General features: G+C 62.1%; 150 protein-coding genes, 2 rRNA genes, 1 pseudogene and 1 riboswitch (1 of these 154 running past the window's edge). Of the genes and pseudogenes, 99 read left to right on the top strand and 54 right to left on the bottom strand.

All coding sequences use genetic code 11. The annotated features are described in order from the left end of the window. The 5 genes from AC1TPF_RS16170 to AC1TPF_RS16150 all read left to right on the top strand — a co-directional run. Positions 1–115: ribosomal RNA gene (locus tag AC1TPF_RS16170) — 23S ribosomal RNA — on the top strand; the annotation flags it as partial. A gap of 114 nt (positions 116–229) precedes the next feature. Beyond that, positions 230–346 (top strand): 5S ribosomal RNA (gene rrf, locus AC1TPF_RS16165). 136 nt (positions 347–482) lie between these two features. Beyond that, positions 483–1,670 carry an ATP-grasp domain-containing protein gene (locus AC1TPF_RS16160; RefSeq protein WP_482144699.1) on the top strand — a complete coding sequence of 396 codons (1,188 nt, stop codon included), beginning with the start codon at positions 483–485 and terminating at the stop codon, positions 1,668–1,670. Positions 1,671–1,743: 73 nt separating this feature from the next. Then, on the top strand, positions 1,744–2,214 hold the full coding sequence (locus AC1TPF_RS16155; RefSeq protein WP_482144698.1) for a MarR family winged helix-turn-helix transcriptional regulator: 471 nt from the start codon (positions 1,744–1,746) through the stop codon (positions 2,212–2,214). Continuing rightward, complete coding sequence (locus AC1TPF_RS16150) at positions 2,207–3,985, top strand: AMP-dependent synthetase/ligase (RefSeq protein WP_482144733.1); 1,779 nt, start codon at positions 2,207–2,209, stop codon at positions 3,983–3,985. The genes AC1TPF_RS16155 and AC1TPF_RS16150 overlap by 8 nt, the downstream gene beginning before the upstream one ends. Before the next feature lie 8 nt (positions 3,986–3,993). Here AC1TPF_RS16150 and AC1TPF_RS16145 read toward each other — a convergent pair whose 3' ends face one another. Next, positions 3,994–4,659 carry a TetR/AcrR family transcriptional regulator gene (locus AC1TPF_RS16145; RefSeq protein ID WP_482144697.1) on the bottom strand — a complete coding sequence of 222 codons (666 nt, stop codon included), beginning with the start codon at positions 4,657–4,659 and terminating at the stop codon, positions 3,994–3,996. 109 nt (positions 4,660–4,768) lie between these two features. Between AC1TPF_RS16145 and AC1TPF_RS16140 the strand changes: the two genes are divergently transcribed. The 9 genes from AC1TPF_RS16140 to AC1TPF_RS16100 all read left to right on the top strand — a co-directional run bounded on the left by AC1TPF_RS16140 (position 4,769) and on the right by AC1TPF_RS16100 (position 11,186). Beyond that, positions 4,769–4,903, top strand: coding sequence for a hypothetical protein (locus AC1TPF_RS16140; protein ID WP_482144696.1), 135 nt, complete (start codon positions 4,769–4,771; stop codon positions 4,901–4,903). 39 nt (positions 4,904–4,942) lie between these two features. Then, positions 4,943–5,455, top strand: coding sequence for a hypothetical protein (locus tag AC1TPF_RS16135; protein ID WP_482144695.1), 513 nt, complete (start codon positions 4,943–4,945; stop codon positions 5,453–5,455). Further along, positions 5,452–6,261: an SDR family oxidoreductase gene (locus AC1TPF_RS16130; RefSeq protein WP_482144694.1), complete on the top strand. Its 810-nt coding sequence runs from the start codon at positions 5,452–5,454 to the stop codon at positions 6,259–6,261. Before AC1TPF_RS16135 ends, AC1TPF_RS16130 begins: the two co-directional genes overlap by 4 nt. Continuing rightward, a complete protein-coding gene (locus tag AC1TPF_RS16125; protein ID WP_482144693.1) occupies positions 6,258–7,694 on the top strand; it encodes a cytochrome P450 in 1,437 nt (478 codons plus the stop codon). The genes AC1TPF_RS16130 and AC1TPF_RS16125 overlap by 4 nt, the downstream gene beginning before the upstream one ends. 52 nt (positions 7,695–7,746) lie before the next feature. Continuing rightward, complete coding sequence (locus AC1TPF_RS16120) at positions 7,747–9,081, top strand: TY-Chap domain-containing protein (RefSeq protein ID WP_482144692.1); 1,335 nt, start codon at positions 7,747–7,749, stop codon at positions 9,079–9,081. Positions 9,082–9,435: 354 nt separating this feature from the next. Beyond that, positions 9,436–9,936: a hypothetical protein gene (locus tag AC1TPF_RS16115; protein WP_482144691.1), complete on the top strand. Its 501-nt coding sequence runs from the start codon at positions 9,436–9,438 to the stop codon at positions 9,934–9,936. Positions 9,937–10,337: 401 nt separating this feature from the next. Continuing rightward, a complete protein-coding gene (locus AC1TPF_RS16110) occupies positions 10,338–10,517 on the top strand; it encodes a hypothetical protein (protein WP_482144690.1) in 180 nt (59 codons plus the stop codon). 162 nt (positions 10,518–10,679) lie between these two features. Beyond that, complete coding sequence (locus tag AC1TPF_RS16105) at positions 10,680–10,856, top strand: IS3 family transposase (protein ID WP_482144732.1); 177 nt, start codon at positions 10,680–10,682, stop codon at positions 10,854–10,856. 21 nt (positions 10,857–10,877) lie between these two features. Next, positions 10,878–11,186, top strand: a complete 309-nt coding sequence (locus tag AC1TPF_RS16100) for a DDE-type integrase/transposase/recombinase (RefSeq protein WP_482144689.1) — start codon at positions 10,878–10,880, stop codon at positions 11,184–11,186. A 1-nt stretch (position 11,187) separates the two neighbouring features. Here AC1TPF_RS16100 and AC1TPF_RS16095 read toward each other — a convergent pair. Continuing rightward, positions 11,188–12,332, bottom strand: a protein-coding gene (locus AC1TPF_RS16095) for an IS3 family transposase (RefSeq protein WP_482144688.1) whose coding sequence is annotated in 2 segments (ribosomal slippage) — positions 11,188–12,065 and positions 12,065–12,332 — 1,146 coding nt in all. Because the reading frame shifts where the segments join, the coding sequence is not laid out codon by codon here. A gap of 82 nt (positions 12,333–12,414) precedes the next feature. On the opposite strand from AC1TPF_RS16095, the pseudogene AC1TPF_RS16090 reads away from it, so the two are divergent. Beyond that, a pseudogene (locus AC1TPF_RS16090) lies at positions 12,415–12,644 on the top strand (integrase core domain-containing protein); the annotation flags it as partial. A gap of 191 nt (positions 12,645–12,835) precedes the next feature. Here the strand turns inward: AC1TPF_RS16090 and AC1TPF_RS16085 are convergent. Then, a complete protein-coding gene (locus AC1TPF_RS16085) occupies positions 12,836–13,984 on the bottom strand; it encodes a cutinase family protein (protein WP_482144687.1) in 1,149 nt (382 codons plus the stop codon). 703 nt (positions 13,985–14,687) lie between these two features. Between AC1TPF_RS16085 and AC1TPF_RS16080 the strand changes: the two genes are divergently transcribed. The 7 genes from AC1TPF_RS16080 to AC1TPF_RS16050 all read left to right on the top strand — a co-directional run bounded on the left by AC1TPF_RS16080 (position 14,688) and on the right by AC1TPF_RS16050 (position 23,887). Continuing rightward, positions 14,688–15,671 (top strand): hypothetical protein, encoded by a 984-nt coding sequence (locus AC1TPF_RS16080; protein ID WP_482144686.1) that lies wholly within the window; start codon positions 14,688–14,690, stop codon positions 15,669–15,671. 20 nt (positions 15,672–15,691) lie between these two features. Beyond that, positions 15,692–18,580 carry an outer membrane protein assembly factor BamB family protein gene (locus AC1TPF_RS16075; RefSeq protein ID WP_482144685.1) on the top strand — a complete coding sequence of 963 codons (2,889 nt, stop codon included), beginning with the start codon at positions 15,692–15,694 and terminating at the stop codon, positions 18,578–18,580. A gap of 215 nt (positions 18,581–18,795) precedes the next feature. Then, a complete protein-coding gene (locus AC1TPF_RS16070) occupies positions 18,796–19,116 on the top strand; it encodes a WXG100 family type VII secretion target (RefSeq protein ID WP_482144684.1) in 321 nt (106 codons plus the stop codon). Positions 19,117–19,122: 6 nt separating this feature from the next. Beyond that, on the top strand, positions 19,123–20,547 hold the full coding sequence (locus AC1TPF_RS16065) for a hypothetical protein (protein ID WP_482144683.1): 1,425 nt from the start codon (positions 19,123–19,125) through the stop codon (positions 20,545–20,547). A gap of 500 nt (positions 20,548–21,047) precedes the next feature. Further along, positions 21,048–21,296, top strand: coding sequence for a hypothetical protein (locus AC1TPF_RS16060; RefSeq protein WP_482144682.1), 249 nt, complete (start codon positions 21,048–21,050; stop codon positions 21,294–21,296). A 503-nt stretch (positions 21,297–21,799) separates the two neighbouring features. Beyond that, entirely contained in the window at positions 21,800–22,252 is a 453-nt protein-coding gene (locus AC1TPF_RS16055) for a hypothetical protein (RefSeq protein WP_482144681.1), read from the top strand. A gap of 1,143 nt (positions 22,253–23,395) precedes the next feature. Further along, complete coding sequence (locus AC1TPF_RS16050; protein ID WP_482144731.1) at positions 23,396–23,887, top strand: HD domain-containing protein; 492 nt, start codon at positions 23,396–23,398, stop codon at positions 23,885–23,887. A gap of 759 nt (positions 23,888–24,646) precedes the next feature. Here AC1TPF_RS16050 and AC1TPF_RS16045 read toward each other — a convergent pair. Beyond that, positions 24,647–25,138: a 5' nucleotidase, NT5C type gene (locus tag AC1TPF_RS16045; RefSeq protein ID WP_482144680.1), complete on the bottom strand. Its 492-nt coding sequence runs from the start codon at positions 25,136–25,138 to the stop codon at positions 24,647–24,649. A gap of 673 nt (positions 25,139–25,811) precedes the next feature. On the opposite strand from AC1TPF_RS16045, the gene AC1TPF_RS16040 reads away from it, so the two are divergent. Then, positions 25,812–29,381: a GTPase gene (locus tag AC1TPF_RS16040; protein WP_482144679.1), complete on the top strand. Its 3,570-nt coding sequence runs from the start codon at positions 25,812–25,814 to the stop codon at positions 29,379–29,381. Continuing rightward, the gene (locus tag AC1TPF_RS16035) at positions 29,378–30,994 is read left to right on the top strand and encodes a GTPase (RefSeq protein WP_482144678.1); all 1,617 of its coding nucleotides are present in this window, start codon (positions 29,378–29,380) and stop codon (positions 30,992–30,994) included. Before AC1TPF_RS16040 ends, AC1TPF_RS16035 begins: the two co-directional genes overlap by 4 nt. A 387-nt stretch (positions 30,995–31,381) precedes the next feature. Here AC1TPF_RS16035 and AC1TPF_RS16030 read toward each other — a convergent pair whose 3' ends face one another. The 5 genes from AC1TPF_RS16030 to AC1TPF_RS16010 all read right to left on the bottom strand — a co-directional run bounded on the left by AC1TPF_RS16030 (position 31,382) and on the right by AC1TPF_RS16010 (position 42,940). After that, on the bottom strand, positions 31,382–31,522 hold the full coding sequence (locus AC1TPF_RS16030; RefSeq protein ID WP_482144730.1) for an integrase core domain-containing protein: 141 nt from the start codon (positions 31,520–31,522) through the stop codon (positions 31,382–31,384). Between the two features lie 199 nt (positions 31,523–31,721). Continuing rightward, positions 31,722–33,560, bottom strand: coding sequence for a DrmB family protein (gene drmB, locus AC1TPF_RS16025; RefSeq protein ID WP_482144677.1), 1,839 nt, complete (start codon positions 33,558–33,560; stop codon positions 31,722–31,724). Then, positions 33,541–36,546 (bottom strand): helicase-related protein, encoded by a 3,006-nt coding sequence (locus AC1TPF_RS16020; protein WP_482144676.1) that lies wholly within the window; start codon positions 36,544–36,546, stop codon positions 33,541–33,543. Before AC1TPF_RS16020 ends, drmB begins: the two co-directional genes overlap by 20 nt. Positions 36,547–36,704: 158 nt before the next feature. After that, positions 36,705–38,228, bottom strand: a complete 1,524-nt coding sequence (locus AC1TPF_RS16015) for a nuclease-related domain-containing DEAD/DEAH box helicase (RefSeq protein ID WP_482144675.1) — start codon at positions 38,226–38,228, stop codon at positions 36,705–36,707. Continuing rightward, positions 38,225–42,940 (bottom strand): sacsin N-terminal ATP-binding-like domain-containing protein, encoded by a 4,716-nt coding sequence (locus AC1TPF_RS16010; RefSeq protein WP_482144674.1) that lies wholly within the window; start codon positions 42,938–42,940, stop codon positions 38,225–38,227. The genes AC1TPF_RS16015 and AC1TPF_RS16010 overlap by 4 nt, the downstream gene beginning before the upstream one ends. Before the next feature lie 183 nt (positions 42,941–43,123). On the opposite strand from AC1TPF_RS16010, the gene AC1TPF_RS16005 reads away from it, so the two are divergent. Beyond that, on the top strand, positions 43,124–43,609 hold the full coding sequence (locus AC1TPF_RS16005; protein ID WP_482144729.1) for a very short patch repair endonuclease: 486 nt from the start codon (positions 43,124–43,126) through the stop codon (positions 43,607–43,609). A gap of 43 nt (positions 43,610–43,652) precedes the next feature. On the opposite strand, the gene AC1TPF_RS16000 is transcribed toward AC1TPF_RS16005, so the two are convergent. Then, positions 43,653–44,777, bottom strand: coding sequence for a DNA cytosine methyltransferase (locus tag AC1TPF_RS16000; protein ID WP_482144728.1), 1,125 nt, complete (start codon positions 44,775–44,777; stop codon positions 43,653–43,655). Between the two features lie 824 nt (positions 44,778–45,601). Here AC1TPF_RS16000 and AC1TPF_RS15995 point away from each other — a divergent pair. The 4 genes from AC1TPF_RS15995 to AC1TPF_RS15980 are packed head-to-tail and all read left to right on the top strand — an operon-like array spanning position 45,602 to position 51,021. Next, positions 45,602–47,548: a Z1 domain-containing protein gene (locus tag AC1TPF_RS15995; protein WP_482144673.1), complete on the top strand. Its 1,947-nt coding sequence runs from the start codon at positions 45,602–45,604 to the stop codon at positions 47,546–47,548. A gap of 1 nt (position 47,549) precedes the next feature. Further along, a complete protein-coding gene (locus AC1TPF_RS15990; RefSeq protein ID WP_482144672.1) occupies positions 47,550–49,370 on the top strand; it encodes a hypothetical protein in 1,821 nt (606 codons plus the stop codon). Continuing rightward, entirely contained in the window at positions 49,370–50,263 is an 894-nt protein-coding gene (locus AC1TPF_RS15985) for a hypothetical protein (protein ID WP_482144671.1), read from the top strand. The genes AC1TPF_RS15990 and AC1TPF_RS15985 overlap by 1 nt, the downstream gene beginning before the upstream one ends. Beyond that, complete coding sequence (locus AC1TPF_RS15980) at positions 50,260–51,021, top strand: DUF6339 family protein (RefSeq protein WP_482144670.1); 762 nt, start codon at positions 50,260–50,262, stop codon at positions 51,019–51,021. The genes AC1TPF_RS15985 and AC1TPF_RS15980 overlap by 4 nt, the downstream gene beginning before the upstream one ends. Before the next feature lie 624 nt (positions 51,022–51,645). Here AC1TPF_RS15980 and AC1TPF_RS15975 read toward each other — a convergent pair. Together AC1TPF_RS15975 and AC1TPF_RS15970 are read right to left on the bottom strand one after the other, a co-directional pair. Then, positions 51,646–52,395 (bottom strand): hypothetical protein, encoded by a 750-nt coding sequence (locus AC1TPF_RS15975; RefSeq protein WP_482144669.1) that lies wholly within the window; start codon positions 52,393–52,395, stop codon positions 51,646–51,648. A 39-nt stretch (positions 52,396–52,434) separates the two neighbouring features. Next, entirely contained in the window at positions 52,435–52,809 is a 375-nt protein-coding gene (locus tag AC1TPF_RS15970; RefSeq protein WP_482144668.1) for a hypothetical protein, read from the bottom strand. A 176-nt stretch (positions 52,810–52,985) separates the two neighbouring features. Between AC1TPF_RS15970 and AC1TPF_RS15965 the strand changes: the two genes are divergently transcribed. After that, a complete protein-coding gene (locus tag AC1TPF_RS15965) occupies positions 52,986–53,348 on the top strand; it encodes a hypothetical protein (protein WP_482144667.1) in 363 nt (120 codons plus the stop codon). Here the strand turns inward: AC1TPF_RS15965 and AC1TPF_RS15960 are convergent. Next, a complete protein-coding gene (locus tag AC1TPF_RS15960; RefSeq protein ID WP_482144666.1) occupies positions 53,330–59,350 on the bottom strand; it encodes a DUF4011 domain-containing protein in 6,021 nt (2,006 codons plus the stop codon). The two genes, AC1TPF_RS15965 and AC1TPF_RS15960, sit on opposite strands and share 19 nt — an antisense overlap. 376 nt (positions 59,351–59,726) lie before the next feature. Here AC1TPF_RS15960 and AC1TPF_RS15955 point away from each other — a divergent pair, with 376 nt between their 5' ends. From AC1TPF_RS15955 to AC1TPF_RS15945, 3 genes are all read left to right on the top strand, one after another. Further along, positions 59,727–59,987 (top strand): LuxR C-terminal-related transcriptional regulator, encoded by a 261-nt coding sequence (locus tag AC1TPF_RS15955; RefSeq protein ID WP_482138720.1) that lies wholly within the window; start codon positions 59,727–59,729, stop codon positions 59,985–59,987. 5 nt (positions 59,988–59,992) lie between these two features. Next, a complete protein-coding gene (locus AC1TPF_RS15950; RefSeq protein ID WP_482144665.1) occupies positions 59,993–60,868 on the top strand; it encodes a hypothetical protein in 876 nt (291 codons plus the stop codon). 173 nt (positions 60,869–61,041) lie between these two features. Continuing rightward, positions 61,042–62,340: a lipase family protein gene (locus tag AC1TPF_RS15945; protein ID WP_482144664.1), complete on the top strand. Its 1,299-nt coding sequence runs from the start codon at positions 61,042–61,044 to the stop codon at positions 62,338–62,340. A gap of 280 nt (positions 62,341–62,620) precedes the next feature. On the opposite strand, the gene AC1TPF_RS15940 is transcribed toward AC1TPF_RS15945, so the two are convergent. Continuing rightward, positions 62,621–63,742: a GmrSD restriction endonuclease domain-containing protein gene (locus AC1TPF_RS15940; protein ID WP_482144727.1), complete on the bottom strand. Its 1,122-nt coding sequence runs from the start codon at positions 63,740–63,742 to the stop codon at positions 62,621–62,623. Between the two features lie 531 nt (positions 63,743–64,273). Here AC1TPF_RS15940 and AC1TPF_RS15935 point away from each other — a divergent pair. The 10 genes from AC1TPF_RS15935 to AC1TPF_RS15890 all read left to right on the top strand — a co-directional run bounded on the left by AC1TPF_RS15935 (position 64,274) and on the right by AC1TPF_RS15890 (position 83,056). Beyond that, positions 64,274–64,852: a TerD family protein gene (locus AC1TPF_RS15935; RefSeq protein ID WP_482137381.1), complete on the top strand. Its 579-nt coding sequence runs from the start codon at positions 64,274–64,276 to the stop codon at positions 64,850–64,852. A 346-nt stretch (positions 64,853–65,198) separates the two neighbouring features. Beyond that, entirely contained in the window at positions 65,199–65,519 is a 321-nt protein-coding gene (locus AC1TPF_RS15930; protein ID WP_482144663.1) for a hypothetical protein, read from the top strand. Beyond that, positions 65,516–68,302, top strand: a complete 2,787-nt coding sequence (locus tag AC1TPF_RS15925; protein WP_482144662.1) for a vWA domain-containing protein — start codon at positions 65,516–65,518, stop codon at positions 68,300–68,302. The genes AC1TPF_RS15930 and AC1TPF_RS15925 overlap by 4 nt, the downstream gene beginning before the upstream one ends. A 32-nt stretch (positions 68,303–68,334) precedes the next feature. Further along, positions 68,335–71,910, top strand: coding sequence for a tubulin-like doman-containing protein (locus AC1TPF_RS15920; RefSeq protein ID WP_482137384.1), 3,576 nt, complete (start codon positions 68,335–68,337; stop codon positions 71,908–71,910). A 1-nt stretch (position 71,911) separates the two neighbouring features. After that, entirely contained in the window at positions 71,912–74,596 is a 2,685-nt protein-coding gene (locus AC1TPF_RS15915; protein ID WP_482144661.1) for a hypothetical protein, read from the top strand. Between the two features lies 1 nt (position 74,597). Then, entirely contained in the window at positions 74,598–77,048 is a 2,451-nt protein-coding gene (locus AC1TPF_RS15910; RefSeq protein ID WP_482144660.1) for a SaeA-related protein, read from the top strand. Then, positions 77,045–79,795 (top strand): GAP1-N2 domain-containing protein, encoded by a 2,751-nt coding sequence (locus tag AC1TPF_RS15905; protein ID WP_482144659.1) that lies wholly within the window; start codon positions 77,045–77,047, stop codon positions 79,793–79,795. The genes AC1TPF_RS15910 and AC1TPF_RS15905 overlap by 4 nt, the downstream gene beginning before the upstream one ends. Next, positions 79,795–80,793, top strand: a complete 999-nt coding sequence (locus AC1TPF_RS15900) for a hypothetical protein (RefSeq protein ID WP_482144658.1) — start codon at positions 79,795–79,797, stop codon at positions 80,791–80,793. Before AC1TPF_RS15905 ends, AC1TPF_RS15900 begins: the two co-directional genes overlap by 1 nt. Continuing rightward, positions 80,790–81,947, top strand: coding sequence for a hypothetical protein (locus AC1TPF_RS15895; RefSeq protein ID WP_482144657.1), 1,158 nt, complete (start codon positions 80,790–80,792; stop codon positions 81,945–81,947). Before AC1TPF_RS15900 ends, AC1TPF_RS15895 begins: the two co-directional genes overlap by 4 nt. A 50-nt stretch (positions 81,948–81,997) precedes the next feature. Next, positions 81,998–83,056, top strand: coding sequence for a hypothetical protein (locus AC1TPF_RS15890; protein ID WP_482144656.1), 1,059 nt, complete (start codon positions 81,998–82,000; stop codon positions 83,054–83,056). A 53-nt stretch (positions 83,057–83,109) separates the two neighbouring features. Here the strand turns inward: AC1TPF_RS15890 and AC1TPF_RS15885 are convergent, their stop codons facing one another. Beyond that, positions 83,110–83,703, bottom strand: a complete 594-nt coding sequence (locus tag AC1TPF_RS15885; protein ID WP_482144655.1) for a PASTA domain-containing protein — start codon at positions 83,701–83,703, stop codon at positions 83,110–83,112. A gap of 411 nt (positions 83,704–84,114) precedes the next feature. Here AC1TPF_RS15885 and AC1TPF_RS15880 point away from each other — a divergent pair, with 411 nt between their 5' ends. Continuing rightward, entirely contained in the window at positions 84,115–84,717 is a 603-nt protein-coding gene (locus tag AC1TPF_RS15880) for a GIY-YIG nuclease family protein (RefSeq protein ID WP_482144654.1), read from the top strand. A 10-nt stretch (positions 84,718–84,727) separates the two neighbouring features. On the opposite strand, the gene AC1TPF_RS15875 is transcribed toward AC1TPF_RS15880, so the two are convergent. Both AC1TPF_RS15875 and AC1TPF_RS15870 read right to left on the bottom strand, forming a co-directional pair. Next, entirely contained in the window at positions 84,728–84,946 is a 219-nt protein-coding gene (locus AC1TPF_RS15875; RefSeq protein WP_482137395.1) for a hypothetical protein, read from the bottom strand. Positions 84,947–84,992: 46 nt separating this feature from the next. Further along, complete coding sequence (locus tag AC1TPF_RS15870; protein ID WP_482144653.1) at positions 84,993–85,940, bottom strand: DUF808 domain-containing protein; 948 nt, start codon at positions 85,938–85,940, stop codon at positions 84,993–84,995. A 399-nt stretch (positions 85,941–86,339) separates the two neighbouring features. Here AC1TPF_RS15870 and AC1TPF_RS15865 point away from each other — a divergent pair, with 399 nt between their 5' ends. The 4 genes from AC1TPF_RS15865 to AC1TPF_RS15850 all read left to right on the top strand — a co-directional run bounded on the left by AC1TPF_RS15865 (position 86,340) and on the right by AC1TPF_RS15850 (position 89,620). Next, positions 86,340–86,993 (top strand): response regulator, encoded by a 654-nt coding sequence (locus AC1TPF_RS15865; RefSeq protein ID WP_482137397.1) that lies wholly within the window; start codon positions 86,340–86,342, stop codon positions 86,991–86,993. Further along, positions 86,960–88,174, top strand: a complete 1,215-nt coding sequence (locus AC1TPF_RS15860) for a sensor histidine kinase (protein ID WP_482137398.1) — start codon at positions 86,960–86,962, stop codon at positions 88,172–88,174. Before AC1TPF_RS15865 ends, AC1TPF_RS15860 begins: the two co-directional genes overlap by 34 nt. Then, positions 88,171–89,208: a hypothetical protein gene (locus AC1TPF_RS15855; protein WP_482144652.1), complete on the top strand. Its 1,038-nt coding sequence runs from the start codon at positions 88,171–88,173 to the stop codon at positions 89,206–89,208. Before AC1TPF_RS15860 ends, AC1TPF_RS15855 begins: the two co-directional genes overlap by 4 nt. A gap of 163 nt (positions 89,209–89,371) precedes the next feature. Then, positions 89,372–89,620, top strand: coding sequence for a LuxR C-terminal-related transcriptional regulator (locus AC1TPF_RS15850; RefSeq protein WP_482137400.1), 249 nt, complete (start codon positions 89,372–89,374; stop codon positions 89,618–89,620). A 6-nt stretch (positions 89,621–89,626) separates the two neighbouring features. On the opposite strand, the gene AC1TPF_RS15845 is transcribed toward AC1TPF_RS15850, so the two are convergent. Together AC1TPF_RS15845 and AC1TPF_RS15840 are read right to left on the bottom strand one after the other, a co-directional pair. Then, positions 89,627–91,630 (bottom strand): OPT family oligopeptide transporter, encoded by a 2,004-nt coding sequence (locus AC1TPF_RS15845; RefSeq protein WP_482144651.1) that lies wholly within the window; start codon positions 91,628–91,630, stop codon positions 89,627–89,629. Between the two features lie 319 nt (positions 91,631–91,949). Continuing rightward, positions 91,950–92,126 carry an HNH endonuclease gene (locus AC1TPF_RS15840; protein ID WP_482137402.1) on the bottom strand — a complete coding sequence of 59 codons (177 nt, stop codon included), beginning with the start codon at positions 92,124–92,126 and terminating at the stop codon, positions 91,950–91,952. Between the two features lie 56 nt (positions 92,127–92,182). Between AC1TPF_RS15840 and AC1TPF_RS15835 the strand changes: the two genes are divergently transcribed. Both AC1TPF_RS15835 and AC1TPF_RS15830 read left to right on the top strand, forming a co-directional pair. Beyond that, positions 92,183–92,941, top strand: coding sequence for a heme peroxidase (locus AC1TPF_RS15835; protein WP_482144650.1), 759 nt, complete (start codon positions 92,183–92,185; stop codon positions 92,939–92,941). 373 nt (positions 92,942–93,314) lie between these two features. Continuing rightward, the gene (locus AC1TPF_RS15830) at positions 93,315–93,578 is read left to right on the top strand and encodes a LuxR C-terminal-related transcriptional regulator (RefSeq protein ID WP_482144649.1); all 264 of its coding nucleotides are present in this window, start codon (positions 93,315–93,317) and stop codon (positions 93,576–93,578) included. Positions 93,579–93,654: 76 nt separating this feature from the next. On the opposite strand, the gene AC1TPF_RS15825 is transcribed toward AC1TPF_RS15830, so the two are convergent. The 5 genes from AC1TPF_RS15825 to nhaA form a co-directional block, all read right to left on the bottom strand. Next, on the bottom strand, positions 93,655–94,338 hold the full coding sequence (locus AC1TPF_RS15825; RefSeq protein WP_482137405.1) for a hypothetical protein: 684 nt from the start codon (positions 94,336–94,338) through the stop codon (positions 93,655–93,657). 298 nt (positions 94,339–94,636) lie between these two features. After that, complete coding sequence (locus AC1TPF_RS15820; RefSeq protein ID WP_482137406.1) at positions 94,637–95,008, bottom strand: hypothetical protein; 372 nt, start codon at positions 95,006–95,008, stop codon at positions 94,637–94,639. Between the two features lie 511 nt (positions 95,009–95,519). Beyond that, entirely contained in the window at positions 95,520–97,901 is a 2,382-nt protein-coding gene (locus AC1TPF_RS15815) for a TPR repeat domain-containing protein (protein ID WP_482144648.1), read from the bottom strand. Continuing rightward, positions 97,898–98,215, bottom strand: a complete 318-nt coding sequence (locus AC1TPF_RS15810) for an invasin (protein WP_482144647.1) — start codon at positions 98,213–98,215, stop codon at positions 97,898–97,900. Before AC1TPF_RS15810 ends, AC1TPF_RS15815 begins: the two co-directional genes overlap by 4 nt. A 205-nt stretch (positions 98,216–98,420) precedes the next feature. Continuing rightward, complete coding sequence (gene nhaA / locus AC1TPF_RS15805) at positions 98,421–99,746, bottom strand: Na+/H+ antiporter NhaA (protein ID WP_482137409.1); 1,326 nt, start codon at positions 99,744–99,746, stop codon at positions 98,421–98,423. A 190-nt stretch (positions 99,747–99,936) separates the two neighbouring features. On the opposite strand from nhaA, the gene AC1TPF_RS15800 reads away from it, so the two are divergent. Next, entirely contained in the window at positions 99,937–101,259 is a 1,323-nt protein-coding gene (locus AC1TPF_RS15800) for a uracil-xanthine permease family protein (RefSeq protein ID WP_482144646.1), read from the top strand. A 346-nt stretch (positions 101,260–101,605) separates the two neighbouring features. Here the strand turns inward: AC1TPF_RS15800 and AC1TPF_RS15795 are convergent, their stop codons facing one another. Then, positions 101,606–102,844, bottom strand: a complete 1,239-nt coding sequence (locus tag AC1TPF_RS15795; RefSeq protein WP_482144645.1) for a TY-Chap domain-containing protein — start codon at positions 102,842–102,844, stop codon at positions 101,606–101,608. 221 nt (positions 102,845–103,065) lie between these two features. Here AC1TPF_RS15795 and AC1TPF_RS15790 point away from each other — a divergent pair, with 221 nt between their 5' ends. Then, positions 103,066–103,920, top strand: a complete 855-nt coding sequence (locus AC1TPF_RS15790) for a ParA family protein (protein ID WP_482137429.1) — start codon at positions 103,066–103,068, stop codon at positions 103,918–103,920. Beyond that, positions 103,917–104,615 (top strand): GNAT family N-acetyltransferase, encoded by a 699-nt coding sequence (locus AC1TPF_RS15785; protein WP_482144644.1) that lies wholly within the window; start codon positions 103,917–103,919, stop codon positions 104,613–104,615. The genes AC1TPF_RS15790 and AC1TPF_RS15785 overlap by 4 nt, the downstream gene beginning before the upstream one ends. 21 nt (positions 104,616–104,636) lie before the next feature. Here AC1TPF_RS15785 and AC1TPF_RS15780 read toward each other — a convergent pair whose 3' ends face one another. Continuing rightward, positions 104,637–105,959 (bottom strand): ClC family H(+)/Cl(-) exchange transporter, encoded by a 1,323-nt coding sequence (locus tag AC1TPF_RS15780; protein WP_482144643.1) that lies wholly within the window; start codon positions 105,957–105,959, stop codon positions 104,637–104,639. A 162-nt stretch (positions 105,960–106,121) separates the two neighbouring features. Between AC1TPF_RS15780 and AC1TPF_RS15775 the strand changes: the two genes are divergently transcribed. From AC1TPF_RS15775 to AC1TPF_RS15765, 3 genes are all read left to right on the top strand, one after another. Beyond that, complete coding sequence (locus tag AC1TPF_RS15775; protein WP_482144642.1) at positions 106,122–107,246, top strand: FO synthase; 1,125 nt, start codon at positions 106,122–106,124, stop codon at positions 107,244–107,246. After that, positions 107,243–108,742 carry a flavin-containing monooxygenase gene (locus AC1TPF_RS15770; protein WP_482137436.1) on the top strand — a complete coding sequence of 500 codons (1,500 nt, stop codon included), beginning with the start codon at positions 107,243–107,245 and terminating at the stop codon, positions 108,740–108,742. The genes AC1TPF_RS15775 and AC1TPF_RS15770 overlap by 4 nt, the downstream gene beginning before the upstream one ends. Positions 108,743–108,833: 91 nt before the next feature. Continuing rightward, positions 108,834–109,430, top strand: coding sequence for a carboxymuconolactone decarboxylase family protein (locus AC1TPF_RS15765; protein ID WP_482137438.1), 597 nt, complete (start codon positions 108,834–108,836; stop codon positions 109,428–109,430). On the opposite strand, the gene sigJ is transcribed toward AC1TPF_RS15765, so the two are convergent. Genes sigJ through AC1TPF_RS15745 form a run of 4 tightly spaced genes read right to left on the bottom strand, consistent with a single transcriptional unit; the run spans position 109,355 to position 112,771 of the window. Continuing rightward, complete coding sequence (gene sigJ, locus AC1TPF_RS15760) at positions 109,355–110,326, bottom strand: RNA polymerase sigma factor SigJ (protein ID WP_482144641.1); 972 nt, start codon at positions 110,324–110,326, stop codon at positions 109,355–109,357. The genes AC1TPF_RS15765 and sigJ overlap by 76 nt on opposite strands. Next, positions 110,326–111,417 carry a maleylacetate reductase gene (locus tag AC1TPF_RS15755; RefSeq protein ID WP_482144726.1) on the bottom strand — a complete coding sequence of 364 codons (1,092 nt, stop codon included), beginning with the start codon at positions 111,415–111,417 and terminating at the stop codon, positions 110,326–110,328. The genes sigJ and AC1TPF_RS15755 overlap by 1 nt, the downstream gene beginning before the upstream one ends. 24 nt (positions 111,418–111,441) lie before the next feature. Beyond that, positions 111,442–112,215: a pirin family protein gene (locus AC1TPF_RS15750; protein WP_482144640.1), complete on the bottom strand. Its 774-nt coding sequence runs from the start codon at positions 112,213–112,215 to the stop codon at positions 111,442–111,444. Between the two features lie 43 nt (positions 112,216–112,258). Continuing rightward, positions 112,259–112,771, bottom strand: coding sequence for a VOC family protein (locus AC1TPF_RS15745; protein WP_482144639.1), 513 nt, complete (start codon positions 112,769–112,771; stop codon positions 112,259–112,261). Positions 112,772–112,906: 135 nt separating this feature from the next. Here AC1TPF_RS15745 and AC1TPF_RS15740 point away from each other — a divergent pair, with 135 nt between their 5' ends. From AC1TPF_RS15740 to AC1TPF_RS15705, 8 genes are all read left to right on the top strand, one after another. Next, positions 112,907–113,371: a MarR family winged helix-turn-helix transcriptional regulator gene (locus AC1TPF_RS15740; protein ID WP_482137443.1), complete on the top strand. Its 465-nt coding sequence runs from the start codon at positions 112,907–112,909 to the stop codon at positions 113,369–113,371. A gap of 506 nt (positions 113,372–113,877) precedes the next feature. Further along, positions 113,878–113,972: riboswitch (SAM riboswitch) on the top strand. Between the two features lie 32 nt (positions 113,973–114,004). Continuing rightward, complete coding sequence (locus tag AC1TPF_RS15735; protein WP_482144638.1) at positions 114,005–115,072, top strand: LLM class flavin-dependent oxidoreductase; 1,068 nt, start codon at positions 114,005–114,007, stop codon at positions 115,070–115,072. 84 nt (positions 115,073–115,156) lie between these two features. Next, complete coding sequence (locus tag AC1TPF_RS15730; RefSeq protein ID WP_482144637.1) at positions 115,157–116,266, top strand: LLM class flavin-dependent oxidoreductase; 1,110 nt, start codon at positions 115,157–115,159, stop codon at positions 116,264–116,266. Continuing rightward, entirely contained in the window at positions 116,263–116,412 is a 150-nt protein-coding gene (locus AC1TPF_RS15725; protein WP_482137448.1) for a hypothetical protein, read from the top strand. Before AC1TPF_RS15730 ends, AC1TPF_RS15725 begins: the two co-directional genes overlap by 4 nt. Continuing rightward, positions 116,409–118,034, top strand: a complete 1,626-nt coding sequence (locus AC1TPF_RS15720; protein WP_482144636.1) for an ABC transporter substrate-binding protein — start codon at positions 116,409–116,411, stop codon at positions 118,032–118,034. Before AC1TPF_RS15725 ends, AC1TPF_RS15720 begins: the two co-directional genes overlap by 4 nt. A 2-nt stretch (positions 118,035–118,036) precedes the next feature. Continuing rightward, positions 118,037–119,038: an ABC transporter permease gene (locus AC1TPF_RS15715; RefSeq protein WP_482144635.1), complete on the top strand. Its 1,002-nt coding sequence runs from the start codon at positions 118,037–118,039 to the stop codon at positions 119,036–119,038. Then, positions 119,031–119,933, top strand: a complete 903-nt coding sequence (locus AC1TPF_RS15710) for an ABC transporter permease (protein ID WP_482144634.1) — start codon at positions 119,031–119,033, stop codon at positions 119,931–119,933. Before AC1TPF_RS15715 ends, AC1TPF_RS15710 begins: the two co-directional genes overlap by 8 nt. Next, positions 119,930–121,600 (top strand): dipeptide ABC transporter ATP-binding protein, encoded by a 1,671-nt coding sequence (locus tag AC1TPF_RS15705; RefSeq protein WP_482144633.1) that lies wholly within the window; start codon positions 119,930–119,932, stop codon positions 121,598–121,600. The genes AC1TPF_RS15710 and AC1TPF_RS15705 overlap by 4 nt, the downstream gene beginning before the upstream one ends. A 20-nt stretch (positions 121,601–121,620) precedes the next feature. Here the strand turns inward: AC1TPF_RS15705 and AC1TPF_RS15700 are convergent, their stop codons facing one another. The 6 genes from AC1TPF_RS15700 to AC1TPF_RS15675 form a co-directional block, all read right to left on the bottom strand. Next, positions 121,621–122,199: a TerD family protein gene (locus AC1TPF_RS15700; RefSeq protein ID WP_482144632.1), complete on the bottom strand. Its 579-nt coding sequence runs from the start codon at positions 122,197–122,199 to the stop codon at positions 121,621–121,623. Positions 122,200–122,263: 64 nt separating this feature from the next. Then, entirely contained in the window at positions 122,264–123,049 is a 786-nt protein-coding gene (locus tag AC1TPF_RS15695) for a putative hydro-lyase (RefSeq protein WP_482144725.1), read from the bottom strand. A 46-nt stretch (positions 123,050–123,095) separates the two neighbouring features. Next, complete coding sequence (locus AC1TPF_RS15690; protein ID WP_482144631.1) at positions 123,096–123,971, bottom strand: 5-oxoprolinase subunit C family protein; 876 nt, start codon at positions 123,969–123,971, stop codon at positions 123,096–123,098. Beyond that, positions 123,968–124,597, bottom strand: a complete 630-nt coding sequence (locus tag AC1TPF_RS15685; RefSeq protein ID WP_482144630.1) for a 5-oxoprolinase subunit B family protein — start codon at positions 124,595–124,597, stop codon at positions 123,968–123,970. Before AC1TPF_RS15685 ends, AC1TPF_RS15690 begins: the two co-directional genes overlap by 4 nt. After that, on the bottom strand, positions 124,594–125,349 hold the full coding sequence (locus tag AC1TPF_RS15680; protein ID WP_482137460.1) for a LamB/YcsF family protein: 756 nt from the start codon (positions 125,347–125,349) through the stop codon (positions 124,594–124,596). The genes AC1TPF_RS15685 and AC1TPF_RS15680 overlap by 4 nt, the downstream gene beginning before the upstream one ends. Then, the gene (locus AC1TPF_RS15675) at positions 125,349–126,578 is read right to left on the bottom strand and encodes an NRAMP family divalent metal transporter (RefSeq protein ID WP_482144629.1); all 1,230 of its coding nucleotides are present in this window, start codon (positions 126,576–126,578) and stop codon (positions 125,349–125,351) included. The genes AC1TPF_RS15680 and AC1TPF_RS15675 overlap by 1 nt, the downstream gene beginning before the upstream one ends. 137 nt (positions 126,579–126,715) lie before the next feature. Between AC1TPF_RS15675 and AC1TPF_RS15670 the strand changes: the two genes are divergently transcribed. Next, positions 126,716–127,408 carry a GntR family transcriptional regulator gene (locus tag AC1TPF_RS15670; protein ID WP_482144628.1) on the top strand — a complete coding sequence of 231 codons (693 nt, stop codon included), beginning with the start codon at positions 126,716–126,718 and terminating at the stop codon, positions 127,406–127,408. A gap of 9 nt (positions 127,409–127,417) precedes the next feature. Here AC1TPF_RS15670 and AC1TPF_RS15665 read toward each other — a convergent pair whose 3' ends face one another. Then, positions 127,418–128,617, bottom strand: coding sequence for a sensor histidine kinase (locus AC1TPF_RS15665; RefSeq protein ID WP_482144627.1), 1,200 nt, complete (start codon positions 128,615–128,617; stop codon positions 127,418–127,420). A gap of 201 nt (positions 128,618–128,818) precedes the next feature. Between AC1TPF_RS15665 and AC1TPF_RS15660 the strand changes: the two genes are divergently transcribed. From AC1TPF_RS15660 to AC1TPF_RS15650, 3 genes are all read left to right on the top strand, one after another. Beyond that, a complete protein-coding gene (locus tag AC1TPF_RS15660) occupies positions 128,819–129,484 on the top strand; it encodes a response regulator transcription factor (RefSeq protein WP_482144626.1) in 666 nt (221 codons plus the stop codon). An 89-nt stretch (positions 129,485–129,573) separates the two neighbouring features. Continuing rightward, the gene (locus AC1TPF_RS15655; RefSeq protein ID WP_482144625.1) at positions 129,574–130,554 is read left to right on the top strand and encodes an ABC transporter ATP-binding protein; all 981 of its coding nucleotides are present in this window, start codon (positions 129,574–129,576) and stop codon (positions 130,552–130,554) included. Positions 130,555–130,585: 31 nt separating this feature from the next. Next, entirely contained in the window at positions 130,586–131,389 is an 804-nt protein-coding gene (locus tag AC1TPF_RS15650) for an ABC transporter permease (protein WP_482144624.1), read from the top strand. A 15-nt stretch (positions 131,390–131,404) separates the two neighbouring features. Here AC1TPF_RS15650 and AC1TPF_RS15645 read toward each other — a convergent pair whose 3' ends face one another. Beyond that, complete coding sequence (locus tag AC1TPF_RS15645) at positions 131,405–131,932, bottom strand: DUF1697 domain-containing protein (protein ID WP_482144623.1); 528 nt, start codon at positions 131,930–131,932, stop codon at positions 131,405–131,407. Positions 131,933–131,987: 55 nt separating this feature from the next. Here AC1TPF_RS15645 and AC1TPF_RS15640 point away from each other — a divergent pair, with 55 nt between their 5' ends. After that, complete coding sequence (locus AC1TPF_RS15640; protein ID WP_482144622.1) at positions 131,988–132,407, top strand: CoA-binding protein; 420 nt, start codon at positions 131,988–131,990, stop codon at positions 132,405–132,407. A 35-nt stretch (positions 132,408–132,442) separates the two neighbouring features. Next, on the top strand, positions 132,443–133,192 hold the full coding sequence (locus tag AC1TPF_RS15635) for an alpha/beta fold hydrolase (RefSeq protein WP_482144621.1): 750 nt from the start codon (positions 132,443–132,445) through the stop codon (positions 133,190–133,192). A gap of 67 nt (positions 133,193–133,259) precedes the next feature. Here AC1TPF_RS15635 and AC1TPF_RS15630 read toward each other — a convergent pair whose 3' ends face one another. The 3 genes from AC1TPF_RS15630 to AC1TPF_RS15620 all read right to left on the bottom strand — a co-directional run bounded on the left by AC1TPF_RS15630 (position 133,260) and on the right by AC1TPF_RS15620 (position 135,973). Further along, entirely contained in the window at positions 133,260–134,282 is a 1,023-nt protein-coding gene (locus AC1TPF_RS15630; protein ID WP_482144620.1) for a hypothetical protein, read from the bottom strand. A gap of 66 nt (positions 134,283–134,348) precedes the next feature. Then, positions 134,349–135,563, bottom strand: coding sequence for a cation:proton antiporter (locus AC1TPF_RS15625; RefSeq protein ID WP_482144619.1), 1,215 nt, complete (start codon positions 135,561–135,563; stop codon positions 134,349–134,351). Beyond that, entirely contained in the window at positions 135,560–135,973 is a 414-nt protein-coding gene (locus tag AC1TPF_RS15620) for an acyl-CoA thioesterase (RefSeq protein WP_482144724.1), read from the bottom strand. The genes AC1TPF_RS15625 and AC1TPF_RS15620 overlap by 4 nt, the downstream gene beginning before the upstream one ends. A gap of 152 nt (positions 135,974–136,125) precedes the next feature. Here AC1TPF_RS15620 and AC1TPF_RS15615 point away from each other — a divergent pair, with 152 nt between their 5' ends. After that, the gene (locus AC1TPF_RS15615; RefSeq protein WP_482144618.1) at positions 136,126–137,232 is read left to right on the top strand and encodes an alcohol dehydrogenase catalytic domain-containing protein; all 1,107 of its coding nucleotides are present in this window, start codon (positions 136,126–136,128) and stop codon (positions 137,230–137,232) included. A 9-nt stretch (positions 137,233–137,241) separates the two neighbouring features. Here the strand turns inward: AC1TPF_RS15615 and AC1TPF_RS15610 are convergent, their stop codons facing one another. Continuing rightward, on the bottom strand, positions 137,242–137,871 hold the full coding sequence (locus tag AC1TPF_RS15610) for an NUDIX hydrolase (RefSeq protein ID WP_482144617.1): 630 nt from the start codon (positions 137,869–137,871) through the stop codon (positions 137,242–137,244). A gap of 69 nt (positions 137,872–137,940) precedes the next feature. Here AC1TPF_RS15610 and AC1TPF_RS15605 point away from each other — a divergent pair, with 69 nt between their 5' ends. From AC1TPF_RS15605 to AC1TPF_RS15595, 3 genes are all read left to right on the top strand, one after another. Continuing rightward, a complete protein-coding gene (locus tag AC1TPF_RS15605; protein WP_482144616.1) occupies positions 137,941–138,885 on the top strand; it encodes an ADP-ribosylglycohydrolase family protein in 945 nt (314 codons plus the stop codon). After that, entirely contained in the window at positions 138,882–139,391 is a 510-nt protein-coding gene (locus AC1TPF_RS15600) for an O-acetyl-ADP-ribose deacetylase (RefSeq protein WP_482137484.1), read from the top strand. Before AC1TPF_RS15605 ends, AC1TPF_RS15600 begins: the two co-directional genes overlap by 4 nt. Positions 139,392–139,512: 121 nt before the next feature. Then, positions 139,513–140,418 carry an oxygenase MpaB family protein gene (locus AC1TPF_RS15595; RefSeq protein WP_482144615.1) on the top strand — a complete coding sequence of 302 codons (906 nt, stop codon included), beginning with the start codon at positions 139,513–139,515 and terminating at the stop codon, positions 140,416–140,418. 89 nt (positions 140,419–140,507) lie between these two features. On the opposite strand, the gene AC1TPF_RS15590 is transcribed toward AC1TPF_RS15595, so the two are convergent. The 4 genes from AC1TPF_RS15590 to AC1TPF_RS15575 all read right to left on the bottom strand — a co-directional run bounded on the left by AC1TPF_RS15590 (position 140,508) and on the right by AC1TPF_RS15575 (position 144,731). Further along, on the bottom strand, positions 140,508–141,122 hold the full coding sequence (locus AC1TPF_RS15590; RefSeq protein WP_482137488.1) for a TetR/AcrR family transcriptional regulator: 615 nt from the start codon (positions 141,120–141,122) through the stop codon (positions 140,508–140,510). Positions 141,123–141,257: 135 nt separating this feature from the next. After that, positions 141,258–142,472, bottom strand: coding sequence for a CynX/NimT family MFS transporter (locus AC1TPF_RS15585; protein WP_482144614.1), 1,215 nt, complete (start codon positions 142,470–142,472; stop codon positions 141,258–141,260). Further along, positions 142,469–143,146, bottom strand: coding sequence for a FadR/GntR family transcriptional regulator (locus AC1TPF_RS15580; RefSeq protein ID WP_482144613.1), 678 nt, complete (start codon positions 143,144–143,146; stop codon positions 142,469–142,471). Before AC1TPF_RS15580 ends, AC1TPF_RS15585 begins: the two co-directional genes overlap by 4 nt. Positions 143,147–143,258: 112 nt before the next feature. Next, entirely contained in the window at positions 143,259–144,731 is a 1,473-nt protein-coding gene (locus AC1TPF_RS15575) for a PucR family transcriptional regulator (protein WP_482144612.1), read from the bottom strand. Positions 144,732–144,781: 50 nt separating this feature from the next. Here AC1TPF_RS15575 and AC1TPF_RS15570 point away from each other — a divergent pair, with 50 nt between their 5' ends. The 10 genes from AC1TPF_RS15570 (at position 144,782) to AC1TPF_RS15525 (ending at position 154,864) form a co-directional block, all read left to right on the top strand. Further along, entirely contained in the window at positions 144,782–145,759 is a 978-nt protein-coding gene (locus AC1TPF_RS15570) for an isopenicillin N synthase family dioxygenase (RefSeq protein WP_482144611.1), read from the top strand. A 186-nt stretch (positions 145,760–145,945) separates the two neighbouring features. Next, entirely contained in the window at positions 145,946–146,941 is a 996-nt protein-coding gene (locus tag AC1TPF_RS15565; RefSeq protein WP_482137497.1) for an isopenicillin N synthase family dioxygenase, read from the top strand. Further along, a complete protein-coding gene (locus AC1TPF_RS15560) occupies positions 146,941–147,225 on the top strand; it encodes a 2Fe-2S iron-sulfur cluster-binding protein (protein WP_482144610.1) in 285 nt (94 codons plus the stop codon). The genes AC1TPF_RS15565 and AC1TPF_RS15560 overlap by 1 nt, the downstream gene beginning before the upstream one ends. A gap of 16 nt (positions 147,226–147,241) precedes the next feature. After that, on the top strand, positions 147,242–147,682 hold the full coding sequence (locus tag AC1TPF_RS15555) for a VOC family protein (protein ID WP_482144609.1): 441 nt from the start codon (positions 147,242–147,244) through the stop codon (positions 147,680–147,682). A gap of 13 nt (positions 147,683–147,695) precedes the next feature. Further along, complete coding sequence (locus tag AC1TPF_RS15550; protein WP_482144608.1) at positions 147,696–149,057, top strand: uracil-xanthine permease family protein; 1,362 nt, start codon at positions 147,696–147,698, stop codon at positions 149,055–149,057. Next, entirely contained in the window at positions 149,057–150,478 is a 1,422-nt protein-coding gene (gene hydA, locus AC1TPF_RS15545; protein ID WP_482137502.1) for a dihydropyrimidinase, read from the top strand. The genes AC1TPF_RS15550 and hydA overlap by 1 nt, the downstream gene beginning before the upstream one ends. Positions 150,479–150,538: 60 nt before the next feature. Continuing rightward, the gene (locus AC1TPF_RS15540; RefSeq protein ID WP_482137504.1) at positions 150,539–151,558 is read left to right on the top strand and encodes a TIGR03842 family LLM class F420-dependent oxidoreductase; all 1,020 of its coding nucleotides are present in this window, start codon (positions 150,539–150,541) and stop codon (positions 151,556–151,558) included. A gap of 27 nt (positions 151,559–151,585) precedes the next feature. Continuing rightward, complete coding sequence (locus AC1TPF_RS15535) at positions 151,586–152,899, top strand: M20 family metallo-hydrolase (protein WP_482144607.1); 1,314 nt, start codon at positions 151,586–151,588, stop codon at positions 152,897–152,899. Next, on the top strand, positions 152,899–154,296 hold the full coding sequence (locus AC1TPF_RS15530; RefSeq protein ID WP_482144606.1) for an aminotransferase class III-fold pyridoxal phosphate-dependent enzyme: 1,398 nt from the start codon (positions 152,899–152,901) through the stop codon (positions 154,294–154,296). The genes AC1TPF_RS15535 and AC1TPF_RS15530 overlap by 1 nt, the downstream gene beginning before the upstream one ends. Before the next feature lie 94 nt (positions 154,297–154,390). Further along, the gene (locus tag AC1TPF_RS15525) at positions 154,391–154,864 is read left to right on the top strand and encodes an NUDIX hydrolase (RefSeq protein ID WP_482144605.1); all 474 of its coding nucleotides are present in this window, start codon (positions 154,391–154,393) and stop codon (positions 154,862–154,864) included. A 19-nt stretch (positions 154,865–154,883) separates the two neighbouring features. On the opposite strand, the gene AC1TPF_RS15520 is transcribed toward AC1TPF_RS15525, so the two are convergent. Next, entirely contained in the window at positions 154,884–155,486 is a 603-nt protein-coding gene (locus AC1TPF_RS15520; protein ID WP_482137511.1) for a malonic semialdehyde reductase, read from the bottom strand. Positions 155,487–155,563: 77 nt separating this feature from the next. Between AC1TPF_RS15520 and AC1TPF_RS15515 the strand changes: the two genes are divergently transcribed. Further along, entirely contained in the window at positions 155,564–155,902 is a 339-nt protein-coding gene (locus AC1TPF_RS15515; protein ID WP_482137513.1) for a winged helix-turn-helix transcriptional regulator, read from the top strand. An 8-nt stretch (positions 155,903–155,910) separates the two neighbouring features. Here the strand turns inward: AC1TPF_RS15515 and AC1TPF_RS15510 are convergent, their stop codons facing one another. Further along, a complete protein-coding gene (locus AC1TPF_RS15510) occupies positions 155,911–156,432 on the bottom strand; it encodes a MarR family winged helix-turn-helix transcriptional regulator (RefSeq protein WP_482137515.1) in 522 nt (173 codons plus the stop codon). Between the two features lie 44 nt (positions 156,433–156,476). On the opposite strand from AC1TPF_RS15510, the gene AC1TPF_RS15505 reads away from it, so the two are divergent. Then, positions 156,477–157,610, top strand: coding sequence for an FUSC family protein (locus AC1TPF_RS15505; RefSeq protein ID WP_482144604.1), 1,134 nt, complete (start codon positions 156,477–156,479; stop codon positions 157,608–157,610). Here the strand turns inward: AC1TPF_RS15505 and AC1TPF_RS15500 are convergent. Continuing rightward, on the bottom strand, positions 157,597–158,184 hold the full coding sequence (locus AC1TPF_RS15500; protein ID WP_482144603.1) for a TetR/AcrR family transcriptional regulator: 588 nt from the start codon (positions 158,182–158,184) through the stop codon (positions 157,597–157,599). The two genes, AC1TPF_RS15505 and AC1TPF_RS15500, sit on opposite strands and share 14 nt — an antisense overlap. A 112-nt stretch (positions 158,185–158,296) precedes the next feature. On the opposite strand from AC1TPF_RS15500, the gene AC1TPF_RS15495 reads away from it, so the two are divergent. Then, complete coding sequence (locus AC1TPF_RS15495) at positions 158,297–159,436, top strand: acyl-CoA dehydrogenase family protein (RefSeq protein WP_482144602.1); 1,140 nt, start codon at positions 158,297–158,299, stop codon at positions 159,434–159,436. A gap of 76 nt (positions 159,437–159,512) precedes the next feature. Here AC1TPF_RS15495 and AC1TPF_RS15490 read toward each other — a convergent pair whose 3' ends face one another. Beyond that, positions 159,513–160,454 (bottom strand): ROK family protein, encoded by a 942-nt coding sequence (locus AC1TPF_RS15490; protein WP_482144601.1) that lies wholly within the window; start codon positions 160,452–160,454, stop codon positions 159,513–159,515. Positions 160,455–160,634: 180 nt separating this feature from the next. Here AC1TPF_RS15490 and AC1TPF_RS15485 point away from each other — a divergent pair, with 180 nt between their 5' ends. Beyond that, entirely contained in the window at positions 160,635–161,585 is a 951-nt protein-coding gene (locus tag AC1TPF_RS15485; protein WP_482144600.1) for a hypothetical protein, read from the top strand. A gap of 93 nt (positions 161,586–161,678) precedes the next feature. Here AC1TPF_RS15485 and AC1TPF_RS15480 read toward each other — a convergent pair whose 3' ends face one another. After that, the gene (locus AC1TPF_RS15480; RefSeq protein ID WP_482144599.1) at positions 161,679–162,887 is read right to left on the bottom strand and encodes a thiolase family protein; all 1,209 of its coding nucleotides are present in this window, start codon (positions 162,885–162,887) and stop codon (positions 161,679–161,681) included. Positions 162,888–163,041: 154 nt separating this feature from the next. On the opposite strand from AC1TPF_RS15480, the gene AC1TPF_RS15475 reads away from it, so the two are divergent. The 11 genes from AC1TPF_RS15475 to AC1TPF_RS15425 all read left to right on the top strand — a co-directional run bounded on the left by AC1TPF_RS15475 (position 163,042) and on the right by AC1TPF_RS15425 (position 174,355). Then, entirely contained in the window at positions 163,042–164,172 is a 1,131-nt protein-coding gene (locus tag AC1TPF_RS15475; protein ID WP_482144598.1) for an MBL fold metallo-hydrolase, read from the top strand. Then, a complete protein-coding gene (locus AC1TPF_RS15470) occupies positions 164,169–166,676 on the top strand; it encodes an HAD-IC family P-type ATPase (RefSeq protein ID WP_482144597.1) in 2,508 nt (835 codons plus the stop codon). Before AC1TPF_RS15475 ends, AC1TPF_RS15470 begins: the two co-directional genes overlap by 4 nt. An 8-nt stretch (positions 166,677–166,684) precedes the next feature. Further along, positions 166,685–166,879: an antitoxin gene (locus AC1TPF_RS15465; protein ID WP_482137530.1), complete on the top strand. Its 195-nt coding sequence runs from the start codon at positions 166,685–166,687 to the stop codon at positions 166,877–166,879. A 142-nt stretch (positions 166,880–167,021) separates the two neighbouring features. Continuing rightward, entirely contained in the window at positions 167,022–168,167 is a 1,146-nt protein-coding gene (locus AC1TPF_RS15460) for a lipase family protein (RefSeq protein WP_482144596.1), read from the top strand. A gap of 37 nt (positions 168,168–168,204) precedes the next feature. Beyond that, positions 168,205–168,642 (top strand): type II toxin-antitoxin system Rv0910 family toxin, encoded by a 438-nt coding sequence (locus AC1TPF_RS15455; RefSeq protein WP_482137533.1) that lies wholly within the window; start codon positions 168,205–168,207, stop codon positions 168,640–168,642. Between the two features lie 105 nt (positions 168,643–168,747). Continuing rightward, positions 168,748–170,418: a substrate-binding domain-containing protein gene (locus AC1TPF_RS15450; protein WP_482137535.1), complete on the top strand. Its 1,671-nt coding sequence runs from the start codon at positions 168,748–168,750 to the stop codon at positions 170,416–170,418. A 95-nt stretch (positions 170,419–170,513) separates the two neighbouring features. Next, entirely contained in the window at positions 170,514–171,005 is a 492-nt protein-coding gene (locus AC1TPF_RS15445) for an FMN-binding protein (protein WP_482137537.1), read from the top strand. An 86-nt stretch (positions 171,006–171,091) separates the two neighbouring features. Further along, on the top strand, positions 171,092–171,616 hold the full coding sequence (locus AC1TPF_RS15440) for an FMN-binding protein (RefSeq protein WP_482137539.1): 525 nt from the start codon (positions 171,092–171,094) through the stop codon (positions 171,614–171,616). An 11-nt stretch (positions 171,617–171,627) separates the two neighbouring features. Next, positions 171,628–172,488: an FAD:protein FMN transferase gene (locus AC1TPF_RS15435; RefSeq protein ID WP_482137541.1), complete on the top strand. Its 861-nt coding sequence runs from the start codon at positions 171,628–171,630 to the stop codon at positions 172,486–172,488. Continuing rightward, on the top strand, positions 172,485–174,005 hold the full coding sequence (locus AC1TPF_RS15430; RefSeq protein ID WP_482137543.1) for an oxidoreductase: 1,521 nt from the start codon (positions 172,485–172,487) through the stop codon (positions 174,003–174,005). The genes AC1TPF_RS15435 and AC1TPF_RS15430 overlap by 4 nt, the downstream gene beginning before the upstream one ends. A gap of 131 nt (positions 174,006–174,136) precedes the next feature. Further along, positions 174,137–174,355, top strand: a complete 219-nt coding sequence (locus tag AC1TPF_RS15425) for a hypothetical protein (RefSeq protein ID WP_482137545.1) — start codon at positions 174,137–174,139, stop codon at positions 174,353–174,355. A gap of 151 nt (positions 174,356–174,506) precedes the next feature. On the opposite strand, the gene AC1TPF_RS15420 is transcribed toward AC1TPF_RS15425, so the two are convergent. The 3 genes from AC1TPF_RS15420 to pruA all read right to left on the bottom strand — a co-directional run. Continuing rightward, positions 174,507–176,063 carry an HNH endonuclease signature motif containing protein gene (locus tag AC1TPF_RS15420; protein ID WP_482144595.1) on the bottom strand — a complete coding sequence of 519 codons (1,557 nt, stop codon included), beginning with the start codon at positions 176,061–176,063 and terminating at the stop codon, positions 174,507–174,509. 192 nt (positions 176,064–176,255) lie between these two features. Then, positions 176,256–177,215 (bottom strand): proline dehydrogenase family protein, encoded by a 960-nt coding sequence (locus AC1TPF_RS15415; RefSeq protein ID WP_482137549.1) that lies wholly within the window; start codon positions 177,213–177,215, stop codon positions 176,256–176,258. Then, a protein-coding gene (gene pruA / locus AC1TPF_RS15410; RefSeq protein ID WP_482137551.1) for an L-glutamate gamma-semialdehyde dehydrogenase crosses the window boundary here: on the bottom strand, positions 177,212–178,129 show its 3' portion. The gene runs 759 nt beyond the window's last position; the window shows 918 of its 1,677 coding nt (coding positions 760–1,677); its start codon lies beyond the right edge, outside the window; the stop codon is at positions 177,212–177,214. Before pruA ends, AC1TPF_RS15415 begins: the two co-directional genes overlap by 4 nt.

Here is a 178,129-nt window from a genome sequence, read left to right as displayed (position 1 = left end):
TCACCACCTTTGCGTGGTTAAGGCCCCCTACAGACCATGGGGTAGATAGGCCAGAACTGGAAGCCCGGTAACGGGTGTAGGTGACTGGTACTAATCGGCCGAGGACTTACAACCAAAACATGACTAAGAAGTCACGCATCCACTGTGCAATATCTGAAACAACACACAAACAAACAAATGATCAGCACTAATCGTTTGATGATTAGTTTGTGTGATGGTTTCACATTGTTACGGCGGCTATAGCGGTAGGGAAACGCCCGGTCCCATTCCGAACCCGGAAGCTAAGCCTACCAGCGCCGATGGTACTGCACCTTAATAAGTGTGGGAGAGTAGGACACCGCCGAACACAATTTGCGAATACCCTGTATTCAGAACCTTTATTGGTTCCGAATGCAGGGTATTTTGCTATCTCCAAGACGGAGTCGGTCAAGGTTGTCGATCTCGGACACCTTCACGGCCTTCGGTGCGTAGTATCCGAGGACATGAGCACCCCTGAGCCTCGGCTGCTGGTGACCACGTCGCGCATGCCGTTCGCAGTCGACGAAATCCATAAGCTAGGGATGGCCGGCCGTGACGTCACAGCAGCCGACACCTTCAGGGCCTCACCTGGAAGTCATTCGCGTGGCGCCGCACGGCACGTGCAGGTGCCTGCGCCGGCGCAGGAAACCGCCGCGTTCATCGACGCGGTCGACGCTCTCATCGACAAGCATCAGATCAACTGGCTGCTGCCGATGTTCGAGGAGGTGTTCTACCTCGCCGCGTACCGTGACCGTTTCGAAGGGCGCGCCGAACTGTTTTTCCCATCTTTCGAGACGCTTGCGAAGGTCCACGACAAGGTGAGTTTCAGTGCGATGTGCGAGGGGTTGGACCTTCCGGTGGCCACTTCGATTGTTGCAACGTCGAACGATGAGCTCCGCGAGGCCGTGACGCACTGGGAGCACTGGTTCGCTCGCGCGGCCTTTGGGCGCGGTGGGCTGGACGTCATCACCAACTCCGGCCCGTTGGCAGGGGAAGGATCGCTCGACGACATCATTCCCACACCTGAAGACCCATGGTTGGTGCAGGAGTATCTGCGTGGTGTCGACCGTTGCAGCTGGAGCGTGGTTCAGCACGGTGAGGTCGTACTGCATTCGTGCTACGAGCATGCGCTCACCATCGACGACCGCGGCGGCATCGTGTACGAATCGGTGGATTCACCGGAGTCCTTGGACGCCGCGCAAACCGTTGCGCGAGAACTGGATTGGCATGGCCAGATCAGTTTCGACTACCTGATGACCGATGATGGTGTGCACCATATGGTCGAGTGCAATCCGCGTCCGACGGCCGGCTGCACAGTCGCAACGGCTGAGGAGTTCGATGCTGCGTTATTTGGGCCTCGGCCCGACCGGCCGGTTGTGGTTCCGCCTGGGCGTAAGAAGGCGATCAAATCTGCGGTGTTGCGCGACGCGCTGAAACATCCGACCCGTGCGCGTTCCGATCTCGCTGCCGCCAGGGGCGCGGGTGGAGTTTACGAGCAGCCGCATGATCACCTCCCGCTCCTGTATTCAGCGCTGTCGTTGCAGCATGTCCTGAAATACCGCAAGGCATTGGGACTCAGCCGGAACAAGAAGGAAGAACTGATGGCAGCTCAGTTCTTTGATGTCTTGTGGAACGGTTCTGCGATTCGTTGAGTCGGTGTCAGGCGCTGATGGGTGTATGGCGGGCGGCGGCGGACCCATACGCCCGCAGCGTTATAGTTGCGTAATGCAACACGATAGAAGTGGGGCAGTGTCGAAGGTGCACGAGGAGTTGGTGCACCTGGTCCGTGAGGTGATGACGGGCGAACGTCCTGCCGAGGGATCGGCCACGTTTGCGCAGCACTCGGTTCTGTCGTACGTCTCGCGTCACCCCGGTTGCCGTGCCACTGACATCTCGGACGCGTTCGAGGTTCACCGCTCGACGGTGTCGCGCCAACTCAGGCAATGCGTCGACTCCGGGTGGATCCTCGTGGAACCTGGTCCACTACGCCAGGGACACCCGCTCACGCTCACTGAGCTGGGCGGCGATGTTCTCGCGATCGCGGATCGTCAGCGATTTGCGCAGGTTCAAGCCCGCGTTGAGGACTGGTCGACGGGCGACGTCGCTGAGTTCGCAACCATGCTCCACCACTTCCGTTCCAAAACCACGCCCGTCCGCACGGGTACTGAGACCCCCGGAGATGACCACTGTGCGTGAGTACAAGGCCAAGGCAAACTTCACCATCGCCGACAACGACGCCCTCGTGCGGTCGGTTTACCGCCACGCCGAGCAGACACCGGATCTGGTCCTATTCTCCCGCCCGGACGGTGACACCTGGCGCGATGTCACCGCCACCGATTTCGCCGAGCTGGTGACAGGCGTCGCGAAGGGACTCATCCAGCGCGGCGTGCAGCCGGGGGACCGGGTGGCGTTGCTGTCTGCCACCCGCTTCGAGTGGAGCCTCTTCGACTTCGCCATCTGGGCCGCCGGGGCGGTGTCGGTCCCGATCTATGACTCCTCCTCGCTGGATCAGATTCGGTGGATCGTCGAGGATTCCGGTGCGGTGCTGGCGATCGGGGAATCTGCAGTACACACAGCGGCGTTCGCGAACGTCGGCGTCGACGCACTGGCCATCGATGACGGTGCCGTTGACGCACTGGTCACCTCCGGCCGCGAGCAGAGTGACAGCAGCGTCCAGGACCGGATCGCGCAGATCCGGGCCGATGACCTGGCGTCGCTGGTGTACACCTCCGGTACCACCGGCCGCCCGAAAGGCTGCCGGCTCACACACCGAAACTTCCTGTCCGAGGTCCGCGGCATCCTCACCGCCAGCATCGGCACGGTCGCCAAGCCCGGCAATCGGATGCTGACGTTCCTGCCGCTCGCACATGTACTGGCCCGTGCGGTGTCATTGGCGATGTTCGAGGCCGGCGGGACGCAGGCGCACTGGTCGGACTTCAGCACCATCGTCGGACAGTTCTCGCGGTTCAAGCCGCACACCATTCTCGGTGTGCCGCGGGTGTTCGAGAAGGTCCGAGACTCTGCCGCCCAGTCCGCGGCCAAGGGCGGTGCGCCCAAGAAAGCGATCTTCGATTTCGCCGAGAAGACTGCCGTTCGCTACAGCGAGGCGCTCGATACCGGCAAGCCGTCCCTGCTGCTCCGGGTGAAGCACCAGGTGTCAGATCGACTGGTGTACTCCAAACTCAAGGCGGCGCTCGGCGGCGATTGCTGGTTTGCAATCTCGGGCGGCGGCGCACTGATGCCGCGTCTGGGCCACTTCTTCCGGGGCGTTGGCGTGCCGATTTACGAAGGCTACGGACTGACCGAGTCGACGGCAGCGCACTGCGTGAATGTGCCAGGCGCACAACGCATCGGCAGTGTCGGACAACCGATGGGTGGTAACAGTGTCCGCATCGCCGAGGATAGCGAGATCGAGCTGACCGGCGGCGTGATCTTCGACGGCTACTGGCACAACGAACAAGCCACCGCCGACGCATTCGACGACGGCTGGTTCCGCACCGGTGACCTCGGCGCTCTCGACGACGATGGCTATCTGACCATCACCGGCCGCAAGAAAGACCTGCTCGTGACCGCGGGCGGCAAGAACGTCTCACCGGGTCCGCTCGAGGATCGGATGCGCTCTCATCCATTGATCTCGCAGGCCGTGGTGGTTGGTGACGGTCGACCGTTCATCGGCGCGTTGCTGACGGTGGACCCGGAGGTGCTGGGGCACTGGGGTGCCGAGAACGGCAAGGCTGACGGCGCTACGGCGGAAGATCTCCGGGAGGACCCGGAACTGCTTGCGGCGCTGCAGCTTGCGGTCGATGACGCGAACTCAACGGTCTCTCATTCGGAGGCCGTCAAGAAGTTCACGATCCTCGTGCGGGACCTGACCGAAGAGGATGGCGAACTCACCGCCACGTTGAAGATCAAACGGAACGTGGTCTCCGACCGGTACGCCGAGGACATCGACGCGCTGTATCGCTGAGTGGTGGGTCAGTGCGAGTTCTTGTTGATCCTCGATCGCGCGAGGTCTGCGGCGCCTTGGCCCAGCAGTAGCCAGAGACCCGTGATGTCGTCGATCAGCTGCTCGCGGCTCACCTCTAAGTCGCCGTTCACCCACGACAGGATGGTTTGAGCGGTACCGCCGATCACAAACGCCGGACAGGTCGCAGCCAAGGAGTCGCGCTCGAGTTCCACGTCGTGGACGTGTCGGGCGTGCTCGGTCAGCACCATGGTCAAGCCGGCGATGGCAGCGCTGCGTTTGCCCTCTTTGTCCACCGTCGTCGGGACGCCGCCGAGGAGAACCAGCGCCTTTCGCCGGTCCGCGCCCAGTACATCGACGACAACTTCCACGGCGGCTCGGGCCTGTACCTCGAGCGATGATCCCACTGTCGAGAGATAGCTGTTGATGGCGGCGGTGCCGACTTCGGACGCAACCTCATCGATGGTTGCATCGGCCACCTGATCGAGGTCGGCGAAGCTCTCGTAGAAGTACCGCTTGTTCAATTGCGCTTCGGCGCAGAGGCTGGCGACCGTCGTCGACCGCCAGCGGTTTTCCGCCATGGCGCTCAGGGCCACATCCAGGAGACGGGATCGTCGCTTCGCCACGCGCGCGGACGTGGTCGCACCCGCGTAACTGCGCTCGCCGACATTCGTCACGGGGTTCAGTCTTCCATCTCCACGATTCCGTACCCCTCACGGTCTCAGACTGGTACCGTTTTGTACCAGAAGGTCGAGTTGCGCGATTGCACGTCAACTGGAGGATCGTATGACCACCGAAGTGCAGAAAATCGATGAAGCACCCACCGGGCAGGAGGACCTGTCGTCGGTTCGGTCCATGGTCATGGAAATGCGCGAATTGGCGCGCGCGCAACCGACGATCGCGCGGGGTGTTGCCTGGTAGTACATCAAAGAACTCGGCGACCGGAATGATCGAAAAGCGTTGGGGGAGTTGTTTGCCGAAGGACACCCGCCGCAGGGGCCGGACGGAAAGATGGAAGGCCTCATCGTCGGCAAGCTGTTCGGAATCCCGGAAGCGCATCTGGCCAACCCGTTGATGCGCATCGATCCGACGTGGCGGGGCAAGACGTTCGACCAGAATGCCGGCACCGGATTCAACCGGCTGGCGTTGATCGCCCGGTTGGCGATGCCGGTGGTGGCCTTCGGGTACGGAGGTATGCGGCGGGTCGGAAATGAAATGGAGGGCTTCGACTTTCGGCATTCGATCGAGCGAGCAGCCATCGAACCGAAGGTGATGGTCCGCGCGCTCGACTACGGAGTGCCCGAATACAAGAATCCCGGTGTCCGAATCTTCCCCATCAAACGGACCCGCGACGAAATTGTGGAAGTGGTCCCTGGCGTCTATCTGGGACGAGCGCTGCTGACCATGCCGGATGGGGAAATCCGTCTCATCGCGCACTTCGCGTTGCGGGAACCGATCGGCAGTCCGCTGTGATCTCACTGGCCGGCGCCCGGGTGTGCGTCACCGGCGGTGCCCGCGGAATCGGCCGCGCGACCACTGCAGCTCTGGCGGCCCAGGGCGCCATTGTGACGATCGGCGACCTCGACCTCGATGCCGCGCAGGCCACCGCCGATGAATTGGGCGTCCGCGCACACCATCTCGACGTCACTGACGTAACGAGTTTCCGGGAGTACCTGGATGCCGCTGCCGACGGCGGTGAGATCGACATGCTGGTCAACAACGCCGGCATCCAGCTGATGGGGCGCTTCGCCGACCACGATCTGGATGCGCTGCACCGAGAACTGGCGATCAATCTCGGTGCGGTGGTCACCGGCACCCACCTGGTGCTGCCCCGCATGATCGCACACGGTCGGGGACACGTCGTCAACGTCTCATCGATGGCCGGCAAGGTCTCGACGCCCGGCATGGCAACCTACTGTGCGTCGAAGTTCGGCGTCGTTGCGCTCTCACGCGCCCTCCGCGCCGAGTTGGTGGGCACCGGGGTCACCGTCACCACGGTGATGCCGGCAGCAACCCACACTGATCTCACTTCCGGGGTGACCCTGCGACTTCAGCCGACGCTCGAACCAGAAGACGTCGCCGACGCGATCGTGTCCAGTGCCACGCACGCCCGCGCCGAGGTGACCGTCCCCCGCTGGCTGGCGCCCATGGGCGTTGTGGAGCAAGGGATTCCGGAAAGAATACTGTTGAGCGCCAAACGTCTGGTCGGTGGCCGTGAACCCGGAGCTTTCGATTCGGTGAAGCGCCAGGCCTACCTGGAAAGGACACAGACGCCATGACGACGTCGCTGGTGCCGTCGAGAGCGACGATGACCGACACGTTCCAGCAGGTCGCGGCGCGGGTGGCGTCGCTGTATCCGTCTGCGGTGCAACCACTTGAGGTTCCTTCGGCGGGTTCCGGACTACGGCCGGTGATGGGCAACTACGGAGTTCCGGTGCTGGGACACGTGTTCGAAAGCGTCGCAGAGCCTTTGGGATTCGCGCGCCAACGCTATCGCGAATTCCGTCCGGTGTCCTGGACCGGTGCACTCGGTTTCAAGATGGTCACCGTGACGGGTCCAGATGCCCTGCAGGAAGTGTGGCTGGACAAGAAGAAGGTCTTCTCGAGCGAAATCGGCTGGCAACCCATCATTGGGCCGTTCTTTCACCGGGGACTGATGCTTCTCGACTTCGACGAGCACCTCTATCACCGTCGAATCATGCAGCAGGCCTTCACCTGGCCGCGACTCGACGGATATCTCGCGCTGACCCGCCCGCTGGTCTCAGAAACGTTGTCCACATGGACTGTTGGAGACAGGGTTCCGTTGTATGACAGGACGAAAGAGCTGCTGCTGGAGTTGGCGAGTGAGGTGTTCATCGGCGAATCACCCGATGGCGCAACGGCCCGCAAGCTCTCGCGTGCCTTCGATCATGCCGTTGTGGGAGGGCAGGCCCTGATCCGACGTGATGGTGTGCCTGGACGGTGGGCCCGCGGACTGCGCGGCCGACGGTATCTGGAGAACTATTTTCGCACCGCGATACCAGGGCGACGCGACAGTGCCGGCGACGATCTGTTCACCGTGCTGTGCCAGTCGCAGACCGACGAGGGAAGTACCTTCACCGACGAAGACATCACCAACCACATGATCTTCCTGCTGATGGCGGCCCACGACACCAGCACCATCGCGCTGTCGATGATGATGTATCACCTCGGCAAGGACCAGCTTCTGCAGAGGCGACTACGCGAAGAAGTGCAGTCGCTCCCGGATGAGGCGTCGATGGACGACCTCAACTCTGCGCCACTGCTCGACGCGGCCTTCAAAGAGTCGCTGCGAATGTATGCGCCGGCGGGAACTCTGTTCCGGCAGGCCACCGCAGACACCAGCATTCTGGACTACTTCATTCCGGCCGGCACCGAGATCGCATTGAGCGTGCACACCTCGATGCGTCTGGATACCTGGTGGGATCGGCCAGATGAGTTCGACCCCAGTCGCTTTGACGATCCAGCCGTCCTCGAGCAGATGCATCGCTACGCGTGGTCGCCCTTCGGCGCCGGGGCACACAAGTGCATCGGAATGTATTTCGCCGGTTCGACCGTCAAAGCCATCCTGCACCGTATGCTCCTGGACTTCGAATGGTCGGTGCCCGCGTCCTACACCCCGCTGATGACCTGGGGGACCGGCCCGACACCGGCCGATGGATTGCCGGTGCGGCTTCGACGGCGCCGCGGCTAGCACCCGGCGTTGTCGTAGGTGCGTTCTACCGTGTGCCTCGAGGTCATCACCGATGACCAACGGCGCTGGGGAGGGCACCATGGCACGATCAGGTTTCGGTAGGTATGACGACTTCGATGACGACGATGGCTGCGGCGACAACCTCGGTACCGAGAGCAGCGTAGAAGCCGATTGGAGCGCACTAGGCAGGCGGCTGGGTGCACAACTCCGGCCGCTTCGACGCGAGGAGGTCGTCGAGGTGGGGCGTACTGACCAACCTCCTGGCTACCAGCCGTTGTTGAAGTTCACAGTGACCGGGTCGGGTCGTGTGAGGTGCGCGATCGACGGGATGCCTCGTGCGAACTTCGCTGATGCTGACAGCTTTTCGGCGTTGCTGGCTCTGTGTGACGCCGTGGTCAGACTTGGCTGGCGACAGTTGCGCAGTGGCGCATACATCAACGAGGCCAGCAAACGCGATCTCGACAAGCTCTTGGAGGCTGTCGTACGGTTGCTGCGTGATGAGTTCGAGGTAGAGCATCCTCTCTTCGTCATCGTCGGCAACCCGACTGGATCCCGGCCTCAACCGCCTCAGCCCACTGAGCAATCGGCGCGGACGATCGGCGATGCCAGTGAAGCTTCACCAGCCCTCGGGACTATTCCACGTGACACGGCACATCTGCGCGAGATGGCTCACAAGATTCTGACGGCCCGCTTCGGTGACCGGGTTCAGCTCGAACAGAACGTCATTGGATTCAGCACCGATGTTGGCCTACATACGAATATGCTGGTCTCGCCGCAGGCACTGCGGCTTGAGTTCTGCACGGTGTTGTCCCATCAGATCCCGGAGATGGAACTACTCGGTGCGGTGATTGCCGAACACTCGTCGCGATGGCCTGATGTCTCGATTGTGGTCACCAAAGGGCACGTGTTCGCGGTGCGCGCCATGGATGCGGCAGTCTTTCACTCGGTCAATCTGATTGCGGCAGTGGCTGCCTGGCAAGAGTTCTGCCGCGACGGCGCAATCGACATCATCGAGCAACTCCAACCCGAGCCGTGGGACGACTTTGAATGCTCCCTGTTCGACGGGGTTCCGGAGCGGTTGATCGACATGGTCGACCGGTACTCCCGCGGCGATCGGTCGGGCCTGACACCCGACGAGATCGCGCGCGGGTGCCGAGGCAACACGCCGATGCTGCGCCGGTACGCGCGTATTTGTTCCGACCAGATAGAACGACAGCACCTGGTGGAACTGGCTTCTCGCTCACAAGGGGGAGGACCAGAAGCTGTTGCGGGATTTCGCCGCGAGCGCGAGGTCATCGAACAATTCCTGCCGGTCTTGATTGATTCGATAACCCTTGCTGCGCAATACAACGGCGAGCGGGAGAGCGGGCGCTGGCGTCGGGATTAATGGCTGCTCGCAGCGGTATCCGACGCATGTTCGGGTGTCAGTTGCGAAGATGCGGAACACTATGCGCACGCTTGCCAGCGTCTGGGCAATCATTCAATCGCGGCTTCCTTTGGCCCGTCGGGCCCGCTGAATGGGCCGTTAGTGCGCGCCTCGACTACGATCGGTTTTCGGGACTAGGAAGCTTCGTTTGCCGGGGGGCATGATGCGTGTTGATCCAGAATCGGTCATGTCGTTTCGGCAGGAGGCTACGGACACCTACCAGTATTCGGCGCTGAATGCTCTCCACCGTGCGGGATGGGCTCAGAACTTCAACGTCGTGGGAACCTCGGACACGTTTGGTTTCAGGTATCCACAGTGAATGGCCAAGTCATGGCCGTGCTGGGTGCCGCTTGGCGATGGTATTGGAGCAAGTTCGGGCTGTTGTTGACATGCGTCATCCTCGTACTTGTCGCGGCGCTGTGGTGGTTGGTCCGTCCGGGCGGTGATCAGGCCGCCGACATGTCCAAACGGCTAGCAATCGAGATTCCTTCGAGCGCATCAGATGTCAGCGTGGATGATCGAGATTTCTCATTGCAGGGCGCCTGCTCGGGTTTGGAGTTCTTAGTCCCCACCGCCGAGTGGCGCGCCTACGTCGGACAGTACTTCGAGCTGGCATCACTGGAACCGACATACAACGTCGGTACGTCGTGCGGGAACACTCAAATCGTCTGCGAGAAGACGTACAACACGCAACCCGGGAGTGAGTCAGGCTACCGGGGCGCCGATCGTATCGACGGCAGGTATCGAGGTGTCGTGACCTTCCCCGATTGCATCAATGGAAAGACGAAGATCGCGTGGACGGTTGCTGACAGTTAGCGTGGTCGGTCCCGGCAACGGTCGGCGGAAACTCATAGGTCAGCAGAGGTTAAGGTGTGAATGCAGCGATGATGCGAAGTTGCACGGGCCATCAGCGGTCTCGTGCTCGGGTTTCGTGTTTTCGGTCTCCTGTGCCCGATCATCTTTATGATTCCGGTCTGTGGGTCGCGGCTCCGCTCGGTGCCGATCTCGCCGGTCACTCCGTGCTCACTAAGGTCGCCATTCAGCTTGACTCTTACCCCGAATTGTCAGGCGACTAGTACTTGGACATGATTGCGCACGACCTGTTCGTCTGAATCACCGGGTGTGTCCGGAGGCTTCGTTCTTTGGGAAGGATGGAGTCATGTCGTCAGGATTGCAAAAGAGGTATCCACAGGCTCGGCATTGGATCGGATCAGACTTTGCGCAACTGGATCCGCGAGGCGCAGAACGAGTCTGGCCAGCGCTCGGGAGTGACGAGCGAGATAGCGGCGGAGATGCGTAAGTTGCCCGCGGAGAATCGAGAACTCGCGCGCGCCGACGAGATTCTGAAATCGGCGTCGGTTTTCTTCGTGGCGGAGCTCGACCGCAACGACAGGTGATCATCGACTACATCGAGAGGAACACGCAGGAGTACTCCCGTCGTGCCGATCTGCACGGGTGCTCACCGAGCATGGTTGCCCGATTGCGCCGTCTACCTACTGCGACGTTCGAGCCCGCGCAGCATCGAAACGGGCAGCGCGCGATGAGTACCTCAAGTCGAGATCAGTCGTGTTCACGGAGAGAACTACTCGGTGTACGGGGCGCGGAAAGTGTGGCTACAACTGAGACGTGAGAGTACTGAGGTGGCCCGCTGCGCAGTCGAACGACTGATGAGCATCCCGGGTCTTGAGGGTGCGCGGCGCGGCAAGAAGAAACGCACGACGATCACCGACCCGTAGGGGCAGCATGCGGATGATCTGGTGCAACGCAAGTTCAATCCAGTGGTCCCAAATCTGTTGTGGGTAGACGACTTTACATACGTTTTGACGTCTGGATGGGCGTATGTGGCGTTCGTGATCGATGCGTATTCTCGTCGGATCATCGGTCGGGGGACCTCGACAAGGGTGACCACACCACTGGTTCTCGACGCGATCGAGCATGCGATCTGGACGCAGCGCTGTGAGGGGATCACCAACTTGGCATTGATGCCTCGATCGGTACGATTGGCGAGAGCTACTGGCAGGTCCCCGATAGTCGGGCCACGTGGTTGTAGAGCCACGGGTGATTGATTCAGTCGATCTCGCACTCCACGGGATGATGCTGGTGGGTGCATTGGGCAGCATACTCGGTCGGCGTCATGTAGCCCAGCGATGAATGCCGGTGTCGATGGTTGTGATCGTCTTTGAAGTCCCCGATCACCACGCGGGCCTCGAGCAGGTTGGTCCAGTGGTTGCGGTTGAGGCATTCCTTCCTGAGTCGGTTGTTGAATGATTCGATGTGCCCGTTGTTCCAGGGTGTCCCGGGCGGGATGTAGGAGATGCCTACCTTCTTGTCGCAGAACTGTTGCAGTGCATGGGAAATGAACTCCGTGCCGTTGTCCATGCGCAGCACATGTGGCGGCCCGCCCCACAGTGCGAACGCTTTGCCCAGCTCGGCGACCAGCCGATCGCTGGTGATCGAGCGCTCGACAATGTTGAGCACCGATAGTCGGGTGTGTTCGTCGATCATCGAGGCGATCTTGATGGCCTTGCCGTCGATGGTGGAGTCGAACTGAAAGTCCATTGCCCACACCACCTTCGGCGCATCAGCATCAACGAACGGGACCGACGACTGGCCGGCCCGTTTACGTGGATGGTGGATCCGGACCTGCAGGCCTTCTTCCTTCCAGAGGCGGTGGACCTTCTTCTTGTTCACATCCCGATGCTCGTCGTACCGCAATGCCGCCCAGGCCCGCCGGAACCCGTGAACTGGATGTTTGGTGGCGTAGTCCCGCAACCATGACCGCAGTTCGGCATCGGGGTCGGCGGGGGTTTGGGCTATCGGGGTTCGACCGTAGGTCGAACGGGCAAGCCCAACCGCTTTGCACGCCAATCGTTTCGACATGCCCATCGTGGTGACGAGCATGTCGACGGCGCGGCGTTTGGCGGCCGGGCTCAGAATTTTCCCTTGGCCACCTCTCGCAGGGCGTCCTTCTCGAGCTCGGCGTCGGCGAGGAGGCGTTTGAGTCTGCTGTTTTGCTCGCGGAGCTCTTTGAGCTCCTTGGCAGCGTCGGTGTCCATACCGCCGTACTGGCGGCGCCAGTTGAACAACGTTGCCACCGACACCTCGAGCTCGGCAGCGATCTCCTCAGAGGTCTTTCCGGCCGCCTCGAGCTCGTCGCCTTGGCGCAACTTGCGCACGATCTGCTCCGCGGAGTGCCGTTTCCGTCCAGCCATGATGTCTATCGTCCTTCCAACCCCAGGTCGGGGCAACAGAGACTCTAAAACTTCGTGGACTCATCTATTGGGAACACGCCACTACGATAATGCCCTGGCCGAGACGATCAACGGCCTCTACAAGACTGAATTGATCAAGCCGCGGGGGCCGTGGCGAACCGTCGAGCATGTGGAAATCGCAACGTTGGAGTGGGCGGACTGGTTCAACCACCGCACGTTGTACGAGTACTGGGGGATATCCCTTCGGCCGAACTCGAAGCGCTCCACTACTGTGAACACAGAACTCAGCCGATCGCGGAGTTCTCAAACTAGAAAGTCTCCGGACTTGCCGGGGGTAATTCACCTCGAGGACATCTGCCAGTTAAGGGACGCAGCGCGAGCTGAAGTGGAGTGCCGAATAGCTAGTGAAACAACTGAATAACGGAGTGTATAGCGAAGAAGTGCGCGTCTCTTGATCTTCAGGCGGGCGGGTGGAGAAACGCACCCACCCGCCTGAATACTGATTACCTTATGCGGTACAACGTCCCCTGGCCTCTAGCATTAAAGAGCAGGTTCGGCCCTTGTCGGGTGAAGGAAGCTTGAGTGCCGCCGCAGGTTCCACCTGTGTCGCGAATTTTCCTGTCTTTGACATCAAGAGCATTCCCATTGATGGTTGACCTCTCGATAAGGAACGTGCAGTATCCCGGCGTTCCGTCCGCCCCCTGCGTACGCACGAATGACAGTGTTCCGCCGATTCCGCTTCCTGACACGTGTAGATCAGCGATCGCCCCATAAAGATTGACCCCGCCGCCACCCATTTGCTCCGTCACATCACCGATCCAAGTGCCGACAAACGGGCTAGCCACACTACTCGCGACGGGTGGCAGAATTTTGTCTGCGAGCTGCAACTTCCACCATTCCGGATTGTAGCTAGTATGGCTCCCAATTGTCAGCCCTTGCAGGATGAAAGCGCCGGGGTTGTAGCTGCAAACGGGGTCCTGAATCTGGCAGTACGAAATGACCTTTGATCCCACGCTTTGGGCGAGCTTTGTGGACCTTGCAAACGAAACTGCCGGCACAGCCTGCGCAATACCCTGCCCCGCGATCGCTCCGGCGACAGGGATGGCTCCAGTGCCAGCTGCTACGACGGAATCGTAGGTCAGGCGGTCAGGATCAGCTAAGAGTAATCCTCCAGCGAGCCTCTGGATATTCGGCATCTGCTGAAGGGCCCGATGCACGACCCCCGCACCCTGTGAGTACCCGGCAAGAATTAGCTGGGAGCTGGCACACTCGCGACTTACGTCCGCGATGAGAGTCTTTAGTTTGTCGACACCTTGTATCGCACTGACCGCATAGTCGGTCCAAGCAGCGCCATCTGTAGCGCTAGGTACAGCCATGGCTCGGTAATCGAGTGCTCGATGATTGACAGCTTTTCCACGTGTACTGGCAATCGCTTTGAAATCAAGGTACGAGGTATTTATGTAATTCCCCATACCATTGTTCTGGTTCTTCTTGACACCATCCCGCTCGCCCGAACCTGCAGCGCCAATCCAGACATAGTCTCCGCACGCCGGCGCTGCCTGAGCCAGCGGCTGAGAAGCCAGGCCCCCGAGACCAACAATCAGAACGGCTGCCGAAATCACAGCGGCCGAACGTTTCCACCATTTGCTCATACACAGCTCCTCAGCTTGAAGTCGGACAAAGCGTATGCAGCGTGGATTAGGTTGGCCAAACCCTGGAGCAAGGTTCATATGTTCGTGTGAACGGTTAGCAGGATTCACGAGATGGCGCTGCTGTTCAAATAGGTGGCATCGGATCTGGCTCCGAAAGACTTCAACACTTTGCTCGTCCGTTCTTCAAGAAGCAGCCCGCAGGCCCGTTGCCGCCACCTCGCTAGCCGGTAACGGTTCGGTGAGTTGAACGAATCAAACATGGAGAGGGACAACAACTATGGAGAAAGGAAACTCTGACCAACCAGGATTACTCGAGCATGACGACCCGCAACTTCGCCACGGCATCGCAACCATCGCGATGACGAGGCGCAGTGAACTTGCCTGATTGTGCTCGGTGAAAGTCCATACCAGCGAGCGTGTTTACTGTAGCGGTTGCCGGTTTCTCTAGCCGCTTTGCGGAGCTTTCCTGTTCGTGGTTGTGGTCTCGTAGGCACCTGAACGGATCGTCGGAATGATGTGTTCGCCACACGATTTGTGAGAGGTGCTGCTAGGCGGTAGCCGCCTTTTTTCGGTCGATAGTCGAACACGTTGAGCCCCTTCATGCGTTCGTACCTATTCGGGCAAGACCGACTGCGTACCGGGTGCACACCCCGCACCATTGCAGTGGTCAGGTCGTTGCAGCGTGGTGTGAGGGGAGCCTTTTGTGGAGTGGTTACTCGTCGTGCTTGTCATCATCGCAGCGATCGGTGGGTATTGGCTCTGGGAGCGACTCGTCGATGGTGCGAGCGATCTGTTGGTGCGCGCGTTGATGTGGCCGTTCGCGAAGATCTTCGGCGTGGCGATGACGTCCGACGCGATGCGCACCTTTCGGACACATCAGCGTTTTCAGCTCTTGGCGACCCCGACCCGCGTCGCCGAGGTATTGGCGCAGCTGCCGGGCGTCAGCGATGAACCCGGACATCAGCGAATTGCGCCGTACTATCTGGCGCGGCAGTCCGACCGTGTCCGCATCGGAGTCGGGAACCATCTGGTCACCCCGTACGAGCTGGAAGTGGAGTTCACTGCGGGGTGGCCCGGAACCTGCGGCGAATTGCACTATCTGCGTTGGTCCGACGACCCGTCCGATGACATGGACATCCATCGCGCGCTGCTCCAGGACGTATTCGGCGCCCTGGGCGCACTCGACCCGATGCTTCACGTCACCACCGACCCGATCACGGTCGACACGCAAACCCCGCTACCGGCCGCAGAAGAAACGCCTCCGCAACGAGCACCGGCCCGGCCTGGTGCGGGCGCGCCGATCATCCCCGCGGTCGGACCGATGGCAGCAGGATCGGCGGTGGGACGGCTACCGGCCATCCCGGCGCTCGCTGCGGTGTTGTTCGTGATGGCCCTTGCGGTGGGAAGTTGTTCGGCGATAGGTATTTTCGCGCCGACCAGCAAACCGGAACTGTGCTCTGCGTATTACGAGGCCAAGGACGGATTCGGGTACAGCGGCAGCGACAACATTGTGGACTTCATAGACAAACAAAATCTTGGCGAGGAGTTGGCGGACCTACAGGACCGGGCTGATTCCTATGACGACAGCGGCGTCGAGGATGATGCCGACAGTATCGACGATATCGGTGACACGGTCACCGCGTCCGAGTTCGATTCGGCCACTATGCATATCGCTGCACTCTGTTAGGCGGGATGATGAACTTTCCGATGGACCCAGGCAGCGGCGAAGCCCGCTCAGATCTCACGATGCGCGCGATCGTCAGTGGCGCCGCGATCGCGGTGGCGGCACTGATTTCCTTCTTCTTGCCGTTCGGATGGCTGTTCGGCAGTGCACTTTTCATTCTGGCGGTTGTGTACGCGGTGTGTGTGGCCACCGGTATGGACCCATCTGCCGATGCGCGCACGACGGCGGGACACCTTCGACTCACCGCGTCGACGCTGGGCGGGGCGGCAGACGGCGAGCCGCGGATGCCGCAGCCACCGGTGCCGGCGCCCGGGCCACCGCCGGTGGCGTCATCTCCACCGGTGAGCCCTGCTGCGGACCCGCGCCTGCCCACCGCAGACGCTGCCGAGCCGGCTCCTCAGCCAGCGCCCGTCGCGTCACCACCATCGGCACCGCCGGTCGCAGCGCCTGCACCTCAGCCGCCCACCGAGTCTCTGCGAGCCCGCCAAGAGCGGTCCGCGCCGCCACCGCCGCCGCAGCAGTCGGTGCCGGTCCCGCAATCGGTGCCGATGCAGCCGGGCCCGGCTGCGGTGCCGCCCGCCCAGGTGCCGTCGTGGACGTCGGGACCGCCCGGACCGCAAGGGGTGATGGCCCCGCCCTTTCCACAGCCGTACCCGATATACGGCCCGCCACCAGGAGATCTGCCGCCGCGACGCACCGGACGAGGACTCCTGTGGAGTGCGCTGGCAGCGGCGATGGTTGTGGTGATTGCTGTCGCGACGGTGGTCGTTGTACTGGTCACCCGCAACGACGACAATTCAGCCACGACGGACGCGTTGCCGGTTGAGGTGCTGCAGGCCGCGTACCCGGAGGCGCCGACACGAACCTTTGCCGTCACCGGTGACACCTACGGCTCGTCCCGAACATTCCAGCGGCCGAACTATCCGATTGGGGGTGAGGAGTCCACCGGCTACCTGAAGTCGGAGAAATATGCGATCACGGGGATCGCCGGGGGACTGATCGCCATCGACCCCGCGACCGGTGAGGTGGCCTGGATCCAGGACACCCGAGGCGACCTTCACTGTTCGGATGTTTTCGATGATCAGACGATTGCCTGCATCAGCGAGGGCGGGTTGGTGTTGTTGTCCGCTGACACCGGTGAGGTGGTGCGGGATGTACCGCACAGTGCCTACGCGGTGATGCAGAAGTTCGGTAGCAAGTACGCCTATGCAAGCCGCGAGGGCGACATCGCCACCGTGTCGCTCGGGACGTTGGATGATCCAGAAGCGTTCTGGGTGAGGGATGTACCGATCAGCGGCGGTACCCGAACGGAACTGACGGTCTCGGACACGGTGGTCATGTTCCGCGATCACAGCGCCACTGGGGGATGGGCGTTGGCGTACAACGAATCCGGGGATGCGCTCAATCCGGATCCCCGCACCTACGGAAATCTGGTAGGCGACCTGTTCGTTTCCGTCGACAATCCGGCGAAGGTGTACGACGCGGCGGGCAACCTGCAGTACACGGCAGGCACGTACGTCGACCGTCCCTCGCCGTATGTGCCGGTATCCGGCGTGGATCTCGCGTTCACCGGAGGTTCGGTCATCGATTCACTGGATGGTCGCGAGGTGTGGGACTTCCCCGAGGGCGCACCGCCGACCGACGGACTTCACGCCGACATACGGGCCGTGGTCGGGTCGGTGGTGCTGGCGAACACCTGGCCGCGTGGCGGACTGCTGGCGGCCGATGCGCGTACCGGCGCGCTGCTGTGGCGGATCGATGACGAGGTACCGCCGGGCACGCTGACCACCGATGGTCAACGCGTGTTGGCCATCGACGACTACGGCACCGTGACTGCTTACGATCTCGCGACCGGCACAGTGGCATGGGAGGTCGAGGCGGGCGACCTTGGCTACTATCCGAAACTATTTGCCGTCGGCGAACATCTGGTCGCGGTCGGGTCGGAGGCGATGGTCGGATTCACCGGGAATGGTGGGCCGGCAGTACTTTACGATTCCGAAGCACCCGCGGAGGCGACGCAACAGCAGCAGTCGGGCGGGGCGGTCACCAAGTGCGGGAGTGAGCCGACGGTGGTGCCGGAGACGTTCCGTGCCGTTGACGGGGCCTTGCTGGTGCGCCTGAAGTTCACCGCGACCTGTCCTGGTGGTGACATCGTGTCGAACTCGGGGTACCGCATCACCATTCGTGATCAGAGCAGTCACATCGCATCCGCGCAGTTCAACCTCGGCGGTTCATCCGTGCTGGCGTTGCCACGGGACAGCGGGTCGGTGTCTCGGGACTTTGTCTTCCCGCCCGGGACGTTCTGGCGGCTGCCGGCATCACTTGAGGGCGGCGGCGGTTCAAGCACGTCGGCGTCCGGTGGTGCGCAGACCGTGGAATGCACCACAGAGGGTTCGGACACCGTGGCGCAGGGCACGGAGATGTCGCCGTCTACAGGGAGCTCGGCGAGTCCGCTGCCCGGTGCGCAGACGCCGGCCGGGGTCGGCACCATTAACACGGCGCAGAACGCTCTGGATGCGCTGCGGGCCCAGGCCAACGCGGATCTGCCGCTGGTGCAACGGGATCTGGCCGAGCGGTGGTTGGCGCAGATCTCGGCGAAGCAGGTGCGGACGCCGCCGATGACGGCGGTCGACATCGACGACACGACCATGGTGGCGTGGACACCGGAGGAGATCCTGCGCCAACACCTTGCCTTGCGGTCACGCTATCCCGAGGTGCGGCTGGTGTATTCGGACGAATGGCGGACCTTCGATCTGCGGGGCTGGTGGATCACCGTCGCGCAACCAAATGTCCCGGATGCCATCAGTGCTAACGCGTGGTGCGACGCGAAAGCTCTTGCACCCAATCAGTGTTTCGCAAAGTTGATCAGTAATACCCGCGGATCCGAGGGGACAACGATGTACCGGCGCTAACCGCGTCTCCCTCCAGCCATGATGTCCATCGTTCTGCCAAACCCCAAATCGGGGCAACAAAGACTCGAAAACTTCGTGGACTCATCGACCGGGGACACGCCTTGACAGCTGCCGGGCTTTCAACGACCAGATCTTGGTGCGCAGCCGTGGGCAAGGTATCCTTCGACGGATAAACCAGAAACACATAGGTTCTGGTCTGCGCTGGGGGGTGCTGAATGGGGTCTCGGTTTGGTGTGGATCCTGAGGTCATGCTCAGGACTGCTGCGAAGCTAGCGACGTGGCATGCGGATAGCGAGGAATTGTTTAAGACGGGGCATGCACGGCTCGGGGAATCCATCGAATCTGGGTGGACCGGAAGGTCCGGAGATGCGCTCTCAGTTGTCTTGGACCGGTGGCGTAAAACTACCGGGGATTTGACCAAGCGCATCGAAGAACACGCAAATGGTTTGGCGGGCGCCAACACAGAGTTCGTGGGCCGCGAACAGCGGAGCGCTGAAAAGTTGTCGACAATTCGTAAGACCCCGTTGGATCTGTAGCCAGATATGTCGATCACGATTGCCGACGTTGACCGTTGGGGCACAGCAGAGATTGAGCAGGTGTTCTCAGTCTGCACCGCGACAGCAGCACACTGCGATGACACCTCGATGGGTTTGGCAAGCCTAGATGTGTTCACATCCTGGTCTGGGGATTCAGCCGACGCAGCATTGGAGTCCATCGGAAAGACTCGCCTCGACCTGAGCCGGCATTCTATGGAAGCCTTGGCAGTGGCCTATGCCGCCAAGGCTGCGGCCGGCGAGATTTCAGCGGTTAAGGCGTCACTGAAGAGTGTCCGTGCTGACGCGGATGGTCATGGTTTTACGATTGATTCGGTTTCGGGAAAGGTCAGCGACCCGAGCCCGCCGTCGATGCAGGGCTGGTCGCAGCAAGAGAAGGCCGGCTATTACGCGTCTCTTAGTGACTTGCAGGTAAGAGTGAACAACTTGTTGCTCGCAGCTGATCGAGCCGATGACAGCCTTGCCGCAGCAATCCGCGGCGCGGACGGGCAGCTACCGACAACCGATCTTCGGGACACACCGGATGCAATCGGCGAAAGTAGCATCAATCGTCACCAGAACCAGGTCAGCGCCTTCCAAGAAGTATACGGCCGCGTTCCCCGGACCGAGAACGAGTGGCGCATGGCTGAGGCGCTGGATTCAGAGACCTATGACCCGAAATATCGAGGCGCGGATGCAAATGTCGTGGTCGGAACTATCAACCCCGTGCCTGGCCACGGAGTAATTCGAACCAATCTATACATTCCGGGAGGAGAGGCTCAGAACATCACGCTGAATCCGGGTGATGTAATTAATGGAGGAGCGTTCCCCAACAATTCAGGCGATAATCGTGGTCCCGATGCCAACGCCGATGCAGAACACTCTCGTGTTTCGATCTACGTGGATTACGAGAACGGGGTAGTGGTCGCTCGTCAGAACCCGACAGTTGTGACCAGTGGGCCAAACGTGCCGAAGGCGGATATTCCAGAAGTTAGAGTTGCGCAGGCCCCCGACGGCACAGTGAGGACTCACTACTTTGGGACGGACACCTATCAACCTGAGCTCGGGAAAAGGTTTGGGATTGGTGTCGAGGGCGACGTCACCGTGAAGCCGAACGGAGACGGAACGGTTGACGTCGGTGGGAAGGTTGGCAGTTTTCCGTCTGCGGAGATCTACCAGTACAACTCCGATGGAACGTCTGCCGCATTGGTTAGTCATGAAGCGACCCAGTCGGAATGGGGTCCACTCGCGAATCTTCCCAAGGGTCCTAACCACGAGATTGGGGGCGATGTACCTCAGGTCGGGGCACCTCCAAAAGCCCCTCTGCAGATGGGCTATCCGGGCACCCAGCAGGGTTCTGCCCCAGTCGTAGGAACTGAGCTCGGATCACCTGGCGATCCGCCGAAAGTAAAGATTGTCGAGATTCAGAAATGAAATCGAAAAGATCAGGGTTTATGCGGGTGTGGGGATCGTCGATGCTTTGGGCGATACCAGTGGCATACGTGGTTTGTGCAGCGGGCTTTACCATTGGAATGGTGATCGGTCTCTTGAACGACAACTCTGCCGATTCACTTTCGGACTTTATAGGATCGATTATCGTAGGTTTCTTCATATGGGGCACGGTAATTTTCATCGGCACGTGTTACCTGCTGGTTCCACTAATTGGGTTGGTCATTGCTGGGGTGCGTTATTTTCTAGTTGCACGACGTGCGCGTCTGCGAGCGCGGCGACCGTGAGCGGCGTGCTCGAGCGGGTCGACACATGGGTTGTTCATTTGGTGAATCCAAACTCCGCGGCCGAAGTCGCTGGCATTGTTTCCCTCTGGACTGGGCCCCATGGCCAGTTTTCACCGCTTCAGATATTGCATCTGTTGTGTTCAAGATGGCGTAACTCACGCGACGTGGAAGGCCAGCTTGGGTCAGGGGGTACATGCAGTGACAGCACGCGAGGCAGCACGGGCCATCAGCGGTCTGGTGCTCGGATTCGTGTTTTTTGGTCTCGTGTACCTGATCATCGTCATGATTCCGGTTCTATGGGTAGCGGCTCCACTCGTTGCCGGTCTCGCCTGCGTGGCGCTCGGGTCGTACGGGTTCCGGGTGTTCGCTGGAGATTGGGCGGCGGTGGCATTCGGTGGCGCAGGAGTCGTGGGAGCTGCAGCCTTCGGCCTTCTCTATCTCTGGTGATTGCTTTAAGCGCAGCGAAAGGTATATAACGCAGCTAAGTCTCGATTCTGTGGTTGGTGTCGTGATCACGGCGATCCACCCTCTTTTGGTCGTCTCAGATCACAGGACCAAGTGCCCAGCGGACAGCAACGAGGGAATCCAGGAGTGAGAGGAACTATGCTGCAACAGTTTCGGACGAGCTGAGGGACAAGACCTGGAGCCATCGCCGCTGCGATGGAAGGTGCCGCCGCGCGAGGTCGACGATGCGAAGAGCGAGAGTCGGAGAAGTCGACGCGCTCAGAAAGTTCCGTTGCTGAGATTCGGATGCCTTGACGGCCACGTCGGCCCCACGTCGAAGGCGATCTTGAGTAGCTGTTGCACGGGGTCAACGTCGCATTATGCGGTGTACGGCAGTGGTTCCAGATATGCGAACCGAACGTTGCCGGCCTCGATGGTACGAGCGCCGGCGTCTGTCGGTAGTCGGCGCTATCTTGTCTTCAGAGATCGGTTGAGGGGAGGCCACCATGGAAGAATCGAACCAGACGTCGGACGTGCAGGAGTGGTCAGACATGGCGACATGGATCGTCGAGTCGCTCACCGACAAACCGGTCGGCTTCATCTTCGAGATGGGTCCGGGTGACTACGTCTATCACGACGATGACGACGACGAGGACGACGTTGCGTGTGTTCAGGTCCAGATGCTGGATGGCGGTGTGATGATGCTCCGGCGGTCGCGATCGGTGCTCGGACACTTGTTGATCGCCGACTACTCGTCCGACAATCTGCCCCTGAACCGATGGCTCTTCAATGACAACTTCGACGATTGCACCGACGGCTATCTGTTCAGCCGTGACCCGCTGTTGGTTGCAGACGCCTGCGTCACCTGGTTCCGCGACAACTGCGGAAAGCGCTCGCCCAACGACCTGGGATGCGAATACCGTTACCCGGATGAGCTTCTCCCTCCGGCGGGGTACTGAGGCCACGCTCGCAGTTGTGGATGCGCAATATCGCGGTCCGATTAACGTCGGGCACCGTTGAATCCCTGTTGACCCCTGCCGCAAGGAGCGCCGATGGAAGCAGTGATGCACGCATTGTGCAGAGCCACAGCCGTATTGCCGAAACAGGTGGTCGCGTGGATGGTCGAGACCGCAGGCCCGCTACGGCAACCCTGGCGAGACCTGGTGGGGCGTCCCGACTTGACCGACCAGCAAGCGTGGGAATGTCTGTGGCGGGACGATGCCTTGATCAAGTCGGCGATGAAGATTCCAGGCAAGTGGACGGCCAATGCGACGTCGGATCATCTTGCGGACACCGTGGCGCTGTATCTGTCGCGCCCGGACGTGCCGGCCGGCCGCATCGTATTGCTGCGCACGCGTCTTGATTCGGACCAGCTGCGCCGAATTGATCTGCTGCGTATGGTAACTCGCTTGGAGGGGACTGATCTGGTCTGTCGCGAGATCGTCGCTGAGCCGCCGCAGGGGTCGTCTCGCGAAGAACATGTCGGGCAGCGGGAACTGGCGCTGATTGACCGCTATCGGCAAGCAGCGCGCGACGAGGTTGCTGAGAGGGACAGCGCGGCCGAGCATGTCGTTGAACGCGTCGTCGGTGGGGAAGGGTTAATCGGCCGAGCTGCGGTGGCAAGGAGATCGGACCCGATTGATCCGCTGCGGACCCTCAAGGCCTGTTTGTTTGGGCGTGGGTCGGTCGCAGCCCGTCCTGAGGATGGTGATTTCGTGACAGCGCAGTACCTGTTGACGCTCGGTCGCAACGCATCGACCTACGGCTATGGTGATGCCGGATTGGGCGAGGTGCTGTCGGTGTTGCGCCCCATCCTGCGGGCCTACATCAACCCGGGATACACCCCACCGAAGAGTTGGGTGTCTGAACGCCTGTTGACTTTTGGGGAGGCAGGTGTTGTGCCGCTGGGACATTCGATCTATTCGGAGGAGGGGGATTACCTCGTTAGTCGGTTCGGCTCTCAGGTGAGCAAGTATCAGGCGTTGGGGAATTTGGTCGCGGAGAACACCGACGTGCCGCTGCGGGAGCTTTGCGATCAGGTGGAGGCGGCGCAGGTGGCGCGTCATCGGTGGATTGTTGAACAGCAAAAGGAGGAGTGGTCAGTGAGTGTTACCAGCCGGAGATCTGAGCGGGACATCGTTGCGATTGCCGATGCGATTGCGGTGGAAGCGCACCGCGGTCAGAAGGACAAGCTCGGCAACAACTACATCGACCATCCACGATCGGTGGCCCGTCGGGTTGAGCCCGCGGAAGCAACGGCGATTGCCGCGGCGTTGCTACACGACGTCGTCGAGGACTCGGCGTTGACCGCATCAGACCTCATGGATCGCGGCATCCCCGCGGAGGTGATTGTTGCGGTGCAGTTGTTGACCCGTCGCGGCGATGTGCCGGATGTGGACTACTACGCGGCGATCGTCAAAGATCCTGTCGCATTGGCAGTGAAACTCGCAGACCTGGCCGACAATACCGACCCGGCCCGTTTGGGTCTGCTGGACAAGACTCTGCAGATCAAGCTGATCACCAAGTACACCAAGGCTTATCGGGCGCTGGGTCGGGAAGACCTGGCCGCTGAGTTGTCCGCGCGAGCAGGGTGAGAGACAGGTTGATCTGAAGTCGATAGCTACCACCAAGTCTGGCGGTCGCGGGTGAAGCGTAGTGCTTGGTCGATCTCGGGTTCGGCACGGCCGTCCGGATTGCGTGCAAGCTCTGTGTACCAATCCACGGTGCGACACACACGGATGCTCGCGATCGGCCAGTCGTGACGGATACAGCTGGCTGCCTTGGCTCCGATCCCGACTGCAGCGTCGAGCTCGGACGGGTTATCTGGAACTATGACGATTTGTGTGCGCCCGAGATTGCTCTGACCCACCGTATGCATCGGATGGTGAAGGAGGCTAGACCGGACGCGATCGCGGTCGGCGTCTCCCAGGTTGGTGAATGCAGATTCGGTTTCGATCACGAATACGTGCTCGTCTCTGCGTGCTGCGTCGGCGATTTGTGAAGCAACCGTGGAGCCCTGCGTGAATGATGACCGGGAATCGAATTCTGCATCGTCCAACGCAGCCTGTGCGCCCCAATAGTCGGACCGCGAAGTGCATCCTCCGTGGACTGGAAGGCCGGAGTCTTCCAGCTGCTTGGCGATTTCCTGCAGCGCACGACCCGATCTGAACCAATCCCAGCGTCTCATCGTAAAAGTCAGTCGGACTCTACCGAGTCGCGTTGGGCGAAACCTGAACGCGCGCTTCAAGTCCAGTGCACCAACATGATCCGTCACTACGTCGACATCAGACCAATCGACGCCAAGGTCGATTCCGGACGTCGATCCGGGATCGCGGACACGCCGCATGTCAGCGTCATCGGACGGCATGCGCCCTCGACAGCAGATAGTCGGTCACAATCTGCCAGTTCGGGAACTCCGGAGTCCCGAACATGACATGTTCGCCGTTGAAGTCCTTGACCCCATTGTGAATACGATCATCGACGATGAAGTCGCCGTGATTCAGGTTCTTGTGGTGCGACAGGATCAGCCGTTTCCACGCCGGCGTGCCTTTGTCCTTGCCGAAGTGCTTGTGCACCCACTCCAACTTGTCCGACCAAGCGCTTGGGTTGTTCCACGGCGCAGTTGAGAGAATGTAGGTGTCATAGACGTTGGACAGGATTGTGTAAGCCTCGATCGCCCCGTCGATCGGGATCATCGTGCCGAAGATCCCTGGCGCGTCGTCGTACGCGTCCTTGTACGTCTCAGCGTCCTCAGGGCTGAGAAGTGAGATGCCGTGTTTGAAATCGACGAGGGTGTTGTCCATGTCGATGTACAGGATCCGCTTCTTGTTCTCTGGCTCAGTCACGACTTGATTATGGCGGCGACCTCCGACGTGTGTTGGGGAAGAACGAACTCGATCACCTCGCGTCCGAGGAGCGCCCGCTCTGCTGTCGGGTGAAGGAACGGCAGGACCGCAGGCTTTTGCGTCATCGACACGGTGCTCGCGTCGGGTGTCGCTAGCGTGTCGCTCCAAGAGTCGGTGCTCGGCCGACCTCGCCATCGGGCGCAACGACCACGCGGAGTCCAGGATTCATCTGAACAGATGAATCGCATGCTCGTTTACCGAGGAAGGGGGCCCCAGTTTTCGCCGAATACGCGAATCTTCGACCGCGGCAACGCATTCCCGTAAACAGATGCTGGCCATCGTGCACGGTATCTATTGCAGAGCCTAAGGGCTTTTGTCGGCTTTGTCTCATACACTTTGGCGACTTGGTCGCTCCGCAGGGCCGCGCATCTGAGAAGGGTTCGACGTGGAACACAACGACCAAGGATTGCAGCACGCAGTCGATCACGCTGTCCGAAGTGGTGAGCGCGAACTGGCGCAGCTCGAACGCTCGGTTACAGCGGTACTTGGGAGGTTCAAATCCGCGACAGGGACTGATGCAGACCCGGCTCACCAGCCCGTCGCAGACCTTTCGCAATTCACGGCTGACTTCGAGGCAGAAGCCCATGGACATTTGAACGCCCAACGCGAGCGATTGGCGACCTTTAATATCGCGTTCTTCGGACGGACCGGAGCAGGCAAGAGCACCCTCCTTTCGGCCTTTGGAGAACTCGACGGTGGATACGTGTCGCCCGGGGACAGCGATTGGACAACCGACGTAACCGAGATCGATTGGCGCGGGTGCTCCCTTTGGGACACCCCAGGCATCAACGGCTGGGGTCGAACTCAGAAACGCGCCGAACTCGAAGAGACCGCACGCCGCGCCGTGGAGGTAGCGGACGTCGTGCTGCTGTGTTTCGACAACCAGAGCCAGCAAGCATCTGAGTTCGGCAAGGTTGCGCAATGGGTGCAGGCATACGGGAAGCCGACAATCGCGGTACTCAACGTTCGCAACCTGCGGTGGCGCCACCCGGCGAAGGTGAGTAGTCAATCGGCGCGTCGGTCGCTCTCACAGGCGGTTGCCGAACACGCCAACAACATTCGTACAGAGCTCGCCAGGATTGATCTTGGTGACACCCCTATCGTGGCCATTCAGAGCCGGCGGTCCTTGTTTGCTCGCGCCACGACACCGTTCAACGGGCCGGCCGAGAGCAACTTCACGTCGGATCGCGAGCAGTTCGGGACCGACTACCTCGCCGAGTGGTCGAACTTCTCGGTGCTCGAGGATCTGATCACTGCATCGATTGAGGAGGGTGGGGCAGAACTTCGACAGACCTCCTTGAGAGAAGGGCTGCGCGAAATCTTCGACTCCAGGGCCTCCGTCCTCGCCGAAATCCTGGACGATGTCGAACCGCGAATATTGTTCACAGAGAATCGGATCGACCAGTTCTTTGACACGCTCGGATATCCCGAAGGCGACGAGAGGAACGCGTATCTGGGGGTCGACGGCCGGTTGATCCCTGCGGTTGAAGTTGCGCGCGGTAAACCGTTCACCGCCGGTTCCGTCGGTACCTTGGGTCGCCATTTCGACCATCTCATGCAGTCACATTTGTCGAGTGTTCGCGAAGCCACACTGCGACGCGCTGACGATCTGGTGAGCACAGCGATCGAACAAAACACACCGCTCACCGATGAGGACTTCCAATCGGTTTACTCGACCACCGACCTGCAGAACGCCGTCGACGAGATATGGAAAGCGAAGCGAGCGTTCCTACAACGCGAGATTGAACTTGCGGTCTCGGAGGTCGTGCCTGACGTCGCGGACACGACAACTGACGGTGTCACTTTCGAGTCCATCAGCGGTGTCAGCTCGCGTGCGGGTTTGGCGTTGCAAGCCGCTGGATTGGCGGCAGGCGCCGCCGCAGGCGTTATCGCGATTCCTTCTATTGCAAATGTTTGGAACCCGGTGGGCTGGGTCGGTACCTCGGCCGTCATCGGTCTCGGCGTGGTGGGGCAGGCCGGCAAGTTTGCCGGACAACGACTCGCGAACCGGGGTGAAAACGACAGAGCAGCTGCGCGATCGGCTATTCAACGTGAGTCACGATTGGCCGTACACAAGACTTTTGACTCCATCGAGAAGGATCTTCGCGAGCAGAGCGCAGCAGAAGCATGGAACCTCGCCGGACCCGTCTTGGTTGCACTCTTGCAGCAAGTTCTCGCACTTCGACGAAGCAAGACCGAGATCGCGAACCTGGTTGATGTCCTGCAGGTTCAATCGAACGGTATTGCCCACTCATTTGCGGGCGTGGATGTCCTTGATGGCGCGGTTCGGCGAGTCATGAACTCACGGTCCACGCAGCCAGGCAACGAAGCCAAAGTTCTATTGGGCGAGAACTGGTTTGACCACAACGACGAGCGGTCATCGCGAAATGGAGAACTCACCGACGCTCATCGCGCCATCTTCACGGAGCAACGTGAGCAAGAACGTCGCCAGCTCAGGGACTGGCTGTCTCAGGTCTGGAAAGTGAGGTCCGAGAGTGAGATCGACGAGTGGATGATAGCCGTCACCGATTTCTCCTCCGATGACCTCGAACTGAGGGACGCGATCTCGCAGATCGCGGCGGCCGGACATCGCAAGCCCTCGGTGGTCATCCTTGGGGACTACAGCGCCGGTAAGTCCAGCCTGGTCAAGCGTCTGCTGGTCGAGATGAGTGGCTCGGTTCCCGAGGATCTCCACGTACGTGGGAGCGTCGCGACGAGTTCAGTCCGTACCTACGAACTCGACCACATCCGGCTCGTCGACACCCCCGGTTTTCAGAGTGGCCGCGCCAATCACGATGAGCAAGCAATGGGCGCGGTGGCGGGCGCAGCCCTCGTACTCGTTGTGGTGCACGTAAACTTGCTGATCGGCGACATGTCGTTGCTCGAAGCAATCGTGAAAGGTACCGATGCGACCGTCGCGAAAGGCGGACGAGTCCTGTATCTGATCAACCGATCGGACGAACTCGGCACCGATCCGACGTCGACCCCCGACGACTACTTGCTGCTTCGGCGCCGCAAAGCGGAAGAGCTGATCGCCGCGTTGGCATCACGGGAAATCGTGGTTGATCCGGCTGAGGTGCACGCGTTGGCCGGCGACCCATTCGGTGAGGTCGGCAGTCGGATGGATGTCACTCGAAGCGACTTCGACGGCAATCGCGATTGGGATGGCGTCGAGCCGTTGGTTCGGACTCTCGACACGTTCTCTCGGAAGCAGTCGCAAGCAGGCCTTGCGCGCTCCACTGTCGACGAAATCAGTAACTTGCTGCTGCGCCGCCGAAACGAAATGGGTCGGGACTCAATCGTGCTGGAGTCCGACTCGACTGCATTCGGCGGAGCCATCCAAGCAATCGCGAATGGCGAGCGCGATGCAGAACTTCTCGAAACGTCAATGCGCAACCGACTGAACAGAATCCTGGAGCCGCACGCGGACCGCGCACGGCATCAGGTCAGTGCTGCGGGCAAGGACGATATGGCGCGAGTCGAAGAGTCCACGGCGGGGTGGCTAAAGGATGACGAATTGGCGGCAGAGCTGGATCGTTTCATCATTGAGGCCGGGCAGGACATCGACCGCTGGTTCGCTGGGCACTCTTCGACCATCGGACGCCAGATGAAGTCTGCTGAGTTCGCGGGCACAGCTTCTCTGGGGGGCGAGGAGAAGTTCGTGGGGCATGCCGAAGGTGTCAACGCCGCGAAAGTGGTGGCAGGGTCGGCACACAACACTGCGAACCTCGCCAAGGCGATCGGCAAGCGGGACATTATCTACGGCATTGGTAAGAGCCTCGGCGTGAAGTTCAAGCCCTGGGGGGCTGTCAATGCCAGTGCACGTGTGGCCAAAGCGGCGCCAATTCTCGCAGCGATTGGTACGGCTGCCGATGGGCACGCGATGTACAAGAGTTACAAATCCAGTAAGGATCGAGAGAAGTCTCGGAACGACGCGATTGAGTTCATTACTAAAGCTGCCCGGATGGCCGAGGCCCAGATTCTCGATGGGGACGACAACGACGGCCCCATCCCGGCACTCCATGAACGTGCAGCGGTGCTCGCCGAACATCGAATTGCGTTGGAGAGGGAGCACGTCAACGTGCGCGAGACGTTGCAGACCACTAAGACCCAGATCGAAGGTTTGACAGAGCTTCTCGCCAGAGCGAGTGAGCTCTTCCCACAGGAACGGAGTGCAGGGTGACCAACTTTGACGTCCAAGCCGCGAAGAAGTGGCTAGATGAAGTCCCGGGCGGCTCACTGACCGACGACTTCGAACTTCAGTGGAAGCAGTTCGAAGCGGAGCCGAAACCGGTGGTCACGGTCTTTGGCTCGTACGACACTGGCAAAAGCAGCCTCATTCGACGGCTGCTTGTCGATGCAGGGGTCGAGGTCCCGGAGTGGTTGACCATCAGTGCCCGCCACGAAACGTTTGAGGTTCGGGGCGTCGAGTTGGCTGGTTGCGTCATCCGCGACACACCTGGTCTTGCGGTCGGTGCGCAGGATGTTCGCGGTGAAACGAATACTCGGTTAGCCCAGGACGCAATCGGACTGACGGATCTCGCAATCGTCACGGTCACGCCGCAGCTTGCCACAGGGGAGCGGGACCTGATTCGGGATCTCATCGACAGCGGATGGTCAACCGACGCATTGTGGTTCGTGATTTCACGTTTCGACGAGGCCGGCCGCGACCCGGATAGCGATCTTGACGGTTACCAGGAGCTCGCGCAACGGAAGATTGCCGAGTTGCGGGAATCGCTTGGGTTGGATTCCGGCACACCAGTGTTTGTTGTCGCCCAGGACCCGTTCCAATATGCGGGGGCAGAACGGGACGTCGATCGAGATATCTGGGACGACACCCGCGGATGGGACGGGATGGCTGACCTTTCCTCGGCCCTCGAGCAGGTCAGCGACAGCGACCTTGGCTTGTTGCGGGAGGCCACCGAACAGCGATTTTGGTCGCAGGCAGTGGCATCGGTCGTTGGTGAGTTGCGCGTCCAGCTGGTTCAGTTCGAGACAGCGGCAGCGGACGCTCGCGAGTTGAAAGCTCGCAAAGACCAGTGGGAGTCCGCTCTTGAGGAGTTGGACGGCGCCGCGCGAGCAGGATTGAAGGGCGCACTTCAACAATCGATTCGGCACGCTCTCACTAATCCGAACAGCAGCCAGGAACGCATCGTCGCCGCCATCCAGTCAGCGCTGGAGGACTGGTACCAGAAGGTCGGCCGCGAAGTTGACCTGCTTTTGCAAGACATTGCAAAGTCTGCAGATCGACAACGCACAGAACCCTCGTGGAATCGACTCGAAGCCTTCGTCGCGAAGGCCGTCACGGATTCAACGTCGGAGGGGGAGCCAGACGTGACGCGTATAGCGCCGATCCTGGCTAGGCTCGGTCCAAAGCTTGTGGCGGGCATTGCGGAGTTCGATCGCTTGAACCGGAAGCGTGTTGGTTACCAAGCCAAGAATGGACCGAATGGAACGATTGGTAAGACTGCCGGGTGGTCACCCAGCGACAAAGCGAATGCGGCTAAGGCCGTCTTATCGATCGTGGTCATTGTCGCAGGTCTGGTCGACGACTATCGGCGTCAGCGCGCAACTGCTAACCAGTTACGTGAAAGTACTCGAGCACTGGGTGATCAGCTCGAGGCCGATGCCGCCAAAGTTGCCTTGGCGGAATGGCAGAAACTCATCGACGGTGCACGAGAAGACATTGATGCGGCGATCGGAGTTGAGTCAGAACTCTCAGATGGCCTGCGAGAGAATGCTGAAGCGATTCAAAATGCGATCGCCAGATCTGAGAACGTTCGTACTGAGTGGTGAGCTCGAATATCCCAGGGCTGTAGGTCGTCATGAAGCTCGGGTTCGAGGCGGGGCCCGGTGGGCACGGGCAATGCGTTTGTCGTAACTAGCGTTGTGGCGGAGGCTGCCAGCCAGACGATTCCCAGCGCGCTGATGTGTGTGGTCTCAGCACATGAGTGACGCTTGGTGCCGCCCAAGTAGGATTGGATCGCCATCGGGTCTCGGCCGGTGTTGCGGGCGCGACCCGAGATCGTGGCAGGTTCCGGTAGTCGGGCCATGGGGTGTAGAGCCAAGGGTCAATGGTCGATCGGTTTTGCGCTTCGGCGGGTAGTGGTGTGGGTGCATTGGGCAGCGCACTCGGCTGGTGTGCGATATCCGAGAGTTGAGTGCGGGTATCGGTGGTTGTCGTTAACTTTGAAGTCTTCGATCACGATAAAGGCCTGAGAGGGTCGGTCCAGTGTTTGGGTTTAGACACTCCTTCCGTAGCCGGCTGCTGAACGATCCGATGTACCCGCTGTCCCAGCGCGTCCCGGGAGGAATGTATGAGATGTCTACACTCTTGTCGCAGAACTGTTGCAGTGCAAGGTAAGTGAGCTCCGGGCCGTTTGTTCATTCCTGGCACCTCCACGGACCGCCCCACAGGGCGAAGACGGTGCCCCGTTGCCCCGTTTCGCCACCAGCGAGGGGATTGGTTTGGGTGTCCGAAGATGTCAACCGAGGGGTCGCTGCGATTGCGCCAACGCCGCAGCTAGGCCTTTGTGCGTTTCGACACGGGTTTGTGCCGTATCCGGACCTCCGGAAGTACCGCTTCTAGAAATCCCGGCACTTTTGAACCTCCGAGCACCAGCTGGCGATCCAGTAGGCGATTTCCTGATTCGCACGAAGTCTCACTAATTAGCGAGCACCCGTGGCACGCAGAGAGATTCAAATGAGACGACCCCTGCCTATCACTCTCGATGCAAACCGGATCATTGGAGCAGACGTCCGCGTCATTCAAGGCAGCAACAATCAGCGGGAGGAGTTTATCTGGACTTCCAAGTCGAACAAGTCCACCGAGTGTGCCCTGTGCGTCACCTGCTGCGGTGTAGATCAGTATTCCTGCAGTGTGGTCTGGTCGTGCCGTGCTGGCGTAAATGCGTTCTTGGAGTGACGCTGATGAATAGCCGCTGGCGAATGCGAGTCGCCGGATCAAAAGATGCGCGAGGGTGTGCAGCGCAATGAACCTCGGCTCAGGTTCATCCAGGCGGTGAGCCCAGAGTTCCTCGCTCCGGCGTCCAACCAGTATATCTGCCCGTTCCTGAACATAGGGGTTCTCTTCCCACTTGGACACAGCTCTCTCATCGAAGCGGAGAAAGATACCTTCGCCGAACAGTTCTATTGCCGGATACACCGGTCGGCGCCTTCGGTCCGGACCCATGTCGGCACAAATTAGCGTTGCCCCGGGATTGTGTCGCCGGAACCCAAGGAGAGCCCGGACCTCCCGCACGCGTCTGACTTGACCGACGCCAGAAAGCCGGCTGGTGAGTTGTTTTGGCGCCACGCCATCGTCAGCGATTGGCCAACCATCGACCACGAAATCCTCACCGCTCCTGTCGCGACCGTGGCCCAGCTTCTTGACGAACGCTGCCCATTCACCATCCTTCAAATCAAGAATAGACGTATCTGACGAACTTTCGGAGCCATCGGCGGCAGCCTCGGCGAGAACGATTTCGACGGCAACGTTGAGTTCCTCAGCAATCCATCCTGCCACGAGTTCTGCCTGCGGGCCACCGTTGTCCGCGACTACCTTTTCGAAATAAACGTGCGCGCGGATTGACTCCTTTATCTCCTCGGACTGGGGGCGTTCTTCAGGAATATCGAGGGCGGAAAGCCGCTCTGCGATATAGTTACCCGTAGCGCCGCGTTGGACTGCAACCAGCTTGTGGTCGCATGGCGCGGTCACCGCCGACTCGTGTTCCCATGGCTGCTGGCCATCGCACTTAATCCCGTCCCGGTTGAGCGCATTCTTGCTGACAAGCTCAGAGAGTGGTCGGGAACGTTTACATTTTCCGCAATTGACGCGGAGCGAAGCGAGTCCTTCACCAAACTTCGTTGAACGTTCGAACTTCAACTCTTTGTAAGCGCGGCAAAATCGCACCTCCTCTGTGACGCCTTCATCATGACCCCGATGCGCCCACATGAACCAAGGAACATCTTGCACATGGCTTCCGTTGTCGCAGATTGCGACATACCGCATAGGAACCAACATTCCGCCGCAGTCGCAGGTGTTGGACCAGTGGCCCTTCTTCTTCCCGGTCAGCATCGATAGTCTCGCGCAACGCTCGCAGAACCGCCAGCTCGGGAACCGCCAGTAAAGCAAACCCAGTGTGTCCTTCGCGGTGCGACCGGCATGAGTCGGGGGCTGCCGAAGCTCCCCGGCGCCCAATCGTGAAGTCAGTCGCGCACAGTTAATCTCTGGCGCATGCTTTCGGTCCCACCAGGAAGTATCGGGCGCTATCAGCGATTCGCCACGAACATCAACGATGGCCCCGACGCCGAATGGCGTGATTGTTTCGGGGAGTCTAAGGTCATGTTTGATCTTTTCCACGAATTATCTCCTGAAGGGGCTCTTGAACGGCTACAGATACATTTGGCTCGACAGAGCGCATTGAGTCGCCTACGAGCCAGCCGTCGCCGGACTGCCCGAATCGTCTCAACAGCGCCTCGTCTGATTGCACTCGACGGCTGTAAAGGAACGGCTTTCCCTCAACCCTTGCCCGACGAGCGCGTGAATCCCACTCGCGAAGTAGACGCCACGCCTCGTCTTTAGTCTCTGCTTCCTCGAGTATGTCCGAGCGGCCTACAGTAGCAAGCAATTTATCTACTACGCTCTCAACTGCCTTTCGCATTCGGTCATCGTTTAGGTCGAGCCTATCGGCGGAAGAATCGGATTCGAGCTGCTGAAAGGACTGTCGCAACAGCGCAACTAAGGCGCCTGCGAGCGAGCGTTCACGAGACGCCATAGACCAGGGTGTGACGCTGGTTGGTTCGACGCTGCGGTAGAGCGCCTCGTGGTAACTCCGAAATGTCTCGAAGTGCGATCGATCGCGTGCACGATTGGAACGGAACAGAGTAACTACTATACCATTGTTAGCACCGCGGCCGACTCGGCTTGTCGCCTGAATGTACTCTGCGGTTGTTTTGGGCTGGCCAACCATTAACATCAGGGCAAGGCGAGGTATGTCAATGCCCACCGACAACATATTCGACGATAGGACAACGTCGATCGCCTGTTCTGATATATCGGAACTTAGACGCAATTCGCGCAGATCATTCGGTAGCTCTTCCGGTCCTCGGCGACTGGTTAACTCAAGAACTCGTCCTGCCCGAACTCGGCGAAGAGGAAAGTTCAGGCGGTCCGCGCGTGCTTCAAGGCGCCCGTTAACATCGTCGACAACCAGAGTGCTCGTGCGTCCAAGTTCGCGAAGGCTATTGTGATACATCACGAGTGTCCAAAAGGCGTCGCGCGTCGCAATCGACGGTCGTTCTTTAGCAAGTGCCGCCGGTAACTCAACCAACGGTGCAGTAGCGGACACAAGCGCAGTCTGCTGCGGTAGTGACTGCGGCATTAGGCCGACGTAGAGCCGGCCCCCACCGCTCGTGACCGGGCGGGAAAAGAAAGTTGTGTCGTCGTCGAGGCTCGCCGGCGGATAGAGCGCGACGCGTCGACCGTAAAGGCCTTTGACTTGCTCATCTGATGCGCGAATGGTCGCAGTGGAGGCGATTATCTTCGGGCTCGAACCCCGATTTCCTAGAAGAATTTGAATTACTGCATCGAATACTGCAACAGTGGTTCCCAGTGGGCCGGACAAGAGGTGCAGCTCGTCTTGAATAATCAGGGATGGCTGTAGAAATGCTGTGTTCAACCCCAGTAGGCGCCCTGCGCGGGGAAGGAATTGGAGCCGAGCAAACTTGTCTACGGTCGCTAAGAGAATAGTCGGAGGTTCGTCATATAACACCTGGTCGACGACTGCAAGCGGTAGCTCGTGCCTAAAGTTGCAGTCCTCATTGACACAATGAATAACGACGTCGTGTCCTTCTAGTCGAAATCCGTATCTATTTGTATCGCGAGTTTTCGATCTAGGCACAATTGGTGTAAGGCACCATGGACAGCTTTCTACTTGGAATTTGTTGGCCTCGTCTGGACGCGCTGCCTTGTGCATGCGCTCGAGCGCGTCCGTCGCTTCCTTGCGCGTGCCGGGTGTGACCTCGTTCCCCACCCACAGGCCAATCGAGAATGGAGACATACCTTTGACTCTGGCATCGTCTTTTCTGAGGATCTCCATGGCGCAGATCAATGCAGCGGCTCGTTGGAATTGCTGGGCGGTTAGCAAGCGAAGCGTGTAGCGAGTGATGACCGCAGTGCCGCTTCCCTTCACTCCGTGTTCTAGCCGTCTGCGGAATATTTCGATAGCGGCGAGGCCTAAGTATGCCTCGGTCTTGCCGCCGCCCGTCGGAAACCAGATCAGGTCGACCAGGTTTCGGTCACGATGCACTTCGTCGACCGTCGAAGCGATGGAGACAAGTAGAAAGCCAAGCTGAAATGGGCGCCAGGCTGGCTCTGCTGGCTCCGTACCACGATTGAGATCAGCCTGACGCATCTGGAGTCTCATTGCGGACATCGCCAACGCAAATGCTGTCCTGAGGTTTTCATTGTTAGGATGTCGGAGTAGCTCTACCGCTTCCTCCATTCGTTGCACTGTCTTTCGTGAGCGGCCGACCAAACCGCGTGCGACCTCAGACTGGTCGCCGAAATTGTCGACCCGCGATTGCTGTTCCAAGACCGAGTCGGAGAACGCCTGTACAAAGGCTTCTAGGGTATCGACCACATTGGCGGTGTCGCTGCCTATTAGCGAGAGATTTTGCAGTTGAAGCGCTCTCGATTCGGCTGTGCCTTCCGTTAGGCCAGTCGTTTCAACATTCGGTACAATAAAAGCAGGCACGGCCGTGAGCCAGATCTTCGTGCATCCGGTAGCATCGGATTCCCAGTCCGCAGCCATGCCGTGACCGACCGCGTACACTTTGCGAGAGCGATAACGAAGTCTCAACTCGGCGGATTCTTGATCTGTATCAAATGACTTAGATATGTCATACTCAAGTATTCGTCCACCGCTCGCCGGCGTTACCGCGAGTCGGACCTGGAAAAGCATTTGATCAATGTCTAATTTGTCGTTGCCCGTCGACTTGGTGGTTAGTCGGACGAACACGGTAACGAGGTGCGCATTGCCATACTTACGCCATCGTGACCCGATCATGAGAATCACCTCGCCGGAGTTAAATTGTTGGGGCGGTTGGTGTGCGCCGACTTCCACTCCTTTAATCTGAAACGGCTCGCGTTCCCAACGAGGCGGACCTTCATCTGATATCGAGCGATACCGTGCCCCAGAGAAATGGCACGCGGCGTTAGGCGAGTCGGTGACGAATGAAATGGCGATCGAGGACGGTCGCCAGTCCTCGGCTAATTGGATACTGGCCCCAGACTCCTCCACGTCACCTTCTTCGACATCGGACGGAACGAGCGACTCCTCCAGCAAGGTATCTGATCCTTCAACTTCTGACTCAGGAGGGAAGAGCATGCCGACGGAATACTGGAGATTTGGCCGGTTGTATAATACTTCGGTCTCTCCATTCTCTGGGCCCAAGTATGCGGCTCGTATATGTCGAAGCGCGGTCTCTTGTTCGTCCGTGAGACTCACTTGAGCGTCCCCTGCAGTCGCGCGAGATCTTGAAGTCGGATTCTGTCCTCTTTTCTAGATGCAAGGATATGGAGCGACACCCGAGCACGAGTCACGGCGACATAGAAGGCTGCGACGCCAGCATCGTCGTACTCTGCCGGGAGATCGCAGACGATAACGTGTTCCGCTTCGAGACCCTTTACGCACCGAGGGCTCGTGACGACAATTCCGTCAGTGGTCGAAGTGGGTTCCGAGTTGGATCTGACACTGACTATCCAGATTCCTGCTTTTCGAACTCCGGAGTCGATAAGGTTGCGAGCAATGTCGGCCGCTTCGGCAACATCGGCTGACCCGTGTGACCAGTGCCATTCAATCTTCTCGCCATGAACTATTCCGGGGTCACCGACGTCAGCGCCAAGATACTGCTGCACCACGTGCACGATTGCTCTCGTGTTCCGAACATTTCTGGTCAGGTCGAAGGACGGGGCCTCTGCAGCGACCAACTCGTAAACGTCTTGATCGAAACGTCCGTCGACGTGAGCCTGATTGTTTGGATCGAGAAAGATCCGCCACCGGCCGTTTCGGCGCCCGCCAGCTATCACGGCATCTACCTGATCCATCGCTTCGGCTGTCATCAGATCCTGTGCCTCATCCACCAGCACCGCGTCGTATTTCGTGTCAGACTTCAATTCATCGAATGGAATTATGTCGATGTTCCTACCGTCTATTAGGGGCTTGAAAAATCCTGCCAGCGCTGGGGATTGAAATGTGATTAGGACTGATCGTCCCGCGACCGATTCTTGTTTCGCAGACTCAGCCAGCACGAGAGACTTCCCAGTTCCCGCTCCGCCCAGGACCAACATGTGCTGATTCCTCGCGAGCGAAGCGAGGACTCGTGCCTGCTCCTCGGTTGCTCGATTCTGCTCTTCGAGCACCGCGCCTCGTTGGGCATCGATTGACGGCATTCTGGTGAACTCGCCGAAGAGGCGTTCCCGGAGGTCTTTCGCTCGGGCAATCTTGGTGCTGGTCGGCGCGGTCCTTGCCCCGGCGGCAACGTCCGTGAGCGCACGCTCCAGTGCAGCGATACTCATGTCATCCTTTGCGAGCCAGTGGGAATCTTTCCATTCGACTGATCGAGGCGGTGCGTCGATATCGGGGGTTATGACCACCGCTTCGTGAGCAAACCAGCCAACGCCGTCTACCTGCAATATGTCTCTGAGGGCGTACATCGCGGATCGGCTCTGTTCCATCGGTGAAGTGGTCAACCTATGCCAGTCGCTTCGTCGGTCAATCGACCACCAGACACCGTCGTGTCGCTTGACGCCGCCCCCTTTTACTTCCACGACGATTACGACACCGCGCCATAGAACGACGAAGTCCGCCTCAGCCTGTTGTTTGTACGAGTGTGAGCGCAGGTTCACCGAATAGAATGCAACTGCGTCGGGCGGGCCGTCTATCTGTTTAAGTAGACTTGCGACTCGCTTCTCTGCATCGCTCTTCGCATGTCGCTGAATGTCTCGAAGATCGGGATTTAGGATCACGCTTGCTGCTCCTGCCAAAGATCTTCATATGCTCGGTACCCGAGAAGGTTGTTGATGTCACCGAAGTTGTCGGCCATATCAACTATTAGACATTCCTCCTTGCCTCCGTTTTCGGGGCCTCGGAGCCCGCGACCAGCCATTTGGATGTAAGCGTTTGGGCTGAACGTCGGTCGAGCGATGTACAAGGCCCGAACCCCTGGTGCGTCAAACCCCTGTATAAGCAAGTCGCAGTTTGTGAGGACTTGGATCTTTCCGTCCTTGAACATGTTGATCACATCCCGGCGTTGCTGGCGTCCGGTTTGACCGCTGACCGATGCTGCTTCCACGTTGCGATACCGTAATGTGGCGGCCAACACCTGGGCCGATAGCACGCTTGGAGTGAACACGAGTACTGGCCACTTTGGGTCCAAGCGCATGATGTGGTCGACAAGAATTGACATGCGCGAATGGTCCTGGCCAATACGATCTAGGACGTTTGCATTTATTCGCCGCATCTTCGTTGCCTCAGAACGCTCGTTCGCACTCATTTGAACGTCGACGCCCGTGAGTACCTCATGGCGAACTCGCGCGAGTACTCCACGATTAGCGAGCTCCTGATAGGCGTTGCCATCAAAAGCCTTAAGCTTAAGATTGCCGAATCGGCTGGCGAGCCTCTTGGTTCCGGACTCGGATGTGCCTTTGAAAGGCGTCGCCGACAACCCAACGAGTGGGCGAGCCCAGCCTCGTCCGGCGACGCCAAGCCACGTCAGGATACGGGTATAACGTTCGGAACTTCCTGCAGTATGACCCTCATCGATAATTACAGCCGAGCAATTGCGGAGCCACTCATATTCCGGGCTGTCGAGTATTACGTCGAGTTTTGCGTCCGTTGCGACAATTGCGCTGAACTCCGTATCAGGTTCATGTACGTCATTGCTCTCCCAGAGCCGGCCGACAGTGAGCGGGCGTTCATCTCGGAGCCCACGCCAGACTTCACTCCACGTCTGTACGGCCTGCTCGCATAACTCCTGCGATTGGGCTATCCACAGTACGGGCCCCCGTAGCTCACCATCAACAAAGAGTCTCAGGACCGTTTCGGTAGCGACTCGCGTCTTGCCCGAGCCGGTGGGGAGCTCGACCATCGCCTTAAGCGCTCGTCCGTGTTCATCGCGTTCGATAAGCACTCCCCGAAGCCGCCGACTGATGCCCTTTTGAAAATCATGCAGTTCACTTAGCTCCGTTGCGCCTGGAACGACGAATTCGGCATCCTGCCGCTGGACACGACGTCCGGCGTATTCCGACGCGAAACCCATCTTCCGTAACCATGTGATAGTGGCAGCTCCGCCAGCCCAAGTGGTCGGAACATCTGGAAATCCGATTTGTCTGAAGGTCTCCGCAAGAAACTTGATCGAATCGGATCCATAAACTGTGAGATAGAGGTTTCCTACCGATGTTCCGGTGTTGACCAAATTTTGAGCCTCGAGGGCTTGCCACAAACCCTTCGGAAGCTCGTCCCTCAGGTCGTCTTCGCCGATGTAAGTCTCTAGACGCTCGGAATCTGTGGCTGCAGTCTTTGCTTCGAGTCGGAGTTGCTCAAGCCTGTGATCGAGGCCTGCCTGAAGCACATTTGTTAGCTGGGCGTTCGTGAGTCGGAGGTCGAACGCTTGATTGACAGTGTTCAGGAGTTGCCGTTCGTTCATTCCGTTCTGGACAATGAGATGGGTGTGGTCGAGATAGCACTCAAGCGACTGGTCTTCGACACCTTCTTCGGTGGTCACGCGTTTGGTGACCTTCGCGGCGCGGGTCACGGTGGCGCTCGCGAGTGCCTCGCTAGCCATGAGAGATCGAAGCCCAGTGAACAGATCCAAGATTCGTTCGCTAACTTGCTGACCCTCGAAGAGCATCGAGAATGCAAATGTGTCTTCGAAGCGCCGGCAGCCGAGAATCCCGATCAGGCGGCTGGCCTGCTCATCTGTCGATTGAAGGCATGGTCGGTGCCGCGACAAGAGGAATTGACGTTGCTCGTCAGTGGTCGCGATGTAAACCAGGCTAGGAGAGCGTGATTCGATACCTCGACCCACCCGCGCGGGAATTCGTGGCGGCTGTGCAGTGGGGTAGGCAAGCTGACTTGCAGTCAGGATGAACTCGATCAGTATGTCATCGGCGATTTTTGGTGGCAGTAGCTCAATATTTAAGGCTTCCTGAAGAACCGCGGTGGGTACGGCTTCGAGCGCGTTCGGAAGGTTGAGCAGGTCCGCTATGTCGCGTGGGCCGATATATAGTGGCAAGATATCTTTGTACTGAACCAGAGAAGCGGCAACTACTTCACTCGGACTGCGAAAACCACGCGTAGTGTTGATCATCCCGGCTTGGTCGACGGCCCACCGGATGGGAGATGGTACGCGGTGGTTCGCGCCGGTATCCACGTCCTCGCAGTCCCACATGGCGTCCCCGAACGAGAGAAGCCCTCGCGTCCATTCCTCGCGAGTGCGTTCGGAGGCGTCGCTGTCTTGCAGGATTGGAAGGATCGAAAAGGGGCCTGGGGATATACTTCTGCTTGGGTAGAGGTTGATTCTCTCTGTTGGCCGTTCCCCTGGGCCCAGGCGCTCGTTTAGAATGCTCAGGATGTACGTGGTGTATTCGTCTTGACGAGGCTCATCTTCAAAGACGTAGTCCTGCATCGGTTCTTGAACGACGCCTAGTCCGTGCGCCACCTTTGGAACGCAACGCTTGCTATCCAACAAATTGGAGGCGAAATCGCCGGTGAGTGCCTCGGCGAGATCGAAAACTTGCTGCGGCCAAGCCCATCCACCATCTTTAGTTGGTACCTTTACCGCTGAGCTAGGGTGCGATCGAACAATCTTGATAGCTTCATGAGGCGCAACTTTTATGGCCGCTTCCCAAAATCCGGACAACTCGCCCTCGTCTGAATTTGCGGAGAGTCGCGACACGCGTGCATTCAAGATTGCTGTCGGGTCCAGATTTCTAAAGCCTGCGTTTCTAAGCAGTATTTTAGCCTCGGGCTGGATGAGAAAGGTCTGATCAACAAAGACGGAACCCTCGATTTCAACGCCTTCTTCTTGTTCGAGGAAGACTAGATTCTTGTCGTCGAGGGATCGTAATCCTTCCGTTGTTGGGATTATTTTGGCCTGACCAATATTGGGTAGGCCTATGTGAGAGATTGCAAACTTTAAGGCGGCGAGGGCGGATTCATGGTCGCTTCCGTCTGCCCACTCGCGAAGCCAGGATAGAAGCCCCCTCTTTGGCATTAGCTCAAGGGCGCGTTTTTCGTCACGGGCTCCGTCTGCTATTAGTTCTGGATTATAGGCAGCGATGAACAACTGACGTAGTCTTGTGAAGCGGGTCGGCGAGGTATAGCACCGCCAATGCGGTACGTCTTTCGCGGTGTTCGAAGAATCGAGCCAGGATCTGTGTTCGGTTTCTTTGGCCGCTACTAGAAAGTCGAGAGGATTGAGTTCAGTCGGGTAATGGAGGTCTCCGTTTCCGTCGGGTATCAACGGCAGCTGAGTCGCGTCGAGCGGTACATGAGTGCATAGGAAGTTGTCGCCAAACGAGCGCTCTTCGCGTCCGCGCGCTGGTAGGTAGTCAAGGTGGGATGCAGGGTCTTCGCCTGTGCTGACCCGGGGTAGGAGATTCACGAACATCGTGGAGAGCGTCTTGAGTATTTCTCGGTTGTAGTCGTTGCGAAGCAAAGTTGTGCGGTCATCGTTGACACTCCACGGAGCGTTGAAGAGGGCCGAAGCCGAAGTGTGGTCCTGCAACGGAAAGTACGACCAGAATCTCCCGACCCGCTGTTGAGCCTGCCGCACGGGCACGGCGACAGTCACCTTGACTTCGTTACGTGAGACTGCTTCACCAACCTCTTTTCGAGCCCTTCCGGAGGGTTTATGCATCTGTTCGTCGATGATCCATTCATCGCCGCTACCGTCAGGGCGCTCAATTTTAAGGACGCCGTCACCGAGGTCGCGGGAGACGTGGCTCGTTTCGAATCCATCTTCTCCTATGACGCGAAGTCTGACTTCTCGTACCGAGCCCACAAATAGAAGGAACTCCGACGAAAATGCCTCAATCTCGGTGCGAAGGCGCGCGAGGTTCGTCGCGCGAGGCAGCTTGATAACTGTGGCTGCCCACTCTGCGAGTCCTGCCAGGATCGGGTCGGCGTCGAACTCGGCATTCGAGTCCATCAAGGTCGCTGTACGAAGTATCGGGAGTCGCCTTGCGTTCGCGCCTACGCTGGCGATCGCAGCCTGAGCGCTCTGTGAGTTGAACTCAAAGGACACAGACCGGCTGAAAACCTGCGGCGCGTCGGTGACTGCGAGAACTGATTTGAATCCGAGTCCGAAGCGGCCGATCTCGTCACCTCGCTTGCCGCTAAGATGAGCATGCGAGATGGCCGTTAGACCATTTTTTGTGAAGGGTCGGCCCGCGTTCGCGCAGTAGAGGGTTTCGTTTGTTTGGTCGAGTATTATTTCGACTCGTCCAATGTGTTGACTCGTTCCGTCGTCAGTGGTGCCGGACATCGCGTCTGCGGCGTTCTGGACGAGTTCAAGCAATGTTCTGTTGGCGTACCCGCCCACGCGGATGGTTTCCTCGTGGTTCGCATGCTCTGAGATCAGGTTGGGATTCGCTTGATACGACGCAATCGCTCGGTTGAATTGACCTTCCACCTCTTGCGCTAGGCCTGTGTTGGGGGTCCACGCCGATTGCGTCATAAATGTAGGTCTCCTTAAGTGTGTCTTCGGAACGTACCAGTGAGTCGCCTAGAGCGGCTCAAATTTTGTTTGTGTCCCTGCGAAACCTGTTCTGGCAGAGCCAATGTTGTTGGAACTACTTGATCTCGGCTGTTGGCAATCGTCCGTTCGGCCTACCTTCCTGTGGTGATCTACTCTCTAGATATGCCGGATGATAGGTCCCGGAGATCGCCTGCGTCATACCGACCGCCGGCCTCCTCAGAGGCAGTGCGAGGTCGCATGAGCAGGCAACGGCGGGGGGACACTGGCCCAGAGGTGGAGGTGCGCCGTGTTCTGCACGCTAAAGGGATCAGGTTCAGGACTCAAGTCAAGCTCGAGAAGGATCTTCGCGCAACGGCAGATATTGCGTGGCGTCGATTGCGACTAGCCGTGTTTATCGATGGTTGTTTTTGGCATGGATGCCCCGACCATGCGACGCGACCAGTTGCTAACGGTGAATGGTGGGCGAGGAAGCTTGATGCAAATGTGGATCGTGATCGTCGGACTGACATGAACCTCCGGGAACGAGGTTGGACGGTCCGAAGGTACTGGGAGCACGAGTCAGCCCAAATTGTTGCTGATGACGTTGCGGCAACACTTAGTTTTCTGCGTCATAGACTGCGGGATGGGGCCGGGGACAACGGCTGCTAGCGGAATCATCGAGACATCACCACGCGGACTTTTGTTGCCTTGCTTACCCCTGGTCTTGCGATGGTCCCGGTGAATCGGCACGTAGTGACGCGAAACTTTCCTTTGAGCCGGTCCAGTCCGCTTCGACAACGGCTTTGAGGACTACCGAGTCGACAGATAGTCCGTGCGCAGCAGCTAACACGTGGACTGCTAGTCGCGGCGGGATCGCGTTCCCGATCTGTTGGCCGATATCGTTTCCGGACCAGGGGTAGTCGTGCGGGAAGGTCTGTAGCTGGCCGGCTTCGTTCAGGGTCAAGCGGCCGGATCTTCCGTTTTCGAATTCGAGGCGATTGCGCATGACCTTGCCTGTCACTGTGGCTGCCGGTTCGTTTGAGCTTCGGCGTCCACGATTCCGCGGATCGCCACCGCTGCCATAGTTCGACACCACGGTGAAGCCCTTCTTCCGACCCAGCGCGTCAGCCATCGTCACCCAGGGCTTCAGGTCTCGGGCATCAAACAACGCGTCGGGATCGTGCCGCGGTACGCCTTTCCGATAGGGCCGATGGGTGGGCCTGGGCAGGGCTGCGGTCGACTCATGGCGGGCGATCAATACCGCGCGACGACGGGTTTGAGGGACGCCGAACTGTTCGGTGCGGAGTATCCCGTGGTCGACTCCATACCCGTACTGCTTCAGGGCTTCGCCGACTGCTTCCCATACAGGAAGAACTGCGGGCACCTGCTCTAGGACTATCGCCTTGTAGGGGCGGTCGTTGTCGATCGCTTCCAGTGCCCAACGGAGAGGCTCCAGGACCAAGCCTGTTCGTTCGTCTTCCAGAGAATCGATGGTCGTCTTGACGTCCTCACGAGCGGCCATCTTGTCTACAAGGCCGATCACTTGGTCTAGCGCGCGCCTTCCCGAGCCGCCGCCAGCGAGGGTGTAGGTCTGGCATGGAGGTCCACCGGCGAGCATCGTTGCGTTCGGAAAGTCCTTTGGACCGTAGTTGCGCACGTCACCCTGTACGGTGCGCAGACCTGCGGCTGCGCGAGTTGTACAGGCGTTCTTATCCAACTCGACCCCAGAAACGGGCAACCCGAGCCAGTGCGCGGCCACGTCCAAGCCGCCAGGGCCTGCGAAGAGGTCAACCAGTTCTTCGCTGGCAAGCGAGTCGCGAGAGTCAGAGGTCACCATTTGCGTCTCATCGTAGCCGGCACCTGTGACCGAGCGCGGTATTGACCAGCGTTCAATCGGGTGCGGGTCGACACAATTTGTGCCGAACGAATACGGCGCCGGTTGCGGGAGGTTATGACAATGACTGGCGGCTCCTGGGTTAATCTCCAGGCACCCGCCGTGCGCGGGTCGGCGGTTCAACAGAGGTGGGCACGATCTTGGTAGATGAGTTCTTCGAGGTCTTTGCGGGCTGGGCCCGCACGACTTCACTCGAATCGGCGATGAAGAAGTTCAAGCGGGTGCTCGACGCGGACACGCTCTCTGCGTACGAAGCCGAGTACAAGCGGCTGCTCGAGAACGTCATCAAGACTGGACCGCCGATCATCCACGGACCGCGCGACCCCTGGTATGCGGGTCCAAATGATGAGGCAGATACATACTGGCCCGCACTGAGCAAGTACATCAAGACGGACCTGGATTGGCCGGATGATCGCGTTGAGTCGCTGGACGGGTCATCGAACAAGGTCATCGCTTACACCCCGAAACCGAGCGAGCCGAGCTGGGACGCCAAGGGACTGGTTGTTGGCTACGTGCAGTCCGGCAAGACAACCAATTTCACTGCGGTCATCGCAAAGGCGGCTGACGTCGGCTACAGGTTTGTCATCGTCCTGTCTGGGATCCACAACGGTCTCCGGAAACAAACCCAAGAGCGTCTCGACGAGCAACTGCAGCAGCTCACGCCGCATAAGTGGAAGCTGCTGACGAACGTCGACGACGACTTCAAGAACCTCGCGATCCCGTCCGCTGCGCTACTGCATGTCGACGACAGCGGGGTCGTGTTGGCCGTGGTCAAGAAGAACGCCACGGTGCTCCGTCGGTTGGATAAGTGGTTGGAGCCTGCGGTCAAGCAGCGGGCGTTGACTGACGTCCCCACCTTGATCATCGACGATGAGGCTGATCAGGCAAGTGTGGAAACGAAGTCGATCAATCCGCTGATCCGCGGGATTATCGCAAAGCTGCCTAAATCGACCTACATCGGTTACACCGCAACGCCGTTCGCCAATGTGCTGATCGATCCTCGTGGTGACGACCTCTACCCGCGAGACTTCATCCTCAATCTGCCACGGCCAGAAGGATATTTCGGAACCGAGCGGATATTCGGGCGCGACGTGGTGGAAGGTGAGGAGGCCAACGGCAGCGATCTTGACGGATCGAACATGGTTCGGGTCATCCCCTCCGACGAAGTCGATGCCGTCAGCCCTAAAGGAAAGGCTGCGACAGCGGCCTTCCAACCCCATATTCCTCCTTCGCTGGACAACGCGCTTGAATGGTTCATCCTGGCGACCGCAGCACGACGCGCACGCGGGGATCTCGGCCATTCGACGATGCTCATCCATACATCGGTCAAGACCGACATCCACCTCAGTTTCAAGTCGCCGCTGATCGGTTTCGTCAATCGTCTCGCTGAGAAGGTGCGAACCGGTGACGAGGCGACCATGAGACGGTTACAGAACCTGTGGACCGAGGAAACGGCCAAGGTGACGGCTGACGAGTTTGATCTGGAACCTGTTGCTTTTGAAAAGGTAGAAGCCGAGCTGGCCGATGTGCTCTCAAACCTCAAGGTGGTCATCGACAACTTCCGAAGCGACGACCGACTCGACTATTCGAAACCCGGTCAGATCGCAATTGCGGTGGGAGGCAACACACTGAGCCGCGGTTTAACGCTTGAAGGTCTGACGGTCAGTTACTTCGTGCGCGCTGCACAGGCCTACGACACCCTGTTGCAGATGGCGCGCTGGTTCGGATTCCGACACGGTTATGAAGATCTACCGCGAATCTGGATGACAGAGGAGCTGCAGCACTGGTTCCGTCACCTCGCAACTGTCGAGCACGAGATCCGACTCGATATCGAACGATACGAATCCGACGACCTCACGCCGACCGAGTTTGGCGTGCGAATCCGTACCCATCCAACGCTGAGAATCACCGCCAAAATGGGTGCTTTCATGCCGGCCTATGCGTCGTACGGGGGACGCCGGGTCCAGACCCGATACTTCTTCGTCAACGACGAAGAGTGGCTGCACTCTAACGTCGACGCTGCAGACGGCCTCATCTCCCGCATCCGGACAAAAGGTGCAGTTACCGAACAATTGGATTCTGGCGCAGTCATATTCCGCGATATAGATGCCGACGACGTATTGACCTTTCTCGACGCGTACAGGGTGCACCAGGATTCTCCGGATCTCGACGCTGCACTCATCACCAAGTACGTCGAAAAGCAGCGACGTCAGGGCAGACTGGACCATTGGAACCTCGCGGTCATGGCCGCAAAACCGGGTTCGGACAAGGGGACTGTGAAGCTGGGCGGCCTGGATTTTGGTCGTATCACCCGTGCGCAGCTGAAAGATGAGGGCACGACGCGCGCCGATATCAAGACATTGATGTCGAAAGATCACCGTGCAGTGGATTTCATGACCGCGACGGAAGCACGGAAATTGACCGAGCCCACGTTGATGGACGCTCGCGACAAAGTCGCGTCGGTTCGTCGGAAGGGCCTCATCTTGCTCTACCCGATAGATCCGAGGTCGGAACCCCTGCCGGCAAATGCGGCCTCGCGCCAGCCACTCAACGCAGCCACCGATGTGATCGGGTTGGCGCTAGTATTTCCTGGCGCTGCTGTCGAAACCAGCCACGTCGCACAGACATATGTGAGTGTCGACTTGACCGATGCTGAGATCGAAACCGAGGACGCCGAGATCGCCGAGTTGATCGGCATGGACGAGGATTCATGAGATGGCTGTGAACGATGTCGCATGGTGGTCGCAGCGAGTGGCGGCCGAAGGGTCCACAGCGTCGGAGGGTATTCGTCGTCAACTGGGTAAACCACAGCTGGATCCACTGACCGTCCTCATCCGTGAAGCTGCTCAAAACAGTTGCGATGCAGCTCTTCCAGGCGACGGTGACGTCGATTTTCACGTCAAGATCAGTCGACTCACCGGCAACCGCCTCGAGGGATGGAAGCGCTTCCTCCTTCCGGAACCAGCAGGGTCGTCGCTGGGTATCCAACAGGCGTTGGCCGGGGAATCACGCATCCTGACCATCGCGGACCGAGGTACGACCGGACTGGGCGGGCCGTTGCGCGCTGACGAACCACCGCTCGAGGGCGAACGCGCCGACTTCGTGAAGTTCATCAGAAACGTCGGCGAGCGAAAAGGTGTCGATCTCGGTGGTGGCTCGTACGGCTTCGGCAAGGGAATTCTGTACAACGTGAGCCGCTGCCACATCGTCGTCGCGGACAGTCAGTGCATGTTCCGGGGGAAGCTGCAGCGGCGATTGATCGGCGCGGCCATGGGCGACGGTTACGAACATGGGGGCGTTCGATACACGGGGCGTCACTGGCTCGGAGTGCAGGACGGTGCGATCGCGCAGGCGCTGATCGATGACGATGCCGAAGCCCTTGCCTCTCAATTGGGTCTGCCCAAGTTTGCGCCTGGTCAGACGGGAACAACGGTGGCGATCGTCGACGTCGACCTGGGAGTGACCCGCACGAAGGACGGAGAGAAGGATCGATCGCCCGAAGAGGCCGCCGAATATTTGGCGTCGACGATGCTGTGGAACCTGTGGCCGAAAATGATCGAAGGCGCGAAAAATCGGCTGCGTTGCTCGGTGAAGTTCGAAGGTTTCGCCATCGACATCCCGGCGCCCGAGTCGACCATCGAACTCAGGCCGTTTGTCGACGCGTACCGAAAGCTGTCGAGGCCGAATGAATACGATGTGCCGCCGAGGAAGAAGGCACCTACAGAGATCGGACGCTTCGCGAAGGTCGAGGCGATGGCGCCGCTCAAGCCGAACCATCTGCTGTCGAAGGCTGCCCCGTTCGAAGGCGGTGCCCGGCACTGCGCCCGAATGCGGCAGGCTGATCTGGTCGTCAATTATGTTCAAGGCGAACCCCATCCGGAAGCGGCCATTCAATACGCCGGAGTGTTCAGGTCCAGCGTGGAGGCGGACAACTACTTTGCTGACGCGGAACCGCCTACGCACGATGATTGGGTCACCAACGGATTGCATGGTGTTGCACTGGGCGTCGTGCAGTTGGCGGCCAGGTACGTCAAGTCGAATATGACGGTGGCCGCGCCAGAGGTCGAAGCGGGCGCAGGGCAGGACGCCGCGCTTGCGCCGCTGGCCGGTCGCCTCTCCGGCCTGGTTTCAGGCGCCGATGGTGGTGGTGCGGGGGCTCTGAGCTCGGGCTCGGGTCGACGAGCAGGGTCTGCCGGTAGAGGACGCGCTTCTGTGAATCCGAAAGTAATTGAAGGACCCAGTCTTCGCCAAGAGGGCGGGAAGGCAGTGATCCTGGCAAAAGTTCAATTCCCGAGCTGGCCGAGAAAGAAGACGGCCGTTGCCAACCCGGTGGTTGTCATCGACGGTGGGATAGAGGCGCCCGGTCTTCTCGAACCGCCCACAGTAATCGGATGGGAGTGCGTGGACACCGGAGAGGTGCGAGTCGGTGCTCGAATCACATTGGCACGGAGCGACAAAAAAGTTTGGAAGGTAAGGGTCATGCCCCCCACGGACGCGGTGATTCGCCTGAATGTCGTGACCGAAAGCGACGACTGATGGCGGCGAAAGACGTCAAGCCCTTCTTTGTCCCGGATGAGTCATTGATCAAGGCATCGCCGTGGTTCAGGCTGGTTGACAATGAGTGGGAACCGATCGGCGATGCGGTTGAGAACTGGGACTACCGAACCGATCTGCGCCTACGTTGTTCCATAACAGTTGAACCCGAAGCAATTAGGGCTTCTGCTCATCTGACCGATGGATCACTCTTGGGATTCTCGTTCGGATGGCGTGCGCTGGATACCTATCTGGTCGGGCCGCACAAGCGGATGCCGTTGTCGGATCGTGAGTTCGAGGTCGAGATGGAGGTGGATGCGCAATATGCCGGCGCGGCAATCGGACTGACGCGCCGCCTGATCCTCGAGCGCGACAGGTTGAGTCCGTTGCCGGGCGAGGCCCGTCACGCAGGCAGTGTCCTGTGGAGTGACGAAACCTCGTTGCGCCTCACTGGATCCGAAGCCATGTTTCCGACGGAGGTCGTGGATTTTGAGCTCTTTGGAATCGACAAGGGCGCGAGCTGGCACCTCAGGATGCCTGTCGGACCGGACGAGCCGGCAATGGGTGCGCTTCTGTTGCTGTTGAACCCGCTTGACAAGAAATTGGTCGCGGCAGTGCAGAAAGAAAAGAACTACACGGACGAACAGCTGGCACTGGTCCAGGAGATGGAAGAAGGAATCGTCGACGAAATCGTTCGGTGGGCCCTCGCCCGCTGGGATGAGTTGGAAGACTGCGACAGTGAGTCATTCGGTTCCGCTGCTCGTACGTTGACCAGTCGCATCCTCGACGAGCCGTCTGCGTGGACTCCTGATGTTGTCGTCGCCGCGTCGATGGAACTCAGAACTTCCATCACCGCGGGTGCGCGATCGATCGGATATGGGCGGAGAATCGTATGACCGAACTATGGCCGCGGTTGAGTACGGCTGCGGGAATCGTCGAGTACCGCAAGCTCGAAGGGATCCAGCCAGGCGAGTTGGCGGCCGCAGCAAGAATAAAGCACCCGCAGATGACCTACGCGGCCAGCGGCGGCCACCGCATTGGTGAGAGCGGTGTCGAGAAGTTGGCCGACGCCATCCGGTCGACCGCCGGCGAGTACGGCTATCCCGCTGAGGTCGGCAGTTCGGATCATGTTCTGTTCGATCGTGCTGCGGCAGAGCAGATTCATCAAATCATGGACATCACTGCCGTCGAAGCAGCGAATAGGGGCGTATGGACGTTCCTTGCGGTCGTAGCCATGCCAGACATCACGCGTTGGCGGTTCAGCGGAGACAACATCGAACGTTGGATCGCAACCGACCTCACCCGGCACATGTTCTCTCGATTATGGTGGCAGGCCACAACATTCGCTGTCGATGTCAATGGCGCGTACGACTATTCACTCCTACGAAAGCTGTCTGAGAGTGATCTGAATCAAATCACTGAACGCCGCTCTATTGCCGGAGTCACGCCGTTGGCGCGTTCGATAGCGCGGGTGCTGACAGGCGGGTCGCTTGTGGGGGCTCGGCGACAGCTCCTACGGGATGCCACCCCTCGTCTTCGTCGCCTGATGGCGTTCATGGATTTTTCTGTGTTGACGGACGATCAGCTTGACGATCGCGTTCGTGCGTTGCTTCATGAAGCGGCATCGCGCGCGTCCCAGGATGGTGAGCAGTAGTGCCTTTCAGTGTGGAGAGACTCTTAATCTGAATGTCCTGTCCGCGGGCAACTCTGAGCTACGCGTCGAACGTGCTCCACGATATGAGTGTCTGGCCGAGTACACATTCCGGGATGATGAAGAGGTACCGATATTTAGCCCCGTCGTCAACCTCGTCCTTCGTGACGAACCCTGTGAGCCCATCGGCGCGGACATCTTCGACACAATCGAATGGGATGTCGTCACACGTTGACGTGGGGCCATAGTTGGACGGTGTCAATGGCTCGGTGGCGTACTGCTGCACGTACGTGCGCCATCGCAGACTCGGCAGTAGGAATGACAATCGGGAACAACCGCCTTGGATGCGGATGCGGTCGTAGGAGGCCGAAACTTCAGTTGCGTCCAGCGGTATCTCGACGCGAGACTCGTCAGCCGCGGCGTTGGCGATCTGCTCCTGGCTCCGGTGATACCACGCAAAAAAGGAGGCCGTAGCGACAATGATCACTAGGAGAATTGCCGCCGGAACGAGAACGCGTTTCCGCCGGAATACCGATCGGCCAGCAGGTGGAGTTGGTGGATGCATGGCTCAGTTCGTTTCAAATGTTGTTCGGGCGCGAATTGTCCTGTGCGCGTGCACTGTCGGTCTCACGGCCATGTTGTTGCCTGCCGACCGGAAGTTCCGACGGTATCGAATGTCTTGGCCCAGCCGGCTCGATTGAGATTGTTGAGGTCAGAATACTGAGAGCTGGGACTCTTACCAGTGGAATCCCAGTTGTAGAAATCGTAGATGCTGGTTTGGTAGGACAAATCGTAGCTGCCGTTAGTGGTCGGTGTCGCAACACCACTGGCCTGATACGAGTAGGTCCCTAGCGAAGCATTCCAGTCGGGGTTGCTTGTCAGGTTCGGCCGGTACGAGTTGTCATATTCACCTTGGAACGCGATAGGTCCCATGTATCCGGCGGGGAGATCGTTCTTCGCTGCGTTGAATTGAATCCGAGCTTGCGCAGTTGATTCCGTCTTGAATGCCGGCATGTCATTGAGCATCTGGTTGACACTTACTTGGTAGTCGGTCCCTGAGTTATCGAAGTAGTGGTTCAGGAGTGCTGACGCTTGCGCAGTGGCGGGAGAGGTTGCCCACGATCCTGATTCGGCAACTGTCCGGAGCTGTTGGAGACTGATCTCATCCAGCAGTCCGGGGTCCCAAGTGTCATAAGAAGCTGGGCCAGAGCCGTCTTTGTTCGCTCTATTTTTTGCGCCAGCGGGTTTCGGTGGCGGAGGTGGGATCCGTGGTGAGAATGCTCGCTCGGCTGCGGTCTCGCCCATCAGTGCGTTGGTTACCTGCCAGTCGTAGAATTGGCCGGCGCTGTCAGCGGATTCGAGTTGCGTTGTGAGCATGCGTTGAAGGTCCCGTCGCTCGATCTCCAGCTGCGCCATTCAGGCGCTAAAGAGAGCTTCGTCGCAATTGCTTCGGATCTGCAACTGGGATGCGTAGAGGGCGGTGACAGCGACGGTACCGTCATCCGACACTGAGAACTTCACCTTGTTACCAGGGTCATCGACGAGGCCTAATACGCTGTCGCGAAGCAACTTCAGCTGCGCGGCTGCTGTGTCGATGATGTCGGCAGCGGCCTGTAACCGTTGGGCTTTCTGCTGCAACGTTTCGGACTTTGTTCTGGCCTCGAGGTCCGCTTCGCCACGTGCCTCGCCTTGCCAGTCAGTCGAGATCCCCTGAAGTCGGTTTATCAATGTCAATGCGCTCGTGTCCAGGGTGGTTGCACTGGTTCGCAGGTCTGTGGCCATGGAGCCCATGTCTCCGACTCTCCAGTTACGTATCTGCGAGATAAGTACGGTCACGTCAAGCGGGATCTGGATAGGTCGGTGAAGGACTGTTCGTTGTCAGATTCCTGGCGTGCAACGGTGTCTGCAGCCGACTTCAATGCGGTACCGAAATCGTCGCAGTCCTTGGCCAGTGCTTGCATCTCAAGATGCTGTTCGTGGGCGTGCGTGGCGAGACCTTTGACCAGGTCAGTGCCTTCGCACGCGTACGCGCCATGCATGAACGAAGAGTCAAGGCGCACCTCTGCCACAACATCAGCGATCTTCCAAACGTCTTTCGCGTACTCATGCACTACAGCGGGATCTATCCGCATAATTCCCCCTTGCTGCCCCCCGGCACTGTCGATCTGTTGAGAGCCTATCGCAAGGGGAATTCGTGGGGAGGGTCAAACCCGGAGGATCGCTCCGGCTGCATGATCCATCCGGAGACGTGCCACCTGACGTCGGCGATCGCCGTTGTGTCCCAGCGTGGTGTATCTGCTGGCACCGACGACTATGAACCCGATCGATAGAAGCCGTCGAGGTGAATCAGTTGTCCCCGCTTGACGCCGAGTTCGACGCAGGCATCGAGGCGGTCTTTCGCTGGCCCGGTCATCCGCTTCTGGTCGAACACAGCGAGTGTCTGGCGTCGTAGCGCTTCGTCATCGAGCTTGGTGGTGCACACCGACATCATCGCGTTGATGATCTCTTCGGGTGCTATATCGATGAGCGGACGCGTCAGACCTGTTGGTGTCGACCGGAATCCGCGCCACGTTGTGGGATCGATCTCGCGGGGCCAGACGAACTCACCGAGAGTCGAGGACCGGATCAGCTCGCGGGGCACGCAACCAACGATGACGTCGCGTCTGCTCGCAGCTACTCGACTCAAATCGAAACGGCGCCCGATGCTGCGGGCAAGTCGATCCATCGAAATCGGCCCCTCGATGTCGACTGTCTCACGGACGGCGTTGGTGATCGTTGCCCGAACAGAAGGGGAGTTGACCCGTTCGAGGTCGGTTCTCGGCCCCAAGGCAGTGGCTGGTGCCTCGGTATAGGCGATTTCGCGTATGTCCCCATTCACGTTGCCTGTCCCCGTGCCGGTGGGGGACTCGAGAGTCGCGGTGGCATTGCGCAGTGGCGCAACGGTTTCCTGCAGAGGCGGATCAACGGGCGGCAGTAGATCCTCTGGCTTTAGCCAGCGGGCGTGGTCTGGGGCGAGTTCGCTCGGGATGACGAGTTCGGCGACCGTGTCCGGAATCGGCTCGGCCGCTGCGATTGCCATGGCCTGAGCCTCGGCGGCTTCGTCGATCGCAGCCTGACGCGCAGCCATCTGAGCCTTCGACCGCGCGATCGCATCAGAGATTCGCCGGATCACCGCGTCGGGCTGCGTGATCAATTCGGGCAGCCATACGCGAACGAATGCGCCCCAATGCATCATCGTTTCGAGTAGTTGCGGTGTCAGGTCGCGGTCGGCGACAGTCGGGCGCTGGGCCCATAGCGGTCCATCGAGCATGACTGCGACCTGCCATGGTGTTGAACTGTCCTCGCGCACAACGATGTCGAGCACGAACTCGGACAACCCGTAATTTGTTGCGACGTCAAATCCTCTTGCCTGCAATGCTTCACAGAGCGACGCTTGGATCTGATCCAACGGGGCGTGGGATTGCTGCCCCGACTGTGCCGCGACGTCGGCTGTGTTGGCGGCCGCCTCGAGGTAGCCGCGCAGATGGGCCATGCCCACTGAATTGGTCCGGGACAAGTCGATGTCGGACGGCACGAACGACGTGAAGACGATGACCTTGCGTCGGGCGCGGGTGACCGCCACATTCAGTCGCTTCTCGCCGCCGGTCCGGGTCAGGGGGCCGAAGTTGAGCGGCACCTTCGGATCGTTGGGCCTCTTCGAGAACGCAGTGGTGAACAGGATGACGTCACGTTCGTCACCCTGCACGTTTTCGAGGTTCTTGACGAAGATTCCGTCTTCTTTGTCGGCCCGGAGTTGGTCGAGCACCAGCGGATCGCCGGACTTTTCCAACAGATCGAGCACCAGAGTCTGTTGTTGGGTGTTGAAGGTGACGACACCGATACTCTGTCCGGCCAGGTGGGCGTTCGATAGGCGTCGACGAACTTCGGTGACGATCGCCTCGGCCTCCACGATATTCGTCCGATGGAGCACCTTGGTGTTCTCGCGGTTGAAGTGACCGTCCACCCGGCGCCATTCCACACCGGCGGTGTCGTCGAGACCAGGGGAGGGCAAACTCGCCAGACGTCCTTCGTAGTACTTCTTGTTCGAGAACGCGATCAGTGACTCATCTTGACTCCGGTAGTGCCACGAGAGCCACAGCCGAGGAATCTGGGACTCCACGGCCTCGGTCAAGATGCTCTCGAGGTCGTCGGGAACCACTTCCTCGTCTTCTCCGGCACTGTCGGTGGCATCGTCGCCGCTGCTGGTATCGACTTGCCCGATCGCGGTGGGAGGCATCTGCTGCGAATCGCCGACGATCACCGCCGAACGTCCACGCCCGAGCGCGCCGATCGCTTGTGGGACAGTGACTTGCGACGCCTCGTCGAACACCACGACGTCAAAGGTGGTGGAGCCGGGCGGGATGAATTGGGCCAACGATGTGGGGCTGACGAAGAAGCAGGGCGTCGCGGCAAGAATGTGCTCGGCGTAGCGGGTCATCAACTGCCGGAAGGTGGTGCCACCGCGCTTGGTATCCAGTTGCCGTCGGAGCTGGCCGACATCACCGGTGAGCGCATTCGCCTGGAATGGCCGTCTCTCGAGTAGCTGTGCGGGCAGTGCAGCGATCTGCTCTTGACGCAGGTTGTCGGAGGCTTTTGCAAAGTCGACGATTTCGCCGTCTTTAAGTGCTTGATCGAAGCCGAGGAGGCCGTGCGCTCGCCGTCGTTCGTCGAGTGAGCAGACCGCAACCCCTCGCATGAAGGCGATCTCGGCGTCGCCGGCGCCGATCGTGCCGGTCAGGAGCTCGTCCACGAACAGGTGCAGACCTGCGACGCGGAGCGGGTCGAGGAACGACGTCATGGCCGACCATTGCCGTAGGGGTGTCACTCCGGCAGCAGCGATGTCCTCAGTCCATGCATCGGAGTCTCGCAACCAGGCAGTGAACCATCGGGATTCGTGGCACCAGTGATCGAAGTCCGCGTCGCTGGTTCCCAGCAGCCTGCGCCACTCCTGCCAGGACTGCGCGACACCAACCAAGCCGTCGATATCGCGTTCCTGCAACGGGCCTGCGTCAATGAGGATCTGCCACAGTTGGGATTGACTGCCGGCGAAGTGGCTGGTTGCTTCGATTTGATCGAATGCCGGTTGAAGTCGTTGTGCGGCATCGGTGTTGAAGGGATTCCACATCGGTGGCGCGAGCGGCCCGAGTAGGCCGTGCATGCGTGCCACTGTGCGGCCGGCCAGCTCCCGGGTGCTCGGAATGGACCGGAGGAGCGGGATGGCCGATTCGGGGTCCAGCTGTACACCCGGAAGGAGCACCGATGCGCTGTTCCGGATGAATTCCTCGGTGCGCTTCTTCTTTCCGAACAAGCCTTTGAGGGCTTCTTCTGCCGCAAGCAGCAAGGCATCGGCAGACCCGGATTCGATGAAGCTGGGCAGGAAGACGGCGGTGATCGGACCGCACTGCTGCTGTAGCGCTGCGAGGTCGTCCAGAAATGATTGCCGTTCGGCGTCCCAGTGCAGCGTGTGAAGTTGTTGTATGGCGGCCGCGGTGCCGGCGAGTTGTCCGACGTGTCGATGTGCTTGGGGCAGTAGGGTATTGATCGCTTCAGGTGCTGACACCCGTTCCAGGATGGAGACGACGGCAGGTCGTTGCCGGGCGCTGGTCAGGGCTGTTGACAGGCGGTGGCTCGCATCCACATAGGCGCTGTCGGGTGCTTCGGCGTCGATGCGGCCGGCAATACTCCACAGGTTGTGGAGGTCGATCTTGACCGATCGCGCAGCCCGTTCGAACTGTTGCAGCGCAGCGGTGATCACCGGAACGTCCATCGGTGGGGCTGCCACATATGCCGGCGGAATCGATGCAATCGGGCCGTCGCCCAGGCTGAGGAGGGTGTCGTGCGCGGACCACAACGAGTGATCAACACCGTTGATTTGATGAATTTTGTTCGGATAGTTGTCAAGCGGAAGATGTTTCGACCGTAGTTCGGCGAGCCGCGCAGCCCAGGCACGTTGGTTGTAGTGCGGCGAGTTGTCGATAGCTTTCTTCAGCTGTGCACGAATCACATTGGCGCTCTGATTCTTTCCATGCAGGTCCAGCGTGAAGTCGGAAAGCCCGACCTTCGCCAGGCGCTTCTTCACCACATCAAGCGCGGCTTGCTTCTCGGCTACAAAGAGAACTGTCTTTCCTTGTGCCAATGTATGGGCGATCAGGTTGGTGATGGTCTGCGATTTCCCGGTTCCCGGAGGCCCTTCCAACACAAATGTGTGGCCCTCTGCGGCAAGCGCAACGGCCCGTAGCTGCGAGCCGTCGGCCGGGATGGGAACAGGCACGTCGAGTTCGTCGACCGGGACGGATTCGATGCCGGCACCGTCTGGGCGCCGCGCGTCGCGAAAGCTTTCACCGGGAGTGTGCGTCAGGTGCCGGACCACCGGGCTCTTCTCCAGGATGTCCCAATGATCCTCCAGGTCTTTCCACATTCCGAAGGTGCCGAACTGGCAGATCGCCAGTGCGGCTGTCTCGTCGATCCTGATATCCAGATTGTGTGTGACCATTGCCGCGCGTATGCCCCGGAGAGCAGCATCGATATCGATGCCGCTGCCGTCGAGCGGAGGCGATTCGAGTGCGTCGATCGTGACGTTGTGCTTGAGACGCAACCACTCGACGAGGCAGTAGTTCGGTGTCGAGACGCCACTGGTGTCGACAACCACGTGAAACGAACTTCGTCCGGTTCCGCCGATGACCTTGACCGGCAACAGGAACAGCGGCGCTCGGGCAAGTTTTCCGGTGCTGGTGGTGTGCATCATCCCGCCGAAGGTGAGATAGAGGTTCGCGTTGCCGGTTTCCTCGAGCATGGTGCGCGCTGTTCGCTGAAGGTGCTTGAGTCGCGTCTGGTAGGACTCTGCCGGTACCGCAGCGTAGATACGGCCACGGTCCCGGAGGTATTCGATCACGGTCTCGTCGTCGATGTCCTGGGCTCGGCGTGCGCCCTGCAGTTCATGGATCGAGTTGATCGTGTCGTGGGGTACGAGCTCGATCTTCGCTTCATTGTGAATGAGGTCATCGAGGAGCGCGAGGCCAGAGGTGGGTACATGCAGGTCGATGACCTCGCGTGAGGCTTTCAGATTGAGCAGACGATTGCGTGTGCTCAGGTCGAGCAGCGATCGTTTCCACTTCTGGACGCGCGCGGGTGCGGTGTCGGTGGTATCGAACACGGCCTCAAACGAATTCGTGGGTCCTCGCAACTCCGGCGGAAGATCGAGATCGGCGGTGGTGGAGACCGCTGGTGGCGTGATCGGGATGTGGGCAATCTCGTCGAGGGTTGGTAGTGGGCGAATGCCGTCTTTGCGAGCCGATCCGATTGCGACGACGCCGCTCAATGAATCCGGATCGGCGAAGTGTTTGCGGCCTTGAGCAACAGCAGACTTGAAAGAACCGGCGGGGGTGAGGTCGTAGAACGACGCCTCGATGGGCACGGCCTGGCCGGACTCGACAAGGTTGATCATGACGTTCGGCTCGGTGATGCTGGTGTGCGCGAGATTTGTTTCTTCGCGCATGTATCCGGCAAACGCGTGGCCGGTGGTCAGCCAGATGAGTGGTCGAAGGCCTGCCTGCTCAAGACATGCGGCATACGTGACGGATAGATCGATGCAAGTGCCGAAACGCTCGTCGAGAACCTGGGCACTGGTGCGGATCTTCTGGCCGGTGCCTTCGAACGACGCGGGCGGATTGATGTACCGGATCTGCTGGCGTCGCAATGCTTCATAGATCGCCGCCGCGATCAACGCCGCGCGTTCGGGACCCTTCTGGTACCCGCCGAGCGCCGAGTCACCGGTGTTCGCGGCGAGGATCTCCGACGCGACGTCCAAAACCGATGCGACTGCGCGCGTGTTGGGTTGGACAAACGCTGCGAGTGAATCGAAAAAGACCGGTGCGTTGAACCACTCGTTGTGGGCAAGAACCCGAATCGGTGCGTTCAGGTGGATGTCATCGCCCCACAACCGGGACACGGTGACCGAAATCGTTGCGGGGTAGCTTTCATTGAGTTCTCGAAGATGGGGGATCTGCGGGACCAGCGCCGGATAGTTGTCCCAGAAGGCGATTCGTCCCGGTGTGAGTGGCCCGTCCAGGACCTCACTGTGTGAGGGCGAGAGTTGCCGGCCGCCTCCATGGAGTTCGACAGTCGCCTTGACATCAACGATGTCTGCGTCCGAGTCGTTGCGAATCTCGAGACCCATCACGAGTGGCACACCATTGTGTACCAATGCGAGGTTGACGGCCGGATGCGCATGAAGGTCGATAGTGAGACCATCGGCCACGATGCCGAACCGTTGACGTGCATCGCGCTGGTTCACTACGTCCTCCGAGTTTGTCTTGCATCTGATGCCAGGGGTCCTGAGACTCCGGCAACGTTCAACGTTAGGGCATGGCGCGGGCGACTGTGTGTCCCCTGTTCGACCGCCTACGGCATGAGGTTCGTCGAGCCGGTGGCGGTGCGGATACCCGCCAGCGGTTCGCTGATCCCTTCCTGGCGTCCTTGGGAGAGGGTAGCGAGCCGGTCTGACAAGATGCGGCGGCCGACGGGTAGTGCTCGATCATGCGTTCGAAATGACACGTGTGGAAGTAAAGTCGCAGTCGCGCAATGGATTTCAATGTCAGACCTTCCCTCTACTTTCTCGTCGTAGATGGCAGTCAACTCCGACTGTCTCCGAAGGAGGACTTGGATCCGTGATGGACACGATGGATGAGGCAGGTGCCCGGACCACTGGGCCGAAATTGAGTGGGCGTGAGATCGAGGTTCTACGAACGTGGTTGATCTGCGACAGCAAGGAGGAGGTTGGGCGCTCGCTCTTTATCGGCGCTGCGACGGTCAACACCCACATCTCGCGCATCCGCGGCAAGTACGAGGCTGTCGGTCGCCCGGCCAACACCAAGGCCGCCCTGTTGGCGCGGGCTTTGCAGGACGGCCTGATCACCATTGAAGAGCTCTGACTCCTGTGGATGACCTGTGCGAGTACTACGCCGCCGATGCACCTCGCCGCAGGGAGCGTCCGGTCCTGTCGGTGGTGTCGAGTCGAACGTTGACTGTGAATACGGCCGCCGTGTGCGTGGCCGTTTCATTGGTCGCCGCCTCGATGGTGCACATCGCGTTCCTTCTCGTGGGTGCATTCGTGGCGATGGTTGTCCTCGCGACAGGCGCATGGCTGCGTGAAGTTTTGCGGAACGAACGGGACTCGCACAAAAGGTCATTGGTGGAATCCGGCTATCTCATCACCTCCCACGAGGTGTCGCAGTGCGACAAGAAGGACCGCAAGTTCGTGGAGAAGGCGCGAGCAGCAGTCGCGGTGATCACCTCATCGAAAGCTGCTACAGGCGGGTGGTTGGGCGATGTCGACTTCGGGCCAGATCTGTTCTGGATCGCTTCTTCGGTAGTGCAGGCAAGCGCAATGCAGGAACTGGTCGACAAATTGAAGCCGTCCCGTCGCGCGTCGGACAAGCAAGCCGTAGCAGACGGCAAACAGTGGCTAGATACCCGTCGCAAGCAGCTCGATGAGCGGGTGAAGCTCTTGGAAGACGCCGCGAAACACGCTCGCTCCGTTGATGACAGGCTCGTCCGGCAACAGGAGACCGCCGCTCGACTGGCTCTGCGTGACGCCGAAACTGTTCGTATGGCGGCGCTTCGCACCCGGTTGGTCGGCACTCAGGAGCGCCGCCCGTTCCTTGATCCCGGTCTCGATTCGGTGGAGGCGATCCAGGCTCGAGCGCAGGCGTTCCACGACGTCGATGACATCAACCGTCGGGCGACCGACGAACCCGCCGGCGGCGGGGGTGGTTTCGGCGGGTGGCTGCGGCGGCTTTTCGGAGGGGCGTGATCTCCCGTGGCGCGGTGACATTCTCGTTCCGGAAGAATTGAACTAAGTTTCCGATCCCTACCAGTCATCTCTCGCACGACGCGAGTGAAGATCTCATATGCCACCCAAATTACCCGGACACCGCGTCCGTGAAAATGGTCCACTTGCAATTCGCACCTGGTAATTTCCGCAGAATGGCATCCACCGTCGCACGCCTGTCCCACCCGCTCCTCAGCGTCCTGGCGGTGGCGACCCTCGCCGCGGCGATCGTGTTCGCCGGTGCGGGAGGTGTCGGCGCGGCCCCGGTGCCGGCGTTCTACCAGCCGCCCGCCGATGTCTCGGCTACCCCGGGAAGCATTCTTCGGTCCGAACCCTCACCACTGGCATTCAGTATCCCTGCCGGCGGTGGTGCCTTTCCCGCCACCGGCACCCGCATCATGTACGCAAGCACCGACGTAAATGGTGCACCGATCGCCGTCACCGGCACCTACTTTGAGCCGGCCATTCCCTGGGCCAAGCCTGGCCCGCGTCCGATCATCAGCATGGCCGTCGGTACCCACGGTCAAGGCGATCAGTGTGCACCGTCGCGGCTGTTCAACTCCGTCATCCAGTACAACGGCGGACTCGACGTGATGGTGCAGTACGAGATTGCTGCGATCTACGCGGCGGTCGCTCAGGGCATCCCGGTGGTCGTCACCGACTATCAAGGTCTGGGCACCCCTGCCGTGCACGGGTACCTCAACCGCGTGGGCCAGGCCCATGCGGTGCTCGACGCGGCCCGCGCGGCCATCGATCTGAAATCCCTCCCAGGTGACACGCCGGTCGGGATGTGGGGCTACTCGCAGGGCGGGGGAGCGGTCGCCGGAGCCGCCGAACTGCAAGCCCAGTACGCGCCCGAGCTTAACGTTCGTGGGACCTACGCCGGCGCACCGCCAGTGGATCCGCTGAAGACCCTGGCGCTCGCCGAAGGTGGGATCCTCACCGGCGCTGTCGGATACGCGCTCAACGGCATCTACGCCGACTATCCGGAGGCCCGTCCCGAACTGGACCGGGTGCTCAACACGGCCGGAAAGTCGCTGTTGCGCGAGACCGCGAACCAGTGTGTACCGGAAACGCTTGCGCGGTACGCCTTTCAGCGGACGAGCGCGTTGACGAGCAGTGGTCGTCCCTTGGGTGAGGTGGCCACCGCGAGCCCGGTCCTCAAGCCCATCTTCGACGAGCAGCGCATCGGCACCCTGACGCCCGAAGCACCGATTCTCATCGTGGCGTCCGACAATGACGACGTGGTGCCATGGAGTAGCTCACGCGAAGTCGCCCGCGAATGGTGCGGCCGGGGTGCGACGGTGCAGTTCACCACCTTCCCGCTGCCACAGATACTCCCGGGAACCGCAGCAGCACACGGTATCCCGGAGTTCTTCGGTATCCCGACCGCGCTCAGTTGGATGATCGACCGGTTCACAGGGGTACCCCAGTCGCGGTGTGTCATCGCCTGACGCTGCGATGCGCTATCACTCGAAGATGGCAAACTTGTTGATGTCAAAGGGGATAAAGACCGGCGGTGGCGGTGTAGCGGGCTGATGCGCGGCATCGTCGACACCGTGGATCGGACCCCTGCGGCGCGACTGAATCTTCTCAGGAGTCGGTGTTGCTCAAGGCTCGAGTTGCGGCCGTAGCCGGCAGGTGACGACCGGTCGTGTAGGTCGCCGATCTTCTGGGACCATCGCCGGTGAACTCGTAGGTATCGTTCGTGTATTACGGCGCGGTTAGCGGCGGCTACGTGTCGCAGGCTATCCCGTCACCATCGCGGTCGAGTTTGCGGCTGTAACCGGGCTGTCCCGCGTAGATCGGAGCTGCGCCCGCAGCGCGCACAGCGGAACAGTTCGCATAGGAGACCGACGGCGCGTCGACCACCGCTGGTGGTGTGTAGACGGGTTCAGGAGCCGGCGTGTACGCAGGCGCCGGTGGCGGAGTGTTCGCCGGGCGAACCGCCGCGGGTGTGGATGTTCTGGGAACGGGAGTCGCGGTTTCTGTTTTGGCGACAGCGGGAGCCTCTGGCATCGAGGCACCGCAGGTGCTGAGAACGCGTGCAATCGCGTCCTTCTCGGCCTGCGTGACCCACAGTTGGTATTCGGCCTTCACGTCCAGCTGTCGGGACACGTACGTACAGCGGTATGCCTTGCTTGGCGGCAACCAGGTGGCAGCGTCGCCGTCGCTCTTCTGCTGGTTAATGGGGCCGTCGGTGGCCTGCAGGTTGCGCGGATCGTTGGCGAAGTCGACGCGCCGGCCGGGCGTGAGTTGCTGCGCGCCCTTCTGCCAAGCATCCGACAACGCCACCACGTGGTCGATCTGGACGGCACTCGAGGTGTCCTGGCCCTGGAGAAAATTGATCGACGTGGCCGTGTATGGGTCAACAAGCACGCCGGACTGCACCGTGCAGCCTCGTGAATCCGCCTTGTAGACAATTCCGGTCAGATCGCGGCGCAGGATGTCGTTGCGGGTGTCGCACCCGTTGCGTCCGCCTTCGACGCTCACGGCATCGGTCCAGGCGTTGCCGAACTGGCCACGGTCGTACCCGGTCTTCGGCGCGCGGCCTTTGACCTCCAGTGCGTTCAGCTTGATCATCGCTCTGTTGGCACCGGAAGCGTTGTTCACCTGCGCGATGGGGGTCGCGACCGGGAGCGGCTTCTCAGTGAGGGTGGTGGTCGTCGTGGTTGTCGTGCTCAGGGGAGCGGGCGCCTTGTCAGCGACAGTTGCCGGTTTGTCGTCCTCGGTCACCGCGCCGATGGCACCGAAGACCACCAGTGCCGCCACCAACCCACCGGCGATCCACGGCCACTTGCGTTTTTTTGTGCGCTGCGGCGGGCCGGGCGGTGGGCGGTCCCAGTTGGAGGGCATGGCAAAGGGATCGGGCATGGCGGAGGGGTGGCCTTTCGGGGCGTGCGCCGTCGGAGGGGAGTCGACGGCAGTCATAGAGATATAGCCACCCGGGCCCTGAGTGTTTCAGATACACTGCTGATTCCGAACAGCGTGGTCACCGACGCGTGTCTGACTTCTCGAAGCGTGCGCGACGTTGTTCCGGTCCACGTTGAATTCAATTACTGCGGATCGGCATTCAGCTCTGGGCAATGCCGAGGTGTTCGGACAGCTCGGTGGTGTAGCGAAGGTGCGTCGGCGGTGGCGATGTGATTCTCGAACGTCATCGACAATCATCTGTTCAGACGAACTTTCTGTTGCCCCTGGACGATTGGCCGGCGTGGACAGCCCGCCGTTTCGGCAATTCGCCGAATTAACGCCCGTCCATAGCGCTGCGTGTAATTCCTCTGCCCGGGATGTCGCAACGCGATAATGTCAAGTGCGACAATGGAAAAGCGAACCGCTCCGTGTCCATCGTTTGGACTACACGTGCGGAATTAGTTGGAGGAAAAAATGTCGGTCAGCCTGGGTAAAGGCGGAAATGTTTCCCTGAGCAAGCAAGCTCCGAACTTGACGGCAGTCGGCGTCGGGCTCGGATGGGACGTCAGGGACACCTCTGGGGTCGACTTCGACCTCGATGCGAGTGCCCTTGCTGTTGATTCGAATCGGAAGGTGCTCGACGACTCCTTCTTCGTGTTCTATAACAACCTCACCTCACCCGACGGGGCAATCGAGCACACCGGAGACAACCGAACAGGGGAGGGCGAAGGTGATGACGAGTTGATCAATATTGATCTGAGTGCGTTGACTCCAGGAGTGCAGTCGATCGTCTTCCCGGTCACCATCCACGATGCCGCCGCCCTTGGCCAGAACTTTGGGCAGGTCGTGAATGCCTTCATCCGTGTGGTCGACCAGGCAGATGGCCGTGAACTGGCCCGATTTGATCTCAGTGAGGACGCGTCGACGGAAACGGCGATGATATTCGGCGAGATCTATCGCCGGGAGGCTGAGTGGAAATTCCGCGCGATCGGGCAGGGGTATGCGTCTGGCCTTGCTGGAATCGCGCGTGAATACGGTGTGAACGTGGGCTGATCGGGCCTATTTACCGGACTGGTGCGGTGGATGTCGGACCTGGATGGTTAAATGCGTTGCGAGACTTGATGGTCGGTGTCATCTGTTTGTATGACAGGCCTGACGGCGCTCAATTCGACGGTCAGGCAAGGCTATTGCGGATCTGAAATGTGTCGTACTAGTTGCGTCGCGTATCGGCAATTTCAAATGGGCTGACATTTGCTTCGGCGGAGCGTTGTCCATACCAGTACTTGAAAGAAGCATTGTGTCAGCACCATTCGACCCGTTTGGATCAGGCAGTAGTGCCGTGCCGAACCCTCGTTCCGTACCCTCTCAACGCGCATTCGGTTCCGCGCGTGGCAACGGTGTGCCCCAACCGGGGCCGCTCCAGATCGCAGGCCCGCCGACAGGTTTGCTGATCGCCGCGGGCGTGACCGCATTGCTGGGTGTGGTCGTCGGGCTCATCGGTCGTTCGGACTGGTTGTCGATCGTTGGATGGGCTTTGTCGGGTCCGATCGCCATCGGGATCTTGGCCGCATTCACGCTGGCTGACACGAAACGCCGTTCCGCGCCGATCTATACCAGGCCTGGCTGGGCGACCACCGCGTACGGCGCGGTCGTTCTCATCGCTGTCGTCGGAATTGTCATTGGTGCACTGGGTTTCGCGTTCTGGGTAGGTCGTCAATGAGCGTTAAGATCAGAAAAGTAGCACAACTGCTCGCGATGTTCTTCTGCGTCACGGTGATTGCTGTTGTGCTGGCGCCGACAGCGAGCGCCGATGAGGGCGACGGGGCCACCCAGTTCGGTGCATGTCTGGCGGCGCAACAATCCGGACAAATGCTGCTGATGATCGACGAATCGACGAGCCTGCAGACGTCCGATCCGGACGCCGCACGCGTCACGGCGGCGAAGTACCTGACACAGCAACTGGCGCGATTCGCTTCCGATTCCGGGGTGAAGATCGAGGTGGCGGTCTCCGGTTTCGCCGACCAGTACCGCAGCGAGCTTGGATGGACTGCGCTCGACGAAGCGTCGTTGCCCGTGGTGGAGTCCAGCATTGATCGCTTCCGGAACCGCAATACCGGCGTCGACACCGACTACTGGCTCGCACTGGAAGGCGCACGTCAACAGTTCTCCGAACCGACACCCGGTGAGGTCGGAGGCGGCAACTGCCGCGCCGTTGCTTGGTTCTCTGACGGCAAACTCGACTTCACTCCGCGAGGCGGAGCGGACAAGCCATATGCGCCCGGCGTCGACCTCAATGGGCAGGCCGGTGTCGATCAGGCCGTCGCGGCAGCTACCGAGAGCATCTGTCGCTCGGGAGGTTTGGCGGACCAGTTGCGGTCGTCGGGAATCGTCACCTTCGGCATCGGACTCGCGCCGGCGGGTTCCTCGGCAGCAGACTTCGATCTGATGAGGTCTATCGCCACGGGTGAAGCGAAACCCGCGGCATGTGGCGACCTGACATCTCCGATTCCAGGCGACTTCTATCTCGCCCAAGACATCGACGACCTGCTGTTCGCCTTCGACGCATTCAGCACGCCCGGCCAGGCTCCGCTGGAAACCGAGGCGATCGTCTGCGCTCGGGTGGTCTGTGAAGCGGGTCAGCATCGATTCGTTCTCGACCGCTCGGTCGGCAACGTCAACGTCTTGGCCACGGCTGATGGTGCGAATCTGGTGCCGACCCTGGTGTCGCCTAAGGGTGAACGGCTGCCGCTCGACAATCGGGCTGGTGGAACAGGCGACCTGGGCGGCGTGAAAGTCGACTACCAGTGGCCGTCGCAGAAGACCGTGTCCTTCGAGATGAGCAATGTTCAAGCGCCGCAATGGCAGGGCGTGTGGGCTTTGGCGTTCGTCGATCCGCCCGGTGATTCCGGGGCCACAAGCAAATCGAACATTCACATTTCGGGTGATCTCGTTCCGTCCTGGGACCGTGATCAGAATGCCGCGCTGCATAGTGACGATGCCGATGTCCCGGTTACGTTCTCCGTCGTCGACGGTCAAGGCAGCAAGATCGATCCCACGGAACTACTGGGCAAGGCGAAGTTCTCAGCGACGCTCGTCGACAGGGACGGGAAGAGCTACTCCGTCGTCTCCGATGTGGACAAGAGTGCGATCTCGAACCCGGTGACGATGGATCTCTCCGGAGTGCCCGCCGGCGGCGCGACGATGCGACTGTCGCTCGCAATCACCACCGCCGACGCCACCAGTGCAAACGGCCAACGAGTGCAGGGCACCTTGCTGACGCCGAGGTCCATCGACATCCCGGTGACCATCGATCCGCCCCGAGGCTTCCCCTCGGTCGGCAGCACGATCGACTTCGGAACCGTTGAGGGTAACGGAAACTTCAAGGGCTCGCTGACCGTGACCGGCCCCGGATGCGTCTGGCTGCCGCAAGAACCGGCCGCGAAGGTTGTTGCCGCTCCGGATGGTCTGGACGGGCTGACCGTCGCCGCATCGTCGACGTCGGCCGACAACTGTGTGACGTTGGCCGAAGGGCAGCAGGAGACGTTGCCGCTGACCCTGTCGATTCCGGATGCGGTCAACGGTGTGGTCAACGGATCGGTGCAGGTGATGGTCTCACCTCCCGATGAAGCCGAGCGGGCCGTGGCGGTGCAGGTGCCGTTCACCGCGGATCTGCAGAAGCCGTTGAATACCAACAACTTCCTCATCGCACTCGTGGTGGCACTGATCCTGGGCCCCGGTGTGCCGTTGCTCCTGCTGTACTTGGCGAAGTGGTTCACGGCGCGGATCCCGGCCAGGGCACTGCGTGCGCAGCAGATTCCGGTCACCGTGAGTGGGGGATCGGTGTTGCGTGACGGACAGCCGTTCGCCATCAGGGATCGCGACCTTGTCGAGTTGGTTCGAGGCTTGGACAAACCTGCTCGGCGCCTTGACCTCGGTGGCATCGAATTGATCACTCGAACCGGTTTGTCGCCGTTGGGTGCGGGGTTTGTGGTCGCCAAGTCCGGTGATCGAGCCGGTGCAGGCAGTAAGTCGCCTGCCATGCACGGCAAGACGCCGAACGCTCGGTTGCCGTTGGCGGTGCACAACACATGGTTTGTGCTGCATGACCCGAACGGTCCCGCAGATCGGGCCACAGTGGTGTTGCTCGCCGGTGGTGACGCCGGACCGCAGCAGGTCAACGCGCTCGTCGAGGACATGATGCGGCATCTGCCGCGCACCCTCGAAGAGCTGCGCTCACGGTCCACAGTGACAGCTCCGAGAGGTCCGGCAGCTCAGCCTCCGGCGGCGACGACGGCGTTCAATCCCTTCGGTGGTTCCGGGTCGCCCTCGGCATCACCGACTTCGGGCGATCCATTCGGATCTGCCGCACGACCCGGTGCTGATCCGTTCGCCGGGCAGCAACGACCGGGTTCGCCGTCGCCGAGCCGTCCGACGCTCGAAAAGGGTTCTCCGGGAGCTGCTCCCAGGATTTCTGACGAACCATTCGACCCATTCCGTCGCTGAAATCGACCAACGCTATGAAGGGCTAGAACAGTATGAGGAGATTTCTGGTTGTCGGCTGCGGTGGTTCGGGAGGCGCAACGCTGGCCTACATGATGGACCAGTTGCGTTCAGACCTCGCTGCATTCGGCGTCACACAGATCCCGGCCGGCTGGCAGTTCGTGCACCTCGACGTGCCTACAGCTCCGTCCCCGGGCCCCGACGGGCTCGGCAACGTCCGCGACCAGGGTGGCGCTTATGTCGGCACCGGACCGCAGAGTGACAGCTACAAGGTTCTCGACAACGCCATCTCCCAACGTCTGGCCTCGGGCGGTGAGCTGGACGCCTTGGCGACGTGGGCGCCACGGGACCCCAGTTCTATTCACACGCCCTTGAGTACCGGCGCCGGGCAGTATCGCGCGCTCGGCCGGATGATCACTCTGAGCCGGGTCGCGAAGGTGCGGGAAGAGCTGCAGCACAGCTGGGATCGCCTGTTCCGCGTTGAAACCGAAAGCGAGATGCGACGTCTCGACCTTCCCGGTTCGGGCAAGTTCGACGCCGGTGAGAGCCCGGTGGTTCTCGTGGTGTCGTCGATGGCCGGTGGTGCCGGAGCTTCCATGGCCCTCGATATCTGCCGGATGCTGACACTGATTCCGGGCGTCGACCCGCGTCTCATGGGCGTGTTCATGGTCGCGCCGGACATTTTCGACAGTCTGGATTCGTCGGCGATCACCGGTGTGCGGGCGAATGCGTTGGCCATGCTCGGTGAGATCGTGGCGAGCCAAACCGGTGCCGCCCGTGAACACGATGTCTCGATCCTCCGCGCACTCGGGCAGCAAAATGGAGAGGGTGAACTGATCCCGTTTGCTCGTGTCTTCCCGGTCGGACGCTATGTCGGTGCTGAGCGCACCCTGTTCGGCGACGGTTCGCCCGAGGCCGTGTATCGCGGTCTGGGTAGGGGACTGTCGGCGTTGATGATGAGTAAGTCTGCGTCGCAACAGTTTGTCGAATGGGACCTGTCCAACGGTGGTGGAACCGCAGGCAATCGCGAGTTCATCGGCTGGGGCAACGGTCAGTGGGACAACCTGCCGTGGGGGTCGTTCGGGTTCGCCAGCTTGAGCATGGGCCGCGATCGGTACGCGGAGTACTCGGCACAACGCCTCGCCCGGAGCAGCGCCGAACGCTTGCTGCGCGGCCATCTGCAACCCGGTAATCCGGCCTCTGATGATGACCAGGCCGCGGCGATCCTGGACAGTCAGTGGTCCAACATCTGCAACGAGCTCGAGCTTCCGGTGACTGCCGGTGAAGCAGTTGTCGGGCAATGGATCACGACCACAGTGTTGCCTCGTCAGGATGTCACGAGCCTGTCTGCACACGTGGTGAACACCAATCTGCGCGGCTACATCGACGCTCGCGACGGCTTGAACGCCGCTCACTGGGTGTCGAGTGTGCACAACGCGCTCGCCGACCGCCGCCAGTCATTGCTGGACGGCAGCCACGAGCAGGCCTATTCGTGGAGTTACCGTTGGCACGTGGTCTTCGCTCAGCGCCTCGAAGCAGTGACCACGAAAGCCATTGCACAGCTCGGTCTCCCGTATGCAACAGCACTGGTCAAGCGGGTCTCACAGTACATGCAGAACGTGGTGCTGCCGAGCGCGCAAGACCTCGCGAAGTACAGTCCCTCGGACGTCATCGAACTACCGGCCGAGGTGACGAGCACGCTCAACGGCCTCCGCGGCAACCTCACCAGCACCTCAGAGATCCTCGCCCGCGTCCTCGAGGGCAGCCAGGGAACAATCGAACGCCAGATCTACGCGTCCCTGTCGAACCTCGTGAGCGTTGCCGCCGGCTCAATGGTGGGTGAAGTCTTCGATCCGTTGATCGAGGCACTGAACGAATCCCACATCCTGCTGCGTACGGCTGCGGGGGAGCCTGTTCGCGACGTGGGTCTCGCGCGGTTGCAGACAGACGAATATGCGGCGTGGCCGTCTGACTCAGATGCCTGGGTGTCAGATAGGTTCTCTGAAGCCAACAACGAAGTCATGCTGACCAGTTCAGCCGACTTCAAAGAGCGGTATGAAGTCGATCTGCCGCTGTCCGTCGGTGCCTCAGCGGTGGGTATGCGGCAGTTCAGTGAGGCTGTCGCGGTCGCCACCACCTACGCCATCACCGGGCATTGGGCGACCAACGATGGCAGCCACGCGCCTGCCGAAGATCAGCCGGTGGTCGAGCGGACCGCTGAATGGAAGTCGCGGGCGTTCGTGACCGATCCGGCGACCGGCGAATCCCGGATCTCCTCGCCGGCCCGTTTTGACGTGCACGTCCGCCCGGCCGAGCTTCTGAACCGGTCCCGCAAGTTCATCGAGAGGACGGGCGAATCCTTCGACCGCTTCTGTCGAGTGTCGTTGCGGGAGTATCTGACCGGCGTCGGGGAGCCGGAATCCGAATTGGCTCGGCGTCACCACGACATCGTGGCGAAGTTCGGTGAGGCGATCAACCTGGCCCGACCGCTGGCGAGTGTGAACGAACAGGCCATGCAGGCGATCCACAACACCCAGCAGATGAGCTACCGGTTCAAGTTCTCGGCGGTGCCGTTCAAGGGCTTGCGCGTGGCAGACGAGCTGGCGTCGGCGCTCAATGAGTACTCACGTATCGACAGCAAGACCAAAGACGTGCTGGCCCGGGCGCTCACCGACGAGTCGAAGATCAAACGCGTCGACATCTTCGGTTCATACCCGAACTATTCGCCGCTGGCCTTCAACTCGGTCCTCGAACCGGCAGCGCGTCAGTGGTTCGGGGCGTCTGCCTCACAGCGCCAGGCATTCTGGCGGATGCGCCGCTCGCGGCCGCTCGCCGCATCGTTGCCGATGCACCCGACCGAACGACGTGCGATGGTCGCCGGATGGACCCTGGGTCGCGTGATCGGCCAGGTCTCGCTGCCGCCGGAACCCTACGACGAGGCAGCCCGGGTCTGGGACGGCGAGACAAGCGCCTGGCGGAACTTCCCCAATCCACTCTTGACACCACCGTCGCAGTTCACTGCCGAATACGATTGGATGCCGGCAGTTCTCGAGTCGATATTGCTGGCGATGGCTCAGTCCCATGAGCCGCCGGTGATGTCGTCGATGTTGCCGTACCGGGCGCTCCGCCGAATCTACGATTCGTCGGCCGAAGACGAGGTGTCGGGCGTTCACGGCCTGGCGGCTCGTACCCATCTGTCCCGTTGGCTCCGAAACGGTGACACGGGAACTGGTCTGGCGTCGGCGGTCGAGAACACCGGACCTGGTGTGACCATCGACGAGCGTGCGGAAAGCCTCCGAACCTACCTGCAGAACAACCGCGACTTCGCAGGCACCCACTACCTTCCGCCGGGCGCACGTCCGGAGCCGGGATTGCCACCGGCCCCCGGCGGCGGTGTGTTCTCGACTATCACAGTCCGCGAACAGGCATCGGCCACACCGATTTTCCGTGACCTCGCCCCGGACGTGTACTGGGCGACCAGTCAGATCATCGACATGATCGACGGGTGCGTCGAGCAGGCCAAACGCCCGGAATCGTCAGCACCGGTGCAACCGATCGCTCCGACGTCTTCTGTGAAGGCGTTCGAAGTTCCCATGGGAGGGACGTTCTGACATGGCTGCAGTCACTGTCTTCATCGCGCCGCGCGGCATCGCAGACGGGATCCTCAGCGCACTCTGTGATCTCTCCGCCGGCGGGTTGATCGAACCTTTTGTCTGGGTGACCGAGGCGCCGACGACCGAGGTTGTCGTCAGTGTGTCGGAGGGGCGTGCGTACGACACGACGCTCCAACAGGTGTTGTCGACGCAGCGGATCGATGTACTCCGGATCTGCGTCATCGTTCCACTGGTGGGCATCCTCGCACCGGCGTCGGCCGGACAAGAGCATCGGATCGCCGATCTGCTCGCGTCCACGTCGGGTGGCGCGCGTGTCGTCCGGGTGCGATGCATGATCGCCCGGCCCGGAACCGTTGCCACACAGTCTCCATCGGTGCTGGACGGATGGCACAACATCCTGGTGGCGCCGGAAGACGCGCAGGGCCCTGGGATGGGGCACGTCCAGTTGGAACCGTCGACGGATCCAGTCGAAATCGGTCGCCACTGCGCACCGGCCGCGGTGGCATTGCTCGGATTGTGGAAGGGCCTGGATCATCGGCCGCTTGATGACGCACCGGTGCTCCCCGGCCAGGTGGTGCGGTTGGCGCGATCGTTCTACCGCAAGCTCGACACCTCCGCGTCGGAGGATTCGCTCCGTGCACAGGTTCTCGCCCAGGACGGGACGCTGCCACTACCGAGCGATCAACGTTCCACCGTGGTCTATATCCAAGACGTCGGATTGGCTGCTCGGACAATGTCCGACGAGCTGTGGCGCAAGTTCGACACGGTCCTCCAAGGACCACGCATGCCCTATGCGGTCGAGAGCTCATCCGAGATCGGGGTCTGGGCCGCGATCAAGATGTTCTTCTCGTTCATGGGCGCTGCACTCCGCAACGCCCCTGCCGCCTGGTACGGACGTTTGGTGGACGGGGTCTCGGCCGGAATCGCCTCGACGGTGCATGCCACCATCTTCGGTGCCGCACCCTCGGCGTACGACGTGGTGGCACGCGGTCGCACCGCGGAAGGTCATCTCGCGGGTTGGACCGAGATCGGCTCGGCATCAGGACAACTGAGCAGTGTCCTGGCCGACCCGACCGAAGGTCGGACGCACAACGCGGCGGTGGACATGTCGACACTCTGGCAGGACTACGCACGGGCAGCTCTCACGTTGGCCGATGGTGGAGCCCGGTCTTCGGATCTGGCGCCCGTTCAGGTCGGGGCGAATCGCGGAGTCCTCGGCCGGTCTGCGGACGTCGTCCCAGGGCCTGCACAGCGCTTCAACCAACTTCCCGGCATCGTCGCGGCAACCGTCGGAGTCGATGGGGTCGACGCGACCGACGCGCTCGGCATCAAGCAGCTGCGCCAGAAGCTCTCCGTACTGGAGCAGGAGTCCAACCTGGGCCTGGATGCCCGTCGGACTGCCTCTGACATCGACAACTGGCAACGCGAAACCTCAGGAAGCTTCGGCGTACAGGTCGGCCGCCGGCTCGCCGACAGTTTCGAGAACACTTTCCGTGAGGTGCAGCACCTCTTGCAGAAACTGCGTAACGCTCAAACGCCGCCGGAACAAACGGCAAGCAGTCACGGGCGGTTCGCGCGGATAATCCAAGTGGGTGCAGTCCTGGCCATTCTTGTTGCCGCGCTGCTTGTCTGGGAGGTGGTCGACGGACTGCTCGATTGGTGGTTGGCGGCGGTGATCTACGTGGTGCTCCTGCTGGTTTCGACAGCGGTGTGCGGAATCGCCTTCATCAGAAGCCAACGAGACCTGTTCCAGCAACTGAATCGGCGCAAGTCTGTCATCTCCGAGCAGGAGGTGGACCGGCAAAATCTTCGTACCGGACTTCGTGATCTGGAACGTCTGTCGCAGGCATACAGCCAATATCTGTCCTGGAGCAGAGCGCTGGGAACGTTTCTCGCACAACCCCTCGGGCCCGATCTTGCCGAGAGCCACGCTGATACCAGGATTGCCTGGGGCCTGCCCATGTCGGTTGCCACGGGCTCAGCACATCCGGTAGCCGAACAGGTTGCCACCACAGCGCACTATGTGCGGCAGGATCTCTTTGGGCTCGGATGGTTGACCGAGTCCTGGGATGGACTCGTCCGTAACGCCACCCCCGCTGCAGGACGCGCCGAACGCGACGCGGAAGCCGAGCTGAGCCGATTGTGGACTGCCCCCGGACAGGGGTCGGGATCGCAACTCGATCGCTGGTCGAACGCTCTGTTCAGTGGTCAGATCACGTCCACCGGCGCTGATCTCGTGTGGAATCGTGCTCGCGCGAACCTGATGGGACCGAAATCGGAACTGGTCCAACGATTGGTGGGAACCGTCGACGTCCCGGGAGGCGGCAGCGACCGCGCCGTCAGCATTTCTGACTTCTTGTGTCAGATCGACCGTCCGACTCCGCCGAGCGGAAACTTCGACCGGATGATTCTGACTGACATGGCCACGACCTCCGGGGCAGCCGAGGTGCGTGACGATGTAAGAACCGCGGCGCGGAACGGACTCGGAATCATCTGTGCCGCAACGCAGCTGTCAGGCGCGTTGTCGATCGACAGTCTGACCCTCGACGCCCGTCGTCGGACAGACATCGAATGGAACGAAGAGGTACCGCAGATGCGTCCGGAACACATTGCAGCGGTCGAACCGGTCTCGGAAAGTCAGCGATTCGCGCCTCCGAAGCTGGGCGAAGGGGCCGGATTCTGAGATGACGAACATCAAACAACAGAAGCGGGAAACCGCACTCCTATTGTGGGCGGTAGCCGTTGCCGATGGCTATGACGTGCCATCGGAAGAGCAGTTATCCGCGATCGCTGCTAACCCCGCAACACTGAGCACGTTGGCCACCGAGGGCGTAGTACTCGCCTGGAAGGCGACGATCGAATACATCCTGCACCAGGTGAAGTTCGGGCTCGATCCGTATGCTGTGGTACAGAACCTGCCTCGAGAACTCCTGGTACCTGCTGAGATTGCGGCGCCGGCGCGGCACCCGCGTGAGCCGGTGAGCGTTGCCTCCGGTGCTGATGCAAGCGGTTCACGGATCACTGAAGCGAGCCGACCCGCCGCTGTAATTGAGCCCCCCTCTGGTGGCTCCGTGACCGCAGATCCCGTCGAAGCGTTGATGCAGTGGCGCTCGCAGCGAATCGCTGATGGTGTTGAGTCCGCCGGTGCGATCAAAGATGCGACCCTGATCAAGCTGGTCAAATACAAGTTCGTATCCGAAGACCAGATTCGCAACAAGCTCCAGGGAGCAGATCCAGCCCTGGCGGCCGAAATCGCGGTGATCTTGGCAGAGTTCTTCCCGGACGAGGCGGCTGCGTCTGCCGGTTCGCCGACACCGGCAGTCGTAGCGGCGCCGGCAGTTCCGGTGCCCGCTGAACGAACGACCCCGGTCGCGTCCGCACCCGCAGCGAGTGTGGGCACCGACCAGGCCGCGGTTTCACCGGTAGTTGATCGCGGATTGGGATTGGCGCACAAGGACTTCTGCGAGTTCGAATACGGAGAGAGTCCTGTCGAGCCCGGTGCGGTGGTGATCGTCAAAGGCCCCGACGGGCATCGTGTGACCTGGGAGCCGTATCTGGCCTCACCCGACGACACCGTGATCTACCGTGTTGTGTCCACCGAAGACGAATTTCCGCACAAGCCCGAAGCCGGCGAGCTCCTGGTTGCCACCACCGAAATCGCATTCGACGACACCCGGTTCTTGGCCTCGGCGGTGCGCACTTTCCAGGTGTGGTGCCACGTCGGCACTGACGTCCGCACTGCAAGATATCAACAGCCGGTGCTCGTTGCGCAGGGTGAAGTGGTCAGTCCGGTCGCAGACTTCAACCTGTTCGAAGACGAAGGCCGAGTCATCGCGCAGTGGAACGTCTTTCCGGGTACGCGGGCGGTCCGAGTCTTCCGGGTGCCGCTGAGCGAAGGTGTTCGAGGATTGAACGATCCCCGCCACCAGATCCTCTCCAGCGAACCCAATCTGACCGGATTCGTCGACACAGAGGTCACCCGCGGCGAGCGTTACCTGTACCGCGCCTTGGCAGAAGTAAGTGTGGGCAACAGCGTGCGGCTCGCCAATCCTGTGCAGAAGGACATAGCAGTATCGGTTGTGCTGCAACCGGTGACGGACCTACAGGTAACCCTGAGCGCTGATCGGATCGGAGAGTTCGAACTGCGATGGTCCACGCCGCCTGCAGGGCGGGTTGTGATCTACCGAAGCCCGACTCCGCCGCCGGCAGACCTCGAGTTGTCGGAGTTGCCGCAGGAAGCCCTCGCGCCGCAGGGTCTTGATGATGCCGCTCAGCTGAAGCACCCTGTGGTGGCGGCTGATTCGATGTCGTCGCGCATGACCGCGGTGCCATGGCACGGCGATTGGGATCGCACGTATTTCACGCCCGTCACGGTCTTGGCCGACCACGCGAAGGTCGGTAAGGTGCGCGTTCAGACGCGTCCGCTGCCTGCCGTGGCAGACGCCCGCATCATCGAGCGATTCGATGCGCAAATCGTTTCATTCGGATGGCCGTCGGGTGCGGCGAGTGTGCTGGCGTATGTGGCTCCGCCTTCGGTTCCTGCCGAACAGGCGATAGTGGGACATCCGCTGGAGGAAATCCACTTGCGGCACCATCGTCGTGATGGGGGCCTGACCTTCTCGAAGGAACTGCCCGCCGGATGCATGGTCTATCTCGTTCCGGTGGCTTATTCCGGCGGCGTGCAGGTTCGCGGCGAGCACACTGGGATTCCGTACCCCGGCCTCACTCGCATCAAATATTCACTTCCCGAGGTCCACGCTGACGCGAATGGTCGTGTGGTCGCCATCCAGCTGGAAAGCGACACCGACCTCGATGCGCCGCCTCCATTTGTGATGGTGCACAACCCGAGCCGGTTTCCGTTGGGGCCCTACGACGGAGTCACCGTTCCCCTGATGTCGCCCCATTCGCAGCAACAGGCGTGGCAGCTCGTCGTCGAGCGGCTCATGAAGGGTCAACCGGAGAACGGGTGGCGTGCTCTTCTGCCCAACCAGTCCGGTTACGTTCGGTTGTTTGCGGATACGCGTGGCATGGCCGAGTCCGTCGAAGACGGCGGCTTTCCAGTCCGGCGGATTGCCCTCGCCGACCCGCCGTTGGCCTGGCTGCAATTGGATGCCCAGGTGGGGCAGGCAACGTGACAACAAGCGTGTTCGGTGAGGACGAGCGTCTCGGGATCACGTCGCTCTACAAAACGGGCCGGTACGGGGAACTGATCTACACGTCGTTCGACAACGGATCAGGTAGCGGTGGTGGATGGCAGGTGAAGGACAAGGTCGGGAACCTGACCACGGCGGACATCGACGCGATGACAGAGCGCATCGTCACCAAGTTCGATGTGGGCTCGCCGCTGCCACAGTTTCCGACCATCGCGACCATCGAAGGGCGTCCGGCGCGGCTCGCGTACGACGCACTCCCTGATGGAGCCGGCATCTATTGGCACACGGTGGATGCAGGTCTCGATGGCTCCGGTCGGCCCGGAAACGTCTTTGCGCATGTCGTATTGGATGACGACGTCGCCGAGCGGCCGTCGCTGCGCCCGATCGAGTTGTGGAATTCTCCGGATTGGTTGCGGCCCTACAACGCCCAACCGGTCCGCGCGACAACATTGTCTGGACGTCAACGCGTTCAGGCCGGCGCGCTCATCACCATGGGCAGGGCGGTGGGCTTCCTCCTGGAGACGTACCGCGAAGGTGTGATCCAGGTGCTTCTCGATGCGGTCTACGACGCGATGACCGGTGGGCGGCCCGTGGTCCTGCTGACCGCGACCGCCGACGCTCCTCAATGGATCGGTGCGGTGAGTTACTTCATGTCGCCGGGTACCGCCCGTCGCTTCTCGTGGACAACACATGACAAGCCCGAACTCGCGCTCGCTGACGCCCGACGGGGAATGAACCTCATCTGCGTTCCGAAGAACGACGTCGAACTACCGGCCGCAGACTGGGTTGTCATCGACGCCGACGAGGAAGACCCGCCACTGGGCGCACTGGGTGGGAAAGGTCATACCCCCTCGACATCGGCCTTCGAGGTGCCGGTCTCGCCGTGGTCGCTGCTCGCGCAGGCGGCACTGGTTGATGCCGACCGTGCGATGCGGGTGATCCGACTGCAGGACGACGTAGCTCGTGAGGTCGGAGATCGCGACCTTTCGCCGGTGTGGCCCATCGCGGTGGCCAGTCGGCTGATGGGGCTCGGTGACGTCGACAGGGAATCCGCGCATGCGGTGACCGACGATCATCCGTCACACCTGGGTAGTTCCGAGCGGCTTCGCGACCTCGTCGAGAACCTCTACGTCGCGGACGCGCCCAAGACACCCGTCGAAGCGATTGGGCGGCTCGCCCGGATCAGGTACGCCGGAGGCAGTCAATCCAGAGCAGCGCTGCAACTGGTCAGGTGTGCGCTGGGTTCAAAAGCGTGGCTGGCTGCACCTGAGACGAACCTCGAGCCGGTGCCGGTGTGCCGCAATGTCGATTTCGGTCGCTTGCACGACCAATTCACGCTATGGCTCAACGTAATCCAGGCCTCGCTGTCGGCTGTGGCACCCCCGGCGTCGGAATCCGTTGTGCTCTCGGCGTTGCGGGTAGGCGAATTGCTGAATCGGGTGGCACGCCCCGGACCTGGTCTGGATGCCGCGATGAATGCGCTGTGCGACCTCGTTGATGTTTCGGGTGTCGAGTTCTTGCGAGCGCGCTCTCGTGCGGGCGCCTTTGCGAAGGCAACCGCGGGTATTTCGGGCGCCACGATGTCGTTGGTGTTGCAGCGTGTAGTGGCAACAGTGATTCATGCGCCGCATGAACTCGACCTGAATGTGTGGCGATGGCTGTTCGGTGACAACGGCATTCAGCCCGGGCTCGGCGCTACCGGACCCATCACGCTCGACCAGCACGTGTGCGAGCTTTTCCCGCTCTATATCGCCGCCCTGTTGGACGATCCTGCCGGGGACTCGCTGTCTCCGCAGAGGAAGGCTGAGCTGGTCCACATCGCTGTCGAGTGTGTGATGGCGTTGCGCGGTTACTCGGTGGTCGAACGCTATGAGCGGGTCGCGCGGCTGATAAAGCACCACTCACTGACGACGGTCCAGTTGCTGAACCTCATCGACCGGTATCCACAGAACGTCCTGCCCGCCCTGGCTTGGCGACGCGTGCTGTACGCACCTGCGTCCGAAGACCTCGATAGTGTGGTCGACTACGTCTGCAACTACCCTCTGGCGCAACCCGATCCCCTCGACGATGCATCGAAATTAGTCGTCGCGGTAGCCCGTGTCCGATCCGCGTCAGCCTGGACCGACTTCGAAACGCGCTGGGCGCTCACGCTCATGGACACCGAGGTGCAGTTGCTGGTGAACGAGCTACACCCAGAAGTTTTCGACCACGCCGACAAAGATGTGTGTGTTCCGTTGGGTGCGCTGTTCATAGCCGCGCAATCACGAGGTCGCACTTGGGCATCGGTCGACGCACCGGGGGTTGACCGGCTGGCGAAACGGCTGGACGCATTCCAGCCGGAATTGGTGGAGTGGATTGACCGACTCGTGGAGCGCGACGTCATCGACATCGTGTGGATTGCCGGTGAATCCGCGAGCTCACAAACGGATTTCGGCACATCGCCGATCGCGTTATGTGCACGGGTGGACGTCGACCATTCTCCGGTCACCTGGATGGATCGGATGATCGACAAGCAACTCTCGAATGCCACCTACCGCGGACCGACAACTGTCGAGGACGTGCGGGACGCCTTGTGGGAATCCGTGCGTGGCCTCACCGCTGCCGAGGCCGAACGCTTCTTTTCCGAATACCGCACGGCCGGAAAGACGTGGCTGCGCGAGCGTGGACTTCTCGCCCGCGAATCGTCGCGTCCTCGTTTCTCATTGACCAACCGAGAGGATCACACCTGATGGTGACCTACGTACTGGACGGAACCAGTTCCGCTCAGCTGCCGAAGCGGCCGCTGGCCGTCACCATGTCGGTCACCGGCGCCGTGGATGCAGCTGCATTGGTGGCCCGCAGAGACGGCATGATCGACACTTCGGTGATCGCTCACAGCCCAGGGATGTTGATCGTTCCCCGGGTCGATCACGACGTGGTCATCTCTGCGGTGCCTTCGGGATCCCTGTCGACGTTTCCGCAGGGCACCGTTCTGCATGTTGCAGTGGGTCTGGACAGCTCGAACGATCTGGATCCGGACCGGGCCCAGTTGACGCCCCGGGACGTGTCAGGACTGAGTGCGCTCGAGTTGGCGGTGATAAGTCCGTCTGGCAGCGAACAGGTTTCGGTGACTACACGCCTGATCCGCCCGGAATTGCCACTGACACCTCTGGCTGCGCGGGCGAGGTCGGCAGCGCGTGGAGCACTCGGAGTCGACCAACTGCCCTCCGGACGCCAGTTGGAGGTTGTGGTCGTGGTGGACGCCAGTTTGTCGATGGCGTCGCTCATCTCGGACGGAAGTGTCGGTGCCGCGATACATATCGCCACGGGAGTCGCGGCGGTCTTGTCGGCGGGTGCGCCGGTGCGCGCGGTTCTTTCGGGTCGGACCGTCACCGAAGTTGCGCTGGAAGGCGACGATTTCACGGCGGCATTTCAATCCGCCGTCGCGTCCACGGGTATGGGAGTCGGTGCCGCGCTCGCAGAACCGGTTGTAGCTCAGGGCGGTGCACAGTTGGCGATCGCCGTCACTGATGCGCCGACACAGGTGGCATCACGCGGCTTGAGTACACAGCTGGTGCTGTCGCCGTCACGCGCGGCGTTGACCGATCCCAATTTTGTGGGGGCGGTGTGCCCGCCGCCGCTGCCAGGTGAGAACGCTGTCGATCGCCTTCTCGCCGAACCTGCACTGGTCGACGAAGTCGTCGGCGGCTTGTTGGCTGTATTGAATGTCAGGAGCACTTCGCTGTGAACAAATGCCCACGCTGTTTCAACTTCCTCGGACCCGACTGGTTTTCATGGACCGAAGCCGAGCCGTCAGTCTCTGAAACGGACGACCGGGCAACCGCTTTCAGCGGACGAGATGTCCGGATGGGTAAGACGTGTGAACTGCGTAAGCCGCAGGATGCTCCTCCCGCGTGGGTTCCAGACATCGGGTGGGCAGAAGCGGAACTGGGTGGATCCGTTCTCGACATATGCCCGATCTGCCATTTTGTGCTGCCGGATCTGTGGCGTTGGGGTGTATCAACCTGCCTGGTGATGGCAGGTGCGCGAGCGACCGGGAAGACGGTGTATATCGCGGTCTTGATCAAACAGCTCGAGAAGTACGCCGAGCGGATGAACGTGGTGGTCGAACCGGCCGACGATCAGGTCGCGAAGCACTATGAAAATGTCTATGAGAGACCGCTGTTCGAACAACGGGGCATCCTCCAATCCACCCCGTCGTCCTCAACCGAAGGAAGTCCCCAGCAGGTTCCTTTGATCTTCAGCATCGGCATCTGGAACGGGGTCAAGCACTACCTCGTCATCCGAGATGTGGCCGGGGAGGACCTCGAGAACAGCGAGGTCGGCGGCTATCCGTGGCAGTTCTTCGGGGCCGCTGACGCTGTGTTGTTCATGTTCGATCCGCTGAAAGTCGACGAGATCGGCCACCAGTTGCAGGATCTGGTACCCGTCCAGACCAATCGTGGTGGTGATCCTCGAATGGTCCTTCGCAACGTCATGAAGCTGATCGGCCGTGGAACGCCGAAGTTGGCGATCATCTTGTCGAAGTTCGATGCCCTCCAAGCACTTCAAGGTGTTCGAGGCAGCGAGTGGGGGCAGATCATGGCCAACGCGGGTGCCTCGTTCTCGCGTGACCCGGGGTTGAAGCTGGAACCCTACGACGACGCTGACGGCGAGCTCCTCGACGCTGAGGTGAGTAGCTTATTGCAGAAGTTGGACGCGGGGCCGATGCTCAAGAATCTTGAGAACCCACACACCGGCCAGCAGTACACGAATCGGTTCTTCGCGGTATCGGCCCTAGGCGAATCGCCTGTTGGCGCGCGACTTCACGCCAACGGGATCACACCGTTCCGCTGTTTGGATCCGGTCCGGTGGGTGTTGGCGGAGCAGGGTGTGTTGTGAACTGAGTCCAGGGTAGAGCGGGGTTGCTGAAGACGAGTTAAGGACAGCCGATGTACGTACTACCGCCGAAGATCAAGGGCAGTCTTGCCGCGAAATGGGTGAAGGTCCTTGCCCCTGTGTTGGGTGCAGACGAAATGGTCTGGGCTTTCGCGCGTGTGACCAGCCGTTGGCCGCAGACTGAAGCCCTTGCAGTGACAAGTCGGCGACTGCTGGCGTTCAATAGTTATGCGTTGACCGAGGCAAGGTTCGTCGTATTCTCAGTTGACGCAAGCGAGATCATCAGAGTCGACTACCCGGAGGGGTTCGGCACCCACAAGCTGATCGTCACCACGGCGGCGGGAAAAGTCAATTTTGGGGACATCCGAAAGGACGACCTCGACTTCGTTCAGTATTACGTCAGATATCTGGTCGACGCGGGCCGCGGAACGAACGGTATCGACGAGAAGGCGGTCCGCCCGGAAATAGCGACGGCTACCCGTGAACATCTGCAACGCGCAACGGCTCCGGAATCGACCCCGGTCCTTGGCGTTCCGCTCGATGACTCCTGGGCGAAGGCCATCGAGAACAGTTCGGGACCTGACGAATTACCGTCGCTGATCATCAGCAATGGCTCGGCGGGTTTGTTGGCCGCCTTCGAAGACCGGATTGTCATCGTGAAGGCACAAATCATGAATGGCAGGGCATTTGAGTCGCGAGCGGTTTCCCTTATCTACTCCGATATCTCCGAGATCGAGTACCGACGAGGGCTGTCAGATGGAGTTTTGGAGGTACGCGCGTGGGACTCTGCCGAGGCTGTCCTGGACAATGTGAGCGGATGGGACGGGTCGGCTCCGAATACGCTTAGGTTGCCGTGGGCGCTCCACGACCAGGCTCTGCCGTACCTTGACGAAATTCGGGGCAAAGTAGCTGCCGCGCAACGGGAGAAACCGGTATCCCTCTGGAAGCCGCCGCTGGAACCGCGCATCGTGGAGAAATCTGCTGTAGAGGTACCCGCTGCAGGCGGTTTGGCGGTAGAGATCGAGAAGTTGGCGAATCTGTTCAGTCAAGGACTGATCGATGCCGACGAGTTCCGAGAAGCCAAGAGGGCTGTGATTGCCGCACACTCGTGAAGTCCGCGCTCACAACCTCTGTGGGTTGTGAGCGCGGCCTACGCGAGTCATGCTTAGCAGCTGCTGGTTTCGCCGATCTTGACGACCGAGAGAACCGCCTCACCTTCGGTGATGGGAGTTCCGGCCTCGGGTGTCTGGCCTACCACTACCCAGTTGCTGTCGATCACCTGGCTGCGGCCTTCGCCGGTGGCATCGTCGCTACGCGAAAAGAAGACACCGTTTTCCTGGATGAGATCCTGCGCGTCCTGCAGGTTCATGCACACGACGGCAGGCATGATTCCGCCCGTCGCTGTAGTGGTCGTGGTCGGCGGGGCAACGGGTGCTGGCGGGAGAACTGCGCGCGTTGATGTCGGCGCAGGGGCGACTGTGGTCGTGGTGGGTTCAACGGTGACAGTGCTCGGTGGGACCGTCACCGTTGCAGCGGACGAGCTTGCAGCAGTCGTGGAGGTGTTTTTCTCCGCGCCACCACCGCTGGCAACAGCGGCGATGACGAAAAGTACGACGACTGCGGCGATGCCGCCGAAGATCCACGGTTTCTTGGACTTCTTCGGTTTTTGGCCGGATGGATTGCCGTCACCCGGGGTGGCCCATGAGGGCTGTCCGGAGTTCGAACCGTTGAATGGAGGTGGGGGAGGTGGTGTGGTCACGAGATCCGTTCTTTCTGCTGTTGATACCGAGTGCATCGGACAGTGATCCGCTTCGAGGAAGCGGTGGATACGACTCGGAAGGATGGTCAGCGTCTCCAGGCGCCGAGGCATGACGGCCATGGTGAGACGATCTGGTGAGAGCTCTTCGGGGACATGCGAGATGAACTGACGCCAGCACGTTTCACCGAACGTGAAGGGCGTCAGCTGGTTATAGTAACGGTGCCAGGCAGTGTTACAAATTTAGGGAAATATCTTGGGCTGTAACGGATCACGCGAAAATATCATCTGAACATACGATTGCGGCCCGCGGCGCAGGGGCAGTTTGAATCTGATCAGTTCGACCGTCGAGCAGCCATGCAGATCAATCGATCAGCGGTGATGAAACGCGTCCGGCGATACTGTGGATGCGTTGTGTCTGAACATGAGCACCATGCGCACTACCTCGCGGCCCGGCCATATTTGCGCGGGGAGATTCTCGCGAAGCCATATCCGGTTCCTCCGGAGCCCGGCGTCTATGGCTGGTGGTTCAAGTCCGTTCCGGCCGGAATCGACCCGTCGGAATGCGTCCACCGTGCGGACGGGCTGACATTGCTCTACGCAGGCATCAGTCCGAGTAAGCCGTCGGCGGCCGGTGTCGCGAGCAGACAAAATATTCGTCGGCGAATCAGGACGCACTACGTAGGCAACGCATCGGCATCGACGCTACGGAGATCCCTCGGGTGCCTGCTGTCTGACGAACTCGGGATACAGCTCCGGCGTCATGGTGCCAGTGAGCGTTACATGTTCGGGAGCGGCGAGGCCGCGCTGTCGGACTGGATGGTCGACAATGCGCTGGTCTCGTGGATCACCCATCCCGAGCCCTGGCTCCTCGAAGACGAACTGATCGAAACCCTCGACCTGCCACTCAACATCGATGGTGCCAACAACACGTTTACCGCCACCTTGCGGGCGGCGCGACGGTCAGCGATCGCGACGGCCCGGGAGCTCCCCGTCCTCCGATCCGCGAACGCCTAGAGCCCAGTGCCTACGGGGAATGCGTCGTACTACTCAGAACCGCGATGACCACGCCCGCGACGGTCAACACCCCGACGACGGTCGCCATGATCCACGCCAGCCGACGACGATGCCGCCGGGCGGCGTTGATGCCGACGCCGATGCTGACCAGGATCGCCATGGAATACAACGAGATCCCGAGTGTCAGGGCTTCGGGGGAAATGTCCAGGGCGATGGCGCGTTCGGTCACGGATCCCAGTAGAACATTCGTCTCGAAGTGGCATTCCAGCGAGCTGTCAGTGCGCGGCGTCCGCCTTTTTGCGCTTGGGGATCACGTGCATGATCGCCACGATGATCGCGCCGACGATCAGGCCGAACACTGCTGACACCGTGGTGCCGGCGATCCAGGAGAGCACTCCACCGAACCCTCCGTGGACGAGGTGTCCGAACCAGTGCTCGAGGTCGTGAAGTTGATCGGCGGGCCAGTGGAACCCGGCTTCGCCGATGTTGATCAGCAGGATGTGTCCGCCGACCCACAACATCGCCGCGATGCCGACGACCGTGAGGACCGACATCAGCTTCGGCATGGCCGACACCAGGCCGCGGCCGACGCGTTGGCTCAGCGTCGACTTGCGACCTGCCAGCGCCAGACCGACGTCGTCCATCTTCACGATCAGCGCCACGACGCCGTAGACGAGCGCGGTGATGAGGAACGCGACGACGATGAGGACCAGCAGACGGGTCACGAACGGTTCGTCTTCCACCGACGACAGCGAGAGCACCATGATCTCGGCCGAGAGGATCAGGTCGGTACGGATGGCGCCGTTGACCATCGTCTTCTCGAACTCGGGACCACGCTCGGTGGGCTCGTCGGCGTGGCCAGAGTGGCCGGAGAGCGCCTCGTAGACTTTCTCGGCGCCCTCGTAGGACAGGAACAGGCCGCCGGCGATCAGCAGATACGGCAGAGCTCCGGGGAGGAACTGGCTCAGCAGCATGGCCACCGGCAGGATGATCAGGAGCTTGTTGCGGATCGATCCGAGCGCGATCTTGCCGACGATGGGCAGTTCGCGGGCAGGGGAGAATCCGTGCACGTAGCGGGGGGTGACAGCAGTGTCGTCGACAACCACGCCTGCTGCCTTGACACTGGCCTTGCCTGCGGCCGCTGCGACATCGTCGAGGGACGCTGCGGCAACCTTCGTGATCGCTGCGATGTCATCCAGCAGTGCGACGAGTCCGCCGGCCACGGGAACCTCCTAGTTCGACGGTGTGCATCCACCCGAAGGATACGTCGTCGGCGACCTGCGGCCGATTCGTGCCAGACGAACGTGACGAGTGCCGGTGCTCCAGTCCTGGCTATGGATCACAACATCGCCCAACATTGGCGAGGCGATCTGCTGGTCCTCGTGAACAGCTGTGGTCGGCGACATCGTCTGTGGGTGTCCGGCGCAGCGGTGATTTCCACGCGTTCGCATTACAGGATCGGTCCACTATTCGTGGGACTGTTTTCTGTATGCCGTTGTGCCAGCGGTAATTCGGAAACAGAAATACTTGCACTAACTAATTGAAAAAGGATAATCCTGGCGCGCAGATTTCGAATCTGTGCGTCAGAATGTCGGGATGCGTTCTTATGGCCGGGGGAACCGGTGACGGCCCGCCGAGTGTTACAGGTGGCGGTGATCGACGACCATGAGTCCGTGGTGGAGGGATTGCGGACGATCATCGAGGAGGGCGAGGACATGGCCTTCGTTGCCGGTGCGGAGACGGTGGATCAGTTGTTGCAGTCGACCTCAGACATCGGACTGGTGATCTTGGACCTCCGGTTGTCCGACGGATCGTCGCCGCATTCGAATGTGACCCGGTTGCGCGAAGCCGATATCGAAGCGCTTGTCTACACCTCCGGTGATGAACCGTTTCTGGTGCGGGAAGCTGCCGCCGCGGGAGTCCTCGGGGTGATTCGAAAGTCTGCGCGTAAGGCCGAGATCCAGGACGCGATCCGGACTGCTGGGGCGGGACGGCAAGTGGCGTCGGTGGATTGGGCGGCCGCACTCGATTCGGACCCCGGCTTTGTCGACCTCTCGCCCCGGCTGCGGCAAGTGCTGGAGTTGTATGCGTCGGGAGAACCGACGGCGCGGGTGGCGAAAGAAACCGGTTTGTCGCCGGATACCGTCAGCGACTACGTCGACCGCATCCGCCGCAAGTATCGCGACGCGGGACGGCCCGCACCCACCAAAACCGACCTGTACAAACGAGCGATTGAGGACGGATGGCTACCGATTCCGCGACGTTTCCGGCGATAGCCGCGGCGATCGGGGACGAAGCCAAAACTGCCGGACACCGCATCCTGCAACAATTCTCACTGTTTGTCGGCGGCGGCTACCTCTTCTACCTCGTCCTGGTGATCCCCAACATCGGGCAGTCCACGGAAGTCATGGCCGGGTGGTGGACGGTCTCGGCACTCGTGTTGATCTTCGGGACCGGGCTCGTCATGGGAGCCGTCGCGATGCGAAGCAGTATCCCGGCGTTGCGCAGGACCGCATCGGTCGCAGCGATCGGATACGTGGCGGCCCTGGCACTGTGGCCGCTTGGTTGGGACGGGATGCTCCTGGCCAGCGAAAGAGGCATGTGGTTCTCGCAATTCAGTGGGCTTCCGGCCATCGTCGCTGCTGCGGCGTGGCGGGCGCGGTGGGCGTTTGCCTATCTGGCCGGGGTGACCGTGGTGGTCCAGCTGATCAATCACGAGGTCCGAGCGCCTGAGTTCAATGGGCCGGTGATCCCCGAGATCGCCTGGGCATTCGCCTTTTGCTTGATCCCGTTCTCCGCCGCGGTGATGGGCATCCGGACCGCGGGGATCCTCGATGCAACGCGTGAGTCGGCGTACGCGGCAGCAGCGGAAGCCGCTGCGACACAGGCGAGAACACTGGAACGAACGCGATTTGACGCACTGACCCACGACGGTGTGATGTCGACGTTGCTCGGCGCCGCACGCCAAGGAGCCTCGCAGCGCCTCGCCGTTCAGGCCAAACGCACCCTGGCCGACATGGACGGATTCCACACACAACCGACTGACGACGATGTCCTCTTGGTCAACGCGGCAGTTGCTCAGTTGCGCGGAGCGGTCGTCGATGCGGACCCGACTGTCGCAGCTGAAGTCACGAGAAGCGATGACGCGCAGTCTTATCCGGTCAATGTCGTGCTGACCATCGCCGCAGCCACCACCGAGGCCGTGCGCAACAGCGTCACCCACGCCGGACCGGAGGCGACGCTAAGTGTTGTCGTCCACCTCGAGGCCGACGCGATCCGGGTGGACGTGTGCGACGACGGCGTCGGGTTTGATCTGCGTGCGGTCGCGCCTCAACGATTGGGTCTTGCGGTGAGTATTCGTGGGCGGCTGTCCGTTCTCGATGGCGGTGGTGCCACGGTCGATTCGAAGCCGGGCCACGGCACCCGGATCGGCCTGCACTGGACACGGCCACAATGATCACCCGGGCACGATCGGCGGCCCCACGAGATATCACCGCGATCCTGGGGATGCACACCCCGGCAGCCAAAGGTGTTGTCGCGGTATACATCGTCGCGATCACCATCGTTGCCGTCGAGACTCGGCAGGGGATCAGTGCATTTTGGCCGGTGGTGGTGGGATTGGTGATCCTGGCGGCCGGCACCATTGCGCTGATCACGGTGCCGGGCGACCCGCTGCCCGTGCCTGCGACCTGGGCGCTGGCCGCGGCCGGACCGATCGCGTCCGCGCTGATGTTGTGGGTGATGCCCGTTCCGCTCGAGGTGCCACTGCAGGGGTGGACGCACGGGGCGGGCACAACGATTCTATGTTTCATGTCGGTGCGCGGACGCTGGATCAGCGCATGGTGGGGGTTGCTCGCCATGGCACTGGTCTACGGGCTGTGGGGTGCGTTCACCGACCAGGGATTCTTGTTCGGAGTCGGGATGGTGGTCATCGACGGCGGGCCACTGGCGATGGCGACGCTGCTCTCATTCACGCTGCGGCCCAACGGGAAAGCCGTCTTTGCGTTGCGTGATGCCGCCACCGCGCGGATCGTAGCGCTCTCGGCCGCACGTGCGGCGACCGAAGAACGCGATGCCCGTTTGCGCCAGCTCGATGAGATGGCCAGACCACTCCTGGAACGCATCGCGACCGCTGAGGAGTTCACCCCGCAAGAGGCGGCAACCTATGAGCTGGTCGAGGCGAACCTGCGTGACCGCCTGCGAGCGCCCGCGTTGACAAGCCCTGAGATCGATGCGGCCGCGCGGCTGGCCCGGGCCCGCGGCGTCGAGGTGATCCTCATCGACGATCACGGGATGGATGCCACACCGGCCGCCATCAGGGAACTGCTTCGCGGACGGATCATCGACACCCTCCGGGACGCACACGACGGCGACATCTGCGTGCGGATCCTGCCCCCGGACCGGCCCGCGCTGGCGTCGATCTACGTGCATGACACCGCCGGAACCCGCCGCACCACCTTCGACCACTCTGGCGTCGAAGTGCAGAATTAGCGCGCAGCCCAGGCACTGTGGAGGCCCCGATTTGTAGGGCCCCCAACTCGGGGGACCCCGCAAGATGCGTCTGGTGCACCCCTGTCGGCGGCATTAATTTCGGTTACACATCGCCGGTCAATCCGCGGCAGGCGACCAGAAGATCGGAATCACCGTGGACACGATGGAAGCTGCCGTACCTGTGACCAGGCCGTCCCTGAGCGCGCGCGAGATCGAAGTTCTGCGGACGTGGCTCGTCTGCAACACCAAGGACGCAGCCGCGCGCAGCCTGTTCATCACGGGCTCCACGGTCAACACCCACATCACGCGGATCCGCGACAAGTACGAAGCGGCCGGCCGGCCGGCGGTTACCAAGGCGATATTGCTCGCGCGTGCCCTCCAGGACGGTCACATCACCGTCGACGAGCTGTGAGCCGCGTCAGTCCTTGGTGACCTTCACGTCTTTGAGTGGGTTCGCGATCTGCTGAGTCTTCTTGTACAGCCAAGCGATGAGCGCGACAAAGGCAACAACGCCCAGGATCTCGGCCCAGCTGCTGAAGCTGTCGCCGACAACCGCCAGTGGACTCTCGTCGCCGGTGGCAGCGACGATGCCGGCGAACACGACGCCGAACAGGCTTTCGCCGACGATCAAGCCGGTGGCCAGGAGCACGCCCATCCGTTTCTTGCGTTCGACGTTGCCGCCACTCCGAACGGCCCACCGGTTGTAGAAGGTGCCGAGGATGGCGCCGACCGGGATGATCAGGGTCAGCGCGATCGGCAGGTACATGCCCATGCCGACGGCCAGCGGCGGCAGGCTGAACTTGGAAGTTGACCGCGACAGAAGCTCGTCGATGATGATGACGCCGACGCCGATCAGTGCGCCAAGACCGATGAGGTTCCAGTCGAGATCGCCGCCGAAGACGCCTTCGGCCAGCGATGAGATCAACGCGGCCTGCGGAGCCGCGAGGGCGTCGTCACCGGCGCCGGGGGCACCGGCGAAACCGAACGCGGTGTTCATGAGCCCGAGGATCGGCGGAATGATCGCCGATCCGAAGAGCACGCCGATGATGAGTGCGACCTGCTGCTTCCACGGCGTCGCGCCGACCAGCTGACCCGTTTTGAGGTCCTGCAGATTGTCGTTGGAGATGGTTGCGACACCGAACACCACTGCGGTCACGAACAGGGTGAAGGCGATCAGCGCGGTGTTCTGCGCGTCATCGGCGTCGCCGTAGACCATCTTGATGAGCAGCGCGGCAAGGATGGCGACCAGGATTCCGACACCGGAGATCGGGCTGTTCGACGAGCCGATGAGACCGGCCATGTACCCGCAGACCGCCGCAACCACCAGGCCGATGACAAAGACGAAAATGATGCTGACGGAGATGATGCCGGTGGCGGTCCCATGCAGTGCGGTGTTGTGGACGAAGTCCCAGAGCAGCAACCCGATCGGGATCAGGGCTACCAGGATCACGATCGCAACCATGGTGATCGGGATGTCCTGCTCGGTCAGGTCGACCTTGTCGCCCTTACGTCGCGCCCGGGCCGAGACCAACGAGTTCTGGATGCCTCGCAGGATCGGGCCGATGATCTTGAGTAGCGTCCAGATCGCGGCGATGGCGATGGCACCGGCACCGACAAACCGAACGTCGGAGGAGAAGATGCTGCTGACCCCGTCGAGCAGCGACTCACCGGCAGGGAGATGGCCGTTGGTCTGAACGGGGAGCAGGATGCCGAACGAGATGACCAGACCGACGAGCATGGCGATACCGACGGTGAGTCCCACCAGGTGACCGACACCGATCAGGGCCAGCGACAGGCTCGCGCCCCACATGGTGCCGCCCGCGCCGACCTTCACCGCACCCGCGAGGGAGCTGCTGATCACCTTCAGCGCCGCCAGCAGCGAGAATCCCGCGGCCGCGAGCGAGCCCATGACGATGATCCGCATACCGCCGCGGTTTTCCTCGGCGCCCGCGTTGGTGTCGCCGACCTTCAGCACCTCGGCAGCGGCCACACCTTCGGGATAGGGCAGGTCAGATCCCGTCACCAATGCTCGTCGCAGTGGGATGGAATACATGACGCCGAGAATGCCGCCGATCGCACACAAAGCCACGGTGATCCAGTAGGGAAATCCGGTCCACCAACCGACCATGATCAGGCCGGGCAACACGAAGATGATGGCCGAGAGGGTGCCCGCTGCCGACGCGATCGTCTGGACGATGTTGTTCTCGACCACGGTGTGGTTCGCGAAGTTGCGCAGGATGCTCATCGAGATGACTGCCGCCGGGATGGCGGTGGCGAACGTGAGGCCGACCTTCAATCCGAGGTAGACGTTCGCAGCTGTGAATACGAGCGTGATGAGGCCACCGAGGATGATCCCTCGCAGCGTCAGCTCGCGCAGACCGGACGACTTCGTACGCGTTGCCGTCACATCATCTGTGGACATTTGCAGCTACCCCTCACGGGTCAGTTGATCGATCACCGCCTCGATCCGGCGGTCGTTGACGTTGACACTCTATGTGTCAACGGTATGTCTGATCGGTGCACCCCGCATTCACGGTCGCGGATGTATCTCAGCTCACATTCGCGAGTTTCGGTCGGGGCTATTCGCAGGCCACGCCGTCGTCCAACCCTGTGGAGCTGTCCTGCGCTGATCTAGGTATTCGTAGACCACGTCGTTCGGGGATTGGGCCGTTGAAGGTCTGGCTGCAGGAGTTCGGATCGATTCACGTCCGAGCCATCGGTGTGTTCGGTGGCTGTGTCGACTACAGATCTCGCGCCCGCAGATGGTTCGACTTGGCTCCGTTGCATCGCGGGCAGGCGAGGACGAGGTTGGCGAGGCCGCCGATGCCAATACGCGACCAGGGGAGTAGATGGTCGAGATGCCCGTTCATGGGGTGCTGGCCGAATGCGAGGGGATCCCGGACGTCGAGGTTGTGCACGCTGCAACTATCCGGCTTGTCGGTGCCCGGCGATACGGTGTGCCCACGAATCGCCCATGGGGATGGGCGAGGGCAACAAGGGGGAAATCATGTCTGTAGGGGTGGAATTTCGCGTCGGTGCGCTCGCGAATGCGTGCGAACGAGACCTGGGGGATCCGGCGCAGTGGATCGCCCCGCGCGCGTATCCGAAAGCGTTGGCGCTATGCATTATTGATGCCATCTATTCGACGGGCGCGCGTCACGTGACCGTTGAGAACATCTTTGAGCGGTACGGCATCTACCGCGCCGCGCAGGGTGGCGACATCACGCAGGACGGAGCGCCCGAGCTACTCAAGACTTTTCACGAGTTGGGCAACGCGTCGGAGTGGGCGTCAACGATCGGCAATCGAAGGCCGACGTCGTCGACGCCGGGGGCGCCGCTGAAAGCGCAGGCGGTCAACGATGTTGCGAGCCGCCTTGTCGACCTCGGAATCGATACTGCCGCCGACTTGCGCGACGTGGCCGATTCCGATGCCCTCGATGCCGTCAAGAAATCGTGGCTCGCGGTGCCGGGTCAGCGATCGGGTGTCACCTGGGCGTATGTGCTGACGCTCGCCGGTGTCTCTGCCGTCAAGGTCGATCGCGCAATCGTCAGTTATGTTGCGCGCGTCTTGGATCTTCCCATTGATGAAGTGACTCCGACCGTGGCGAGCGTGCTCATCAGCGACGTGGCGACACAGAAGCATTGGAATGTTGGTCACACGGAGCATGCGATTTGGCGGTTGGGGTCCAAACGCCCGGTAGGCGAACCCGTCCTGCCAGTAGCTACTGAGTAGCGGGTGAATCTCACGCGCCGGGCGGTTCTTCGGGGCCGCTCGGTGTGGGGTGGGAAGAACTGGCATTCCAAATGCGATGTGCGGCAGAGCTGTTGCTCCGGTCCGGAGGAGGGGAGGGATTCCCGATAGGGGAACCTTAAAGTGGCACTTGTTAATTCAAATAGTTAGGTTGTCGAGGGATCGGGCGCGGTCAGCGACCGTTCGCAAATGCAAGGCGGACACCACTTTTCGTGCAAGTTGTTTGCATAGCTAATGGTGACCCCAGTTCGGGGGGCATTGGAAGGGCTGGCTGGATGTTGTCGGACTGTGCCATTAGTTTCAAGGGAGACAGGCAGTCAATCCGTCGGCTGCTCACCGAAAGATCGGATCGAAGATGTTCGCGATGAATCAGGTCTCAGCCGAGATACTAGTCAGGCCGAGCCTGAGTGCGCGGGAGATTGAAGTCCTTCGTGCGTGGCTTTTCTGCGACTCCAAGGATGTTGCTGCTCGCACGCTGTTCATCTCTTCGGCGACCGTGAACACCCACATCGCGCGGATCCGTGACAAATACGACGCGGCCGGCCGGCCGGCGACATCGAAGACATCTCTGTTGGCAAGAGCGCTCCAAGACGGTCTCATCACGGTTGAAGAGCTCTGACCGGGACTCGTACGACAGCGCGGCCGCTGTCTGAATGGTCCGCCCGGCATCGTGCTGATGGGCCTGGCCGTCGTCCCTACACTCCGGGGCTGTGAGTCCAGCCGGGGAATGGCGGCAGCGTCGGAAGGTACGAAGCGTCGATCGGGTTGGTTGGGTACACCAGGCCAAAGCTGTCGAGTAGGGCCATGGGGTACTGCTCGACAGCCCAATCGTTGCAGGGCGGTTCTTGTCCGCTTTCGTAGGAGTACTGCTTGAGTGTCCAACCGTCGAACACGTCCCTGTTGGGATAGCGCTTGTGTTCGGCAGTGGCGGCGGGTTTGGTTGCCGTGGCCGTCTTTGACGGCGTGCTCGCGGTGGCATGCTGTGGTTCCCGCTCGATGCGGACCCGCCACATCTCGGGCGTCGCGAATATGTGGCCCTCGGGGCTGAGCAGGTCTGGATCGGTGACCGGTCGCAGGTCTGCTGGTTCGTAGGGTTTGCGTGGATGTGTTGGGTGGGGTTGATAGGTACCGAACGCGACCTCGCAAATCCGGGCATCGACAGTGGTGGGGGTTTCGACGACGTCGTACAACAGATAGTGCTTGGTACCAGATACGGCAATCGCAGGCGGCAACCGAGAGGTGTCTTCGACATGGATCTTGGTTTTTCCCTCGGTCTTGATGCCTTCGTCGAGAAATCGTCCGTATCCGGGGTAGCTGCTGTAACGCCCGACCATATACGCGACCGCTTTGGCTTCAACGGTGGCTCTGATGACTGACATCGACTCGGACTGAAGGTCTGCGGGGAATTCGGTTGCCCATACGTTGGTGTATGTGCCAACCTCGGCAGGTAGGACGTATTCAGACGGGTTGTTAGCCGGTGATGTGCCGGACGAACTCGATGGGTGGTTGCTTGGATTGGACGAGCATCCGACTACGAGGACTCCGGCCACTGCAACGAGAAAAGTTTGGGTCCTGTTACTCATTCAGCAATCGATTCTTGTATTCGTCGTATGACATTGCCTTGGTCGGATCGCCTTGTCGGGCATCGTGCTTGTGGTCCTTTTGGCCGTGTCGTCCCTACACTCCGGGGCTGTGAGTCCAGCCGGGGAAGGGCGTCAGCGTCGGAAGGTACGAAGTGTCGATCGGGTTGGTTGGGTACACCAGGCCAAAGCTGTCGAGTAGGGCCATGGGGTATTGCTCGACAGCCCAATCGTTGCAGGGCGGTTCTTGCATACTTTCGTAGGTGTACTGCTCGAGCGTCCAGCCTTCGAACACGTCCCTGTTGGGATAGCGCTCGGGTTCGGCAGTGTCGGCGGGTTCGGTTGCCGTGGGATTCGTTGGCGGCGTGCTCGCGGAGGCGCGCTGTGGTTCCCGCTCGATGTGGACCCGCCACATTTCGGGCGTCGCGAATATGTGGCCCTCGGGGCTGAGCACGTCTGGATCGGTCACCAGTCGCTGATCGACTGGTTCGTAGGGCCTACGCGGATGCGTTGGGTGGGGTTGATAAGTGCCGAACGCAACTTCACAAATCCTGGCGTCGACAGTGGTGGGGGTTTCAACCACGTCGTAGAGCAGATAGTGCATCGTGCCAGACACGGCAATCGCCGGCTCCAACTGATCTGGAAGTTCGACGTCGACACGGCTTCTCCCTCGGGAGGTCTGGGTAGCTTCGTCGATAAATCGCCCGTATCCGGGGTAGCTGTTGTCGGGGCCGACCGTATGGGCGACCGCATAGCCTTCAACGGCGGCTCTGATGACCGATATCGACTCTGATTGCAGGTCGACAGGTGAGTCCGTCGCCCAAACATTCGTGTACGTTCCGACCTCCGGGGGCAGAACATACTCCGACGGGTGGGTCGCCGCTGACGTGTTGGGTGAGCTCGGAGGGCCGGCGCCGGGACTTGATGAGCAACCGACGACGAGAACTGCAACCGCGGCAACGAGAATCGTTCGGGTCCTATTACTCATTCAGCAATCGATTCTTGTATTCGTCGTAAGACATGGCTTCGGTCGGATCGCCTTGTCGGGCGTCGTACATGTCTTGGTATGTTCCTACGTCGACACCGGCGCGCTCGATCCGAGGACGAAGTGCACCGAGAATTTGTTCGTCGCTGTCCGTGCCGTACCCAGACTTTATTTCGCTGAGGGGACGGAGTGTCTGACCGTCGAAGAGACGTTTATCAATCTGCGAATTTGCGCCGTCAGGTACTGGATTCGTCGATGCGTACAGCTGGTAATACTGCTGCAATTTCGCATTCTCAACCGCGTCTGGGATGTTTTCGGGATATGGGCCTTGATCCGCGAGCTCGATCTCTTTGTCCCACGCCGGAATATATGGTGATGCCAGGTCCAGACCGACTTCGGCGGTGTTACCAACAACGGGGATCGCGGCTGCAACTTTTTTGATGCTGGTTTCGACGTTCGAAGAGATTGCTGCTCGATCGTCGTTGGTCAAGCCGTCCGTGCCCGACCCGAGGTGCTCGTCGTGCCAGTTGTCGAGAGAGGCAGCTGTCAATCCATCGGTCAATAGGTTCTGTAACGCTCCGTTGCGGGCACCGATTTCGCCGGCATTGGGTGCATCCGGGTCGTTGTGATCCATCGTCACCAGATTGTGGGCGTTGAGTGCCTGCTGTGTTTGGACATCGTGGATGAGCCGTTCACCGGCAGTCGGATCGCTGGCGATCAATGCCATCGCCCGTTGCGATTGATCCCGCAACGCATCGTTGTTTTCCCCGAAATTGAGATCGTCGAACGTGCTCTCGTTGAATCCGAACGCGCCTGGAGAGCCGCCTGCCATGACATTGAGATAGGGACGAACCGCTTCTTCCATTGCACCGGCCAGTGCTGGGTTGATGTCGCCCATGCTCTTCTCGGACTCGCCGATGTTGATCAGATTGCCGAATTGTTCCCCCGACCCAGAGGTGCTGTCGAGGAGTCCGCGGAACGCGCGAGCGGACAAGTCGGATTTGGATGCATTTGTTTGGTCTGCAGCGTACTCGTCAACCCAGTTGGTCAGGTTTGCGGCAGTTTTGCCATCGTCGCGCCACTCATGTGTCAGTAGATTCTCCACAGTGCGGTTTCGGTCGTAGTCGCCGTCAAGCGATGTGCCGTCGGTGTAGTGGCCGGAAAGAATCGCTGCGGATGCTTCATGACTCCGGGTTCCGACCGACAGCAGGTTTTCCATGGTTTGTTGGTAATTGTTCTTCAAATCGGAAACGTCAGATCCTGGGAATGATGCCTCGATGGTCGGCGAGTGTTGCCCCCACGCAATCTCGGTCTCTGCCTTTCGGATCAGTTCGGTTCCCAGTCGCTCACCAGGCGCTATCGCACTTCCTGTGTTGGACAACAACTTTGCAATCTTGTAGTCCTGGCGGGCGATGTTGACGGGCTTACCGTCACGGCTCACGATCCATTCGTCGCGTGCTCTATGGGTTGACCAGTCGCGCATCCAAGGCGGAAGACTCTCGAAGCCACCGTGGACATCACCAGCACCGACCTTCTCGTTCGACAGAATCAGCAACCCGGATCCAAGCGCCTTCGAATATGCCTCGCCGTCTGCATTGCCCAGACGGTCGAACTCGTCCTTCAGTCCGAGCGTCTGATCCTCCGACAGGTTGTTGAAGAACTGATGGAGAAATTCTTGGGCGCCGACTGGGAGATCATCAACACGTTCGCCGTTGATTAATCGTTGAGCCTGATCAGGTGTCAATCCTGCCGCTTCCAGGCTCTTGCCGACGACCGCCAATTCTTCCTTCGTCCAGCCGTCCTGGGACATCATTGCGGCGGTGCGGCCATCGGACGCGCTCAGCCCGAGCACTGCGGGAGTGAGACCTGACAGAGCTTGCAGATTGCCGGCGAGTGCAGTCGCGAACTGCTGACACGTCAGTTCGGCCAGGTCGGCCTTTCCTTTGAGGTAGGTGGCCCATTCGTGTCTGAGCTGGGCAATCTCTTCTTCGGTTGTCTCATCGTCGTCGCTGAGAGGGACATACCGGACCTGCCACATACTGTCGTCGCCGCTGATCAGATGGAAGCCTTTCGCGGCGGCGTCCGCGATGGACTTGTCGACCGCCGTCAGAGTGTCGTCGATTGCAGTCGAAGCGTCACTCAGGGTCGTACCGAGGGTCTCGTATTCGGCTGCAACGCGCTTGCCCCACGTGACTTCTTCAGTTGAGCGGTCCTCGGCCGCTGTCCGTGCCTCGCCCTTCCAATCAGTGGTCGGCAGATCGAACTTCCGATCTGCTGTGTCGAGTTTGGTGCGCAATGTCGAGGCCATCGATGTCAACGCCGAAAGTTTCAGCTGGTCCGGCATCCATTTGTCCAGCTGATTCTTGGTCGGAGTCATCGCGGCGCGTCACCGGCCGGGAGGTGACCGAGTCCGGCGAACTTGCCGGCCGACTGCTCGTCGACCCCCGAGAGACCGTCACGGGTCGCCCGAACAACAGAGGCCATTGACTCCCACTGACCGGAGACCACTGTCAGCGACCCTTTGAGGATGTCCGTGGCAGTTGCGGTTGCGGCGATCATTGGTGAATCCGGCATGAACGCTGAAACGACTGCCGTGACGTCTGGATGCGGTATCTCCGAGACCTCGGCTGCGACCACCTCAATGCCAGCTGCCAGCGTATCCATCACCGCGTTGCTGATGACAACGTCCATTTGATCCCCCCGAATGACGTGGTCGGTTCGCTGCGCGATCGTGCGAGCACGACCCATCAGCTCCCCCGGATCCCCTCCAGATCCGATGCAGACAATATCGCACGTTTGAAAGGGTCGGCACGGATGTGTCGGGCACCGGCATGAAACTGTCCCAAACAGGACCGATTCTCATCGGGTGAAGGCACCCAGTCGCCAGATCCCTTGTCTAGCTGTTGTTTTTGTTCTGGTAGATATCGGGGATGCCGTCGTGGTCGTCGTCGCGCTCTTCTTCTTCCTGAACCTTGCGGTAGTGCCGGTTTCGGGCTCGTAGGAGGACTGATGCGATCAGTGCGGCGCACAGAGATCCGGTCAGCACACCTATCTTGACGATTTGATCGCGCTCAGAGCCCAGGCCGAAGGCAAGGTCGCCGATGAGTAGGGACACGGTGAATCCGATGCCGGCCAGGATCGAGATGCCGAGGACGTCGATCCAGCGAACGCTGGCGTCGAGGGAGGCCCGCGTGAACGCCGACAGCAGTCGGGTGGTGCCGAAGATACCGATTGCTTTGCCGAAGACCAGGCCGAAGATGATGCCGAGGGCGATGGGATCACTCAACGCATCGGTCAGGCCGTCGAGACCTCCGATCGCGACGCCGGCAGCGAAGAACGCAAAGATCGGAATCGCGATACCCGCCGAGATGGGCCGGATTCGGTGTTCGAAGTGTTCAGCCAGACCGATTCCGGCCTCCGGGCCACCGGCTGCCTTGCTCCGAAGGACCGGAACGGTGAACCCGAGTAGAACACCGGCGACCGTGGCGTGAATCCCGGACTCATGGACGAACACCCAGGTCAGAGAGGCCAGTGGAATGAGCAGCCACCAGGATCGGATTCGGCGCTGGACGCAGATGGCGAACAGCACCAGCGGTATCGCGGCGAGCGCGAGGGCACCGAGATCGATGTCGTCGCTGTAGAAGATGGCGATCACGGTGATGGCGAGAAGGTCGTCGACCACGGCAAGGGTGAGCAGGAATGTCCGCAGGGCCACCGGTAGGTGTGTAGAGATCACTGCCAGGACGGCGACCGCAAACGCGATGTCGGTGGCGGTGGGAATGGCCCAGCCCTGGGTGGCGCCATCGCCGACGTGGGCGGTGAACGCCACAAAGATGACGGCAGGCACCACCATGCCGCCGACTGCCGCGGCGATCGGAAGGACCGCGCGCTTCGGGTCACGGAGGTCGCCGGCAACGAACTCGCGTTTGAGTTCGAGGCCCACCACAAAGAAGAAGATCGCGAGCAGTCCGTCGGCAGCCCAGGTGGCCAACGACAGATCGAGGTGGACGCCCAGTGCGTCCGTGCCGACCTGGAACTCGCTGAGATCGGTGTAGGAATCGGACCACGGCGAATTGGCCCAGATCAGCGCAACCACGGTCGCCACCAGCAGGATTGCGCCACCGATGGTCTCTTTGCGGAGGATGTCGGCGATGCGCGATGACTCAGCCCATGAGCCCCGGGCAAAGAGTGGAGATGGGGTTTTTCGATCCTGTGCTGACACGTTGTGTCCTGTCTTTGGGTCGGCGAAGCGCGACACGCGCAACCATCAAGAGACGGTATTGAGCACGCGGCCGACCAGACTTCCCGGCACACCGCCGGTAACGTTACCGCCTGGCAAATACGCGTGGACAGGTGGCGCGGAATCAGAGGCGATGGCAGGGATCGGCTGCTCACGCGGCAGACTGTTGCCCATGTCTGAGAAAGATCTGAGGCCGGCTGAATCCGGCAAAGCGGCGACTAATGCCCCGTCACCGCTGTTCGGCTGGTCGCTGGTGGGTAGCAGCGGGGTGGTTGCCCCGCAGGAACGACTGTCGTGGCCGCGCACGGTGGGCATCGGTCTGCAGCACGTGGTGGCCATGTTCGGTGCGACGTTCCTGGTGCCGGTCCTCACCGGATTCCCGCCGGCGACGACTCTGCTCTTCTCCGGCATCGGCACGATCCTGTTCTTGCTCATCACGCGCAATCAGCTGCCGAGCTACCTAGGTTCGAGTTTTGCGATCATCGCGCCGGTCCTCGCCGCGACGGCCTCACACGGGCACGGGTCCGCGCTGGGCGGCATCGTGATGGTGGGCGCGATGCTGATCGTCATCGGCGTGGTGGTGCAATTCGCAGGCACCGGCTGGATCCACGCGCTGATGCCGCCGATCGTGACCGGAACCATCGTTGCCCTGATCGGCCTGAATCTCGCGCCGACTGCCAAGTCGAACTATGAGCAGGATGCGGCGACGGCCACGCTGGTCCTGGTGCTACTGATCGCCTCGCTGGTGTTGTTCAAGGGCTTGCTCGGTCGGCTCGCGATTTTCACCAGTGTTGTCATTGGCTATTTGTTTGCACTGGTCCGCGACGAGGTCGACACCGATCCCATCGGAGCCGCCGATTGGGTTGGCCTGCCCGACTTTCAGGCGCCGACGTTCCATCTGTCGGTGCTGCCGATGTTCTTGCCGGTTGTGTTGGTGCTGGTCGTCGAGAACATCGGGCACGTCAAGTCGATCAATACGATGACCGGCATCAACTACGACCACAAGATCGGTCGGGCGTTGGCCGCCGATGGTATCGCCACGGTGCTGGCAGGCAGCGGTGGTGGTTCTGCCACAACGACTTACGCCGAGAACATCGGCGTCATGGCGGCCACCAAGGTGTACTCGACGGCTGCCTACTGGGTGGCAGGCATCGCTGCAGTGCTGCTGGGTATGTCGCCGAAGGTGGGTGCGGTCATCGCATCGGTTCCGCCGGGTGTCCTCGGTGGTGTGACCACAGCGCTCTACGGCCTCGTCGGAATCCTGGGTGTGCACATCTGGGTGACCAACAAGGTGGACTTCTCCAAGCCCGTCAACCAGTTCACCGCAGCCATCGCACTTGTGATCGCCATCGCCGACTTCTCTTGGACCATCGGAGATTTGAGCTTCGGCGGAATCGCACTCGGAGCTGTTGCGGCACTGCTGATCTATCACGTCATGCGCGTGGTCGGCGGCTGGCGCGGGACAGTTGTGGTGGACAAGGCGGACGTCGAGTAGGCCTGCACTGACCTCGATTGATCGCCCCCTCAAGTGTTTGAGGGGGCGATCCTTTGTCTGTCGCGATGGTGGCACCACTTTCGTGACAGGTCCAGGGCTTCAGGCATGGGCAATGTCGCGCTCTCACGGCATCGGGAAGTCGCCGGCTCACCACTCTGTTTCCAGGTAAATGGACGCCACGCAAGGTTTAGAACATGGTGATTCCAACCCGAAAGTACAGTGGTGCAAGGCAAATCAAATTCTGCGAGAGTTGATCGTCGCATCGAAGGACACGGGGCACTGGGCCATGGCAATCGGATTCGGTTGGAATGCAGGAGATCTCGTTCTGCTGCTCGGCCGGACGAGATCAGTCTGGCCGGACTGCGTCCACGTCGGAGGACGTTGGCCTGCTCTTGCGCCGCCGGGTGTGATCGCCGGGCAACACCACCGCACGCAGACCGGCCCGCAAGGCTTCTTTGGTGCACGCCCACCCGTCGGCCTCGTGGAGGCAGGCGCGAGCTTCGTCCCGGTCGCCACGTTCTGCCGCGATGTCTGCGGCGCGGCGCCAGGAGATCGCCTCGTCGGTGCTGATCCGTAGGTACCGCAGGATCGCATCGCGGTCGTAGTCACAGATCTCGGCAACCTCGTGTGGGGTCAGGACACCGGTTCCGTCTGGGTCGAGGTGCAGCAGGACCATCAGCGCGGGCGGTAGGCCGTCATAGAGGTCGGCTGGATCAGTTGATGCCGCCGCGACTTCGCCGGTCACTCCGGCGCACGCGATCTCGCGCGCGATCAGTCCGGCACCGATACGCATGAACTTGAACCAAGTGAGTAATGCGTCCTCGACAGCCGAGGGTGTGAACACGTTCGCGTCGATGCTGATCTGGGCCACCGCATGGTTGCGGGAGACGACAAAGTCGATCTCGGGCCAGTGTGGCCCGTGGAGATCGAACACTGCGTGCACATGCGGATTCGTGTCGATGTCGGGGGCGAGCATCGTGAAAAGGTCGACGTAGGACTCGGTGGCCCGCACTCGCAACCACGACGTGAGGCCGCCGAGCGTGAAGGTGATGTCCCCATCGTGATCTTTTGTGATGGGGTCGCAGGTCACCTGGGCGAGGACTCCCTCGACCAGGGCCTGTAGATGGGCAGGCCCGCTGGGTCGGACAGAAACGTCTGCCGGTGGCGCTCCGTCGTCGTCGTAAAGGGCGGGCCGGTCGAAGAACGCGGGATGGACAACTTGCCAGTGCTCGCGGATCACCGAGGTGACCTCGACGGCCAGTTTGTCGACGTGGCGGCGACCGACGGTCAGTGTGAACTCACCTGAGCTGAGTTCGCGCCAGCCGCGCTCGAGCAGGGCCGCCGGCGCCTCGCTGTTGGCCGGCCAGAGATACCGAGGAAACTCCGACGACAGCCCGCAGCGCATGCGGCCTGCGCGCGTGACGGTGAAGGTGAACGCCTGCGCATGCTCTTCGAATACCGGGTCGGGCCGGTCGAGGACATGGCGCTCGCCGTGTTTCAGATCGGCCAGGGTGTCGGCCAGAGACAGTCGGAACTGAGCCCACGAGTCGTCCATCGAACTGTCGAAGTCGATCGGATCGGTCATGGTTGCTCCTGACTGTTGCTGGACCGTATCCCAGTGACCCTATAGCGCATCTGATCGTTACGGTCATTGAGCACGTTTTAGGCTATCGGCAGTATCCGACAATCAGGTATTGAAGCTGGTCAGACGGAGGCCCTGAACTTTGATCGAGGTGTGAGCCGGGCCTCTCCGTCGTAAGTTGATCGTAACGCCAGTCAGGCGAACAGGCTCTAGGGAGCACCCGCATGGCCAAGGTGATCGCGACCATCAGCCTCAAAGGAGGCGTGGGTAAAACGACGGTGACGGCCGGAATCGCGGAGTTCCTGGCGGGTGAGTTCAAGCAGCGGGTACTGGTCGTCGACCTCGACTCGCAGATCAACCTGACCACGATGATGATCGGTGAGCAGCGCTGGTCAGAGCTGAATCGGGCAGGCCGGACGCTGGCGACACTGTTCAACGACGCACTGGACGGCACCAGCGACTTTGTTGTCGGGTCCGCGGTGCAGCGGTCGGTGTCGTCGGTCGGGACGGTGAAGGGCCTCGACCTGTTGCCGTCGTCGCTGGACCTCATCGAAGTCCAGGAGGAGGTCAGCGCGCTGCGGGTCCGGGCCGACGACACGTTGGCCGCGGTCACCATTCTCCGGGACGCGATTGCACCGGTCCGCGACTCGTACGACTACATCCTGATCGACTGCCCGCCCAACGTCGGTCCGATCACACTCAACGGATTGGCGATGGCCGACGGATACATCATCCCGGCCATCCCGGATGTGTTGTCCACCCATGGAATCCCGCAAATCCAGCGGCGGGTCAAAGAGTTCAGTGACGAGATCGGCCGCCAGATCGTCGAACTCGGTGTGGTGATCACCAAGATGCGCGCAAACTCGACGGTCCACCAATCGACGATCATGAGGCTGCGACGTGATCCGAACATCCAGAATGTGCTGCCGAACTACCTGCCGGAGTCCAATTCGATTGCGGGGGCCGCGGAGTTTCAGGTGTACTCGACGTTGAAGATCAAATACGGCACGCACGGCCAGTTTGATCAGTTCCGGGGACTGACCAGGAATCTGATGGTGGAGGCAGAACGGAAACTATGAGACCGCAACCTACACCCGTAGCCGACCAACTCGCCCTTGACGACCCGATTGGCGCTTCGCTCAACGGGTTTCATGCAAATGCGGCGCAGGTTCGGGGTCGGGTACGACGATTCGATCCGGGCATCTCGAAGTTCATGTCGATCCCGGAAGACCCCACATCTGACGACTGGGCGTCGGCGGCAGCACTGGCGGTGGCATCCGGGGCGATCCTGTTCAGTGCCGAACCGTACGAGGTACCCGAGTATTGGCCTGCCAACACGCTCGATCTCGTGCAGATGGTGGCCGACAATGTCAGTGGTGCAGGCGATCTGGACGCCGTGGTCCTGGGTGAGGTCGACGTGCCGGAGATGTTGGAACTGACCGCCGCGACCAAGCCCGGACCGTTTGCGGCCCGGACCATCGAACTCGGTACCTATCTGGGTATCCGCGACCACGGACAATTGGTGGCAATGGCGGGGGAGCGGATGCGCGCGCCCGGGTGGACCGAGATCAGCGCGATCTGCACGGCACACAGCCACCGGGGGCAGGGGCTGGCAGCACGACTGGTCCACACCCTGGTCGGGCAGATCGAAGCCCGCGATGAACAGGCCTTCCTGCATGCGGCGATCACGAACACATCAGCGATCGAGCTGTACCGGCGTCTCGGCTTTCGCGAACGACGGCGACTGGTGGCCACCGGTTTGAGTGCGATCTGAGTTGCGCAGACCACGGTGCGTTCACGCGTGCGGCCTGGACTGGAGCATCCGCTCGCGGAGGCTGTCGTAGATCGGTTGTGAGCCCGCGAACTGGGCGACCAGTACGGCCATCGCGGTCGCGGCGATCATCGGGACGCTGACCGAGGTGACCGCGGTCATCTCGATGACGAGCACCATCCCGGTCAGCGGGGCCCGAACCACGGCGCCAAAAAATGCCGCCATGCCGACGACGGCCATCGCGATTTTGAGTGACGAGTCCACGCCCGGCACGAAAACGTCTGCGACACCGACAAATAGGACACCCCAGAGGGCGCCGACTGCGAGTACCGGAGCGAACAGGCCACCAGGCGTGGCTGCCGCGTACGACAACGGGCCGGCGAACAATCGGACCGCGAGATAGCCGGCGACCGCGGTCAGCGCCATGCTGCCGCCACCGATCACCTTCTGGGCCAGGTCATCACCGCCGCCTGCCGCGAGCGGGTCGATCGCCAGGAGACCGCCGATGACCGCGCCGATGGCGGCGGCTTTCACCACTTTCGGGACGGTGGGGAAGAGCGCAAGGAGATCGAGCGAGCCGAGGATCAGCCTGTTGTAGAACACCCCGAGCAAGCCCGTGAGAAGGCCGAAGACCACGAATACCGGCAGCAGGGTGATCGATGGGGATTCGACGGCGTCGACGCGAAAGTCGGGGTGGTCGCCAAGGATGATCCGTGAACAGCCCACACCGACCGCAACCGCCAACAATGTCGGAATGGCCGTGCGGAGGCGGAAGGACTTGGTCACCTCCTCGAACACGAACAACGCACCCCCGATCGGGGCGTTGAACGCAACGCCGAGTCCGGCCCCGGCCAGCGAGGTCTGCATCAGGCGCGAGTCACCGTCGTCGAGCCGGGCGCGGCGGCCGGCTTCGGCGCCGATCACCGCCCCCATGTGGACGGTCGGGCCCTCCCTGCCCAGGACGAGTCCGGATCCGATCGACAGCAGGCCGCCGACGAACTTCGCAGGCAACACGCGCAATGGTGCGGCTTTCGCTTCGCCACGTTCAACAGCCTCGACGTGCTGGATACCGCTGCCCGACGCCAGTGGGACCCACCGGACGATCAGCGCGGCCAATCCGGCGCCGGTGGCGGTGACCGCCACCGGGACGAGCCAGCCCGGACCGGGTAGCTCATGCGCCCACTCGAGCATGTCGCCGCGCCATTGGTCGGCCTCGCGCAGGCACCAGCGGAATGCGCCGCCGATGAATCCGATCAGAATCCCGCCGACAACAGCCAGAACACAGAGGATCACGACCCGACGTACCGACTCGAGACCATCGTCGGAAACCGCCTGAGATTCCGCCATCGTGTCTGCCTTCTACTGCTGTGACGTGGAGATTGTCACCTGATCGCCGACTTGGCGGTAACTCTAGTGGCCCACCACGCCCGGACCGTCGTCCCGACACGGTGGGTGTCGCAGGTGTACCTGCGGCGAACACCGGTCGTGGTCCGGTTCTAGAGTCGAAGGATGACGATGCGAAGGTCCTGGGCCGAAGACACTCGGCTCCCGGGGTCCACGGTGCGGCCGGCGCTGCGCCGGATCGCTGATAATTCGGCTCCGCTCGACGATGCCGAATGGATTTTGCTGCTGCAAGCGCAGGGCGACGAGCTGAACGAACTGTGCGAATTGGCAGAATCCGCCCGTCAGAAAGCAGTCGGCGACGAACTCACATTCGTTGCCAACCGGAACTTCGACACCGGTGCCGTACTCGACCTCGTCGCGTCGCCGCGACTCGAGGATCTCGTGGCCGAAGCCTGGACGCTGGGCGCCACCGAGATCTGCATGCAGGGTCCGGTGCCCCAGGCGCGGCCTGCCAGCGACTACCTGACGGTGGTCGAACGTATCCGGACTGTCGCACCGGACATGCACCTGCACGCCTACCGGGTACCCGAGGTGATCGATGCCGCCGACCGTCTCGGGATCTCGGTCCGGGATTTCCTGTTGGCTGCTAAGGCCGCCGGGGTGAGCACTGTTCCGGGGACCGCTGCCCAGGTACTCGATGACTCGGTCCGTGAAGCGCTTTCGCCGAACGGTCAGGCGCTGTCGGTTCAGACGTGGGTCGAGACGATCACCGCCGCGCACGAGGTGGGCCTCAAATCCACCGCGACGCTGCTCTACGGCCATCTCGAACGGCCGGAACATCAGGTTGCGCATTTGCGATTGCTTGGCGAGATCCAGGCGCGGACCGGTGGTTTCACCGAACTCATCCTGATGCCGATGTTGCCCGAGCTCGCACCGCCGCACCTGCGTGAGATGGCGACCCGTGGTCCGTCCTTCCGCGAGACGCGGGCGGTACACGCGGTGGCACGGCTGATGCTGCAGGAGTCGTTTGATCACGTCCAGGCGGCGTGGACGAAGCTCGATGCCGAGGCGCTCACCGCGGTCCTGCGCGGTGGTGCCGACGACGTGGGGGGCGTACTGATCGACGGGACCCTGATGCCGAGTGCAGGCCCGGAAAGTGGCAGACAGCTGCTGCCCGCGGATGTGGAGAGCCTGGCCGCGGACCTCGGACGGACGGTTCGTCAACGCACCACCCCCTACAGCTCGCCTTCGGCCGAACGCCGCGACGTCCTGCGTCGGGTATTTGCATGACCGGCCCGCAACTCTTGCCCGACTACGTCGACGTCGCGATCGTGGGGGCCGGATTTGCCGGACTCGGGATGGCGATCCGCACTGCTCGGCGCGGTGACGAGAGTTTTGTGATCCTCGAACGGGAAAACGCGGTCGGCGGCACCTGGCGGGACAACCGGTATCCGGGTGTGGCCTGCGACGTGCCCTCGCACGTCTATTCGTTCTCGTTCCGTCCGCCGGGCGACTGGGAATCGCTGTTTGCCGCAGGCGATCAGATCCACAACTATCTCGAGCAGGCCGCCGCCGAGGAAGGGCTGTTGCCGCATCTGCACCTCGGTGTCGACGTGACCCAGACGCGGTGGCTGCCCGACGAATTGTGCTGGGCGGTCTCGTCCACGGCCGGTGAGCTCCGGGCTCGGGTGCTGGTGGTCGCGGTGGGGCGTCTGGCCGACCCACTCGTTCCGCCGATCCCGGGCATGGATGCATACCCGGGCAGTGTTTTTCACACCGCGCGCTGGGACAACACCGCACCGATCGACGGCGCTCGGGTCGGTGTGGTCGGTACCGGTGCCTCGGCGATCCAGCTGGTCCCGGAACTGGCGCAGCGGGCCGAGGAGTTGGTGGTCTTCTCCCGCAGCGCGCCGTACGTGGTCCCGCGCGGCAATCGGCAGTACAGCTCGGCCGAGCGCGAAGAACTACGGGTGAAGGCCAATGCCGATCGCCTTCGAGAAGAGTTGTTCACCGAGGCGGACAAGGCATTTGGGCAGCGTCGCGGCCTGCACCCGGACATCGACCAGATACGTGACCGGGCGTTGGGTCATCTCCACGCGCAGGTCGCCGATCCGGGCCTGCGCGCCGATCTCACACCGCATTACGAAATCGGTTGCAAGCGAATCCTGTTGAGCGACGACTTCTTTCCCACCATGACCCGGCCGAACGTCACGCTCGAGCCATCCGCGCTGGCACAGTTCGACGGATCCCGGGCGGTGGCGGCTGGCGGGAAGGCCTATGAGCTCGACACCGTGGTGATGGCGACCGGCTTCTCGGCGGCCCGCCCAGAGTTCGCCACCCGGATCGTCGGGGTCGACGGGGAACGGCTCTCGGAGCATTGGGGGGCCGGGATGGTGTCGTATGCATCCACCGCCATCAGCGGATACCCAAACATGTTCGTACTCGACGGACCGAATGCGGCGCTGGGCCACAACTCGGCGATCTACATGATCGAAACCCAGATCGACTACGTGCTCGGCGCCCTCGATCACCTCAACGACAGCGGAACCCGTGCGGTGGAGGTGACGGCCGCTGCCGAACAGGCCTACACCCGGGAGATCGACGAGCGTAGTGCGTCGACGGTATGGCTCAGTGGTTGCAGCAGCTGGTACCTCGATCCGACCAGTCGCCGGCTCACGCTGCTCTGGCCCGGAACCGGCCGCTCGTTCCGGGAACGGAACGGAACCTTCGACCCGTATCACTACGAGCGGTTGTGGGCGCCGGACTCGGTCGATCTCCCGGTCTGAGTAGTTCTCCGCGGATCTGTCACGTTTTCGACTGCTGTCTCGTCTACCCCATAGAGGCGCACCTCGCGCCGACGGATTGGGAGGAACAGACATGGCACGGATACCAGCATTGGCGCCGCAAGACGCGGGGCTGATCGTCAAGGGTGTGTATCGATACGCCGAGCGCCGGTTCGGGTCGGTGCCCGAACCCTTTGCGGTCCTGGCACACCATCGGGGCCTGTTCATGGCGGCGGGCGTGCACGAGAGTGCGGTGGAGCGAGCGTCAAAGGTGTTGCCGCCGAATATTCGCGAGATCGCCGTCTACCGAACGGCGTGGGTTGTCGGATGTTCGTGGTGCATCGACTTCGGCACCATGCTCCAGAAGCATGAAGATCTCGATATCGACCGCTTGCAACAGATCGCCGACTACGAGACGTCGCCGCTCTACAGTGCCGATGAGCGGGCCGCGATCGCCTACGCGGACGCGGTGAGCGCGACGCCGCCCACGGTCACCGACGAGCAGGTGGACGACCTACGCGAGCGATTCGGAATCGACGGACTGATCGAGCTGACCTACCAGATCTCGCTGGAGAACCAGCGCTCCCGGATGTATGCGGCGCTGGGTATGACCGATCAGGGATTTTCCACTGACTCCTGCCGTGTGCCCTGGGCCGGCGGTGACGCTGCCTCGGAGGCGGGCACGAGCTGAGCGGCATCGATCGCAGTCAGCTTGGTCGGATCGGCGATGTCGTAGATGGATACGATCAGGCCGTCGCGGACCACAAAGCAGACGACCCGGGCCGGTGAAGCGCGACGATCACCCTCGACCTCCCAGCCGGCGGAATAGGTTCCGAGTTCACCGTTGACCCGGACGGATATCTGCAGGGCGAGTACGTCAGGTCCGTAGCGGCGCAGAAGCCAGAACAGGAATCGGGCAACTCCGGCGGCACCGCGAATCGCCTTCACCGCGGTGGGTGTGGTGCGGTTGGCGTCGCCGACGATCATCGCGTCCGGATCCAGTGCGGCCAACACCGCATCCATGTCGCCGGCCGCCATCGCCGCGACGAGCCTGCCGACGGCTTCGGCCTGTTCGGTGTCGCTGACCGGGGCCGGGATGTCGGAGACGGTTCGACGGGCCCGCGAGGCGAGTTGGCGTGCCGACGCGGTCGAGGAGCCGAGTATCTCGGCGATGTCGGCAAAGGGAACGCCGAATCCGTCGTGGAGGACAAAGGCAACGCGCATTGCCGGGGTGAGGGTTTCGAACAGCACCATCGCGGCGTAACGACTGTCTTCGGCTGCGATGACGGCGTGCAGTGGATCGTCGTATTCGGGGTCTAGCCGGGTCACGATCGGCTCCGGAAGCCATTGGCCCACATGACTTTCACGGGTCACGGCGGCGGATTTGAGACGGTCGAGACAGATCCGGCCGACCACGGTGGTCAGCCAGGCGCCGAGATCGTCGATCGCGTCGTGCTCGGCCGCATCGAGGCGTAACCAGGACTCCTGAACCGCATCCTCGGCATCGCTGATGCTGCCGGTGATCCGGTATGCCACCGACAGCAGCCGACTGCGATGCTCTTCGAAACGCTCCCCGAGATTCCCCATCACGGCATGGTGGATCGGGTCCGTGCGGACTCGGTGGATGGCCGGCGTCCGACGGTGGCATCGCGCAGGAGTTCGGCGACGCCGGCAGATGTGACCGGCCTCGGGTTCGGATACGGCTTGGCGGTTGCCAATTGGCTTGCCCGAGTGATGGATTCGGGGTCGAATCCGAGTTCGCGCAGTGAGCGCGGCCCGCCGAGCCCCGCCACCAGGTCGTAGACGCCTGCCGCGGCATCGGGCACACCCATGGCATTGGCGATGCGCTCCATCGTCTCCGGTGCGGCGGGGGTGTTGTAGGCCATGGCATGCGGCAGCACGACGGTATGCGTCGGGCCGTGGGGCAGGCCGAAACTGCCACCCAGGGTGTGACAGAGCTTGTGGTGCAGGCCCATTCCGACAGATCCCAGGCAGCTGCCGGCCAGCCAGGCCGCGCGGAGCAGGTCGGATCGGGCCTGCGCGTCGTGGAGATCGGCCATCACGCGGGGGAGTGCGCGGTTGATGGCCGTGACGGCGTCGAGTGCCATGAGGTCGGTGACCGGATTCGCGTCGGCCGAGTACAACGCCTCGACCGCATGCGCCAGGGCATTGATTGAGCTGGTGAGTGTGATCGCGGCAGGCAGATCCATGGTCAGGTCGACGTCGTAGATAACGGTCTCGGGCAGGATGGCCGGCGAACTGCGTGTGGTCTTGACCCCGTCGACGGTCTCGCCGAGTACCGGCGTCACCTCAGAGCCGGCATAGGTGGTCGGAACGATGATCTGGTCGTATCCGCCGCGTACTGCCAGCGCCTTCGACAGTCCGGTTGCCGAACCACCGCCGATCGCCACCACGCAGTCGACATCTGCCGCTTCGGCCAACTCCATCGCGCGCTCGGTAACCTCCAGCGGCGTGTGCATGACCGCGCCGTCGAAGCGGGCCACGAGCGCAGTGCCCAACTGGCCCGTGAGCTCGGTGGCCAGGGATTCGAGGCGCGGTCCGGCGATCAGCAGAACCCGACTGCCGCCGAGCCTGCTGACCTCGTCGCCGACGGTTGCCAGGGTCCCGCCGCCGAACACGATCCGCGACGGCGGTCCGGGATCGGTGAAGCCCCGCATCGGGTCTGCCATGTTCCCGGTGTCTCAGGCCGCTATCGCGGCATGCATTTCCCACACGATGACCTCGGCATCGGAGGTGGCGGTCAGCTGTTGCCCGCCATCGCCGTGGACGCGGACCGCGTCGCCGTCGCCGAGGTTGCCGACACCCTCCATCACGACGTCGCCGCGCGGGACGAAGACGTGCAGCAGGGGAGCGTCGGGAAGTGTCAGGGGATGCTGCCCGGGGGACATCCTCGCCACATGCATGGTGGCGTAACGGTTTTTGATGCGGATCGCCGAATGGTCGACGTACTGCGGCATGCCCGAGGCCACCGGAACCAACCCGCCGGACAACAATTCGTGGTCGATCTCCAGTTGCTCGTAGCCCGGCGTGATACCGGATTCATCAGGGACAACCCACATCTGGACGAAGTGCACGGGATCGTGGGTCGCGTCGGCGGTGTCTTGGCGCCAGACATCGTTCTTCTCCGAATGCATGATCCCGGTACCGGCGCTCATTCGCTGCGCCAGACCGGGGTAGATGACGCCGTTGTGTCCCATCGAGTCCTGGTGGACCAGGGAGCCCTGCAGAACCCAGGTGACGATCTCCATGTCCTGATGGGGATGAGTGTCGAAACCTTGTCGGGGCAGGACGATGTCGTCGTTGTTGACCATCAGGACACCGTGGTGGGTGTTGGCCGGGTCGTAGTGGGGGCCGAAAGAGAAGGAGTGTTTGGAGTCGAGCCAACCCGCGTTGGTCTTGAAGCGACTGTCGGCACGGCGGACGTCGAAGCGGGTGGGAGGTGTTGCTGTGGTCATCGGTAGGGCCTTTCGAGTGGAGCGCTATCGCCAGAAGCCATGTCTAGAGAACGTGAGAGCCGTACATCTCGCCGAGTGGATCGGCGATGAGTTCGAGGCGGGCCCCGTCGGGGTCGCGGAAGTACAGCGACACCTCGCTGTGTTCGATGAGTTCGACGCCCGCGTCGATCAGTTTGTCGCGCAAATGTTTCCAGCGCTGCGGCTCGACACTGATCGCGACATGATGCAGCCCGCCGAGGACTTCCTGGTATGGACCGACATCCAGGCCGGGAAAGTCGAAGAACGCCAAGAGATTTCCGTTGCCGATGTCGAAGAAGAAGTGCGAGGAGCCGGGATAGTCGCGGTTCTCGATGAGTTCGGTCAGCGGGAATTCGAGTAGGTCCTGGTAGAAGCGAACGGTGCGTTCGACGTCGCTGCTGACCAGTGCGGTGTGGTGCAGACCGCGAGCAGAGGAGGCCGGCCGGGATTCGGCGGGTATCAGGTGTTCGGCGCGGATCGCCTCACGCTTGCCCGCATATTCCTGCAGGCGCTTCTCGTCGATGTCGGCGGTGCTCATGGCCGGTCCTTCCGTGCGGGGGTCTTCATCCAGTGTGCGCTTCGTGTGGGCAGAGGTAAATGGTTGCGTGCTCAACTACTTCGGTAGCGTACCGCAACTGGTTGCCTTGTCAACTACTTTGGCTATGCTCTAGTCGTGGAATCAACACAGTGGCTCAGCGAGGACGAGCAGCGGACGTGGCGCGCGTACCTGGATGCGACCCGGTTGCTGCTGCGGACGCTCGATCAGCAGCTCGCCAGGGATGCGGGTTTGTCGTTCACCGACTTCGAATTGCTGGTCATCTTGTCCGAGGCGCCGCAGCACCGACTGCGCATGCGGGATCTGGCTGATGCGATCACGACCACGAGAAGTGGCGCCACCAGGGCAATCGGCCGTCTGGTCGACGCCGGATGGGTGCTTCGCGTCGAATGCGAAGACGACAAACGCGGCATGATGGCGGAATTGACCGACGCCGGGATGCAGAAGCTGGCGTCGGCGAGCCCCGGACATGTCGCCGAGGTCAGGCGAAACATGTTCGACCTGCTCAGTCCGCGCGACGTTGCCGTGTTGGGGCGAGCATTCGCCGACACACGCGAACACCTGCTGCAGGCGCCCGAGTAGACGGCCGGTTCGATCGACAAGTCATCCCGGCTGCGGTGTGGCGGTGAAAAGTCATTGCGGGTACAAGCATCTTGCCGAACCTCTTGTACTCCCGGGCGCCGACCGGTCCTCGCTGATGGCAGATCGGGAGATCGCGTTTGTTCTGTTTGGCGTCGCAGCCCCCAGGATCATCGAAGACGAGGGCAACAAGCCATAGCGGGTCCGGCGACCTGGGCGCACGATTCCGATGGCCATCAAAAGATGGCGTGGGGTTTGAACCTGACTGAATCTAACCGTTCCACGGCGGGTGGTCATGACGCGTCGTGCCGGACGGCCTGCGATCACCGCGCACCGACCGGATCGCCCTGGAGGCTGTTGTGCTGCGGCAATGCTTCAGAAAGTCCATCGGTCCGTTCGCCGGAAAGGGCTGAACATCCCTGATGGCGGGACCAACGTGACTCACACTGTCTGTCGGGCAAGTTGATTCATCGTTTGACGCGTTATGGGCACCGGCTTACTGTGCACAAGGATCATCAAGAGCGATTGAGAGACCCGGCTCGCTGACGTCGCAGCAACCCCCCGCCTCGGCGGGTGCGGGTGCTACTGCCGGGACCGATGAAGGTTGTGTGCCATGCCGTCAGTTCAGGAGTCCGGGTGAAGTTTCTGTTGATCAGTCTGATCACCCACACGCCTCACCCGTTGTCCGGCGAGACCGTGACCCCGGCGGAGCGGTTTCGAGAAGTGATCGACAACGCGGTTCTCGCAGAGGAATTGGGCTTCGACGGTTTCGGGGTGGGCGAGCGGCACGAGAGGCCGTTCATCTCCTCGTCGCCACCGGTTGTGCTCAGTAACATCGCCGCACGGACTTCGACCATCGCGCTGTTCACCGCGGTGACAACGCTCAGTCTGCTCGATCCGGTTCGCGCCTTCGAGGACTACTCGACCCTCGACAACCTCTCCGGTGGCCGACTGCAACTGATGATCGGCAAGGGCAACGGCGCCGCGCAGGCCAAGCTGTTCCACGTCACCGAGGCCGACCAGTGGGAGCGCAACCGGGAAGGCTACGAACTCTTCCGACGGTTGTGGGAGGACGACACGGTCACCTGGACGGGCAAGTACCGGCCGTCGTTGACCGACGCCGAGGCCCTGCCCCGCCCGCTGCAGAAGAAGATTCGCGTCTGGCACGGCAGCGCCACCAGCCGTGAATCAGTCGATCTGGCAGCATTTTACGGAGATCCGCTGTTCTCGGCCAACGTCACCAATCCGATCGAACCCTATGCCGAATTGATCGACCACTACCGAGCGCGGTGGGCGGCATACGGGCACGATCCGGCGGATGCTCTCGTGGGTGCGGGATCGGCCGGGTACTACGCCACCAAGAACTCGCAGGATGCGATCGACACATACCGCCCGATCTTCGACGCCACCTTGGCGAGAATCGGGTCATTCGGTCTGCCGCTGGTGTTTCCGACCCTCGAGGACGCCATCGAACGAAGCTCACTTCTGCTCGGGAGCCCGCAGCAGGTGATCGACAAAGTGTTGCGATATCACGAGAAGTTCGGTCATGAGGTCATGCATCTGCACGCTGACGCCAGCGGCCTCACAGACTCCCAGCATCGCGACTCGCTCGAACTCTTCCAGTCCGAGATCGCACCGGTGCTCAGACGTGAGATCCCGAGCCGCCCGATCTCCACTCCCGTCGCGTTGGAGGCTCTGACATGACCGCTTCGACCCGGCTCCCGCCGTCGATGCGTATCGGTCGGCGCATCTTCGCGCACTTCATCTGACACATCGAAAAGGACAAACATGCCAGTAGAGTTCCTGGGGATCGCTGCCACGAATGACGGCACCGAGATCCACCCTCGTACCACCGCCGGCTCCTTCGACAGGGAGTACACGCTCAAACTCGCTCGTGCACACGAGGATTTCGGATGGGACCGGATCCTGTTCGCCTATGGTGCCGGTGCTCCTGAACCTGCGGCGGCCGCCTCATACATCGCGAGCAATCTCGAACGCATCGAGATCCTGCTGGCACACCGTCCCAATGTCTCGTACCCGACATTCGCCGCCAAAACCTTCGCAACACTCGACCAGATCTCCGCGGGACGGGTGACGGTGCACTTCATCACCGGCGGCAACGACAGCGAACAGCAGCGGGAGGGTGACTTCCTGTCGAAAGACCAGCGGTACGAACGCACCCGGGAGTACATCCAGATCGTCAAGAAGGTGTGGACCAGCCGGGAACCGTTCGACCACAACGGCACCTACTACCGGTTCAACGACTTCGTCTCCGATGTCTTCCCGGTTGCGCAGCCTCGGCCCGACATCTCCTTCGGCGGGTCGTCGTCGGCGGCCTATGCGGTCGGCGGCGCGGAGGCAGATATCTACGCGCTGTGGGGTGAACCCCTCGAAAACACGGCCGAGCAGATCGCGTCGATCACCGCGTCTGCGAAGGCCGCAGGTCGTGAAGGGCGCCCGCGATTACAGGTCGCGTTCCGGCCGATCATCGCCCCGACCGACGAATTGGCCTGGCAGAAAGCCGAATCGATACTCGGTCAGCTCAATGCCCGAGCAGCCAGCGCCGCCCAGCTCCCACGCGGATTCTCCCTGACATCGCCTCAGAATGCCGGTTCCCAACGTCTACTGGAGATCGCTGATTCAGTCGACCGCTTCGGCGCCGCGGGATGGACGGCAACGTCCAAGGCAACCGGGGGCGGCGGAAATTCCAACGCGCTGGTCGGTTCTCCGGAGACGGTGGCAGCCGCGCTGCTCGAGTACTACGACCTGGGGATCGACATCCTCTCGGCCCGCGGCTACGACCTGCTCGACGACGCGATCGACTTCGGCCGGTATGTGATTCCCATCGTTCGTGAGGAAGTCGCCAAGCGCGACAGGAAGATCGCGGGTGTGGCGTGAGCGGGCTGGTTCAAAACCACACTGATTTTATTGAAGATATTGGGGCGCAACGGTTTAACCTCATCAGTGAGCTGATAACGGGCGAAGCAGCCGCCGCTTCTCCGCAGGAGCGTGCTATCGCCAGGATCGATGGAGGAAATCGATGAATGCACGTGTGTCCCGCCCGCTGTTCGCCGTAGTCGGCGCCGCGCTGATGACAGCAACCCTGCTCAGCGCCTGCGGGTCCGACGCCTCCGGCGGCGAGGGCGACGCCGGCCCCGCTGCGCCGGGTGGAACCCTGCGCTACGGGCTTTCCGGGGCACCGACCTGTTCGGATCCGGCACAGGGCGCCACCAACCAGACGATCTATGTCACCCGCCAGGTGGTGGACTCCCTGACCGACCAGGATCCGCAGACCGGTGACATCACGCCGTGGCTGGCGGAGAGCTGGGAGATCAGCCCCGACGCAAAGTCGTTCACCTTCAAGCTCCGCGACGGCGTGACCTTCAGTGACGGCACGCCGCTCACCGCGGAGTCCGTGAAGAAGAACTTCGACTCCATTCTTGCGCTCGGTGCCGCGAAAACCCCGCTGGCCTCGAGTTATCTGACCGGCTATGCGGGAACCACGGTGGTCGACCCGCTGACCGCGACGGTGGATTTCAGCACACCGAACGCGCAGTTCCTGCAGGCCACGTCGACCTCGCAGCTCGGCCTGCAAGCCGATGCCACCGTCGCTCAGACCGCCGAAGCGCGGTGCCTCGGGACCAATATCGGCAGCGGCCCGTTCACCTACTCGGACTGGCAGCAGGACCGGTCGGTGTCGCTGGCCAAGCGCACCGGTTACAACTGGAGCTCCCCGGTTTTCGCCCATGCCGGTGAGGCATATCTCGATGGCATCGACTTCACGGTGATCCCCGAGTCGGGTGTGCGCACGGGATCGCTGTCCTCGGATCAGCTCGACGCGGTCAGTGACGCGCTGCCCCAGGACGCGCCACAGATCGAAGCGGTCGGTGGTCAGGTTCTCACTACCCCGAACCCGGGCATCACGTTCGGATTCCAGCCCAATGTGACCCGTGGGGTCCTCACCGATCCGGCTGTGCGGCAGGCGATCATCCCGGCCATCAACCGTCAGGAACTTGTCGACACCGTTCTGGGTGACGATTTCAATGTCGCGACCAGCGCACTGGCCGCGAACACTCCCGGGTACACGGACCTGTCGTCGGAGGTGACCTTCGACCAGGACAAGGCGCGCTCGATTCTCGACCGGGCAGGATGGGTCGACGGAGGCGATGGAATCCGGGAGAAGGATGGCCAGAAGCTCTCTTTCACGCTCTCGTTCAGCGCTGTGTTCACCGGTAACCAGGCGATTCTCGAGTTGGTTCAACAACAGCTGAAGGCCGTCGGGGTCGACCTGCAGCTCGGTCTCCTCTCGAATGCCGAGTTCACCGCGCTGCAGGCCAGCGGAGACTACGACGCGTTGTACTACAACAGCACTCGCGCCGATGGAGACATCCTGCGTACGACCTTCGGACTCGAAAGCCGCAACCTGAACCATCGTGGCCCGATCCCGGTGCTGGATGAGGCACTCTCCGGACAGCTCGCGACGACGGAGAAAGCGCCGCGCGACGTCCTGCTGGCCACTGCACAGGAGCAGGTCATCTCGGACGGTCTCTGGATTCCCACCACCGAACTGTCACAGGTCATCGGTACCGGGTCGAAGACGGAAGACGTCAAGTTCGACGCGTCTGCCAGACTCGTGTTCTTCGATACCTGGATCTCCGGGAACTGATCGTGATCCGGTATGTCGGACTGCGGGCCCTGCAGGCGGTCGGTGTCCTCTGGGCATCGTTCACCGTGGCCTTCCTGATACTCTTCGCCCTACCATCTGATCCGGTCAGTATTGCGGTACAAGGCAATTCGGCGACACCGGTGGATAAACAGGCGGTTGCGGATCTGCAGGCCCGATACGGACTCGACCAGTCGTTGTTGTCGCAGTACTGGACCTCGCTCACCCACGCGATCCGTGGTGACTTCGGTACGTCGATCTCGACCGGGCAGCCGGTGACCACCGCGATCGGCGACGCGCTGCCGAATACCCTGGCATTGGCGCTGGCCGCGTTGACCCTGGCGCTGTTGTTCGGTGGGTTGATCGCCTTTGCGACGACGTATACGCGGACCCAGTGGTTGCGTACTGCGCTGCAGGCGTTGCCGCCGTTGGGTGTTGCGGTCCCGACGTTCTGGGTCGGTCTGATGCTGTTGCAGGCCTTCTCCTTCAACCTGCACGTCTTCCCGGCATTCGGGGACAGTGGATTCTCGACCCTCGTGCTGCCCGCGATCACGTTGGCTCTGCCGACGGGGGCGGTGATCGCTCAGGTCCTCGCCTCGAGTATGGGCACCACTTGGCGGCAGCCGTTCGTCGAGACGGCACAGGCCAAGGGGGCGAGCCGGTTTCGGGTCGTGACGCATCACGTCGTGCGGCTGGCCAGCATCCCGGCTCTGACCATCGCGGGAGTTCTGTTCGGCAATCTGGTCGCCAGCGCGGTGGTCGTGGAGACCGTCTTCTCCCGGGCCGGTGTCGGTCGCCTGATGCAGACGTCGGTGATGGCCCAGGACATCCCGGTCGTGCTCGGCATCGTGGTCCTGTCGACGGTGGCGTTTGTCTTGATCAACCTGATCGTCGACCTGCTGTATCCACTCATCGATCCGAGGATCGTCGAGACATTCCGGAAGAAGACGCCGTCCACCGATGCCGCGGCGTTCGACACAACCGAGAAAGAGGCCGCGCATGTCTGACCTCATACTCGCCGACAGCAAGATCCTCGACCGCGAGGCCGAGGTGGCACACCTGCCGGATCGACGGCCAGCACCCCGACGGCTCGGAGCACGGAACATCCTGCGGCATTCGGTCCTGGGGTTGGCGATCATCGTCTTGCTGTTGGTCATCGGGTTTGCGCTCTTCCCCTCGGTCTTCGCCAGTGGCGATCCGCTGATCGGTGTTCCGGCAGACAAGTTCGAGGCACCGAGTGCCCAGCACTGGTTCGGCACCGACAACATCGGTCGTGACGTCTACACCAGGGTTGTCCACGGATCTGGACTGTCTTTGACCGCAACGCTGTTGGCGGTGGGGATCGCGCTGATCGTGGGCACGCTGATCGGTTTGCTCTCAGGTTCGATCGGCGGCGTCGTCGACGCGGTCCTCATGCGGGTGGTCGATGTGCTGCTGTCGATTCCGGCGCTGCTGCTCTCCTTGGCGCTGGTCACCGCGCTCGGCTTCGGGACGGTCAACGTAGCGATCGCGGTCGGGGTGGCGATGGTCGCCAGTTTTGCGCGCGTGACCCGTTCGGAGGTGTTGCGGGTTCGCCGCGCCACGTATGTCGAGGCCGCCTTTGCCTCCGGTGTCCGCTGGCCGACCGTGCTCTTCCGCCACATCCTGCGCAACTCCTACGCGCCGGTGATCGCCTTGGCCGCAGTCGAATTCGTAATGGCGATCCTCGCGGTGTCGGCCCTGAGCTTCCTGGGATTCGGGGCGGCGCCACCGACGCCCGAGTGGGGGTCGCTCATCGCCGAAGGTCGCAACTATCTGGCCGTGGCATGGTGGATGACCACCCTTCCCGGGCTCGTGATCATCGCGGTCGTGATCTCGGCCCACCGCGTCGGCCATCAACTTGATCGAGGCGGGTCCCGATGACCAATCCGCAACCTGTTCTGAGTATTTCAGGTCTGCACGTTCAGTACGGATCCGACGTCGGACACGCAGTCGATGGTGTCGATCTGGAAGTCGCCACCGGCGAGGTCGTCGCGATCGTCGGTGAATCCGGATCAGGCAAATCGACCACTGCGCATGCCGTCATCGGTCTGCTGTCGGGGAGTGGGCGCATCACGGCCGGGTCGGTGTCCTTCAAGGGCAACCGGATCGACAACGCGCCCGAGCGGGCATTGGAGAAGATCCGCGGCGCTCATATCGGACTTGTGCCGCAGGATCCGACAACCTCGTTGAACCCGGTGACCCGGATCGGAGATCAGGTGGCCGAGGTACTGCGCATCCATGGGCGCGCCGACCGGCGCCGGGCCAAGATCGAGGCGCTGCGCATTCTCACCGAGGCCGGTCTGGACAATCCTGAACTCCGGATGCGGCAGTATCCGCAGGATCTCTCCGGCGGACAGCGGCAGCGGGTGCTGATCGGTATCGCACTGGCCTGCGAGCCGGATCTGATCATCGCGGATGAACCGACCAGTGCACTCGACGTCACGGTGCAGCGCCGGATTCTCGATCACCTCGATGAGCGCATCGCCGCGACCGGTGCGGCCGTGCTCCTCATCACCCATGATCTCGGTGTTGCCGCCGATCGAGCGGACCGCATCGTCGTCATGAGCGAGGGACGTATCGTCGAAACCGGTTCAGCGGAGAAAGTACTCACCGATCCTCAGCACGACTACACACGCAAACTTCTCGCAGCGGCGCCGAGCATGACAGCGGTGGCGCGTGTGTTGCCACGCAAGCCCCAGGCAACAGATGTGGGTCCGGCGCTGCTGTCGGTTCGGAACCTGTCGAAGACCTTCCGCGTCGGACGCGGTAGCTCTCTGCTCGCCGTCGATAACGTCTCGTTCGATGTACCAAGGGGCCAGACGTTTTCACTCGTCGGTGAGTCCGGATCGGGTAAGTCCACCACCGCCCGGATCGTGGCCCGCCTCGAGACCGCGTCGTCCGGCACGGTCGGGTTCGAGGGTCATCAGATCTCGTCCGTGCGAGGAAAGGAGTTGCGTGCCCTGCGCCGCAGCGTGCAACTGGTCCACCAGAATCCGTACGCATCGTTGAATCCCAAGCTCACCATCGACAAGATAGTCGCCGAGCCACTGCAGGCCTTCGGAATCGGGACGGCGAGGGATCGGCGGGAGAAGGTTCGCGAACTGCTCCACCAGGTTGCGTTGGGGGACAAGTATTTGTCCCGGTATCCGGCGCAGCTGTCCGGCGGGCAGCGACAACGGGTGGCGATCGCTCGGGCGCTGGCACTGAATCCGCAGTTGGTGGTTCTCGACGAGCCGGTCTCTGCGCTTGACGTCTCGGTACAGGCGCAGATCTTGGACTTGCTGGCAGCGCTGCAGCAGGAGCATTCGTTGAGCTACCTCTTCATCTCCCACGACCTTGCCGTTGTCCGGCAGATCAGCGACGGGGTCGCGGTGATGCGAAAGGGGCGGATCGTCGAAACCGGCCGCATCACAGACGTTTTCGATGATCCGCAACACGAGTACACCCGCGAGCTCATCAATGCAATTCCAGGAAAGCAGGCAATTCCGGGAAAGCGGGCAATTCCGGGAAAGAAAGCCATCCAGGGAAAGAAGGTTGCGCTGCGTTGACGCGGCAGCGGAACCCTGAACTAGCTGATGTTGACGCCGTAGTCGCGGGCAATGCCGGCCAGACCCGAGGCGTAGCCCTGACCGATGGCCCGGAACTTCCACTCGTTGCCACGGCGGTAGATCTCACCGAAAACCATCGCGGTTTCGGTGGAGGCGTCCTCGCTGAGGTCGTAGCGGGCGAGTTCGCGGCCGTCGGCACGATCCACGACGCGGATGAAGGCGCCGTGCACCTGGCCGAAGCTCTGACCGTGCGTATCGGCGTCGTGGATGGTCACCGGAAAGATGATCGAATCGACTTGTGGGTTCAGCGCTTTGAGGTCGACGTTGATCGCTTCGTCGTCACCCTCGCCCTCACCGGTGCGGTTGTCGCCGGTGTGCTCGATGGCGCCGTCGGGGGATCTGAGGTTGTTGTAGAAGACAAAGTACGAATCGTCGAGAATCCTTTTGTTGCTGTCGATTCCGAGTGCGCTGGCGTCGAGGTCATAGTCGGCTCCGGTGGTGACACGGACGTCCCAACCGAGCCCAACGGTCACCGCCGTCAGGTTGGGGGCCTCTTTGCTCAGCGATACATTTCCGCCCTTGGCCAGGCTCACCGACATCTTGATCCTCCGTATTTCGCAGTTGCGTCTTTCTCGTGATCAGTCGTGTCCAGCCTACCGGTGGTCAGGGAACGAGATAGTTGCTGTCTCGGGCGTCGGTGACGACCATGTGTCCGGGTGCGTGTCCGATCGCCAAATCCGGGCGCGATTCCATCACCGCTGCTTGGGGGGTGACGCCGCAGGCCCAGAACACCGGGATCTCGCCGGGGTGGATCTCGACGGCTTCGCCGAAGTCCGGTGCGGCGATGTCGGCGATCCCGAGCGCGCCGGGGTCGCCCACGTGGACCGGTGCGCCGTGGACCGAGGGGTATCGCGAGGTCACCCGAACGGCTGTCGCGACATGCTCGGCAGGCATCGGTCGCATCGAGACCACCAGGGGTCCGGAGATGCTCCCGGCCGGTCGGCATCGCCGCGACGTCTTGTACATGGGCACGTTCTTTCCCTGCTCGATGTGACGCACCGGTACACCGGCCTCGATGAGTGCGGCCTCGAAGGTGAAACTGCAGCCGATGAGGAACGACACCAGGTCATCGCGCCACCAGGGGGTGACATCGCTTGTCTCGTCGACCATTTCACCGCCGCGGTAGACCCGGTACAGCGGCGCGTCGGTGCGGATGTCGCTGCCCTCGCCGAGCAGCGGGCCGGTCACTGCTCCGGCATCGATGACGTCGAGGATCGGGCACGACTTCGGGTTGCGCTGTGCGAAGAGCAAGAAGTCGTAGGCATCGGCGCGGGGCAGTGAGATGAGGTTGGCCTGCGTCCAGCCCGGAGCCCATCCGGCGGTCGGGGTGATGAGACCGTCTCGAAACAGTGTGCGGGCCTGCTCCGGATCCAGTTTTGCGGGGTCCATCATGGTGTCCCTCCTCAGGGCATACAGGTCGTGACAGCGGGCGGGGCTATCTGGTCCACCGCAATTTGATGTGTTGGCCGGGCCGGATCTGCGCGGCGAGATCGACATCGTCGTCGACAACAACCGCGACCACGGGATACCCGCCGGTGACGGGATGGTCTGCCAGGAAGATCACCGGTTCGCCGCTCGGTGGCACCTGGATGGCGCCGCGGACGATACCCTCGCTCGGTAGTTGCCTGCCGGGATCGCGATGTGCGAGCCCGGATGCATTGCCGCTCAATCGCATTCCGACCCGGTCGCTGCGATCGGATGCCTGCCAGCGGGTGTGCACCAGGGCGTCGGCGTCGTCGACCCAGTTGTCTCGCGGACCGCGATGCAACCGGAGCTCGACCTCACCGGTTGTCGGCGTCGCCACCGCTGCGACATCGATCTCGACCAGATCGCCGGGTCGCGGCCCGACTTCGAGCACATCGCCGACGGCCAGTGGGGCGGGACCGAGTCCGGACAACGTGTCGGTACTGCACGACCCCAGCGTCTCGGGAACGTCGAAACCGCCACGTGCGGCGACGTAGGCGCGTAGTCCGGCGCGGGCCATACCGAGGGTCACCACATCGCCGGGAAGGATTCGAAACGGTGCGTTCATTCCTGCCGGATGTGCGCCCGATCCCTTGTCCACCAGAACATCGAGGTCGGCGCCGGTGACCGCCAGCCAGACCTCCTGCTGTGCCCGCAGCGATAAGCCACCGAGGGTCACCTCGACTGCGGCGGCTCCTTCGTAGTTGCCCAGGAGTCGGTTCCCCAACGCGTGGGCATGCCTGTCGGCCGCACCCGATCTGCCAACGCCGAGTGCGGCGAAACCCGGTCGTCCCTGGTCCTGCATGGTGCTCAGTGGGCCGGTGGCCAGAACTTCGAATGCCTTCATCGCCCGGCCTCCCGGAACTGCACCGAACACCCCGGGCGTAGGAGCGCGGGGGGTTCACGGTTGGCGTCCCACATCGATAGATCGGTGTGACCGAGCAGCTGCCAGCCACCGGGTGATGTGCGCGGATAGATTCCGCTGAACTCACCGGCAAGTCCGACGGCGCCCGCCGGAACCTTGGTGCGCGGTTCGTCCCGGCGGGGGACCTCGAGCCGGGCATCTCCGCCGATCAGATAGGCGAACCCGGGGGCAAACCCGCCGAAGGCGACCTTCCACGGCGATCCGGTGTGTGCTGCGACAACCTCGGTGGTCGACAACCCGGTGAGCCGGCCGATCTCCTCGAGATCGGCGCCGTCGTAGGTGACCGGTACTTCCACGACGAGTTCGCCGGCTGCGGCGTCGGACGGCGGGGTTCCGGCAGGCGCGGGGAACAGCGAGCCCACGGCGGTACGGATTGCGGGTAGACGTGCGGGTGAGTCGGTGACCAACAGAACCGTGCGCGCGCCGGGGATGATGTCGACGATGCCGGGCAGCTCTGCGTTGCCGAGGGCAGAGGTCCAGGTGATCGCCTCATCGGTGGTGTCCACCTCGATCATCAACGACCGATCGCCGTAGGCGAGTAGGTTCATGTGAACGCTTTCACCTCGACACCTTCGGCTGCCAGCAACTCGCGGACCGCCACAGCCATCTGCGCGGCAGCAGGTGAATCTCCGTGTACGCATATCGAATCCACGTCGATGGCGACATCTGTCCCGTCGACGGATTCGACGACCGACTCGGTCACCATGCGCAATACCCGGGCGGCCACGGCAGCTGGATCGTCGAGCATCGCTCCTGGCTCGCTGCGCGGCACCAACGTTCCGGCCGCGGTGTATCCGCGGTCGGCAAACGCCTCCCGTACGACGCGCAGGCCGCGTTCTTCACCGAGGGCGAGAAGCCGGGAACCGGGAAGGCCGAGCAAGGCAAGACTGGGATCGAGCGCCGCGATCGCGTCGACAAGCGCCAGCGCATGTTCTTCATGGTGGACAGCCGTGTTATACAGCGCTCCATGGGGTTTGACGTAAGTGACGCGGCCGCCGACGGCAGCGGCCAGCGCTTGTAGGCCGCCGATCTGGTAGACGACATCGTCGGTCAGTTCGGTGCGGGTGGCGTCGACGAATCGCCGGCCGAAACCGGCGAGGTCGCGGTAGGCGACCTGCGCTCCGATCCGGACCCCTCGGTCGACCGACCATCCCGCGGTACGCGAGATGGTGCTCGGATCGCCTGCGTGGAAGCCGCAGGCGATGTTGGCGCTGGTGACCAGATCGAGCATGGCCTCGTCGTCGCCGAGGTCCCAACGACCGAACGATTCGCCGATGTCGCTGTTGAGGTCGATGGTCATCACAGGTCTCCCAGGGTCGTCAGCGACTCGTAGCCGAGGTAGAGCGTGATCAACCAGGCGATCACTCCGATGGACAGAAGCCATGTCGGGTACCGGTATCCACCGAGCAGGTCACGTCGGCGCCACGCGACCCACAAGATGATTGTGAACCCGAGCGGCAGGATGATGCCGTTGAACGCACCGGCAAAGATCAGGAGTTTGACCGGTGTCGTCTCGATCAGCAGGTAGATGACGGTGGAGATGGCGATGAATCCGACCGTCAGTAGATTCCGGGTCCGCGCGGTGGTGTCGCTCTTCGTCAGGAAGGAGACGGAGGTGTACGCGGCCCCGATGACCGAGGTGATGCTGGCCGCCCACAGGATCACACCGAAAACGTGCAACCCGATGTCGCCGAGTGCGGATTCGAAGGCCGACGCGGTCGGATTACCCTCTGCGAGTTGGACTCCGCCCGCGGTCACGCCCAGGATGGCGAGGAAGAGCAAGACGCGCATGATGCCGGTGACGATGACGCCCATGATCGACGTGCGACTGATCTCGCGGATGTGTCCCGGTCCGGTCAACCCCGAATCGAGTAGTCGGTGCGCGCCGGCATAGGTGATGTAACCACCGACTGTTCCGCCGATGATGGTGGTGATGACCAGGAAGTCGATCTCCTCGGGAATCACCATGTTGCGCAGGGCGTCTCCGGCCGGTGGTCCGGACACGACCGCGACGTAGCCGGTCATCAGAATCATTGCCGCACCGAGCACGACGACGATCCGATCCAGGGCCACGCCTGCCCGCTTGCTGAGGAAGATGGCGATGGCGATCACCGCCGAGATGGCGCCGCCGATCTTGGGTTCGAGTCCGAACATCGAGTCGGTACCCAGACCGGTGCCGCCGATGTTGCCGATGTTGAACACCAGGCCGCCGAGGACGACCAGGCCGGCCAGGACCCAACCGGCACCGGGAACGACATCGTTGGCCAGTTCGTGAGCACGTTTCCCGGCGACCCCGATCACCCGCCACACATTCAGCTGAACTGCGATGTCGATGAGGATCGAGACCAGGATGGCAAACGCGAAAGCGGCACCGAGTTGCACGGTGAACTTGGTGGTCTGGGTGATGAAACCCGGTCCGATGGCGCTGGTGGCCATCAGGAACATTGCGCCGAGCAGGGCGGCGCGTCCGCCCTTGGCGTCGACCGCCTTCTCAGTGCTGTTCATGGTGGTGGCAGGCGTGTCTGCCATGGAACTCTCCTCGGTTTGGCGGACCCCGACGGGCTTGGGGTGTTCTCAGCGTCGTATCCAATTGTTTCCAGAATGTTTCCTCAGCGCTAAGGATTGTTCAACAATCCCGCAATCCCGCGTTCTCGTAGACTCCTGATGTGGAAAACGAGTCTGGATTGGACGACGTGCTCGGTGTGCTGGTCGCTGCCCGCGGGGAGGTGGTCCGCACTTCGTCCGCCGAGCGGGCCGCAGCGGTCTTGCGTACCCAGGTCGACGAAGGTCGCCTGCGGTCAGGGAACCGACTACCGGAAGAGTCGATCGCGCGGGCGCTCGGTATCTCGCGCAATACGCTCCGCGAGGCGCTCAGCCAGCTGGTTTCCGAACGCATACTCGAGCGGGTCCCCAATCGGGGCGTTCTCATCCGGACGCCGGGCGCTGACGACGTGCGGGACGTCTACCGCGCCCGCCGGGTGATCGAGTCGGGTGCGATCCGGGTCGGTGGCGGAGCACAGCCCTATCTGGCCGCGATGGCTTCGGCAGTGGACCAGGGGCGGGTCGCGATCGCCGCGGGGGACGGCGATGCGGTGGCGACGGCGAACCAGCACTTCCATCGCGCTGTGGTGGCTCAGGCGCAGAGCAACCGCCTCGACGTGGAGATGAACCTGCTGCTGGCGGAAATGCGGTTGGTGTTCTTCCGAAGCGCGTCGGCGCGTGACTTCCACACCCGGTACGTCGAACGGAACGCCGAAATCGTGGATCTGATGGCGGTCGGGGCCGTCGAGGAGTCGGCTGCGGCGATGGACCGCTATCTATTCGATGCCGAAGCGCATCTGCTGACGCAGTTCGACTGAACTGTCGGGTCAGTCGCCCGTCGTGGTGTCCCAGCGGGCGACAACGCGATAGCCGCGGCCCAGGGCGTCAGTTCCGGCTTCGAGTGTGCCGCGACTGGATTCGACCCGTTCGGTCATGCCGATGATGCCGAGGCCGGTACCCGGCTGCGGTGCAACAGTTTTCGTGCTACCCGGTCGACCTCCGTCGTCGAACACGCTCACCACGAGCCGATGTGGCGGATGGGCGGTCACCGAGACCTCGACCACCGGCGATGCACCCGCGTGGCGGCGCACGTTGCTCAGTGATTCCTGGACAACGCGGTACGCCGCGACTCCCATCGCCGATGGCACCGCAGCGGTGTCGCCTTCGGTTTCGTAGTTCACCGTCAGGCCGTCCGCGCGGGCGCGATCGATGAGGCCGTCGACCTGTCCGAGTGTTGGTGCCGGTGTCAAGGGCGCGGCCTGGTCGCGGTCCCGCAAGGCTTCGAGCATGGTGCCGAGCTCGTCGAGTACCTCACTGCTGGCCGCCCGGATGGCCTCGAGGGCCGGTTTCGCCTGCTGCGGTTGCCGGTCGAGTAAATGCGCCGCGACACCGGCCTGCACATTGATGGTGGCCAGCGCGTGGGCGACCGAATCGTGCAGGTCTCGCGCGATGTTCAGGCGCTCATCGGTCATTGCCTGCCTGCGGCGCAACTCATCGCGTTCCCGCTGTGCCGCAGCCCGTTCGGTGCGCGAGGAGAGCGCGATGCCCGCCAGTGTCAGCGTGAAGGCCCACGCCGGACCGGCGATTCCGATGGTCCCGAGCGTTCCGGCACCGATCCATCGTCCGGCGATCACCGCAACCGACATAACGGCGGCACCCACGAGCGCCATCGTGCGGGATGCCCGATACCCGGCCAGGGCCATGGACAGCGGGCCGACCAAAAGCGCTGGGCCACCGGGGTATCCGCGAGCGAGGTAGACAAAGATCACGCAGGCGGCGACACCGATCATCACCTGTGGATATCGGCGGGACAGGGCCAGCGACAGAGCGCCGATGATCCCGAGGGTGATCGCGAGACCGTCGATCGGTTGACCGGTCGTACCGGTGTGTCCCAGGAGGCTGCCGACGACGACCAGGATGATCACCGCCAGCGCCAGTGCCAGATCGGACGCCCGCACGCCGAACACGCGCGCCCCGAACTCGCGCACTCCGAGGTCGCGCAGTCTGTTCGACCATCTGACGTCCACCTGGCCGATCGTAGAGTCGTTCGGTGCGGCTCGCGTCGGTTCACCGTTGAGATCGCACAGGGCGGGGCGATGATTCGGTGCGAGGACGTACGTCAGGTGTGGAGATCTGCCTCGAATGCGGTCAGCGCGATCGGCGGGTGGTTACGCTCAGGGCAGGCGACAAGCACTCATCGAACAGGCGGCAGTCGGGACCGGGGTTACATGATTCGGGTGGCACTGGCTGATGATCAGCTCCTGGTACGGACCGGCTTTCGCGCGCTGCTCGACGCCGAGGACGACATCGAGGTGGTCGGGGAGGCCGCCGACGGAGATGAGGCGGTCGCGGTGTGCATCGATCTGCGGCCCGACGTCATCATCATGGACATCCGGATGCCCGGCTGCGACGGACTCGAGGCGACGCGGCAGATCACCGCCCGTAACGACCTCGCTGACGTGAAGGTCCTGATCCTGACCACCTTCGAACTCGACGAGTACGTGTTCGAGGCACTGCGTGCCGGTGCCAGCGGGTTTCTGGTCAAACACACCCAGCCGGCCGAATTGATTCAGGCGGTGCACGTCATCGCCGCCGGCCAGGCGCTGTTGTCGCCGGGGGTGACACGGCGGCTGATCACCGAATTCGCCCAGGAACCCGCCGCGGCCCGGGCGTCTGTTGCGCCGGATGCCGTCGTCGATCTGCTCACCACTCGTGAACTCGAGGTGGTCCGGCTGGTGGCGGCCGGGTTGTCCAACGACGAGATCGCTGCCAAGTGGTTCGTCAGTAATGCGACGGTCCGCACCCACGTGAGCCGGGCCATGACCAAACTGCAGGCCCGCGACCGGGCGCAGATGGTGGTGTTCGCCTACCGGCACGGGTTGGTTCGTATCTGAGCAGTTGGCCTGCGGTCCACACCTGACGTAGTGCCGAAATCCACATCAGGCTGACGACTTCGGGCGCAGGCAACGGCATCGTTGTCCACATGGAATCAACACCAGTCATCCAGGATGGACGGTCAGTACTGGAGTCGCCGAATCCGACTGCGCATGTGGCAGTTTCGGTACAGGGGCTCACGAAGAGATATCGGAACCGAACCGCTGTCGACAACGTGTCCTTCACGGTGCCGGTCGGCTCGGTCACGGGTCTGATCGGGCCGAACGGAGCCGGAAAAACCACTGTGATGGCGATGCTGCTCGGCCTCGTCAAACCGAGCGGTGGTGACGGAACCATTCTCGATGCGCCGATTCATCAACGTGCGCACTATCTTCCGCGCGTCGGTGCGCTCATCGAGTCGCCGGCATTTCACCCGGCTGTGTCTGCTCGAGACAATCTGAGATCACTGGCGGTGTTATCCGGACAGGCCACCGACGGTGTCGACGGGTTACTCAATCTGGTTGGTTTGGGGGATCGGGGCAAGGACCGCTTCGGCAGTTATTCGCTCGGGATGAAGCAGCGACTCGGAATTGCAGCTGCGCTGCTCGGTGACCCCGAACTGGTGATACTCGACGAGCCGACCAACGGCCTGGATCCCCAAGGCATGCAGGAGGTCCGTGACCTCATCGGACGCATCTCCGCGCAGGGACGCACCGTCATCGTTTCGTCGCATCTGCTCGCCGAACTCGAACAGGTCTGTGACTGGTTGGTGGTCCTGGACCACGGCGGACTCGTCCACGCCGGAACACCGCAATCGCTGGGTGCCACGGCCGATGCCCTGGTCCTGGCGCCCGAGGACGAATCACGGCTCGCCGACCTCGAGGCGATCGCACAGGCGACGGGGCTCGAGATCAGCTGTGACGGTACAAACATTGTCATCGCCCTCACCGCTGACGACGATGCCCGGCGATTGGCCGCAGAGATCAACGTCCGGGCCCATGCAGCCGGGATCGTTCTTGCCGAATTGCACCATCGCCGTGCAGATCTCGAGGCCCGCTATCTCAACTTGATTCACACGTCCTCGATCTGACATCTGGAGAATCCTCTTGAAAGGCATTGCGATGAATCTGCTGAATTCTTTTCGGTCCGAATGGATCCTGCTGAACCGGCCACGTCTGTGGGCGGGCCTGGGCATCACCACCGTGGTGTTCAGTGTGCTGGCCACCTGGCTGTTGATCGAAGCTGCCAAACCGTTCGGACGCGGTGGCGACGGGCCAAGCGTGTCCCTCGAAGCGCTGGTTGGCTCGGGCGGTGCCACCGCTGCGGTCATCGCATCGATGAGCGTCGCCACCGTGTTGGTGGTCGCGGCATTTGCGGCCGCGATGGGAAATGAGATCAGCCGGGGTACGTTGCGGGCCGCGCTGACCCGCCAACCGAGCCGGTTGTCGCTGGTCACCGGAAAGCTCGCGGCACGAGTCAGCTTGGCCGCTGTGCTGATGGCGGTGGCGTTGATCGTCGGAGCGCTGACCGCGGCGGTGGTGGCACCGTCGGTCGATGTCGACACGGCAGGCTGGTTCGGGGCAGATGCGCTCGGTAGTGCCTTGGCCGACTACGGCCGGCTGCTGGTGTTCGTGGCGATGTACGCCCTGATCGGCACAACGGTTGCGGTACTGGTGAAGTCGACACCCATCGCGTTGGGGGTCTGCCTGCTGTGGTTCGGGCCCGTCGAAAACGTCCTTGCGGAAAATCGCGATTGGGCGGAGCGCTGGTTCCCCGGGTTGGTCATGCGATCGTTGGTGCAGCCGGAGCGGCCAGGTGCGTTGTCGCAGGCGGAGACTCTGACAACTCTTGCGATCTACGCCGCGGCGTGTGTGGGCGTGATCGGCTTCACCATGTCGCGCCGGGACGTCACCGCAGGTCAGTAGACGTCGTCATGACCTCTACTTCCGGGCGAGGTCGATCAGCTTCTCGATGGTGCGCAGATTCCGTCCGGTGCCCTGGACTCCCAACCCTTTTGCGATGACCGGGGCGGTGAGCTTGGACGTTCCGGCTCCCGCGTCGTAGCGGATGTGGAGGTTGTCGCCGATGACCTCGAACACATCGTTTCCGAAATCGCGTTTGTGGAATGTTGCGACCGCGGTTGGTTCTGGAGTCGCGGTGAGGCAGTAGACGTACGAGTATTTCGGCTCGACGACTTCGAACGGATGCTCGGCCAACGCGGCGGCGAGATCGTCGACCGACCTGCTGATGACTTCGCGGAAGTATCCGTAGCGCTTGGTGATCGCCTCTTCGAGCGCGCGGTCGAAGGCGGCGGGATCGTCGGGCGAAGTGCACAGCAGATTGCCGGAGGCGATGTAGGTCGAAATGTTGGTGACGCCCAGGTCGGCTGCCATCTCCCGGAGTTCGGCCATCGGCAGCTTGGCGCCACCGACGTTCACCGCGCGAATGAGAACCACTCGTTGTGCCATACCGTCGATTGAACACCCCTGAGGCCGGGCCGGCCGGACCTCTACGATCGTGTGCATGGCTGATACAGACGACGTGGTCGAGCAAATCCTTTCCACCTACAAGACCATTACCGTTGTTGGTGCCAGTGCGTCGCCGGAGAAGCCCGCGCACAAAGTCCCGGTCAACATGCAGAAGCACGGATGGCGCATCATCCCGGTGAACCCCAAGGCGGATGAGCTGTTCGGTGAGAAGGTCTACCGAACCTTGGCTGATATTCCCGAGCAGGTGGGTCTGGTCGACGTATTCCGCCCGTCGGAGGACACCCCCGAGATCGCCCGCCAGGCGGTGGCCGCAGGCGCCACAGCGCTGTGGCTGCAGCTGGGGATTGTGTCGGCGGAGGCTCGAGAGATCGCCGAGAACGCCGGCCTGCTCTACGTCGAGAACCGCTGCCTGATCATCGAGCGGCGTCGAGTGGGCCTGGACGCACCGAAGTAGGACTGTTGGGTGGCGAGGTGACTACCCTGTGTCCGGTGAACACTTTGACCCGCACCGACGGACCCGGGGCGGTTCGGCTGGCCGTTCGTACCGCGGGTCCGCTGACCGGCAAACCGGTGTTGCTGGTCCACGGCATGGGCGGCGATCACCAGACGTGGCGAGCGCTGGCCCGGGAGCTACGCGCCGATGGCCGCACGGTGATCACCTATGACCAGCGTGGACATGGTCGCAGCTCGCGATCGACGTCGTACCTGCTCGATGACTTCCGCGATGATCTGAGTTTTGTGCTCGACGGACTCGGCGTCGACGAAATCGATGTGATCGGCCATTCCCTGGGTGGCCAGACCGCGATTCGGCTCGCGGCCCTCGACCCGGCGCGCATCGGCAAGCTGGTGCTCGAGGAGATCCCGCCGATGCCGCGTGATCAGGCCGACGTCGACGAGCACATCGTGCCCTTCAGCGGTGTCGCCGACCGGCTGCGCGGGCTGTGGTCGACAGTTCGTTACCCGAGCCCGGTGCTGCGGTTCGATCACCGGATGTCGGACATCGTGGCCCGCCAGTTCGAGACGGTCGACGACGATTGGTGGGAGTCGTTGTCGCAGCTGCGATTTCCGACGCTGGTGGTCTCCGGTGGTCAGCGCAGTTTCCTGCCACCGCGGCACCTGGTGAGTCTCGCCGAGGCGTTGCCCGACGGGCATTTCGGTCAGATCGAGGCCGGTCACAGTGTGCACCGCGACCGGACCGCCGAGTTCAATCGGCTGGTGACGGACTTCTTGCGGGGTTAGGAGCGGATTCGTGGCGCCGCTTACGAACCATGCCGTTTACGAACCATGGCGCCTACGAACCACGCGGCTACGAATAGCGGATGATTCGCGACAACTTCTTCGCGTCGCTGAGCATGCTGTCGATGATCGCGCCGGAGACCGCATCGAACTCCTGCGCCGCCTGGTTCAGGCGCTCGGATCCCAATTCGTCTTCGGCCGCAACAAGATATTCGTCGGAGTCGTCCTCGGTGCCGACATTGATGACCCATTCCAGTTTGGCGAGTTGACGATCCACCTGCTCGATGCCTGCGCGGTAACGGGCGAACGCCTGTAGTCGCTGGACCAATAGGCCGAGCCGTTCGTCGTGCACCTGCGCCCGGCTGACGTGGATTGCGACGATGTCGGGATCATCACCGAGGTCGCCATCAGGAAGTGGCCCGAGTTTGTCGACGGAATCGCGTAGCCGCGCGCAGCTACGGCTGACCTCGGCGACCTCGGCATCGAGATCGACTCGGATCATCTTGTCGTCGAAGATGTCGTGACGCCACGAAGCGCTCAGTTCGATCGCGGTTGCGGTCGAACAGGCAAAGTAGGCCAGCTTGCCGATCGGATGTGAGCGCATCTCGTCGATCGTCGTCTGGTCCCCATGGGACAGATGTGGTTGGCGCAGTTGCCGCCGGAGCAGGCGCGGATAGTGTTCCTCGTCGCTGCGGCCTGCCCAGTCGTCGGCCCCGCCCGCGTCGCGGTCCAGCAGGTTGGTGAGGTCGATGCGCCCGGGATCGTCGCGCCAGGTGTCCACCGCGATGAACGCGAAACGGATGCAGGTCGCACCTTCGGGCCGCGGGCCGCCCAGATGGTTGATCCAGTAGGGCGTGTTGGTGCTCTTCGCCAGTCCGGTCAGCCCGTCGTCGGGTACCGGCCTACGCTGCGGTGCGGGGTCGTCGGACTCGGCGAAAGGCTGCTTCGAGGTTCCGGTGTCGGTGCGGGGGAGCGCCGCCTTCCGGAACTTGTCGGACCAGTCGATCGACCTGATCCACTCGGTGCCGACGAAGGCGAGTGCGGTCGTGGCAAACAGCACCACAAAACCGACGATCGCTGAGACGTACACCATCTGCACCATTATCCCCATCTCGGAGACCGCGTGCCGGGAGTCGGCTCGACCCCGACGATGGGACCCTCACGCCATTCGTTCGTCGATGCCGGTCTTGTTTCCGCGCGAACCGATGATCGTCGCGGCCAACGGAAGTAGCAGGACGGTCAGTGCGCCCGCCGTCACCAGGACCGATGCGTTGCCGTTCGACATGTGCCCGGCGGACACCGCAACACCGGTGACCGCGACGATGATCGGCAATCCGGTCGCCGAGTAGAGCGCTATCTGCGCCCGCTCGCCGGTGGTGAACGGCGGTTCGTTGCCCGAGTTGCCGCGATCCCAACGGGTGGAGATGAACACCGGGAATCCGCGGACGAGCAGGATCATCAGGATGAACGCGACGAGGAGTCCGGGCTTGCTTGCCACAGCGGAGACGTCGATCGCCATCCCCGAGGTGATGAAGAAGATGGGGATCAGCAGTCCGAAGGCGAGCCCGTCGAGCTTGTGTTCGAAGATCTCGTCGCCGTCGGGAAGGATGCGTCGCAGGATGAAACCGGCGGCGAATGCGCCCAGTATGGTGTCCAGGTCGAAGGCGTAGGCCAGTGCCATCAACCCGACCAGCAGCAGCATCGTGATCCGCACGGTGGTCTGCGCGGTGGTGTGCGAACCCGCCGAGATCAGGGTCGTCAGCCAGCGCTGGCGCTGTAACAACTTCTCGGTCAGAAGCCACACCGTCACCGCCGCAATTGCGAAGACCGCGAGCACGATTGCCGATTTCAATGATCCGCGTGCCCCCAGCAGTACCGCCATCGCGATCACCGGGCCGAGTTCGCCGAATGCGCCGTGGTTCAGGACCGTCTGGCCCAGTCGTTTGTTCAACATCCCGGTGTCGCGCAGGATCGGCAGCAACGTGCCGAGGGCGGTGGAGCACATGGCAATCGCCACCGCGCTTTCCGCGTTGACAAGGGTGGTCATGCCGATGCCGAACGTGATCGTGAACGCGAATGCCAGGCAGCAGATCCACGTGTAAAGCGCCCGACGTCCTTCCCGGCCTGCCACCTCTGAGGTCTTGATCTCGTAGCCGGCGAGCAGGAACAGCAGACCGAGACCGAGTTCGCGGAGCAAATCGATCGCTGACCCCTCGGTGGCGAAATCGAGGACGTGGGGGCCGATGAGGATGCCACCGACCAGCAGGATGACGACTTCGGGGATTCGCTTTCCGGGTATCAGACCGGCGATCAAGGGGGCCAGAACCGCGATCAGCAGAATCCAGAACAGTGACGTGGCGACCGTTGCCGTCACGTCAGTTCCCGTCCGCGGTCGGTGGTCAGTGACTCGGCCGCGGCTCTGATCTCGGCGGGGATGGCAACCGGCACACGATCGTCTCGGTCGACGTAGACGTGCACAAATCGGCCGGTGGCAGCGGGTTTGAGGCTGCCGTCGGCTTGCTCGGCGAAGATGGCCAGCGCGTAGACCACGCTGCGGTTGCCGAGTCGCTCGATCGAGATCCCGACCTGGAGCAGATCCGGAAAGGTGAGCTCGCTCAGGAACTTGCACGATGTCTCGGCGACGATCCCGATGGCGGGTAGCAGCCGAATGTCGGTGCCCGTGGCCGACATCAACCACGCGTTCACGGCGGTGTCGAAGTACGAGTAGTACGTCACGTTGTTGACGTGGCCGTAGTGATCGTTGTCGTCCCATCGGGTTGGCATCGGCCAGAGCACGGGATAGTCCTCGGGAACGGGGGTTCCGGGTGCGGTCACTGTCCAGCCTCTCTCGCGGCGAATGCCTCGTTGCAGACTACGAGGTGCATAGTGGTGGGGTGCATCGTGGTTCGGGCATCGCCAAGTGAGAAAGGGTTGACTTGAAGATCTGGGGCGCGGTCCTCGAGGAGATCGGTCGGCCTCGGCCGTATGCGGAATCGACTCCCATCGTCATCCGTGAGCTCGATCTGGAACCACCCGGACCTACCGAACTGCTCGTGCAGATCGAAGCGGCAGGTATCTGCCATTCGGATCTGAGTGTGGTGGACGGCAATCGCGTCAGACCCGTCCCGATGCTCCTCGGTCACGAGGCGGCAGGCATGGTTCGTGAGGTCGGGTCCGACGTCACCGGATTCGCGGTCGGGCAACGAGTCGTGATGTCTTTTTTGCCGCGCTGTGAGAACTGCGAGGGTTGTGCGGCCGACGGCCGATTACCTTGCGGGCCCGGCAGTGCCGCGAACAATGCCGGTGAACTCCTCGGCGGTGGCCGACGGGTGACGGATCAGGGTGCGCTGGTGCACCACCATCTCGGAGTTTCCGGTTTTGCCGACCACGCAGTCGTGGACGCAGCATCGGCTGTCGTTGTGGGAAACGATGTTCCGCCGGATGTCGCGGCTGTCCTGGGCTGCGCGGTCCTGACCGGCGGCGGTGCAGTCCTGAATGCGGCGAACCCCACCACAAGTGACTCGATCATGATCGTCGGGCTCGGTGGTGTCGGGATGGCGGCACTCATCACCGCTGTGGCGCAGCATGTTTCACGGATCATCGCGGTGGATACGCTCGACGAGAAACTGGATCACGCCCGCCGACTCGGTGCGCACGAAACCTATACCCCGCAGGCGGTTGTCGAGCAGGGGATCAAGGCGACGTATGTCATCGAATGTGCCGGGAGCGCACGGGCATTCGAGACCGCGTTTGCGGCTACGGCAGCTGGTGGAACCACGGTGACCGTTGGTCTGCCCGCGCCCGATGCCATGGCGAGTATTTCGCCTTTGACGCTCACCGCCGAAGCGCGAACGGTGGTCGGGAGCTATCTGGGCTCGGCCGTTCCTCGTCGGGACATCCCTAAGTATGCGCAGATGTGGCGCGATGGACTGCTGCCGGTCGAAGCGCTGATCTCATCGCGAATATCCTTGTCGGACATCAACTCCGCGATGGACCAACTTGCTGACGGCAAGGCCATCCGTCAGGTCGTCATCTTCGATTGACCTGGCGTCTCACCGGCGACGGAACAATTCGGCCGGCCGGCCGGAATCTGTTGCCGACCGCTGCCCGGTGCCCTCGAGTTGTCCGATGAACCGGCGGCGGAAGGTGTCCTTGGGATAGGCCTCGGAGAAGATCGTCTCGTACAGTCGGCGCAGCTCCAGCAGGGTGAATTGGTCGGGCAAGAGGTTGTCGGGGTCGGGTAGCGGCCAATAGCGTTGGCGCAGATCGGCAACTGCCTGGGTGACCATGTCGCCGTGGTCGAAGGCCAATGGTTCGTCGGCCACACCGTCGGTGACCGTGACCAGATTGACGGTCTCCGGCAACCGGTGATGTGCGATGGCTGCGCTGTGCGCCATGGACAGAACCCAGCCGCGATCGTCGCGGGCCGGGTCGTCGTACATCCCGAGCTGGTGAAACTCGAGGTCAAAGAGGCCGGCCTTGGTCTGCAGTGCCCGTCCGGCAGCATCTCGCAGCGTCTCGCCCGGGTGCAGGAATGTGCCCGGCAGCGACAAACCACGTTCGGAGTCCACGGTCACCACGCAGAGCTGATCGTCCCGCACGGTCAGAACCGCCACGTCAACCGCCACTGATGGCCGTGTGTAGTCGTCCAGGGTCTTGCCCTCAGAATCTCGCCACACCATGTCTTGCACATTAGCTCATCCGTGCGCTAATCTTTAGCTCAATATTGATCTAACTGGGGCGAGGGTCTGATGACACTGATCGAACAACACTTGACCGAAGTGCAGAGGGATCGCGGAGCCGGAGTGCTCGTAGGGACCGCGGCCGGTGATGCTCTGGGTGCCGGCTACGAATTCACCTATCCCACAGCGGATACGCCGATATTCATGAAGGGCGGCGGGACATTCAACTGGGCGCCGGGGGAGTGGACGGACGACACGTCCATGGCGCTCTGTGTTGCGGAGGGGCTCTCGCTCGGGCACGCAGACCTTGACGCCATCGCTACCGGATTCATGCACTGGTATCGATCGAATCCCCCGGATATCGGAAATCAGACGCGCACTGTCCTGTCGGCTCGCGCCACCGATGCCGCCGAGATGGCCGCCGCGGCCGCGAAGTTGTCCGGGCGCACCGGCGGCAACGGGTCGCTGATGCGGACTGCGCCGGTGGCGCTGGCATTCCTCGACGACCTCGAGGCCTGTATCCAGGCCGCCGGTGCCATCAGCGACCTCACCCATTGCGATGTACGTGCCCGCGAGGCGTGTCAGATGTGGAGTGCCGGCATCCACGATGCGGTGCTGACCGGTTCAGCCGGTGGCGTGCGCAAGTTCTTGGATGCTGCTCCGGCATCGACCGGCGACTATTGGTCGCCGCTGCTGGATATTGCCGAAACCGGCTCGCCCGCAGACTTTCCCAACAATGGATGGGTCGTCCACGCCCTGCAGACGGCCTGGTGGGCAATCCACAAGGCCGGCGGCGATCTGCCGCTGACGCTGGAATTGTGTGTTCGGGCCGGCCATGACACCGACACGACCGCCGCGATCGCGGGCGGGTTGGTCGGCGCCTGCGGCGGCATCTCCTCGATCCCCGCCGATTGGCTCGACCGCCTGCATGGGTACCCGGGAGCCGGGGCCCCAGATCTGTGCGCACTCACCGACAAGATCCTCAACACGAACTCGCAGGAGGCAACATCATGACCGTCATCGACGTCACCCAGGGTGACATCACCAAGGTCCGCGCGGACGTCATCGTCAACGCGGCGAATTCCTCGCTGCTCGGTGGCGGGGGTGTGGACGGTGCGATACACCGCGCCGGTGGGTCTGGGATTCTCGACGAATGTAGGTTTCTGCGCGCAACCACGCTTCCGGACGGTCTCGATGTGGGAGCCGTGGTGGCAACCGGAGCCGGGAAGTTGCCTGCGCGGTGGGTGATTCACACCGTTGGGCCACGGTATTCCAAACATGAGGACCGATCGGCGCAGTTGCGGAGCTGCTACCAGCGCAGCCTCCTCCTGGCTCGGTCATTGGGGGCGTCGTCGATCGCGTTCCCGTTGATATCGGGCGGGGCCTACGGGTGGCCCGTCGGCGACGCTGTGGCCCAGCAGGTTCGCGCGATAAAGACGGCCGACGTCAGCGTCGACATCGTCACGCTCGTCGCTTACTCCCGAGAGATCGCCGAGATGACCAGGCGCCTTGTCGGCTGAACGTAAGGGGTGGAGACCGATCACCCGCTCGGTCCGGTACGGTCGATTGTGCGATGCATCACAGGCGTGCAGTTCGGTGTTCGAGGTGGCCGGTGTCGGACGGTCAGAGAAGGGGAACCACATGAAGCGATATGCACTGCGCAAGAAGACCGGTGAACTCGATCCCGAGCGGGACTTCGAGCAGATCAACCGGCTCTTGGCCACAGTCGAGTTCCCCTGGGATATCAACCAGGCTCTGAGCTTTGCACTGTTTCGCACCTATGCCGTGCCGTCGGTCGGTCAGTTGTTGTTCGACACCGGTGAGTTCACCGAGCGGGTCCAGAAGCGCTACGACGACACCACGCTGCTTCTCGATGCGGTTCTTGAACACGGTTTCGACAGTGTCGAGGGACGCGACGGAGTTCGTCGGGTGAACCAGATGCACGGCAACTACGACATCTCGAATGACGACATGCGATATGTCTTGGCGACTTTTGTGGTCACACCGGTGCGGTGGATCGAGCAGTACGGATGGCGTCAGCTCACCCACAACGAGGTGGTCGGCGCAACCAACTACTATCGGCGCCTCGGAACACTGATGGGAATCAAGGACATTCCCGCCAACTACACCGAGTTCTCCCGGTTCCTCGACGAGTACGAAGCCACGCACTTCGCCTACAACGCCGGTGCCCGCAAGGTCGCCGATTCGACCTTGGACCTAATGACCACCTTCCCGCCGAATGACAAGGCGCCGAAGTGGTTGATCAACATCTTCGCTCGATCGCTGATGGACGATCCGCTACTCGCCGCGTTCGGGTATCGGCGCCCACCGCGTCCGGTCCGGGCTCTGTCGCGGGCGGCACTGAAGGCGCGCGGCGCTCTGGTGCGCTTCTTCCCGGTTCGCGATCAGCCGATCCAGGCCCGCGACCTGCCCAACATCCGGACGTATCCGGACGGCTACCAGCTCCGGGACCTGGGCACCTTCCCCCGCGGATGTCCGGTGGCACACCGCGATCCGGCCGATGCGGTGTCGACGTCCGGTCGATGACCCTGGAAACTGTCGAATACCGGGCCACGGAGGGCTATTGACCCTCGGCGCCCCGCTATTCGCCGGCTTTCAGGGCTCCGTGGGGTGTTCTACGGAACGCTGAGAAGTCCGTGCAACGCCACTCTGGCAAACTCTTCGGCCTGCGCTGCGTCGAAGGGCGCTGAACCGGTCATCAGCCGCAGGGCCATGGGCCCGAACAGGACGTCTGAAACCACCTGGATGTCAGTGCCGGGGTGCACTTCTCCACGTTCGACGGCGCGTTCCCACAGCGTGGCGGTCAGCGCTCGGCGGCCGTCGAGGTAGTACCGCTGGAAGTAGTCCGCACCGGCCTCGTCGTCGACGCAGGCGGCCAGGAGCTGGGTGAATACTTTGCCCCTGGGGGTGGCGTAGAACATGCTGACGTTGCGTACGTGTTCGGTGAGGTCGTCGACGATGTTGCCCGTGTCGGGTGTGGGCAGGGCGTCGCGGACAGCGAGGCTGAACGCTTCGGCGGCAACCGCGATCCGGCTCGGCCAATGCTTGTAGATCGTGGCCTTGCTGACTGTCGAACGTTCGGCGATCGCGTCGATTGTGGCGGCGCGGAGCCCACCGTCGGCAAGTAGTTCCTGAGTCGCCGCGAGCACGTCGTTGTGGCATTTGATGCTGCGTGCGCTGGACAGGATCGGAGACTCCGTGGGCGCCTCTGCTTCGGTATTACTCGACATCTGTCCGCGCTCCTTAAACATCCAAAATTGAACTGAACTCATAGTTCACCATGGTGATGTCGTTTTGTATAGCAGAGAACGGCACTTGTGGTGCAGTTCTCAGGGGCGGAGGTACTTATCGGGTGATGCAGGGGTCTACGTGGTCATCTTGGAATCTTTGGCGGCGACAAGTGCAGATCCGGTCAGGGGAATCAGCGCCAGCGCCAACACTGCCATCGACAGGGTCCAGGAACCGGTGACGTCGTGCAGTGCGCCGATGGCCAGAGGGCCGATGGCGGCGAGGCAGTAGCCGACCGATTGGGCCATCCCGGAGACCTGGCTTGTCTGTACGGTGCTCGAGCTCCGTAGAACCATGAACAGCAGCACCAGACTGATGGCGGCACCCGGTCCGCTCGCGATGAGGATGACCCAGAGAACGGTGAGCACGTCGGTGGTCACCAGGCCGATGAACCCGCTGGCGCAGATTCCGCAGAAGACGAGTGTCAACACCCGCTGGTCGCGGAATCGAACCGCGATGATCGGTGCCACCAATGCCATCAGGAGGGCGGCGGTCTGGGCCAAGGCGAGCATTCCACCGGCGGCGGCCTTCGAGGTGCCCCTGTCCATCAGGTACTCGGGCAGCCATGCGGTGAAGGTGTAGAAGATCAGCGATTGCGATGCCATGAAAACCGTGATCGCCCAGGCGATCTTGTTGCGCCACAGAGATGCAGGCAGCGGCGTGGTGCTGATTCGGTGGATGCGGGACAGCTGCGGTATCCACAACATCAGGCCGAGCGCGGCAAGGAGTGCCCAGCTCCCCAGCGCAACACGCCAATTCTCATCGACGGCGGAATAGACCGGCACCGTCAGGCCGGCTGCCAGCGCCGCACCGCCGGACAGTGTCATCGAGTACAGGCCGGTCATCAGGCCGGAGCGATGTGAGAAGTCACGTTTGATGAGCGCAGGCAAGACGACGTTGCAGATGCCGATGGCAACGCCTACCAGGGCGGAGCCGGCAAACAGGGCAAACATATTGGGGATCATGCGCGCCACGATGGCGACAAGGAGCAGGGCCATGGCCCCGAACACGGTGCGTTCGATGCCGAACCGGGCGGCGATGCGAGGTGCTATCGGCGCGATCAATCCGAAGAAGAGCACCGGCAACGTGGTGAGCAGGCCGGCCGCTGCGCTACCGAAGCCCTCGGACACCTTGATGTCGTCGATGAGTGGTCCGACGGCGACCACCGCAGGCCTCAGGTTTGCTGCGACCACCATGATCCCGAGCGCCGTGAAGATCGTCGCTGTTCGTCGCGTCGACCCGGCCTTGGGTGATGGGTTCGCCGTGAGTGTCGTTGTGGTTGTGGGCTTCATGACAAGGCTTCGATCGAGCGGTTGAGGTAGTGGTCGACGGCGGCGAGGGCGGCATTCGAGTCACCCTTGCTGATCGCCTCGACAACCTCGGCATGTCCGGTGGGATGTGGGTGGGCATCGACGTCGGCGGCGATCAGCGTCGCGTGCGTACGATCCATGACCTCGGCCAGCCCGTTGTACAGCTCGGACAGCAGTGAATTACCAGCTGCGGCAACCAAAGTGGTGTGAAACGCGATGTCTGCGTCGATGTAGCGCTGTAAGTTGTTGTCCTCGAAGGCTGACCGCATCTCGATGAGTAGGTCGCGGAGCGTCTGCACCTGATCATCGGTGCGATTGCCTGCTGCTGATTGGGCGGCCTCACGTTCGAGTGCGCGGCGCACCTGCAACAGCTCGAGGACCTCGCTGCTCGACACGCATCGACCGATCGCGGCGGCCAGCAGGTTTCGGCTGCGGACGTACGTTCCGTCGCCGCGCCGGGGCTCGAGGAATCCGGCGTGCTCCAGAGCGCGCACGGCCTCGCGGATCGTGTTGCGCCCGACGCCCAGTTGCTCCACCAATTCGGGTTCTGCGGGGATGCGTGAACCCACCGGCCAGTCGCCGGTTCGGATGAGTTCTTGCATGCGTTCGACCACGACCTCACTGGTGCGGCGGGGACGCTCGATCTGCGTGGACATGAAAAGAACCTAACATCCCATGTTTCCCGCGCCCGATGATGTGGGCTTATGGCGGAGTCCACCTGGGGAAATGGTCGCCAAAGGGCACATCATCGGGGTGCGGGGGCGGGCGTCAGTCGCCTTCGACGTTGCTGTCCAGGGAGAACATCGAGAGTGCGGTGAAGATGGTGAGCCGGCGATCGGGTTCGTTCATGAACGGCCCGGTGATCGCTTCGATCCGGGCGATCCGGCTGCGCAACGTGTTCGGGTGCACGAACAGCTCGCGGGCGGATTCGGCGATGTTGCAATCGGTGGCCCGCAGAACCCGCAGGATCCGGCGCTGGTCGAGGCCGTCCGGTGTCTCGTCGGCGACCGAGCCCAGGGTCTCGTCGACGAATTGTCGCCGCGCGTGCTCGGGGAGTTGGTAGAGCACGCCGAGGACCCCGAGGTCCCGGTAGGCCGTGACGCGGTTGATCGCGCCGATGCGACGGCCGACGGCCACTGCCCGGACCGCCTGCCGGAACGCTCCGGGGTAGCTGCGCGCGTTGTCGACGGGATCGCCCGCGCCGATCGCCAGGGGAACCTGCACCCCGCGATACAGCGCCCGGGACAGTGCATCGAAATCCGTTGTCGCCTTGATCATCACAACCAGCACGCCCTCGTTGACGATGGTGATCGCGTCGGCGTCGAACCGGGTTGCCACCGGTGCCAGAGTGGCCTTCAAGTCGTGCAGGCCACTCATGTCCACCGCGACACCGAAGGGTTCGATGGCCAGACACACCACCGGATGCCGGGGGAAGAGGGCAAGGCGTCGGCCTTTGCGAAGTCCGGCTTCGCGCTGGACCAGGTCGTCGCCGAGGATGTTCTTCAGATTGCGGGCGATTTCGACGGCGGCGTCATCGGATTCGGTATCCCGCAGTTTCACGTGCAACCCGACGACCGGCACGAGACCTTCCAGCATCGCGGTCTCGGTCGCGGTGAGGCCGGTTTCCCTGATGATCTCCAGGGCCGGGCCGCTATGGGGGATGGGAGACAACGGAAATACCGCGACGGGGGTGACAGCCGGGTGGGAGAGCGCAGCGGACGACTCGCTCAGGCGGACCGTGGCGCGCAACCGCGTCCCGATGGCGTCCAAAAGCCCTTCGAGGTTGTCGGCCTGGTGCAAGATCCGCAACAGGTCCGATCCGGTCACCACCTCGTCGGCCGTCGGCGCGATCGGCGGCTGCTGCAGCAGTCGTTGCAGCTGCGATGTCACATCGGCGCCGGTGTCGGGCACCGCGTTCCAGAGCAGACACACCTGCGCCCGCTCGGCGATCGTGACCGCATGTTTGGGGGGATTGACCTGCCGGGCCGGATTCACCAGGATCGCGGACGGTTTCTTTGCCACCAGGGGTTCGAGGACGGCCGGAAGATCGGGGAGCGGATCACTCGGCCGCGCCGGACTCCAATCGACAACCACCAGAACCCCGGCAAGCGATACCAACTCGCGTGCGGCCTCGGCGTCGACCACCGATGTCACAACGGTCTCCCACCGCGACGGTGGCGTCGCGATCTGGACACCGGTCGCAACCGCCAATTCGGCGACGGTGGCCATCGGGCTCGACACGACTTTCCTCCTCCGTCGCCAGAAACCTGGCTGTGAGGCAGAGTAGTCGGGTGCTCTCCATTCCGTCCGTCGACCTTTCCGAGGCTGCCCGTGGCTCCCGGTCGCGGGCCCGTCAGATCGAACTGCTCGATACCGCGTGTTCGCGCAGCGGCCACGCCTACCTGGTCGGTCACCAGATCCCGACTGCGCTGCTCTCCGACATGTACTCGGTGACCCGTCAGTTTTTCCTGCAGCCCGAACGCCTGAAAGAGGCCGTGGCGCAACCGGCCCCTGACCAGGTGCGCGGCTGGTCGGGTTCCGGATCCGAGGGCATGACCTACTCGATCGGAGAAGAGTCACACGGCGACCTCAAGGAGAAGCTGGATATCGGGGCCGTCGACGCTCCGGTGCTCGGTGAACCGGGGGCCGGGCCGATGGCGTACCCCAACCTGTGGCCGAGTGTCCCGGAAGGATTCCGGCCGGTCTGGGAGCAGTATTACCGACACATGCAGCGGGTCACCGGTGAATTGATGTCCATGGCCGCGGAGGCGTTCGGTCTGTTGCCGGACCATTTCGTCCCACAGTTCGACACCGAACTGAGCATGTTGCGGGCGCTCTACTACCCGGCGCAGGCGCAGGCCCCGCTGCCGCATCAGTCGCGGGCCGGGATCCACACCGACTACGGCGCGTTCACCGTCCTGTCGGCCGAATCGACACCGGGCGGTCTCGAGGTACTCGGACCGCACGGTGAGTGGCTGGAGGTGTCGACCACGCCGGCCACGCTGGTGGTCCTCGTTGGTGACCTGCTGGCCGAGTGGACCGATGATCATTGGCCCGCGACACTCAACCGGACCGCCAACCCGCCGAGGTCGGTGGCGCTGGACAGCGCCCGCCTGGAGTTCGCGTTCTATCAGCATCCCAACGCAGATGTCGCGGTCTCGCCGCTTCGAGGCGGTGACCCGCAGTTCACCGATGCGCTGATCGCCGGCCGGCATCTCACCGACAAGTACACACGGCAGACGACGTTCGGTCGACGCACCCGTCGGTGAGAGGCGCCGGGAGTTTGTTACCGGCAGGATGACGCGTGAGTCGTTTGCGTAATCGAGTGTTACGCAGATGTTTCCCTTGGCCGCAGGTGACATCGACCCTGTGGATCTGTCAGCACCCTGAGCTCTTGTTGGTCGTACCTGTTGCGAAACAGACTTGAGTGGAGACGACGACAGGGAGCGAAACACATGTCTGTGGTGCCGGTGATCGACATTTCTGCGCTGTACGGCGATGACAGCGAGGCGAAGGCGAAGGTGGCCTCCGAACTCGACAACGCCTGCCGCGAGATCGGTTTCTTCCAGATCAAGAACCATGGGATCGCGCACGAGATCATCGACGCGATGTACCAGACCTCGGACACGTTCTTTCAACTGCCGGAGCAAGAGAAGCGGCGGGTTGCCCAACCCAGCCCGGATACGGTCCGCGGGTACTCGTCGATCGGCGAGCAGGCGTTCTCCTACAGCGAAGACGTGCATCAGCCGCGGGATCTGCACGAGAAGTTCGATGTGGGTCCCGTCGACTTCGACAGCTCCGACCCGTACTTCTCGAAAGAGAACGCCGGACCCCACTTTCTTCCCAACCAGTGGCCGCAGCAGCCGGTCGCCATGGAGCAGGCCTGGACCACCTACTTCCGCGCGATGAACGAACTCTCGCGAAAGCTCATGAGCGCCTTCGCACTTGGGCTCGGACTGGATCCGGACTTCTTTGTCGACGCCATCGACAAGGACATCTCCATGCTCCGCGCCATCAATTACCCCCACATGACCACTCCGCCGCAGCCGGGGCAGATGCGGGCAGGCGCGCACACCGACTACGGCAGCCTGACGATCGTGCGGCAGGAGGAGGCGCCCGGTGGGCTGGAGGTCTTCACCAAGGACGGTGACTGGATCCCGGTGCCCGTGGTGCCCGACGCACTGGTGGTCAACATCGGAGACCTGATGGCGCAGTGGACCAATGACCTGTGGACCTCGACCCGCCACCGGGTCCGGACACCGAATCCCGACGCCGACGGGAACACTCGCCGGATGTCGTTGGTGTTCTTCCACCAACCCAACTATGACGCCATGATCGAATGCCTGCCCACCTGTGTTGCCGACGGTGGCGAGCCCCGGTATGCGCCGATCAGTTCGGGTGACCACCTGACGTCGAAGTTCGCCAAAACGATCGTGCTGAGCCCGTCCTGATGTCGGCGGGCGACGCGGAGTCGTTCGAGATCGAGCTTGCTCGGACGGGTGCGGTGGTGACCGTACCGCCGCATCGCACCGCGCTGGCCGTGGTTCGGGAGGCGGTACCCGCCGCCGAATTCAACTGCCTGCAAGGGGAGTGCGGGGCCTGCGTGGCGACCGTCCTCGACGGGGTTCCCGATCACCGGGACACGGTGCTCTCCGCACGGGCCAAAACCGCGGGTAAACGAATCATCCTGTGTGTCAGCAGGTCGCAGACACCGCGCCTGGTGCTCGACCTCTAGAGAAGTGAGTAGCCACATGACTGTAGGTCTGTCTTTTGCCAGTGTGCTGGCCAAGGATTTTGCCGGTTTGGCCGAGTTCTACTCCGAGCTCCTCGGTCTCGACGAGGTGATGGAGCTCCGCTCAGAACACTTTCGGGGCCTGATGGTCGGCGACACCATTCTCGGATTCAGCGCCCACACCGCCTACGACATGCTCAATCTGGTTGCACCCGAAGAAGATAGCGCAGGCGTCAGCAGCTTCCTGACCTTCGAGATGGCCGACGATGCTCAGGTCGATCGACTGACCGCAGCGGCCGTCGCGGCGGGTGCGACCTGCGTCAAGGAACCGGGACGAACCTACTACGGGGCCTGGCAATCGGTGCTCCTCGATCCGGAAGGCAACGCCTTTCGGCTCAACCACCTCGAACTCGAATCCCCCTCCCATCGCATCTCCTCACGCACGCCCGGCGTGCGCTGAAAGGAACCACCAAATGTCCCTATTCGAGTGGCAGGTCAAGACCGGTGACTCCGTTGTCGCACCGCATGAGCGGCTGAGTTGGCCGCGGACCGTGGGTATCGGCCTGCAGCACGTGGTCGCCATGTTCGGTGCCACATTCCTGGTCCCGGTTCTCACCGGATTCCCGCCGGCCACCACCCTGCTGTTCTCCGGCATCGGCACGATCCTGTTCCTGCTCATCACCCGCAACCGTCTGCCCAGCTACCTGGGGTCGAGCTTCGCGGTGATCGCACCCACCATCGCCGCCTCGACATCGCACGGCCAGTCCGGTGCCCTCGGTGGCATCGTGGTGGTCGGTGCATTGCTGACGATCATCGGCGTCGTCGTGCATTTCGTCGGGATCGGCTGGATCGAAAAGCTGATGCCGCCGGTGGTCACCGGCTCGATCGTCGCCCTCGTGGGCTTCAACCTGGCGCCCGTTGCCAAGAGCAACTTCGAGACCGAGCCCGTCACAGCCTTCGTCGTGTTGGCAATGTTGCTGTTGTCGCTGGTGCTCTTTCGTGGACTGCTCGGCAGATTGGCGATCTTCCTGAGCGTGGTGATCGGCTATTTCATCGCCCTGGCGCGGGGTGAGGTCGACACCGACCCCATCGGTGCCGCCGACTGGGTCGGCCTGCCCGACTTCACCGCCCCGACGTTCCACCTGTCGGTGCTGCCCATGTTCATCCCGGTGGTCCTGGTCCTGGTTGTCGAGAACATCGGTCACGTCAAATCCATCAACACCATGACCGGTATCAACAATGATCACCGGATCGGAAAGGCCCTGGCCGCAGACGGTCTGGCGACGATGCTCGCCGGCAGCGGCGGCGGCTCGGCCACCACCACCTACGCCGAGAACATCGGAGTGATGGCAGCGACCAAGGTCTACTCGACCGCGGCCTACTGGGTTGCCGGCGCGGCCGCCATCCTGCTCGGTCTGTCGCCCAAGGTAGGTGCGGTCATCGCCTCCGTCCCGCCCGGTGTGCTCGGCGGTGTCACCGTTGCCCTCTACGGTCTGGTCGGCATCCTCGGTGTGCACATCTGGGTCACCAACAAGGTCGACTTCTCCAAGCCGATCAACCAGTTCACCGCAGCCATCGCGCTGGTCATCGGTATTGCCGACTTCTCCTGGACCATCGGTGATCTCAGCTTCGGCGGCATCGCACTCGGTGCCATCTCCGCCGTCGTGATCTACCACCTGATGCGTCTGATCGGCACCTGGCGCGGCACCGTGGATGTCGATTCCACGCCAGAGAGCACCGAGCCGATCGATCCGAATGCCGTCGGTTCCAACACGGTGGTCAGTGAGCCAGACAAGGATCCGGACGAACAACTCGCAGGAAAGCAGGGAATCTGATGGAAACAACCCTCATTCGTGGCGGAACGGTGGTCTCGTCCACCGGAAGGCAGCTCATCGATGTGCTGATCGACGGTGAGACCATCGTGGCACTGATCGAGCCGGGCGCTGCGACGTTCGGTACCGACCTCGCCGCCAACGTCGACACGGTGATCGACGCCACCGGCAAGTACGTGATCCCCGGTGGAGTTGATGCCCACACCCACATGCAGATGCCGTTCGGTGGGACCGAGGCATCTGATACGTTCGAAACCGGCACGCGTGCTGCGGCATTCGGCGGAACGACCACGATTGTCGACTTCGCCATCCAGACACCGGGTGAGCAACTGCAGGACACCCTCGCCCAGTGGCACCAGAAGGCCGGTGGGCAGAGCGCCATCGACTACGGTTTCCATCAGATCATCGGTGACGTGAACGATCAATCCATCTCCGCGATGGGTGAATTGATCAATGAAGGTGTCACCAGTTTCAAACTGTTCATGGCCTACCCCGGGGTCTACTATTCCAACGACGGTCAGATCCTGCGGGCCATGCAACGCGCCGCCGACACCGGTGCGCTGATGATGATGCATGCCGAGAACGGCATCGCCATCGACGAATTGGTGTCGCAGCACGTCAAGCGCGGCGAGACATCGCCGTACTACCACGGGGTCTCGCGGCCGTGGCAGCTCGAAGAAGAGGCCACACACCGGGCGATCATGCTGGCCGATGTCACCGGGGCGCCGTTGTACGTGGTGCACGTGTCGGCTCGGCAGGCACTCGAGCAGATTGCCACCGCACGTGGTCGGGGCGCCAACGTGTTCGCCGAGACCTGCCCGCAGTATCTGTACCTCTCGCTCGAAGAACAGCTCGGCGCACCGGGATTCGAGGGTGCGAAGTGGGTCTGTTCGACCCCGCTGCGGTCTCGGGCAGAGGGTCATCAGGACGAGTTGTGGAAGTTCATCCGGACCGGCGACGTCGCCGGAGTCGCGACCGACCACTGCCCATTCTGCATGGTTGACCAGAAAGAGCTGGGTATCGCCGACTTCTCCAAGATCCCCAATGGAATCGGTGGTGTCGAGCACCGGATGGACCTGATGTATCAGGGTGTGGTGGACGGGCGGATCAGTCTCGAGAAGTGGGTCGAGGTCTGCTGCACCACGCCGGCGCGCATGTTCGGCATGTACCCACGCAAGGGCGTCATCTCGCCGGGCGCCGATGCCGACGTCGTCATCTACGATCCGGCCGGCCACACCAGCATCGGGCTCGGCAAGACCCACCACATGAACATGGACTACTCGGCGTGGGAGGGATACGAGATCGACGGTGCGGTGCAAACAGTGCTCTCGCGCGGATCCGTGATCGTCGATGCGGGTGAGTATCTCGGAAAGAAGACCGACGGACGATTCGTGCGGCGCGAACTCTCGCAAAACCTCATCTAGAGCCGTCATCGCCGGCGACCGCCACGCAGTACGAGCAAATAGAATCGATAGGAGCACGACATGGACTTTGGTGTTGTCATGCAATGCAATCCGCCGGCATCGCGAGTGGTCGAACTCGCCGTTGCGGCCGAGAACCGGGGCTTCACATACGTGTGGACATTTGACTCGCATGTGCTCTGGCAAGAGCCGAACGTGATCTACAGCCAGATCCTGGCGGCGACACGCAATGTGATCGTCGGGCCGATGGTGACCAATCCGCTGACCCGGGACGCCACGGTCACGGCCTCGACGTTCTCGACGCTGAACTCGATGTACGGAAACCGGACCATCTGCGGCATCGGCCGTGGTGACTCTGCGGTCCGAGTGCTCTCGGGCAAGCCGTCCACGCTGGCGATCCTGCGCGACAGCATCTCTGTCATCAAGGAATTGGGCAACGGACGCTCTGCCACCATCAACGGCACCGAGATCCGATTCCCGTGGGCCGGTCGCTCACGGCTGGACGTCTACGGCGCCGGGTACGGACCCAAGGCGTTGGACCTGATCGGCGAAGTCGCCGACGGTTTCATTCTGCAACTGGCGGATCCGGCGATCGTGGAGTGGACGGTGAAGCGGGTGAAGGCGGCCGCCGTAGCTGCCGGACGTGACCCGGATGAGGTGAAGATCGTGGTGGCGGCCCCGGCGTATGTCGGTGATGACCTTGCGCACCAACGTGATCAGTGTCGTTGGTTCGGCGGGATGGTTGGCAACCACGTCGCGGATCTGGTGGACAAATACGGTGGCGACGGGTCCGAGGTCCCGGCGATTCTCACCGACTACATCAAGAACCGGCAGGGCTACGACTACAACGAGCACGGGCGGGTCGGTAACAGCCACGCCGACTTCGTACCCGACGACATCGTCGATCGCTTCTGCCTGCTGGGTACGCCGGAGCAGCACATCGCCCGGCTCGAGGAGCTGCGCGACCTCGGCGTCGATCAGTTCTCGATCTACTTGCAGCACGACGGCAAGGATCAGACCCTGGAAGCGTACGGAGAGAAGATCATTCCGGCAATGGCGCCGACCCTCGCCGCCCGTTCGTAACCCCGTCCCAGACGTAAGGATCCTTCGATGACTTCTTCAGAATCGGCGCGCGGCAACGGAGTTCGGGTTGCCGCCGATGCGGCTACGGACAGCGCGTTCGTCGACGACTTCAATACCATGTCCACATTCGGCGCGACGGCGGCCAATGGGGTCGAGCGCCAGGCCGCCACCGAAGCCGACGGCGCGAATCGCCGATGGCTGGCCGGCTGGCTGACCGAGCGCGGTTTCACGGTGGCGTACGACCGGATCGGCAACATGTTCGGGCTGTACGAACTGGTACCCGGCGCGCCGTACGTGTTGTCCGGATCGCACATGGACAGCCAGCCCCGTGGTGGTCGCTACGACGGTGCCTACGGTGTCCTGGCCGCGGCGCACGCGATGGATCGGCTTCGGCAGTACTACCTCGCCAATCCTGATGAAGCCGTCCACAACCTGGCCGTCGTGAACTGGTTCAACGAAGAGGGATCACGATTCAAACCGTCGATGCAGGGTAGCGGTGTGTTCACCGGCAAGCTCGACCTGCAAGAAGCACTCGACACCACCGACGTCGCCGGTGTCACGGTGGCCGACGCCCTCGGTGAGCTGGACATGTTGGGGGACAAGGATGTCTTCACGACCGGCGAGCACCACACGGCAGGCGGCCTGAAGGTTGCCGCGTACGCCGAAATCCACATCGAGCAGGGCCGCGAACTCGACAAGGCCGGTGTGCTGATGGGTGTGGTGCCGTCGACCTGGGGTGCCAACAAGTACGAGATCTCGGTCATCGGGTCGCAGTCGCACACCGGTGCAACCGCCATCGCGGACCGGCAGGACGCGCTCTACGGTGCAGCGAAAGCCGTTGTGGCGCTGCGTGAGTTGGCCGACGAATACGGTGAGGATCTGCACACCTCATGCGGACAGTTGACGGTCTACCCGAACTCGCCGGTGGTGGTGGCCCGCGAGGTCCACATGCACCTGGATCTGCGGTCGCCATCCGATGAATTGCTGGCCGAGGCCGACGTGAAGCTCAATCGTGCGTTCGCCGAGATCGAGGTAGCGGCCGACGTCGAGATCGAGCGGCGGTTCGCCCACACCTGGAAGGGGCATACCTACCAGCCCGAGGGTGTGGCGTTGGCAGAGAAGGTGATCGAGCAGCTCGGGCACAGCCACATGCAGGTGCGAACCCGGGCCGGTCATGATTCGACAAACATGAAAGATCTGGTTCCGACGGTGATGCTGTTCATACCCAGTGTCGACGGTGTCTCTCACGCGGAGAATGAATATACTCACGACGCCGACCTCACGGCCGGTGTGGACGTATTGACCGAGACAGTCGGTCGCATGGCGGAAGGTGCCCTCTGATGGCAGATGACAACACGAGCTTCGGCGGTAATTCGCCGTTTGCCGACGAAGGCGAGCTGGAAGCGGCCAAGACCGCCGGGCGTCGTGCCCACGAGTTGGACCGGGCTCACGTGTTCCATTCGTGGTCGGCGCAGGCACAGCTGAATCCGATGACGATCCTGGGCGCTGCGGGATCGTATGTCTGGGACGGCGAGGGCAATCGGCTGATCGATTTCTCGTCGCAGATGGTCAACACCAACATCGGCCACCAGCACTCCAAAGTCGTTGCGGCGATTGCCGAGCAGGCGAACAAGCTCTGCACCATCGCACCGTCGCACGTCAACGATGCGCGGTCGGAGGCTGCGCGCCTGATCGCCGAGCGGACCCCCGGTGATCTCGACAAGGTGTTCTTCACCAACGGCGGCGCCGATGCGGTGGAGCATGCCGTGCGGATGGCACGCCTGCACACCGGTCGACGCAAGGTGCTCACCCGCTACCGTTCGTATCACGGGGGTACCGATACCGCGATCAACATGACCGGTGATCCGCGGCGCTGGCCCAACGACTACGCGTCGGCCGGAGTGGTCCATTTCTTCGGACCCTTCCTGTACCGCAGCCAGTTCCATGCCGAAACCGAGCAGCAGGAATGCGAGCGTGCTCTCGAGCACCTCGAGTCGGTGATCTCGATGGAGGGTCCGCAGACGATTGCAGCCATTGTGCTGGAGCCGGTTCCGGGGACCGCGGGCATCATGGTGCCGCCGGCCGGCTACCTGGCCGGAGTTCGTGAACTGTGTGATCGTTTCGGCATCGTGATGGTGGCCGACGAGGTGATGGCCGGATTCGGCCGCACCGGAGAGTGGTTCTCCATCAACCACTCCGAGGTCATCCCGGATCTGATCACCTTCGCCAAGGGCGTGAACTCGGGATACGTCCCGCTCGGTGGCGTGGCCATCAACAACGAGATCGCCCAGACGTTTGCCGATCGGCCCTATCCCGGTGGTCTGACCTACTCCGGGCATCCGCTGGCCACCGCGGCCGCCGTCGCCACCATCAACGCGATGACCGACGAGGGCATTGTCGAAAATGCCGCGACCATCGGATCAGACGTCTTGGGACCCGGACTGGAGAAACTCGCTGCGCAGCATCCCAGCGTCGGTGAAGTGCGTGGCGTGGGTGTGTTCTGGGCGGTGGAACTGGTCAAGAACCCCGACACCCGGGAACCACTCGCGCCCTACGGTGGCTCGAGCCCGGCAATGACTGCGGTTCTGTCCGCCTGCAAAACGGGCGGCCTGCTGCCATTTGCCAACTTCAACCGGATCCACATGGTGCCGCCGTGCACGGTCACCCCTGATGAGGTGGCCGTGGGCCTGCAGATCCTGGACGCGGCGCTGACCGTGGCCGATTCGTTCGTCGAGTAGCCGGGTTTCGGTTGCCGGTGACGCGGCCCGCCAGGACTAGTGTGTAGTCCTGGCGGATCGTGCGGTCCACAGAGCGGGAAGGCCGGTGGCGACGATGCCAAAGCGAAGTGCGGGGATACTGCTGTTCCGTCGTTCCGAGGCAGAGGCGGGCATCGAGGTCGAGGTCTTGATCGCGCATCCGGGAGGCCCCTTGTGGGCGCGCAAGGATTCCGGCGCCTGGTCGATACCCAAAGGGTTGTACGACGAAGACGAAGAACCGCTGGCCGCGGCCCATCGGGAATTCGTCGAGGAGGTCGGTCTCACGGTTCCCGACGGGGAGGTCATCGAACTCGGGGAGATCAAGCAGCCGAGCGGAAAGCTGGTGACCGCCTTTGCGATCGAGGCCGACCTCGACATCACCGATGCCGTCAGCAACACGTTCGAGATGGAATGGCCGCGGGGATCGGGAAAGGTGCAGTCGTATCCCGAGATCGACCGGGTGGCGTGGTGTGATCTCGAGACGGCCGGGGACAAACTGCTGAAAGGTCAGCGTCCGTTTCTCGACCGTCTCCTCGACCATCTCGACTAGACCGCGTTTCTCGAAGGGATCAGGCGAAGCGCAAGACCTCGTCCTCGTCCAGGCGGGGCAGTCGGTCGAACCAGGCATCTTTGCCCGGATGGCCGACGTTGACCAGCAGGGTTGATTTCCAGCGGCCGTCAGCGAAGAACTCGGAATCGACTCCGGCGGAATCGAATCCGGCCATCGGTCCGGCGGTCAGCCCCACGGAACGTACGGCGAGGATGAAGTATCCGGCCTGCAAGGTGCTGCCGAACGTACCCATCGAGGTACGCATGTCCTCGTTGGCCTCCAGGGCGTCCTTCATCTCGGGCCGGAAGGGCAACACGGTCGGAATGTGCTCGTGGTACGCCGAATCCATCGCCAGTACGGCGGTCACCGGTGCGCTGCGGACCTTGTCGACATTGCCTTCGGCGACGTGGGGGAGCAGGCGTTCCTTGGCTTCGTCGCTGCGGACGTAGAGGACTCGCAGCGGCTGGGTGTTGGCTGCGGTGGGTGGCCATTTGGCGAGTTCCCAGACCTCTTTGAGTGCCTCGTCGCTCACCGGCTCGGAACTGAAAGTGTTGGCGGTGCGGGCGTCGCGAAAGAGTAATGCGCGCGCGTCTGCGTCGAGGGTGTGGACGGCATCGGACATGATGTGCTCCTACATCTAGAGGGACTACTAAAATAAAAGCAGCTAGGAGCGACTGTAGCAAACGGTATGCTGGGCCGATGCCCAGGGAAGTCGAAGTCACGCACGAGCCACGTGCCTGTGACGGCGCGCTACGGTCGGCGTTCGCCCTGCTCGGCAAGCGTTGGAATGGGGTTCTGTTGGGCACCCTGATGCACGGTCCGGCGGGCTACGCCGAACTCCGCGCCGCGATCGGCGGAATCAGTGACTCGATGTTGTCGTCACGGTTGGTCGAATTGGCAGAAGCGGGTGTGATCGAGCGGCAGGTCGAGGCAGGCCCGCCGGTGTCGGTGTCTTATCGGCTGACGCCGTCTGGCGAAGCGCTCCTGCCGATTCTCGGCGAACTCGGGGCGTGGGCGTCGGAGAACCTGGATTCGTAGAATCCGACCTAGCGGTTGTCGATGGTCCGGGAGACCTTGCGTAACAACGTGATCAGGGTCGACCGCTCGTCGGGGCTCAGTGTCGCCAGCATCGCCGTGTCGCGGGCGAGCCGCCGAGGAAACTGGGTGTCCACGAGTTCGCGTCCGGCATCGGTCAATTCGAGAAGGACAACCCGCCCATCCCGTTCGGATTTCTTGCGCTGCAACAGGCCCAGGTCGCCAAGGCGTTCGCTGAGTTTGGTGATCGAGGCGCCGCTGAGCATCGTTGTCGAGACGACCTCGCTGGCGCGCAGTGGACGCTCCGACCGGGCGAGTGCGCCCAGCACGTCGAACTCGGAGCGAGTGATCGAGTGGGATTCCAGGTCCAGGTCGAGTTGATGCGCGAGCACGGTGGCGATGCGGTTGACGCGGGCGACCACCTCGATGGGCTCGGTATCGAGGTCGGGATATGCGCGTGCCCACTCCAGGCTCACGCGCTCGACGACGTCACTCGGGTTGGGGTCTGCGGTCACCGGATCATGGTAGGTCATGGCCACTATTTACTTTAGTAGTAAAATAGATGTAAAATACTTAGGTGTTGACAAGCGATTCCCTTTCCGAGCATCTGACCCGCCGTCGTCATGCGCTGGTCCACTCTGCTTCTCCTCGCACCTGGCGTGATGCCGCGCTGACACTGAACCGCAGCAACGCGTCGATCTGGTTGCCGGTCCGAGTGGGCATCGCACTCGCGGTGGTGCTTGTGATCGGTGGTCTGATGGGGCGTGTCGATATCGCCGGATTCGCCGCGTTGGGTGCTTTGACCTCGGCATTCTGCCGCAACGATCCCTATCGCATCCGGCTGCCGCGGCTCGCGGTGACCGGCGGAACACTTGTCGCGTTCGTGGTGTTCGGAGGCATTCTCGGTGCGGCGGGGGCCTCGATGCCGGTACAGATCGTGGCCATGTCTGTGGCTGCGGCCGTTGCCATGTTGGTCATGGGTGCCTGCCGATTGGTCGGTCCCGGACCGGTGGTGATGATCTTCGCCGCGGCCGCTGCGGTGGGCTATTCGACATCGACGGGTGATGTGGTGGCCGCGAGCGCGTCTGCGGCGATCGGAGTGACGATCGGGATCTGCGCGTCCTTGGCTCCGTGGCCATATGACGTGGTTCGGGGTGTTCGAAACGCCGGTGGTTCGTCGTGGGGGTCGGTGGGTGCTGACCTTCGCCGGATGGCCGAGCGAGAGCTGATGGTCTCGGCGATCCGGGTGGCTCTGGCTTCTGCGGTGGCTGCCGGTGTCGCCCAAGCCATCGGTCTGGCGCATCCGATGTGGGCGGCGATGGGCGCGATCGCCACGCTGCAGGGCATCAACTTTCACCTCACCGTGCATCGCGGTGTACAACGGTTGATCGGGAACGTGGTCGGCGGAGTGCTGGCTGCCGGACTGCTCGCGGTGCCGTTGGGCTACTGGGGCGCAGTGGTTCTCGTTGTGATCTTCCAGATCGCAGCGGAACTCCTGGTTGCCATCAACTATGGACTCTGCTCGATGGCCGTGACGCCCATGGCGCTGCTGCTCACGGCACTGGGTGCGGGTCTGACCCCGGATGTGGCGCTCGACCGGATGGCGGACACCGCGCTGGGGGTCGTCTTCGGGATCGTGGTCGCGGCCCTGTCCATCGCGCGCCATGACACCGCGCACCACGAGGTCGCCGAGGTGGCTACTGCGCGCTGATCCCGGTGGTCAGCAGCTGCGCGAGTTCGAGGTAGGCCTGTGAATCATCCAGCCCGACAGAACTTTTGATCTTGCGTTGCTGGATCCGGACCATGACTGCAGATGCCACGTCGGCGACGAATGCCGCGTGGACATCGCGGACATCGCCTGCGGCAACACCTTCGCTGATGAGCTCATGGACGCGATCTGCCGCCGCCCGGGTATTGCGCTCGTAGATGTCGCGGGCGGGTGGGAAGCCGGCAAGGTCTTCCATGAACCGTTCATCGGCGGGCGCAAGTGCGGTACCGACCGCAGTCAGGTACGCGGTCAGCCGTTCGGTTGTCCCGGTAGCGCGCTCCACCGCCGCCTCGACCTCGGTGGTCGCGGCCCGGAAGAAGTGCACCGTCACTTCGCGGACGAGTTCATCCTTGCTGCCTGCGAGCGTGTACAGCGTCGACTTGGAGCAGTGCAGGCGCGCCGCGATCTGGTCGAGCGTCAGGTGGGCAAAACCTTCGTGGAGGAACAAAGCCACCAGTTCGTCGAACAATTGCGCACGGCGTGCGGTCGCGTGTGCAGGGGAAACGGTCGGAACCATGCGCTGATGGTACTGCGTGAGGTTCTGGAGTACTGTCGACGGTACTGAAGGGCCTGGCTCAGTACTGCTTGAATCCGGTCCCTGCCTGTTCCGACGATCGAAAGGGTGCCCGATGCCCGTCAACCGGCTGCTCCCCACTGAAGAAGCACGCGACCTGGTCCAGCTGGCGAGCGACGTCGCGGACAAGGCACTCAAACCCATCGTCGACGAGTACGAGAAGGCCGAGAAGTATCCGGCCGAGGCCTTCAAGGTGCTGGGCCAGACAGGCCTGCTGAGCCTGCCGTACCCCGAGGAATGGGGAGGTGGCGGTCAGCCGTACGAGGTCTACCTCCAGGTACTCGAGGAGTTGGCGGCGCGCTGGGCGGCGGTGGCGGTTGCGGTGAGTGTGCACAGCCTGTCGTGCCATCCGCTGATGGCTTTTGGCAGCGACGAGCAGAAGCAGCGCTGGCTTCCCGAGATGCTCGGGGGTGAGAAGATCGGCGCCTACAGCCTTTCGGAGCCACAGGCCGGTTCCGATGCCGCGGCCCTGGCCTGCAAGGCCACCGCCACCGAGGGTGGCTACAAGATCAACGGATCGAAGGCGTGGATCACCCATGGTGGTGTCGCCGACTTCTACAACTTGTTCGCCCGAACCGGCGAAGGGTCCAAGGGCATTTCGTGCTTCCTCGTCCCCGATGACACCGAGGGTCTGAGCTTCGGGAAGCCGGAAGAAAAGATGGGCCTGACGGCGGTTCCGACCACGTCGGCCAGTTACGACAATGCGTTCGTGCCCGAATATCGTCGCATCGGCGCCGAAGGTCAGGGTCTCCAGATCGCCTTCAGCGCACTGGATTCGGGCCGGCTCGGCATCGCTGCGGTTGCCGTCGGCATCGCGCAGGCCGCATTGGACGAGGCCGTCGCCTACGCGCAGGAACGGCAGACGTTCGGCAAGAAGATCATCGACCACCAGGGGCTCGGTTTCCTGCTCGCCGACATGGCTGCCGCAGTGGATTCGGCCCGCGCCACCTACATCGATGCCGCTCGTCGTCGCGATGCCGGTGTGCCGTATTCACGTAATGCCTCGGTGGCCAAGCTGATTGCCACTGATGCGGCGATGAAGGTGACCACCGATGCGGTACAGGTGTTCGGTGGCTACGGCTACACCAAGGATTTCCGCGTCGAACGGCTGATGCGCGAAGCCAAGATCACCCAGATCTTCGAGGGCACCAACCAGATTCAGCGACTGGTCATCAGTCGCTCGCTGGCGACCTAATCCCCGCAAACGCTCCGCTTATGCGAAGACGCTCCGCGTGCATCTGGAGCATCTTCGTACAGGCGGAGCATTTGTGTCAGGTCGGGAGGCCGACGTGAGCGCGGCGATACACCAGGGCGGCGGCGCCGACGAGTGGGGCGGTGTCGGATAGTCCGGCATCGATGACTCGAACGCGTGCGATGTAGTCGAGTGGATGCCGCGCGACGACCCGTTCGATGAGCGGGATCAAGTCGGGCGTCACCCGCGCGAAGCCGCCGCTGATCGCCACCACATCCAGCTCGATCAATGCTGCTGCGCTGCAGATGGCCTGTCCCACAGCCTCGGCCACGCGGTGCACTGCGCGATGGGCGATGTCGTCATCGTTCCGATAAGACGCGGCGAGGTCTTCGCCGGTGGACCCCGTCCAGCCCTCTTTGTTGGCCCAGGCCACGGTATGCGGGCCGGAGGCCACCGATTCGAGTGTGGTGTGACTGCCGATGCTGAGCTCGCCGGTGAAGCCGGACAACTGGATCTGGCCGATGTGGCCGCTGTTCCCGGCCAGCACCCGGCCGTCGACGATGAAACCCCCACCGATACCGGTGGAGATCACCATGCCCAACAAGTTCTTCTCGCCGGCCGCGTTGCCGATCCATTGCGCGGCCAGCACGATCGCCACGCCGTCTCGATGAAAGTGGACGGGTGTGTGACCCAACGTTTGTCGTATCCGCCCGGTCACCAGATCGCGTAGCGGGTAGTCGCGCCACTGCGGAATGTTGATCGGGGACAGGGTTCCGGCCCGCTCGCCCAATGGTCCGGCCGCCGCGATCCCGACACCGATCACCTGCGCGGTCTCGGGCACCTGCGCGAGCGCATGATCGACAACCCGAATGACGTTGCTGCCGAGGACGTCGGGTGAGGATTGTGAACCGGTCAGGGCCCGACTTCGGCCGGCCGCCAGCATGTTGCCGTCCGGGTCGACCAGTGCGGCTTCCACTTTCGTGCCACCGAGATCGATCGCGAGGACCAGATTGGCTGCCACCGATTCAGCCTAGTGGCCCACCCCTCCCCAGACGCTCCACCTGTGCGAAGACGCTCCAGAAATATGTGGAGCATCTTCGTACAGGTGGAGCGTTTGGGGTTGTGCACAGGAGACGAAGTTGTCCACAGTGCGACATCGAAGGGGAAAGTCGGCACCATCGGACGCGCCAGAATCGGATCCATGGGGGAATACGAGTTGAGCGCAGCGGGCCTGGTCTTGCGCCGCACGGCAACGTCGGCCGGTCACAACGACCACACGCTCCAGGCTGCAGTCCGGGCGGGGAGCCTGGAGCGGGTCTACCGGGGCATGTACGTGCCGAGTGGTCCATTCAACGGCGTTCTGAGCCGCGAGGAGCGTGAACGCCGATACCGATTCAAGGTTCTCGGGGCGGTCGACGCGGGGGAGGGCACCAAGGCGGTGAGTCACTGGTCCGCGGCAGCACTACTCGGGATGCCGACGTTCGACGCCGACCTGGATCGAGTGCATTTCACCGTGAACCGTGTCGGTGGCGGGCGAAATCGTGACCGGGCCTGCCGATTGCATGCCGCGTCGTGGCTGCCCGACGAGGTCATCGAACTTCCGGGACTCCTGGTGACCAGCCTCGCCAGGACGGCCGTCGACATCAGCCGTCTGGGCGGTTTCGAGCAGGCGCTCTGTGCCTGCGATGCGGCTCTTCGGATGGGTGTGTCCCGCGCCGAACTGGAGATGGTGCTCGCGCGGGCCGGTCGACGCAAGGGTGTGGGCAACGCCAGACGGGCGGTATCGCTCGCCGACAGTGCTTCAGAAAGCGTCGGCGAGTCGCTGTCGCGCGCCCGGATGTATGGCATGCCCGATATTCCGGTACCGCAGTTGCAGCCGGAGATCTACGCTCCCGACGGTAAACACGTGGCGCGCACTGATTTTCGGATCAAAGACCATCTTCTCGGCGAGTTCGACGGTCAGGGTAAGTACATCCGATATCTTCGCCCGGGTGAGACGCCTGCGGATGCGGTGTACCGCGAGAAGCGCCGCGAGGAACGCCTCAACGAGCTCGGGTTTGTGGTCGCACGGTGGGGTTGGGACGACCTGATGCACCCCGAACGGTTGCGCGAGACTTTGCGAAATGGCTTGCGGCGAGCGGGTTTGCAGTGATCCATTCCCGCAAACGCTCCGGTTGTACGAGGGTGCTCCACAAATATGTGGAGCACCCTCGTAGAGGTGGAGCGTTTGCGGTGGGGTGTGGGGTTAGAGGCGTTCGATGATGGTGGCGTTGGCCATCCCGCCTGCCTCGCACATGGTCTGCAGGGCGTAGCGGCCACCGGACTGCTGCAGTGCATTGACCATGGTTGTCATGATGCGGGCACCACTGGCGCCGAGTGGGTGACCGAGCGCGATCGCGCCGCCGTTGACGTTGGTCTTGGCCAGGTCTGCGCCGGTGTCCTTGGCCCACGCGAGGACGACGGGGGAGAAGGCCTCATTGACCTCGAACAGGTCGATGTCGGAGATGGTCAGGCCGGCTGCGGCGAGCACCTTCTCGGTTGCCGGGATGACGCCGGTGAGCATGTAGAGCGGATCGGAGCCGACCACCGAGAAGCTGTGCAGTCGGGCGAGCGGCGTGAGGCCGAGTTCCGCGGCTTTGGTGCTGCTCATGATCAACACCGCGGCGCTGCCGTCGGAGAGCGGACTCGAATTGGCTGCCGTGATCTGCCATTCGATCTGCGGGAACCGCTCGAGCATCGCCGGGTGGTAGAACGCGGGCTTGAGTGTGGCCAGTTGCTCGATGGTGCCGCCCGGGCGGATCATCTCGTCGGTGCGCAGGCCGGCCAGGGGCACGATCTCCCGGTCGAACTTGCCTGCCTTGGTCGCCGCGACGGCCTTGTCATGGCTCGACAACGCGAACTCGTCGAGTTCGGTCCGTGAAAAGCCCCAATCAGCCGCGATCAATTCGGCGGCCAGTCCCTGGGAGATCAATCCGTCCGAGTACCGCTGCGAGAATCCCACGCCGGACGCGTCGACGCCGGGCCGGACATCGGACGCCATCGGCACTCGGCTCATCGACTCCACACCGGCCGCGACCACCACGTCCTGCACACCCGACATCACGGCCTGGGCGGCAAACGAGATCGCCTGCTGACTCGAACCGCACTGTCGGTTGATGGTGGTGCCGGGAACCGATTCGGGGAAGCCGGCGGCCAGTGCGGCCTTGCGGCTGATGTTCTGGCCCTGCTCGTCGGCCTGTGTGACGGCACCGGCGATGACGTCGTCGATCAACGCCGGGTCGATGCCGGTCTGCTCGACGAGTGCGCGCAGGCTGTGGGCGAGCATGTCCACCGGATGAACGTCGTGGAGTCCACCTGCACCGACGGTCGCACCGTCAACAACGCGGCCCGGCTTACCCTTTCCGATCGGAGTTCGCACCGCACCGACGATTACTGCATCAACGATCTGGGTCATGACCTACTCCTTCAGCTGACTATAGTTTCTATAAGTCAGGTATACCCCGAGATATTCCATCCTGTCGACTCTTGTTCGACCACCGGGCTGATGGATCGAAGAAATGGGACACGCGGCCGGTAGTGTGTCCAGGGTGGTGCGCCTACCGAATGCAATGACCGGTCCCAGGCTCTTGGCCGGTGCCGCAACCGCTGGTGCGGCGTTTGCCGCCGCCGGAGTCACAGCCGGGACCGAGGTGTATCGGGCCATGGGGGCGCCGAAAGATCTTGTGCTCCCGCATATCAGTGGCTCACCGCATCAAACCGGTGGGAGCTTCGGCAACATCGAGCCGCCGCGGCCCGTCGACGGTGACAGAGCGGCCGCACTCGCGATGCTCCGCCGCGGTGACATCGGCAAGCCGCGGGTCCGCCTGGAGTTCGATGCCTCGCCGTTGCCTGCGGAGGTTGCCGACCTTGCCGCCACCTGGTTCGGTCATGCGTCGGTGCTCGTCGAACTCGACGGACACCGCATCCTCACCGATCCGGTGTGGAGTAAGCGCTGCTCACCGTCGAGCGTGGTCGGACCTGCACGGTTGCACCCTGTGCCGCACACGCTCGAGGAGCTGCCCGCCATCGACGTCGTCCTGATCAGCCACGACCACTACGACCACCTCGACACCGCCACGGTCCGTAAGCTCGCCCGGACCCATCCGGAAGCCGTGTTCGTGGTACCGATCGGGGTCGGTGCACATCTGCAGTACTGGGGCATCGACCCCTTCCGAATCCGCGAGGCGGACTGGGGCGAGTCGGTCACCATCGGAGATCTGCGCTTCAACTGTTGCTCCGCCCGACACTTTTCCGGGCGAGGACTGCAGCGCAACACCACGCAGTGGGCCAGTTGGGCTGTGACCGGACCGCGCAACAACTTCTTCTTCTCCGGCGACACCGGCATCACCGACTCGTTCGAGCAGGTCGGTGCCGACCACGGTCCTTTCGGGCTGTCGCTGATCGCGATCGGCGCCTATGACCGGCTCTGGCCGGACATCCATCTCAACCCAGAGGAAGCGGTGGACGTGCATCGAATGCTCAATCGCGCCAACCTGTCCGAGTCGCTGTTGCTTCCCATCCATTGGGCGACATTCAATCTCGCCCTGCACGAGTGGGCCGACCCGGTGCAGCGACTGCTCCCGGCGGCGGAGGAGTTGCACATTCCGGTGATCACCCCGATGCCCGGCGCCCGTTTTGATGTCCACTCACGCAGCGGACATGGTTTCGAGACCCAGGATTGGTGGGAGGCCGCGGTATGACCGCGATCAACGAGAAGCATCTGGCCTCAGGCCTCAGCGCGGCGCAGGTCGCCGAACGGGTGGCCGCGGGGCAGATCAATGTTCAGCCCGACCGGTCGGGCCGAAGCGTTGCAGATATCGTCCGCGCAAATATCTTCACCCGGATCAACGCGATTCTCGGTGTGCTGTTCATCATCGTGATGAGCACCGGCTCGATCATCAACGGCGCCTTCGGTTTGTTGATCATCGCCAACAGTGGCATCGGCATCATCCAGGAGATCCGCGCGAAGAAGACCCTCGACGCCCTGGCGATCGTCGGCCAGACCCGGCCGATGGTCCGCCGCGATGGTGTCGCCACCGAAATCGATCCGGGCGAGGTGGTGCTCGACGACATCATCGAGCTCGGCCCCGGCGATCAGATCGTGGTGGACGGTGAAACCGTCGAATCGGCCTCCCTCGACATCGACGAATCGTTGCTGACCGGTGAAGCCGATGCCGTCGACAAAGCTGTTGGGGATCCGATCATGTCGGGCAGTTTCGTGGTCGCCGGCTTCGGTGCATACCGCGCGACGAAGGTCGGCCGCGATGCCTATGCCGCGCAGCTTGCCGAAGAGGCCAGCAAGTTCACGCTGGTCAACTCCGAATTGCGCAACGGGATCGACAAGATCCTGAAGATCATCACCTACCTGCTCATCCCGGCGGGTGTGCTGACCATCGTCAACCAGTTGTTCATCAGCGACAACGGCATCAAGGCGAGCCTGCTCGGAATGGTTGCGGCACTGGTCCCGATGGTGCCCGAAGGCCTGGTGCTGATGACCTCGATCGCCTTTGCGGTCGGTGTGGTCCGGCTCGGCAAGCGACAGTGCCTTGTCAACGAACTGCCCGCCATCGAGGGCCTGGCCCGGGTCAATGTGGTCTGTGCGGACAAGACCGGAACGCTCACCGAGAACGGGATGAGGCTCTCGGAACTGGTTCCGTTGCAGGGGGACCGGGTCGAGTTGGAGCAGGCCCTGGCTGCGCTGGCAGCCCATGATCCGCGCCCGAACGCGAGTGTTCAGGCCATGGCCGAAGCGTTCCCGGACGCCCCGGCCTGGGCGTCGAGCGCCGTCGCCCCGTTCACGTCGGCGAAAAAGTGGAGTGGTATCTCGTTCTCCGACAGCGCTTCCGGTGAACCCCGCGGCAACTGGCTGCTCGGTGCACCCGACATGTTGCTGCCTGCGGAGGGCCAGACCGCGGCCCAGGCAAGCGAACTGGGGTCCGGTGGCCTGCGTGTGCTGTTGTTGGCCTCGACCGATGTGTCGGTCGACACCGAGTCGCCGGACGGTCTGTCCGCGCCCGGTGTCGTCGTTCCGCGAGCACTGATCGCGCTCGAACAGCGTGTGCGCCCGGATGCTCGCGAGACGCTGGACTACTTTGCGTCGCAGAATGTCTCGGTCAAGGTGATTTCGGGGGACAACGCCGTCTCGGTGGGTGCAGTGGCCGGGTCGCTGGGTCTGGGGACGCTGGATGACGCGGTGGACGCCCGTAAGCTGCCGACCGACACCGACGAGCTCGCCGACGTCGTCAACTCGCACACCACATTCGGTAGGGTCCGTCCGGATCAGAAGCGGGCGATGGTCGGTGCGCTGCAGTCACGCGGCAACACGGTGGCGATGACCGGAGACGGTGTCAACGACGTGTTGGCACTCAAGGATGCCGATATCGGTGTGGCCATGGGTTCGGGTAGCTCGGCAAGCCGTTCGGTGGCCCAGATCGTCCTGCTCGACAACCGTTTTGCCACGCTGCCGTATGTGGTCGCCGAAGGCCGTCGCGTCATCGGCAATATCGAACGCGTCTCCACCCTGTTCCTGACAAAAACCGTGTACGCGGTGTTGCTGGCCATGACCATCGGAGTTGCCGGGATCCTGGGCAAGATCTTCGGGTTCGCGCCGATGTCGTACCCGTTCCAGCCGATCCACGTCACGATCGCCGCGTGGTTCACCATCGGTGTGCCTGCTTTTGTGCTGTCACTGGCCCCCAACAACGAACGGGCCCGAACCGGCTTTGTCGGCCGCGTGCTCCGACTGGCGGTCCCGTCGGGAATCGTGGTCGCGGTCTGTACCTTCGTGGCCTACGCGCTGGTCTACCCGGGTGGTTCCGGTGTCGAACTCGGTTCCAAGGATTCGGTGGAACTGCCGCCGGATCAGATGCAGGCTGCCACCACCGCGCTGATCACCATGATCGCCGTCTCGATGTGGGTACTCGCGGTGATCGCGCGTCCGTACAACTGGTGGAAGATCGTGCTGCTGAGCGTATCGGTGCTCATGTATGTGCTGATCTTCTCGATGCCGTTCACGCAGGAGATCTTCAAGCTGGATCCGACCGATTGGGGCAAGACCGGAATCGGGTTGGCGACCGCCGCGGTCGGCATCGTCGCGGTCGAGATCCTGTGGCGACTGAACCCCGTCTTCGCAATGTGGTCCAGTAAGCTCAGTTCCAAAGACCCAAAGACCGCCGAGCACGTTTCCGGCGCCGCAGAAAGGTAAGGCCACGCATGGACATCAAGGGTCTGATCAACAAGGGCAAGCAGACGCTCAGCAAGAACGCCAAGGTCATCGACCAGGGCGCTGACGCCGTCAACAAGGCGACGAAGGGCAAGTACTCCGCCCAGGTCAGGAAGGGTGCGGACGCCGCCAAGAAGTTCGCACAGGACGGTGGTCCGAACCCGGACCAGCCGAAACCCCAGTAGTTGAGACTTGGCAGTGAGCAGACTGCGCTGTAGGTAGAAGACCTTGAAAGAAGCCTGGCCGGCGGTTCGGTTGGCCGGAAGTCTGCTGATTTCCGGTGCTTTGACCCTGACAGCCTGCTCAGGCGGCGGCGGAGATGATGGTGTGAGCCCATCGTCTCCGCCGTCTTTGTCTGAATCGTCGACGCCGCCGCCCCCACCTCCCGCACTCGCCGATCGCGGCGCGGTCCTGACGCAGCGGCCATTTCAGGGCAGCAGCACTCTGGGCGATGCCGGCCGGTTGATACGGGTGGTCTATCGCTCGACGGCCGGTTACGCGGGTGGCTTCGGCACCGATGTCTCCGGGGTGATCGCCGTCCCGGCCGGTGATCCGCCACCGGGTGGATGGCCGGTGGTCGCGCTCGGCCACGGCACCACAGGGACCGATGTGACGTGCGGTCCGTCGGACTACCCGGATCTGCTCGGCGAAGACGGCAACGTCGCGCGATTGCTGGCCCGCGGATACGTGGTCGCCGCGAGTGACTACCAGGGACTGGGGTCCAGCGTCGAGAGCCCGCGAACGCATCCCTATCTGGAACCGAAGACCGTCGCGTACAACATGATCGACGCGGTGCGTGCGGCCCGCAATGTGGTACCCGAAGCGTCTGCCGACTGGGCCGCGATGGGTGCTTCGCAGGGTGGCCAAGCCGCCTGGGCGGCAGCCGAGCATGCCGACGGCTATGGACAGGGGCTCGACTTCGTCGGGGCTGCGGCCCTGGCGCCTGCCGCTGATCTGTCGCCGATCACCGATGCGGGACTCGACCTGACCTACACCGACGCCCAGAAGATCTTCATCCCCAATCTTGTGGCGGGACTACGCGAAGTGCATCCCGACCTCGACCCCGACGACTACATGCGCGGTGGGCTGGCCGCCGGGGCGGAAGCCTTCACCTCGTGTGGTCCCACCTCGACCGCGGACAAGTTCTCCGCTGCCATGGACATTGCGCCCGGTGACGCCACGATCGCCGACGAGGAGGCGCTCGAGCGACTCCGGGGGATCCTGATCACCGATGCGCTGCCCGCCGAACCCGCCGACGGGCCGTTGTTCGTGGCCTACGGAGACAAGGACACGATCATCCTGCCCGCCTGGACAACCGCCGCGGTGCAGCGCGCCTGCGCGCAGGGCGACGTGATCGAGGTCGTTCGCAAGCCCGAGGGCGGACACACCAATCTGGGTGTGACCGGTGACGCCGTCGACTGGATCGCCGACCGGTTTGCCGGGGAGTCGGCGCCCGACACGTGTCCTGTGTGACGGGTGAAGATGTGGCCCGACCGATAACGTCAGCGCCATGGCAAAAGTGAAGGACGCGATAGAGATCGGTGTGACGCCGGAGAGAACTTGGGATCGGGTGCTGGATCTCTCGAGTTACGACGAGTGGTTGACGATCCACGAAGGCTGGCGCGGTCCGCTTCCCGGGCCGGAGGAGATCGGTAAGGGCATCAAGGTGTCCTCTGTCATCGCGTCCAGGGGCACTCGCGTCCGGTTCGACTGGACGGTCAACGCCTACGATCCACCGCACCGCGTCAGCCTGAAGGGTTCCGGAAAGGGCGGGGTCAAGGTCACGCTGATCCTCGCGGTGGATCCGGCACCGGAAGGCTCAAAATTGACATTCGAGATTGAACTCGGCGGATTGGCCATGATCGGTCCGGTCGGGAAGATCACGGCGAAGGTTGTCAAAAGTGAAATCGAGACTTCACTAAAGAATTTTCACGATCTGTACGCCTGAGTGAATACGCCTGGTACATTGCCGATTTCGGTTACCAAATGAGGGTTAGCGCCTGACAAGGCTGTGTATAGAATCCGGCGAACCTCGAAACAAGGGCGGTAACGGATGGGGCGGCATGGTGGCGACAGCAACGCTGGAGGCGAGTTCGGATTCAGCGGACACCGAGATGGGGACCGGGGGCACGGGACCGCATGGATATTGGGTGCGCTGGTTCTCGTAGCGCTGCTGGTGGCCGGTGTCATCCTGTGGCGGACGATCGGCAACGGGTCCGGTCCGGATTGTGACTCCAGGGAAGCCGTGTCCGTCGTCGCGGATCCTTCGATGGCGGCCACGATCAAACCGCTCGCGGGTACCGCGTCGGGCGACTCTTGCTTCGACTTCACGGTCTCCGCGGTCAGCGGCGCGAACGTTGCAGGGCAGCTCACCAAGGGGGAGAGTGCGCCGGATCTGTGGATTGCCGATTCGTCGACCCGTGCCCGTACGGTCACCGAGCAGGTCCGCGTCGGCAACGATGTGGTCGCCGAATCGGTCGCGGCAAGCCCCGTGGTGGTGGCAGGCAAAAACGTTCCGGCACTGGAGAACTGGGTCGATGTGATGAAGTTGCCGGGACTGCGACTCGGCAACCCGATCGACTCGAGTACCGGCGACGCCCCGATCATCGGCGCGCTGGCTGCCGAGCAGTCGGGCGCCATCGACACCAAGTCCTTCACCGACGGGATGACCCTGCTGGCGTTGCAGCAGGGCAACGCGCGGGTCGGTGGCGATTCCGATGGAGACCGGCTCGCCCTCGCCGGGGTGAGCGACTCGCCGACGGTGGTCAGTGAACAGCATTTCATCGAATACCAGCTCGCTGAGCCCAACAGTGGGCTGACGGCCTCCGTCCCTTCCGATGGCACCGTCGTCCTCGATTTTCCGATGCTGAACACCGCGTCGGCGGCTCGCAAGGAAATGGTGAGTAAAGCCGGTCAGGAACTGTTGGCGGCGATCACTTCCGACGACGGCGCGCAGACCCTGACCACCGCGGGCTTCCGCACCGGCGTCGATGCGCCTGCACCCGAGGGAGGAGTTGGCGATGTGACTGTTCTCACACCGGGTGATCCCGAGCGCGAGACAAAAGCGCTGCGGCAGTGGGCGGTGCTCGGTGTACCGATCCGCAGTCTGGTCGTCGAAGACGCGTCAGGGTCGATGTCGGCTCCGGCGGGGAACTCGACCCGGGCCGAGATGTTGGTGGAAGCCAGTCAGAACGGCCTGAAGCTGTTCCCCAACACCACCGCGTTGGGTACCTGGTTGTTCTCCATCAATATGGGTGGGAGGGGACAGGACTGGCTGCCTCTGGTGCCGATCGAACGCCTCGACACCGTAGGGGCCGATGGCCAGACCCACCGCGAGCGTCTGGAGTCCGAGCTTCTGACATTGCCTGACCGAGTGGGTGGCGCGACGGGCCTCTATGACACGACTCTGGCCGCGTACAAGGAAGTTCAGGACACCTACGACCCCAACTTCTCGAACAGCGTCATCCTGCTCACGGACGGACAGAACGAGGATGAGAACTCGATCACCCTCGATGAACTCCTTGCCGAGTTGAAGCGACTCGAGGATCCGGCTCGGCCGGTGCTGATCCTGACAATCGGCATCACGGAAGATGCTGATGCCGCATCGCTGAAGAAGATCGCGGAGGCGACGGGTGGCACCAGCTACGTCGCCAAGACCCCAGCCGATATCTCGACGGTGTTCATCGACGCCGTGGCAGCACGGATCGAAGCCGCCGGTCGTTGACAACGCCGGCCCGGCCTGACGATGTAGGTGAGACTAACCTAACAGTATTGTCGCAAAACGGACCATGGACCGGATAGATGCGGCACTATCTGGGTATGAGTTTTCTGACGACGTCCGCCCGAGCTCGAATTGTCAACGCCGGCAAGGCCGCATCGGTCGTTGCTGCCGCAACGATGGCCGTTGCGGCATGTGGAGCCGATGGCGACGACACGGCCGCGCCGGCTTCAGCTGCCACCGAAACCACCACCGCGGTCGGGTCCGGTGCGGCAGCGGGCAGCGAGTCGCCTTATGCCGACGGTGAGTACTCCGTGATCGGTGGCTACCAGTCTCCGGGCGGAAAGCAGGAGATCGGTGTCACGGTCACCCTGTCGAACTCGGTCATCACCGCACTGACGCTCGACACCAGCGGGACCACCGGACCTTCGGCCGATTTTCAGGGCAAGTTCGAGTCCGGCGTGATCGAACAGGGACTCGTCGTCGGCAAGAGCATCGATGAATTGAGCGTGAGCAAAGTTTCGGGGTCTTCCTTGACGGCCACCGGTTTCAATGATGCGATTGACCAGATCAAAACTGAGGCTGCAGCGTAAAAAGGCTGTTCGGCGCGTGCCTGAGAACTGAGAGTCTCCTGAAAAACGCGTTTCAAAAAGATCACGTTCAATTTTCAGGGAGCACAATGGATGCCATGACCTCGACATCAACGTCATCGGTGAAGAATCGGATTGCCAACGCGGGCAAGGTCGCTGCGGTCATCGCAGCCACCGGTGCCGTTATCGCGGCCTGTGGCGACGATGGCGACAGCAGTTCATCGGCCACAACTACCACCGCCGCAACCAGTGCTTCCGCGGTCGCCGAATCGGCAGCCGCCGGGTCCGCAGCGGCGGAATCCGGTACTGAGGCATCGGCATACGCCGATGGTGAATACAGCGCCTTCGGCAGTTACCAGTCACCCGGTGGCCGGCAAGAGGTCGGCGTGACGGTCACCTTGTCGAACTCGGTCATCACCGCGCTGACGCTCGATACCAGTCAGACCAAGGGCACGTCCTCGGAATTCCAGGGCAAGTTCGCGAGTGGGATCGACGCACTGGTGGTCGGCAAGAGCATCGATGAGCTCGATGTGAGCAAGGTTTCTGGATCGTCCTTGACCTCAGGCGGTTTCAACGACGCCATCGAGCAAATCAAAACCGAGGCTCAGGGCTGAACCTCGACGCGGTGACAAATCCGACGGTCTGGGAGTTCGAGGCACTCGGTACTTCGTGGGACGTGACTTTGCCCGGGCCGATACCAGATGGCCTGCGAGCGGAGATCACGCACGAGCTCGACCGAATTGATCGGGTGTGGTCGAGGTTTCGCGCTGACTCGATGGTTGCGGAGATGGCAGGGCGCGCCGGCCGGTACCCGATTGCACCGACCGACCAGCCGATGATCGATCTGCACCGCGAACTCTACGAGCTCACCGGTGCCAAGGTCACACCGCTTGTCGGCCAGACACTCGATGACGCGGGTTATGACAGTGGCTACTCGTTGACGCCTGCCGAACATGTTGCCGCAGTACCACTGTGGGACGAGGTGCTGACCAGTTGGTCGGGCGAGCTGGAACTGGCCAGGCCGGCGCTCATCGATGTGGGCGCGACCGGTAAAGGATTTGCCGTCGACCGGGTCGCGGGCCTGATCGCATCCCACGGGTTCGATCACTATCTGGTCAACGGCAGCGGGGACATCGCGGCCGGATCGGAACCCCACCGAATCGCGTTGGAGCATCCGGTTGATCCGACCAAAGCGATCGGCACAGTGGTGATCGAAGGCAATGCGATCTGCGGGTCGGCGAGCAATCGTCGGGCGTGGGCGGACTGGCATCACATCATCGATCCGACCACTTCCGCGCCCACCCGAGAGGTCTTGGCCACGTGGGCCATCGCCGACGACGCGATGACCGCCGACGGGCTGTCAACCGCCCTGTTCTTCTGTCCTCCTCAGAAACTGTTAAGCCGCTATCGGTTTGACTATGTGGTGGTACGGGCGAACGGCACCGTGGAACATTCGCATGCGCGAGAACTGGAGTTGTTTCTGTGAGGTACCTACGGCTTGTCGACCGGCTCTCGATGTACCGGTTCGTGTTGCTGGCACTGGTGGTGCTGGCCGTCTACTCATTTGTCGTGGCCGCATCGGATGCCGATTTCCAGTACACCGCAACAGAGTTGGCCGGCTCGCTGGCGATTCTTGTGGTTGTCTGTGCCGCCGTGACATATATCTGTGCGGCGATCGTGAGGGTTCCACCCGGTAGTGAATCCTGGCTGATCACCGCATTGATCCTGTTCTTCATCTTCCCTGGTGTCACCGATTCGGATACCGCATGGGGTCTGGTGCTGGCCGCGGCGATCGCGAGCGCATCAAAGTACGTGCTGGCGATCAGACGTCGGCACATCGTGAACCCGGCGGTGGTGGGTGCGGTGGTCAGCTACCTGTTCGCCTACTTCTCTGTCGGCTACTTCGCGTATCCGATCTGGTGGGTGGCGGCAGACGCCTTGCTGATCCCGATGATCGTGATCGGCGCGGCGGTCGTCTGGAAGCTTCGCGACTGGTGGATGTCCGGCATCTTCCTGCTGGCCTCGGTGATCACGATCGTCGTGGTCGCGCTCGATGACGGAACGCCGGTCGGCGACGCCCTCGATCTGGGATTCCAGTCGACACCGCTGCTGTTCGTGGCAGCGATCATGCTCACCGAACCTTTGACATCACCGACCACCCGCATCGCGCAGGGGATCTACGCAGCGGGAGTCGGCGTGCTCATGTACTGGGGTCAGACGTTCGAGATCACCTCCGACTACACGCTCGCCTTCGTTCCCGAGATGGCCCTACTGGCGGGCAGCGTGTTCACGTTCGTTGTCGCCCGCAGGTGGCGACGTCCGGTACTGACGATCAAGTCGGTGCAACCGATCGGTGTCGACACCTACGAGGTGCTCGCATCCCCTGGGCTGCGTTTCCGGTCTGGGCAGTGGGCTCAGATCTCTGCTCCCACCTGGAATCCGACGCCCGACAAGCAGGGCACCCGACGAGTGTTTTCGCTTGCCGGTGCGCCGGGCGAGTCGACCACACGGTTCGGCTTCAGCGCAGCAGGCAACACCTCGGCATTCAAGAAGCGGCTCATCGACAGCGGTGGAACGGGTACGAAGCTGTACATCGACGAGGTGGGCGGGGACTTCACCCTTCCACGCAAACTGTCGGCGCCGGTTGTGTTCATCGCGGGCGGTATCGGAATCACCCCGTTCCGATCGATGCTCGCCGACCTGCTGGACCGTGGCGGCGATCTGAAGAAGGTCTCGCTGATCTACGCGGCGAACGGTGACGATCGACTGGTGTACACCGATGTTCTCGACGCCGCCCGCGCGGCCGGTGCCACGGTCGTGACCGTGACCGGCGGGCTGGTGGGTGCCAGCGACATTGCGGCCGTGGCGCATCCCGGATCGCACTACTACCTGTCAGGTCCTCCGGCCATGCTCGATGCCATCAAGCCGATGCTGTTGCACGCTGAACCCGGACTGCGGTGGCAACCCTGGCGCTTGCACACCGATCGATTCATCGGCTACTGACGAGCACTTTTCACAGGGCGGGAACAAACCGCCGCCCCGGGTGCTCCTATCTTCGACCGCCGCACAGCTTCGACAGTCACAGGGCGGCACTTCCGAAGATCCGGCACCCGACACGAAAAGGACTCACCCTTATGGCAATCGAACAGTACGACACCAACGCCGACGGCTACTTCGACACCATCCTGACCGACACCAACGGCGACAACGTCGCCGACATCGTCGAATACGACACCAATGCCGACGGCTGGATCGACGAGGTCCAGACCGATTACGACTACGACGGCTACGTCGACGAGGTTGCCATGGACACCGACTACGACGGCTACTACGACACCGTCATCGCCGCCTGAGTGCCATCAGACCTCTCGACCGCGGCCATGTGCCGCCCTCCCGAAACCGGGTCACCTGAACACAGGTGGCCCGGTTTTGTGTGGTCGGGTCTGATGCCGGACTCGGGTCGAGGTGATTGCTCGTGGTCCCGAAACATGCTCGAGCGAACTGCTATTCGACTGGCTCGGGGTTCTCAACGTCCGGTTCGGGTTCCTTGCCGCGCGCCCGAGTGAGCTCTCCCAGTTGTTGGGCCAATGCTGCTCGGCGGTCGGCCAGAGTCTTTTCCCAGGCCGCTGCGAAGGTTTCGTTGACGTGCTGGGCACGGTTGACCCGCGGTTTACGTTCTGGATCCACCGACGATGGTGGTATCCACCCGACCCTGCCCTTGTCAGGGCCTTCGGTGATCATGATCGTCTGCCACTGACCCGGACCATCGCCCACCAACCTGTGGTGCGGCGGGCACGCTGATCCCATCAGATCGATGTCGGTCAGACCACCATTGATCCAGGCAATCAGATGATGGATCTCCACCCAGGTCGCCGGATTGGTGCACCCGGGGTGCGAGCAACCGCGGTCGCGGGCGAACAACGCCAACCGCTGACCCTTCTGCGCGGTGCGTTTGGCCCGGGCGAAATACAGCACCTCGGCGCTGTGGCTAGCGAACACCGCCAAGTATTTGTCCGAACGCGCAGCCAGGTGCAGGGCCTCTTTGACCGGAATATCCACCCCCGACGCCGTTTTGGCGATCCCCGCGCAATCCTCGAGCTGCTGTTTGGTCATCGTAATGATCAGCTGCGCCGGTAAACCCCGATGGGACTTGCCGAGCAGGTTGCACTCCAAAATCGTTTTCAAAATCGCTTTGAGTGCATCGTGGCGTTGTTGGCCCTGCGAGCGGGTATCCCGCTCAGCGGCAGCCTTCATCAGCTCTGCATCTTGTTTCGGATCATCGCTGGCACCGGTCGGTGAGTCCGGATCGGCCGGGTTGTTCATGCCCGGGGCGGCCCAGACATCCATCACCGTCGTGAACAACGCCAACGTTTCCGGATCCAGGGTGCCCGAGATCTTGGCCATCAAGTCCACACCCTGATTACCCAAACTCACCGAACGTTTACGGGCCCGATCCGAATCGTCAGTCAACCGGCCATCGGGATCGACCCGGGCCAGCACCTGACGGCCCGACGCCGCCAGTTGGGTGGGGTCCTGGCCGACGGCCTCTTCGGTCATCCAATGATCGACCACGTCATACACCGCCGAATCCGACGCTGACGGGATGTGTTTGCGCACATCCAACATCACATCCATATGCGCTGCCCCGATCAACCCTTGGGACCAGGCCTGTTCGGCGGCAGGGCATTTCGGTGCCAGCTCTTCACCCTGCATCGTGTGAAACCGGCCGACTGCTTCCAACCCGCGGATCCTGGAGGTGGTTTGACCTTTGGTCAACCGCAACTCGCTACGGGTGAACCCGAACAGCGACGAATACCCAGCCTCGGTAAACGACGACCGATCCGAGACCCGCAACAGGTGCCGCAACCCGGTGAACTCGAGCTTACGAACGACCCGTTCATGCACCCGCACAAGCTCATTGACTTCGGCATCGGACATGTCGGAATCAGTGCAGTCCGCGATATCGGCAACCAGTAACTCCAACTCGAGGTACTTACGCACCAACACCGAAACCGAAGAAGGATCAACCGGAATCTCATCGGACGGATCGTCAGTCATCATGCCCCCCAGCACATCTGATCGAAATCTTTCAATCAGAATACCTCGGAATGCACATTGTGTCGAATGTTTGTTCGAATTAGGGGTCGGGCTCGACCGGCGAATTCCTTGTGAGGCAACGTGTTGCGCGCGTCAGTCGTGTAGGTCAACCCACGTCAAGACAAACTGGTGCCACTGAGGTGTAACTGCGAAGCTTCAACTGCGGGAAACCAAGGCGCGGAGGAAGAATGTCAGGTTCTCGGGACGCTCGGCCAAACGGCGCATGAAGTAGCCGTACCACTGGGAGCCGAACGGAACATAGACGCGGATCTGACGGCCCGACTGAGCAAGTCGTTGCTGCTCGGAATCACGGATGCCATAGAGCATCTGGTGTTCCCATTGATCGGTGTCCCGGCCGGCACCGGTGGCCATTGCCTCGGCGGCCGCCACCATCGCGGGATCGTGGCTGGCGACCATCGGATATCCGTCGCCGTCCATCAACACCTGCAGGCAACGTAAATAGGCCGCGTCGACGTCATGCTTGTCTTGGAAGGCGACGGTCGCCGGTTCGGCATATGCCCCCTTGCACAACCGGATCCGCGACCCGGGACCAGAGAATGCATGACAGTCGTCCTGGGTTCGATGCAGATAGGCCTGCAGCACAGTACCGAGATCAGGGAAGTCGGACCGCAACTCGTGGACGATCCGCAAGGTTGAGTCGGTGGTGGTGTGATCTTCGGCGTCGATGGTCACCCACACGCCGGCCCTGGTGGCGGCCGAGGCGATGCGGTGCGCGTTCTCCAGCGCGATCTTCTCACCGTGGCGGGGGAGTGCGCGGCCCAGCGCCGACAACTTCAACGACACCTCCATCGGATGGCCCGACCGCGTGAGGTCAAGTCCCGCAGCCATATCGATCAGTTGTAGATACGCCGCGACGGTCGCTTCGGCCTGGGTTTCGTCGGTGGTGTCCTCGCCGAGGTAGTCGATGGAGACCATCCGGCCGGATGTGAGCAGTGATCGGCAGGCATTTATGACGGTGTTGTGGGTTTCGCCCGGAACGAAGCGCTGCACAACATTTCGTGTCACCGGTAGACGGCCGCCCAGGCGCTTGATTCGATCACTGCGACCGGCGGCGGTGATGATGCCGCGGGTTGCGGCAGCGGTGGTTGGCCTCACGGTTGGTTGCTCGCGTCGTCGCGGTCCGTGTGCCCTGCGGCGTCGACTTCCATATGCGGATAGCCAGAACTTGTCGCCGGGGTGAAGGTCTCCTTGATGGTCCGGGTCGAGGTCCAGCGCATCAGATTCTGTTTGGATCCGGCCTTGTCGTTGGTTCCCGACGCGCGTCCGCCACCGAAGGGCTGTTGTCCGACCACCGCTCCGGTGGGTTTGTCGTTGATGTAGAAGTTGCCTGCGGCGTTACGGAGCCCGGACAACGCGGCACCGACAGCGGCGCGATCATCGGCGATGATCGCACCGGTGAGGGCGTAGCGAGCAGTCGAATCAACCTGCTGCAGAATCGAATCGAAGTTGTCGTCCGGATAGACATGGACCGACAGAATCGGCCCGAAGTACTCCGTGATGAAAGCTTCATCGGTCGGATCGTCACCGAGTAGCACTGTCGGCCGCACGAAGTAGCCCTCGGAGTCGTCGTGGTCGCCGCCGGCCGCGATCGTCAGCGAGGGTACAGATTTGGCCCGCTCGATGGCGGCAGACGATTTGTCGAAGGCGCGCTGGTCGATGACCGCACCGCCGAAGTTGGTCAGGTCTCGCACATCGCCGTAGCTCAGGTTGTTTGCTTCGGCGAGGAAGTCGTCGCCCATGGTGTCCCACACCGAACGGGCGATATATGCCCGCGAGGCCGCCGAACACTTTTGGCCCTGGTATTCGAAGGCGCCCCTGATCAGGGCGGTCCGCAGCACATCGGGATCAGCCGAACCATGCGCCAGTACGAAATCTTTACCGCCGGTCTCTCCGACCAGCCGTGGGTAGCTGCGGTAGCGGTCGATGGTTGCCCCGACCTCACGCCACAGATGCTGAAAGGTGTTCGTCGAACCGGTGAAATGGATTCCGGCCAGGTTCGGATCACGTAG

This window comes from Williamsia sp. Y853 (genome assembly GCF_056786495.1).
This window is presented reverse-complemented; position numbering and strand designations above follow the sequence as displayed.

Excerpts from the sequence above, each read along its gene's own strand:
- AC1TPF_RS16160 (WP_482144699.1), top strand. The coding sequence starts at position 483 with ATGAGCACCCCTGAGCCTCGGCTGCTGGTGACCACGTCGCGCATGCCG.
- AC1TPF_RS16155 (WP_482144698.1), top strand. The coding sequence starts at position 1,744 with ATGCAACACGATAGAAGTGGGGCAGTGTCGAAGGTGCACGAGGAGTTG.
- AC1TPF_RS16140 (WP_482144696.1), top strand. The coding sequence starts at position 4,769 with ATGACCACCGAAGTGCAGAAAATCGATGAAGCACCCACCGGGCAGGAG.
- AC1TPF_RS16125 (WP_482144693.1), top strand. The coding sequence starts at position 6,258 with ATGACGACGTCGCTGGTGCCGTCGAGAGCGACGATGACCGACACGTTC.
- AC1TPF_RS16120 (WP_482144692.1), top strand. The coding sequence starts at position 7,747 with ATGACCAACGGCGCTGGGGAGGGCACCATGGCACGATCAGGTTTCGGT.
- AC1TPF_RS16085 (WP_482144687.1), bottom strand. The coding sequence starts at position 13,984 with ATGAGCAAATGGTGGAAACGTTCGGCCGCTGTGATTTCGGCAGCCGTT.
- AC1TPF_RS16075 (WP_482144685.1), top strand. The coding sequence starts at position 15,692 with ATGGACCCAGGCAGCGGCGAAGCCCGCTCAGATCTCACGATGCGCGCG.
- AC1TPF_RS16070 (WP_482144684.1), top strand. The coding sequence starts at position 18,796 with ATGGGGTCTCGGTTTGGTGTGGATCCTGAGGTCATGCTCAGGACTGCT.
- AC1TPF_RS16065 (WP_482144683.1), top strand. The coding sequence starts at position 19,123 with ATGTCGATCACGATTGCCGACGTTGACCGTTGGGGCACAGCAGAGATT.
- AC1TPF_RS16055 (WP_482144681.1), top strand. The coding sequence starts at position 21,800 with ATGGAAGAATCGAACCAGACGTCGGACGTGCAGGAGTGGTCAGACATG.
- AC1TPF_RS16010 (WP_482144674.1), bottom strand. The coding sequence starts at position 42,940 with ATGACGCAATCGGCGTGGACCCCCAACACAGGCCTAGCGCAAGAGGTG.
- AC1TPF_RS16005 (WP_482144729.1), top strand. The coding sequence starts at position 43,124 with ATGCCGGATGATAGGTCCCGGAGATCGCCTGCGTCATACCGACCGCCG.
- AC1TPF_RS16000 (WP_482144728.1), bottom strand. The coding sequence starts at position 44,777 with ATGGTGACCTCTGACTCTCGCGACTCGCTTGCCAGCGAAGAACTGGTT.
- AC1TPF_RS15990 (WP_482144672.1), top strand. The coding sequence starts at position 47,550 with ATGGCTGTGAACGATGTCGCATGGTGGTCGCAGCGAGTGGCGGCCGAA.
- AC1TPF_RS15985 (WP_482144671.1), top strand. The coding sequence starts at position 49,370 with ATGGCGGCGAAAGACGTCAAGCCCTTCTTTGTCCCGGATGAGTCATTG.
- AC1TPF_RS15980 (WP_482144670.1), top strand. The coding sequence starts at position 50,260 with ATGACCGAACTATGGCCGCGGTTGAGTACGGCTGCGGGAATCGTCGAG.
- AC1TPF_RS15975 (WP_482144669.1), bottom strand. The coding sequence starts at position 52,395 with ATGCTCACAACGCAACTCGAATCCGCTGACAGCGCCGGCCAATTCTAC.
- AC1TPF_RS15970 (WP_482144668.1), bottom strand. The coding sequence starts at position 52,809 with ATGGGCTCCATGGCCACAGACCTGCGAACCAGTGCAACCACCCTGGAC.
- AC1TPF_RS15965 (WP_482144667.1), top strand. The coding sequence starts at position 52,986 with ATGCTGTTCGTGGGCGTGCGTGGCGAGACCTTTGACCAGGTCAGTGCC.
- AC1TPF_RS15955 (WP_482138720.1), top strand. The coding sequence starts at position 59,727 with ATGGACACGATGGATGAGGCAGGTGCCCGGACCACTGGGCCGAAATTG.
- AC1TPF_RS15945 (WP_482144664.1), top strand. The coding sequence starts at position 61,042 with ATGGCATCCACCGTCGCACGCCTGTCCCACCCGCTCCTCAGCGTCCTG.
- AC1TPF_RS15940 (WP_482144727.1), bottom strand. The coding sequence starts at position 63,742 with ATGCCCTCCAACTGGGACCGCCCACCGCCCGGCCCGCCGCAGCGCACA.
- AC1TPF_RS15935 (WP_482137381.1), top strand. The coding sequence starts at position 64,274 with ATGTCGGTCAGCCTGGGTAAAGGCGGAAATGTTTCCCTGAGCAAGCAA.
- AC1TPF_RS15925 (WP_482144662.1), top strand. The coding sequence starts at position 65,516 with ATGAGCGTTAAGATCAGAAAAGTAGCACAACTGCTCGCGATGTTCTTC.
- AC1TPF_RS15920 (WP_482137384.1), top strand. The coding sequence starts at position 68,335 with ATGAGGAGATTTCTGGTTGTCGGCTGCGGTGGTTCGGGAGGCGCAACG.
- AC1TPF_RS15915 (WP_482144661.1), top strand. The coding sequence starts at position 71,912 with ATGGCTGCAGTCACTGTCTTCATCGCGCCGCGCGGCATCGCAGACGGG.
- AC1TPF_RS15910 (WP_482144660.1), top strand. The coding sequence starts at position 74,598 with ATGACGAACATCAAACAACAGAAGCGGGAAACCGCACTCCTATTGTGG.
- AC1TPF_RS15900 (WP_482144658.1), top strand. The coding sequence starts at position 79,795 with ATGGTGACCTACGTACTGGACGGAACCAGTTCCGCTCAGCTGCCGAAG.
- AC1TPF_RS15890 (WP_482144656.1), top strand. The coding sequence starts at position 81,998 with ATGTACGTACTACCGCCGAAGATCAAGGGCAGTCTTGCCGCGAAATGG.
- AC1TPF_RS15860 (WP_482137398.1), top strand. The coding sequence starts at position 86,960 with ATGGCTACCGATTCCGCGACGTTTCCGGCGATAGCCGCGGCGATCGGG.
- AC1TPF_RS15855 (WP_482144652.1), top strand. The coding sequence starts at position 88,171 with ATGATCACCCGGGCACGATCGGCGGCCCCACGAGATATCACCGCGATC.
- AC1TPF_RS15850 (WP_482137400.1), top strand. The coding sequence starts at position 89,372 with ATGGAAGCTGCCGTACCTGTGACCAGGCCGTCCCTGAGCGCGCGCGAG.
- AC1TPF_RS15845 (WP_482144651.1), bottom strand. The coding sequence starts at position 91,630 with ATGTCCACAGATGATGTGACGGCAACGCGTACGAAGTCGTCCGGTCTG.
- AC1TPF_RS15835 (WP_482144650.1), top strand. The coding sequence starts at position 92,183 with ATGGGGATGGGCGAGGGCAACAAGGGGGAAATCATGTCTGTAGGGGTG.
- AC1TPF_RS15830 (WP_482144649.1), top strand. The coding sequence starts at position 93,315 with ATGTTCGCGATGAATCAGGTCTCAGCCGAGATACTAGTCAGGCCGAGC.
- AC1TPF_RS15825 (WP_482137405.1), bottom strand. The coding sequence starts at position 94,338 with ATGTCAGTCATCAGAGCCACCGTTGAAGCCAAAGCGGTCGCGTATATG.
- AC1TPF_RS15815 (WP_482144648.1), bottom strand. The coding sequence starts at position 97,901 with ATGACTCCGACCAAGAATCAGCTGGACAAATGGATGCCGGACCAGCTG.
- AC1TPF_RS15810 (WP_482144647.1), bottom strand. The coding sequence starts at position 98,215 with ATGGACGTTGTCATCAGCAACGCGGTGATGGATACGCTGGCAGCTGGC.
- AC1TPF_RS15800 (WP_482144646.1), top strand. The coding sequence starts at position 99,937 with ATGTCTGAGAAAGATCTGAGGCCGGCTGAATCCGGCAAAGCGGCGACT.
- AC1TPF_RS15795 (WP_482144645.1), bottom strand. The coding sequence starts at position 102,844 with ATGACCGATCCGATCGACTTCGACAGTTCGATGGACGACTCGTGGGCT.
- AC1TPF_RS15790 (WP_482137429.1), top strand. The coding sequence starts at position 103,066 with ATGGCCAAGGTGATCGCGACCATCAGCCTCAAAGGAGGCGTGGGTAAA.
- AC1TPF_RS15785 (WP_482144644.1), top strand. The coding sequence starts at position 103,917 with ATGAGACCGCAACCTACACCCGTAGCCGACCAACTCGCCCTTGACGAC.
- AC1TPF_RS15780 (WP_482144643.1), bottom strand. The coding sequence starts at position 105,959 with ATGGCGGAATCTCAGGCGGTTTCCGACGATGGTCTCGAGTCGGTACGT.
- AC1TPF_RS15775 (WP_482144642.1), top strand. The coding sequence starts at position 106,122 with ATGACGATGCGAAGGTCCTGGGCCGAAGACACTCGGCTCCCGGGGTCC.
- AC1TPF_RS15770 (WP_482137436.1), top strand. The coding sequence starts at position 107,243 with ATGACCGGCCCGCAACTCTTGCCCGACTACGTCGACGTCGCGATCGTG.
- AC1TPF_RS15765 (WP_482137438.1), top strand. The coding sequence starts at position 108,834 with ATGGCACGGATACCAGCATTGGCGCCGCAAGACGCGGGGCTGATCGTC.
- sigJ (WP_482144641.1), bottom strand. The coding sequence starts at position 110,326 with ATGGGGAATCTCGGGGAGCGTTTCGAAGAGCATCGCAGTCGGCTGCTG.
- AC1TPF_RS15755 (WP_482144726.1), bottom strand. The coding sequence starts at position 111,417 with ATGCGGGGCTTCACCGATCCCGGACCGCCGTCGCGGATCGTGTTCGGC.
- AC1TPF_RS15750 (WP_482144640.1), bottom strand. The coding sequence starts at position 112,215 with ATGACCACAGCAACACCTCCCACCCGCTTCGACGTCCGCCGTGCCGAC.
- AC1TPF_RS15745 (WP_482144639.1), bottom strand. The coding sequence starts at position 112,771 with ATGAGCACCGCCGACATCGACGAGAAGCGCCTGCAGGAATATGCGGGC.
- AC1TPF_RS15730 (WP_482144637.1), top strand. The coding sequence starts at position 115,157 with ATGCCAGTAGAGTTCCTGGGGATCGCTGCCACGAATGACGGCACCGAG.
- AC1TPF_RS15720 (WP_482144636.1), top strand. The coding sequence starts at position 116,409 with ATGAATGCACGTGTGTCCCGCCCGCTGTTCGCCGTAGTCGGCGCCGCG.
- AC1TPF_RS15710 (WP_482144634.1), top strand. The coding sequence starts at position 119,031 with ATGTCTGACCTCATACTCGCCGACAGCAAGATCCTCGACCGCGAGGCC.
- AC1TPF_RS15705 (WP_482144633.1), top strand. The coding sequence starts at position 119,930 with ATGACCAATCCGCAACCTGTTCTGAGTATTTCAGGTCTGCACGTTCAG.
- AC1TPF_RS15700 (WP_482144632.1), bottom strand. The coding sequence starts at position 122,199 with ATGTCGGTGAGCCTGGCCAAGGGCGGAAATGTATCGCTGAGCAAAGAG.
- AC1TPF_RS15695 (WP_482144725.1), bottom strand. The coding sequence starts at position 123,049 with ATGGACCCCGCAAAACTGGATCCGGAGCAGGCCCGCACACTGTTTCGA.
- AC1TPF_RS15690 (WP_482144631.1), bottom strand. The coding sequence starts at position 123,971 with ATGAAGGCATTCGAAGTTCTGGCCACCGGCCCACTGAGCACCATGCAG.
- AC1TPF_RS15685 (WP_482144630.1), bottom strand. The coding sequence starts at position 124,597 with ATGAACCTACTCGCCTACGGCGATCGGTCGTTGATGATCGAGGTGGAC.
- AC1TPF_RS15680 (WP_482137460.1), bottom strand. The coding sequence starts at position 125,349 with ATGACCATCGACCTCAACAGCGACATCGGCGAATCGTTCGGTCGTTGG.
- AC1TPF_RS15675 (WP_482144629.1), bottom strand. The coding sequence starts at position 126,578 with ATGGCAGACACGCCTGCCACCACCATGAACAGCACTGAGAAGGCGGTC.
- AC1TPF_RS15660 (WP_482144626.1), top strand. The coding sequence starts at position 128,819 with ATGATTCGGGTGGCACTGGCTGATGATCAGCTCCTGGTACGGACCGGC.
- AC1TPF_RS15655 (WP_482144625.1), top strand. The coding sequence starts at position 129,574 with ATGGAATCAACACCAGTCATCCAGGATGGACGGTCAGTACTGGAGTCG.
- AC1TPF_RS15650 (WP_482144624.1), top strand. The coding sequence starts at position 130,586 with ATGAATCTGCTGAATTCTTTTCGGTCCGAATGGATCCTGCTGAACCGG.
- AC1TPF_RS15645 (WP_482144623.1), bottom strand. The coding sequence starts at position 131,932 with ATGGCACAACGAGTGGTTCTCATTCGCGCGGTGAACGTCGGTGGCGCC.
- AC1TPF_RS15640 (WP_482144622.1), top strand. The coding sequence starts at position 131,988 with ATGGCTGATACAGACGACGTGGTCGAGCAAATCCTTTCCACCTACAAG.
- AC1TPF_RS15630 (WP_482144620.1), bottom strand. The coding sequence starts at position 134,282 with ATGGTGTACGTCTCAGCGATCGTCGGTTTTGTGGTGCTGTTTGCCACG.
- AC1TPF_RS15620 (WP_482144724.1), bottom strand. The coding sequence starts at position 135,973 with ATGCCAACCCGATGGGACGACAACGATCACTACGGCCACGTCAACAAC.
- AC1TPF_RS15610 (WP_482144617.1), bottom strand. The coding sequence starts at position 137,871 with ATGGTGTGGCGAGATTCTGAGGGCAAGACCCTGGACGACTACACACGG.
- AC1TPF_RS15605 (WP_482144616.1), top strand. The coding sequence starts at position 137,941 with ATGACACTGATCGAACAACACTTGACCGAAGTGCAGAGGGATCGCGGA.
- AC1TPF_RS15600 (WP_482137484.1), top strand. The coding sequence starts at position 138,882 with ATGACCGTCATCGACGTCACCCAGGGTGACATCACCAAGGTCCGCGCG.
- AC1TPF_RS15595 (WP_482144615.1), top strand. The coding sequence starts at position 139,513 with ATGAAGCGATATGCACTGCGCAAGAAGACCGGTGAACTCGATCCCGAG.
- AC1TPF_RS15590 (WP_482137488.1), bottom strand. The coding sequence starts at position 141,122 with ATGTCGAGTAATACCGAAGCAGAGGCGCCCACGGAGTCTCCGATCCTG.
- AC1TPF_RS15585 (WP_482144614.1), bottom strand. The coding sequence starts at position 142,472 with ATGAAGCCCACAACCACAACGACACTCACGGCGAACCCATCACCCAAG.
- AC1TPF_RS15580 (WP_482144613.1), bottom strand. The coding sequence starts at position 143,146 with ATGTCCACGCAGATCGAGCGTCCCCGCCGCACCAGTGAGGTCGTGGTC.
- AC1TPF_RS15565 (WP_482137497.1), top strand. The coding sequence starts at position 145,946 with ATGTCTGTGGTGCCGGTGATCGACATTTCTGCGCTGTACGGCGATGAC.
- AC1TPF_RS15560 (WP_482144610.1), top strand. The coding sequence starts at position 146,941 with ATGTCGGCGGGCGACGCGGAGTCGTTCGAGATCGAGCTTGCTCGGACG.
- AC1TPF_RS15555 (WP_482144609.1), top strand. The coding sequence starts at position 147,242 with ATGACTGTAGGTCTGTCTTTTGCCAGTGTGCTGGCCAAGGATTTTGCC.
- AC1TPF_RS15550 (WP_482144608.1), top strand. The coding sequence starts at position 147,696 with ATGTCCCTATTCGAGTGGCAGGTCAAGACCGGTGACTCCGTTGTCGCA.
- hydA (WP_482137502.1), top strand. The coding sequence starts at position 149,057 with ATGGAAACAACCCTCATTCGTGGCGGAACGGTGGTCTCGTCCACCGGA.
- AC1TPF_RS15540 (WP_482137504.1), top strand. The coding sequence starts at position 150,539 with ATGGACTTTGGTGTTGTCATGCAATGCAATCCGCCGGCATCGCGAGTG.
- AC1TPF_RS15535 (WP_482144607.1), top strand. The coding sequence starts at position 151,586 with ATGACTTCTTCAGAATCGGCGCGCGGCAACGGAGTTCGGGTTGCCGCC.
- AC1TPF_RS15530 (WP_482144606.1), top strand. The coding sequence starts at position 152,899 with ATGGCAGATGACAACACGAGCTTCGGCGGTAATTCGCCGTTTGCCGAC.
- AC1TPF_RS15525 (WP_482144605.1), top strand. The coding sequence starts at position 154,391 with ATGCCAAAGCGAAGTGCGGGGATACTGCTGTTCCGTCGTTCCGAGGCA.
- AC1TPF_RS15520 (WP_482137511.1), bottom strand. The coding sequence starts at position 155,486 with ATGTCCGATGCCGTCCACACCCTCGACGCAGACGCGCGCGCATTACTC.
- AC1TPF_RS15515 (WP_482137513.1), top strand. The coding sequence starts at position 155,564 with ATGCCCAGGGAAGTCGAAGTCACGCACGAGCCACGTGCCTGTGACGGC.
- AC1TPF_RS15510 (WP_482137515.1), bottom strand. The coding sequence starts at position 156,432 with ATGACCTACCATGATCCGGTGACCGCAGACCCCAACCCGAGTGACGTC.
- AC1TPF_RS15500 (WP_482144603.1), bottom strand. The coding sequence starts at position 158,184 with ATGGTTCCGACCGTTTCCCCTGCACACGCGACCGCACGCCGTGCGCAA.
- AC1TPF_RS15495 (WP_482144602.1), top strand. The coding sequence starts at position 158,297 with ATGCCCGTCAACCGGCTGCTCCCCACTGAAGAAGCACGCGACCTGGTC.
- AC1TPF_RS15485 (WP_482144600.1), top strand. The coding sequence starts at position 160,635 with ATGGGGGAATACGAGTTGAGCGCAGCGGGCCTGGTCTTGCGCCGCACG.
- AC1TPF_RS15480 (WP_482144599.1), bottom strand. The coding sequence starts at position 162,887 with ATGACCCAGATCGTTGATGCAGTAATCGTCGGTGCGGTGCGAACTCCG.
- AC1TPF_RS15475 (WP_482144598.1), top strand. The coding sequence starts at position 163,042 with ATGACCGGTCCCAGGCTCTTGGCCGGTGCCGCAACCGCTGGTGCGGCG.
- AC1TPF_RS15470 (WP_482144597.1), top strand. The coding sequence starts at position 164,169 with ATGACCGCGATCAACGAGAAGCATCTGGCCTCAGGCCTCAGCGCGGCG.
- AC1TPF_RS15465 (WP_482137530.1), top strand. The coding sequence starts at position 166,685 with ATGGACATCAAGGGTCTGATCAACAAGGGCAAGCAGACGCTCAGCAAG.
- AC1TPF_RS15455 (WP_482137533.1), top strand. The coding sequence starts at position 168,205 with ATGGCAAAAGTGAAGGACGCGATAGAGATCGGTGTGACGCCGGAGAGA.
- AC1TPF_RS15450 (WP_482137535.1), top strand. The coding sequence starts at position 168,748 with ATGGGGCGGCATGGTGGCGACAGCAACGCTGGAGGCGAGTTCGGATTC.
- AC1TPF_RS15445 (WP_482137537.1), top strand. The coding sequence starts at position 170,514 with ATGAGTTTTCTGACGACGTCCGCCCGAGCTCGAATTGTCAACGCCGGC.
- AC1TPF_RS15440 (WP_482137539.1), top strand. The coding sequence starts at position 171,092 with ATGGATGCCATGACCTCGACATCAACGTCATCGGTGAAGAATCGGATT.
- AC1TPF_RS15425 (WP_482137545.1), top strand. The coding sequence starts at position 174,137 with ATGGCAATCGAACAGTACGACACCAACGCCGACGGCTACTTCGACACC.
- AC1TPF_RS15420 (WP_482144595.1), bottom strand. The coding sequence starts at position 176,063 with ATGATGACTGACGATCCGTCCGATGAGATTCCGGTTGATCCTTCTTCG.